General features: G+C 57.4%; 192 protein-coding genes, 3 tRNA genes and 1 other RNA gene (2 of these 196 only partly in view). 75 read left to right on the top strand and 121 right to left on the bottom strand.

Features of this window, described 5'->3' with window-relative positions; all coding sequences use genetic code 11:
* On the bottom strand, positions 1–3651 hold the 5' portion of the coding sequence (gene purL, locus BM155_RS01465; protein WP_074900700.1) for a phosphoribosylformylglycinamidine synthase. The gene continues 216 nt to the left of window position 1, outside the view; the window shows 3651 of its 3867 coding nt (coding positions 1–3651); the start codon lies at positions 3649–3651; its stop codon lies off the left edge, out of view.
* 375 nt (positions 3652–4026) lie between these two features.
* Here purL and mltF point away from each other — a divergent pair, with 375 nt between their 5' ends.
* Complete coding sequence (gene mltF / locus BM155_RS01460) at positions 4027–5508, top strand: membrane-bound lytic murein transglycosylase MltF (protein ID WP_067152346.1); 1482 nt, start codon at positions 4027–4029, stop codon at positions 5506–5508.
* Positions 5509–5644: 136 nt separating this feature from the next.
* On the opposite strand, the gene BM155_RS01455 is transcribed toward mltF, so the two are convergent.
* The 12 genes from BM155_RS01455 to sdhC form a co-directional block, all read right to left on the bottom strand.
* Positions 5645–6319, bottom strand: coding sequence for a TIGR04283 family arsenosugar biosynthesis glycosyltransferase (locus BM155_RS01455; RefSeq protein WP_175487731.1), 675 nt, complete (start codon positions 6317–6319; stop codon positions 5645–5647).
* Positions 6320–6358: 39 nt separating this feature from the next.
* Entirely contained in the window at positions 6359–7306 is a 948-nt protein-coding gene (gene arsS, locus BM155_RS01450; RefSeq protein ID WP_074900694.1) for an arsenosugar biosynthesis radical SAM (seleno)protein ArsS, read from the bottom strand.
* An 86-nt stretch (positions 7307–7392) separates the two neighbouring features.
* Positions 7393–8283, bottom strand: a complete 891-nt coding sequence (mtnP, locus tag BM155_RS01445; protein ID WP_074900691.1) for an S-methyl-5'-thioadenosine phosphorylase — start codon at positions 8281–8283, stop codon at positions 7393–7395.
* A gap of 126 nt (positions 8284–8409) precedes the next feature.
* Positions 8410–9282 carry a succinate--CoA ligase subunit alpha gene (sucD, locus tag BM155_RS01440; RefSeq protein ID WP_067152338.1) on the bottom strand — a complete coding sequence of 291 codons (873 nt, stop codon included), beginning with the start codon at positions 9280–9282 and terminating at the stop codon, positions 8410–8412.
* A gap of 110 nt (positions 9283–9392) precedes the next feature.
* On the bottom strand, positions 9393–10556 hold the full coding sequence (sucC, locus tag BM155_RS01435) for an ADP-forming succinate--CoA ligase subunit beta (protein ID WP_067152336.1): 1164 nt from the start codon (positions 10554–10556) through the stop codon (positions 9393–9395).
* A gap of 110 nt (positions 10557–10666) precedes the next feature.
* Positions 10667–12109: a dihydrolipoyl dehydrogenase gene (gene lpdA, locus BM155_RS01430; RefSeq protein ID WP_067152334.1), complete on the bottom strand. Its 1443-nt coding sequence runs from the start codon at positions 12107–12109 to the stop codon at positions 10667–10669.
* A gap of 106 nt (positions 12110–12215) precedes the next feature.
* Positions 12216–13418: a 2-oxoglutarate dehydrogenase complex dihydrolipoyllysine-residue succinyltransferase gene (odhB, locus tag BM155_RS01425; protein WP_074900689.1), complete on the bottom strand. Its 1203-nt coding sequence runs from the start codon at positions 13416–13418 to the stop codon at positions 12216–12218.
* Positions 13419–13545: 127 nt separating this feature from the next.
* Positions 13546–16374, bottom strand: a complete 2829-nt coding sequence (locus BM155_RS01420; protein ID WP_074900686.1) for a 2-oxoglutarate dehydrogenase E1 component — start codon at positions 16372–16374, stop codon at positions 13546–13548.
* A gap of 309 nt (positions 16375–16683) precedes the next feature.
* Positions 16684–17388: a succinate dehydrogenase iron-sulfur subunit gene (locus BM155_RS01410; RefSeq protein ID WP_074900680.1), complete on the bottom strand. Its 705-nt coding sequence runs from the start codon at positions 17386–17388 to the stop codon at positions 16684–16686.
* 90 nt (positions 17389–17478) lie between these two features.
* Positions 17479–19251 (bottom strand): succinate dehydrogenase flavoprotein subunit, encoded by a 1773-nt coding sequence (gene sdhA, locus BM155_RS01405; RefSeq protein WP_074900678.1) that lies wholly within the window; start codon positions 19249–19251, stop codon positions 17479–17481.
* Positions 19252–19254: 3 nt separating this feature from the next.
* Positions 19255–19623, bottom strand: coding sequence for a succinate dehydrogenase, hydrophobic membrane anchor protein (sdhD, locus tag BM155_RS01400; protein WP_067152321.1), 369 nt, complete (start codon positions 19621–19623; stop codon positions 19255–19257).
* The gene (sdhC, locus tag BM155_RS01395; protein WP_067152319.1) at positions 19617–19991 is read right to left on the bottom strand and encodes a succinate dehydrogenase, cytochrome b556 subunit; all 375 of its coding nucleotides are present in this window, start codon (positions 19989–19991) and stop codon (positions 19617–19619) included. Before sdhC ends, sdhD begins: the two co-directional genes overlap by 7 nt.
* A 460-nt stretch (positions 19992–20451) precedes the next feature.
* On the opposite strand from sdhC, the gene gltA reads away from it, so the two are divergent.
* Positions 20452–21741 carry a citrate synthase gene (gltA, locus tag BM155_RS01390; RefSeq protein WP_074900675.1) on the top strand — a complete coding sequence of 430 codons (1290 nt, stop codon included), beginning with the start codon at positions 20452–20454 and terminating at the stop codon, positions 21739–21741.
* A 463-nt stretch (positions 21742–22204) separates the two neighbouring features.
* On the top strand, positions 22205–22477 hold the full coding sequence (locus tag BM155_RS01385; protein ID WP_074900672.1) for a YMGG-like glycine zipper-containing protein: 273 nt from the start codon (positions 22205–22207) through the stop codon (positions 22475–22477).
* 45 nt (positions 22478–22522) lie between these two features.
* On the opposite strand, the gene BM155_RS01380 is transcribed toward BM155_RS01385, so the two are convergent.
* From BM155_RS01380 to dcd, 9 genes are all read right to left on the bottom strand, one after another.
* Positions 22523–22708, bottom strand: coding sequence for a hypothetical protein (locus BM155_RS01380; protein ID WP_074900668.1), 186 nt, complete (start codon positions 22706–22708; stop codon positions 22523–22525).
* 123 nt (positions 22709–22831) lie between these two features.
* Entirely contained in the window at positions 22832–23548 is a 717-nt protein-coding gene (locus BM155_RS01375) for a M48 family metallopeptidase (protein ID WP_217641400.1), read from the bottom strand.
* 29 nt (positions 23549–23577) lie between these two features.
* The gene (locus tag BM155_RS01370; RefSeq protein WP_074900662.1) at positions 23578–26868 is read right to left on the bottom strand and encodes a type I restriction endonuclease subunit R; all 3291 of its coding nucleotides are present in this window, start codon (positions 26866–26868) and stop codon (positions 23578–23580) included.
* A gap of 43 nt (positions 26869–26911) precedes the next feature.
* Positions 26912–28825, bottom strand: coding sequence for an ATP-dependent nuclease (locus BM155_RS01365; protein ID WP_074900659.1), 1914 nt, complete (start codon positions 28823–28825; stop codon positions 26912–26914).
* A 10-nt stretch (positions 28826–28835) separates the two neighbouring features.
* Positions 28836–30029, bottom strand: a complete 1194-nt coding sequence (locus BM155_RS01360) for a restriction endonuclease subunit S (protein ID WP_074900655.1) — start codon at positions 30027–30029, stop codon at positions 28836–28838.
* The gene (locus BM155_RS01355) at positions 30019–31659 is read right to left on the bottom strand and encodes a type I restriction-modification system subunit M (RefSeq protein ID WP_074900651.1); all 1641 of its coding nucleotides are present in this window, start codon (positions 31657–31659) and stop codon (positions 30019–30021) included. The genes BM155_RS01360 and BM155_RS01355 overlap by 11 nt, the downstream gene beginning before the upstream one ends.
* 32 nt (positions 31660–31691) lie before the next feature.
* On the bottom strand, positions 31692–32189 hold the full coding sequence (locus BM155_RS01350; RefSeq protein ID WP_175487730.1) for a restriction endonuclease subunit S: 498 nt from the start codon (positions 32187–32189) through the stop codon (positions 31692–31694).
* A 403-nt stretch (positions 32190–32592) separates the two neighbouring features.
* Positions 32593–33801, bottom strand: coding sequence for a BaiN/RdsA family NAD(P)/FAD-dependent oxidoreductase (locus BM155_RS01345; protein ID WP_074900647.1), 1209 nt, complete (start codon positions 33799–33801; stop codon positions 32593–32595).
* Between the two features lie 38 nt (positions 33802–33839).
* Positions 33840–34409 carry a dCTP deaminase gene (dcd, locus tag BM155_RS01340; protein WP_067152309.1) on the bottom strand — a complete coding sequence of 190 codons (570 nt, stop codon included), beginning with the start codon at positions 34407–34409 and terminating at the stop codon, positions 33840–33842.
* 193 nt (positions 34410–34602) lie between these two features.
* Here dcd and imuA point away from each other — a divergent pair, with 193 nt between their 5' ends.
* The 3 genes from imuA to BM155_RS01325 all read left to right on the top strand — a co-directional run bounded on the left by imuA (position 34603) and on the right by BM155_RS01325 (position 39993).
* Entirely contained in the window at positions 34603–35310 is a 708-nt protein-coding gene (gene imuA / locus BM155_RS01335) for a translesion DNA synthesis-associated protein ImuA (RefSeq protein ID WP_067152307.1), read from the top strand.
* A 22-nt stretch (positions 35311–35332) separates the two neighbouring features.
* A complete protein-coding gene (locus BM155_RS01330) occupies positions 35333–36838 on the top strand; it encodes a Y-family DNA polymerase (protein WP_074900644.1) in 1506 nt (501 codons plus the stop codon).
* Between the two features lie 62 nt (positions 36839–36900).
* Positions 36901–39993, top strand: coding sequence for an error-prone DNA polymerase (locus BM155_RS01325; RefSeq protein WP_074900641.1), 3093 nt, complete (start codon positions 36901–36903; stop codon positions 39991–39993).
* Between the two features lie 351 nt (positions 39994–40344).
* On the opposite strand, the gene BM155_RS16925 is transcribed toward BM155_RS01325, so the two are convergent.
* The 8 genes from BM155_RS16925 to BM155_RS01285 all read right to left on the bottom strand — a co-directional run bounded on the left by BM155_RS16925 (position 40345) and on the right by BM155_RS01285 (position 49253).
* A complete protein-coding gene (locus BM155_RS16925) occupies positions 40345–41955 on the bottom strand; it encodes a DUF8728 domain-containing protein (RefSeq protein ID WP_139223110.1) in 1611 nt (536 codons plus the stop codon).
* A gap of 188 nt (positions 41956–42143) precedes the next feature.
* Positions 42144–42764, bottom strand: a complete 621-nt coding sequence (locus tag BM155_RS01315) for an HAD-IB family hydrolase (protein ID WP_074900636.1) — start codon at positions 42762–42764, stop codon at positions 42144–42146.
* Positions 42761–43516, bottom strand: a complete 756-nt coding sequence (locus BM155_RS01310) for an SDR family oxidoreductase (RefSeq protein WP_067152301.1) — start codon at positions 43514–43516, stop codon at positions 42761–42763. Before BM155_RS01310 ends, BM155_RS01315 begins: the two co-directional genes overlap by 4 nt.
* Positions 43513–44814, bottom strand: coding sequence for an FAD-binding oxidoreductase (locus tag BM155_RS01305; RefSeq protein ID WP_074900635.1), 1302 nt, complete (start codon positions 44812–44814; stop codon positions 43513–43515). Before BM155_RS01305 ends, BM155_RS01310 begins: the two co-directional genes overlap by 4 nt.
* Positions 44811–45770, bottom strand: a complete 960-nt coding sequence (locus BM155_RS01300; protein ID WP_217641398.1) for a lysylphosphatidylglycerol synthase transmembrane domain-containing protein — start codon at positions 45768–45770, stop codon at positions 44811–44813. The genes BM155_RS01305 and BM155_RS01300 overlap by 4 nt, the downstream gene beginning before the upstream one ends.
* Positions 45767–46708 carry a decaprenyl-phosphate phosphoribosyltransferase gene (locus tag BM155_RS01295; protein WP_217641396.1) on the bottom strand — a complete coding sequence of 314 codons (942 nt, stop codon included), beginning with the start codon at positions 46706–46708 and terminating at the stop codon, positions 45767–45769. The genes BM155_RS01300 and BM155_RS01295 overlap by 4 nt, the downstream gene beginning before the upstream one ends.
* A 128-nt stretch (positions 46709–46836) precedes the next feature.
* On the bottom strand, positions 46837–48714 hold the full coding sequence (locus BM155_RS01290; protein ID WP_074900632.1) for a tetratricopeptide repeat protein: 1878 nt from the start codon (positions 48712–48714) through the stop codon (positions 46837–46839).
* Positions 48715–48824: 110 nt separating this feature from the next.
* Entirely contained in the window at positions 48825–49253 is a 429-nt protein-coding gene (locus tag BM155_RS01285; RefSeq protein ID WP_074900922.1) for a pilin, read from the bottom strand.
* A 457-nt stretch (positions 49254–49710) separates the two neighbouring features.
* Between BM155_RS01285 and pilB the strand changes: the two genes are divergently transcribed.
* The 5 genes from pilB (at position 49711) to yacG (ending at position 54553) form a co-directional block, all read left to right on the top strand.
* Positions 49711–51423, top strand: a complete 1713-nt coding sequence (gene pilB / locus BM155_RS01280; RefSeq protein WP_067152294.1) for a type IV-A pilus assembly ATPase PilB — start codon at positions 49711–49713, stop codon at positions 51421–51423.
* A gap of 69 nt (positions 51424–51492) precedes the next feature.
* Entirely contained in the window at positions 51493–52704 is a 1212-nt protein-coding gene (locus BM155_RS01275; protein WP_067152291.1) for a type II secretion system F family protein, read from the top strand.
* 5 nt (positions 52705–52709) lie between these two features.
* Positions 52710–53594: a prepilin peptidase gene (locus BM155_RS01270; protein ID WP_074900630.1), complete on the top strand. Its 885-nt coding sequence runs from the start codon at positions 52710–52712 to the stop codon at positions 53592–53594.
* A 129-nt stretch (positions 53595–53723) separates the two neighbouring features.
* Entirely contained in the window at positions 53724–54335 is a 612-nt protein-coding gene (gene coaE, locus BM155_RS01265; RefSeq protein WP_067152287.1) for a dephospho-CoA kinase, read from the top strand.
* A gap of 8 nt (positions 54336–54343) precedes the next feature.
* Entirely contained in the window at positions 54344–54553 is a 210-nt protein-coding gene (gene yacG, locus BM155_RS01260) for a DNA gyrase inhibitor YacG (protein ID WP_067157507.1), read from the top strand.
* Positions 54554–54645: 92 nt separating this feature from the next.
* Here yacG and mutT read toward each other — a convergent pair whose 3' ends face one another.
* The 21 genes from mutT to rsmI form a co-directional block, all read right to left on the bottom strand.
* Positions 54646–55050 (bottom strand): 8-oxo-dGTP diphosphatase MutT, encoded by a 405-nt coding sequence (mutT, locus tag BM155_RS01255; RefSeq protein ID WP_074900627.1) that lies wholly within the window; start codon positions 55048–55050, stop codon positions 54646–54648.
* Positions 55050–56252 (bottom strand): bifunctional glutamate N-acetyltransferase/amino-acid acetyltransferase ArgJ, encoded by a 1203-nt coding sequence (gene argJ / locus BM155_RS01250; RefSeq protein ID WP_074900624.1) that lies wholly within the window; start codon positions 56250–56252, stop codon positions 55050–55052. Before argJ ends, mutT begins: the two co-directional genes overlap by 1 nt.
* 109 nt (positions 56253–56361) lie before the next feature.
* Positions 56362–59106 carry a preprotein translocase subunit SecA gene (gene secA / locus BM155_RS01245; protein ID WP_074900918.1) on the bottom strand — a complete coding sequence of 915 codons (2745 nt, stop codon included), beginning with the start codon at positions 59104–59106 and terminating at the stop codon, positions 56362–56364.
* Between the two features lie 177 nt (positions 59107–59283).
* Complete coding sequence (locus BM155_RS01240) at positions 59284–60219, bottom strand: M23 family metallopeptidase (protein WP_067152281.1); 936 nt, start codon at positions 60217–60219, stop codon at positions 59284–59286.
* A 319-nt stretch (positions 60220–60538) separates the two neighbouring features.
* Complete coding sequence (gene lpxC, locus BM155_RS01235; protein WP_067152279.1) at positions 60539–61450, bottom strand: UDP-3-O-acyl-N-acetylglucosamine deacetylase; 912 nt, start codon at positions 61448–61450, stop codon at positions 60539–60541.
* Between the two features lie 521 nt (positions 61451–61971).
* Positions 61972–63183, bottom strand: a complete 1212-nt coding sequence (gene ftsZ, locus BM155_RS01230) for a cell division protein FtsZ (RefSeq protein ID WP_067152277.1) — start codon at positions 63181–63183, stop codon at positions 61972–61974.
* A 166-nt stretch (positions 63184–63349) separates the two neighbouring features.
* Complete coding sequence (ftsA, locus tag BM155_RS01225; protein WP_067152275.1) at positions 63350–64585, bottom strand: cell division protein FtsA; 1236 nt, start codon at positions 64583–64585, stop codon at positions 63350–63352.
* A gap of 118 nt (positions 64586–64703) precedes the next feature.
* Complete coding sequence (locus tag BM155_RS01220) at positions 64704–65501, bottom strand: cell division protein FtsQ/DivIB (RefSeq protein WP_231902472.1); 798 nt, start codon at positions 65499–65501, stop codon at positions 64704–64706.
* A 54-nt stretch (positions 65502–65555) separates the two neighbouring features.
* Positions 65556–67016, bottom strand: coding sequence for a UDP-N-acetylmuramate--L-alanine ligase (murC, locus tag BM155_RS01215; protein ID WP_067152273.1), 1461 nt, complete (start codon positions 67014–67016; stop codon positions 65556–65558).
* Between the two features lie 18 nt (positions 67017–67034).
* Positions 67035–68132, bottom strand: a complete 1098-nt coding sequence (gene murG / locus BM155_RS01210; protein ID WP_067152271.1) for an undecaprenyldiphospho-muramoylpentapeptide beta-N-acetylglucosaminyltransferase — start codon at positions 68130–68132, stop codon at positions 67035–67037.
* On the bottom strand, positions 68132–69349 hold the full coding sequence (ftsW, locus tag BM155_RS01205; protein ID WP_074900622.1) for a putative lipid II flippase FtsW: 1218 nt from the start codon (positions 69347–69349) through the stop codon (positions 68132–68134). The genes murG and ftsW overlap by 1 nt, the downstream gene beginning before the upstream one ends.
* Positions 69346–70728, bottom strand: a complete 1383-nt coding sequence (gene murD / locus BM155_RS01200) for a UDP-N-acetylmuramoyl-L-alanine--D-glutamate ligase (RefSeq protein ID WP_067152267.1) — start codon at positions 70726–70728, stop codon at positions 69346–69348. Before murD ends, ftsW begins: the two co-directional genes overlap by 4 nt.
* 6 nt (positions 70729–70734) lie before the next feature.
* A complete protein-coding gene (mraY, locus tag BM155_RS01195; RefSeq protein ID WP_067152265.1) occupies positions 70735–71820 on the bottom strand; it encodes a phospho-N-acetylmuramoyl-pentapeptide-transferase in 1086 nt (361 codons plus the stop codon).
* Entirely contained in the window at positions 71820–73199 is a 1380-nt protein-coding gene (locus BM155_RS01190; protein WP_067152263.1) for a UDP-N-acetylmuramoyl-tripeptide--D-alanyl-D-alanine ligase, read from the bottom strand. The genes mraY and BM155_RS01190 overlap by 1 nt, the downstream gene beginning before the upstream one ends.
* Complete coding sequence (locus BM155_RS01185; protein WP_074900617.1) at positions 73196–74710, bottom strand: UDP-N-acetylmuramoyl-L-alanyl-D-glutamate--2,6-diaminopimelate ligase; 1515 nt, start codon at positions 74708–74710, stop codon at positions 73196–73198. Before BM155_RS01185 ends, BM155_RS01190 begins: the two co-directional genes overlap by 4 nt.
* On the bottom strand, positions 74707–76491 hold the full coding sequence (locus tag BM155_RS01180; protein ID WP_074900612.1) for a peptidoglycan D,D-transpeptidase FtsI family protein: 1785 nt from the start codon (positions 76489–76491) through the stop codon (positions 74707–74709). Before BM155_RS01180 ends, BM155_RS01185 begins: the two co-directional genes overlap by 4 nt.
* Before the next feature lie 128 nt (positions 76492–76619).
* Positions 76620–76898, bottom strand: coding sequence for a cell division protein FtsL (gene ftsL / locus BM155_RS01175; protein ID WP_067152257.1), 279 nt, complete (start codon positions 76896–76898; stop codon positions 76620–76622).
* Positions 76895–77821: a 16S rRNA (cytosine(1402)-N(4))-methyltransferase RsmH gene (rsmH, locus tag BM155_RS01170; protein WP_067152255.1), complete on the bottom strand. Its 927-nt coding sequence runs from the start codon at positions 77819–77821 to the stop codon at positions 76895–76897. Before rsmH ends, ftsL begins: the two co-directional genes overlap by 4 nt.
* Before the next feature lie 12 nt (positions 77822–77833).
* Positions 77834–78277: a division/cell wall cluster transcriptional repressor MraZ gene (mraZ, locus tag BM155_RS01165; protein ID WP_067152253.1), complete on the bottom strand. Its 444-nt coding sequence runs from the start codon at positions 78275–78277 to the stop codon at positions 77834–77836.
* A gap of 532 nt (positions 78278–78809) precedes the next feature.
* An RNA gene (gene rnpB, locus BM155_RS01160) (RNase P RNA component class A) lies at positions 78810–79187 on the bottom strand.
* Positions 79188–79254: 67 nt separating this feature from the next.
* Positions 79255–80106 carry a 16S rRNA (cytidine(1402)-2'-O)-methyltransferase gene (rsmI, locus tag BM155_RS01155; protein WP_067152251.1) on the bottom strand — a complete coding sequence of 284 codons (852 nt, stop codon included), beginning with the start codon at positions 80104–80106 and terminating at the stop codon, positions 79255–79257.
* 48 nt (positions 80107–80154) lie between these two features.
* Between rsmI and BM155_RS01150 the strand changes: the two genes are divergently transcribed.
* From BM155_RS01150 to BM155_RS01135, 4 genes are read left to right on the top strand one after another with little or no spacing between them, the layout of a single operon-like run.
* Positions 80155–82077, top strand: coding sequence for a penicillin-binding protein activator (locus tag BM155_RS01150; RefSeq protein WP_067157498.1), 1923 nt, complete (start codon positions 80155–80157; stop codon positions 82075–82077).
* On the top strand, positions 82064–82414 hold the full coding sequence (locus BM155_RS01145) for a YraN family protein (protein ID WP_231902471.1): 351 nt from the start codon (positions 82064–82066) through the stop codon (positions 82412–82414). Before BM155_RS01150 ends, BM155_RS01145 begins: the two co-directional genes overlap by 14 nt.
* 60 nt (positions 82415–82474) lie before the next feature.
* Complete coding sequence (locus tag BM155_RS01140; RefSeq protein ID WP_067152247.1) at positions 82475–83065, top strand: SIS domain-containing protein; 591 nt, start codon at positions 82475–82477, stop codon at positions 83063–83065.
* A 4-nt stretch (positions 83066–83069) separates the two neighbouring features.
* A complete protein-coding gene (locus tag BM155_RS01135; protein ID WP_254773077.1) occupies positions 83070–83663 on the top strand; it encodes a BON domain-containing protein in 594 nt (197 codons plus the stop codon).
* Positions 83664–84135: 472 nt separating this feature from the next.
* On the opposite strand, the gene BM155_RS01130 is transcribed toward BM155_RS01135, so the two are convergent.
* A complete protein-coding gene (locus tag BM155_RS01130) occupies positions 84136–85326 on the bottom strand; it encodes an acetyl-CoA C-acyltransferase (protein WP_074900914.1) in 1191 nt (396 codons plus the stop codon).
* Between the two features lie 210 nt (positions 85327–85536).
* Between BM155_RS01130 and BM155_RS01125 the strand changes: the two genes are divergently transcribed.
* Positions 85537–86133, top strand: coding sequence for a LemA family protein (locus BM155_RS01125; protein ID WP_074900610.1), 597 nt, complete (start codon positions 85537–85539; stop codon positions 86131–86133).
* Positions 86134–86136: 3 nt separating this feature from the next.
* Positions 86137–88095 (top strand): M48 family metallopeptidase, encoded by a 1959-nt coding sequence (locus BM155_RS01120; RefSeq protein WP_074900607.1) that lies wholly within the window; start codon positions 86137–86139, stop codon positions 88093–88095.
* Positions 88096–88490: 395 nt separating this feature from the next.
* Here BM155_RS01120 and BM155_RS01115 read toward each other — a convergent pair whose 3' ends face one another.
* From BM155_RS01115 to zapE, 9 genes are all read right to left on the bottom strand, one after another.
* On the bottom strand, positions 88491–89105 hold the full coding sequence (locus BM155_RS01115) for a Yip1 family protein (RefSeq protein WP_067152242.1): 615 nt from the start codon (positions 89103–89105) through the stop codon (positions 88491–88493).
* A gap of 113 nt (positions 89106–89218) precedes the next feature.
* A complete protein-coding gene (locus tag BM155_RS01110) occupies positions 89219–90412 on the bottom strand; it encodes a GGDEF domain-containing protein (protein ID WP_083421041.1) in 1194 nt (397 codons plus the stop codon).
* Positions 90413–90719: 307 nt separating this feature from the next.
* Positions 90720–91115: a ClpXP protease specificity-enhancing factor gene (locus BM155_RS01105; protein WP_067152238.1), complete on the bottom strand. Its 396-nt coding sequence runs from the start codon at positions 91113–91115 to the stop codon at positions 90720–90722.
* A gap of 40 nt (positions 91116–91155) precedes the next feature.
* Entirely contained in the window at positions 91156–91782 is a 627-nt protein-coding gene (locus BM155_RS01100; protein WP_067152236.1) for a glutathione S-transferase N-terminal domain-containing protein, read from the bottom strand.
* 112 nt (positions 91783–91894) lie between these two features.
* Positions 91895–94096: a ubiquinol-cytochrome c reductase gene (locus tag BM155_RS01095; RefSeq protein ID WP_074900600.1), complete on the bottom strand. Its 2202-nt coding sequence runs from the start codon at positions 94094–94096 to the stop codon at positions 91895–91897.
* A complete protein-coding gene (gene petA / locus BM155_RS01090; protein WP_067152232.1) occupies positions 94093–94689 on the bottom strand; it encodes a ubiquinol-cytochrome c reductase iron-sulfur subunit in 597 nt (198 codons plus the stop codon). The genes BM155_RS01095 and petA overlap by 4 nt, the downstream gene beginning before the upstream one ends.
* Before the next feature lie 296 nt (positions 94690–94985).
* Positions 94986–95378: a 30S ribosomal protein S9 gene (gene rpsI / locus BM155_RS01085; RefSeq protein ID WP_067152230.1), complete on the bottom strand. Its 393-nt coding sequence runs from the start codon at positions 95376–95378 to the stop codon at positions 94986–94988.
* A 14-nt stretch (positions 95379–95392) separates the two neighbouring features.
* Positions 95393–95821: a 50S ribosomal protein L13 gene (rplM, locus tag BM155_RS01080; RefSeq protein ID WP_067152228.1), complete on the bottom strand. Its 429-nt coding sequence runs from the start codon at positions 95819–95821 to the stop codon at positions 95393–95395.
* Positions 95822–95990: 169 nt separating this feature from the next.
* Positions 95991–97121: a cell division protein ZapE gene (gene zapE, locus BM155_RS01075; protein WP_074900597.1), complete on the bottom strand. Its 1131-nt coding sequence runs from the start codon at positions 97119–97121 to the stop codon at positions 95991–95993.
* Between the two features lie 181 nt (positions 97122–97302).
* Here zapE and BM155_RS01070 point away from each other — a divergent pair, with 181 nt between their 5' ends.
* Positions 97303–97764, top strand: coding sequence for a Z-ring associated ZapG family protein (locus BM155_RS01070; RefSeq protein WP_067152224.1), 462 nt, complete (start codon positions 97303–97305; stop codon positions 97762–97764).
* 111 nt (positions 97765–97875) lie between these two features.
* Here BM155_RS01070 and sat read toward each other — a convergent pair whose 3' ends face one another.
* Positions 97876–99066 carry a sulfate adenylyltransferase gene (gene sat, locus BM155_RS01065; protein WP_197463056.1) on the bottom strand — a complete coding sequence of 397 codons (1191 nt, stop codon included), beginning with the start codon at positions 99064–99066 and terminating at the stop codon, positions 97876–97878.
* A 131-nt stretch (positions 99067–99197) separates the two neighbouring features.
* Between sat and BM155_RS01060 the strand changes: the two genes are divergently transcribed.
* Positions 99198–100346, top strand: coding sequence for a S1C family serine protease (locus tag BM155_RS01060; RefSeq protein WP_067152222.1), 1149 nt, complete (start codon positions 99198–99200; stop codon positions 100344–100346).
* Between the two features lie 124 nt (positions 100347–100470).
* On the opposite strand, the gene BM155_RS01055 is transcribed toward BM155_RS01060, so the two are convergent.
* From BM155_RS01055 to BM155_RS01030, 6 genes are all read right to left on the bottom strand, one after another.
* Positions 100471–101553 carry a hypothetical protein gene (locus tag BM155_RS01055; protein WP_139223109.1) on the bottom strand — a complete coding sequence of 361 codons (1083 nt, stop codon included), beginning with the start codon at positions 101551–101553 and terminating at the stop codon, positions 100471–100473.
* Positions 101554–101739: 186 nt separating this feature from the next.
* Positions 101740–103047: a histidinol dehydrogenase gene (hisD, locus tag BM155_RS01050; protein WP_074900590.1), complete on the bottom strand. Its 1308-nt coding sequence runs from the start codon at positions 103045–103047 to the stop codon at positions 101740–101742.
* A 28-nt stretch (positions 103048–103075) separates the two neighbouring features.
* Positions 103076–103705, bottom strand: a complete 630-nt coding sequence (gene hisG, locus BM155_RS01045) for an ATP phosphoribosyltransferase (protein WP_074900588.1) — start codon at positions 103703–103705, stop codon at positions 103076–103078.
* A gap of 107 nt (positions 103706–103812) precedes the next feature.
* Positions 103813–105075: a UDP-N-acetylglucosamine 1-carboxyvinyltransferase gene (murA, locus tag BM155_RS01040; protein WP_067152214.1), complete on the bottom strand. Its 1263-nt coding sequence runs from the start codon at positions 105073–105075 to the stop codon at positions 103813–103815.
* Between the two features lie 36 nt (positions 105076–105111).
* Complete coding sequence (locus tag BM155_RS01035; protein WP_067152212.1) at positions 105112–105345, bottom strand: BolA family protein; 234 nt, start codon at positions 105343–105345, stop codon at positions 105112–105114.
* 96 nt (positions 105346–105441) lie between these two features.
* Positions 105442–106095 carry an MlaC/ttg2D family ABC transporter substrate-binding protein gene (locus BM155_RS01030; RefSeq protein WP_074900912.1) on the bottom strand — a complete coding sequence of 218 codons (654 nt, stop codon included), beginning with the start codon at positions 106093–106095 and terminating at the stop codon, positions 105442–105444.
* Between the two features lie 344 nt (positions 106096–106439).
* On the opposite strand from BM155_RS01030, the gene BM155_RS01025 reads away from it, so the two are divergent.
* From BM155_RS01025 to yjgA, 12 genes are all read left to right on the top strand, one after another.
* Positions 106440–107411 (top strand): KpsF/GutQ family sugar-phosphate isomerase, encoded by a 972-nt coding sequence (locus BM155_RS01025; RefSeq protein ID WP_067152210.1) that lies wholly within the window; start codon positions 106440–106442, stop codon positions 107409–107411.
* Positions 107412–107575: 164 nt separating this feature from the next.
* On the top strand, positions 107576–108115 hold the full coding sequence (locus tag BM155_RS01020; protein ID WP_067152208.1) for a KdsC family phosphatase: 540 nt from the start codon (positions 107576–107578) through the stop codon (positions 108113–108115).
* Complete coding sequence (lptC, locus tag BM155_RS01015; protein WP_067152206.1) at positions 108115–108681, top strand: LPS export ABC transporter periplasmic protein LptC; 567 nt, start codon at positions 108115–108117, stop codon at positions 108679–108681. Before BM155_RS01020 ends, lptC begins: the two co-directional genes overlap by 1 nt.
* Entirely contained in the window at positions 108668–109216 is a 549-nt protein-coding gene (gene lptA, locus BM155_RS01010) for a lipopolysaccharide transport periplasmic protein LptA (protein WP_074900585.1), read from the top strand. The genes lptC and lptA overlap by 14 nt, the downstream gene beginning before the upstream one ends.
* Before the next feature lie 141 nt (positions 109217–109357).
* Entirely contained in the window at positions 109358–110083 is a 726-nt protein-coding gene (gene lptB, locus BM155_RS01005) for an LPS export ABC transporter ATP-binding protein (RefSeq protein ID WP_067157483.1), read from the top strand.
* A 285-nt stretch (positions 110084–110368) separates the two neighbouring features.
* The gene (locus BM155_RS01000; RefSeq protein ID WP_067152202.1) at positions 110369–111817 is read left to right on the top strand and encodes an RNA polymerase factor sigma-54; all 1449 of its coding nucleotides are present in this window, start codon (positions 110369–110371) and stop codon (positions 111815–111817) included.
* 218 nt (positions 111818–112035) lie between these two features.
* Entirely contained in the window at positions 112036–112326 is a 291-nt protein-coding gene (gene hpf, locus BM155_RS00995; protein ID WP_067152200.1) for a ribosome hibernation-promoting factor, HPF/YfiA family, read from the top strand.
* A 2-nt stretch (positions 112327–112328) separates the two neighbouring features.
* Positions 112329–112790, top strand: a complete 462-nt coding sequence (ptsN, locus tag BM155_RS00990; protein WP_067152199.1) for a PTS IIA-like nitrogen regulatory protein PtsN — start codon at positions 112329–112331, stop codon at positions 112788–112790.
* 101 nt (positions 112791–112891) lie between these two features.
* Positions 112892–113773, top strand: a complete 882-nt coding sequence (gene rapZ, locus BM155_RS00985; RefSeq protein WP_067152197.1) for an RNase adapter RapZ — start codon at positions 112892–112894, stop codon at positions 113771–113773.
* 20 nt (positions 113774–113793) lie between these two features.
* Positions 113794–114063 carry an HPr family phosphocarrier protein gene (locus tag BM155_RS00980; protein ID WP_074900583.1) on the top strand — a complete coding sequence of 90 codons (270 nt, stop codon included), beginning with the start codon at positions 113794–113796 and terminating at the stop codon, positions 114061–114063.
* A 161-nt stretch (positions 114064–114224) separates the two neighbouring features.
* On the top strand, positions 114225–115568 hold the full coding sequence (gene mgtE / locus BM155_RS00975; protein ID WP_407939291.1) for a magnesium transporter: 1344 nt from the start codon (positions 114225–114227) through the stop codon (positions 115566–115568).
* A 20-nt stretch (positions 115569–115588) separates the two neighbouring features.
* Positions 115589–116104, top strand: coding sequence for a ribosome biogenesis factor YjgA (gene yjgA / locus BM155_RS00970; protein WP_074900579.1), 516 nt, complete (start codon positions 115589–115591; stop codon positions 116102–116104).
* Positions 116105–116168: 64 nt separating this feature from the next.
* Here the strand turns inward: yjgA and BM155_RS00965 are convergent, their stop codons facing one another.
* From BM155_RS00965 to BM155_RS00930, 8 genes are all read right to left on the bottom strand, one after another.
* Positions 116169–117026, bottom strand: coding sequence for a hypothetical protein (locus BM155_RS00965; RefSeq protein WP_254773075.1), 858 nt, complete (start codon positions 117024–117026; stop codon positions 116169–116171).
* A gap of 252 nt (positions 117027–117278) precedes the next feature.
* Positions 117279–117812, bottom strand: a complete 534-nt coding sequence (gene msrB, locus BM155_RS00960) for a peptide-methionine (R)-S-oxide reductase MsrB (protein ID WP_083421039.1) — start codon at positions 117810–117812, stop codon at positions 117279–117281.
* A 118-nt stretch (positions 117813–117930) separates the two neighbouring features.
* Positions 117931–122040: a YhdP family protein gene (locus BM155_RS00955; protein ID WP_067152189.1), complete on the bottom strand. Its 4110-nt coding sequence runs from the start codon at positions 122038–122040 to the stop codon at positions 117931–117933.
* A gap of 195 nt (positions 122041–122235) precedes the next feature.
* The gene (gene rng / locus BM155_RS00950; RefSeq protein WP_067152187.1) at positions 122236–123726 is read right to left on the bottom strand and encodes a ribonuclease G; all 1491 of its coding nucleotides are present in this window, start codon (positions 123724–123726) and stop codon (positions 122236–122238) included.
* Positions 123723–124334, bottom strand: coding sequence for a Maf family protein (locus BM155_RS00945; protein WP_074900575.1), 612 nt, complete (start codon positions 124332–124334; stop codon positions 123723–123725). Before BM155_RS00945 ends, rng begins: the two co-directional genes overlap by 4 nt.
* A gap of 106 nt (positions 124335–124440) precedes the next feature.
* Positions 124441–124920, bottom strand: a complete 480-nt coding sequence (gene mreD, locus BM155_RS00940; RefSeq protein ID WP_067152183.1) for a rod shape-determining protein MreD — start codon at positions 124918–124920, stop codon at positions 124441–124443.
* Complete coding sequence (mreC, locus tag BM155_RS00935) at positions 124907–125767, bottom strand: rod shape-determining protein MreC (RefSeq protein WP_074900572.1); 861 nt, start codon at positions 125765–125767, stop codon at positions 124907–124909. The genes mreD and mreC overlap by 14 nt, the downstream gene beginning before the upstream one ends.
* A 116-nt stretch (positions 125768–125883) precedes the next feature.
* On the bottom strand, positions 125884–126918 hold the full coding sequence (locus tag BM155_RS00930; RefSeq protein ID WP_067152178.1) for a rod shape-determining protein: 1035 nt from the start codon (positions 126916–126918) through the stop codon (positions 125884–125886).
* A gap of 356 nt (positions 126919–127274) precedes the next feature.
* Here BM155_RS00930 and gatC point away from each other — a divergent pair, with 356 nt between their 5' ends.
* From gatC to cysZ, 6 genes are all read left to right on the top strand, one after another.
* Entirely contained in the window at positions 127275–127562 is a 288-nt protein-coding gene (gene gatC / locus BM155_RS00925; protein WP_082817388.1) for an Asp-tRNA(Asn)/Glu-tRNA(Gln) amidotransferase subunit GatC, read from the top strand.
* A gap of 34 nt (positions 127563–127596) precedes the next feature.
* Positions 127597–129072 (top strand): Asp-tRNA(Asn)/Glu-tRNA(Gln) amidotransferase subunit GatA, encoded by a 1476-nt coding sequence (gene gatA, locus BM155_RS00920; RefSeq protein WP_074900569.1) that lies wholly within the window; start codon positions 127597–127599, stop codon positions 129070–129072.
* 3 nt (positions 129073–129075) lie between these two features.
* Complete coding sequence (gene gatB / locus BM155_RS00915; protein ID WP_067152175.1) at positions 129076–130527, top strand: Asp-tRNA(Asn)/Glu-tRNA(Gln) amidotransferase subunit GatB; 1452 nt, start codon at positions 129076–129078, stop codon at positions 130525–130527.
* A gap of 407 nt (positions 130528–130934) precedes the next feature.
* Positions 130935–132623, top strand: coding sequence for an AMP-binding protein (locus BM155_RS00910; protein ID WP_074900567.1), 1689 nt, complete (start codon positions 130935–130937; stop codon positions 132621–132623).
* A gap of 98 nt (positions 132624–132721) precedes the next feature.
* The gene (locus BM155_RS00905) at positions 132722–133021 is read left to right on the top strand and encodes a PA4642 family protein (protein WP_074900566.1); all 300 of its coding nucleotides are present in this window, start codon (positions 132722–132724) and stop codon (positions 133019–133021) included.
* Between the two features lie 13 nt (positions 133022–133034).
* Positions 133035–133850 carry a sulfate transporter CysZ gene (gene cysZ / locus BM155_RS00900; RefSeq protein ID WP_067152167.1) on the top strand — a complete coding sequence of 272 codons (816 nt, stop codon included), beginning with the start codon at positions 133035–133037 and terminating at the stop codon, positions 133848–133850.
* 83 nt (positions 133851–133933) lie between these two features.
* Here the strand turns inward: cysZ and rhlB are convergent, their stop codons facing one another.
* Entirely contained in the window at positions 133934–135409 is a 1476-nt protein-coding gene (gene rhlB, locus BM155_RS00895; protein ID WP_074900564.1) for an ATP-dependent RNA helicase RhlB, read from the bottom strand.
* Positions 135410–135496: 87 nt separating this feature from the next.
* On the bottom strand, positions 135497–136132 hold the full coding sequence (locus tag BM155_RS00890; RefSeq protein ID WP_074900563.1) for an HvfX family Cu-binding RiPP maturation protein: 636 nt from the start codon (positions 136130–136132) through the stop codon (positions 135497–135499).
* A 68-nt stretch (positions 136133–136200) separates the two neighbouring features.
* On the opposite strand from BM155_RS00890, the gene BM155_RS00885 reads away from it, so the two are divergent.
* Positions 136201–137595, top strand: coding sequence for an MATE family efflux transporter (locus tag BM155_RS00885; protein ID WP_074900562.1), 1395 nt, complete (start codon positions 136201–136203; stop codon positions 137593–137595).
* 67 nt (positions 137596–137662) lie between these two features.
* The gene (locus tag BM155_RS00880; RefSeq protein ID WP_074900559.1) at positions 137663–139135 is read left to right on the top strand and encodes a M14 family metallopeptidase; all 1473 of its coding nucleotides are present in this window, start codon (positions 137663–137665) and stop codon (positions 139133–139135) included.
* A gap of 34 nt (positions 139136–139169) precedes the next feature.
* Here the strand turns inward: BM155_RS00880 and BM155_RS00875 are convergent, their stop codons facing one another.
* The 4 genes from BM155_RS00875 to hemA form a co-directional block, all read right to left on the bottom strand.
* Positions 139170–140036, bottom strand: a complete 867-nt coding sequence (locus tag BM155_RS00875) for a cation diffusion facilitator family transporter (RefSeq protein ID WP_067152158.1) — start codon at positions 140034–140036, stop codon at positions 139170–139172.
* Between the two features lie 305 nt (positions 140037–140341).
* A complete protein-coding gene (gene prmC, locus BM155_RS00870) occupies positions 140342–141169 on the bottom strand; it encodes a peptide chain release factor N(5)-glutamine methyltransferase (RefSeq protein ID WP_074900556.1) in 828 nt (275 codons plus the stop codon).
* A gap of 21 nt (positions 141170–141190) precedes the next feature.
* Positions 141191–142273: a peptide chain release factor 1 gene (gene prfA / locus BM155_RS00865; RefSeq protein WP_067152154.1), complete on the bottom strand. Its 1083-nt coding sequence runs from the start codon at positions 142271–142273 to the stop codon at positions 141191–141193.
* The gene (gene hemA, locus BM155_RS00860) at positions 142270–143547 is read right to left on the bottom strand and encodes a glutamyl-tRNA reductase (protein ID WP_067152153.1); all 1278 of its coding nucleotides are present in this window, start codon (positions 143545–143547) and stop codon (positions 142270–142272) included. Before hemA ends, prfA begins: the two co-directional genes overlap by 4 nt.
* A 220-nt stretch (positions 143548–143767) precedes the next feature.
* Between hemA and BM155_RS00855 the strand changes: the two genes are divergently transcribed.
* From BM155_RS00855 to BM155_RS00805, 11 genes are all read left to right on the top strand, one after another.
* Positions 143768–145552 (top strand): tetratricopeptide repeat protein, encoded by a 1785-nt coding sequence (locus BM155_RS00855; protein WP_074900553.1) that lies wholly within the window; start codon positions 143768–143770, stop codon positions 145550–145552.
* Positions 145553–145607: 55 nt separating this feature from the next.
* Complete coding sequence (gene lolB, locus BM155_RS00850) at positions 145608–146210, top strand: lipoprotein insertase outer membrane protein LolB (RefSeq protein ID WP_231902465.1); 603 nt, start codon at positions 145608–145610, stop codon at positions 146208–146210.
* A 68-nt stretch (positions 146211–146278) separates the two neighbouring features.
* Positions 146279–147151, top strand: coding sequence for a 4-(cytidine 5'-diphospho)-2-C-methyl-D-erythritol kinase (gene ispE / locus BM155_RS00845; protein WP_067152149.1), 873 nt, complete (start codon positions 146279–146281; stop codon positions 147149–147151).
* Between the two features lie 14 nt (positions 147152–147165).
* Positions 147166–147240 (top strand) — tRNA-Gln (locus tag BM155_RS00840).
* A gap of 295 nt (positions 147241–147535) precedes the next feature.
* Entirely contained in the window at positions 147536–148465 is a 930-nt protein-coding gene (locus tag BM155_RS00835; protein ID WP_067152147.1) for a ribose-phosphate pyrophosphokinase, read from the top strand.
* A gap of 194 nt (positions 148466–148659) precedes the next feature.
* Positions 148660–149286 carry a 50S ribosomal protein L25/general stress protein Ctc gene (locus BM155_RS00830; protein ID WP_067152145.1) on the top strand — a complete coding sequence of 209 codons (627 nt, stop codon included), beginning with the start codon at positions 148660–148662 and terminating at the stop codon, positions 149284–149286.
* 11 nt (positions 149287–149297) lie between these two features.
* Positions 149298–149915, top strand: coding sequence for an aminoacyl-tRNA hydrolase (gene pth, locus BM155_RS00825; RefSeq protein ID WP_074900551.1), 618 nt, complete (start codon positions 149298–149300; stop codon positions 149913–149915).
* An 18-nt stretch (positions 149916–149933) separates the two neighbouring features.
* Positions 149934–151025 carry a redox-regulated ATPase YchF gene (gene ychF, locus BM155_RS00820; RefSeq protein WP_074900548.1) on the top strand — a complete coding sequence of 364 codons (1092 nt, stop codon included), beginning with the start codon at positions 149934–149936 and terminating at the stop codon, positions 151023–151025.
* 113 nt (positions 151026–151138) lie between these two features.
* A complete protein-coding gene (locus tag BM155_RS00815) occupies positions 151139–152083 on the top strand; it encodes a DMT family transporter (RefSeq protein ID WP_074900546.1) in 945 nt (314 codons plus the stop codon).
* A 397-nt stretch (positions 152084–152480) separates the two neighbouring features.
* Positions 152481–152557: transfer RNA gene (locus BM155_RS00810), tRNA-Met, on the top strand.
* A gap of 38 nt (positions 152558–152595) precedes the next feature.
* A tRNA-Gln gene (locus tag BM155_RS00805) sits at positions 152596–152670 on the top strand.
* Positions 152671–153021: 351 nt separating this feature from the next.
* On the opposite strand, the gene BM155_RS00800 is transcribed toward BM155_RS00805, so the two are convergent.
* The 9 genes from BM155_RS00800 to edd all read right to left on the bottom strand — a co-directional run bounded on the left by BM155_RS00800 (position 153022) and on the right by edd (position 165976).
* Positions 153022–154053, bottom strand: a complete 1032-nt coding sequence (locus tag BM155_RS00800) for a sulfite exporter TauE/SafE family protein (protein ID WP_074900544.1) — start codon at positions 154051–154053, stop codon at positions 153022–153024.
* A 123-nt stretch (positions 154054–154176) separates the two neighbouring features.
* Complete coding sequence (locus BM155_RS00795) at positions 154177–154893, bottom strand: SapC family protein (protein WP_067152129.1); 717 nt, start codon at positions 154891–154893, stop codon at positions 154177–154179.
* A gap of 300 nt (positions 154894–155193) precedes the next feature.
* Entirely contained in the window at positions 155194–157818 is a 2625-nt protein-coding gene (locus tag BM155_RS00790) for a TonB-dependent receptor (RefSeq protein WP_074900541.1), read from the bottom strand.
* A 543-nt stretch (positions 157819–158361) separates the two neighbouring features.
* Positions 158362–159798, bottom strand: a complete 1437-nt coding sequence (gene pyk / locus BM155_RS00785) for a pyruvate kinase (RefSeq protein ID WP_067152125.1) — start codon at positions 159796–159798, stop codon at positions 158362–158364.
* Between the two features lie 96 nt (positions 159799–159894).
* A complete protein-coding gene (gene gap / locus BM155_RS00780; protein WP_074900539.1) occupies positions 159895–160929 on the bottom strand; it encodes a type I glyceraldehyde-3-phosphate dehydrogenase in 1035 nt (344 codons plus the stop codon).
* A gap of 299 nt (positions 160930–161228) precedes the next feature.
* The gene (locus BM155_RS00775; RefSeq protein ID WP_067152121.1) at positions 161229–161852 is read right to left on the bottom strand and encodes a bifunctional 4-hydroxy-2-oxoglutarate aldolase/2-dehydro-3-deoxy-phosphogluconate aldolase; all 624 of its coding nucleotides are present in this window, start codon (positions 161850–161852) and stop codon (positions 161229–161231) included.
* A gap of 71 nt (positions 161853–161923) precedes the next feature.
* Positions 161924–162634: a 6-phosphogluconolactonase gene (gene pgl, locus BM155_RS00770; protein WP_074900537.1), complete on the bottom strand. Its 711-nt coding sequence runs from the start codon at positions 162632–162634 to the stop codon at positions 161924–161926.
* A gap of 13 nt (positions 162635–162647) precedes the next feature.
* Positions 162648–164108, bottom strand: coding sequence for a glucose-6-phosphate dehydrogenase (gene zwf, locus BM155_RS00765; RefSeq protein ID WP_067152117.1), 1461 nt, complete (start codon positions 164106–164108; stop codon positions 162648–162650).
* Between the two features lie 50 nt (positions 164109–164158).
* Positions 164159–165976: a phosphogluconate dehydratase gene (gene edd, locus BM155_RS00760; protein WP_067152115.1), complete on the bottom strand. Its 1818-nt coding sequence runs from the start codon at positions 165974–165976 to the stop codon at positions 164159–164161.
* A gap of 1081 nt (positions 165977–167057) precedes the next feature.
* On the opposite strand from edd, the gene BM155_RS00755 reads away from it, so the two are divergent.
* The gene (locus BM155_RS00755) at positions 167058–168101 is read left to right on the top strand and encodes a LacI family DNA-binding transcriptional regulator (RefSeq protein WP_067152113.1); all 1044 of its coding nucleotides are present in this window, start codon (positions 167058–167060) and stop codon (positions 168099–168101) included.
* 171 nt (positions 168102–168272) lie between these two features.
* Here BM155_RS00755 and katG read toward each other — a convergent pair whose 3' ends face one another.
* Both katG and BM155_RS00745 read right to left on the bottom strand, forming a co-directional pair.
* A complete protein-coding gene (gene katG / locus BM155_RS00750; protein ID WP_074900527.1) occupies positions 168273–170444 on the bottom strand; it encodes a catalase/peroxidase HPI in 2172 nt (723 codons plus the stop codon).
* Between the two features lie 329 nt (positions 170445–170773).
* Entirely contained in the window at positions 170774–171661 is an 888-nt protein-coding gene (locus BM155_RS00745) for a LysR family transcriptional regulator (protein ID WP_197463052.1), read from the bottom strand.
* Positions 171662–171770: 109 nt separating this feature from the next.
* On the opposite strand from BM155_RS00745, the gene BM155_RS00740 reads away from it, so the two are divergent.
* Positions 171771–172178 carry a CidA/LrgA family protein gene (locus BM155_RS00740; RefSeq protein ID WP_074900526.1) on the top strand — a complete coding sequence of 136 codons (408 nt, stop codon included), beginning with the start codon at positions 171771–171773 and terminating at the stop codon, positions 172176–172178.
* Positions 172171–172860 carry an LrgB family protein gene (locus BM155_RS00735; protein ID WP_074900523.1) on the top strand — a complete coding sequence of 230 codons (690 nt, stop codon included), beginning with the start codon at positions 172171–172173 and terminating at the stop codon, positions 172858–172860. The genes BM155_RS00740 and BM155_RS00735 overlap by 8 nt, the downstream gene beginning before the upstream one ends.
* 278 nt (positions 172861–173138) lie before the next feature.
* Here BM155_RS00735 and gluP read toward each other — a convergent pair whose 3' ends face one another.
* Genes gluP through nagK form a run of 4 tightly spaced genes read right to left on the bottom strand, consistent with a single transcriptional unit; the run spans position 173139 to position 177649 of the window.
* On the bottom strand, positions 173139–174455 hold the full coding sequence (gluP, locus tag BM155_RS00730) for a glucose/galactose MFS transporter (protein WP_074900520.1): 1317 nt from the start codon (positions 174453–174455) through the stop codon (positions 173139–173141).
* 39 nt (positions 174456–174494) lie between these two features.
* Complete coding sequence (nagA, locus tag BM155_RS00725) at positions 174495–175625, bottom strand: N-acetylglucosamine-6-phosphate deacetylase (RefSeq protein ID WP_074900517.1); 1131 nt, start codon at positions 175623–175625, stop codon at positions 174495–174497.
* 18 nt (positions 175626–175643) lie between these two features.
* Positions 175644–176687, bottom strand: a complete 1044-nt coding sequence (gene nagB-II, locus BM155_RS00720) for a glucosamine-6-phosphate deaminase NagB-II (protein WP_231902463.1) — start codon at positions 176685–176687, stop codon at positions 175644–175646.
* A gap of 17 nt (positions 176688–176704) precedes the next feature.
* A complete protein-coding gene (gene nagK / locus BM155_RS00715) occupies positions 176705–177649 on the bottom strand; it encodes an N-acetylglucosamine kinase (protein WP_067152102.1) in 945 nt (314 codons plus the stop codon).
* Positions 177650–178163: 514 nt separating this feature from the next.
* Here nagK and BM155_RS00710 point away from each other — a divergent pair.
* From BM155_RS00710 to BM155_RS00700, 3 genes are all read left to right on the top strand, one after another.
* A complete protein-coding gene (locus tag BM155_RS00710) occupies positions 178164–179498 on the top strand; it encodes a PstS family phosphate ABC transporter substrate-binding protein (RefSeq protein ID WP_139223108.1) in 1335 nt (444 codons plus the stop codon).
* Positions 179499–179636: 138 nt separating this feature from the next.
* Positions 179637–180503: a DUF6279 family lipoprotein gene (locus BM155_RS00705; protein ID WP_067152098.1), complete on the top strand. Its 867-nt coding sequence runs from the start codon at positions 179637–179639 to the stop codon at positions 180501–180503.
* Positions 180504–180783: 280 nt separating this feature from the next.
* On the top strand, positions 180784–182058 hold the full coding sequence (locus BM155_RS00700) for an aspartate aminotransferase type Ic (protein WP_067152096.1): 1275 nt from the start codon (positions 180784–180786) through the stop codon (positions 182056–182058).
* Positions 182059–182100: 42 nt separating this feature from the next.
* On the opposite strand, the gene olsF is transcribed toward BM155_RS00700, so the two are convergent.
* The 3 genes from olsF to BM155_RS00685 all read right to left on the bottom strand — a co-directional run bounded on the left by olsF (position 182101) and on the right by BM155_RS00685 (position 185081).
* Positions 182101–183774 (bottom strand): bifunctional ornithine lipid synthase OlsF, encoded by a 1674-nt coding sequence (olsF, locus tag BM155_RS00695; protein ID WP_074900511.1) that lies wholly within the window; start codon positions 183772–183774, stop codon positions 182101–182103.
* Entirely contained in the window at positions 183771–184562 is a 792-nt protein-coding gene (locus BM155_RS00690; RefSeq protein ID WP_067152092.1) for a UDP-2,3-diacylglucosamine diphosphatase, read from the bottom strand. Before BM155_RS00690 ends, olsF begins: the two co-directional genes overlap by 4 nt.
* 186 nt (positions 184563–184748) lie before the next feature.
* On the bottom strand, positions 184749–185081 hold the full coding sequence (locus BM155_RS00685; RefSeq protein ID WP_175487728.1) for a DUF1820 family protein: 333 nt from the start codon (positions 185079–185081) through the stop codon (positions 184749–184751).
* A gap of 268 nt (positions 185082–185349) precedes the next feature.
* Between BM155_RS00685 and miaB the strand changes: the two genes are divergently transcribed.
* The 6 genes from miaB to BM155_RS00655 all read left to right on the top strand — a co-directional run bounded on the left by miaB (position 185350) and on the right by BM155_RS00655 (position 192060).
* Complete coding sequence (gene miaB, locus BM155_RS00680) at positions 185350–186729, top strand: tRNA (N6-isopentenyl adenosine(37)-C2)-methylthiotransferase MiaB (RefSeq protein WP_067152090.1); 1380 nt, start codon at positions 185350–185352, stop codon at positions 186727–186729.
* Between the two features lie 161 nt (positions 186730–186890).
* Positions 186891–187943, top strand: coding sequence for a PhoH family protein (locus tag BM155_RS00675; RefSeq protein WP_074900508.1), 1053 nt, complete (start codon positions 186891–186893; stop codon positions 187941–187943).
* Between the two features lie 8 nt (positions 187944–187951).
* Entirely contained in the window at positions 187952–188446 is a 495-nt protein-coding gene (ybeY, locus tag BM155_RS00670; protein ID WP_067152082.1) for an rRNA maturation RNase YbeY, read from the top strand.
* 57 nt (positions 188447–188503) lie between these two features.
* Entirely contained in the window at positions 188504–189388 is an 885-nt protein-coding gene (locus BM155_RS00665; RefSeq protein WP_231902462.1) for a CorC family transporter, read from the top strand.
* A 40-nt stretch (positions 189389–189428) separates the two neighbouring features.
* Positions 189429–191015, top strand: a complete 1587-nt coding sequence (gene lnt, locus BM155_RS00660; protein ID WP_074900505.1) for an apolipoprotein N-acyltransferase — start codon at positions 189429–189431, stop codon at positions 191013–191015.
* A 127-nt stretch (positions 191016–191142) separates the two neighbouring features.
* Positions 191143–192060, top strand: a complete 918-nt coding sequence (locus tag BM155_RS00655; RefSeq protein WP_074900908.1) for a TIGR01777 family oxidoreductase — start codon at positions 191143–191145, stop codon at positions 192058–192060.
* 28 nt (positions 192061–192088) lie between these two features.
* Here BM155_RS00655 and BM155_RS00650 read toward each other — a convergent pair whose 3' ends face one another.
* From BM155_RS00650 to BM155_RS00640, 3 genes are all read right to left on the bottom strand, one after another.
* Entirely contained in the window at positions 192089–192463 is a 375-nt protein-coding gene (locus BM155_RS00650; protein WP_067152078.1) for a hypothetical protein, read from the bottom strand.
* A gap of 165 nt (positions 192464–192628) precedes the next feature.
* Positions 192629–193408, bottom strand: a complete 780-nt coding sequence (locus tag BM155_RS00645) for a YdcF family protein (protein WP_067152076.1) — start codon at positions 193406–193408, stop codon at positions 192629–192631.
* Positions 193408–193857 carry a zinc ribbon-containing protein gene (locus BM155_RS00640; RefSeq protein WP_067152075.1) on the bottom strand — a complete coding sequence of 150 codons (450 nt, stop codon included), beginning with the start codon at positions 193855–193857 and terminating at the stop codon, positions 193408–193410. Before BM155_RS00640 ends, BM155_RS00645 begins: the two co-directional genes overlap by 1 nt.
* 172 nt (positions 193858–194029) lie before the next feature.
* Between BM155_RS00640 and leuS the strand changes: the two genes are divergently transcribed.
* From leuS to BM155_RS00620, 4 genes are all read left to right on the top strand, one after another.
* Entirely contained in the window at positions 194030–196627 is a 2598-nt protein-coding gene (gene leuS / locus BM155_RS00635) for a leucine--tRNA ligase (protein WP_074900502.1), read from the top strand.
* Between the two features lie 167 nt (positions 196628–196794).
* The gene (locus tag BM155_RS00630) at positions 196795–197313 is read left to right on the top strand and encodes an LPS-assembly lipoprotein LptE (protein WP_067152073.1); all 519 of its coding nucleotides are present in this window, start codon (positions 196795–196797) and stop codon (positions 197311–197313) included.
* A 16-nt stretch (positions 197314–197329) separates the two neighbouring features.
* Positions 197330–198331: a DNA polymerase III subunit delta gene (holA, locus tag BM155_RS00625; protein ID WP_067152071.1), complete on the top strand. Its 1002-nt coding sequence runs from the start codon at positions 197330–197332 to the stop codon at positions 198329–198331.
* A 123-nt stretch (positions 198332–198454) separates the two neighbouring features.
* Entirely contained in the window at positions 198455–200128 is a 1674-nt protein-coding gene (locus BM155_RS00620; RefSeq protein WP_254773073.1) for an acyl-CoA dehydrogenase family protein, read from the top strand.
* 29 nt (positions 200129–200157) lie between these two features.
* On the opposite strand, the gene BM155_RS00615 is transcribed toward BM155_RS00620, so the two are convergent.
* The 3 genes from BM155_RS00615 to BM155_RS00605 are packed head-to-tail and all read right to left on the bottom strand — an operon-like array spanning position 200158 to position 202199.
* Positions 200158–200526 (bottom strand): SirB2 family protein, encoded by a 369-nt coding sequence (locus BM155_RS00615; protein ID WP_067152068.1) that lies wholly within the window; start codon positions 200524–200526, stop codon positions 200158–200160.
* Positions 200526–200963: an RrF2 family transcriptional regulator gene (locus tag BM155_RS00610; protein ID WP_067152066.1), complete on the bottom strand. Its 438-nt coding sequence runs from the start codon at positions 200961–200963 to the stop codon at positions 200526–200528. The genes BM155_RS00615 and BM155_RS00610 overlap by 1 nt, the downstream gene beginning before the upstream one ends.
* Positions 200964–200975: 12 nt before the next feature.
* Positions 200976–202199 (bottom strand): NnrS family protein, encoded by a 1224-nt coding sequence (locus BM155_RS00605; RefSeq protein ID WP_254773071.1) that lies wholly within the window; start codon positions 202197–202199, stop codon positions 200976–200978.
* A gap of 311 nt (positions 202200–202510) precedes the next feature.
* Here BM155_RS00605 and ytfE point away from each other — a divergent pair, with 311 nt between their 5' ends.
* Positions 202511–203179 carry an iron-sulfur cluster repair protein YtfE gene (gene ytfE, locus BM155_RS00600; RefSeq protein ID WP_067152064.1) on the top strand — a complete coding sequence of 223 codons (669 nt, stop codon included), beginning with the start codon at positions 202511–202513 and terminating at the stop codon, positions 203177–203179.
* A gap of 2 nt (positions 203180–203181) precedes the next feature.
* Positions 203182–205479 carry a nitric-oxide reductase large subunit gene (locus tag BM155_RS00595; protein WP_083421037.1) on the top strand — a complete coding sequence of 766 codons (2298 nt, stop codon included), beginning with the start codon at positions 203182–203184 and terminating at the stop codon, positions 205477–205479.
* 96 nt (positions 205480–205575) lie between these two features.
* Here the strand turns inward: BM155_RS00595 and BM155_RS00590 are convergent, their stop codons facing one another.
* The 8 genes from BM155_RS00590 to BM155_RS17250 form a co-directional block, all read right to left on the bottom strand.
* Positions 205576–206358: an ATP-binding protein gene (locus tag BM155_RS00590; RefSeq protein ID WP_074900497.1), complete on the bottom strand. Its 783-nt coding sequence runs from the start codon at positions 206356–206358 to the stop codon at positions 205576–205578.
* A 66-nt stretch (positions 206359–206424) separates the two neighbouring features.
* Entirely contained in the window at positions 206425–208440 is a 2016-nt protein-coding gene (locus BM155_RS00585) for an aminotransferase class I/II-fold pyridoxal phosphate-dependent enzyme (protein ID WP_254773070.1), read from the bottom strand.
* Positions 208441–208667: 227 nt separating this feature from the next.
* The gene (locus BM155_RS00580) at positions 208668–209072 is read right to left on the bottom strand and encodes an NUDIX hydrolase (RefSeq protein ID WP_067152062.1); all 405 of its coding nucleotides are present in this window, start codon (positions 209070–209072) and stop codon (positions 208668–208670) included.
* A 4-nt stretch (positions 209073–209076) separates the two neighbouring features.
* Positions 209077–210171, bottom strand: a complete 1095-nt coding sequence (locus tag BM155_RS00575; RefSeq protein WP_231902458.1) for a phospholipase A — start codon at positions 210169–210171, stop codon at positions 209077–209079.
* Positions 210172–210365: 194 nt separating this feature from the next.
* Positions 210366–211292 carry a phospholipase A gene (locus tag BM155_RS00570; RefSeq protein ID WP_083421036.1) on the bottom strand — a complete coding sequence of 309 codons (927 nt, stop codon included), beginning with the start codon at positions 211290–211292 and terminating at the stop codon, positions 210366–210368.
* 323 nt (positions 211293–211615) lie between these two features.
* Positions 211616–212338: a hypothetical protein gene (locus tag BM155_RS00565; protein WP_067152055.1), complete on the bottom strand. Its 723-nt coding sequence runs from the start codon at positions 212336–212338 to the stop codon at positions 211616–211618.
* A gap of 245 nt (positions 212339–212583) precedes the next feature.
* The gene (locus tag BM155_RS00560; protein ID WP_067152053.1) at positions 212584–213093 is read right to left on the bottom strand and encodes a GNAT family N-acetyltransferase; all 510 of its coding nucleotides are present in this window, start codon (positions 213091–213093) and stop codon (positions 212584–212586) included.
* 16 nt (positions 213094–213109) lie between these two features.
* Entirely contained in the window at positions 213110–213268 is a 159-nt protein-coding gene (locus BM155_RS17250) for a hypothetical protein (RefSeq protein WP_156481427.1), read from the bottom strand.
* A 121-nt stretch (positions 213269–213389) separates the two neighbouring features.
* On the opposite strand from BM155_RS17250, the gene can reads away from it, so the two are divergent.
* The 4 genes from can (at position 213390) to BM155_RS00540 (ending at position 217279) form a co-directional block, all read left to right on the top strand.
* Positions 213390–214046: a carbonate dehydratase gene (gene can, locus BM155_RS00555; RefSeq protein WP_139223107.1), complete on the top strand. Its 657-nt coding sequence runs from the start codon at positions 213390–213392 to the stop codon at positions 214044–214046.
* A 70-nt stretch (positions 214047–214116) separates the two neighbouring features.
* Positions 214117–215775, top strand: coding sequence for an FAD-dependent oxidoreductase (locus BM155_RS00550; protein ID WP_437438170.1), 1659 nt, complete (start codon positions 214117–214119; stop codon positions 215773–215775).
* Between the two features lie 116 nt (positions 215776–215891).
* A complete protein-coding gene (locus tag BM155_RS00545; RefSeq protein ID WP_067157440.1) occupies positions 215892–216404 on the top strand; it encodes a flavin reductase family protein in 513 nt (170 codons plus the stop codon).
* A gap of 98 nt (positions 216405–216502) precedes the next feature.
* Complete coding sequence (locus BM155_RS00540; protein WP_254773069.1) at positions 216503–217279, top strand: glycerophosphodiester phosphodiesterase; 777 nt, start codon at positions 216503–216505, stop codon at positions 217277–217279.
* 83 nt (positions 217280–217362) lie between these two features.
* On the opposite strand, the gene BM155_RS00535 is transcribed toward BM155_RS00540, so the two are convergent.
* From BM155_RS00535 to BM155_RS00510, 5 genes are all read right to left on the bottom strand, one after another.
* Complete coding sequence (locus BM155_RS00535; protein ID WP_074900489.1) at positions 217363–219978, bottom strand: TonB-dependent receptor plug domain-containing protein; 2616 nt, start codon at positions 219976–219978, stop codon at positions 217363–217365.
* 448 nt (positions 219979–220426) lie between these two features.
* Entirely contained in the window at positions 220427–221371 is a 945-nt protein-coding gene (locus BM155_RS00525; protein WP_074900487.1) for a DUF4340 domain-containing protein, read from the bottom strand.
* A gap of 28 nt (positions 221372–221399) precedes the next feature.
* Positions 221400–224324: a Gldg family protein gene (locus BM155_RS00520; protein ID WP_074900484.1), complete on the bottom strand. Its 2925-nt coding sequence runs from the start codon at positions 224322–224324 to the stop codon at positions 221400–221402.
* Positions 224314–225261: an ABC transporter ATP-binding protein gene (locus BM155_RS00515; RefSeq protein ID WP_074900481.1), complete on the bottom strand. Its 948-nt coding sequence runs from the start codon at positions 225259–225261 to the stop codon at positions 224314–224316. The genes BM155_RS00520 and BM155_RS00515 overlap by 11 nt, the downstream gene beginning before the upstream one ends.
* A 1036-nt stretch (positions 225262–226297) precedes the next feature.
* Complete coding sequence (locus BM155_RS00510) at positions 226298–226618, bottom strand: hypothetical protein (protein WP_067152038.1); 321 nt, start codon at positions 226616–226618, stop codon at positions 226298–226300.
* A 197-nt stretch (positions 226619–226815) separates the two neighbouring features.
* Between BM155_RS00510 and BM155_RS00505 the strand changes: the two genes are divergently transcribed.
* Positions 226816–227805 carry a transposase gene (locus BM155_RS00505; RefSeq protein ID WP_074900478.1) on the top strand — a complete coding sequence of 330 codons (990 nt, stop codon included), beginning with the start codon at positions 226816–226818 and terminating at the stop codon, positions 227803–227805.
* A gap of 255 nt (positions 227806–228060) precedes the next feature.
* On the opposite strand, the gene BM155_RS16915 is transcribed toward BM155_RS00505, so the two are convergent.
* Both BM155_RS16915 and BM155_RS00500 read right to left on the bottom strand, forming a co-directional pair.
* Positions 228061–228513 (bottom strand): hypothetical protein, encoded by a 453-nt coding sequence (locus BM155_RS16915; protein ID WP_139223106.1) that lies wholly within the window; start codon positions 228511–228513, stop codon positions 228061–228063.
* A gap of 3 nt (positions 228514–228516) precedes the next feature.
* Positions 228517–229179: a hypothetical protein gene (locus BM155_RS00500; protein ID WP_074900475.1), complete on the bottom strand. Its 663-nt coding sequence runs from the start codon at positions 229177–229179 to the stop codon at positions 228517–228519.
* Positions 229180–229311: 132 nt separating this feature from the next.
* On the opposite strand from BM155_RS00500, the gene BM155_RS00495 reads away from it, so the two are divergent.
* Together BM155_RS00495 and BM155_RS16910 are read left to right on the top strand one after the other, a co-directional pair.
* A complete protein-coding gene (locus BM155_RS00495) occupies positions 229312–230301 on the top strand; it encodes a transposase (RefSeq protein WP_074900472.1) in 990 nt (329 codons plus the stop codon).
* 186 nt (positions 230302–230487) lie between these two features.
* Positions 230488–230686, top strand: partial view of a hypothetical protein gene (locus tag BM155_RS16910; RefSeq protein WP_217641393.1) — the 5' portion only. It continues 122 nt past the right edge of the window; 199 of the gene's 321 nt are visible here — the first part of the coding sequence; it begins with the start codon at positions 230488–230490; the stop codon falls past the right edge of the window.

Raw genomic sequence — 230686 nt, 5'->3', positions numbered from 1 at the left:
GTTTAGATAACGCATGGCGATGGTGCCCGATTTTTCACAGGCTTCCAGCGCCTCGCGGTTCGCAAATTCGACGCGGCCTTCCCCATGGGCCACCGCCACCGGCATCACGGAACCGGCCATGCCCGCAAACAGCACCGACGGCGATTCCTCGATGCCGACCAGCGAGAAGCGCGCCTCGTACTGCTCGGAAAGGTTGCGCACAAAGCGCGGCCAGTGACCGGCGCCCGGGATCAGCTCCTTGATCACCGAGAACATCTGGCAGCCATTGCAAACCCCGAGGCCAAAGGTGTCCTTGCGGTTGAAAAAGCCCTCGAACTGCTCCCGCGCGCGGGGATTGAACAGGATGGTCTTGGCCCAACCCTCTCCGGCGCCGAGCACGTCCCCGTATGAGAAGCCACCACAGCCCACCAGCCCCTTGAAGTCATCCAGGGTTACCCGGCCGGCAAGGATATCGCTCATATGCACATCCACGGCGGTAAAGCCGGCGCGATGGAAGGCGTGCGCCATTTCCACCTGGCTGTTGACGCCCTGCTCGCGCAATATCGCCACCTTCGGCCGCACACCTTTGTTGATATAAGGCGCGCTGATGTCCTCGTTGATATCGAAGGTGAGATGTACCGACAGGCCAGGGTCTTCCTTGGCAATGGCGGCGAACTCCTGTGCAGCGCAATCGGCATTGTCGCGCAACGCCTGGATACGGTAGCTGGTCTCGGACCAGATCTGCTGCAGTTCCGCGCGACTGCGTTTGAAAATCCGTGCCCCTTCGCGGGTGATGCACAGGTGTTCGTTGTTGTTCAATTCGCCGATCTGGTGTGCCGGCACGCCGACAGCGGCAAAGCGCTGTACCAGCATGTCCGCGTCGCAGGCCGGCACCTGCAAAACAGCGCCCAGTTCCTCGTTAAACAAGGCGGCAATGGGGTCTTCGCCCAGCTCGTAGATTTCCACGTCGACACCCACGCGGCCGGCGAAGGTCATCTCTGCCAAAGTGGCGAAGAGCCCTCCGTCGGAGCGGTCGTGGTAAGCGATGATCCGCTCCTCAGCCAGCGCTTCCTGCATCAATTCAAAGAAGCCCTTCAGGCGCTTGGGATCATCCAGATCCGCGGGGGCGCCACCGAGCTGGTTGTATACCTGCGCCAGGCAGGAGCCGCCCAGGCGGTTTTTGCCCGCACCCAGGTCCACCAGCAGCAGTTTTGTCTCACCCTTGTCGGTGCGCAGCTGGGGGGTGACGGTTTTGCGCACGTCGGTAACCGGGCTGAAAGCGGAGATAATCAACGATAAAGGCGCGGTGACCGCCTTGTCCTCGCCGCCGTCATTCCAGGCGGTGCGCATGGACATGGAGTCCTTACCCACCGGAATGGTGATACCGAGCGCCGGACACAATTCCATGCCGATGGCCTCTACGGTGCGGTAGAGCTTTTCCTCCTCGCCCGGGTGGCCGGCGGCACACATCCAGTTGGCGCTCAACTTAATGTCAGACAGCTGCGCAATCGGTGTACAAGCCATATTGGTAATGGCCTCGCCCACCGCCAGGCGGCCCGAGGCCGGGGCATCCAACAGGGCCACCGGAGTGCGCTCACCCATGGCCATGGCCTCACCGGCATAGCTGTCGTAGGAGACAGTAGTCACGGCGCAGTCCGCCACCGGAACCTGCCAGGGGCCGACCATCTGATCCCGGGCCACTTGGCCAGTAACGCTCCTGTCGCCAATGGTAATCAGGAAGTTCTTACTGGCTACCGTAGGCAGACGCAGTACCCGTTCCGCAGCTTCGTTAAGATCTATGCCCGCGGTCTCAAACTCCTTGGTTTCGACAACACGCTTCTCTGCCACCCGGTGCATACGCGGCGGCTTTCCGAAAAGCACAGACATGGGAAGATCCACCGGCTTGGCATCGAACTCCTTGTCATTCAGTAACAGGCGTTTCTCTTCGATGGCCTCGCCCACTACCGCAAAGGGCGCACGCTCGCGCTCACATATCTGCTGAAAACGCGGCAGATCGCCCGGCATCACTGCCAGCACATAGCGTTCCTGAGATTCGTTGCACCAGATCTCCAGCGGGCTCATACCCGGCTCGTCACTGGGTACCTTCCGCAGCTCAAATTTGCCGCCGGTACCGCCGTCTTTGACCAGCTCCGGGAAGGCGTTGGACAAACCTCCCGCGCCCACGTCATGGATGAAAGCGATGGGGTTCTCATCCCCCAGTTGCCAGCACTGGTCGATGACCTCCTGGCAGCGGCGCTCGATCTCCGGGTTCTGGCGCTGCACCGAGGCAAAATCCAAGTCTTCGGAGCTACTGCCACTGGCCATACTGGAAGCGGCGCCACCCCCAAGGCCGATCAGCATTGCCGGGCCGCCGAGCACCACCAACTTGGCACCGGGTTTAAAGGGCTGTTTTTCGATGTGCTCTTCGCGGATATTGCCGTAACCGCCGGCGATCATAATCGGCTTGTGGTAGCCCCGGCGCTCGCCGCCAAATTCTTCTTCGAAGGTACGGAAATAGCCGCAGATATTGGGGCGGCCAAACTCGTTATTGAAGGCGGCACCGCCGATGGGGCCTTCAATCATAATATCCAGCGCGCTGACAATGCGCTCGGGCTTGCCGTAATCCACTTCCCAGGGCTGCAGGTAATCGGGGATTTGCAGGTTGGAAACAGTGAAGCCGGTCAGCCCCACCTTGGGCTTGGAGCCTCGGCCCACGGCACCCTCGTCGCGGATCTCGCCACCGGCGCCGGTACCGGCGCCAGGGAAAGGCGCAATTGCCGTGGGGTGGTTGTGGGTTTCCACCTTCATCAGCATGTGGATGGGTTCGACGCTGAAACCATAGGCTTTGGTTTCCGGGTCCGGATAAAAGCGGCCGGCCTCGTGCCCCACCACAACTGCGGCGTTGTCCGCATAGGCGGACAGGACATTGTCGCCACCCTGTTCGTAGGTGTTCTTGATCATGCCGAACAGCGTATGCGGCATTTCCTCGCCGTCGATGGTCCAGGAGGCATTGAAGATTTTGTGGCGGCAGTGTTCAGAGTTCGCCTGGGCAAACATCATCAACTCCACGTCCGTGGGGTTGCGCTGCAGCTCCTGGAAACTCTTCAGCAGATAGTCGATCTCATCTTCTGCCAGGGCCAGACCCAATGCTGCATTGGCCTCCTCCAGCGCCTGGCGCCCACCGCCGAGCAGATCGACACTGGTGAGCGGCCGCGGCTTCTCCTCGCGAAACAGCTGCTCCGCCTGATCGAAATCGGTGAATACGCTTTCCACCATACGATCGTGCAGTACAGCGGCCAGCGCTTCCCGTTCAGCACCGGTTAATTCGGTTCCGGTTACATAGTAGGCCAGCCCCCGCTCCAAGCGGTGGATCTGGGTGAGACCGGCGTTGTGGGCGATGTCGGTGGCCTTGGAAGACCAGGGGGAAATCGTGCCCGGACGGGGCACCACTAGCAGCAGTTCGCCCTCCGGCTGGTGCATTTCCTCGGTGGGACCGTACTGTAGCAGCCGCTCGAGCAGAGCCAGTTCTTTCTTGTTCAGTGCCGGAGTATCGGCGAAGTGAACATACTCGGCGTAGATATCGTCAATTGCCGGCTGCATCGCGCGCAGTTGATTTAGGAGTTTCTGGTGACGGAATTTCGACAGTGCGGGAGCACCACGCAGAACTAGCATCGCGGGAGTTTGCCTCTTGTCTGAAGTTTAAGCTCCGCGCCGTCAACAATCGCGCAAAGCCCGGGAATTGAAGAGGGCGCAATTGTACCCGAAGCATCGCGCCACAAACACTGCCCCGGAGCTCTGTGTGTACACAATAACGCTGTCGCATTTTCAGAAATGGGCTGTACTCAGGCAAAGAAAATCTTCGCCCTACTAAAATTGATGAACAAATGCAACCCCACAGATCACACAGCTGCCCCTGCTATTTGGGCAACTTGTCACTCATGGGGTAGAATTGGTGAAATTTTGCCGGCCCCGCCGCTCAGGACGAGCCATGCCGGTAACCGCTGAGAGAAAGCGAAAACAAAACTAAAGGACTAGAGGGGACACTTTATGATCATGAAAAGCCGTATTGTGCGCTACTCCCTGCGCCTGGCCAAGGGCCTGGTGCTGGCAGGTTGCGCCTCGCTGATAGTGGCGAGCAAGACTCCAGACACCCTGGAGCAGATCAAAGCTTCCGGCAAACTGATCGTACTGTCCCAAAACGGCCCCACCACCTACTACGAAGACGCCGACGGGCGCCACACAGGCTTTGAGTACGGGATGCTCAGTGCTTTTGCCGAAGAGCTGGGCGTGCAGCTGGAAATCCGCGATGTGCACGACCTAGATGAAATGTTCAAGCGCCTCCGCGAACCCACCGAGGGCGCCCACTTGGCCGCCGCGGGCCTGACCGTGACCCCCGAGCGCCGTGAGCAGGTGCGCTTCACCCCCTCTTACTTCGAGATACGTCAGCAGGTCATCTACAAAATCGGCGAGGATCGGCCGCGCAAGGTCAGCGACCTGGAAGGCAAAAAAGTGGCGGTAATCGCCGGCAGCGCCCACGCCGAGGAGCTGCGCAAACTGGCCCAGCGCCACACCGACCTGGAATGGGAGGAAATTTCCGATGTCGACGCCACGGAGCTGCTGGAAATGGTCAACGACGGCAGCTACCAGTACGCCATCGTGGACTCAAATGCCTACGCAGTTCACCGCGGCCTCTATCCCAACACCGCCATCGCCTTCAACCTGACCCAGTTTCAGCCAGTTGCCTGGGCCTTTCCCCACAGTGACGACGACAGTCTCTACCGCGCCGCGCGCCGCTTTATGCTCCGCGCCAATACCAGCGGCCTAGTGGCACAGCTGCGCGAGGAGTTCTTCGGCCATATCAGTAAATTGAACGCCGGCGGCGCCCAGGCCTTTGCCAAAAGTACCCGCGAGCGCCTGCCCCAGTGGCGCGAGGCAATGCAGAAGGTGGCGGAGAAATACGACCTCGACTGGCATCTGCTGGCAGCGCTCAGTTATCAGGAGTCCCACTGGAACCCCCGCGCCAAATCGCCTACCGGAGTGCGCGGCCTGATGATGCTGACCCTAGACACGGCGCGCGAGCTGGGGGTCAACCGCCTGAACCCGGAGCAAGCCATCGACGGCGGCGCCCGCTACTTTATCAAAGTGCGCGACAAGATCCCCGAACGCATCCGCGAGCCGGACCGCACCTGGATGGCACTGGCCGCCTACAACGTCGGCTACGGCCATCTGGAAGACGCGCGGATATTGACCGAAAAGCTGGGCGGCAACCCGGATCGATGGGCCGATGTCCGCGAGCATCTGCCACTGTTGGCCAAGCGCCAGTACTACAAACACACCAAGCACGGCTACGCGCGCGGTTGGGAACCCGTCACCTATGTGCAGAACATCCGCCACTATCAAGCCCTCCTTACCTGGAGCAGCCGCATTGAGGAGCAGCGTCTGGCCGCAGCGGCAGAAGAAGCCGCAAGGGAATTAGCCGACAACACCGCTGTCGACATGGAAGCCGCGGCTGCAGCCCCCGCCTTTTGAACGCGCTAAATACACCGGTATTTTGGTGCGGAACGCCGAGGAGCTAGTGGGCATCCGAACTGGCAAGTGAAACAGTTTATTGCAGTCGCTACCGTGCACACCAAATCACCAATGGCAAGCACGGCATTTCGAGGAATTAATCGTAACGGCGGGCAAGCTGTTCTGCGGACACGCCGCGCCAGTAATCAAAGCGCAGCCGCCACATCAACAGCACGGTACGCAGTACACCGTATTTTTGCCAACGGCGGCCAGAGGTGGTGACACGGGCGCGGATACAAGCTGGCCTAGCTAGCTCGAGCAACCTCCCGCTCAATGCAATATCTTCCATCAAAGGCTGATCAGCAAAACCACCCAACTCTTCAAAAAGGTCTCGGCGCACAAAAATCCCCTGATCACCAGTAGCTATACCACTGATACGCGAGCGCCAGTTGATCAGAGTCGCGATCAAGGGAAACCAAATACTATTGCCACTGATACGCACATCGAAACGCCCCCAACATTTTCCCCGCAAGAGCGCTCTCTCAATGTTTTCCAACGCGTTCTCAGGCAGGCGGGTATCCGCATGTAAAAACAACAGACAATCGCCACCGGCAGCTGCGGCACCCGCGTTCATCTGTCGCGCCCGGCCTCTTTGTGCCGCAATTACCGTCAAACCGGCGGCGGAGAGAAACTCCACGCTGCCGTCATCACTGCCGCCATCCACAAAAATTACTTCGCAGTTATCACGTGCCTGCAATGCGCGCAAATGTCCGATCAACTGCGGTAACTGCTCCCTCTCGTTCAATAACGGCACCACTATGCTAAACCGCATCAAGCATATCTCCATTGCTGGCAAAGTTTACCGAACAAGTTACAGGGCACCGCCGCAGCTACTGCCCTGCCCCGCAGTGCAGCCGTAACAGTGATCGGCGACGCGAATCGGTGTATCGCGCATATCCCGCTCCAACAGATCGCGCAAATGCATGGGGCCAGGCAGCGCCAGCTCCAGCTGCTGGTTGAAATCACAGTCGTAAAGATTGCCTCGCCAGTCCACACTGACAAGACTGCGGCACATAACGCTTTTCAGATTATCTGCGCTGTAGCTGTCTTTGAGCAGCTGCATATAGTCGGCAAACCGCCCCTTGGAAATCAGAGTGGAGCCAAAGCGCTTAATCGGCATATTCGCCAGCGCAAATAAATTGTTGAAGACGATACCGAAATGGGCGAATAACTCACGTTTATAGTCCGCCTCCAGTTGCTGTTGGTTTGGCGGCAAAACGGGGCCCTGAGGGTTGTACACCAAATTGAGCAGCAGGCCGCTGTCCGGCTTACCGTAACCCAGTGCATTCAGTTTCTGCAGTGCGGCGATACTCTTTTCAAAAACCCCTTTGCCCCGCTGGCTGTCCACATTGTCCAGCGAGTAACAGGGCAGCGAGGCCACCACCTCGACTTTATTTCCAGCGAGAAATTCCGCCAACTCTTCCTGGCCTGGTTCGAAGAGTATGGTCAAATTGCAGCGATCTATAACATGTACACCGAGGTTCCGTGCTGCAATCACCAGCGATCGGAAACCCTCGTGCATTTCAGGTGCGCCGCCAGTGATATCCAAAGTGGAAATTTTGCGCACGCGCAACACATCGGGAATCAGCGCCAAATTCTCTGCATTCATCATTTCAGTGCGATTCGGCCCCGCGTTGACATGACAGTGCACGCAGGTCTGATTGCACTTGTAGCCAATATTGACTTGCAGAGTGTCGATTTTCTCGCGTCGGATCGCTGGAAAATCCGATATCTCCAGCAGTGGTATCGTATCGTGCATATGGCTTTAAGCTTCCTGGTTTACTGCATAGGGTGGAAGCGCAATGTATCCACCTGCACACACCCGCTTCCATCACCTGGAGAAAGTCAGGCTTCTTCCGCGATACCTGTCGTTGCCAACAGCGGTTTTATTACAGCCGCCGCCTCTGCCGACAGGGCCTCCACCGGCGTAACCAGGCCACTTGCCAGCGCGCTGTGAGCGGCAGATTCCGGCAAATCTTCGCCCAGCAGGCGAATGGCCTCAGCCGCTATCCGCTGGGCGCGGGCGGCGTTCTGCTGCAGGTTGGCGATGGCCACCTCCGCCGTAACCGCAGCCTCTCGCTCGTGCCAGCAGTCGTAGTCCGTGGCCATAGCCAGGGTCGCATAGGCAATCTGCGCTTCCCGCGCCAGCTTGGCCTCGGGCATGTTGGTCATGCCGATAACAGATGCTCCCATGGCGCGGTACCAGTGGGACTCTGCGCGGGTGGAGAATTGCGGACCTTCAATACACACATAAGTGCCGCCGCGATGCAGTCTGATCGGCTGATCACTCTGGGTCGCATGAAATGCCCGCGCCAGACAATCGGCCACCTGAGGGCACACGGGATCAGCCATGGAAACATGGGCCACGGCGCCCTGACCGAAAAAGGTACTCTCGCGCCTGCGGGTCAAATCAATAAACTGATCTGGGATCAGCATGTCCAGGGGCCGCACCTCTTCGCGCAGGGAGCCAACCGCGGACAGAGACAAAATATAGCGGACCCCGAGCTGGCGCAGTGCATGGATATTGGCCCTGTAGGGCACTTCAGAGGGAATCAGGCGGTGTCCGCGGCCGTGGCGGGCCAGAAAGGCAACGGGTATCCCGTGCAACCTGCCAGCGACAATAGCGTCGGAGGTTGGGCCAAAGGGCGTCTCTATCTGCAGTTCCCGTGCACCGGTCAGACCCTGCATATCATAGAGGCCGCTGCCGCCGATTACGCCGATCAATGCTTTTGCCATGTCCTCGCCTCATTAGTAATTTCAGCGGAGTATAGGAATGGCGATCGGGAAAGTAAAAAAGCCGTCTCTTTCGAGACGGCTTTTTTACAGGAGTCTGCGGCCGGTTTGCCCGGCCGTAAACCCGGCTTACCAGCCAGTGACTTCCTTCAGTGCATTGCCGATCTCGGCCAGAGAGCGCACGGTTTTAACACCGGCGTCTTCCAGTGCGGCAAACTTCTCGTCCGCAGTGCCCTTGCCGCCGGAGATAATCGCACCGGCGTGGCCCATGCGTTTTCCGGGAGGTGCGGTAACACCAGCGATATAGGAAACCACCGGCTTGGTGACATTTTCCTTGATGTAGGCCGCAGCCTCTTCTTCCGCAGTACCACCGATCTCACCGATCATAACAATGGCTTCAGTCTGCGGGTCATTCTGGAACATTTCCAGAATGTCGATAAAGTTGGAGCCCGGAATCGGGTCGCCGCCGATGCCGACGCAAGTGGACTGGCCGAAACCGTAGTCAGTAGTCTGCTTAACCGCTTCGTAAGTCAGGGTACCGGAACGGGAAACGATGCCCACTTTGCCCGGCTTGTGGATGTGGCCCGGCATAATACCGATTTTGCACTCGCCGGGGGTAATCACGCCCGGGCAGTTGGGGCCGATCAGGCGCACGCCCAGCTCATCGCATTTCACTTTCACGTCCAGCATGTCCAGCGTCGGAATGCCTTCAGTGATGCAGACAATCAGTTTAATACCGGCATTGGCCGCTTCCAGGATGGAGTCTTTGCAGAAAGGCGCCGGAACATAGATTACGGACGCGTCCGCACCGGTCGCTTCCACCGCTTCTTTAACGGTATTGAACACCGGCAGGCCCAGGTGGGTTTGACCACCCTTGCCCGGAGTCACGCCGCCGACCATCTGAGTGCCGTAGGCGATCGCCTGCTCGGAGTGGAAAGTGCCCTGAGAGCCGGTGAAGCCCTGGCAGATGACTTTGGTGTCTTTGTTGATCAAAACGCTCATTTCGAGTCCTCAAATTCTGTCTGGCCGGGAGGAGATGTCTCTCCCTGGAGCCCTATCGCGGCCCGCCCCTATTTGGGCGGGCATTCGGCTGCGCGAAGCAGTGCCTCGCCTCAGCCCTCCGCAGCTTTAACCACTTGCTGAGCCGCATCGGTCAGGCTGGTGGCGGCGATAATATTCAGTCCGCTCTCGCTGAGTACCTTGGCACCCAGATCGGCGTTGTTACCTTCCAGACGCACTACGACCGGAACTTTCACACCCACTTCTTTAACCGCGCCGATCACGCCTTCGGCGATCATGTCGCAGCGTACGATGCCGCCGAAGATATTGATCAGAACCGCCTTTACGTTATCGTCAGACAGGATGATTTTGAAAGCTTCAACCACGCGCTCTTTAGTAGCACCACCACCAACGTCGAGGAAGTTGGCCGGCTTGCCGCCGTGCAGGTTAACAATATCCATGGTTCCCATGGCCAGGCCGGCGCCGTTCACCATGCAACCGATGTTGCCATCCAGGGCCACGTAGTTCAGATCCCACTTGGCGGCGTGCGCTTCGCGGGGGTCTTCCTGGGACGGATCGTGCATTTCGCGCAGATCCGGGTGGCGGTAGAGGGCGTTACCGTCGATTACTACCTTGGCGTCCAGGCAGTGCAGATTACCTTCGGTAGTAATTACCAGCGGGTTAATTTCCAGCAGTGCCAAGTCTTTTTCCTGGAACATCTTTGCAAGGCCGAGGAAGATCTTGGTGAACTGCTTGATCTGGTCGCCTTCCAGACCCAGTTTGAAAGCCAGCTCACGCGCCTGATAGGGCTGAGCGCCCACCAGCGGGTCAACAGTAGCTTTGAGGATTTTTTCCGGAGTCTCTTCCGCTACCTTCTCAATTTCAACGCCGCCCTCAGTGGACGCCATGAAAACGATGCGGCGGCTGGAGCGGTCCACAACCGCACCCAGATACAGTTCTTTGTCGATATCAGTGCAGCTTTCGACCAGGATGCGGGAAACCGGCTGACCGTTCTCGTCTGTCTGATAGGTAACCAGGCGCTCACCCAGCCACTTTTTGGCAAATTCTTCAATTTCAGCCTTGGAATCCACCAGCTTGACGCCGCCAGCCTTACCGCGACCGCCGGCGTGCACTTGGGCTTTTACCACCCACTTGTCGCCGCCGATCTGATCCGCCGCCGCTGCCGCCTCTGCCGGGGTTTCCGCTGCAATGCCTTTGGAAACCGGCAATCCGTATGCTGCAAACAGTTGTTTGCCCTGATACTCATGCAAGTTCATAGTCAATACCAATTCGTCTGTGAAAATTTAGAGGCAGGGGATTTCCCCGTCCTCCCAACCCCTCTCCCCGAGTAGAGAGGGGGGAAGATTAGTGCCGAATCCCCGCGGAGTTATTTCCGCTTCTTGCGATTGGCAATGTGAATCGCGTGACCATTTGCAGCCAGAGCTGCTTCCTTCACCGATTCAGAGAGAGTCGGGTGGCCAAACACGGTCATGCCGATATCCTCGGCGCTGGAGCCAAATTCCATGGCAATGGCAACCTGCTGCACCAGGTCTGCCGCAGACGGACCCACGATGTGCGCACCCAGCACGCGGTCGGTTTCCGCATGAGCGATGATTTTCACCATACCGGCAGTATCGTTCGCAGCCACGGCGCGACCGGATGCAACAAAGGGGAATACGCCCACATTGTAGGGCTCGCCATCGGCCTTAACCTGCTCTTCCGTGCGGCCGACCGCGGCAATTTCCGGGTGGGTGTAGATGACGTTTGGAATCACGTCGTAGTTCATCATTGGCTTCTGGCCGGCGATGCGCTCGGCAACTACCACGCCTTCTTCAGAAGCTTTGTGGGCCAGCATAGGGCCGCGCACCACATCGCCGACGGCCCAGACACCCGGAGCGGACGTCATGCACAGATCGTTGACGTAGATAAAGCCGCGCTCGTCCAGCTTGACACCGGCGTCTTCCGACAGCAGTCCTTCGGTGTAAGGGCGGCGGCCCACACACACGATCAGCTTATCGAAGGTCTCCTGGTGCTCTTTGCCGTCCTTGTCCTCGTAGGTAACGATCACTTCGTCACCCTTGACCTCGGTGCCGGTAACGCGGCAGGACAGACGGATATCCAGGCCCTGCTTCTTCAGGATCTTGTGCGCCTCTTTGGCGATCTGTTGATCCATGATGGCCAGGAAATTGTCCAGCGCCTCCAGTACTACAACTTCGGAGCCCAGACGATTCCAAACGGAGCCCAACTCCAGGCCGATAACACCGGCACCGATCACGCCCAGGCGTTTCGGTACTTCGGTGAATTCCAGGGCGCCAGTGGAATCGACGATGATTTTATTGTCCACCGGAGCCGGCGGAATGTTGACCGGCACGGAGCCGGAAGCCAGGATGACATTGTCGGCTTCATAAACAGTCACCTTGCCTTCGCGGTCAGTCACTTCCACTTTTTTGCCCGCCAGCAGCTTGCCGGTTCCCTCGATGGAGGTGACCTTGTTAGCCATAAACAGGCTGCTGATGCCGCCGGACATCTGTTTCACGACCGCATTTTTGCGCTCGACCATTTTTTTAACATCGATCTTCACCTTACCGGTTTCGATGCCGTGTACGTCGAGAGCATCCTTGGCTTCGTGGTATTTCCAGGAGCTGTCCAACAGCGCCTTGGACGGAATACAACCCACGTTCAGGCAAGTACCACCGTTGACAACCTTGCCGTCTTTATTCGTCCACTTTTCAACACAGGCGGTTTTCAGGCCCAGTTGCGCGGCGCGAATGGCAGCGACATAACCTCCGGGACCGGAGCCGATTACGATTACGTCAAATTTTTCCGACATGGTGTGTTCCAGATAGTCTGTGAATTCAATTTGCAGTTGCGCGGCCTTTCAGCCGCATCGCCGGGCTGGGCCCGGCGTTCCCGGGGCAGGGCCGGAAAAGGCCCCGTTAAACTTCGAGCAGGATACGGGCCGGATCCTCGATCATTTCCTTGATCGCCACCAGGAAGCCAACTGCTTCCTTGCCGTCGATCAGGCGGTGGTCGTAGGACAGCGCCAGGTACATCATCGGCAGGATTTCCACCTTGCCGTTTACCGCCATCGGGCGTTCCTGGATTTTGTGCATCCCCAGGATCGCAGTCTGCGGCGGGTTCAGGATGGGTGTGGACAGCAGAGAGCCGAAGACACCGCCATTAGTGATGGTGAAGGTGCCGCCGGTCATTTCTTCAATGGAGAGCTTGCCTTCGCGGGCGCGCACGCCCATATCGCGGATGGCATTTTCCATATCGGCCAGACCCATATTTTCCGCATTGCGCAAGATCGGTACCACCAGCCCTTTGGGTGAGGAAACCGCCACACCGATATCCTGGTAGCCGTGGTAGACGATATCGTCGCCGTCGATCGAGGCGTTCACCGCCGGATAGCGTTTCAGCGCTTCTACCGCCGCCTTGACAAAGAAGCCCATAAAGCCGAGACGGGTGCCGTTGTGCACCTTCTCAAAGAGCTCTTTATAGTTTTTACGCAGATCCATAACCGGCTTCATGTTCACCTCGTTGAAGGTGGTGAGCATGGCGGTAGTCTGAGTGGCATCCAGCAAACGCTCGGCAATGCGCTTGCGCATACGGGTCATGGGCACCCGCTTCTCGACGCGCTCGCCCGGCGCCACAGATACCTCTGCGGCAGCAGCAGGCGCGGCTGCGGCGGCGGGAGCCGCCCCCGCCTTCATCACATCTTCCTTCAATACGCGTCCGCCCTTACCGGAACCTTCTACACCGGCCAGGTCCACGCCTTTTTCCGCCGCCATCTTTTTGGCAGAGGGCATGGCGATCTTCTCACCAGCTTCTTTGCCTGCAGGCTTTTCTTCCGCCTTCACTTCTTCAGCTTTGCCTTCCGCCGGAGCGGGGGCCTCACCAGCGCCCTCTTCAAATTTGGCGATGACTTCGTTGGACAGGACAGTTTCACCCTCGCCCTTAATGATCTCGCTAATGGCGCCGTCAGCCGGAGCGACAACTTCCAGCACGACTTTGTCGGTTTCAATATCCACGATCAGCTCATCGCGGGCTACGGCTTCGCCGGGCTGCTTGTGCCAGGTGGCAACAGTGCCGTCCTGAACGGATTCCGGGAAAGTTGGCGCTTTAATCTCGATCGTCATTTTCCTGTTTCCTGAGATTGTTCTCTGCGTAAATTGTTGACCTGCCCTGCAGGTGACTTGAGGCTATCGTTCCGGATTTGGACCCGGGACCCGCTTGCATAGCCGGAGCACAGGCTCCGGCTGCGCTTTATTTAACGGTCAGCGCCTCGTTAATAAATTTGTTCTGCTCTTCCAGGTGCGTGGACATATAACCGGCCGCCGGTGCGGCGGAGGGTTCGCGGCCCACATACTGCAATTCCAGTCCGGGATGCGTTTCCGCCAGCAGACGGCGCAGATGGTGCTGACTGTGATACCAGGCTCCCTGGTTCATCGGCTCTTCCTGACACCAGGCCACGCTTTCGATGTTCTTGAACGCGGACACCGCTGCAACAAACTCTTCATCGGGGAAGGGATACAGCTGTTCGAGACGCACAAAAGCCACATCGTCCTGTTCGCGCTCCATGCGGGCTTCCAGCAGGTGGTAGTAAACCTTGCCGGAGCACAAGATCAGACGCTTGACCTTGGCCGGATCCACGCCCTCGTCCTGGATGACATTTTGGAACCTGCCTTCGGCGAGCTCGTCCAGGCTCGAAGTGGCCAGCTTGTGACGCAGAATCCACTTGGGACTCATGATTACCAACGGGCGGCGCATCGGGCGTATCGCCTGGCGGCGCAACAAGTGGAAAATCTGTGCCGGCGTGGTGGGGTTGCACACTTGGATATTGTGCTCGGCGCACAGTTGCATATACCGCTCCAGGCGCGCGGAGGAGTGCTCCGGCCCCTGTCCTTCGTAACCGTGCGGCAGCATCATTACCAGCCCACACATACGGCCCCACTTGTGTTCACCGGAAGTGATGAACTGGTCAATCACCACCTGGGCACCGTTGGCAAAGTCGCCGAACTGGGCCTCCCAGATAACCAGAGACTTGGGTGTAGTGGTTGCGTAGCCGTACTCAAATGCCAGCACAGCCTCTTCCGACAACAGGGAGTCGTATATATAGAAAGGCGGCTGGCCATCGTACATGTGCTGCAGCGGAACGTAAGACTGGCCGTCTTTCTGGCTGTGTATCACCGCGTGACGGTGCGAGAAGGTACCGCGGCCCACGTCCTCACCGGTCAGGCGCACCATATAGCCCTGTTCCAGCAGCGTGCCGTAAGCCAGGGTTTCGGCCATACCCCAGTTCAGCGGCATGGCGCCGGCAGCCATCTTGCGGCGGTCCTCATAAATTTTGGACACTTGCCGCTGCAATACTATGCCGTCCGGAATCGTGGTCATGCGGCTGGCCACGTCCTTAAGTTTCGGCAGTGCAAAGCTGGTATCAGCCGGGGTCAGCCAGTCGTGGTTGAGGTAGGGCGTCCAGTCCACAAACATGGAGCTGTCGGGCTGTTTCACCAGTCCTGTGGCCACATCCTCACCGCGATCCAGTTTGTCGCGGTAGTCGCTGGCCAGCTTATCCGCGGCGGCTTTATCCAGCACACCTTCGTTGACCAGTTTCTCCGCGTACAGGGTACGGGTGGTCTTGTGCTTGCGGATCGCCTGGTACATCAGCGGCTGAGTGCCTGACGGATCATCGGTCTCGTTGTGACCGCGGCGGCGGTAACACACCAGGTCGATGACAATGTCTTTCTTGAATTCATAGCGGTAGTCCACCGCCAGCAGAGCGGCAAGCACGACCATTTCCGGATCGTCGCCATTCACGTGCAGCACCGGGGCGTCGATCATCTTGGCCACATCGGTGCAGTATTCGGTGGAGCGGGCGTCTTCGCGCTTGCTGGTGGTGAAGCCCACCTGGTTGTTGAGCACGATGTGCACGGTACCGCCGGTGTAGAAGCCACGGGTCTGGGACATCTGCAGAGTTTCCTGCACCACACCCTGGCCAGCGAAGGCGGCATCGCCGTGGATGTTGATCGGCAGTACTTTCTCGCCGGTCTGGTCGCCGCGTCGGTCTTGTCGGGCGCGTACCGAACCCTCTACCACCGGCGCACAGATTTCCAGATGCGAGGGGTTGAAAGCCAGAGCCAGGTGTACCTCGCCGCCCGGAGTCATGACATTGGAAGAAAAGCCCTGGTGGTACTTAACATCACCGGAAGTGTCCAGGGTCTTCTTGCCCTCGAACTCCTCGAACAGATCCGCGGGGTTCTTACCCAGAATATTGACCAGGGTATTCAAGCGGCCGCGGTGGGCCATACCGATCACAATTTCCTTAACACCGTAGGTGCCCGAACGGCGGATCAGTGCGTCCATCATCGGGATCAGGCTTTCACCACCTTCGACACCAAAGCGCTTGGTACCCGGGTACTTGGAATCCAGGTGGCGTTCCAGGCCCTCGGCCGCGGACAGGCGCTGCAGTATCTCAACCCGGATATCGGCGCCAAAGTTGGGTGTGGACTGACTGCGCTCAAGGCGCTGCTGGAACCACTGCTGCTCTTCCAGATTGGACAGGTGCATAATTTCCGCACCCAGATTGCCGCAGTAGGTGCGTTCCAGGCCTTCAACAATCTCCCGCAGCGTGGCCTCTCCCTTGCCGAAAAAGAGATCCCCGGTCTGGAAGGTGGTGTCGTAATCCCCTTCAGTGAGGCCGTGATAATTAAGCTGCAGATCCGGTACCTGCTCGCGCGCCATCAGCCCCAGGGGGTCCAGGGTAGCTTTTTTATGACCGCGGTGACGGTAAGAGCTGATCAACTGCAGGACCTTGACCTGCTTGCGTTCGTGTTCGATGTTGATGGCGCCGGCACCGGGAGCGGCCAGCGGGCGGGTGCGGTGTTTGGCGAGCAGTTCAAAATGGCGGCGCACCGCAGCGTGAGAGACGTCGCCGACACCGTTTACCCGGGGGAGGCTGTCGAAGTAACTGCGCCATTCCTCCGGCACGCCGTTGGGGTCGTGCAGATAGGTCTCGTACAGTTCCTCCACATAGGCGGCATTGCCTCCGGAGATATGGGAGCTACGCCACAGCTGCTCCATGGTACTTTCGTGCATGTTGATGCCTACCTCGATTGCAGTGAGCCCTGCCGGGCTTTACCACTGCGCTTTCCTTTCACTCACTAAACAGGGCCAAAACACGCGTATCACCAATACCGCTGTACGCACGATTTGGCACCCCGCCATGGACCACGGGGGCGGGGCCAGAAGGCTTCTCCAGGCAGCACCGCGGACGGTAACTGCGGAGATTCCCTCTGACACCAGCCCCCTTTTCGACTGGCTCGTTGGCCAGTTTTCTAATTGAAAAGGCGCTCCATTAGCGCCGAACCCGGCTGTTGTGGGCAACCAGGCGTGAACCCTTAACGTCTATACCGCGCGGGTCAGCAACATATTGCGGATATGACCTATAGCGCGGGTAGGGTTCAGCCCCTTGGGACACACATTCACACAATTCTGAATACCGTGACAGCGGAATACGCTGAAGGGATCATCCAGCTTGGACAGGCGCTCGTCAGTAGCAGTATCACGACTGTCCGCCAGGAAACGGTAAGCCTGCAGCAAACCGGCCGGCCCGATGAATTTGTCCGGATTCCACCAGAAAGACGGACAGGCGGTGGAACAGCAGGCGCACAGAATACACTCGTAGAGACCGTCGAGTTTCTCGCGCTCTTCCGGGCTCTGCAGGCGCTCAATCGCCGGTGCCGGAGTATCGTTCTGGAGGTAGGGTTCGATCTTTCTGTACTGCTCGTAGAACTGCTCCATATCCACAACCAGATCGCGGATCACCGGCAGTCCAGGCAGAGGACGCAAAACCAGTTTACCTTTGGGCGCCGCCACCGAGAGGGGGGTAGTGCAGGCCAGGCCGTTTCGACCGGAGATATTCATACCGTCGGAACCACATACCCCTTCGCGGCAGGAGCGGCGGAAAGACAGGGTCGGGTCCCCGGCTTTCAGCAGTTCCAGCACGTCCAGCACCATCAGGTCTTTGCCCTGGGTATCCAGCTCGTAGTCCTGCATGTAAGGAGCTTTGTCAGTCTCCGGGTTGTAACGGTAAATGCTTACTTTCAACATATTCCGTATCCAGTATCTCTATAAGGGTGACCGCCGGCCGCAATCAATCCGGGCTTCTTCAGCCCCGTTAGCCGCCGGCCACCTGCAGGGTTAGTAGGTCCGAGCCTTGGGCTCGAAGGCTTCCACGGTGCTGGGCGCGAAGTTGACCGCGCGCTTGCCGACACGTTTTTCCGCCGGGAAGAACATGGAGTGGCACAGCCAGTTTTCGTCGTCGCGCTCCTGGAAGTCTTCGCGGGCATGGGCGCCGCGGCTCTCGGTACGGGCCTCTGCGGCGATCGCGGTGGCCTCGGCCACTTCCAGCAGGTTCTGCAGTTCCAGTGCCTCGACACGGGCGGTATTGAAGGCGCGACTTTTGTCGTCCAGGCGCACATTGGCAATACGCTCGCGCAGCGCTTCCAGCTTCTTCACCCCTTCGGCCATATAATCGCCGCGACGGAATACACCGAAGTGGTTCTGCATCACATTCTGCAGCTCTCCGCGCAGCACCGATGCTTTCTCGCCATCATTGCTGTTTTCCAGGCGATTCAGGCGCGCCATGGCCGCTTCGATGTCGGATTCGCTGGCCTCGCGGTGCTCGACACCTTCGCGGAGCGCTTTTTCAATAAAGAGGCCGGAAGCGCGGCCAAATACCACCAAGTCCAGCAGCGAGTTGCCGCCCAAGCGGTTGGCACCGTGCACGGATACACAGGCCACTTCGCCGCAGGCGTAGAAGCCGTCTACCACTTGGTCGTTGCCGGCGGCATCCTGGGTCAGGGCCTGGCCGTGAATATTGGTGGGGATACCGCCCATCATATAGTGACAGGTGGGCACTACCGGGATCGGATCTTTTACCGGGTCCACATGAGCAAAGGTCTTGGCCAGCTCACAGATACCCGGCAGGCGGCTGTGCAGTACCTCTTCACCGAGGTGATCCAGCTTCAGGAATACGTGATCGCCATTGGGGCCGGCACCGCGACCATCCAGAATTTCCAGAATCATGGAGCGAGCCACCACATCGCGGGAGGCCAAGTCCTTCGCGTTGGGGGCATAGCGCTCCATAAAGCGCTCGCCGTCCTTATTGATCAGATAGCCGCCCTCACCCCGGCAACCCTCGGTCACCAGCACGCCAGCACCGTAGATGCCGGTCGGGTGGAATTGCCACATCTCGATATCCTGCACCGGCAAACCGGCGCGCAGCGCCATTCCCACACCGTCACCGGTATTGATATGGGCATTGGTGGTGGAAGCGTAAATACGGCCGGCGCCGCCAGTGGCAAATACAGTGGCCTTCGATTTGATGAAAACGACTTCACCGTCTTCGATACGCATGGCGATCACGCCCACCACGGCGCCGTCCTGGTTTTTCACCAGATCGATGGCAAACCATTCGTTCAAAAAGACAGTGCTGTGCTTGACGTTGTTCTGATACAGCGTGTGCAGCAGGGCATGGCCTGTGCGGTCAGCGGCAGCACAGGTACGCGCAGCCTGACCGCCGCGGCCGAAATCCTTGGACTGGCCACCGAAGGGGCGCTGATAGATGCGGCCTTCCTCGGTACGGGAGAAAGGCAGCCCCATGTGCTCCAGCTCGAACACCGCCTCGGGCCCCACGGAGCACATATACTCAATGGCATCCTGGTCACCGATATAATCGGAGCCTTTTACTGTGTCGTACATATGCCAGCGCCAGTCATCCTGCGGATCCGCGCTGGCGATAGCACAGGTGATCCCCCCCTGGGCGGACACAGTGTGCGAGCGGGTCGGGAACACTTTAGTGATCACCGCAGTCTTGAAGCCGGACTGTGCCATTTGCAGCGCAGCGCGCATGCCGGCGCCACCGCCACCAATCACAATCCCATCAAAAGAAATAGTTCGCATGTTCGCCATCAGTTACACACCCCACAGAATTTCAATGCCCCAAACCGTGTAAAACACGGCAACCGCAGCCAGCAGCACCTCTACCACAACTCGGATTGCCGTGGCCTTGGGACCCATCATGCGGTTGGTGATGTAGTCGGTCACCACCGACCAGAGGCCAATCCAGGCGTGAACCACTGTGGCGAGCAAGGCCACCAGAGTAAACACGCGCATCCAACGCTGCTCAAACAGGGCAGACCAGGTCTGGTAACTGAAGTCATCACTCAGAAAAATGAATCCGACTATAAAGAGCGTGTATGTCGCAAGCACAACCGCGCTAACACGCTGATACAACCAATCAAAAGTGCCGCTGCGGCCAAAACTGGTGATTGTGGTTACCATATCCATACCCCCGCCAGCAAAATCAGAACTACAGCGACGACCAGCACCATCACAGCGCCGCGCCGCCCACCTTCCAGGGTCTCACCGATCCCCAGATCCATCAGCAGGTGGCGAACACCGGCCACCAAGTGGTAGATAAGTGCCGCCAGTGCCGCCCACAAAATGAGCTTGGCGGGAATACTGTCGAAGGCCGCCGCCACATCGGCAAAGCCCTGTTCGGATTCCAGACTGGCATCGAGCATGCACAATAACAGTGCAACCACGGCGAAGAGGACCACGCCGGAGATACGATGCAGAATGGAAACCAGAGCGGCAGCGGGAAGCTTGATAGTGGAAATGTCTAGATTGACAGGTCTGTTTTTGTTCACAGGAAAAACACCTTGTTGCCCTGAACGACCGGGCGCCCGTTAGCATTTCAAATATGGAGGGGCGAGTGCTTGCCGATCACTTTGCGCACGACCTGCTGAAGCCTTACACAAAGTGGCCTTACCAAGGCGCAAGCCGCGCGGATTATAGGGCATTCAGTCCTCAAAACACAACGAACGCCTCGGTAACGCCACAGACCGAATTCCTCCGCGGTGCAAGCGGACATGCAAAGGGGACAAAGCTTCCTGCGAATAACCCGCATAAATAACAGGGAAAAGCTCTGAGACCGAGCCAATAAACCACATTTCCTGCCGCCAACCGACCGACCGTCCACCCCGTTTGGTTTGACAATTCCCGGCGCGCAACTTAAGTTTGGCCCCGCTCATAAGCCCGCTGCCGCCCTCTGCCCAGGCAAAAGAGGGCGGAAAAATGGCGGCGCAACATAAGTTTTAGGAGTCCGCAATGTCCGATAAGAAAGCGCAACTCACGGTCGACGGAATCGACGGCGTCATTGAAATGCCGGTCCTCTCGGGCACCCTCGGCCCCGATGTTGTCGATGTCAGCAGCCTCACCGGCAAGGGCTTGTTTACCTACGACCCGGGCTTTGTATCCACCGCCGCCTGTGAATCCAAGATCACTTATATTGACGGCGCCAAGGGCGTGCTGCTGCACCGCGGCTATCCCATCGAACAGCTGGCGGAGAAGTCCGACTACCTCGAGACCTGCTACCTGTTGATGAACGGTGAGCTGCCCAACGCGGAGCAGAAAAAGCAGTATGTCGACAGCATCATGAACCACACCATGGTGCACGAGTCACTGGTGAACTTCTTCAAGGGCTTCCGCTACGACGCCCACCCCATGGCCATGATGTGCGGCGTCGTCGGCGCCCTGGCTTCCTTCTACCACGACTCTCTCGACATCACCGACCCCGAACACCGCAAAGTCTCCGCAGACCGCCTGATCGCAAAAATGCCGACCCTGGCCGCCATGTGCTACAAGCACTCAAAAGGCCAGCCCTTCATGTATCCGGACAACAGCCTCAGCTACGCTGAAAACTTCCTGCACATGATGTTCGGCACCCCCTGCGAACCGAGCAAGATCGATCCGGTGGTCGCCAAGGCGATGGATGTCATCTTCCTGCTGCACGCTGATCACGAGCAGAACGCATCTACCTCCACTGTGCGCCTGGCCGGTTCCTCCGGGGCCAACCCCTTCGCCTGCATATCCTCCGGTATCGCCGCACTCTGGGGACCTGCGCACGGTGGCGCCAACGAAGCAGTGCTGAATATGCTGCAGGAGATCGGCGACGAAAGCCGTATTGGTGAATTCGTCAAACGCGCCAAAGACAAGAATGACCCGTTCCGCCTGATGGGCTTCGGTCACCGCGTCTACAAAAACTTCGATCCGCGCTCTCGCGTTATGCAGGGCATTGCCGATGAAGTGCTGAGCGCGATGGGTGCGGAGAATGACCCGCTGCTGAAAATCGCCAAGAAGCTGGAAAAGATCGCACTGGAAGACGAGTACTTCGTGGAGAAGAAACTCTACCCCAACGTGGACTTCTACTCCGGCATCATCATGAAGGCTATCGGTATTCCCACCGATATGTTCACAGTGATTTTCGCTACTGGCCGCACCGCCGGATGGATAGCGCACTGGAACGAGATGATCTCCAACCCCTACAAAATCGGCCGCCCGCGCCAGCTGTACACCGGTTACACCGCGCGCGACTATGTGCCGTTGGAAGAGCGTTAATCGCTCTACCGCAAAAACCCGGCGCAAGCCGGGTTTTTTCTATGTGTGGTACGTACATCGACTCCGAACAAACCACCGGGGGCTCTGGCCACCAATAAAAAGCGGCCGAATTCATTTCGACCGCTCCCTCTCTTTAAGCTGACTGGCTCAACACCCGCTGTTCACCTCGCTGAAGTCATTCAAACCAGTGGTTACCCGCTGTGGGCCGATTTACGGGTTAGTCCAGTCTCTATTACGGACCGCTTATCATTGCCATCCCTTGTTGCGGGGACTTCCCCTACCCAGGTATTTAAAGTTTAGTGTCGCGGATGAAGCCGCCACAAGTGTGGAGCATTTCCACCAAAACCGGTCAGCGCCAGGAGCAAGCAGCATTCCGCGTTCCAGGCACTCTTGACTTTCTATTGGTCACTCTCTTTTCGCCACAATACACTGAGCCCTGTCTGGCAGTAGGCAAGAGGTTCTTATGGCTACGCAAGCAATTAAACACCTGGGGCTGGCAGCCCTGCTCGTCACCGCACTCGGCAGCCAGGGCTGCGCCAACATGAGCGACTCAGACCGCCGCATCGGTACCGGTATCGGCGTGGGTGCTGTGACTGGCGCCCTTATTTCAGGCGGACGCCCCGGAGGCACGGCGGCAGGCGCCGTACTCGGCGGTGTTGGAGGCTGGCTCTACGACCGCGAGAAGAAAAAACGCTATTACTACGACCGCCACGGCCGCCGTGTGTACGAACGCTAAAAAACAGGGGGAATCCCCGTGGATTCCCCCTCTTCCTGCCGGCACCTACAACAATTTGGTTTTGCTCTTGCCGCAGCGCTGGCAACGGTATTCAGTAACCAGCTTGCCCTGCTTCACATCAAATTTTCTTTCCGTAACCACCACCCATTTGTGGAAACCCTCGCGGCACAGACTGCTTCCCTTGTGCTTTTGCCAGGCCGTCTTCTTTTTGAACGGAATCACATTGCTCATAGGCTGCCTACCCTGCTTATGTACAAGGACATAAAATTCGTATATTAACTGGGACCGGAGGAGCGGCTATCGGCTCACCCCTCTCCTGCGGCAGTAATTGTAGTGGTCAAACTCAGTAAGCCACTACTGGACCAGAACCATTGCCATCCCATCCAACCGCGCCTTAATCTTTTCCCACTTCGGCATGACCTGATTCATCAGCCGGTAGAACCGCTCGCTGTGATTATGTTCGGCAATATGGCAAAGCTCGTGCAGAATCACATAGTCAATGCACTCGCGGGGCGCTTTCACCAGATGCGGGTTCAGGGTAATTCTGCCCTTCGGTGAACAGCTGCCCCACTGGGTTTTCATGGTCAGGATGCGCAAAGGCGGCCGCCCGGTAACCCACAGCGCCTGCTCTAACATGGCATCAAGACGCTTGCTGAAAATTTCTTTAGCGCGGAGTTTGTACCACTCTGTCAGCAGGGCTTTAACCTTTTCGGGGGTTTTGCTCCGTACCGACACTTCGAGTTTTCCGCGCAAAAGTTTTACGCCCTGAACCTGTTCAGGGGCTTCAATGACTTTCAGCAGGTACTGTTTTCCCAGGTAGTAATGGCTCTCGCCACTGATATACTGGCGCGGTCTGGTGTGCTCAAGCTGTTTACGAAATTCGCGCAACTGCTGGTAAATCCAGCGGCGGCGTTTTTTTACCGCAGCAAGAACGGCCTCGCTGTCGGCCTCTTCAGGCGCGGATACCACCACACGGCAATCCGGATGGACCTTAATCAATACCTTGCCCTTCGCCAGCGGGCGCTTTACCCGCTCAAAAGCAATCCGCTCGTCGCCATAGAAAAAGCTCATGGTTTGGCTATCAGGTTTGATGGGGACGCTCATCCGCTTTGTAGTCCGCTCAGACCCACACGGGTGATCTGCACAATCATCTCAACCATTTTTTTGGCCTGATCCATACCGCCGCCCACGGCTTTACACTCCCGAAACATCTGCGGCAGCAGTTTTTTGCGGATATCGGCTTCGATATTCTGCGGGTTGATGGAGTGTTCCGCCACCGAGGTTTCTACCGCCTCGTCAATCTCAAAGGCGAGCCTGGCCCATTTGTCTTGCACTTGCTGATCCTGCACTGCCAGTGCCTCGGGCAACACTTTTTTGAACACACCAAAGTAAGCCTGGGCATGGCGGTTGCCGGCAAAGACATCGGGGATATCATCTAAACGCCTTTCCTGTACCTGCTCTTCAAACTCACGGAATAACATGTACTGTTTCAGCGGGTGGTCGAAGAGTTTTTCCGCCTCCTCAATAGCCTGTCGCAGCAACCTGGAGAAGGCTTCCTGCGCGTAAGGATCGTCCCGCAGTTCCTGTTCAATCATGCGGGTAACACGGGTTTTGATAATGTCGGTTTCGTTGCGGGTTTTATCCTTGCTCCAGTCTTCCGGTTTCTGTTGCTGACCCATTTTGCCGACTTCATACACGCCGCTGGGCTCTTTGACCTCAACGCCCACCACATGCTTATCCAGCAGTTTTTTCACCTGCTCGGCGTATGCGTCGTAGTCGATTTTTTCACCGGCATCCTGCTGCACCAGCTGGCGCAGACTGGAGAACTGTTTCACCGTTTCCTTGTAGTGGCGGCGATCCTGCTCGCTGAAACTCTTATCCTCAAAGAAAGTGGCCGACTGCAGCGCCACTTTCAGGCAGCTGGCAAAGGCCGTTAAAGCTTCGTAGAAGTCTTCACGCACTTTCAGGTGCACATCCACCAATTCTCCATCCCGCTCCTCAATTTTCGGCACCAGCACCTGACGCAACTGCTCGATATCGTTTTTGTTCTTTACGCCATCGAATATAGCCCACAACTGTTTATAGAGCTGTGGCAGCCGCTTGTACTCGGTGCACATCTGACGGTAGAGGCCGGCAATATCATTGATGTCATAACCGCCCTGGGTGCGGGAGGCCAGATCCTGATATTTGGCAATAGTCGTATCCAGCTCGGCCAGAATGCCGCGATAGTCGATCAGCAGGCCAAATTGCTTCTTGGGATGCAGACGGTTTACCCGGGCAATGGCCTGAATCAGGTTGTGCTCTTTTAAGGGTTTGTCGATATACAGCACCGCATTTTTCGGCTCGTCAAAACCGGTGAGCAGCTTATCCACCACAATCAGCAGCTTCAGGTTATCGTCCTTGTCGAAACGTTCAATCATCTGTTTGGTGTAAGTCTGCTCATCCTGACTGCCGATATTATCTTTCCACCACTGAGTGACTTCCGGTGCAGTAGATTCATCCACCGCCGTATTGCCTTCCCGGCTGTCCGGCGGGCTCATTACCACGGCCGATTCAAACAGGCCGGCTTCATCCAGATACTTTTTGTACTTGATGGCCGACAGCTTGCTGTCACAGGCCAGTTGACCTTTTAAGCCTTCGTCGATGTTTTTAACAAAATGGTTGGCAATATCCAGCGCAATCAAACGAATGCGGTCGTCTACGCTATACACCTGGCCTTTTTTGGCAAACTTGCGTTTCAGGTCGGCTTTCTGCTCCTCTGAAAGCCCTTCGGTAATACGTTCAAACCAGCTGTCGATGGCGCGTTCATTGACGTCCAGATCCGGAATACGCTCCTCGTACAACAGTGGTGTGACCGTTTTATCCTCAACCGCGCGCTGCATGGTATAAGCGTGCACTATGGGGCCAAACTTATTGGTAGTTTTATCGTCTTTTAACAGTGGAGTGCCGGTGAAAGCGACAAAAGCCGCATTGGGCAGTGCCTGCTTCATGCGGATATGGTTTTCCCCCCCCTGACTGCGGTGGCCTTCGTCAATCAACACGATCATATCGGCGCTGGTATTCACACACTCCGGCAGTTTGGTGGCGGTATTAAATTTCTGGATCAGTGAGAAAATAATCCGCTCAGTGCCCTTGCCAATCTGCTCGGCCAGACGTTTACCGGACGTGGCCATGGCCGCCTGTTTATCCTTTTTACCCGCCAGTTCACCGGCCGAGGCAAAGGTTTTACTGAGCTGGTTTTCCAGATCGACGCGATCCGTCACCACCACAATGCGGCACTGCTTAAGGCTGTCGTGCAGAATCAGCGCCTTACTTAAAAACACCATGGTAAAAGACTTGCCCGAGCCCGTGGTATGCCAGATAACACCGCCCTCTCGCCCGCCGGCAGGATTGCGGCTATTAATGCGCTCAATCACCCGTTTAATGCCAAACACCTGCTGATAACGGGCCACGATCTTGCCGGCCTTTTTATCGAACAGGGTAAAGTAGCGGGTCATTTCCAGTAGCCGCGCCGGGGACAGCAGGCTGATCAGCAGCTGGTCCTGCCCGGTAACCGCCAACGCGCCCGCCGTGATGAGTTTTTGATACCAATCCAGGTCTTTTGCAGGGCGATGGCCAAACAAGCCCGCAAGCTGTTGATCGGTGAGTTTTTTGTTTTTGATGGCGTACATCTCGGCGTCCGGGATATCCTCTTCCCGCCAAGCGGCCCAAAACTTAGCCGGGGTACCACAGGTGCCATAGCGACCTTCGTTGCCATTAACAGACAACAGCAACTGGCTGTAAGCAAACAGCATCGGAATTTCATCATGACGCTGGTTACGCAGACTTTGGGAAATGCCTTCGTCAATGGTGGGCCCCTTTTTCGCATTGCCATCCGGGCGCTTGGCCTCAATCACCACCAGTGGAATACCGTTAACAAAACACACAATGTCGGGCCTGCGGCTTTCTATACCGTCTGTGCGGGTAACGGTAAACTCTTCGGTAAACACAAAGCTGTTATTGGCCGGGTTCTGCCAGTCAATCAGAGCGATTGTGGCATTCACTTTTTTACCATCCACAAACTCCGCGACCGAGATGCCGTACAGAAGATGGTTGTAAATCTTCTCGTTCGCCGTCAGCAATCCCTCATTCAGCGGTGGACTGCACACTTCAGCAATCAGCTTATCGATGGACTTTTCAGACAGCGGGTAGCTTTTGCCGGCATAGGTAAAGGTGCGTTTGGAAAGCTCCCTGTGCAGCACCTGGCGTAAAACCACCTCATTGGTTTTACCGCCGCGCTCAGCCAAAGCCTGGCCCGGTGAGAGGAATGACCACCCTAAATTGGTTAATAACGCCAGCGCCGGCAGCTTGGCGCTGTATTCTTCCTGGAATTTGGGTGTGTATTGTGTCATTCGTTATCTCTCTTCAATCTATGGTGCCCGAGGTGCGTTATTATTATCTCACCTGATTCGATGGCAATACTTCCAGCTGTTCCATCAAACGATGAAACGAAGGGTACAAGTCATTAAGATCCTGTATAAAGTCAAAGTATTTATTTAATAACTTTGCTGATATTTCATCTGGAGCATTTGAACTTCGTAACATTAGAGAAATACCGATTCGTCCCTCCAAGTCTGTGACGAACTTTTGAATTAAGGGTTTTGACATAACTCTCTCGGGTTTGAAATCACCCATCTCTCGCCACGATCTAACAACGTCCGTGAACTGAAGATCTTGGAACTCCGGTCGATTGTTTTTCTGTCCGTTGAATCTAACTTCGATATCACGAATAAGAGGAGATTCAATACTTTGAGTATCAGCATCCAATTCTTCTATTAAAGCATCTACGTGTTCTGAAAGATCATTCACGTCAGTGTCTGGTACAAGAGAATGCAAATATCGTTTAAGGATTCTAAGGTCTGAAAATAACACCGACTCTATGCAGTAACCAGCATGGCTATAAGGTGTGCAACCTTTTCTTCTTATCTTATCTTTTAGATCATTATCAATAGCAACTGTTGAAAAGTCTCGATCAAAAACAATATGCCATGATTTGCCATTCAGAATAGAGCTTAGTGTTCTTTTATTGTATTCAACCTTTTGTAAAATATTGTCTTTTCCTCTCAGAGGAAAGAAAACTACTTTAGTTAAACAACCAATTGGGTTGGTAATTTGCTTGATCTTTGTATTAAGTTTTTTTAAATATTCCTCGTCATCTTCACCTTCAACAAACACTATCAGGCTTGCATTGTTTAATCGCTCAAGGGATATGATTACCCCACCCAAGGAGTTCTTTATGATATCGAAGCTATCTGGATTGATTGCCTCTAACCGGCCGCTCGATTTTGCATCATCATTTAAGAAGAATACTTCTCCATCACCAGCACTGGTCACAAATTGATCGTTGTGGCTTATAATAAAAAATTGATTGTGATCAATTTTTTTTAAATGGCTTAGAAGATTTTTTTGTAGCTTTGTATGGATATGCGAATCCGGCTCATCTACAAGTAGCAACTTTAGAGGGGCTTCAATAAACTCAACAGTAGATAGAATTTCTACAATTTGCAGAAATCCACTCCCTTGAAGATGAAGATCGTAAGGTTTTGACTCATCGATAGACACCCTCAAATTAATAAACTCATCTTTATTTTTTCTAGTCTCAGCCGGTAGAGTAAACTTGACATTTTTTTCAAGTATCTCAGAGATGCTCTCTTCTAACTCTGAGATTGACTTTCTTTTGGAAATTATTTTATTCCTGAGTACTTCGTGTGATGACCCTTTTTGAATTTTTCTCTTAATCTGAGCCTCATTGTAGTAAGGCTCATATTGATGGACGCCCGCGACAGGTCTCGTTTGGTAAATAAAAACAGCTTCATCCAAAAACTTCCCATCCTCACAAAATGCTTCGGCAAATGCCGTGAATTGTCCCTCATCTATGGGCTGAACACGAAAAAAGGCATTTTCAATTGAGGTAGGACACGTTATTTTAAAGCCAAGGCTCCAGCAACTTTCAACCTCAACGTTATTACCCTCGATATTTTTTAGCGTAAGAGTAACTTCCGAGCACTTTGCAAGTCCTGGATCTTTTGGATCGTGGAACAGATCTTCGTCACTTGTAATTCGCAAGAAATCAAGATCTTGATAGTTAACATATCTATTGGTTGTTTTTTTAACCTTATAGAACCCTTTTCTTGAGGAGAGAATATAAGTTTTATAGCATTTCTCCCATAAATGGATTGCCTCAAAAATTGAAGATTTTCCAGCGCTATTTTCTCCAATAATAATATTAAAATCAGCATTTGTATTGATTGTAATATCTTTAAAAGACTTGAAATTCTTTAAAGATATTTGGCTAACTCTTAGCTTCATTTATATTTCCTTATACCAAAACCCGTCGCTTACCCGTTAACAACTGCTGCATCAGGGCTTTTTTCTCCTGCTTTAGCTGATCGAGTTGTTTTTGAATTATTTCGATTTCTTTATCGGCCGCAGAAAGTACGGCGGCTATTTTTTGTTGTTCTTCCAACGCTGGACAAACGATCTTCACCTTAAAGAACGCTTTTGGATTAAGACGCTTAGAGCCAGTACCAGACATTTTGTTTTCGAGTGAAGTAAAAAAGTGCTCTTGAGTCATGAAGTGGAAGAACCACGAAGAATCACATTTTCCGGTGAAGTCAAAAGCAGGTAAATCCTGAGATGTCTCAAAACCATCCAATGACTCAGGTATGATTCCAAACGCACCTTTATGAATATTCTGCTTTCCATATATAAATTGACCAGAACGTCGAACAAAGTGCGCTGTTGAATCGACAGCCTCAGTTCCTCTAACCGCCCTAGCTTCAACCCCCCTTAGATTCAGCTTTACTGTCAACCGTCTGGAGGGGTTATTACTGGTTGAAGGAATTCGACTTTCGCATAAAAATTCTCCAATTTCTAAGTAAAGCCACTCCCCACTAAACCGAACCCCATTTTTATCCCGCAGGCGTTTTTTGCCGGTCAGCAGTTGCTGCATCAGGGCTTTTTTCTGCTGCAGGCTGTTGGCAAGCAGTTGTTCGGTAGTGGTGATCGCCTTATCCCAGGTGGATAGGATTTGGGCGATTTTCTTTTGTTCGGGGAGTGGGGGGAGATTAATTGGGTAGTCTCGGATTGAATGGGTATCCAGACGCCCAGTCCCGTGGCCTGCGGTACTCACAAGCCGGAGAATTTTTGGCTTTTCCGCTACCAACAAAAAAGATAAAAATAATCCATCTACATTTTTGTAAGGAACTAAAGCCTTCAAATCCTGATTAAAAGCTACTTCTCTTGTTGCGTAGCCAACAGGAAAATCTTTTAGAAGAGTCATTCCTCTTACTAGTATTAATGTTGATCCCTTTGGTGCTTTTTTGGCTGTTTGAAAGCCAGCCTCGGTTAAGGTGTCGATGCTTGATTCTAAGTAATGTGTCTTGAGATCTTTCCCTGAAATCCACGGTTCGGTCCCCCCCCAATATTCTGGACATTTTTTACTAGGTGTTCCGCCAGAAAAAAATTTCGCGATATCGCCAACTTGTGATGGAGTCCACCCTTCAGGCACCATAACCCAACTCCTCCAGATACTTAGCCATCTCGGTTTCCAGCTCAGCCAATTGCGCTTTGAGTTTTTCCCGCTCGGCGCGCACCGCTACCAGGTCGATTTCTTCCTCTTCCTCGAAGGTATCCACATAGCGGGGGATATTCAGGTTGTAGTCGTTTTCCCTGATCTCATCGAGGCTGGCAAGGTAGGCGTATTTGTCCACCACAACGCCCTGCTGTTGCTGTTCGAATTGCTCGGCAAAGCAGACCGGCGAGCTTAATTCAACGGCCGGGGCTTTGGGGGCGCGCACGCGCCGGTAGGTGGCGACCATTTTGCCGATATTGTCGCGGCTTAGCAGGTTCTGGTTTTTGCCGGCTTTAAATTCGCGGGAGGCGTCAATAAAGAGTACGTCCTGCGTGGTTTTTTCCTTTTTAAAGATCAGAATGGCGGCAGGAATGCCGGTGCCGTAGAAAAGTTTTTCCGGCAGACCAATGACGGCATCGAGCAGGTTTTCTTCAATCAGCTGTTTGCGGATTTTGCCCTCGGAAGAGCCCCGGAACAGCACGCCGTGGGGTACGACGACGCCCATGCGGCCGGTTTTGGGTTTGAGGGTTTCAATCATATGCAGAATAAAGGCGTAGTCGCCTTTGGTTTTGGGGGGTATGCCGCGGCGGAAGCGGCCGAAGGGGTCGTTTTCGGCTTCGTCATGCCCCCATTTGTCCAATGAGAATGGAGGGTTGGCGGTGACGATATCGAACAGCATCAGGTTGCCGTTTTTATCCAGCAGCTTGGGGTTGCGGATGGTATCGCCCCATTCGATTTTGTGGTTGTCCTCGCCGTGCAGGAACATGTTCATTTTGGCCAGTGACCAGGTGGAACCGATGGCTTCCTGCCCGTAGAGGGCGTATTGCTTGCTGCCGTGGTTGGCCACCACTTTGCGGCCACATTTCATCAGCAGGGAGCCGGAGCCACAGGCGGGGTCGCAGATGCTGTCGCCCGGTTGCGGGTCGAGCAGTTCGGCCATCAGGTCGGACACTTCCGGCGGCGTGTAATACTCACCGGCTTTCTGGCCGCTGTTGGCGGCAAACTTGCCGATCAGGTATTCGTAGGCGTTGCCGATCACATCCAGGGTGCCGACACGGCTGGGTTTGAGGTTCAGTTCCGGCTTGGCGAAATCCTCCAGCAGGTGGCGCAGGATGGTGTTCTTTTGTTTTTCTTCCCCCAGTTTGTCGGTGTTAAAACTGATGTCCTGGAACACGCTTTTGCCGGCGTCTTTCAGCTTGGTACCGTTGGCTTCCTCAATGGCGTGCAGCGCCTGGTCGATGCGCTCGCCGTTGCCGGGTTCATGGCGGCGCTCATACAGAGCGTAAAAGTTGGCCTTGAAGCTGTCGGTGATCTTCCCGCTGTCGTCTTTGATTTCCACCAAAGGGACGACAAAGCGCTCGTTTTTCATCATCTCTTCGATCAGCTCCGGCTCATCGCCGTATTCTTTTTGGTAGGCGTCGTAATGGTCCTGCCATACGTCTGAGATGTATTTCAGAAACAGCATGGTAAGGATAAAGTCTTTGTAGGTGTCGGCGCTGATGGTGCCGCGGAAGGTGTCGCAGGCGGACCACAGAGCCTTGTTGATGCTGTCTTGGCTGATCTTTGACATGTATTGATATTCCTTGGGGAAATGCATTGATGTTACTTCAAAATATTCTTGGCTATGGCGTCTACCTCTAGACGGCGCAGCTCAATCAGCTTCTCCAGAGCTTTCTTTTCCTTAAGCACTCTGTCCGCGAGCTCCACAATTATCTTTTGCTTATCTATCGGCGGAATAGCGATCGGTGCCTGTCCTAGAACAGCCTTGCGAATGCTGACATGCACCGACCCTTCCGCGGCCTGCTGAAAGTACTTTTGCAATGGAGCTTGATTGAGTTGCCATGCGAGGAATTCGGGCAGCACATCTTCCCGGCCTTTGAGGTCGATGATGAAAAAATGCGGAGAACAAACAACAGGAAGGTCAGTGTCAGGCACTAAGGAAGCGAAGTTTCGCGATCCTCTCGCCGAGAAAATGATATTTCCCTTTTTTAGCCAGTCAGGCTGTTTTCGGCCAGATACATCGGCGCAGACCAAGGTCTGCCAGTTGATCTGCGCATCCCCATCTACGTCGCGAAGCTGGATCACATAGCCATTCCCCACACTCGACTCCGCTATTGCGCCCCGGAAAGGGTGCCCGGCCTTAATCTCGGCAATTTGCTGTAACGCCACTCTCACATTTTTTGCACCATTCTTATGATGCAAAAATGGTGCTTAACAGCCTGTGCGAAGTCAACAGTTTTTTCGAAAATCAGTGCGATATCAGAATGATGCAATTAGGAGTGAGGCAGAGGTTCTCATAGGAGGGACGCCATACGCTGCGGAAACCTGCATGACTCAGGTGAACGTTTCATTGATGCCGACGATAAAGGGGATGGGTCAAGCTAGTTGAGCGCATCAAGACTCATTGCGGGGCCAGCAAGGGTAACCTGGTCATATTGCAGGGACTAACTCTTTTGGCCACCTGCCTTTGGGTAATATGCAAAATCTATTGGCAGTGGACAGCCTATACAGCCTCTCCCGCAGCATGCCCCGAAGCCCAGGCCCACTGGAAATTGTATCCCCCCAGCCAGCCGGTCACATCCAGTACCTCGCCGATAAAATAAAGCCCCGACTGCGTCTTGCACTCCATGGTGCGCGAAGAGATTCCATCAGTATCCACACCACCCAGAGTCACCTCGGCGGTGCGGTAGCCTTCGGTACCGGCGGGCACTAATTTCCAATATTGCAGCTTGAGGGCAATTTCGGCCAGCGCCTTCTCCCCATACTGTTTTAACGGTCGGCTATCGATCCCTTGGCGCTGTAAAAAGTGCTGCACCAGTTTTTTGCTCCAGAGCTCCGCCAGTACGCGGTGCAGGTAACTGTCCGGATTTTGTCTGCGCTTTTCGCTAATCCACTCTCCCAGATTCCGCCCCGGCACCAGGTCGAACTCCACGCTCATCCCCTCACGCCAGTAACTGGAAATCTGCAGTACTGCTGGACCACTCAGGCCGCGGTGTGTAAACAGCATTTGCTCCGGGAAGCTGCCCTCACCGCAGCTGGCAATTACCGGCAGAGCGCTACCGGGCAGTGCTTGCTGCTGCTCCAACTGATGCCGGTGCAGGGTAAAGGGCACCAGAGCCGGTCTGGTGGGAACGATCTTCAAACCAAACTGGCGCGCCACGTCGTAACCGAATCCAGTGGCGCCCATGGTCGGAATCGACAGGCCGCCGGTGGCGATTACCAGGGATTCACAGGCCACTTTCCCTAAGCCGGTATTGACGAGAAACCCAGTCCCCAGCGGTTCTATGGATTGAATACCGCAGCGAGTGCGAATCTGCGCTTTCGCCGCGCGGCACTCCGCCAACAGCATATCGACAATATCCTTGGATTTGTTGTCGCAGAACAGCTGGCCGAGCGTCTTTTCGTGGTACGGAATAGAATGTTTTTCTACCAGCGCAATAAAATCCCACTGGGTGTAGCGGGCCAGGGCCGATTTGCAGAAGTGCGGATTCTGGCTGTAGTAGTTTTCCGGCGAGGTATAAAGGTTGGTGAAATTGCAGCGGCCGCCGCCGGACATGAGAATTTTCTTGCCGACCCTGTTCGCATGATCCAGCACCAGCACACGCCGACCGCGCTTGCCCGCAGTCGCCGCGCACATCAGCCCCGCCGCGCCGGCGCCGACAATCAAAACGTCGACACTCTCGGGCAGCTGGCGCAAAGCGCTTTTACTCATAAGGAAAGTGATCTGCAGCCGCGGCTGCGGCCACAGAATCAGGCCCGCGGCAGAGTGACGCCGCGCTGGCCCTGATATTTGCCACCGCGATCCGCGTAGGACACATCGCAGACTTCGTCGGACTCGAAGAACAGCATCTGCGCCACACCCTCATTGGCATAGATTTTTGCCGGCAGATTTGTGGTATTGGAGAACTCCAAGGTCACATGCCCCTCCCACTCCGGCTCCAGCGGTGTCACATTGACGATAATGCCACAGCGAGCGTAGGTGGATTTACCCAGGCAGATAGTCAGCACCGAGCGCGGAATACGGAAATACTCAACAGTGCGCGCCAAGGCGAAGGAATTGGGTGGAATAATGCAGTAATCTCCCTCGACATCGACAAAACTGTTCTCGTCAAAAGTCTTGGGGTCCACAGTGGCGGAGTGCACATTGGTGAAGATTTTAAACTCACCGGCACAGCGCACATCGTAGCCGTAACTGGAGGTACCGTAAGAGATCAGCCGCTCGCCACTGGCGCTTTGGCGCACCTGCCCCGGCTCAAACGGCTCGATCATACCGTGCTGCTCGGCCATGCGGCGAATCCACTTGTCGGACTTGATACTCACTTCCCCCCCCATTCATCTTGTTTGCCGGTCGATAAGGAGGCCGAATCATAGCCCTTTTACGCTGTACAAAAAAGTGCCACTCAGGCCTTAACCCTCTTGTTGCCCTGGATAAACTACTGTATAAAAAAACAGTTAACACTGTACACATATACAGATCCCGCTCCCGAGGGGCATCCAGCGAGGGCCGCAGACAGTGAGCAACGCCGAAAACCTTTTGCAAAACAAACAGTTAGCAAATCACACCAAACAGCAGCGGCTGCGCCAGCTGCTCGCGAGACCGGATATCTGGCGGGCCGCCAATGAACGCGGACACCGGCGCAACGGCATTGACAGTGGTTACGCCAGCCTGAACGCCCTGCTCTCCGGCCACGGCTGGCCCCGCGGCGCCACCACCGAGCTACTGATAGACCGGTCCGGCATCGGCGAGATTTCCCTGCTACTACCAGCAGTGGCGGAAATAACCCGGCAGGGGCAAATCGCAATACTGGTCAACCCACCCTTTATTCCCTACGCCCCCGCTCTGGCCAACGCCGGTATACAACTGGAAAAACTGCTGTTACTGCACCCCCGGGGGTGGAAAGAAGCGCTCTGGGCGATGGAGCAGGCCCTGCAATCGGGCTGTTGCGGCGCCCTGGTCAGCTGGCAGGGACACAGACCAACATCAGACAAAGACCTCCGCCGGCTGCAAGTCGCCGCCCGTGAAGGCGACTGTCTGCACTTCCACTTCCGTCCCCTATCCGCGGCAGCCAGCCCCTCCCCTGCCGGCCTGCGCCTGCAGCTGGGCGGCGACGGTGAGCAATTGACCGTACAGCTACGAAAACAGCTGGGCGGCCAAGCTGGCCAAAAACTACACCTGGCCCGCAGCGCCGATCTAATCCGTCGCGACCGTCCATTGCACTAAAGCCCAAACAACGGAAACAACCATGCTCTGGCTCTGTATCCAATTCCCCAAGCTTTCCCTAGAAGTGCTCACCCGCGCCCAGCACGACAGCGCCCAACCCCAGGCTGTGGTGGAACAACAGTTGATCGTGGAAGCCAACCGCCCCGCCACCGAACGGGGTGTGGAAACCGGCCTCAGCCTGGCCACTGCCTGCGCTCTCTGCGCAGACCTGCAACTACTGCAACGGGATATGCAGCGTGAGGAACGGCAACTTCGACAACTGGCCCAGTGGGGCTACAGCTTCACCCCCATCGTTTCCACCCAGCCCGCCGGCACCGTGAGCGCCGAAGGCGACCGCTTCGCCTGCCTCTACCTGGAAATCTCCGGCTGTCTCAAAGCCAACGGGGGCCTAAGGCCCCTGCTACAGCAGCTCAGGCGGGAGCTTCGCCAAATGCGCATCAGCCCCCTGATGGGATTGGGACACAGCCCCAGTGCCGCGCGCATGCTCAGCCAGTTGCCGGAGCACCGCCACTGGCTGCAGCAAACCCAAACGCCGCCCAGTCCCCAGCAATGGCGCCAGTGGATCAGTTTTTCCCCCAGCAAACTGCTCGACTGCGACAACAAAACCATTGCCAAACTCTACGCCTGCGGCATCAAGCGCATCAGCCAGCTCCTGGCTATCCCCCTGTCGGAAGTGGGCAACCGCTTCGGGCGCGGCTTCGTTGATTATCTGGCGCGCCTTAACGGAAGCCGCCACGACCCTATGCCCTGCTATCAGCCACCAGCGGAATTTCACGGCGAACTCTTTTTCCCCAGCCCACTGGATAACAGCGAACAACTGTTGTTTCCCGCCGGGCGGCTGGTGCGCGAACTCTGCCAGCAGCTGCAGCGGCGCCAGCTCTACAGCCACCAACTGCGCTGGAAACTGGATTTCGGCCGACAAGGCTGTAAAGTTTTCAGTGTCGCAGTTTCCCGCCCCATGCTGGACCCACAACGTCTGATTGCACTGACCAAGCTGCAACTGGAGCGAATCCGGCTGGAGCAACCCACCCAGGCCCTGAGTCTCACCTGTGACCGGCTGCTGCCCCTGGAAGAAAACACACTCGACAGCGACCTCTTCGACGGGGAAAACCAGACACAGCGCAGCCACCAGCTACTGGACAAGCTGGTGGCCCGCCTCGGTCATGAAGCCCTGTCCGGGATCACACTTAAGGAAAGCTATCTACCGGAACAGGCCTGGGCCAGCGCCGACACCCTGGTGCTGCAAAGCCACCACAGTAGCAAGGGACACCGCCTGCAGCCCATTCAGGCCCCCCGTCCTGTCTGGCTGCTTCCCAGGCCCGACAAACTGCAAATGCGCGGACACAAACTTTTCTATCGCGGCGAAATCAAGCTGCTGCAAGGCCCGGAGCGCATTGATGGCTACTGGTGGCAACACAATCGCCACAGCCGCGATTACTACATAGCCCAAGGTGAGGATGGAGGGCTCTACTGGGTGTATCAGGATTTGGGCTCGGAGGATTGGTATCTGCACGGGATCTATTCCTGATCCCGTATCGGGAGGGGAGTGCGCCCCCGCGAGGTAACCTGACAATACACGAGTGACGCCCCATGCAGTACGCCGAGCTCTTTTGCCAAAGTAATTTCTCCTTCCTGCAGGGTGCCTCCCACCCACAGGAATTGATCCAAACCGCACATCAACTGGGCTACAAGGCCCTGGCCATCACCGACGAGTGCTCCCTGTCCGGAATCGTCCGCGCTTATAAAGCACTGGAAAAACTGAAAGCGGAGGGAGGCGATCTCAAACTGATCTGTGGCAGCTTCTTCCGCCTGCAGGAAGGCGGGCAGCTGACTCTCCTGGCCCCCGACAAAACCGCCTACAGTGAACTCTGCCAGTTGATATCCACTTCTCGCCTGCGCGCAGAAAAAGGCCGCTATCAAACCCACCTCAAAGACCTTCTGGCAATATGCAAAAACACCATCGCCATCTGGCTGCCACAGAGATCGACACAGGAAATTCCCCCAGCACTGAAACAACACTTCGGCAAACGCCTCTACATCGCCATCAGCAACCACCTGCTGCCGCAACAAAACCAGCGTTGCACGGAATTAGTTGCCTTCGCCAAACGGGAAGACCTGCCCCTGGTCGCCACCAATGCCGTACTGATGCATTGCCGCAGCCGCAAGCCCCTGCAGGACGTGCTCAATGCCAACTACCATAACTGCACCCTGGAGCAACTGGGCTACCGCATTGAGCAAAACGCCGAGCGCTATCTGCGCAGCCTGGAAGAAATTAAAGCGCTCTATCCCGCCCAGGCCATAAAAAATACCCTGGCCATTGCTGAGTGCTGCCATTTCAGCCTCGACGAACTGCGCTACCAATACCCCTCCGAAGTGCTGCCCACCGGCAAACAGGCCGGCACCTACCTGCGTGAACTGGTAGAAACCGGCAGAAAAGCGCGCTGGCCCCAGGGCCCCGAACCACATATCGATGCACAGATCGAAAAAGAACTGGCCCTGATCGCCGAGCTGCAATACGAACACTACTTCCTGACCATCCACGACATCGTCCGGTACGCCCGCAGCCAACACATCCTCTACCAGGGGCGCGGCTCCGCCGCCAACTCAGTAGTCTGCTATTGCCTGTTTATCACTGAAATAGACCCGCACAAAATATCCCTGCTCTTCGAGCGCTTTATTTCCCGCGAGCGCAACGAACCGCCGGATATCGATGTGGACTTCGAGCACGAAAGGCGCGAAGAGATCATCCAATACATCTACCGCAAATACGGCCGCCACCGCGCCGGTCTGGCCGCGACAAAAATCACCTATCGCTTTAAAAGCGCCCTGCGCGATATCGGCAAAGCCCTGGGGCTCAGCGCCGCCACCATTGAACAGCTGATCGCAGAGCGCGCCTGGTGGGACAAGCTCGAAGACTTTCCCCAACAAATGCAGAAAGCCGGCATAGATCCCCATAGCACCGCGGGCAGAACCCTGCCCCCGCTACTGCAACAACTTCTCGGCTTCCCCCGCCACCTGTCCCAGCATGTGGGCGGATTCGTCATTACCGAGCAACCCCTGCACACCCTGGTGCCCGTGGAAAATGCAGCCATGGAAGACCGCACCATCGTGCAATGGGACAAGGAAGATATAGAAGACTTAAAACTGATGAAGGTGGACATTCTCGCCCTGGGCATGCTCACCGCTCTGCGCAAATCCCTGGACTACATCGCCCTCTACGGCCCCCGCCTGCGCCTGCAGGACATTCCGCCCAAAGACAAAGCCACTTACGATATGATCTGCCGTGCCGATACCGTCGGCGTATTCCAGATAGAATCCCGCGCGCAAATGAGTATGCTGCCCAGACTGCGGCCAAGCAATTTTTACGAGCTCACAATAGAGGTCGCCATAGTCCGGCCCGGTCCTATCCAGGGCGGCATGGTGCACCCCTACCTAAAGCGCAAACAGGGGCTGGAGCCCGTCACCTACCCTCACGAAAAACTGCGCCCGGTTCTCGAACGCACCCTCGGTGTTCCTATTTTCCAGGAACAAGTGATCCAGCTATCCATGATTGCCGCCGGCTTCAGCGGTGGCGAAGCGGATGAACTTCGCCGCGCTATGGCCAGCTGGAGCAGGAATGGCAATCTGAACAAATTCAAAGGTCGTTTGATCCGCGGAATGCTCGCCAACGGCTACAAAGCAACTTTTGCCGAGCAGCTCTTCAATCAGATGAAAGGCTTCGGCGCCTACGGATTTCCCGAATCTCACTCCGCCAGCTTTGCTCTGCTGGCCTACTTCTCCGCCTGGATAAAACGCCATCATCCCGCCGCCTTCTACTGCGGTCTGCTCAACAGCCAGCCTATGGGCTTCTACGCCCCCGCTCAACTGATCTACGACGCCCAGCGCCACAACGTAAAAATTCTGCCCATAGACGTACTCTACAGCCACTGGCACCACAAACTGGAACTCGCCACACCACTGCCGCCCCGACACAAGCGCCAACTCGAACCCCCAAAGCTCCGCCTGGGCATGCGCCTGATCAAAGGGGTCAATGAACAAAGCGCGACAACCATCATTACCGAACGCGCAAAGCGGGCCTTCACCTCCTTGAATGAATTCCGCACACGAACCCAACTGCCCCGGGAACAAGCCGCCGCCCTAGCAAGTGCCAACGTCTTCAACAGCCTGACAGAAAATCGCTACCTGGATACCTGGCAATCACTGCACCTGGAAATAGAAAATACCGATACCACAACACACAACCCCGCCCACTCCGTGGAAGACAACACCTACAGCGACTACGCCAGCACAGGCCTCACCCTGCGCGAACACCCCATCGCCCTGCTCCGCCGCCGGAACCGCTTCCCCCAACACTGCAAAGCACAAGACCTAATCCACCACCGCAACGGCCAACACACCACCGTCATCGGCCTTGTCACCTGCCGCCAGAGACCTGGCAGCGCCTCGGGCGTGATATTCCTGACCCTGGAAGATGAGACCGGCGTGATCAATGTCGTACTTTGGGAGCAAGTACAACAGCGCTACCGGGCGGAAATAAAGCGGGGAAGTATTCTGGAGATCACTGGCAGGCTACAAATCGACAGCAGTCGCTGTACAGACGACAGTCCGGTGATTCACTTGGTTGGGCGGGAAGTTCGGTGTTTGGAGTGGGGGGAGGTTCAGGGGGTGAGGAGTTTTCAGTGATCTAAATACCCTCCCCCAGAAGATCGTCAAGATGACAGGGCTAAGGGCGGCTCCGCCAAAGAATGCAGCTTACTCAAGTTGCTACCGAAGCCTCCGAACACAGGATACATCCAATCCACAATTGGAACCTGACGCTATCATAGCGGGCGCCCCGTTTTTCGGCTTGCTCGGAGGGCTTGCTCGGAGGAATACATCAGTCTGTGAAGCTATTTGGCTGACACAGAATTTTGAACACCCTCTGAGGCTATTTGTCTACCACTGAATTTTGAATAGCCTCTAGCCTTTCCCCCATATTTCACCATGCCATGACAGGCTTAACCCAGAAAGCATGCAAATGAGTTACTCTCTTTTTCACAATGATTCGTTAATCCGATAAATAGTAAAACGATCCTGCCCTTGCGGCTTCATATTTCTCACAGGGGAAAGGAGCCTTTCATAATTTTCAACTCCGGAGTAACGCAGCAACATTAATACATTCAATCCCCAATCGGAAAAATACTCTACGGATTCTACTCTTAAGTACTCTGCAAGTTGACTATCCTTGATAGCCAAATATGCATTCCTATTTACAACGCCATCCAAATTAATCACTCTAATATTACGATTCGCATAATATCCTAGAGCGCCACTCTGCATTGCAGCTATCGTAGAACCATCAGGCAATTCGTTTATTATTTCTTGAGCCACTTCACCATAGCCACGAGCCCCCTCATCTCCAGCATATAAACTGGAATCAGGAGAAGATCTTAACGGCTTCAATAAAGTCAGATTAATCACTATAGCACATAACATCAAAAACAGAGATGCGTATCTAAACCAAGACACATTTTCTTTTCTTGAAAGCCATAAAAAAACAGCATTCCAGCTATAAGCCACACAAACGATCAAACACAAAAACAAAAAATGATAATACCGATCAAAAAACCAAAATGCAGATAAATAGAACGTATAAAACAGAAATAACAAAACACTTACGATAGCTGACATAGAAACTTCATCCAAACGTCGAAATTTAACAATCCTATAGGCAGAAACAGCTATCGCAAACAAAAAAAGCACAACATAGATTCGAACTGGAACGTCTAAAATCATGCTCACTGGTCGATTTAAAGCTAATAAACTTTTATCGACAGAAGAAGATAAAGTAAGGTGTAATTCTTGATGAAACCCAACAATCTGTTTAACAGCCATACCACTTTCAGGAATCACCGACCCAAAAGAAAAAAAGCAGTACAGCCACCATGGAGCAACCACACCCAATGCTGCCAACACTATAAAAACTGTCTTCTTAAAACCAAGAGTAAAAATACTCCAAACCCCAACTAAAAAAACAATAAAACAATTATCTATACGAGACAATAAAGCAAGCCCAGAACAAATTCCCATAATGACCATATGCCACCATGGACTATCCTTGCGGACAACACCAACCAACAACAACAAGCTCAATGCAAAAAAAGAAGATAAAGATGTTTCGAGCCCATTGAAATTATTCTTCAACAAAACTGGCGATGACGTTACAAAAAGCATTGCTAAAGTGGCAACGATATAAGATTGCGTTATTCTCTTTATAAGAAAACCAATCAAACAGGTATTCACAACCCCAAATAAAGCACTTAATGCAATAGCAGCATAAACTGGTCCTGCCCCCTCCTCCAAAATCCAAAAAACGGGGACAAGCATAAAGGCAAATAATGGCTGAAAACCGGAGGTTAGAATTACTCCATCTGTTGAAGGTCCGCGTCCAAGTGCTAAATTCTTGGCAATCGAGAGTGTATAATAAGTATCATCTGGCAAAAAGGTTCTATCCAGATAAACCAAGTCCTGATATCCAATCGCAACATGCACAAGTACTGAAACAAAAAATGCCAGCAGCATCCATACTAAATGGGACTCTTGCACATTTAACGACCATCTTTTTTCAAAAACCAAGCCAGTAAACATTTGTTCTTTATCCGTCACCTAAAAGATTTACACTACATAAGCACACTGGAGCAAACATACCACCCAACAAATTTATTGGACCTTCCTAATGAGTAAAATGCTATAAACTGTATAATTCAGATTGAAAATTACAAACAGTAGCTTATCTCAAATAATAAACAAACATAACCTAATAAGCTCGAAAATTAGTAATTCTTACAGTTTACTCAAACAATACGAACAAACCTCCCCTTCTTCCATATCCATCCATTATTAGAAAACTTAATTAAAGGCATATCACCTTTTGTATCTCCATATGCGTATATCAAGGATGGACAGCGATCACTTAACCACTCCTTTACTCTCCTTAATTTTTCATCACCATAGCAATTTTTTCCTTTCAAATTTCCGCAAGTAACACCATCACTGGAAAAAACGAGGCTCGTACTTAATAAACCTGAAAAACCAAATGATCTAGCCCAGTACCTTAGATAAACATCGAGAGAGGCACTAACTAACACACAATCATGCCCTTGAGACTTATGCCACAAAAGGCGATCAATTCCCTCAGCACGAAGCATTTTCGGAATAACTTCAGAAGAAAATCTTTTTCCAAATTCATTTAACTCTTGCAAAGAATATCCAGAAAGAAAACTTTGCAACACAATCTCTTTAGCTACATCATTGCGTAAAACTCCAGCTATATAAGCAATAAGTACAGGCGACACCTTTGTTAACTTAATATAGAAAGAGGGTCTTCCAATAACAAACTTAAGAAAAGGTAACAATGTGTCACTTTTAGTTAAAGTTCCATCGAAGTCAAAAAATGCGACAGGGGTAGTATTCACAGAGACAACCGCTTAAATAAACCTTCAGGAATACATCGTATTAAAAGCATTATCCAACGCCAAAATCCTGGCAAATAAACACAGCTCTTTCCAGACTCCATAGCATTTACCAGCCCTTTAGAGATTTTCTCTGGTTTTGTCCAGAGAATACTGGATTTATCAAAACCTTCAGTCATAGGAGTATCCACGAATCCAGGCTTTATAGTTACGACGGATACACCATGTTTAGCAAGACGGTTTCGCAGCCCCTGCATGAAAATTGATACCATACCTTTTGCCGCACCATAGACATAATTGCTCTGTCGCCCTCGGTCTCCTGCAACTGAGCTAACTACAGCAATAACGCCTCTTTTTTGACTCTCAAATTTATTGGCTAATTCAGTAAGTAAACTAATCACACTGATGGCATTTACGTCTATTGCGTCGCGAGCCATAGAAAAAGAAGATTCACATCTTTTTTGGTCCGGTAATGTGCCATAACAAACAAGGGCTGCATCGATGCCCCCTAGAGTCTCCTCCGCTACTTTCAGTATCTGAGAGTGGCCTTCTGTATCCATCAAATCGGCCACATACCCTTCAATCCTCTGACTAGTTGAATTACGAATCTTAAGATCAGTTACAATTACTTCAAGCTTACCTTGGTCACGGCCAACACAAAACAAGGATGCTCCTCGGTCAATCAAATCTCTTGCAGCATGTTCTGCAATGGCCGAGGTCGCCCCAAAGATGACAACTTTTTTTAACTCATTCATTGAGTCACCCTACGCCAAAAACTCGACGAAAACTTCGGATCTATAAATTTCATAAAGCTCTCCCACTCGGGAAATCCGCATTGAAACATTTCTCCAGACATTCTTGAATCCTTAGCAGGATATAAGGCCCCGCCCGCCTCCTTTACAACAAAATCAAGTGAATCCAAAAGACGAAGGGTTCTTTCTCCGTGATTAGGAAAATCTAGCGCCAACGTTACTCCAGGTCTGGCAAATGAGAGCATCCCCAGAGAGGCTCTATTACCAAATGTTTTGAGCACCGCCAGAAAAGAACCCTGGCCATTTTTTGAAATAATTTCTAGAAGACTATCTATAGCCGCTTCAGCGCTTTCATGAGGCAAAACACATTGATACTGAAGAAACCCTTTACGACCATATATACGATTCCAATTTTTAATTTTATCTAATGGATAAAAATAAGGTATATAATGAGTCAATTTAGAGTTCGGCCTGTTTGGATTCCGGTAGTAAATTTCATTGAAAACGCGAACACTTAAATTATTGACAAGACTAATAGGGGGCGTGACAGGAATCCGCCATGAATTTTCCTTAAAACAAGGAAAAGCATCTTCCATTGAGGCATGACGAGCAGAAAAAAATATACCACGCCCTCTTTGTTTATTTTGAGCTAAACAGTCAACCCATGCTACAGTATAAGGCCACTCTGCCTCATACTGCTGATTTATTGACCAAAATTCTTTCAAGTTAGGAAAACTCTTCGATTCAACATGCATCCATGGGCTACGAATAGGCGCCAATTGAATTTCAACCCAGGTTACAAGACCCGTAAGCCCTAACCCACCAATAGTTGCGTGAAAATATTCTGAATTTTTACTTGGCGTACATTCTAATCTCTGGCCATCTGATCTCAATAATTCAAAACTTCGAATATGATGACCAAAAGTGCCTACAGAGTGATGATTTTTCCCGTGAACATCATTTGCCAGAGCTCCGCCGATAGTAACATATCGAGTTCCCGGAGTACTTGGCAAAAACCACCCTTTCGGCACTATTATTGAAAGTATTTTTTCTAACGTTACCCCCGATTCACAGCGCAAAATACCAGAATCAGAATCAAAATTGATAAAGCGATCTAAATAACGCGTCATCAATAAACAGCCATCTTGGTTTAAACATACATCTCCATAGCTGCGCCCATTTCCGTAAGCCAGCATAGAGCTTTCAGCGTTAGGTAAGTGAGCAAGTCTATTTGAGATGGCGTGTATTTGAGCCGCACAAAGACGGGGATAACGGTTCCAAGATAATAGTTGCTTGCTCATATCGTGGCTACCTGCTCATTTCTGCTACTATACAATGCAAACAAACCAATAAAAACGGCAAACCACAATGTTGCTAAACGAATAACGATAGTAGCTGCAACAGCATCATGCATGGGCATTCCCTTAAAAACCAACAGAGAAATCATCACGCCTTCAGCGCTCCCCAATCCTCCCGGCAAAAAACTAAAGGCGCCAACTAGCATTGAAATAGAATACACAAAAAATGAAAAATATAAGGGGACATCCACTCCCAACCACGTTAAAATCCAGTGAAACGCTAATGCTTCCGCGCCCCATGCAATAACACTAAGAAAAGTGGCGAAAAGTAGGACTTTAGGGCGATGGCACTCCCGCATGCTTAATAGCATATTTGCCGTGCTTCTCATCACTCTTGCCAACTTGCTTTTCCTACTTTCAGTCCAGCTTTTAATCCCCTGCAATACTTCGCGATTTGCTAAGCAAATTAATATAAAAACACATAAACCCACTCCAACATATACTAGATTTTGAAATTGCGGGTAATATGACAAACCAAGAAATGCAAGAAATATTATTGCAGTAAGGTCCGACACACGCTCACTTATAAAAGCAGCAAAAGTTTTAGAAAATTGAATACCATACCGACTCAACAAAAAACCACGAAATATTTCGCCAGCCTTGCCTGGGGTGGTTGTTAAAGCAAAGCCACTTAGATAGATTCTAAGACTTGCTTTCCAAGGCACTATACACTGCATATTGAGCAAATATTTCTGCCAGCGAACGAATCTAAGACTATAATTCACCAAGGAAAGACATAGAGCAACAAAGACACCCCACAGGCCTATAGAAACGAAGCCCTTCACTACATCTTGCCATCCGCTCCAGAGTGCAAAAAGCAAGTATCCAACAACCGCAATCAAAATTGATAAAATCAAAAAGTGCAGCTGCCTCTCATTAACTTTTTGCCCACCGATCACGCCAAAATCCCAAAGGTAACTCCAGCCCAAGCAAATACGGTTACAAGCATGTGCTTATCCGTTAGTAGGTCTTTAGCTGTATCCTGACCCTTTTTCCTAAAATGGAGTAAAAACAAATAGCGCAATATTCCATAAACAACGAAAGGCAATGTATACACTAAATTTTTAGTGTCATGTAACTCAATAGTTGAAGGAGCAACAGTATAGAGCCCATAACTCAGTATCGTGCAGGCTGCAGTGACCGCAATAAATTGATCCAACATTGCTGGATTATAATCATCCAATACTCGCCGCGTAAGAATACCATTGGTCCCAGCACCCTCCAAAACCAGTAGCTCAGCACGACGTTTAGAGAATCCAAGCAATAATGTCACCATTAACCCACAAAGCAACAACCACTGAGACGGCTCTATATAAAGACCAATAGTTCCGGACAAAATACGCAACATAAATCCAGATGAAATAATAAATACATCAAGAATGACTATATGTTTTAGCCTCCACGAATACAAAATATTAAGAAACAAGTACATTAAAACAAAGATCACAACCCAAAAACTAACAAGGGAAGAAAGAATAAGAGATAGTATAGTTAGCTCTATAAAAAGCCTTTTGGCCTGCGTCAGAGACACCGCACCACTTACGATTGGACGATTTCTTTTAACGGGGTGTTCACGGTCTGCTTCAATATCCACAATATCATTGAGAATATATACCGCACTAGCCATACAGCAAAAAGCAAAAAAAGCCCAAAATGCATGAAGCATGGTAACCAAAGACCACTGATGCGCAAAAAGCGGGCCGATAAAAACAAAGCTATTTTTTATATATTGATGCGGTCTAAGCAGCTTCCATACAGGAAGCATCCCCTTAAAAAAGAGAGGAATGCTTCGGCTCATTCGACTTTGGGCCCCGCCCGATACACTCAACTCTCTCATTTTAAGGAACTCCAGCCAACCTCATAAAATCTTTGACCTTTAGAAACAAGTATAAATGTATTCTCCACCATCCATAGTGATCTACAAAGTAGATCAATTCTGAAAAACAAGAAATTTATTAAATAACGTTAACCCTCCTTCTTCATTGAAGCATCAACAATTTCAGAAGAACATGAAGGATTTTCACTATCTGGCTCACACAATTGTGAAAAAAACTGTCTTCGAATTTCATACAGTTCAGCAACAGAGTCATCTATTATCAACTCTTCCGCTCTACGAAAAGCATTATCTGCTTCCTCCACCAACCCCAATCCATACAGTGATAATGCATGTAACAGATGCGCTGGAGGATAAGAAGGCTGATAAAAAAGCATTACTTCTGCGTCTTTCTTGGCTTGGGCAAATTGCTTCAAGCCAATACGTGACTCAGCTAAAACTCCATACGCAGATCTCACACTCCACATAGATAAGTACCGAGAATCAACCCCAAGGCTGTAATCCCCGGAAGCCAACTCCTCATCAGATAAAACTTCATGAGGCAAAAGCATTCTTGATTCGGATAGATAATTCTCTATAAGATTGATCGCCTCGTTAAAATTGTGCTTGCGAACTTCCAAGTAGCTAACTGCAACTTTTACGTTATTTGGAATTGATCCCATATCAACAATACTATTAACAGTTTCCTGTGCCAAATCAAGCTGCCCTTTACGTACAGCAGCAGAAATCAAACTAAACTGCACATACGGATCGCTTGGATTTTTATCAAATGCCCACTTCCATAAAATTATATTGTTTGACCATAGAGGCACTGTTACTTTTACATTAATCACACACAAACAGAGCAACGAACCAGCGAATAGGATGACAACATTTTTTTTGTCAGCATATTTGGTAATCAAATCACTCAAAATACGGGATATAAGTAACGCATAAAGCAAGAGTGGAACAGCCAGAAAGCGCTCATGACCTATATTCTCACCAATGGTTAGTGGGATAATATTCAGCACCGGCAATAGAGAAATTAGGTATGCCAACACGTAGGCCTTATATCTTTTGTACAATTGGCCTTTAAAAAAAATAAGAATTCCAGCAATAACCCAACCAACAGCCCCTCCCACATATTCAGCAGCTGAAAAAACAACTGGAAATCTGTGCATAGGGTTAATATCACTGAAAGGCCATACGGTCATTTTCAGATAGAAAAGAATTGTATTTCCAATATATGTGAGTTGATCGATAAAACTGTACGCGCTCCGAACATCATCCGTATGGTAAATGGAGCCATTGATGCCAGCACCTCTAACTATCAAATAAACGACTCCGGTAGCAACTAAAGCCGCACATAAGTTTTTATAGCTGTATGCAAACTTGCCCAGCTGCATATAAGAAAATCCATTTGGATTATTTGCTATCCAAAGAGCTAAAATAATGATAGCAGGCAGAGTTGCTACCATTTCCTTCGACAAGGCACCAAGAAAAAAAGCTGCACAGACCACGACCATTCGCCATATTCCACTTAGGGATATCGCCGCATATAGTGCAATCGATGAAAAGAATGCAGCCATTAGATCGAAACGGCCAGCAACCCAAGAGACTGGCTCTACCATCGCGGGGTGCAATCCGTAAAATGCACCACCTAATAGGCTGACAACAACACGGGAACGTTGAGGCAAATTCCTCATCAATGTCCATACACATAAGGCGATAATCAAAGTAGTCGCCAAGTGAAATATCAAATTAATCGTATGTGACAAAGTAGCATCGACATCTACCAAGAGAAACTCAGCCATAAAAGTAAGCAGAGGGAGCGGCCGGAAGTAACTGGTTCCCGGTAAAATAGGCTGACTAATACTATCAATAATATTTTCGGGTGCCCGAAGTGCCGGCGAATCCACAAATAAAGAGATATCATCCCAAACGTATTGCAGCCCAAAAACTGCTGCGAACGAATACAATACGAGAAGCAGCAAAAGAGTATAGGGGATAAATATCTTTACACTTTTCATTTTAGATAATTGCCTGCACAAACTAAAAAGGGCCCAATATAGGGCCCTTTATAACACTATATAAAACTGTCACCGCATACTGGCAGCAATGACTCGGATGAAACTTGTCATCAGCGGCAGTTGCTCGGGCGAAATTTGTCATCCAGGGAGCCGCCTTTGCAGTCCCAAACAAGACTGGTAGTCGGGACTGTACCAGCACTCAGTGCAGTACCACCAGCAGCCGGACTCAACGTAATAGTGCCATTACCTGCACTATTGCTGTAGGTAATAGTAATCACGCCGGTAGAGCCGTCAACAGCAACTGCATTAACAGCATCAGTAGAACCCGGTGGAGTCCAGCCCAAGTTCAGCGGGGAAGTACCGCTGACCGCGTTCTCAGCCACTGTGGCTTTAGCTGCAGAAGCCAGCGCTAAACCTTCTGTTACTTTCGCGCGAACCGTGTAATCCTGATAAGCCGGCAGCGCCACCGCAGCCAGAATGCCGATAATCGCAACCACGATCATCAATTCAATAAGAGTAAAACCCTGTTGCTTTTTCATTGTAACCGTCTCCATACAGACTTTTGGTTTGGTGAATCCCAATTGGGAGAGCATCCCGTGAGGAAGTCCCTGAACAAGATACAAGCTTTGTGCCAATTGTGGCAAGCGAGAAAATGGCCGGTGACGACATGAATGAGAGGTAAGTCACATCAATTTTATCGATTTGTCGAGCAACCTGAACAGGTGCTAACACACAAAACCCATTGCTGACAAAAAGTGTCAACTTGTGCCGAGCACGGCACCATAAGAAACCACCTCTAAAGCCAATGTCAGCAACCGCTTATTCCAAATGAAATCCATATGTCACTGGTGTTTGGCGCCAGCGGGTGATTTCGCTATATTGGCGAAACTGCGCAGCTTGCCCTTTGCTCGCCTTTCCCTAAAGTGCAAAGGTAAGACCACGCGCAAAGTGGATTAAAAAACAAACAAACATAACCCTGTTGGGGTAGCGTCCTCTATGAGTGTTAGCCAACTCTCGGGCCTGGCCAAGCGTTTGGTAGCCGACCAGGTTCTCGATGAAGCCACCGCGGTTTCCGCCACCAAGGCGGCCAAGCGGGAAAATCAGACCTTTGCCCAGCACGCGGTGGAGGCCAAACTGGTTAAGAGCCGGGATCTTGCCGGTATCGCCTCGCAGGCTTTTGGCTCACCGCTGTTCGATCTCTCAAGCTATAACTTTGATCTGATCCCCAGGGATATTGTTGACGAAAAACTGATCAGCAAACACTTTGCCCTACCCCTTTACAAGCGCGGAAACCGCTTGTTTGTAGCCGTCGCCGATCCCACCAATCTCGCCGGGCTGGACGAGATCAATTTCAATACAGGCCTCAATACTGAAGCGGTACTGGTCGAAGCGGACAAACTGGCCAAGGCCATCGACAGCTACCTGTCCGATGGCGGCGATATGGGGGCCGGCCTCGACGGTATGGATGACGAGGATCTGGATTCCCTCGATGTCGATGGTGCTGACGACGAGCGCAATGATGACGACAGCCTGGGAGGCGACGAAGCACCGGTTGTGCGCTTTGTTAACAAGGTGCTGCTAGACGCAATCCGCACTGGTGCCTCGGATATCCACTTCGAACCCTACGAAAAAAGCTACCGGGTGCGCTTCCGTACCGACGGGGTGCTGCACGAGGTGGCCAAACCGCCGATCCAGCTGGCAACTCGCCTGGCCGCGCGCCTAAAGGTGATGTCCAAGATGGATATCTCCGAACGGCGGGTGCCCCAAGACGGCCGTATTAAGATGAAGCTGTCCAAAACCAAAGCTATTGACTTCCGGGTTAACAGCCTGCCGACGCTTTGGGGAGAAAAAATCGTTCTGCGGATTCTCGATCCCTCCTCCGCAAAACTCGGTATCGACGCCCTCGGTTACGAGGACGACCAGAAAAAGCTCTATCTGGACGCGCTGGCCCAGCCCCAGGGCATGATTCTGGTGACCGGTCCCACCGGCTCCGGCAAAACTGTATCCCTGTATACGGGTCTCAATATCCTCAATACACCCGAGCGGAATATCTCCACGGCGGAAGACCCGGTGGAAATCAATCTGGAGGGCATCAACCAGGTCAACGTCTCTGCCAAGGTGGGATTGAACTTTGCCGAGGCGCTGCGCTCCTTCCTCCGCCAGGACCCGGATATCGTTATGGTGGGGGAGATCCGTGACCTGGAAACCGCGGAAATCGCAATCAAGGCCGCGCAGACGGGCCACTTGGTGCTCTCCACCCTGCACACCAATTCGGCACCGGAAACCCTGACGCGCTTGATGAATATGGGGGTTCCCTCATTCAATATCGCCACCTCCGTCAGCCTGATCATCGCCCAGCGCTTGGCGCGACGGCTGTGCAGCGAGTGCAAGAAGCCTATCGACCTCCCGCAAGAAGTCCTGAAGCAAGAGGGGTTCGACGCGGTCACCATCGACCGCAAGGAGTGGACCATCTACCAGCCCGTGGGCTGCGAGCACTGCAGCAAGGGCTATAAGGGGCGCGTGGGGGTCTATGAAGTGGTTCGCATCACCGAGGGGATCTCCAGAATTATAATGGAGGGCGGCAACTCTATTCAGATTGCCGACCAGGCGCGCAAGGAAGGCTTTAACAACCTGCGCACCTCCGCATTGCGCAAGGTGGTAATGGGAATTACCAGTCTGGAGGAGGCAAACCGGGTAACCAAAGATTAAAAAACCATTGATCACTGGTCTCCGGTAAAAAACCAATTTATAGCGAAACAATAAAAGACAGGATAAACCATGGCCAACGCCGCAGCGGTCACCTACGTCTACAAGGGTGTGGACAGTAAAGGCAACAAGGTCGAGGGAGAGATCAACGGCACCAGCCCTGCGCTGATCAAGGCGCAGCTGCGCAAACAGGGCATTATAGCCAACCGGGTGCAGAAAAAGCCCAAGCCCTTATTTGGCGGCAAGAAAAAAGTCAAACCTGAAGATATCGCGCTGTTCACACGGCAGATGGCCACCATGATGAAGGCCGGGGTGCCACTGGTACAGAGCTTCGAAATCGTCGCCGACGGCCTGGACAATCAGGGCGTTAAGGAACTGATTTTTAAAATCCGCGACGACGTGGCCTCCGGTACCGCCTTTGCCGATGCCCTGCGCAAGCACCCGCTCTATTTCGACGATCTCTTCTGCAACCTGGTGGCCTCCGGTGAGCAGTCCGGCGCCCTGGAAACCATGCTGGACCGCATCGCCACCTATAAAGAAAAAACCGAATCCCTGAAGAAAAAAATCAAAAAGGCGATGACCTACCCGATTGCGGTAATCGTTGTCGCCATTGTGGTTACCTCTATTCTGCTGATCAAGGTAGTACCCCAGTTCGCCGAAACCTTCTCCAGCTTTGGCGCCGACCTGCCGGCATTTACCCAAATGGTAGTGGGTATGTCTGAGTGGATGCAGGCCAACTGGTTTATTGCCCTGATTTGTGCAGTAATCGGGATCGGGGGTACCCTTGAAGCCAAAAAGCGCAACAAAAAAGTGGCCGATTTCTTTGACCGGTTAATCCTCAAAATGCCAATTCTCGGCCAGATTACCTATAACTCCATCGCCGCCCGTTTCGCCCGTACGCTGTCCACCACTTTCGCCGCGGGTGTTCCCTTGATCGATGCCCTAAAGTCCGTTGCCGGCGCCACCGGCAATGTGATTTATGAGGACGCCACCCTTAAAATCCGCGATTCTGTGGCCACCGGTATTCCGCTCAACGGCGCCATGCGCGCTTCCAACCTCTACCCCACCATGCTGGTACAGATGGCCGCGATTGGTGAAGAGTCCGGCGCCCTGGACGAAATGCTGGGCAAGGCCGCGGACTTTTACGAGGAGGCCGTGGACAATATGGTGGATAATCTGACAACCCTGCTGGAACCGATGATTATGGCGGTGCTGGGTATTCTGGTCGGCGGTCTGATGGTGGCTATGTATCTGCCGATCTTCCAACTGGGTCAGGTTGTATAAAAGCAATGCTAGAAACACTGGTTTCTCACCAAGCGCTGCTCCTCGGCAGCGCTTTTGTTTTGGGCCTATTAGTGGGCAGCTTTCTAAACGTGGTTATTTACCGCCTGCCCATCATGATGGAGCGGGAATACAAGCGGGATTTCCACAGCTATTTCGGCACCAATCCCGATCCGGCAGAGCAAAAAATACTGGACGAACCCTTTAACCTTATACTGCCCTACTCCCACTGCCCCAGTTGCGGCGCCGAGGTCAAACCTTGGCACAATGTACCGCTGCTTAGCTTTCTACTCCTGAAAGGCAGGTGCAGCCATTGCGGTACCCCCATCTCCAAGCGCTATCCGCTGGTGGAGCTGGTTACAGGGCTGTTGACCGCGCTGGTCGTGTGGCAATTGGGCTTTACCTGGCAGGCGCTGGCGGGCTGTGGTTTTACCTGGGCACTGGTGGCTCTAACGGGAATAGACTTCGACAAGCAACTGCTGCCGGACAGTATCACCCTGCCGCTGCTGTGGACGGGATTACTGGTTAATCTCTGGGGACTGTTCACTCCCCTTAGTGATGCGGTGATAGGGGCCATGGCTGGCTATCTCTCTCTTTGGGCTGTGTTCCACCTGTTTAAGCTGGTAACCGGCAAGGAGGGAATGGGGGCCGGGGATTTCAAAATCCTGGCAGCCATCGGCGCCTGGTTCGGGTGGCAGATGTTGCCGATGGTCATCCTGCTGTCCGCCGGTGTTGGCGCCCTGGCCGGATTGAGCTGGAGTCTGATCGCGGGGCGGGACAAAAACCTGCCCATCGCCTTTGGCCCCTATCTGGCCGGTGCCGGCTGGATAGCGATGCTGTGGGGGGAGCGGATTGTAAACTGGTATCTGAATTTCTCAGGACTCGGGTCATAGCCGCGGATAGGACTCCCGCAAAAAGGGCGAACCAGTGGTTCGCCCTTTTTACTTGTGGTCTGCGGATGAAAGCGAACAAAATGCAGATACTAATACTTGGCTTGGGGCACAAACCATCAGCAAGAGGGAATGGAAGCAGTGTTCACTGTGGGATTGACGGGCGGCATCGGCAGCGGAAAGTCAGCAGCGGCGGGCTGTTTTCGAGCGCTGGGCGTCAACGTAGTCGACGCGGATTGGGCGGCGCGGGTAGTGGTACAACCTGGTCAGCCAGCACTGGAAAAAATCGCCGGGCACTTTGGCGCCGGTATCTTGCTGGACAGTGGTGAACTTGACAGAGCCAAGCTTCGCCAGCGGATTTTTGAAGACAGCGACGAACGGCGGTGGCTGGAGAATTTATTGCATCCCCTGATCCGCGAGGAAATATTGCGGGCGCTGCAAAACGGCACTGGCCCCTATGGGATTCTGGAATCCCCGCTATTGATCGAGTCCGGGCAATATAAACTGGTGAACAGAATCTGTGTAGTCGACCTACCCGAAGAATTGCAGGTCCAACGGGCCAGTGAACGCGACCGCAATGACCCGGCGCAAATCCGCAAGATTATGGCGGCCCAGCTGTCCCGCAACGAGCGGCTGGCGAAAGCGGACGATGTACTGGACAATAGCGGCCCTCCGGAGAAGCTGAAGACACAGGTTGAATCACTGCACCGGAAGTATCTACAAATGGCCCAAGCACAGCGTTGAAGCAAATTATGACAAAAGAGACCACCAGCCTCAGCTGCCCCACCTGCAAGAAACCAATTGAGTGGAGCGACCGATTTCCATTCCGCCCTTTCTGCTGCGAACGCTGCAAACTGATCGATCTTGGAGAGTGGGCCTCGGAGGGGCATCGGATTCCGGGGGAACCGGCCTTTGACGATGTATTGAGCGGAGAGCTGGAACAACCAGGCACCCGCCATTAAGGAATCTGTACGGGGCGCTTATCCGGCCTCAAAGTGTCTCTTCCCCCAAGGAGTGCATTTCCTTGGCACTGCGGCACAATCGCAGGAGGCGCTCAGCAGCAGTTTTCGGCCTCCCGGATGGCTTGAATAATCTCCTGGTTCGCGTCGGGAAACTGATAACTATTGAGGTCCACCACTTCGACCCAAGTGGTCTGCTGGCCCTCCAGACCTTTTGCCTCGCCTTCGAATTCCGTCACCCACCAGGTATCCAGCAATACGGTTTTTTCCGCATAAGTGTGGCGGATTTTCGTCAGCGGCCTTAACCCTGTCACTTCAATCGCCACTTCTTCCCGCAGCTCCCGGGTCAGAGCTTGCTGGACTGTCTCCCCCGCTTCCACTTTACCTCCGGGGAACTCCCAGCGCCCCCCCATATGCAAGTGTTCCGGGCGGCGAGCGATCAGGATTTTGCCGTCCTTCCGCCGCACCACTCCCACTGCGACATGTACCACCTTACCCATCAAGTACGGTACTCCGCATTGATGGTGACATACTCGTGGGAAAAGTCGCAGGTCCAGATATGCTCGCTGAAATCCCCACGCCCCAAATCAACAGTAATGGTGAACTCCGGTTTCGAGAAAACCTGCTGACCGTCTTCTTCCCTGTAGCCAGCGGCAAGGCCGCCGGACGCCACCACCTGAATCTGATCCAGGTAAATATTGACCCTGGAAGTATCCAAGCCCTCAACGTCGGCCTTGCCGACCGCCATAACCAGCCGGCCCCAATTGGGGTCCGAAGCGTATAGTGCAGTTTTGACCAGTGGCGATTCACCAATAGCAAAGGCGACTTTCAGTGCTTCCTCACTGCTATTCGCCCCGCGTACCTGCACTGTGACAAATTTACTCGCGCCTTCTCCATCGCGGACGATGGCCTGGGCCAGTTCAATATGCACTTCCACGACTGCCGCCTTCAGACGCTGGTAATCCGCACTGTTGGCATCGCTCAACAGAGGTCCCGTGGTACCACTGGCAATCAGTACACAAGCGTCGTTGGTGGAAGTGTCACCGTCGATGCTAATGCGGTTGAAGGATTCGCCCACCGCTTCACCGATCAGCTGGTCCAGCAGGGGCTGTGGGATACGCGCGTCCGTTGCCACATAGGCGAGCATGGTGGCCATATTGGGCTTGATCATGCCTGCACCCTTGGCGATGCCCTGAATCCGGATCTGTTCACCGGCAATATCGACAGTGCGGAAGGCGATTTTGGGCCGGGTATCCGTGGTCATAATGGCGCGCGCGGCTTTGTCCCAGCCCGCACCCTCAAGTTGATCTGCCGCAACGGGAACCGCCTCCAAAATTTTCTGCAAAGGCAGATGCTCGCCAATGACACCAGTACTAAATGGCAACACCTGCTCCGCTCTGATGTTGAGCGCTGTGGCCACCGCCGCGCAACAGGCGCGGGCGTCACTGATGCCGCGCGCACCTGTTGCGGCATTGGCATTGCCAGCGTTGACCAACAGCGCCCTGATATCGCCGCTGCCAATATGTTCCTTGGCCACAACGACCGGAGCCGCGCAAAAGGCGTTTTGGGTAAAAGTGGCGGAGACGGAAGCACCTTCATTGATCTCAATCAGCAACAGGTCATCCCGCTGCCAATTTTTTATACCGGCAGCCACACTGGCCAGGCGAATGCCGGGAACTTGAGGCAAATGGTCTTGGAGCATTGATGCGATTCACGAAATGGGCAAACGCAGCGCGCCCATCAGTATCTTTCAACGGGCATGCTGCGCTCTGCCCATACCATGAAAGCGGCGCCGAGGCGCCGCTTGGCGATCAATTTGAAGTCGAGGTAGAGGAAGCCAGCTTGCCGTGACACTGCTTATATTTCTTGCCAGAACCGCAGGGACAGGGGTCGTTGCGACCAACTTTGGGACCGCGCCGCTCCGGCATTTGCGCCTGAGGCTCTTTCGCCTGTGGAATCGCAGAAGCCTGGGCGTGTTGCAGTTCTAACTGCTGCTTGCGTTGCTGCTCGAGACGGCGGCGCTCCATTTCTTCCATCTGCTCGCGGGTCATCGGCTCCACATGGGCGAGGATACGCACCACCTCATGCTTGAGGTTATCCAGCATGCTTTGGAACAAGTGGAAAGACTCGCGCTTGAACTCCTGTTTGGGGTTCTTGTTGGCGTAGGCGCGCAAACCGATTCCGGCGCGCAGGTGGTCCATGCTGGCAAGGTGCTCCTTCCACAGCTGGTCCAGTACCTGCAGCATGATTTGGCGCTCCACGGTCGGCATCAGATTGGGCTCGCCCGAAGACTCACTAATACGCGTCACCTTGGCCTGATAGGCCTCCTGAGCCGCGGCGACTATTTTCTCCCGCAAGCTTTCTTCATGCAGAGTGCGATCCTCGTCCAGCCACTGCTGAATCGGCAACTGTAAGCCCAGCTCGCCGGCCAGCTGTTTCTCCAGGCCAGGGATGTCCCACTGCTCCTCCACGCTCTGCGGCGGCACAAAACCGGAGATGATATCGTTGACCACATCTTCGCGAATGGCGGTAATGGTGTCACTGATCGTCTCCGCCTCCAGCAGCTCGTTGCGCTGACTGTAGATCACCTGGCGCTGATCGTTGGCGACATCATCGTATTCCAGCAATTGCTTGCGAATATCGAAGTTGCGTCCCTCCACACGGCGCTGGGCTTTTTCAATCGCATTGGACACCATGCGGTGCTCAATAGCCTCTCCGCGCTCCATCCCCAGCATTTGCATGAAATTCTTCACGCGGTCCGAGGCGAAGATACGCATCAGATTATCTTCCAGGGACAAGTAGAAGCGGGTTACGCCGGGGTCACCCTGGCGGCCGGCGCGGCCGCGCAGCTGGTTGTCGATGCGTCGGGATTCGTGACGCTCGGTGCCGATAATGTGCAGACCGCCCGCCTCTATGACCGTGTCGTGCCGCTTCTGCCACTCGGATTTGATCGCGGTGATTTCCTCTTCGGTGGGCTCGCGGCCTTCCTTCTGGCGCAGTTCCTCCACCTCCGCTTCCCAGTTACCGCCGAGCACAATATCAGTGCCGCGACCGGCCATATTAGTCGCAATGGTGACGGTACCGGGGCGGCCAGCCTGAGCGATGATCTGCGCCTCCCGCTCGTGGTACTTGGCGTTCAGTACCTGGTGAGCAATTCCGGCCTTCTTAAGCATGCGGGACATCTCTTCCGATGTCTCGATGGAAGCGGTACCTACCAGGACCGGTGCCTGCTTTTCTCGGCAGTACTTGATGTCCTCGATAATGGCTTCCATCTTTTCTTCTTTGGTCAGATAGACCAAGTCGTTCAAATCCTCCCGCTGTACCGGCTTGTTGGTGGGGATCACCACCACGTCCAGACCGTAGATCTGGCGGAACTCGAAGGCCTCGGTATCCGCAGTGCCCGTCATACCGGCAAGCTTGGGATAGAAGCGGAACAAGTTCTGGAAGGTTGTGGAGGCCAGGGTTTGACTCTCGCTCTGAATCTGCACTTTCTCTTTCGCTTCCAGTGCTTGGTGCAGTCCCTCTGAAAGACGGCGACCGGGCATGGTGCGACCGGTATGCTCGTCGATCAGGACCACTTGGCCATTCTGCACTATGTAATCCACATCCCGGTGGAAAAGCACATGGGCGCGCAAAGCGGCGTGTACATGATGCAGCAGCCCCAGGTTACCGGGGGCGTAGAGGGATTCATCTTCCTTCATCAAGCCACTGCGCGCGAGCAGCTCTTCGATCAGCTGGTGCCCCTCCTCGGTCAACTCCACCTGCCGGGTCTTCTCATCGACCGTATAGTGTCCCGCCCCCCCTTCTTCTGCCCGTTGCAATTTGGGAACCAATTGGTTAATGGCTAGGTAGAGGTGCGAAGAATCCTCCGCGGCGCCGGAGATAATCAATGGGGTCCGGGCTTCATCGATCAGGATGGAATCCACTTCGTCGACAATTGCGAAGTTCTGCGGGCGCTGTACCCGGTCTTCCTTGCGCAGCACCATGTTGTCGCGCAGATAATCGAAACCGAATTCGTTGTTGGTACCGTAAGTAATGTCCGCGCCGTAGGCGGCCTTTTTTTCCTCCGGGTGCTGCTGGGACACGATAATGCCCACGCTTAGACCGAGGAATTCATACACCGGACGCATCCAATTGGCGTCCCGTGCGGCCAGATAGTCATTCACCGTAACGATATGTACCCCTTTGCCTTCCAGCGCGTTCAGATACGCGGGCAGGGTCGCCACCAGGGTCTTACCTTCACCGGTACGCATCTCGGCGATCCTGCCTTCGTGCAGGGTCATACCGCCGATCAGCTGGACATCAAAATGGCGCAGGCCCAGGGTACGGCGGCTGGCCTCGCGCACGGCGGCGAATGCCTCCGGCAACAGCTGGTCGAGACTCTCACCATCGGCGAGACGCTTCTTAAACTCATCGGTTTTAGCCCTGAGCCCGGCGTCATCAAGCTTGCGGTATTCATCCTCCCGCTCATTGATCTGCGCCACCACACGGCGCATACGCTTCAGCTCGCGGTCATTTTTCGAACCGAAGATCGATGTAATCAGTTTGCCAATCATTATCAAGAAACCACTTTTCTTTTTTCGCTCTGCCGGCCGGAGCGCCGGGAAACCATCAGCACCCAATCCTGGCGCGCTGCGCTGGTGAGGGATGCAAGTAAACAGGAAGGCGCCACGACTAGCAACTGTCTCCTCAGACAACTGCCGGTGGTGGCGCGATACAGGAAAGGATAGATGTTATCTGCCAGTGCGGCGGATGTAGGTGGCGGGGTCCACAGGGCGATTGTTTTTGTACACTTCAAAATGCACATGGGGGCCGGTGGAGCGACCGCTGGACCCCATCAAGGCAATCACCTGGCCCTTCTTGACCACATCGCCCAACTTTACCTTGATTTCACTATTGTGGCCGTAGCGGGTTTTATAGCCATTGCCGTGGTTGATCTCCACTAACTGGCCATAGCCGTAGCGTTCCTCGGCCCAGGTCACAACACCGGCGGCGACGGAAACCACTTCTGAGCCCATCTTGCCGGCGAAATCCACTCCTTTATGCCAAGCGCGCCGCCCAGTGAAGGGGTCAGTGCGGTATCCGTATCGAGAAGACATCCAGCCGCGACTGATGGGGCGGCCAGCAATAAACTGCTCGTCCTGCAACTGGCGTCTGGCGAGTAGGGTTTCGAGGGTGTTGAGCTGCATCTGGCGGTCTTCGATTTGGTCCGCCAACTCATCAATCACCTCGAGAAACTCCGGTGGCTGATAAGGCAGCTCAGCGGCACCGGCGATACCCGGATCCTCGGGCCCGCCAACAGCCGGAGCGGTACCAAACTGGAATTCGCCCTCATCCAATTTAGCAGCGACGGTAAGGCGCTCGCCAAGAGCGTCTAGGCGTGTCAGACGTGCCTGCATCTCCGCCAACTTGACGGTCAGTGCCGTCAACTGCTCGCGCGCCTCGCGGTCCGCCGCCTCTATCTGTTGCTGCTGCTTGCGCAGCGCCTTGCTCCAGGCCTTGGCGGTACGGGAATCGAAAACATCCGTTTCCGCTACAGGCAGGTTGGCGCCGATCAAAAAAGCGCCCACAGGCAAGCCCAACAGGCACAGCCCCAGCAGCGCCTTACTCAGGCCGCCAAAGCTAAAGCTGCGCGTGGCACCGCGCTCATTGACCAGAATTACTTTCATAACAGGCGTGAGACTATCGACAATTTTGGTTATTTCGCAATCCGCTGCGAAGCCAGGGGCTCTCTCCTGGCCTCGCTCGCACGCCCATCCAATGGCTACTAGGCCGGAGGCCCCATCCTATACACAACATCGGCCAAACAACAAAAATCTTGTGAGATAACAGCTCCCCACGCATTTTTATTTGTGAACGCACTGAATCAGCGCCACTACAGGCCGCTATGCGCGCCAGGAGAACGCACAACACGGTAAATTCATCCGCAGAGCGGTCTCCCGCGCAAGAAAAAGCCGGCAATTTTTATGCCGGCTCCACTGTTCTTGATCAAACCGCCAGTATTGGCTTCACATAGGAAATCGGCGCTTCCTTCTCATCCTCGAAGGTCACCATCTCCCAAGCGTCCTCCTGGGCCATCAGGGTGCGCAGGGATTTATTATTCAGTGCGTGACCGGATTTGTGCGCCTTGAATTCGCCGATCAGACTGGTGCCCAGCAGATAGAGATCGCCAATGGCGTCCAGAATCTTATGCTTAACAAATTCGTCTTCGTAGCGTAATCCGCCTTCGTTCAAAATACGGTACTGGTCGATCACAATGGCGTTATCGACACTGCCTCCCTGAACCAGCCCTTTAGAGCGGAGGTACTCTATTTCGTGCATAAAGCCGAAGGTGCGCGCCCGGCTCACCTCTTTGACAAAAGAAGTGCTGGAGAAGTCCACCGAGGATGTCAAATTGCGCCCCTGGAACACTGGGTGATCAAAATCGATGGTGAAGGTCACCTTAAAACCGTCGAACGGCAGGAAGCTGGCCACCTTATCACCCTCTTCCACGGTCACCGGTTTCTTGATGCGCAGGAATTTCTTCGGCGCAGACTGCTCTTGGATGCCGGCGGACTGTATCAGGAACACAAAGGGACCCGCGCTGCCGTCCATGATCGGCACTTCCTGGGCGGAGAGTTCCACAATGGCATTGTCGATGCCCAGGCCCGCCATGGCGGACAGCAAATGCTCGACCGTGGCGATGCGCACATCGTCTTTTACCAGGGTCGTGGACAAAAGCGTATCGCCAACGTTTTCTGCCCGGGCTTCAATCTCAACCATCGGGTCCAGATCTGTACGGCGGAATACGATGCCGGTATTCACGGGCGCCGGTTTCAGGGTCAGAACGACCTTCTTGCCCGTGTGCAGACCTACGCCGGTGGCGCGGATAGCATTCTTGAGAGTGCGCTGTTTGATCATGAATGTGTCGTTTCCAAGTCGGTGGACGGCAACAGAAGCCGCGGCGAGCCGGCGATAATAGCAGAAATATTACGCCAAAACCACATACTGCCTGACGGTCATTTCTGTCTATCGCCTCGTTCTTTCAGAATAGCGCAGCGGTGACGATTGCAGCGCCATACCGAAGACTTTGACCCCATTTTAGGGCGGTGTTCGGCAATGCCGCTGTTAAATATTGTTAACCGGCGGTGACTCACTGGTCACGGAATAGCGCGAACACAAATGCTGGCGCGGCGAAAAGGCCCCTGTTGCACGGCAGAAAAAGCATCAGGAGAAGCGTCGGAATCTTCCGGCGGTCAACATGCCGGCAAATCCGCGCCGCCGAGGCAGGCCCGGACTCTCCATAGAGAGACCGGGCGTGACATGAGCGGGGTTTTGCCTCGGAGCGACGGCTGCGACATATCGCCGGAGAGCGCCCGGAAAGACTTCATATACGGCCGCCGAAGCCTTTGCGGCCCTTCGGTGTTGTACTGATTCCCGCGCTAATCCGCTTGGCGGCGCAAAAACGCGGGGATGTCCAGGTATTCCATATCGGCGTCGGCCGGGTTCAGTGTCGGAGCCGGGCGCTTGGGTCGCTCGCTTTCAACGCGCACCCGGTTGTCGGCGGCGTCCCGGCCGGCCAGGCCACCCTGTCCGCCTTCGCGCGCTTCACGCCCCTCGTGCAGCTGCGCGCGACGGGTATTGTCCACAACCTTAGTGGGACGCGCGGCTTGCTGGACACCCTCACCCAGGCCCGCGGCAACCACGGTGACCCGCATCTCGTCGCCCAGCTTGTCATCCACTGCGGTACCGATCACCACGGTGGCGTCGTCGGAGGCGATCTCCTGCACGATTTCACCCACTTCCGAGTACTCGCCCAGCGTCAGCTCCTGACAGCCGCCCTCTTCGCTGCCGGTGATGATGTTCACCAGTATGCCGCGAGCTCCCTGCAAATTGACATTGTCCAGCAGCGGGCTGCGCACCGCCTTTTCAGCCGCCTCGCGCGCGCGGTTTTCACCCACAGCAGAGCCGGAGCCCATCATGGCCATTCCCATTTCCGACATCACCGTGCGCACATCGGCAAAGTCCACGTTCATAATTCCCGGACGGATCATCAGGTCGGCGATACCCTGCACCGCCCCCAGCAGCACATTGTCCGCCTCTTTATAAGCAGCTTTCATAGTGATCTTGTTTCCCAGCACCTCGAGGAGGCGGTCATTGGGAATAGTGATCAGGGAATCCACTTTGTCGCGCAACTCACGGATACCCTCTTCGGCCACCAGAGAGCGCTTTTTACCCTCGATGGTGAACGGGCGAGTGACCACTGCAACGGTCAGAATACCGAGATCCTTGGCAATTTCAGCCACGATTGGCGCACCACCGGTACCTGTACCACCACCCATGCCGGCAGTGATAAATACCATGTCTGCACCGGTGAGAACCTCGGCGATACGATCGCGATCCTCCAGTGCGGACTGACGGCCCACATCTGGATTGGCTCCAGCGCCGAGGCCGCGCGTAATGTTGTTGCCTAGCTGCAAAATAGTACGCGCTTGGATGTCTTTCAGTGCCTGGGCATCCGTGTTGGCGCAGATGAAATCCACACCTTCTACTTCGCTGGCGATCATATGCTTAACCGCGTTGCCGCCGCCGCCGCCGACACCAATCACTTTGATGACAGGCTTATCCTGTACGCTATCAACTAATTCGAACATTGCTGTTCCCCTTCTCTGCTCATGTCAAATCTGTTTCTGTGCCCGGGATCATGGGCGCCCGGACTCCACGGCGTTATGCCGCCAAATCTGTATTTGCCAGCCCGCCCCAAACCGAGAGGCGATTTCTCCAGGGCGCATTGTTACCGCCCCTTCCCAGCCCCTTTCACTACAAGTTTCCTCTAAACCAATGCTTTACTTTGTCCCACCACTGATTCTCCTCCCTCACTGGGCGCTGCCGCCCCTCACTGTTTTCCTCTCCCTGCATGGCATACATCAAAAGTCCCACGCCAGTGGAATAAATTGGGTTGCTGACGATATCTGTCAGCCCAGATACACCTTGGGGTACGGCCAGGCGCACCGGCATATGGAAAATCTCCTCGGCCAGTTCCACGGCACCCTCCATCTTCGAGGAGCCGCCGGTCAATACCACACCCGCCGCGCACAGATCTTCGAAGCCGCTGCGGCGCAATTCCGCCTGCACCAAGGTAAACAGTTCGTCGTACCGCGGTTCCACTACTTCGGCCAGCGCCTGCCGGGACAGATCCCGCGGCGCGCGGTCGCCAACACTGGGCACCTTGATGGTCTCCCCCTCGCGCGCCAGCTTGGCCAGCGCACAGGCGTATTTAATTTTCAGATCCTCCGCGTGTGGCGTCGGTGTGCGCAGGGCCATGGCGATGTCATTGGTCACCTGATCGCCGGCGATGGGAATAACCCCGGTGTGGCGGATGGCACCGCCGGTGAACACCGCGATATCGGTGGTGCCGCCACCAATGTCGACCATACAGACACCGAGTTCCTTCTCATCTTCGGTAAGCACCGCGTAGCTGGATGCCAGCTGCTCGAGGATGATGTCTTCCACTTCCAGACCGCAGCGCCGGATGCACTTCTCAATATTCTGCGCCGCATTGACCGCCCCACTGACCAAATGCACCTTGGCTTCCAGACGCACGCCGGACATACCCAACGGTTCTTTGACACCCTCCTGGTTGTCGATCAGATATTCCTGCGGCAGGGTGTGCAAAATCTTCTGATCCGCGGGAATTGCCACTGCGCGCGCGGCGTCTATCACCCGATCCAAATCCTGCTGGGTCACCTCGCGATCCTTAATAGCGACAATGCCGTGGGAATTCAGGCTGCGGATATGGCTGCCGGCTATGCCGGCGTAAACCGAGTGAATTTCGCACCCGGCCATTAGCTCCGCCTCTTCCACCGCGCGCTGTATGGACTGCACGGTGGACTCGATATTCACCACCACACCTTTTTTCATACCAGTGGATTTGTGAGAACCGATACCGACGATATTCAGCTCACCATCACCGGAAACTTCGCCGACGATAGCGACCACTTTACTTGTGCCGATATCCAGTCCCACAATCATGCGGTGATCGGATGCATGTGTCATTTTTGTACCAACCTCGCTGAGCCGCGCTCCGATTCCTATTTCCAATAAGGTTTCAGGGCACAGCGTTCGCTTTTAAATTTCGTTTTTTCCGCAGCTTGAACACTGCAGGTTTTCTCTCTCAATTTTGTTTCCACTGCACTGCCACCGCATTGCTGTAGCGGGTATCCACCCTTCTAACCTTGGCCAAGTGCGGTGCCAACAGGCCCCTGCTCAATTGCAAGAAGCGATCAACCCGCTCCAGCAGTTCCTCGTGCCCCAGATGTAACTCCACTCCGGAGACCAACTCCAGCTGCCAACCGGACAGCTCATCGAAAGTGAGTCGCTTCACTTCCATATCCCGCGTGGTCAATAACCTGGCCAACGCTTGGTATTGGGTCACTATGCGCTCCACCAGCTCTTCGTCACCCGCCAGTTCCGGCAGGTGGCCAGTACGCATCTGTGCTGGTCTCGGCAGCAACTCTCCGCTCGCCACCAGCAGTTTATCCTCTCCCCAAACCGCCAGCGGCTGCGCCTCTCGCACTTCCACTTCCACACCGTGGGGCCAGCGCCGACTCACCGAAGCGCTGGTAATCCAAGGGTTCCGCAACAGCGCTTCGCGCATGCCGCGAATATCCGCGGAAAAAAAACCTTTCTGCAAAAAAGGCAGCAATGTTTCCTCTATCTGCCGTTGGGTCACCGCATTGAAGGGGCCCTTGACCCGCACCTGTTCCAGACTGTCAATTCGGCTCAGCTCCCCTAACGGGGACCGCCAAAGCCAGAGGCCGCCGTAGCTGATGCCGGCCAGAGTGACAATTGCCAAAACAGCCACCAACAGCGGACGCCAGTTGCGGCTCGTGCCGTCAACACGGTTCGCAATACGGCGCGCACCGCGCAATTTCGTTTTGCGTCCGCGATAGGCGCGCTCCGGTTTTCTCACCCTAATCGACCTCCAATTTGAGGCCCGGCCAAATCAACCCCTGCGGTACAGCCATCACTCCGTATTTCCTTCACCCAAGCGCCAACTGGCCAGCTGCTGAGCCAGGGCGCCGACATTCCCCGCTCCCTGGGTCAGCACAATGTCACCGGGCTCCAGCAGGTCCGCGAGTAACGGCGGCACCTGCTCAACAGTCTCGACAAAAATCGGATCCACTTGGCCACGGTTGCGCAGACTGCGCGCCAGGGTCCGACCGTCGGCGCCGGGAATAGGTTGCTCTCCCGCGCTGTACACATCCAGCAAAATCAGCTTGTCGACGCGCGACAAAACATCCACAAAGTCCTCGAACAGGTCGCGGGTACGGGTGTAGCGGTGCGGTTGGTAGATCATCACCAAACGCCGCTCCGGCCAGCCATCGCGCACCGTTTTTATGGTCGCGGCCACCTCCCGAGGATGGTGGCCGTAGTCGTCCACCAGCATGACTTTTTCCGCACTCCGATCTGCACTGACGGCGTATTGACCGTAGATTTGGAAGCGGCGGCCAACCCCTTGGAAACCTTTCAAGCCGGCGAGAATGGCTTCATCGCCTATACCTTCGTCCGTCGCCACCGCGATCGCCGCGGTCGCATTTAATACGTTGTGAATACCTGGGGTATTCACACATACATCCAGGGTATCGCCATCTGGGCGCAGCACAGTGAAATGACTGCGCAGGGGTTCCTGTTTCACATCGACGATGCGAAAGTCGTTCCCTTCGTTGAAACCGTAGGTGAGTACTGGGCGCGAGAACTTCGGAATCACCTCTCGGATATGCTCGTCGTCCCCGCAGACCACTGCTAGCCCATAAAAGGGCAGGTTGTGCACGAAATCGATAAAGATCTGCTTGACCTTTTCAAAGTCGCCGCCATAGGTTTCCATGTGATCCGCGTCGATATTGGTGATCACCGTCACCATAGGCTGCAGATGAATAAATGACGCATCGCTTTCATCCGCCTCTGCGATCAGGTAACGGCTCTCCCCCAACGCGGCGTTGGTACCGGCGGCGTTCACCAAACCACCGATAACGAAGGTCGGGTCCTTTTTATCCGCTGCAAAAATCGAAGCGATCAGACTTGTCGTGGTTGTCTTGCCGTGGGTACCCGCCACAGCGATGCCATAGCGGTACCGCATCAGCTCGCCGAGCATTTCCGCGCGGCGCACAACCGGGATACGGTTTTCTCTGGCCGACAGCAGTTCCGGGTTATCGCCTTTGACGGCGGACGAATTCACTACCACGTCGACACCGCGAACATTGTCGGCGCTGTGCCCTATTTGCACCCGGATACCGAGATTGCGCAGCCGCTCGGTGACCGATGACTCGCGCAGATCGGAACCGGAAACCTCGTAACCCTGATTCTGCAGTACTTCGGCAATACCGCTCATACCGGCTCCGCCAATGCCGATAAAATGAATGCGGCGGATGCGGCGCATTGCCGGTACGCTAAATCTGTTCTGTGCCGCGGTCAGTTCTGATGGCATCTTCTCAATCCTCACCCGCTACCCGGCCAGTGCCAATTCTTCGGCACAGGCATCCAGTACCCGCGCGGTAGCATCGGTTTTTGCTACCCGGCGCGCGGCCTCGGCCATCGCCAACAATTTTTCCGGCTCGGCAAACAAAGTCTTCAGCAGCATTGCCAGCTTTTCCGCGTCCAGATCTTCCTGCTGAATCACTATGGCTGCGCCAGCCTGCGCCAACCACTCGCCGTTTTTTGTCTGGTGGTCGTCGATAGCAAACGGGAAAGGCACCATGATGGCGCCCACCCCCGCCGCGGCAATTTCTGATACGGTCAATGCGCCGGCGCGGCAAATAATCAGATCCGCCGCGCCGTAGGCGGCAGCCATATCGGCAATAAACGGTGTCACTTCCGCCTCTACACCCGCCTGCCGGTAGGCTTCCCTGGCAATATCCAGGTGACGCTTGCCCGCTTGGTGCACGACGCGCGGGCGCAAATCCTCTCCGAGCAGAGCAATCGCCTGAGGCACCAGCTCATTGATTGCCACTGCTCCGAGACTGCCGCCAAGGACCAGCAGACGCAGCGGACTTTCTTTTCCGATACGCACCTGCGGCTCCGGCAGCTGCGCGATCTCACTGCGAACCGGGTTACCCACCTGCCGCGCACCCGGCAGTCCGCTGGGAAAAGCTTCCAGCACGCGATTGGCGATGCGCGCCAACAAGCGGTTGGTAGTGCCTGCCACGGCATTCTGTTCGTGAATGATTAAAGGAATGCCGGCAAGACGCGCAGCTACCCCACCGGGGCCAGTAGCAAAACCGCCAAAGCCAAGCACCGCATCCGGCTGCACTTTCTTCACCACTGCGCGCGCCTGCAAAATCGCCCGCAGTATTTGCAGCGGCGCCTTCAGCAGCGCCAGTTTGCCCTTACCGCGCACGCCCTCGACGGAAATACAGTGCAGCGGGATATCCACATCCGGAATCAACTGTGCTTCTATCCCCCGCGCCGTACCCAGCCATTCAATGGCCGCGCCTTGCTCCCGTAAAGCATTCGCCACAGCCAGGGCCGGAAACACATGTCCACCAGTACCCCCGGCCATTAGCAAAAACTTTTTACCGGAAAAGGGAGCTGAATGTTCTACCATCACGCGGCCTCCCCTTTCACTGTCCTGTCCCCCATCTGCAGCGGGTTGAATATCGGCAACTGACTGATCGGTGCCACTCCAGTCTCTTTGCTGCCGTTCTCCGACCGAAGCTCCACTTGCAGGCGCAGCGCCAGCGCAAACAACACGCAGCAAATCACCAAACTACTTCCCCCCGAGCTGACAAATGGCAAAGTCAGCCCCTTCGTCGGCAACAGTCCGGAGGCCACGCCCATATTGACAAAGGCCTGCCCGGCCATCAGCACTGCAATACCAAAAGCAAGCAGTGCGGCAAAAAAATTCTGTTGCGCTAGTGCACCGCGCACCAGGCGCAGTAGCGACACCGTGAGTCCGGCGAAGAGCGCTATGACTGCCAGCCCTCCGACCATGCCCCACTCCTCGGAGAGAATCGCGAAAATAAAATCCGTATGTGCCTCCGGCAGATAAAATAACTTCTGCACGCTATTTCCCAGCCCCACGCCGAACCACTCCCCGCGGCCAAATGCAATCAGCGATTGCGTCAGCTGATAACCGCCGGCGAACTGATCTCTCCAGGGGTCCAGGAACGTCATCAACCGCTGCAACCGATAGGGACTCACCAGCGCCATCAGCACCAGGCCGCAAGCTGCGGCAGCCACCAGCACAAATGTGTGTGGCAGGCGCGCCCCGGCGAGGAAAACCATGGCCAAAACGGTGCCGGAAATCACCACCACAGAGCCGAAATCCGGTTGCAGCAACAACAACAGCGCGACAATGCCCAAAATCACTACCGGCACCATAAAGCTGCTCCAGTGGCGCAACTGCCGGTTGCGGCGGGTCAAAAAGCTGGCGAAAAACACCAGCAGGCAAAACTTGGCGATTTCCGCCGGCTGCACGGTAATGGACCCCAGCGCCAACCACCTCCGGCTACCATTCACCTCACGGCCGATACCCGGGACCAACACCGCCATCAGCAGCAAACAGGAAAACAGCAACAGTGGCCACGACAGGCGCGACCAGACATAAAGTGGCACTTGACTCACTACCAGCGCGACGCAGGCACCCACCCCCAGATAAATCAGGTGGCGCTTGAGAAAAAACCAGGGGTCGCCGTGGATATCCGCCGCATAGGCAATAGAGGCCGAGGCGACCATCACCACGCCGATACTGGCCAGCGAGAGCACGCAAAACGGCAGTAGCCAGTCGAAGTTTTTTGCGCTCATTGTCTGCGCCTGACTCATTTGGCACCTCCTGCCGATGCACAGCCGAGTGACGCCACTGCGCGGCGGAAATCCTCTCCGCGCGCTTCGAAATTGCGGTACATATCGAAACTGGCGCAGGCCGGTGAAAGCACGACATAGTCACCGCGCTCCGCCAGCGCCCGCGCCTGTATCACCGCGTCATCCATGGATGCAGCGCGGTGAATCTCTGTTTTATGGGCAAAAACCTGCGCGATTTTCTCGCCGTCTACACCGATCGTGACCAGCGCGCGCAATGCACTGGCAGCTTCCGCCAGCGGGGAAAAGTCCGCACCTTTACCATCTCCGCCCGCAATCAGCACAACTTTGTTTTTCTCTGTTGCCAGGCCATCCAGCGCTGCGCGCGTGGCGCCGACGTTGGTGCCTTTGGAGTCGTTCACAAAGGTGACACCGTCCAGATCCGCCACACGCTCGCAGCGATGCGGCAGCCCCTTGAAATTCCGCAGCACAGTCAGCATCGCTTCCAGTGGCAGTTCCACCGCACTGCCGAGCGCCATCGCTGCCAGCGCATTGGCGATATTGTGTCTTCCGACCATGGCCAGCTGGCTGACAGGCATGAGTTTTTCCGCTCCCCGCGCCAACCACTCTTCACCGGAAAACTCTATGACTCCGAACTGGCGCAAATCCGGCCGATCGAGGCCGAAAGTCCACTCGAGGCTGTTGCGCGCCAGCGGGCCGCGGGTTAGGGGATCCGCGCGATTAACCACTAGCTGCTGTGCATTGCGATAAATACGCTGCTTGGCCCTGTGGTAATCCGCCAGGGTGGCATAGCGATCCATATGATCCGCGCTCAGGTTCAAAATGGTCGCCGCAGACGGCCTCAACGAAAAGGTGGTCTCCAGTTGGAAACTGGAAAGTTCCAGTACAAACAGTTCCGGCATGGGCTGATCCAGTAGATCCAACACTGGCACACCGATGTTGCCACCCACCCGGACATCCACCCCGGCCTCTTCCGCCATCTGGCCCACAAGGGTAGTAACGGTACTCTTGCCATTGGAACCGGTAATGGCCACCAACTTCGGCGCCCGCGGGAGCTCGGCCAGCTGGCGGGCGAAAAGTTCGATATCGCCGATCAACGGGATGCCCGCCTCGGCAGCCCGCCGCAAAGCCGGTTCCGCCAAGGCAACACCAGGGCTGACAATAATCTCGCTGGCGGCAAGCAGAGTCTCCGGATTGAGCACCCCCGTCTCCACCGGCACCTGGGGAAATTCAGCGCGGAAGGCATCCAGTCCGGACGGCTGTTCACGGCTGTCTACAACCACGGGAGTGATTCCGGCACGCAGCAAAAAGCGCACTACCGAAATACCGGTAGCGCCCATGCCGATAACCACTTTTTGCTCCGAAGTCGCAATCAATGCCATGTTTATTTATCGCAGTTTAAGCGTTGCCAAACCCGCCAAAACCAATACGACGGTAATAATCCAAAAACGCACTATCACACGCGGCTCCGGCCACCCCTTCAGTTCGAAGTGATGGTGCAACGGCGCCATGCGGAATATGCGCTTTCCGGTGAGTTTGAACGAAGCCACTTGCAGGATGACCGATACAGTCTCCATGACAAAGACACCGCCCATAATGAACAGCACGATTTCGTGACGGGTAATCACCGCGATAATGCCAAGAGCCGCTCCCAGAGCCAGAGCCCCTACGTCCCCCATAAAAACTTGCGCGGGATAAGTGTTAAACCACAAAAAGCCGAGTCCGGCTCCGCCCAGAGCCGCGCAAAAAACTGCGAGCTCACCGGCACCGGGAACCGATGGAATATGCAGATAGTTGGCAAACTCCAAATGGCCAGCCAAATAAGCAATCAGCCCCAAGGCACCGCCGACCATAACTGTTGGCATAATTGCCAATCCGTCCAGACCATCGGTCAGGTTTACCGCGTTGCTTGATCCCACCACAACGAAATAAGTCAGCAAAATAAAAAACACCGGGCCCAGATCTATCGCCACATCCTTGAAGAAAGGCACGAAGAACTGTGTCTCCACCGGACTGGTGGCGCTCATGTATAGATAAATAGCTGCTCCCAGGCCGGCGACCGACTGCCAGAAGTATTTCCAGCGCGCGATCAGGCCGCGGGGATTCTTGTTCACGACTTTTTTGTAGTCATCGACAAAACCCACAGCGCCGAAGACGAAGGTCACCAACAGCGTCACCCACACATATCGGTTACTGAGGTCCGACCACAGCAGTGCCGAAGAAAAAATAGAGGCAAGTATCAGAGTGCCCCCCATGGTGGGCGTGCCGGATTTGCTCAAATGCGTTTGCGGGCCGTCATCCCGTACCGCTTGTCCCACTTGCAACTGGTTCAGCCAGGTGATCATGCGCGGACCGACAATCAGTGAAATCCCCAAAGCCGTGAGGGCCCCGAGGATGGCGCGCACCGTGAGATAATTGAACACCGCAAAGGTGCTTACATATTGTTGCAGTATTTCTGCCAGCCAGAGCAGCATTATTTATCCTCTTTGGCGTTCCCACAGAGTGCCTGCACCACCAGTTCCATACGGGCACTGCGGGAACCTTTCACCAGCACTGTGGTGTTTTTATTCAATTCATGGGTCAACGCCGCGATAAGCGGCTGCCTGTCCCTATAACTGTGCAGGGGCAAGTGACGCCCGGCACTGAAGGCAACACTGGCGGCGGCACCCAGCGGCCCAAGGGTAAACAGAGCATCCAGGCCGCGTTCCCGCGCCAGCTCGCCCATTTGACGGTGCATTTCCTCTGCATCCGCTCCCAGTTCGGCCATGTCGCCGAGCACTAGAACGCGCTTGCCGCGGCGCTGTGCCAACAACTCAATCGCTGCCGCCACCGAGCCGGGGTTGGCGTTGTATGTGTCGTCAATAATCGCCGCGCCCTTGATGCCGCAGAGCTCCTGCATACGACCGGCGACGCCACCCAGGCTTTGCAGGCCACTGGCGATTTCCGCCGCAGGGACACCGGCGGCAAAGGCGCAGCCGGCGGCCACCAGCGCATTGTGCACATTGTGTTCGCCAAGCAATTGCAACCGCACGCGGTACGCCAAGCCTTCGATGCACAAATCGAAGGTGGGGCACCCATTATCATCAAGTGCAATATTGTCCGCGTGGATGGGCCACTGATGCCCCAATCCCACTTCCAGCGTGTGCACCCCCTCCGGCATCCGCTCCAGCCAATAGTTCGCGTAGTCGTCATCGGCATTGACCACAGCTGTGCCGCCGGTTTCGAGACCGGTGTAGATCTTCCCCTTGGCCCTAGCTATGGCGTCCACAGAACCGAAGCCTTCCACATGGGCCGGCATGACGTTGTTGACCGCACTCACCTGGGGTTTCGCAATGCCGCACAGATAAGCGATCTCATCCGGACCACTGGCGCCCATCTCCAGAATCAAAACATCATGATCTGAAGTCAGCTCGAACAGGGTCATGGGCAGGCCGAACTGATTGTTCAAATTGCCACGGGTCACACAGGGGTTATGCCGCTGGGAAAATATCGCCGCGAGCATTTCCTTGACCGTAGTTTTCCCGCAGGAGCCAGTCACCGCGATCACCCGGCCTTTAAACTGTTCCCGGCACATGCGGCCTATCTGCCCGAGGGCCTCAGTGGTATCGGCCACCCGCCACTGTGGCAGCTTGCTGCCGGGAATTTCCCGATCCACTACCAGCCCCAATACCTGCCCTTCGAGTTCGCCGACAAAGTCGTGCGCATCGAAACGCTCCCCCTTCAAGGCGACAAAGAGGGCGTTGGAATCCAGCTGGCGCGTGTCGGTGCACACCTGTTCAAACTGCACCGAACCATTGATGAGCTCACCGCCGAAACGCGTTTGAAGTTGCTGCAGGGAGATGGCGCTGATCATAAGCCTGCTCCCCGCACTGTTTCCGCGAGGCGTTGCTGCAATGCCGCCGCGGCCTGCTCGCGATCGCAGAAATGAATTTTTTCACTGCCGATAATCTGGTAATCCTCGTGGCCCTTACCGGCAATGAGAATAATGTCTCCCGGCTGAGCACAAGTTACCGCGCGCTGGATTGCCCGGGCGCGATCGGCTTCCACTTCAACATTACTGGCTGCACCTTCGAGAATATCGTCGATAATTTTTTGCGGTTCCTCGCCACGCGGATTGTCGCTGGTCACAATGGTGCGGTCCGCCATCTCAGAAGCGATACGCCCCATGGGTGCGCGCTTGCCAGAATCGCGGTCGCCCCCGCAACCGAATACGCACCAGAGGTTACCGCGGCAATATGGCCGCGCCGCTGCCAGGGCCGCGCGCAGTGCGTCCGGCGTATGGGCGTAATCCACCAGCACACTGATATCCTCAGTCCCGTCCACCTTCACGCGCTCCATGCGACCGGGCACCGGCTGTATCTCAGGGAACGCGGCGAGAATGGCTTCAAAAGGCATCCCCGCGGATGCCGCCGCGGCAACCACTGCCAATGCGTTGTGGATGTTGAAGTCACCGATTAGCGGCGCTTTCAATTCGCCACTACCCCAAGGCGTAGCCAGTTGTACGGAAAAGCCGCCTTCGTGCCGACACAAGTCGGTCACATGCAGATCACCGGCCTGCAGCCCATAGGTAATGACATTCAAATTGCGCAGCTTGCAACGCTCTGCCAGTTGTGCACCAAAAGGATCATCCAAATTAATGATGCCGCGCTTGAGTTTGGGCAGCCCGAACAATTTTTCCTTGGCCGCTCCGTAGTCAGCCATATTGCCGTGGTAGTCCAAGTGGTCCCGCGACAAGTTGGTGAAAATCGCGGTATCGAAAATCAAGCCGTGCACCCGGCCCTGGGACAGAGCGTGAGAAGACACCTCCATTGCCGCTGCGCGCACGCCGTAGTCGCGGAATCGCGCGTAATCCGCCTGCAGGCGCACGGGATCCGGTGTTGTCAGCCCCGTTTCCTGTAACTCGATATCACCGTCAGTCCAGATGCCGTTGCCGATAGTGCCCATCAGCGCGGCACTACCGAAATGACGCGCCAACAGCTGGGAAGTCAGGTACGCACAGGTGGTTTTGCCATTTGTGCCCGTCACTCCCACCAAGTGCATTTGCCCAGTTGGATTGCCGTGGAAGCGTGCGGCGATTTCACCCACCCGCTTGGCCAGCCCCGGAACACTGACGATCTGAATGCCATCGCACACCTTTGTCTCCAGGGTGTCGCCGTCTGCCAGCACCGCTGCGGCTCCAGCAGCGATAGCCTCAGCGATATACTCGCGCCCGTCCACGACTGTGCCGCGCAGGGCCATGAAAACATCACCCGGCTGCACCAAACGGCTGTCCAGTGCCACGCCACTTACGGGGACTTCTGGAATGCCGGCGTAACCCGGCACCAGCACTTTTAGCGACACGGCTCTTTTTTCGCGCTGACTCACGATTTGCTACCTCTCTCGTTTGCCACAGGCGCCTGCCCGGCGGGCAGGCTCCTGGCCAGCTGCTGTGCCGCCGGGGCCAGCTCCGCGGGCGGCACCCTGAGCAGGCGCATGGCGCCGGCCATCACTGAACCAAACACCGGAGCGGCCACTTCACCACCGTAATATTTGGCGTGGCGCGGGTCGTCGATCACCACCACCGCAGCCAGGCGCGGATTGTCCGCGGGAATAAAACCCGCGAACACCGATCGGTAGCGGTTGTCCGCATAGCCGTCAGTGCCCACTTTGTGCACCGTGCCGGTTTTGCCCGCCACCCGGTACCCCTCGACCGCGGCGCGTTTGCCGGTACCGTGAGCGCCGATTACGGTTTCCAGCATTGCTGTCACCTGCTTGGCCAATTCCCCGTCGACCACACGTTCCGGCTCCACCGCCAATTTTTCACCGCTTAAAACCAAAGAAACCGGGCGCTTTAGCCCGGCGTTGGCAAGCACACTGTAGGCCTGTGCCAATTGCAATCCGTTTACCGTTAATCCGTAGCCAAAGGCAAAATTCGCCCGCTCTATCGGGTGCCAGCGACTGCGGCTGGGCAGTATTCCAGCCGCTTCACCCGGAAAGCCGGTGCCGACCGCCTCTCCCAGACCCAATCGGTAAAAGAGCTCTCGCAGTGCGTTTGGTTCCAAATCCAACGCGATTTTGGTGATACCCACCTGACTCGATTTTGTAATCACACCGGTCAGATCCAGGCGGCCGTAGTTCACCGGGTCCACCAGGGTCTTGCCGGGAACACGGATATAACCGGGACTGGTGTCCACCGGCGTGTGCGGCTGATAACGGCCGGTTTCCAGCGCCGCCAACGCGGTTAACGGCTTGACCGTAGAGCCGGGTTCAAACTGGTCAATCAAGGCGCGGTTGCGTGTCGCCGCGGCTTTCACCCCGCTGCGATTGTTGGGGTTGAAGGAAGGCTGGTTGGCCATCGCCAACACATCGCCGCTGCGGGTATCCAGGATGACCATAAAACCGGAAGCGGCGTCATTTTCCGCTACGGCTTTCTTCAGTTCACGATAGGCAAGATACTGCAGCCGCATATCGATGGACAGGCGCAAGTCGCGGCCCGGGCGCGCTTCGCGCTTGGTCGCCAAATCCTGCACCGTGCGCCCCTTAAGATCCTTGACCACCTGCTGGGCACCGGGCTGACCGGACAGCCAGTCCTCGTAGGCCAGCTCCAACCCTTCCTGACCACGGTCATCAATATCAGTAAAGCCCACCAACTGCGCCACTACCTCACCGGCGGGGTAAAAGCGGCGGTATTCCTTCCTGCTATACACGCCTGTCAGTTGCAGATCCAGCACCCGCCCGGCCTGTTCCGGCGACAGGTGGCGGCGCAGGTACATAAACTCCTTATTGCGGTATTTTTCCAGCCGTTTGGCCAAGTTCGCGGGATTCATATCCAGGGCCGCGGCCAGCTTGCGCAGCTGCTTGGCACTGGCCTCCCGCAACAACTGTGGATTGGCCCACAGGCTGTGTACTGGCGTGCTGACTGCCAACAGTTCGCCGTTGCGGTCGAGAATGGCACCGCGGTAGGCGGGAATTTCTTCGGTACGTATTGTGCGTGCCCGGCCTTGATCTTGCAGAAAGCGGTAGCCGCGCTCCGCCTCCGGCAGCACCTGCAGGCGCGCGAGATGGAAAATCAATGCCAGGGCGAGCAGGCACAGCAAAGCCGCCACCAGCGCAAAGCGCCAGCGGGCAATACCCGGCTGATTTTGCTGTTTCTTGACTGCGCCCATTGAAGTCCCTGTTCGCTTTATCTGTTGTATCAATTATGTAGTGAGCCACTTGCTCACCTGTTCGGCATCGAATGGGGCAACTCGCTGACTCCGTATGCCCGCCCAAACGCCTGTTCCACCCTGCTTCTCTAATTGTGCTCCGCCGGCACCAACACCCGCTCGGCCGGCGACGGCACACGCATTTTCAACTCTTCCCGCGCGACCCTCTCAATACGGCTGTATGCAGACCAGGCACTCTTCTCCAAAAGTAACCGCTCCTGCTCATAACGCAGTTCGTCGCGGGCTTTTTGCGCCTGCATCAACTGAGCGGTCAACTCCCGGCTGCGCTGGGTGCTATACACCACCGCCAAAGCCGATACGATGGTCGCCAGCCACAACACCACCACCAGGTGCTTTCCACCTTTCACCCCAGCTTCTCCGCGACCCGCATCACCGCGCTGCGGGAGCGGATGTTCTCGCTCACCTCTCCGGTATCAGCCTTGACTGCCTTGCCGACCGACTTCAGCGTCTTGCTGATCTGACTCTCCCTCACCGGCAGCCCCCGCGGTAACTGCGGACCGCGTTCCTTTTCGCGGATAAAACGTTTCACCATGCGGTCTTCCAATGAGTGAAAGCTGATCACCACCAGACGTCCACCGGGTGCAAGCAGCTGCAGGGACTGATCCAGGGCCCGCTGCAGGTCATCCAGCTCGCCGTTGATCCGAATACGTATTGCCTGAAACACGCGCGTAGCCGGGTGTTTTCCCTTTTCCCAGGCGGGGTTGGCCGCCTTGACGACCTCCGCCAGATCTAAGGTGCGCGAAAACGGCCTTTCCGCCCTGCGCCGGACGATAGCCGCCGCTATGCGGCGGGCGAAGCGCTCCTCTCCATACTCCTTAAATACGTGGGCCAGCTCCGCCTCCGATTCGCTGTTGATCCAGTCTGCCGCGCTGTCACCCCTGCTGGTGTCCATACGCATATCCAGCGGGCCATCCTGCATAAAGCTGAAACCGCGCTCTGGCTGATCCAGCTGAGGAGAGGACACTCCTAGATCCAGCAGTATTCCGTTCACCCGGCCTGCCCAGTCCCCGGCCGCAGTGTCCATATCAGCGAAGGAACCGTGCCAAATCGCAAACCGCGCATCATCGGAAAAGCGCTGTTGTGCGTACTCGACCGCCTGCGGGTCTTTGTCGACACCCAGGAGGCGCCCCGCATCATTCAGCTTTTGCAATATCGCCGCACTGTGGCCTCCGCGACCAAAAGTGCCGTCTATATAGAAGCCGCCTGGATCGGTAACCAGGGCATCCACGGCCTCGCGCAGTAACACACTGCGATGCAGTTCTTGAGACACCCTGTGTTCTCCTTATAAAGAGAGGGACGCCATCTCCTCCGGCATCTCCCCCTCACCCTCACTGTCGTCGAGCCAGGCCATCCAGCGGTCCTCGCTCCACAATTCCAATTTCTTGCCTTGCCCCACCAGCATCAGCTTCTTTTCCAACCCCGCGTATTCCCGCAGTGTCGGCGGAATCAATACGCGGCCATTGCCATCCACTTGCAGCTCGCAGGCATAGCCAATCAACAGCCGCTGGGCACGCCGTGCCACCTTGTTAAAACTGGACAAGGCTTCAATTTTCGGAAGAATTTCCCGCCATTGAGGCTCCGGGTAAACCAGCAGACAGCGCTCCTCGGTATGAGCTGTCACCACGAGCCGCCCGCCACACTCTTCCAGCAGCGTGTCGCGAACGCGCGCCGGAATGGCCAGACGCCCCTTGGCGTCCATATTGATTGCGTGGCTGCCTAAATACACTTTTTATCGGTGTGCGTTTTTTCTCGTGTGCGCTATCCGCCCCGGACGCGACCTAGTTGCCGGGAATGCTAGCGGAGAAAATTTGAGCAATTCTCATTCGAGCAGTGTAAATACCCACTCACAGCCACGAATAAACCACTTAATTCCACAAATTTCCACTTTTCTCCACCACCGACACTATAAATCTGGTCGGGTTAAAGTCAAGGAAATCGGCGGCAAAGTGCCGCGAAAACCCAGCAATCTCGGGGGCTGCAGAGAAAAAAGGGGAGAAAATGGGCTTCAGGCGACACTGCAATTGCAAAATGGAGCAAGCACTTACTTTTTTAAGTTAAGGAAACACTTTAACTTGCACACAACCCCGGCAATAAACACACCCGCTGCACTAGCCGCACTCGCGGCCGGCAATCGCAATGGACACAAATCAGGGAGAGGAAACGAGCGCCACCGGGCCCCAAGTGCGCACTCAGGCGCGGATACGCCATTAGATCTTCAATCAACAGGAAAAACCCGGCTGGGCGCCGGGTTCTAAAAGCGGATGAGCTGGCCTGTAAGCCGGGTTCTGTCGAGCGGATCACCGCTCGCGACAATCATTCATCTGGGATGCCTGTCACCAGACACCTCAAGCGACCTACCCGCCCTCAGTGCGGGTCACACCTATAGAGGGCCTATTTGGTCTTGCTCCGGACGGGGTTTACCATCGCCGCAGACTGTTACCAGCTGCGCGGTGCGCTCTTACCGCACCGTTTCACCCTTACCTGTGCCCGCGAACCGGGGTCCGGGGCCATCGGCGGTCTACTCTCTGCTGCACTTTCCGTAGGCTCGCGCCCCCCAGGCGTTACCTGGCGTCCCACCCTGTGGAGCCCGGACTTTCCTCCACCGTCGAAACGGCAGCGATTGCCCGGCCAGCTCACGGCGAAGGTTAGTGGTGGAAGACGGGAAATGCAAGGCACAAACACAGGGCAACCGACGGCACGCAGTCACTCGCCCTTGCTCGCCAGACTCCATTTATATAACACCTTCTTATTTATTCCGGTGATCTCAGCGGCCAGCGCTGCAGCCTTCTTGGGAGGTAGCTCCCCCAACAATAGCTTCATTACCCGCTCAGCCTCTGCATCCACCTCTTCGTCACCTCGACGGCGCTCGGCACCACGCACCAACAATACGATTTCACCACGCTGTTGATTGCTGTCGTCCCCCACCCAGGCCGCCAGCTCGCTCAGGGGGGCGGAATGGAAGGTCTCGAACGCTTTGGTCAACTCACGGGCGATCACCGCTTCCCGATCGCCCCCAAACACCGCCACCATCGTTTCCAGCGTCTCCACCACCCGGTGCGGAGCCTCGTAAAAGACCATTGTGCGGCTCTCCGACGCCAGAGTATGTAAAGCTTTTTGGCGCGCCACCGGTTTGGCGGGGAGGAACCCTTCGAAGCTGAAACGGTCGCTGGGCAAGCCCGCGGCGCTGAGCGCGGCGATCAGCGCACAGGGTCCGGGAATAGGCACCACGCGAATGCCCCGGCGGCGAGCTTCGCGCACCAGCCTGTATCCGGGATCCGAAATCAGAGGCGTACCCGCATCTGAGATTAGCGCAACCGTCTGACCGCTCTCCAGCCGCTGCAGTATCTGCTCCGTCCGCTTTTCATCCGAGTGGTCGTGATACGCTATCAGCGGAGTATCGATAGCGAAGTGAGAAAAAAGCCTCTGACTGTGACGTGTGTCCTCCGCCGCTACTAGGTCGGCGCATTGTAGAACTTCAACAGCTCGCGGTACCATATCGGACAAATTACCAATAGGCGTAGCGACGATATAAAGCAGCGCCTGATCCGGCCCCATAGACAATCCCATTGTTTGAGTAAAAGTTACATTTTGCTGGAGAAGAATATGTCCGCGCCCGGCGCATCCTCCCTTGTCAGCAGGTTAGCCGCCCGATTTGCCGCTGGTGCTCTAACCGTGGCCTTGGCCGCTTGTCAAACGCCGGCTACCAGACCCGACGCGCAGCTGCCGGTGGATAACACGAGTGCCGCGAGCCGCAGTGCCGCGATACAGTTGCTGCACAGCGCCGAATCACTACCCGCACCAGAGCGGGACAAACAGCGCCTGCAGGCGGCGGCCATTCTATACGAACTGGGAGATAAGGCGTCCGCAAAGCAGGCGGTTGCGAAAGTAGCCCCGGAACAGCTGGACGACCTGAGTTACGCCCGCTATGCCCGGGTGTACGGTGGCCTGCTCTCCGAGGAAGACGAATTTTTTCGCGCCCTCGACCTGACCACCGCCCCGCGCCTCGATGCCATATTGTCGCAGTTACCCGCGGACACCGCACTGCCGCTGCGCGACCTGCGCGCTGATCTCTGGGGATTGCTGGGCGACCTAGACAGCGCCATCGCCGAGCGCCGTCAAATCGCGGAACTGGCGCGCACCGACGACGCCATCGCGGACAATAACAACGGCTTCTGGCAGCTTCTCACCCAACTCCCATCCCGTGAGCTGCAACTGCGCGCCGACGAAAGCAGCGACCCGCAGATGCGCGGATGGTATCAACTCGCCCTGCTGGGACGCGACACCCAGACCGATATCAGCTCACAATTGTCCGCCCTGACACGCTGGCGCCAGCAGTGGCCGCACCATAGCGCCAACACCCATCCGCCCCAGGCGCTGCAGCTTCTGGAGCAGCTGGCGACTCAGCGCGCCGACCACATAGCCCTGCTGCTACCTCTGTCCGGCCCACTGGGCGGCGCAGGCCGGGCCATTCGCGACGGTTTTATGGCCGCCTACTACACGGCCCTGAACGCAGGTGCCCCGACGCCAGCGGTGCAAGTGTACGACACCGGCGGTGACCGGCCGTTTGAAGAGATCTACCAGTCCGCCGTCGACGCTGGCGCCCAGGCCATCGTGGGTCCACTGGACAAGCGCAGAGTATCCAACTTGCTCGCCACCGAAAAACTGCCGGTGCCCACCCTGGCATTGAACTACGGTGACGAAGGCCGCCTGACCGGCGACCTGGTGCAGTTCGGACTGGCCATCGAGGACGAAGCGCGCCAAGTGGCCCGGCACGCCTATCTGCAGGGACACCGCCAGGCGATGATCCTCGCCACCGACTCCGGCTGGGGCCAGCGCGGAACCAAGGCCTTCCAAGAGGAGTGGCAGCGGCTGGGCGGCACAGTAACTGTCAGCCGCAGCTTCAATGACAACAGCAACTTTTCCCGCTTGGTGAGCGATGCCCTGCTGATCTCAGACAGTAAGGCCCGCGAGGCAAGCCTGCGGCGGAAACTGGCCGCCCCCTTGGCATTTACACCGCGACGCCGCGGCGATGTGGATATGATCTTCCTGCTGGCGCAGCCCCAGCAGGCGCGCCAGATTAACCCGATGCTGGCCTTTTTCTATGCCGGCGACCTGCCTGTCTACGCCACATCACAGGTATTTGGGGGACGTGTTGACCCACAGCGCGACAGAGACATCAACGGCATCCGCTTCACCGCACTGCCCTGGCTGTTCGAGGATGACAATCTCACCAAACGCAATATCGAAGCACAGGCAGCCCCGGCCCCGGCTTTCGCGCGACTGTATGCCCTGGGGGCGGACGCTTTCCGCCTTTTCCCACGCATTCCCATGCTGCGCCGCTTCCCGGAACAGCGGGTACACGGTCTGACCGGAGCGCTCAGCCTCACTGCCGACGGACGCATCGTGCGCGAACAAATATGGGCGCGTATCAAGAAAGGGGCGCCAGTGCCAATCACCACAACGGAGGAGGTAGCCCCACAGCCAGTGGAAAACATGGAGCTTACGGGAAACAGTGAAGCCTTCTGAAGGCATTGGCCCCCGAATGGAAACGGTGGCGGCGCGCTACCTGCAAGCCGCCGGCCTGAGGCTCGTGACTCGCAACTACCACGGCCGCTACGGTGAAATCGACCTGATCGCAAAGGACGGCAACACACTGGTATTTGTTGAGGTGCGCTACCGTCGCAGTAGCCGATTCGGCTCGGCGGGCGCCAGTGTCGATCTGCGCAAGCAGAAGAAGCTCGTAGCCACCGCACAAACCTATTTACAGCAAAACAAACTGGACTGCCCCTGCCGCTTCGATGTCATTGCGATTGAAGGCGATACCCAGGATATTCACTGGATAAAAGGCGCCTTCGGGGCATAACCCATATCTGAATTATGGAATCAATAGGGTGAACCACGCGTTCTCCCGTCAAAGGTAATTATGGAACAGCGAGTTGTAACCCTATTCCACCGCAGTCTGGAAGCCACAATGAACGCGGGCGAGGTGCTGGCGCCACTGGTGGCCGAAGCGAGCGAAATGGTGGTGCACACCCTGCTGGCGGAAAACAAGCTTCTCCTGTGCGGCAACGGTGTCAGCGGCGCACTGGCGCAAAGCTTTTGCGCCCAATTATTGGGAGGCTTCCAGCGCGAGCGCCCCGGCCTGCCGGCAATCGCCTTAAATGGCGACGCCGTGTCCATGGGCACTGTCTCGCGCAATCACGGCCGCGCGGAAATCTTCGCCCGGCCGGTGCGCGCCCTGGGCCAGCCGGGTGACCTGCTGGTAATCCTGAGTAGCGACGGCCGCGACTCCAACCTAATTCAGGCCATGCGCGCGGCGCGCGACCGGGATATGGGTATACTGGCGCTGACCGGTGGTGACGGCGGCGACTGCGCTGCACTGCTGGACACACACGATATTGAACTGCGCGTACCTTCAGAGGTCGCAGCAGAGGTACACCAAGTACACCTGCTTACGATTTTCTGTCTGTGCGACCTGATCGACAGCAGTCTTTTCGGTGGTTACGAGGACTGAAACCGTGAAAAAAAAATTAAAGTTTCAAAAGAAACGCTTTTTTATCGCCCTGATCGCGAGTGCCATTTTGAGTGCCGGCTGCAGTACTGTGCTGGAAGCCACGCACGACGGTCCTATCCAGCAGGACCCAGGCAAACGCTCACTGGGCACCTTTATCGATGACCAAAAAATCGAAACCATAACCACTGTCAATATCAACAAGGCGCACCCGGATCTCAAGGCAGCCAATATCAATGTCAACGCCTTCAACGGCGTAGTGCTGCTCACAGGCCAGGTTCCAAACAACGAACTGCGCCTGCTGGCCGGCCGCACCGCCCAACAGGTGCAGAATGTCCGCCAGGTGTATAACGAAATCCAAGTGCGTGGCAATGCTTCCCTCCTGGCGGCCTCCAGCGACACCTGGCTGACCACCAAGGTGAAAAGTAATCTCCTTGCCAACAAGGAAATCGACAGCGGCCGTATTAAAGTGGTAACGGAAAATGGCGTCGTCTATCTGATGGGGCTGCTGACCCGCGCCGAGGCGGAAAAAGCGGCGGATGTGACCCGCAGTATCGGAGGTGTGCAAAAGGTGGTTAAGGCGGTGGAATATATCGACTAAGGAACTTTGCCCCTATTCTCCTGAGCGCCCTGGATTCTCCAGGGCGCTTGAAGCATAAAAGAGCACAGGAGAAAGTCCCTGCGTCCCTGCTGACAGCACTTTGAAAATTGATAGGGAACCTCTGATTAATTCGCGTGAACGCTTTGGTTAGTTCCGTGGCGCTCAGGCAATAGGATGGCCATTTCGAAAACGCACGAGTACTTCCCTGTAGCTCCGACGGATACATCCCTGTATCCGACGGTTTCGAAATGGCCATCCTATCACCTGAGCTTCTCATCTAGCTCCAAAGAATTCTTACCGTCAGGAAGCGAATTAATCAGAGGTTCCATAGTTTCGAAGCCGCTAGCCAGTCGATAATCCGCTGAGCTTATTGCCCCGCTGCGATATCTGTTTAACGTCAGGGAGCGAAAAAATTCAGGGGTTCTGAGCGGGCTGCTGCAACGCTTTCCCAGCAGCCCGCCCCTCGGTCACGTCAGGCCCGCTCAATCGCGACCGCAGTCGCCTCACCGCCACCGATGCACAGGCTGGCAACTCCTCGCCTCACATCGCGCTTTTCCATCGCCGCCAAAAGAGTGACCAGTATACGAGCACCACTGGCGCCCAGCGGGTGGCCCAGTGCGCAGGCACCACCGTTGACGTTGACTTTGTCGTGCGGCAGGTTCAACTCACGCATCGCTGCCATGGCCACCACAGCGAAGGCCTCGTTGATCTCGAACAAGTCCACTTCATCCACACTCCAGCCCGTGCGCTCCAACAGCTTCTGCATGGCCCCCACAGGGGCAGTGGTAAACCACTCCGGCTGGTGCGCGAACTGGGCCTGGCCGCGCAATACTGCCAGCACCTTCAGGCCGCGCCGCTCGGCCTCGCTCCGGCGCATCAGCACCAGGGCCGCGGCGCCATCGGAGATAGAGCTGGCATTGGCGGCGGTGATAGTGCCGTCCTTGCGGAATGCGGGTTTCAGCTGAGGGATTTTGTCCGGACGCGCATTGCCCGGCCCTTCGTCCACGCGAACCTGTACATCACCGCGGCGAGTGGAAATAGTCACCGGCGCTATTTCGCGTTCAAAGGCACCGCTCTCTATGGCCTTTTGCGCCCGGGCCAGGGATTCCAGCGCAAAGGCATCCTGCTCCTCGCGGGTGAACCCATACTTGTCCGCGGTATTCTCGGCGAAGTTACCCATCAACTTGCCATCGTAGGCATTCTCCAGACCATCCAGGAACATATGGTCTTTTACCTCACCGTGGCCCAGTCGCATGCCACCACGGGCCTTTGGCAAAAGGTAGGGAGCGTTGGTCATGCTCTCCATGCCGCCAGCGACAATCACCCTACCCTCGCCCAGCAACAAGGCATCCCGGGCCATCATCACGGTTTTCATGCCCGAACCGCACACCTTGTTGACAGTAGTACAGGGGGTGCCTTCGGGAACTCCCGCACGGATAGATGCCTGACGCGCGGGAGCCTGCCCCACACCGGCGGGCAAAACGCAACCCATCAGCACTTCATCGACGTCCGCCGGCGCCACACCCGCATCCTCGAGCGCCGCGCGGATGGCCACAGAGCCCAACTCCGGCGCGCTGACCTCTGACAGTCCTCCCTGCATGGCGCCCATCGGCGTCCGCGCCATTCCGACTATGACTACCGGATCTGAAGTTACATCGCTCATACTGGCTGCTCCCAAATCTGTGCCGCCGCCGCTCTTATCGGACACCGGCGATTGTTATATTGCGGCGGCATTATAACCGATGCGCCCGCATCCGACGCCATCCACCCTTGGCATGAGACAGCGCGCAAGAACCCGCCGCACGACGCATTTACTCCACGTCCGCCGTGTTACTATCGACGCCAACAACTTACAACAACAGTGAGAAGTCATATGGAAATCTCAACTATCGTCTGGCTGGTGATCATCGCCGCACTTTTGTTCTACGTTATCGGTATCTACAACAAGTTGGTATCACTAAAAAACCGTTACGAAAACGCTTTTGCGCAGATCGAGGTACAGCTAAAACGCCGTTACGACCTTATCCCCAACCTGGTGGAAACCGCCAAAGGCTATTTGAAACACGAGCGGGAGACACTGCAGGCAGTGATCGAAGCCCGCAATACTGCCCTGGCAGGCCTCAAGGCAGCCGCCGCCAACCCCGGCAGCGCCAATGTTATCGCCGATCTGGGACAAGCCGAGGGCGCACTGGCCAATGCGCTGGGACGCCTGAATGTAGTGATGGAGGCCTACCCAGAACTCAAGGCCAACCAAAATATGATGCAGCTCACCGAAGAGCTCACCAGTACTGAAAACAAAGTCTCCTTCGCCCGCCAGGCCTTCAATGACGCGGTAACCGCTTACAACATCTACAAACAGAGCTTCCCGCCGGTCTTCTTCGCCGGTTTCTTTGGTCACCGGGAAGACGGCAAGCTGCTGGAGTTCGCTGATTCAGACACCATACAAGCGGCACCGCGGATCGAGTTCTAACCCATGAATTTCTTCGAGTACCAGGACAGGGCCAAACGCAACACCGGTCTGCTGGTGGGGCTCTTCACTCTGGCCGTACTGCTTTTGATCGGGATCACCACTCTACTCGCCGCCGCGCTGGTAGCCTACTCGCAGGGCCTAGACTTCTCCCCGGCGCAAATCGGTCAGCTGCTGGGCTGGGACACTGTCGTCACCATCGCGCTTTCCATCGCCGCGGTGATCGGCCTGGGCAGCCTTTACAAATTGCGTCAGTTAGCGGCGGGCGGTCGCGCGGTGGCGGAGTCTTTGGGTGGACGCAAGATCAACATCGCCCCCCATGGCGACGCGGAAAAGCGCGCGCTCAACGTCGTCGAGGAGATGGCTATCGCCTCCGGTACACCTGTCCCCGACGTGTATCTGATCGAAGACGATGCCATCAACGCCTTTGCCGCCGGCTACAAACCCAGCGATGCGGTGATTGGCCTGACCCGCGGCTGCATCGAAAAGCTCAACCGCGACGAGCTCGCGGGCGTGGTGGCACATGAGTTCAGCCATATTTTCAACGGCGACATGCGTCTCAATATTCGCATTGTCGGTCTTCTGCACGGCATACTGATTATCGGGATGCTCGGCTACTGGCTGCTGCGCGGTTCGCACTTCAGCTCCAGCCGGGATAATCGCGGCCGCACAGCGCTGTTCGGCATCGGCGCCGGACTGATGGTGATCGGCTACACCGGTACCTTCTTCGGCAACCTAATCAAGTCCGCCGTCAGCCGCCAACGGGAATTCCTCGCCGACGCTTCGGCAGTGCAATACACGCGCAACAACCGGGGTATCGCCGGTGCGCTAAAGAAAATCGGCGGCTACAGCGCCGGTTCGGAACTGGCATCGAGCAATGCGGCGGAATTCAGCCACATGTACTTCGCCAGCGGCCTGAAAAAATCCTTCGCCAATCTCTTTGCAACCCATCCGCCGCTGGCGGAACGCATCGCGAGGCTGGACCCGCAATGGAACGGGCACTTTCCGAATGTGGACAAAGAGTCCCTGGGATTTTCCGTGACAGAGCAGCAAAATGCCCAGGTTATGGGTATTGCCCCGGTGGCATCCGCGAGCAGCAGTGCATCCCTCCAGCAGGTGATCGACGCGGTCGACAACAGCATTTGCAGCCCTAGCGATCAACAGGTGGCGTACGGCAGACAGCTTCTGCAGGCGGTGCCGGAGGCCGTCAAGCAGGCCGCTCACGACCCTTTCGCCGCGCGCGCGCTGGTCTATCACCTGATGATGCACGGCGATCAGCAGCACAGAAAGCAACAACACCAGCTGCTGCAAAAGATTGCCCATCCGGCGGTGATGCGGGAGCTGCAAAGATTGGGGCCGCAGCTGCGGGACTTGGCCGCTGGCACGCGTTTGGTGCTGCTAGATCTGTGTGTACCTGCGCTGAAGGCGCTGGCTCCCCAGCAATACCAAGTTTTCAAGCGCAATCTGATCAAGCTATTGCGCAGTGACGGGGTGGTGGAGCTCTGGGAGTGGGCCCTGTACCGGGTGCTGATGCACGCACTGGAAGGCAGCCCGGATCGCCAGCGCTTATCGCCAAAAGGTGGGGCTGAAAAGGACGCTGCGCGCTTTATACTGGCCGCAGTGGCCCATGCCGGTAACCCGGATTATCTCTCCGCCAAGCGAGCCTACGAGACAGGCCTCAACGCCATGCAATTGAATATCACACCGCTGCCCACCTCGGCGGACATCACTCTGCCGCGCCTGGATAAAGCTGTCGCCATCGCCGCCCTTATGCCTCCGCTCAAGAAGCCGGTACTGCTCAAAGCAATCGCGACCACTATGGTTCACGATGGAATAGTGGCGGCCGAGGAAATCGAACTGCTGCGTGCCGTGGCCGACAGCCTGGATTGTCCCATGCCCCCCATTGCACCGACAACTGCAACTACCGCTGCAGCCGGGACCACAGCCGTTACAGAGCGCACTTAACCCCCCAAGCACGGCCTTTGCGGACTGTGTTGCTACAACTAAGGAACCTCTGATTAATTCATTTCCTGGTGGCAGAGGTTCTTCGGGGGCGGATGTGAAGCTCAGGTAATAGGACGGCTATTTCGAAACCGTCGGATACAAGGCGGTATCCGGCGGAGCTACAGGGAAGTACTCGTGCGTTTTCGAAATATCTGCGCTATTGCCTGAGCGCCCCGAAACCTACCATTGTGTTCACGCGAATTAGAGGTTTCCTAACCCAGTCCGTTTCCGCAGGAAGAACCCAGGGAACCTCTGATTAAGTTGCGTACTGACGGTCAAGCTACTTTGAGACCAGATGAAAAGCGCAGGTGATGGGGCGACACCCAGAAACCCAGCTTGATCGCATCGGAGGTGCCCTAATGCTGATATACGGGTCCGATCCCAATACTCCAGAGAATCACCGAGCCGATCATCACCGTCACCATCATGACGAGCGCCACTGTCACCACAGCACACGCATAAAGAAAGGCACGCTCCTTGTTCATATTCATCAGGATCGGGATACCTTCAAACAGCAGATAGATGGAATAGGTTCCAGCTAACCCAAAAACAATCACCGTCAGCCACAAGTGCGGGTAAATCAGCACAAAGCTGGCTAGGAATATAGGCGTGGTCACGAAGACCGCCAGAGCCGTGCCTTCGTAGTGGCGCCGGGGTTCATCACCCTCTACACCGTAGGACTTGGCCATCCAGTTAATGAACTCTCCCAACAGGTAAACGCCGAGCACAATGGCGAAATAGGTCACCACTGCCAATAAAGCAGCGCTTTGCGATGTCAGCTTCGTGAGATGGCCACCCAGCTCAAAGCCGACATAGGTCACACCGATATATCCGGCGATGGTCGGTATCAGTGCCAAAATGGGCACATGACTGAAAAACACCTGCGCAAAGGAAAGGTGGTCGGCGCGAATGGCTTTCCACTCTTTGTCGGGATGGGTGAATATTCCAATGGTATGGCTGAGTAATCGCACGCGCTTTCTCCCTCTCATCTTTCACTGCCTGTTTAGCAGTATCGGGAGCCGGCGTGGAATTAACCAATCCAAACCAGGAATGAAGCGCCATTTTTATAGGAGGATGATTTATATCAGGCCTGCGTGCAGACTCTGTTGCGCCCACCGCGCTTCGCTCTGTAGAGGGCCCGATCCGCGGCCTCCAACACTGCTTCCGGCGACCGGTGATTACCGCCACTGCCAGCTAGGCCGACACTGACAGTTGTCTTGATCGCCCGACCACCGCCCTGCCCCCGCCGGCGGCGAGCCTTGGCGTTGTCGGTGGGATCGCGCATGGCCGAACGCAGCTTCAAGGGATAACCGGCGATTTTCTCACGCATACGCTCAAGTGCATTCAGCGCTTTTTCTCTATCGCGCCCACGAAAAACCACCACAAATTCCTCACCCCCGTAACGAAATGCACGCCCACCGCCATAACGAGCAATTTTGCCCGCCACCATGCGCAGTACCTGATCGCCGACGCGGTGGCCGTGCCGATCGTTGAGCTTCTTGAAATGGTCGATATCAATCACCGCGATCATGTAATGGCGCCCCAGTGTCAGCAGATACCGGTTGTATGCGCGCCGCGACGGAATACCCGTCAACTCATCGCGAAATGCCAGTTCGTAGGCACTGTGCAAAACAAGGAAGGTCAGCAGCAAACTACTAATGGACGCAGCTAGGTGAAACTGTCCCGGCGGCAAAGCCGGGTCCCGAACCAAATACAACAGCAAAGTACAAGCGAGCAATCCGAAGCCGGTAGCTTCAGGCCTCACACTGACCTTCACGAGTAAAAGCAGAATCGCACAGACAAACACCTGTGCCGCCAGGTCAAACTGGATTCCACCGCCATAAGGCAGCGTCAGGGGCATGAGCCAACTAAAGGAGTTCGGCCAACTCTGTAGCAAGTAGAGTCCCACCCCCTGCCCGAGGGCCGCGAACAGTAGCAACAGGCCAAATCCGCTGAGTGGATTCCTGTCACTGGTATAGGCAACTAAAGCTATATTCAGCGACACCAATGCCAGGCTCAGGGAAAATAGGCTTTCCTGCCGCAACCAGGGCACAGCATCCAAGGCCAAATAGAAGGCGAGAATCAGTGTGGCGGCATACGCCAGTCGACTGGACTTGAAAAAAACCGCCAGTGCCAGCGCGACGCCAAGGAGTACCGGTGAAAGCTTCACAGGTGCTGGGAACGGGAAGTCCAACCACGCATAACGCTGTAGCACAAAAGCAGTCAACAAGAGAAGCGGCAGCCAGCCGTGGCGCAACCACTGCATGAATAGAGACATAGGCGGCAAAACGTGACGTTTGCCCCGGATTATATCGCTCAGTAAAGCGCGCCGGAGGGCGTGGATCTCAGTTAGGGAAACTCACCTGAATTCGCTCGCCCCGGGGAGATACGATGCCCCGCACACAACACTCAACCCATAGCGTGGATAGCTTGAAACCGTCGAATGCCAAGCCGGAGATTTCAGGAGCCCATTCGAGTCTCTTCCACATGCCCACATCCTTTACCCCTACACACAGGTGTCAGGGGCCAGCACAGGCACGCCAATCAGCCACCTACGCGCCGACGATGGCAATTGCCACCGCCGACTACTTGACCACTCGCAGGGCGGGTTTGCGCGCGGACTTGCGCCCCAGACTGGTGGGCGGCGTGGGCTCCGGCGGTTCCGGCGTCTCCTCAGCCTCGAATACCATTCCCTGGCCGTTTTCACGCGCGTAGATACCCACCACCGCACCCACCGGTACCTGGATATCGGTGGGCACGCCGCCGAAGCGGGCGTTGAAGCGGATAGCGTAATTATCCATCGTGAGGCCGACCACCGCGGACTCGGAGATATTCAACACGATTTGCCCGTCCTCGTTGACATGCTGCTGAGGAACCAGCACTCCGGGCAGATGAGTGTCGACGAGAATATAGGGAGTGCACCGGTTATCGGTTATCCACTCGTAGAAAGCCCGCAGAATATACGGGCGGTTGGATGTCATCGCCGGCTTGCTCAAAACACTCTCCCTTTATACCGTCCTCTCAACGCATTTCCCGCTCATACTCGGTCAGACTCTGTTGGAAAGACTCGCGGGTAAAGAGCCGATCCATATATTCCAACAAAGGCTTGGCCTGTTTTGTCTTCGGCAGGCTGATTTCAAATTGCTCCAAGCGCCAAAGCAGAGGAGCCATGCAACAGTCCACCAGAGAAAACTCTTCATTGAAGAAGTACGGCAAATCCGTAAACAGGGGCGCGATACCCACCAAACTGTCACGCAAATCCTTGCGCGCGGCGGCTGCTTCTTTACCACCAGCAAGAATTTTGTCGACCAGAGGGCACCAGTCGCGCTCGATGCGGTACATGATCTGACGACTCTGGGCCCGTGCCACTGGGTAAACCGGCAATAGTGGCGGATGCGGGAAACGCTCATCCAGGTATTCCATCATCACCTTGGTTTCGAACAGAACCAAGTCGCGGTCCACCAGAGTGGGCAGGGAGTTATACGGATTGAGATCAGCCAGTTCCGCCGGCTTATCATCCGGGTCTACATCAATGATATCGACGGAAACCCCTTTCTCAGCGAGCACGATACGCACGCGGTGACTGAAATGACTGCGACCATCGGAAAAGAAGGTCATTGAGGAGCGCTTGTTGGTCGGCACACCCATCTTCTAACTACCTCGAACTATTCAGCCGGCTGCGGCGCCGGCCCTCTGTCAATAAACGCAAAAGGGTGGCAGAGCAGCTCTACCACCCAGAGATTCAGAAAAGGCGCGCAGCTTAGTGGTGCACGTCTTTCCAGTATTCGCGGTTCAACAGCCAGGCGAAAATGAAGAACACGAGGATAAACGCCAGCACGTAAAAGCCAACGCGTTTGCGTTCTTCCGCCATGGGCTCGGCGATATATTCCAGGAAGTTCACCAAGTCGTACATTGCCTGGTCGAATTCCTCTTCGTTCATCGAGCCCTTGATATTGCCGACTTTCAGGCTGCCGCACTCCGCATCCATAATCGGATTGCCGAGCTCATCCCGCACAACACGGCCGTGTTCGCGCTTCGGACCGGCAGCACACTCGGGCAGGCCCTGCAGTTCCATTAGAACATGGGGCATACCCACGTTCGGGAAAACCTTGTTATTCACACCGGTAGGACGGCTGTCATCCTTGTAGAAACTGCGCAGGTAAGTGTAGAGCCATTCCGGCGAACGAGCGCGGGCCACCAAAGTCAGATCCGGCGGCGTGGCGCCAAACCATACTTTTGAGTCCTCGGGGCGCATGGAAATCTGCATAAGATCACCGATCTTCGCATCTCCCAGCACCAGGTTCTGCATCATCAAGTCATTGGGAATATCCAAATCGTTGGCCACGCGCTCCCAGCGGGAGAAGTTGGCGCTGTGACACCCCATGCAGTAGTTGACGAAATACTTCGCCCCCCGCTGCAGGGACGGCTTGTTAGTCAAGTCAATGTTGATATGGTCGAGCTCAACATCGCTCTCAGCGCCCACTGCCTTGATCGGGATAAAGGCCAGCAGCGCAACCACGATCAGGCCAAAGAAGAGTACGGCAAAGGTCTTCTCGCCGGACGGGCTGGTAACCCGCTCAGGCGTTGGGTACACATCATCGTGGGAGGCCACCCAGGGCAACGCGGCGAAAAAGGCCCCCAACAGCAGGGCGACAACACCGACGAAGACACTGGCAGAGAAGTTGGTGACAGCCATCCACAGGAAGAGCAGGCCGAAAATTCCGCTCACAATCCAGGAGGCAATACCTTTGCGCGCCTTCGGATTACTCCAGATGGGCATGGTCACAAAGAAAGCGAAATAGAACAGGGTTCCCACCTGGGCCAGGAAGTTGCGGCCCGGGGTTGGAGACTGCACGCCCAGGTAACCGAGGATAATGAACACCGCGGCGAAGACCAGCAACAGCGCTTTCGGCAACCAGCCTTTGTAGCGAATGGAGCGTACCGGGCTCTTGTCCAGCCAGGGCAGTACAAAAAGTATCGCGATAGCGGCGCCCATGGCCACCAGGCCGAGGAACTTCGCGGTCAGCGGACCTATGTCGATCGTCACCGCGCGCAGAATCGCGTAGAAGGGCGTAAAGTACCAAACCGGTGCGATATGCGGCGGTGTCTTCAGTGGGTTAGCTTCCTCAAAGTTGGCGTGCTCCAGGAAGAAGCCGCCCATTTCCGGGAAGAAAAACACCACAGTGCAGAAAATAAACAGGAATACCGCTATCCCCACCAGATCGTGCACAGTGTAGTACGGGTGGAAGGGCACGCCATCCTTGGGGATGCCGTTTTCGTCTTTGTTCTTCTTGATTTCGATACCGTCAGGGTTGTTGGAGCCCACTTCGTGCAACGCCAGGATGTGCAGCACCACCAGCAGCACCAGCACCAGCGGCAGTGCAATTACGTGCAGGGAGAAGAAGCGCGTGAGAGTGATACCGGAAATCAGGTAGTCACCGCGAATCCACTGCACAAGATCCTCACCGATAACCGGTATTGCACCGAACAGGGATACGATTACCTGAGCCCCCCAATAGGACATCTGCCCCCAGGGCAGTACATAACCCATAAAGGCTTCGGCCATCAGCACCAGATAGATGCACATGCCGAAAATCCATACCAGTTCCCGCGGCGGCTTATAAGAACCGTACATGAGACCGCGGAACATGTGCAGGTAGACAACAACGAAGAAAGCCGATGCGCCGGTGGAGTGCATATAGCGGATCAACCAGCCCCATTCGACGTCGCGCATAATGTACTCGACTGAGGCGAAGGCGCCCTCAGCCGAAGGAGTGAAACTCATTACCAGCCAAATACCAGTCAACAGCTGATTGACCAGCACCAGCAGTGAAAATACACCGAAGAAATACCAGACATTGAAGTTCTTGGGCGCGTAGTACTTGCCCATATGCCGATCCCAGGCATCGTAGATCGGCAGGCGTTGATCGATCCAATCGCCCAGAGCGGTTAGCCAGTTCATGCAGTGCCCTCCTGATCCACGCCGATTACGATGATGTCGTCACCCTCATAGGAATAAGGCGGCACATCCAGATTGGTGGGTGCGGGCACCCCCTTGTAAACACGGCCGGCCATATCGTACTTGGAACCGTGACAGGGGCAGAAGAAGCCGCCCATCCACTCGGCACCACCGAGATCGGTGGCACCTACTTCAGGGCGGTACATGGGCGCGCATCCCAGGTGGGTACAAAGCCCGACCAACACCAACAGCTGCGGTTTGATCGCGCGATTTTCCGGATTGACATAGGCGGGCTGGACGGACTCTTCGGAGTTGGGGTCGCGCAACAGGGGCTCGACTTTCTCCAGGTTCTGCAGAGCCTCTTCGGTACGGCGCACCACATAGACCGGCTTGCCGCGCCACTCCACCGTAACCATCTGGCCCGGCTCAAGCTTGCTGATATTGTATTTGACCGGCGCACCTGCGGCCTTGGCCTTGGCGCTCGGATTCCAGGATTTCACGAACGGAACGGCTATACCGACCGCTCCGGCCGCGCCAACTGCCGAGGTCATCCCGGTCAGAAAACGCCGCCGCCCTACGTTTACACCGTCAGTCATGACGTATTTCTCCCATCTCAGCCCGATACACTGGGCTGACCCAACCCAAAAAAATCCTGCATACGGTTATGCCCCGGCCTCGCCGGTGCAAAATTAACCCTATAAATCAAGCGGATACAAATTTGCGCAATGTTAAAGAAAATGCCAATTTGATACAAGGCAAAGACAAAGGGGGAACATCTTTAATCCCGCAGCGAACTGGCGAGAAAACAAGCAGAAATAACAAGAAATCCCCACCCGGAAGGGGGACCCGAAGACACAAAAAAGCCCGGCGTTCGCCGGGCCTGAAAGAAAGCTTAACGCTTGGAGTATTGCGGTCTCTTGCGCGCCTTGCGCAGACCCACTTTCTTGCGCTCCACAGCGCGGGCATCGCGGGTGACATAGCCCGCTGAGCGCAGCGGCTGGCGCAGCCCTTCATCATACTGGATCAGGGCTCGGGTCAGGCCGTGGCGGATAGCACCCGCCTGACCGAAAGATCCACCACCCTTCACGGTGACATTGATATCAAATTTGTCAGTCATTTCGACCACTTCGAGCGGCTGACGCACGATCATGCGCGCCACCTCACGGCCAAAATATTCATCCAGGGAGCGGCCGTTGATGGTGATCTTGCCTTCACCCTGCGCAATAAAGACGCGGGCAGTGGAGGTCTTGCGGCGGCCGGTACCGTAGTATTGAGTAGTTGCCATAAGAGTATTCCCGTTTAGATCGCCAGTTCAATCGGCTGCTGCGCCGCGTGAGGATGTTCGCTACCGCTGTACACCTTCAGCTTCTTGAACATGGCGCGACCCAACGGACCCTTCGGCAGCATGCCTTTGACGGCATTCTGGATGGTGCGCTCGGGCGCCTTCTCGATCAGCTTCTCGAAGCTGATGGATTTGAGACCACCGGGATAGCCGGAATGGCTGTGGTAGATCTTGTCTTTGGCCTTGTTGCCGGTCACGCGGACCTTCTCGGCATTGATCACGATAATGTAATCACCGGTGTCCACGTGGGGCGTGTATTCAGGCTTGTGCTTGCCGCGCAGACGGTGAGCGATCTCGGCAGAAATACGGCCGAGCGTCTTACCCGCAGCGTCGACAATGTACCAGTCGCGTTTTACCGCTTCCGGTTTGGCACTGTAAGTCTTCATGTTATAAACACCTGTAATATGACCCCGGAATGGGGCCGTCCCACGAAAGAGCGCGGATAGTACATAAGGAGTGTTCGCTTTTCAAGCGAATTTGAACGCTTTCCTCCCCGCCTCCACACCCCGCCCCCAGAAGCCACCGAGGCCTGTCCGGTCAGGCGCAATCCCCCCTTCAGCCGGGGCGGTGCGGCCGGGCCAGATACTCATGGGACTGCATTTCGAGCAACCGGCTGACTGTGCGCTCGAACTCAAATCGCAAGTGTTTGCCACCGTACAGCTGCTCGGCCGGCACTTCGGCGGAAATCACCAGCTTGACGCTGCGATCGTAGAACTCGTCCACCATATTAATAAACCGCCGCGCCTGCGCTTCCATACGCTCGTCAAAGCGCGGTACCCCAGCCAGCAGCACGGTATGGAATTCCCGCGCCAGCTCTATGTAGTCATTCTGTGAGCGCGGGCCGTCACAGAGCGCAGCAAAATCGAACCAGGCCACATCGTCGGCCACTTTCAACGCGCGGATGGGGCGCCCCTCAATACTCAGATCCACCCTTTCCCGCACTTCACAACCCTCCACGCTTAAGCGCGCAAAGCTGCGGGCCAGACTGGCATCCGCCACTGCCCCCAGGGGTGAGTGATAGAGCTCCGCCATTTCCAGCGCGCGCAACCGGTAATCGACACCGCTGTCCACATTGACCACTTTGGTGTGCCGCTTCAGCAGAGCGATGGCGGGCAGGAAACGCGCTCGCTGCAGACCATCCTTATAGAGCCCCTCCGGCTCAATATTGGAGGTGGCCACCAAAGTCACTCCTCGCTGAAAGAGAGCGCCGAGAAGGTTGGCGAGTATCATCGCATCGGTAATATCGGAAACGAAAAACTCATCGAAGCACAAGACCTTTGCCCTGGCGGCGATGCGGTCCGCCACCCGCTCCAGTGGGTTCTTCGCCCCCGCTAGCGCCTTCAGCTCCCGGTGCACCTCACGCATAAAGCGGTGAAAATGAGTGCGCTGCTTGCGCTCGAAAGGCAACGACTCGAAAAATGCATCCATCAGGTAGGTTTTACCCCGCCCTACCCCGCCCCAGAAATAGAGGCCGCGCTCGGGCTCGGTTGCGCCTTGCCACAAACGCCGGACACGCCCGAACAGCCCGCCTCCGTTCCCCCTCTCCCGTTGCAACAGGCGCGTGTACAGATCTTGCAGCTCGCGTACCGCGCTTTCCTGCGCCGGATCGGCAATAAAATCCGGACGCTGCAGATCGCGCCGATAACGCTCAAGCGGTGAGAGTTGGGAACTGCTGACTAGGGACATAACTGGCGAGAAAATCAACTACCTTCTTACGAGGGGCGCACTCTATCAAATTCAACGACTGACCGACTAGCCGACGGCGCGGCACTATTCGCGTATACTCATAGCCCAGCGCCGGCCATCACCGCCGGCCACTCCGTCACGGACGACCGCTGCTGTCATTTATCTAGAGGAGGAAGCATTAGTGCACTCTACTTCGCTATTGATTCTGGTGGGTATCCTAGGCTTGGCACTGGGCGCCCTGCTCGCTTTCCTGGCTGTACGCAGCCGCGGCAACAGTACAGCCCGCACCCAGGAGCTGGAACTGCGCCTGCGGGAGGCCAACCAGAAGCTGGAGGATTTTCAGCTGCAGGTTAACGAGCACTTTGACCAAACTGCCCAGCTGGTCCACAACCTCACCGAAAGTTACCGGGAAGTGCACGAATATCTGGCCAACAGCGCCCTGCGCCTTTCCAGCCAGGACATCGGGCGCCAAATGCTGGAAGCGGGCAGCGGGAAACTGAGCGACAACGATGAGCACCTACAGGAAGTCGTCGCCCCGCCGCGGGACTGGGCACCGAAAGAACCCGGGGCCAAGGGCACCCTGGCAGAAGACTTCGGCCTGGAAAAAGAGCCCTTGAGCGGAGAAGGCACCGCGACACGCTAACCCCCCAATCCAGCCCAGGTGTCGCAGCACTTGGGCAACCATATCAGGGGCACCCCAAGCGATTGCAAACAAAAAAGGGCGGATAACACTCCGCCCTTTTTTGTTTATTACTTACAGGCTCTGATAGTAATCCATCAGAATCTGAGCCACTTCAGGGCGGGAGAATTCTGGCGGCGGAGCTATGCCATCTCCCAGCATCTCGCGCACCTTGGTTCCAGACAACAGAATAAAATCTTCCTTTGTGTGATCCGGGACATCGCGCATCATCACCACTTTATTCAGCTTTTTTGAGTAGGCCGTGTGGTCGGCGCGGAAAATCTCAATCTCCAGCGCGCCCTCCGGTACTTTCTCATCAAAAATGGTCTGCGCATCAAAAGCACCGTAGTAGTCGCCTACCCCGGCGTGGTCGCGACCGACGATCAAGTGGCTGCAACCACAGTTTTGGCGGAAGACTGCATGCAACACAGCCTCCCGCGGGCCGGCATAGAGCATATCGAAACCGTAGCCGGTCACCATCACGGTATTACTGGGAAAATAGAGCTCCACCATCTTCCGTATCGCGGCGTCGCGCACGGTTGCGGGAATGTCGCCCGGCTTCAGCTTGCCCAGCAACATATGAATGAGTACACCGTCGGCATCCACCGCTTCAAGAGCCATTTTGCACAGCTCCTCGTGGGCGCGGTGCATCGGATTGCGGGTCTGGAAGGCCACCACCTTGCTCCAGCCGCGCTCAGCAAATTCGTTGCGGATCTCCACCGCGGTGCGGAAGGTATCCGGGAAGTCACTTTGGAAGTAACTGAAGTTCAGCACCTCGATGGGACCGGAAATTAACTGGCGGCCGGCGGAGCGGAAAGTGGCCACACCCGGATGTTTTTCATCTAAGGTGCCAAACACCTGTTGCACCATGGTATCCATCTGCTCCTCGGACACCGTTTCTATTGCCTGGACGTCCATGATCGCCAAAACCGGATTGCCCTCGACATTGGGGTCGCGCAGCGCGATACGGGATGCCCCTTCGATGGCACTGGTGTCCTCAACCATATTGACGATCGGCACCGGCCAGAAAAGGCCGTCCACGGTACGCAGCGATTCGGCAACGCTCAGGGCGTCGGCCAGATTCATATAACCGTGCAGCGGATTGAAATAGCCGGCACCCAGCATTACCGCATTGGCCGCGGCAGCGGAGCTGACCACGATGGACGGAAGCGACTCCGCCTCATGGATCAGCTGGTGATGCCTTTCAGCGTCATACACAAACCGGGGCTGCAGCTCCATACTGCCGTGGGGTCGAACCAGGGACATAGCGATCTCCAAAAACTTGAAAAGCAGGCGGGTCACAAAATTTGGACCCGCCATTATACGGATCTGCGGGCGATGACCAACGGCTTCACCGCTGCACCCATGTATAATGGCCGCAAATCGAGGAGTCGAGAGTGTCCCTACAACGTTTTATTCAAGACTGGGCCGCGCCCACCGGCATTGGACTGGCAGTGGCGGCACTGCTGTTGTTCGTGTTCCCACAGCTGCGCAACGGGGCACCGTCTCCGCAAGCGGGAGAATGGCAGGGGCCGGTTTCCTACGCCAGCGCGGTGAGCCTCGCGGGACCGGCGGTGGTCAATATCTACACGCGCAAGGCCGTGCCCCAGCGACAGCATCCGCTTTTCAACGATCCCCTGTTTCAGCGCCTGTTCAACAGCATGAACCTCCCCCAGCGGGAGCGCATGCAGTCCAATCTGGGCTCCGGCGTCATTGTTAGCGATGACGGCTACATTCTCACCAATCACCATGTAGTGGATGAGGCGGATGCCATAGTGGTGTTACTGGCGGATGGCCGGGAAGCACAGGCCCAGCTGGTGGGTTCAGATGCGGATTTCGACCTGGCAGTACTAAAAATCGAGCTGCCCAGTCTCACGTCTATCGAAGTTGGAGAACCGGAAAAAGCCCAGGTGGGAGATGTGGTACTCGCCATCGGCAACCCGTTCGGTGTGGGACAGACCGTCACTCAAGGCATTATCAGCGCCACCGGCGAGCGCAACCTGAACCTGGCCGCCACCGGTGCCGGCGGCTACTTGCAGAATTTCCTGCAGACAGATGCAGCGGTAAACCCGGGCAATTCCGGCGGCGCCTTGGTGGACGCTCACGGCCGCCTATTGGGAATCAATACATCCATTCTCAATCAGTCCGGCTACTCCGGCGGCATCAGCTTTGCAATACCGGCCAATATCGCTTTCAAAGTGATGCAAGACATCATTGAGTACGGCCGGGTAGTGCCAGGCTGGCTGGGCATCGAGGCCCAGGCGGTGACTCCGCAACTGGCGCGCAATTACAATCTGGCTTCCACCAACGGCGTGCTGATCACGGCCATTTACAATCAGGGGCCCGCGCACCATGCGGGGCTTAAGCCCGGCGACGTAATCACCCATATCGACGGCCTCCCGATCAATGACGGCCGGCGCGGTGTTGCCACCATGGCCACTCTGCGCCCCGGCGATACCATATCTATCACCTTCATACGCGATGGCGTGGTCGATACTGTCGAAGCTACTGTCTCGGAAAGACCGAACACACAACGCCGCAGCTGAGCTCTGATGAATAGTGGCGTCGCCCCCAGAGGCTCGGGAAGCAGCTCGTTTCCCAGGGCGCTAGAAATAGCCGGGGGAGCGCCCAGGGGCAAAAACGGCGCACACGTGATGCACAGGCAACTCTTTAGAGCTGTGAAGGCTGGCCATCCCTCCACACCTTCCGCACACGCGCCATAAAGTGCGATTCATCGGGGACTTCGACGGACGCCAACAGTTCCCGCGCAAACAACTCAACATCCTTCTTATCACGCCCTTCCCCGCTAAAGGAGGCCGCCACCTTGACAAATTTGTCTTTTAACAAAAAGAGGTATGCATAGGTGTGATAGCGGGCCTCGTCCGCTACTACCGAGAAGCCACCGGACAATTCCAGCACGAGCACCTGCTGATCAGCACGGTGCCAATAGTTCCATACATCATCACCAAGGCTTAAATCCCTCCACTGCCCCTTTTTCTCCATGTATTCCATTTCCTTGCGCACGCGCAGCGATTCCCGCGCGAGCACGCTCTTCTCATCCACCCACTCCCAGCTGGGAACCGGATAGACGGAAACATCGACGAAATCAAACTGAAATTGCTTGTGCTCATAGCGAGCCTGGGCGCCGTATAAAGGGTGCCGAAACATTACTAAGGGGTTGGCGAGGTATTCCCCCACAGCCTCTGGCAGGTGCAATTCAGTTTCATAATTGCTTGCCTCCAGAGAGCGATACAGCACTCCCGGTGAGAGCGCCTCGTCTTTTTGAAAATCGGCAATCAACCGGGAAACCACTGCCCTGGCCTGATCCCTGTCCATGCTGCCGTGCTCGCTGAACAGATTGACGCTGGAGGTAAACGGAATTTCATATTGGTAGCGCCGGATCAAATGCCCGTGCCAAGTGAGCGCCGCGTCTATGTGAATTTCCCACGAAGTGTTTACCGGCGCCAGCATCAGCGTTGCGCCAGCCACTGCCGCCTGCCCCAATTCCACTGCGCTGGTCTTGTCATACATCGCTGACGATATCAACAATTGATAGGGCACCGCATCGTTGGCTAGGTGCACGGACTTAAACAGCCCGGATTGGCTCAGCTCTTGGTAGATTTGCGAGTAATCAATGGTATTGAAGCTGCATTGCTTCAACAGAGACTCTTTATTGACTGCTTCGCAACGCTGCCTGAAGTCACCATCGGGCACTTTTGAGAAAACGGCCAGGGGCGGAAACTTTGCATCCATTGTCTGCTGGTATTCCACCACGCTGAATTTATTGGTGGCTGCGCAGCCTCCCAAAAGAAAAAAGATGGCAGCCCAAATAGAAAGAACAACTATTTTTTTCATTTTTAAAGACCCAAAATACTCTGCATCACAGGCATCTTGGGGGATTGTACTCGCACTGCGGGCGGTTGCCACGCACTCGGGGTATCAATCCTTTACCCGATATTCCGCCGAACGCGCGTGCGCCTCCAGACCCTCGCCCCGCGCCAGCGTGCCGGCCACCCGGCCCAGGGTATCGGCGCCCTGCGGCGAACAAAAAATAACGGAGCTGCGCTTTTGGAAATCGTAAACACCCAGCGGAGAAGAAAAGCGCGCGGTGCCGCTGGTGGGCAACACGTGGTTGGGACCGGCGCAGTAGTCCCCCAGTGCCTCGGCAGTGTGGCGACCGAGAAAAATAGCGCCGGCATGACGGATTTGCGGCAGGTATTTTTCCGGGTCTTCCACGGATACCTCCAAGTGTTCCGGCGCTATGCGATTGGATACCGCAATAGCTTCCTCAACGGACGCCACTTGAATCAGCGCACCGCGATCCGCTAACGAGCGGGCGGCGATTTCCCGCCGAGGCAATTCCGCCAACTGCCTTTGCAGCGACACTTCCACCTTATCCAAAAAAGCCGCGTCCGGGCTCAGCAGTATCGACTGTGCCTGCTGATCGTGCTCCGCCTGGGACAACAAATCCATAGCAATCCAATCGGGATCTGTCTTGCCGTCACAGATAACCAGAATTTCCGAGGGGCCGGCGATCATATCGATAGCGACACGCCCAAACACGGCGCGCTTGGCAGCGGCAACGAAAATATTGCCGGGACCGACAATCTTATCCACCTTCTCTACGGTCTCTGTACCATAGGCCAGCGCTGCTACCGCCTGGGCACCGCCAATGGTGTAGAGGCGGTCCACCCCGGCGATGGCCGCAGCCGCCAGCACCAAGTCGTTCAACTGGTTATCCGGGGCAGGCACCACCATTGTCACGCAGTCGACACCAGCGACCTTGGCGGGAATGGCATTCATCAGTACCGAGGACGGGTAGCTGGCCTTGCCACCGGGCACATAGACACCGACCCGCTCCATGGGCGTTATCTGCTGACCCAGCACTGAGCCATCGGCCTCGGTATAACGCCAGGACACCTGCAATTGGCGCTGGTGGTAATCCCGTACCCGCTCGGCGGCTTGTTCCAGCGCCGCCCGCTCCGCGTGGGGGGTGCGCTCGAGGGCGGCGGCCATTGCCGACGCAGAGAGCTGAAACTCACCGGCACTAGTGAGCTGGCGGCGGTCAAAGCGATTGGTGTATTCAATCACCGCTGCGTCGCCACGGCTTCGCACCTGCTGCAGAATTTCCGCAACACTGCTCTCCACACTCTTATCGGCGACAGATTCCCACGCCAGCAGCTGGTCCAGCTGCGCATTAAAATCCGAGTCTGCGGCATTGAGACGGCGGATGCTGTCGATCGTCATGGCTGTATCTACGGGGTTGTTTGCAAGGTTAATTTTTCTTTGCGGCGGCGGCGAGCTTTTCAATCAGGGCATTGATGGGCTGGTACTTCATCTTCATCGACGCCTTGTTGACGATCAGGCGACTGCTGATATGAGCAATGGTGTCCCGGGGTTCCAGGCCGTTGGCTTTCAGCGTATTGCCGGTGTCGACGATATCGACTATCTCATCCGCCAAATCCATCAGCGGCGCGAGTTCCATGGCGCCGTACAGTTTGATGATATCCGCCTGGCGCCCCTGGGCCGCGTAGTAACGCTTGGCACTGCGCACAAACTTCGTGGCCACTTTGATACGTCCCTGCGGCAGCTCCACCCCCTTGACACCGGCGGTCATCAGTCGGCAGCGGGCGATACCCAAATCGAGCGGTTCGTAGATACCGTCGGCGCCGTGCTCAAGCAGCGTATCCTTGCCGGCAACCCCCATATCCGCGGCGCCGTGCTGCACATAGGTGGGCACATCCACGCCACGCAAAATCAGCAGGCGCACGCCCTGCTGATTGGTGGGAAAAATCAGCTTGCGGCTGCGCGAAATATCCTCCAGCGGCTCGAGCCCCGCGGCTGCGAGCAATGGCAGGGTCTCCTTGAGGATTCGCCCCTTGGTCAGCGCAATGGTGATCTGCATAGCTGTTATCGCTTATAAGTCATTTCGATTTATTCAGTGGCGGCGGATAGAAACGCAAAAGCCAGATGCCGGTAGCGGAACCTCGCGACAACCGGCTCCCGTCTAGGTCAACCAGGCACTCGGCGAATATTCGCTCCCAGTTGCCGCAACTTTTCCTCAATGCACTCGTAACCGCGGTCAATGTGGTAGATGCGATCCACGACAGTGGTACCTTCGGCCACAATGCCGGCAATCACCAGGCTGGCGGAAGCGCGCAGATCGGAAGCCATCACTGGTGCCCCCTTGAGTTTCTCCACCCCAGTGACAATGGCGGTATTGCCCTCCAGAAGGATATTGGCCCCCATCCGATTGAGCTCGTGCACCTGGATCAAACGGTTCTCGAAAATGGTTTCCACCACTGCACCCTTGCCCTCGGCCACAGCATTCATCGCAGTAAACTGGGACTGCATATCGGTGGGAAACGCGGGATAGGGCGCCGTGCGGAAACTGACCGCCTTTGGCCGGTTGCCCTTCATATCCAGCTCAATCCAATCATCTCCGCAAGAGATATGCGCACCGGCCTCCTCGAACTTAACCAATACGGCATCGAGAATATCCGCACGAGTGTGCGTCAAACGCACTCTGCCGCGCGCCGCTGCAGCGGCAGCGAGGAAGGTCCCCGTTTCTATGCGGTCTGGCATCACAGTAAAGGAGCAGGGACTGAGGCGCGGTACGCCGTGCACCCGCAGGGTATCTGTACCCACACCTTCAATCTGCGCCCCCATGGCGATCAAGAACTCCGCCAGGTCGACGATTTCCGGCTCCCGCGCGGCGTTGTGCAGCACCGTGGTACCCTCCGCCAGCACCGCCGCCATTAAGAGATTTTCCGTGCCCCCAACGGTAACCTTTTCCATCACGATATTGGCGCCTTTGAGACGACCGTTGGAGCGGGCGCGGATAAAACCGCCGTCAATCGTGATCTCCGCCCCCATGGCCTCCAGTCCCTTTAGGTGGATATCCACCGGGCGGCTACCGATGGCACAACCGCCGGGAAAGGAGACGTTGGCCACCCCGTGGCGGGCCAACAGAGGCCCCAGCACCAAGATGGAGGCGCGCATTGTCTTCACCAGCTCATAAGGTGCCGTGAGATCGTTGACTGGACGAGGATCAATCTCCACCCCCAGTTTTTCGTCGACGGTAACCTCGCAACCCATGCACCGCAGCAGGGTGATCATAGTGGTGATATCGTTCAGGTGCGGCAAATTGTGGATCTGTACTGGCCCGTCCGCCAGCAATGCCGCGGCGAGGATCGGCAGCGCGGCGTTCTTGGCCCCTGAAATTTTCAGGGTGCCGGCAATAGGGCTGCCGCCCTCGATAATTAATTTGTCCATTCGGCTTAGCGTCTGTTTGTCCGATTGAGCGGCGACCTAACGGCCAGCCTCTTCAGGGGTGAGCGTCTGCATCTGAACCGCATGCAGGGTGCCGTCGGCGATCTTGTCGCTGAGCGCCGCATAGACCAGTTGCTGTTTCTTCAGCCGGCTCAAACCTTCAAAAGCGGGACTCACTACGGTCACCATCAGGTGGCTGCCTTCGAAAGCGACCTCGGCGCGGCTGTCGGGGATCTGCCCCTCGATCAGGGCTTTGATATCATCGGCTTGCATAGGTGGGAAAAACGTTGCGTTGAAACCAGCGCGCAAGTGTACTGGAAACCAGCGGGCCGCGCAGCAGCCGCCGCGCGCATCCCGCAGATGGGCAGATTACCCGACCTGGTCAGCGACCTCCTCAGCTGCGGACCAGTTGCTGATCACCTTGTCTATATCGCCGTAAGTTTGCATGGATTGGGCGAACTGACTGCGGAAAGTTTTGCCAAGGTTAACGCCGTTCAAAATCACGTTGATCAATTTCCACTGACCGGCGCGGTTGCGCACCAGCGTGTAAGAAACCTTGGTCACCCCTTCCTTACTGCGCACTTCCTGCAACACATTGACACGATTGCCGTTGGGAGTGGAGCCAGGATTGACCACCTTCACATCCATACTTCCAAAACCGGCCACACCGCGGGCAAAAGTCGCTACCAGATCGCGCCGGAAAGTACTAGCGAAGCGCGCGCGCTGGTCTGCAGTCGCCTGTTTCGCATAACGCCCCATCACTCCGCGGGCGATAAAATTAAAATCCACGACGGGGTTCAGAACGCTGTCCACCGCGCTGTAATAGCGCTGCGGGTCTGACTCCAGATACTGAGCATTGGCGCGGATCACCCCCAGCAAATTCTCGGAAACCCCTTCGATCATGGCGTAGGGGTTCTGGGCGGCGCTTGCGGCGGAGGCCCAGGCGGATACGAATAGAGTGCACAAAGCGGCCCTCAGCCAAGCTGCAAATCCCACTCGACCATTCAATGACAATACGTTCACACAAATTCTCCCGTTGGCAAATCGATCCTTGGACGCAAAAAGGGCATCAAAGTGCCCCGCGTCGCCGCTATTACAGATAACCGCCATTCTTCCGCAGCCCTCCGGATCATCCATTGACCGGCGGAGCTGACAGCGGCGGCGGCAAACTATACCATGGCCGCGCCCTGCGTTGTGGCGGCACGTCGTAGCTATGCTCCGCTCCGCCTCGCCGAGCGTCGTACAAATCATCCTATAGATGAGGTTAGCACGCCGGAGAGACACCGGGGCCAAACCCGGCACCAGCTGCCACAAGACGGCAGCTCTGCACAGATTTTCACATTAAAGACTGAAATCAGAGACAACCGATGACCCAGGACCTGATCTTACAAGCGGGACGCCGCACCGTGCTGATGGAAACGGAAGCCGTCACCAAGCTGGAAGAACGTATCAATGGAGACTTCAAGCGCGCCTGCGAGCTCATCCTACAGTGCGGCGGCCGCACTATCGTCACTGGCATGGGCAAATCCGGACACATCGGCCGCAAGATCGCCGCCACTCTGGCCAGCACCGGCACCCCGAGCTTTTTCGTGCACCCGGGCGAGGCCAGCCACGGCGACCTGGGCATGATCACCCGCGATGACTTGGTCATCGCCATTTCCAACTCTGGTACCTCCGCCGAAGTACTGACCCTGCTGCCACTGCTGAAGCGGCTGGGTATCCCCATGATCAGTATGACCGGCAAGGCTGACTCTCCCTTGGCACAAGCGGCGGATGTCAATTTGGATATCGCCGTGGAAACTGAGGCCTGCCCCCTTGGACTGGCTCCCACCTCATCTACCACCGTAACCCTGGTGATGGGCGACGCCCTGGCGGTTGCGCTGCTGGAAGCACGGGGTTTCTCTGCCGAAGACTTCGCCTTCTCCCACCCCGGCGGCGCCCTGGGCAGGCGCTTGCTACTAAAAGTAGAGGACGTCATGCATTCCGGCGATGAACTGCCACAAGTCTCCCCCGAGACACTGCTGCCAAAAGCCCTGCTGGAGATGACTAGCAAGGGATTCGGCATGACCACAGTGGTCGATCATAAAGGTTCTCTACTCGGTGTCTTCACCGACGGTGACCTGCGCCGGGTTATCGACCACAAAGTGGAACTGGATAAGGCGACCATGGACCAAGTCATGAGCCGCCGCCCTAAAACTGTCTCTGCAGAAACTCTGGCGGCAGAGGCCCTACGCATCATGGAAGACCACAAAATTACCGCTCTGGTGGTAGAAGGCGAGGAACACCAACCAGTGGGCGTGGTGCATATGCACGATATACTGCGCGCCGGGGTGATTTGATCCACCGCCGCACAAACACCGATACTCTATACACAAGCACCGCCCCCGGAACATTTTGCAAAACTCGGTACGACACCGGGCAACGACAGCAAGCACAGGGTTTACTCACCCACGGCAAAAAACCGGCGGCGAGGCCCCACAAATACATTAAGGACAAGTCACCTGTGACCTCAGAAAAAAAACTCACTCAAGCCCTGAAAAAAGTCCGCTGGCTGGTACTGGATGTGGATGGTGTGCTGACCGATGGCAAGTTGAGTTTCGACAGCAGTGGCAACGAACTCAAAAGCTTTAACACCCTGGACGGCCACGGCATCAAAATGCTGCAGAAGTCCGGTGTACGCGTTGCCATTATCACGGGCCGGCGCAGCACCGTGGTGGAGCGGCGCGCGCACGAACTGGGGATCGAAAAACTAATCCAGGGGCGCGAGGACAAATTCTCCGCATTGCAAGAGCTATTTACCGACGAGCCCTGCTGCCTGGAAAATATCGCCTACATGGGCGACGACTACCCGGACCTACTGGTAATGACCCGTATCGGCTGCCCCATCTCCGTTCCCAACGCCGCACCGCCAGTGCGCGAGCGGGCTCTGTGGATCACCCAGGCCCGCGGCGGCGAGGGCGCAGTACGCGAAGTCTGCGACCGCATAATGCAGGCCCAGGGTACCTTTGACGCCGCCCTGGCGCCCTACCTCGGAGAAGAGTAATGCGCAGTTGGCTGCCCCTGGTCGCCGTGGTACTGCTGATCAGTGCCGGACTCTGGTTTGCAGAGAGCCCGCCGCAACAGCTGCTCGGCAAGCGCCCCACTCCCCAGCAACAGAAAAAGGCTGCGGATCTGATTATCCGCGACGCCCGCACGCGCCACTTCAACGAAGAGGGCACCCTCGCCTATCGCGTAGACGCGGATCAGATCACCTATTTCCAGTTCGAGCGCCGGGACCGCGCCGATCTGACCGAGCCGCGCTTTCTCTTCTACCAGGCGCACCAACCCAAGTGGCGCACCGAGTCCAGAAGCGGTGTCGCCCACAATAATGGCGAGCGGGTGGTATTGCGCGGCGATGTCAAAATCAACGAACTGCCGGAAGCGGGAGGCATCCGCCTGGATACCCAGGCCATCACTATCAAACCGCGCCAGGAATACGCTGAGACAGACAAAGTTGTTACCATTACCGCCGGCCCCAATATCACCTCCGGCAAGGGCCTGCGCGCCTTCCTCAAGGAGGACCGGGTGGAAATCCTCTCCGATGTTAAGAGCAGCTATGAAAGCAAATAAACTCCGTCATCTGTGGCTCATCGCCGCCATTGCCCTGCTGCTTCCGGGCACCCGGGGCCTGGCTCTGCCACAGGATCGCGAGCAACCGATCAAAGTGCAGGCCAAGAAGCTGGAAGCCAACCGCGGCAAAAATCTTTCCGTCTACAGCGGCGACGTGGTCATCACCCAGGGTTCACTGCAGATCCGCGCCGACCGCGTGGAAGTGCACGGCAACGCCACTGGCGAGATCAGCCGCGTGATCGCCACCGGTCGGCCGGCGCACTTTCAACAGCAGATGGTACAGAGCCAGAACCCAGTGAAGGCGCGGGCGCGACGTATCGAATTCACTGTCAGCACCGACGAGCTGCACCTGATCGGCGATGCCCACGTAAACCGGGACGGCAATACCCTGACTGCGGAAAAAATCGACTACGACCTGAAAAGCGAAGAGATGCAGGCCCAGGGACAGTCCGGCGACGGGCGCGTGGAAATGATCTGGAAGCCGGAAAAAAAGAATAGCGACCAACAAACCGACGAGGGCCAACAGCAGCAATAACCCGCTCCCTTTATCTTGGCGCGGAAACCCGATCCCCGCGGCGCCTCGCCGCCGGGAGCACTCCCGCGAAGGGTTATAAGCGGCGGAACCTCCATGAAACGGGCCAAAGAGCCGGTCCTAAAATCAAACTCGGAATACACTATGCCAACGCTGAAAGCGTTACACCTCGCCAAACAATACAAAAAAAGAAAAGTCGTCCAGGACGTCTCCATCAACGTAACCAGCGGCCAGGTGGTCGGTCTGCTCGGTCCCAACGGCGCCGGCAAAACCACCTGCTTTTACATGATCGCCGGATTGGTGCAGGCCGACGCAGGCCAGGTCCTGATCGACGACGAGGATATTACCCGTCTTTCCATGCACGGGCGTGCGCACAAAGGCCTTGGCTACCTGCCCCAGGAAGCCTCGGTGTTCCGCCGTCTCTCCGTGCGCGACAACATCCTCGCCATCCTGGAAACCCGCAAGGACCTGAGCCGGACCGAACGGCAGCAACGCGTGCGGGAACTGCTGCAAGAGTTCAACATCACCCACATTGAGAACAGCCTCGGCATGGCTCTATCCGGCGGTGAACGCCGCCGTGTTGAGATCGCCCGGGCCCTGGCCACGGACCCCGATTTCGTACTGCTTGACGAACCTTTCGCCGGTGTAGACCCCATTTCAGTCAATGATATCAAGCAGATTATCCGTCACTTGCGCGAACGCGGTATCGGCGTACTGATCACCGACCACAACGTGCGCGAGACCCTGGATATCTGCGAAACCGCCTACATAGTGAGCGAAGGACACATTATCGCCGCCGGCACCCCCGAAGAGGTGCTCGCCAACCAGCAGGTGCGAGAGGTCTATCTGGGTCACGAATTCACGATCTAGGGCCCCAGATCATTCACACGGGAGCTGCGGTGGGCTTCGGGGCGCTCAGGCCCCGAATTCACTCACTCCCGAATGAACGCCGCACGCGATTGACAACCCAACGCGGTAGCTGCCCCCAAGTCGGTGGATACGCGGAAAACAGCTTGCCGTAACACTCCCCAACCCCCACCAGCGACTAAAAAGTCGGCACAGTTATTGCTTGTAATCCGCTTTGTAGAGGGTTAGTCTGCGACATCTTGGATTTTTAGCAAATTCATCCGCCACAAGATTTCGCAGTCCCTCACTATGAAGCAGTCTCTCCAGCTAAAGCTTGGCACTCAGCTGACCATGACACCCCAGTTGCAGCAGGCTATCCGGCTGCTGCAACTGTCGACTCTGGATCTTCAGCAAGAGGTGCAATCGGCGCTGGACAGCAACCCCCTGCTGGAAGTCGACGGAGAGGAACCTGCCCAGGCGGAAAATACCGGCGAGCAGTCGACGGATCCGACGGGGACCGAACAAGGGAATGTGGAGGCCGGAGAAGCGGATAGCGGCGACTGGAGCCAGAATATTCCCGATGAGCTGCCCGTGGATACCCGCTGGGAAGATATCTACAGCAGTGGCAGCTACAGCGGCGGCGACGGTGAGGAAGTGGCTCTGGAACAGCGCAACGCCGCCTCCGACAGTCTGCACGATCACCTGCTCTGGCAACTCAACCTCACCTCCCTGTCCGTTCAGGACAAGCTGATCGGCGAGAACCTGATCGACGGCATAGCGCCGAACGGCTTCCTGGAAACGCCACCGGCCGATATCGCCGCGGCCCTTGAGGTGGAGGAAGACGAAGTCCTGGCGGTGCTCAAGACCATTCAGCAATTCGACCCCACAGGCTGCGGAGCCCGCGACCTGCGCGAATGCATGCTGCTGCAACTGCGCCAGTTACCGCCCGACACTCCCTGGCTGGAGCAAGCGCTGACAGTGGTCGAACAGCACCTGGACCTGCTCGGCAAGCGCGACTTCCGCACCCTCAGCCGCCGCACCCGCCTCAACGAGCAACAGCTCGGAGAGGTGATGCGCCTGATCCAGACATTGACCCCCAATCCCGGGGAAGCCTTCGGTGGCGAAGATCCTCAGTACGTGATTCCGGATATCATCGTCCGCCGCAAGGAGCAGCGCTGGCTGGTGGAGCTAAACCCCGAGACCACGCCCCGCCTGCGCATCAACAGCAATTACGCGTCACTGATCAGGCGCGCCGACAACTCCAGTGACAACAATTTCCTGCGCGATCACCTGCAGGAAGCGCGGTGGTTTCTCAAGAGTCTGCAGAGCCGCAATGAAACTCTGCTGAAAGTGGCCACCAGCATCGTCGAAAAGCAACAGGGCTTTTTCGAACATGGCCCCGAGGCGATGAAACCCATGGTGCTGGCGGATATCGCCGAGACTATCGGCATGCACGAATCCACTATCTCCCGCGTCACCACCCAGAAGTATATGCTCACCCCCCGCGGCGTCTTCGAGCTCAAATATTTCTTCTCCAGCCATGTGAGCACTGACTCCGGCGAGGAAGCCTCCTCCACCGCGATCCGAGCCCTGATCCGCAAACTGATCGATGCGGAACAACCGCGCAAACCCCTGTCAGACAACAAAATCAGCCAGGAACTCGGCAAACAGGGTATCAAGGTGGCGCGCCGCACTGTGGCCAAATACCGCGAGGCGATGGGCATCCCGTCTTCCAGTGAGCGCAAGCGGTTGGTATAAAGCGCAGCACCTTCAATACCGCCGCGACACCCAACACAACGCGGCAATACTGACCATTGACCTTTAGGTGGTCACATTACCGGGGCGTTCCGCTCCACCCCATGCGCGACCGACGTCCAAACTTTGAGTGTATGCTTCCATTCTGGCGCACTTCCTTGTAGGGTTGCGGCCCAAACGGGAGGGCGCCGCCTAGCGATGCGCTCAAAAAGGAGATATCCATGCAGATCAACATTAGTGGCCACCACCTGGATCTCACTCCTCCCATTCGCGACTACTGCGAAAGCAAGCTGGAAAAGCTCTCCCGACACTACGACAACATCACCACCGCGCAGGTAATCCTGTCCGTGGACAAACTGATCCAGAAAGCCGAGGCCAGAGTACACGTCAACGGGCATGACCTTTGCGCGGGATCTGAAGACAAAGATATCTACGCGGCCATAGACGCCCTCGCCGACAAGCTGGATCGCCAACTGAAAAAATACAAAGAGAAGTTGCAGAGCCACCGCTGACTATGACACTGGACGCACTACTTTCTCCCCGCCTGACCCTCTGTCACTTGGCGGGGAGCAGCAAAAAGAAGTTGCTGCTCGACATCGCCCAGGCCATCGCCGAGCAGTATCCACAACACGATGCCGATACCATTTTTAACCAGCTGATCGCCCGCGAGCGCCTCGGCTCTACCGGGATTGGTGACGGTGTGGCTATTCCCCACTGTCGCCTGCCCGGCTGCGAGCGCCCCATCGGCGTACTCTGTACCACTGAACCGGCGATAGACTTCGATGCCGCCGACCGCCAACCGGTGGATCTGCTATTTGCCCTTTTGGTCCCGGAAAACTCTGAGCAGGAACACCTGGACACCCTGGCGGAAATTGCCGCCCTGTTCAGCGACAGCCGGATCAGGGAAAAACTCCGCCAAGCCCGGACCAATGACGAACTCTACGCACTGGCAATCAACAGCACTGCCGCTGCATAATCTGTACCGGAGCGGGGACCGCCGTAAAACCCTCGCCCAGGTCATCCTACACAGATAAGCTATCGTTGCCTGACCACAAAGCGCTGAAAAAGGACCGCCCAATGCGCCTGGTAATTATCAGCGGCCGCTCCGGCTCCGGAAAAAGCTCCGCCCTGCAATTGCTGGAAGATGTCGGCTTCAACTGTATCGACAACCTGCCCGCCAGCCTGCTGCCCGAACTGGTGCGGCGGGTGCGCGAGCACCCCCCAGCGGACGAGACCCGCGAGGCCCCCGACGGCCCCCGCCTGGCGCTCGGCATAGACGCGCGCAACCTGTGGCAGGACGTGCAACAGGCACCGCGGGTCATCGGCCAGCTGCGCGAAAGCGGCCTGCAGTGCGATGTCATATACCTGGACGCCCGCTCCCCGGTACTGGTGCAGCGTTTTAGTGAAACCCGGCGCAAGCACCCGCTCTCCGACAACCGGACCCACCTGCTCGAAGCCCTGAATCGGGAGAAGGAGCTGCTCGCCCCGCTGGCGGCCATGGCCGATCTAGTCATCGACACCAGTAGTCTCAGCCTTCACCAACTGCGCGATCTGGTGAAGAACCGGGTGGTTGGGAAAAAATCACCGGGCATGGCGATCCTCTTCCAGTCCTTCGGCTTTAAACACGGCGTGCCCGTGGACGCAGACCTGGTATTCGACCTGCGCTGCCTGCCCAACCCCTACTGGGTGGCTGAGCTGCGCCAAAAGACCGGCCAGGACCCAGAAGTCGTAGAATTTCTGCGCGCCCAGCCGGAAACAGATGCAATGGAGCGGGACATTACAAACTTCCTGCAGCACTGGCTGCCCTCCTATCAGCAGAGCAACCGCAGCTATACTTGCGTCGCCGTCGGCTGCACCGGAGGCCGACACCGCTCCGTGTACATGGTCGAGCAACTGGCGAAAACCTTTGCCGTCCAATTCGATAATGTGCAAATTCGCCATCGCGAACAACAGAGGTAACCTCGGAAAACAGATCCCCCATGCAAAAAAGCCGCCTCCAGTTAGTCAACAAACTCGGGCTGCACGCCCGAGCCGCCAGCAAGTTTGCACAGACTTGCGCGCGATTCTCCGCCGACGTGAAGGTGCAATGCAACGGCAAGTGCGTGGACGGGAAGAGTGTCATGGCGCTGATGCTGCTAGCCGCGGGGAAGGGTACAGAATTGGAGCTGGAAGTTACCGGCCGCGACGAGGAAGACGCACTGAACGCGATTACCAAACTGGTGGCGGACCGTTTCGGCGAGGCGGAATAAAGCAGTTCCACGCAGAAGCAGCCTCCCCTCTCCACAATCGATTTCCACACGCACTGATAGTATGATCGCGGTCACCGGCCAAGCCCCATTAGAGGGTTGAGCCGCGCATTTAGTGTCCTGTTTCAAGAGGTTCCTCCGTGCCCAACCAACCCCCGGCTGATATCAAGTTCCGCGCGCAAAACCAGCTGGGTGAGTTGTTCGCCGCGCTCGACAGCGGCACCGGGCGTGAAGTGCGGCGCATGCTCAGCACCCTGACACCGCAGAGCGTTGCGCAACTGCTGGAGAGCTCACCGCCACGTATCCGCCAAGTACTGTGGAAACTGATCGACCACGAAGTCGAAGGCGAGGTATTGCAGGAACTAAGCGACGACGTGCGCAGCCAGATACTCGCCACCATGGACACAGAGGAAATGGTGGCGGTGATGGAAGGGCTCGATGCCGACGACGTCGCCGATATACTCCAGGACCTGCCCGAGCGGGTAATGGCCGAAGTCCTCTCCGCCATGAGCGAGACGGACCGAGCGCGCGTGGAGGACGTTCTCGCCTATGATGAGGAAACCGCCGGCGGCCTGATGGACACGGATACCATCTCCGTGCGCCCCAATCTGAGCCTGGATGTGGTATTGCGCTATCTGCGCCGCCACGAGCAGCTGCCCGAGTCCACCGACAGCCTCTTTGTAGTCAACCGCAAAGGTCAGTACATCGGCCTACTGCCCCTATCCAAACTGCTGACCACGGACCCCTCGGTGACAGTACGCGAGGTGGTGAACACCGATGTGGACCCCATTCCCGCGGATATGCCCGACACAGAAGTCGCGCGGCTGTTCGAGAAATACGACTGGATCACCGCACCGGTGGTGGACGAGGACAACCGCCTGGTCGGCCGTATTACCATCGACGACGTGGTGGACGTGATCCGCGAAGATGCCGATCACTCACTGATGAGTCTCGCCGGCCTGGACGAAGAAGAGGACACCTTCGCCCCTGTGCGGCGCACCGCCCGCCGGCGCGCTGTCTGGCTGGGCATCAACCTGCTCACCGCGCTGCTGGCATCCTGGGTAATCAGCCTCTTCCAGGGCACTCTGGATAAAGTGGTGGCACTGGCGGTGCTGATGCCAATCGTCGCCAGCATGGGGGGTGTCGCCGGTAGCCAGACACTCACAGTAGTCATCCGCGGCATGGCCCTGGGGCAGATCGGCCGCAGTAACTTAAACTGGCTGCTGTCCAGAGAGCTGGGAGCCGCGGCCCTGAATGCATTGCTCTGGTCACTGGTGATGGGGGCGATCACCGCGCTGTGGTTCAATGACAGCCGCATAGCACTGGTGATCGTCGCCGCCATGGTGATCAATCTGCTCACCGCCGCCCTCGCCGGCGCCATACTGCCAGTGGCCCTGCGCGCCATGCGCATAGATCCGGCGCTGGCCGGTGGTGTGGCCCTGACCACAGTTACCGACGTTGTAGGCTTTTTGTCCTTCCTCGGTCTGGCCACCTGGTATTTCGCTTAACGCATTACGCGGAAGAATCAATGGAAGAATTTGACGATTACGAAGAAGAACTGCCGAAAAGCAAAACCCAGTTGAAAAAAGAAATGCACCAGCTGCAGGAACTGGGCAAGCGGCTGACCGAACTGTCCGCCGCGCAGCTGGCGGAGGTGCCACTAGACGGAGATCTGCGAGAGGCGGTAGAGACACTGCACAGGATCAAATCCAATGAAGCGCGCCGGCGCCAACTGCAGTATATCGGACGCCTGATGCGCAGTGCCGACGTCGACGCCATAGAGAAAGTACTGGAGCGGTTTAAGGAACGGGACCAGCAGCACCTGCGCTTCGACAAGATGGCCGGGGACTGGCGCGAGCGGCTGCTACAGGAGGGCAACGCCGCGCAGAGCGACTTTTTCTATCGCTACCCCCATGCGGATCACCAACAGCTGCGCCAGCTGATACGGGACTCGCAAAGGGAAATCAAAAACAACAAACCGCCCACCAACCAGCGTAAACTGTTCCGCTATCTGCGCGATTTCTTTATCCAGGCATCTCAATAGCGGGGTAACCAAATCTCTGACGTGCTCGCGCTGGCGCGGGCCAGTCAGAGATTCCTCCACTTTTTTACTCGCCACGGGTCTCCGCCTGCCACTGAAACAGATTCATCTCAATAAAGAAAAAGGCCACCAGCCACAGGAAGGCATCCCAAAAATCCAGAAAACTGCCGCTGACGCCCCAATAAATTGCACACAGGAACAGGGTGAAATACAAGCTCCCTTTTACTATCTGCGACCAGCGCATAACGCGCTCGGAGAGCTTCTGCCGCAGCTGCAGCCACACTTCAAAAGCCAGAATAACGACCACCAACAACCACGCACTGGCGTTGATCACATCGGTCCAGGCCAGCCACTTGATAGCACTCCAGGTAGCGGCCGAGCCGAGAACCGCCGCATCAGCAAGGCGCAGTAGCGGTGTTCCGCCAAGCGACGCACAGTTTCCTGCAGCCAGAGGTACATAGTCATCCTGCCCTACCACCAGCTGCCAGCCGCCCTGTGCGGCCAGTTCACAAGCCGTCTCCACCACTGGCGACAAGTCGGTCAGATGAACCATCTCCGCGATATAGCCGTAGCAGGAATAGGTAATAAACAGGTAGCAGACAGTGGAAACCGCGTTTAACGACCACTTGACCCAGCCGCGGATCAGGCGGTCGTCCAACACAAATGTCTCCAATTCGAACACCAATAACAACAACACCCAGGCCAGGGTGTCGATGGAATCGTTGTAAGCCTCGATCACCCGTCCCCACTGCAGCCCATCGGAGAAGACAGCACCGGCAGCTGCGTGGTTCTCCACGAAGAAGGCGTAAACGTTGTAGGTGAGCAGGAGATAGACGGTGTACTTGAACACCCGGAAAAGCAAGTAACGGTTATCGGGCAGACGTCCCGCGGCCAATTCGGACATGGGCATGGATCTCTGTTTCATTATTGTTCTAGGGAACCTCTGATTAATTCACTTCCTGACGTAAAAACGCTTTGGAGCCAGATGAGAAGCTCAGGTGATAGGCTGGCCATTTCGAAACCGTCGGATACAGGGATGTATCCATAGGAGCTACAGGGAAGTACTCGTGCGTTTTCGAAATGGCCAGCCTATTGCCTGAGCGCCCCGGAACCTACCACAGTGTGCACGCGAATTAATCAGAGGTTCCCTAGGCTTGCGGAAAACAATATTGAACTATCATTCGGCTTTTTCAACCGCAGGGACAAAATCCAGGGCCAGGGAATTGATGCAGTAACGCAGCCCGGTTGGCGCGGGACCATCCTTGAACAGGTGACCAAGATGCTCTCCGCAGGCGGACTGCACTTCTATACGCTTCATTCCCCAGCTGTAATCTTCCTTGAGGACAACATTCTCCGGGTAGGCGATATCCCAAAAACTCGGCCAGCCGGTCCCGGAATCATACTTGTGCTCGGAGCTGAATACCGGCAGGCGACAGCCGGCAGTTACATAGACCCCGGGATCTCCGTGGCGCAGCCACTTGCCGGTAAATGCGCGCTCCGTGTCTTTCTCCCACAGAACTTCATATTGCGCCTCCGGCAACAGCTGCCGCCATACCGCTTGCGGAATCGCGGACAAGTTGGTTCCAGCGGCGATGTTCGCCCTGGCCTCCGCCACTGTCATCGTCTGATCCCGGTCCTCGTCTTCCTGAGTACACGCGGGCAGGATATGCAGCGCCAGCAGCAAAGACATGAAATAAGGCCATCGATGCATGGTGACATTCCCCCTAAGCCATGGAGAACCACTGATAGATTCGCCTACAAGCGCCAAAATACGCCACTTTGGACAAAAAGCCCATAAGCAAGACCTCGCGCCCACCGCAGCGGGGAATTCAAATTGATGGCGCGAATGACGAGTGCATGCTCTCAACTTCGACCGGTTCCCGCTGCCGCTCTGCGGCCGCCCCCTCGCGCTGGGCGCCGTCGCCGTCGAACAGCTTGTCGAAGCGCACTTCAGGCTCATCCCAGGCGCCACTGATGCGATAACTGACACTGGCTACCTTGTCCACCTGTTTTTTGAACGCTTTACTGATCAGGTAAACGCCCGCCGCCGCCGGCAAGCCTCCGGCCAGTGCCGCCACCAAGGCGAGATTGTTGCCCACCGGCAGGGTCGCCACCAGGGTCAGGTTCAAATCCTCCCGTTCCAGATTCACCCGACCGGCCATCTGCAGCTCACTGGTGGGGCCTTCCACCTGGATCGGCACCGCGATCAGCAGCTGGCCGTCTCCCTCGAACACTACCTCTCCGCGCACACTGTCGAAAGCGAGACCGCTCTGGTAGAGATCGGAAAAATCGAGGCGCAGACGCCGCGCCCAGGTATCAAAATTAAACAGGGATAACAGGCGCAACAGGGCCGGGCCGGCACTGTCGGTCGCTCGCAGGAAGCGGCCTTTGCGGATATCGATTTTTAACTCCCCGGACAGCAGGTTACCGGCTGCGCGCAACGGCGAACCGTCCCAGCGCAACGATGTGTCGAAGCTGGCGGATTTGCTCTCGATCAGCGGATCCTGCCCCCAGGCCCGCTGCACATCCGCCAGGTTGTCCGCCACCAGGCGACCGGTGAACCGCGATGACTCGCGCCCCTCGCCATCCCGCAGCCAAGTCAGCTGGGCGCCCTGCTCGTCCTCTCCATTGCCTTCGACCCGCACACCGCGCATGGCACCGCGGATATCACTCAACACCAGCCGTTCGGAGGACGGACGCACACGGAAGGACCAGCGGCCCAGTACCTCGTCACCGATAGCGAGATTCTCGGTACTGAAATCCATTTGCGGCAAGGAAGTGAAGTCAAACCCGGCCCAGGGGTCCGCCGGTTGCACCGCTTCTGCGGTCGATTCCTGTCCCGGCAAGCGGAGGTGACTGAGTGCCAACCGCAGCGGTGCAGATCCGTCGAGCGGGCCATTTAAATCCCCAGCGGCCATCTCACTGTCGAAGGTCAACTGCCAGCGCGCCCCCTGGCCGCTGCCCCGTACATGGATATCCGGCACCTCGACAGTTCCGAGAATCAGGCGGTCAGTACTGAGATCCAGAGAGATCGGCAAGGGGTCGCCAGCGGTGCCACCCTCCCCACTCTTATCGACATCGTACACCTGCAGCAACTGGTGCAAACGCGGCAGGTCGACCTGCGACAGGTGGCCACCGATCGACAGCCCCGGTGCCTCAGGTAGCTTTGCTTCCGCATTGAGAGCAATGGCGGCGCGCTCCAGCTCACCCTTCACCTGCCAGAAAAGCCCCTGCAGATGCTCACCGTATTTCATATGAAACAGGCTGCCCTGCTCGCCGATGGGCACCCGCAGCACATAGTCGGTCTTATCCTCAGCCAGCTTGCCCAGGGGCGCGGGCAGCTGCACTGCAACACCCGCCAGGTCGGAATTCAGCTCAAAAACGGCCGAATAAGGCATTTGCCGCGATTTGGCGGGAATTGTCAGCAGTGCCCGATAGTCGAACGCCCCCTCCAGCCATTGCAATTCCGGGCGTTGGCTCCAGGCGTGCACCGACTCAATAGCAGCACTGCCTTCCAGCACCACTTGGGTGTCGCGGGTATCGCCCTCTTGCGGATGGTGAATTCGCGCTCTCAACGGCCGCCCCCACAGTTTGCCTTCCAGGCTGGTGCCGGCGAGCCCCCGTTCGCTGTCGTAATCCACACGACCGTGCAGACCGTCGATCTGCAGGCGCAGATCGCGCAGCTCCAGTTCCCCGCCGTCAAGGGACAGGGTCACTGTCTGACGGGCCGGCAGCCCGGCGCCGCCCAGGGGCTGCGACAAGGTCAAACTGCCATCGATACGCCCCTCAAGCCGCCAGTCGTCAAAAGCACTGCCGAGCTGCTTGCGCAGAGGCGACTGCCGCAGCAGCCGGAGACCGTCCGCCGCCGGGCCGGACAGCTTTGCGTGCACACCCAACAGCGAGCCCTTGCCCGACGGATTCGGGGTCACCCCCACCTCGATATCCCGCGCATCGATATTCCACAACTTGGCAGCACGGGCATTGACCTGCACATTGCGGTCGCTGAGCAAGAGTCGGGCATCCACATCCCTCGCTGCCGGCCAGCCCGGGGCATAGTCCAGATCGGCGGCGGTGACATCCACTGCCAGCTGCACAGTCTGCCGTTCCGGGTGCCGCCCCAGGGCCAGTAACTCGCCGTCCTCGCCATCGCGGTAACTGGTACCGCGATAGACAAAGGCCGCACTGGCAACCCGCCCGGGATTATCCTTACCCAGCCCCTTGTCGAGCCACTGGCGCAGATCGTCCCCGACAGATAAGGGGACCAATAGGCGCTGCGCGGATACTGGCGCATCCCTCAGCCCCAGCGCCAGGGTGAAGTCCGATGCGCGTGTGCGGGCAAAGTACGGCAACTGCAGCAAGAACTGGCCGTCGACCTCGCCGAGCTGTCCGTCAAGCTGCAGGGGGCCCGAAAAGACCTGCACAGAATTGCCATCCCGATCCACACGCCAAGCGACGGTGCCACTGGCCCGCTCAAAATGGAACGCCTCCCGATAAAGCTGAGGGAAATGCATACTCAACGGACCGCCGCCCAGCTCCACGTGACCATCCGCGCCCTCGAGATACAGATAACCATTCAGTCCCTTCACCGCCGGTGCCCCGCGGTGGGCACTGGCGCTGAAATCGATCAGATTGGCACCCAGTTTTACCCGACCATCACTGCCGCGGGACAGCTGGATATTGCGCAATTGACCACTGGGCTCAAGGGCGCGCAACCACTCATCCGCCGGACCCTTGAGCACTTGCAGACGCTTGAGGATACGGCTCCATCCCCCCAGGTCGATCACATCCGCGGCCAACTGCAGACCGGCGTCGGCGCCGGAACTCGCCTGCAGATTCAGCGGCGGCATCTGCAGACCGCGCCAGTCCAGCTGGATGTCCTGCAATGCCAACTGCCACTGCGCTCCCGGCTGCCAGCGCCCCGACAAATTGCCAGCCACTGCCCCCAAAGGTGCCAGAGCTGCCGCTGTCTCGCCCTGCTGCTCCCCTGCATCATCGCTGGCTTCCAGTGGCGCCATTTGTTCCAGACTGAGTTGACCAAGCAGCCGATAACCTTGCTCGGTGTCACGGGCGAGCCACAGCTTGCCGCGTGCCAGCTTGCGACCGTGCCAGTGATACGCTTCCGGCAAGGGCGTCAGCTGGTGTAACAGGGTGACAATGTCGTCATCCAGCACTAGATCATTTAGCTGCAGATAGCCGTTGAGAGAAAAGTTTGCCTCGTCCCGCGGGTTGCCGCGGCCCTCCAGCACCAGGCGCAGTGTCTCTGTATCGGCCGCCGGCACCGGGCGTACCTGCGCTATCCCGTCGGAAACATCCGCGGCGCCATCCCGGGAGACTTGGGCGCGGGCGATAAGGCGGTGGAAGCCGCCACCGTTTTCCAGTTGAATCTGCGGCAGGTCCAGTTGCGCCAGCTGGCCGTCGGCCAGGCGCACGGTAATGCGGGCATTGCGCACCTGTACCTTGGGGCTCAGTTGGAAAAGGCGCGCAGGGTCGGCGAGGCGGGTGCCGCCGTCCCCGCTGTGTTCATCCGCCTCCGCCGCGACAGGAAAACCATCGAGATACCAGTGGCCGTCGTCGCCACGGGTGATTCCGGTGGAGAAATCGTGCACCTCCAGGTTTTTCCACACCAGCTCGCGGTTCCACAAGCTGGCCAGAAGATCCAGCTGGAAAAGGCCGTAGCCCATGCGCATTTCGCTGTTTTCACCGAGCTGCAGTCCGTCCAGCTGCAACGCCACTTCCAGCGCCTGCCAGCGCAGGGAGAGGCGCTCCATCCGCACCGGAACGCCGAGGCTATCGGACAGCCAGGCGCTGATCTGCGGCCGATACTGCTCCACCTGGGGCGACAGCAGGCGGCCCGCCTGCACCAGCAACGCCAGTGCGATAACCAGGGTGACACTCAGGAGCCAGAATTTGCGCGCAAACCAGCGGAGAAATGGGATCATCGCACGCCTCCGCCGCAATTCCTGTGCGGCAACAATGATCCGGCGCTCCGGTTGTACGATGCGGGAAAACAGAAGACAGGGGTAAGCGCTGGCCGCGCACCACCGCACGCACCCGGGCGCCAATGCCATTTGCACTGCCGACACCCGGAAACCGGGCGCCGGGTTCGGGCACATCGCAATTTTCGATTCCCGCCGTTACACAAGAACAATGTCGTACTGCTCCTGGTTATAAATGGGCTCCACCTGGAACTGTATCGGCCGGCCGATAAATTCCTCAAGATCGGCAACGTTGGCGGATTCCTCATCCAACAGCAGGTCGATCACCACCTGACTGGCCAGCACCATGATCTTGTCGCTGTCGTAGGCGCGCGCCTCGCGGATAATTTCGCGAAATATTTCGTAGCAGACAGTCTCCGCGCTTTTCAGTGTGCCGCGCCCCTGGCACACGGGGCACGGCTCACAGAGAATCTGGCCGAGCGATTCGCGGGTGCGCTTGCGGGTCATTTCCACCAGCCCCAACTCGGACACTCCGGTGATGCTGGTCTTGGCATGGTCCCGCTCCAGGGTCTTTTCCAGTGTGCGCAACACCTGCCGCTGATGCTCCGGGTCCTTCATATCGATGAAGTCAATAATGATGATGCCACCCAGATTGCGCAGGCGCAGTTGCCGGGCGATCGCCGTGGCGGCCTCCAGGTTGGTCTTAAAGATGGTCTCTTCCAGGTTGCGATGACCGACAAAGGCGCCGGTATTGACGTCGATGGTGCTCATGGCCTCGGTCTGCTCGATAATCAGGTAACCGCCGGATTTGAGCGTCACCTTGTTCTGCAGGGCCTTGCGGATTTCCTCCTCCACACCGTAGAGATCAAACAGCGGCCGTTCGCCGGGGTAGTGTTCCAGACGCCCGGCGATTTCCGGCGCATACTTGCCGGCGAATTCGGCCGCGCGACCGTGGGCCTCGCGGGAGTCGATGCGAATTTTTTCTGTATGGGGACGGGCCAGATCGCGCAGGGCGCGCATAAACAGCGGCAGGTCCTCGTAGATCACCGCCGGTACCGGGAGCTCCTTGATACGGGTCTCCAGCTCGCGCCACAGGCGGTACAGAAAGGGAATGTCCCGCAACAAATCCTCCTCGCTGACCCCTTCCGCTACGGTACGCAGAATAAAACCGCCGTCGCCGGACAACCCCTCTTCCGCCAGTTTGGTCGAGGCCAGTTCCACCAGCTGGCGCAGTCGCTCCCGCTCGCCTTCGTCCTCTATGCGGTTGGAGATGCCAATATGGCGGGTCTGGGGCATGTACACCAGGTAACGGGCGGATACCGACAGGTGCGTGGTCAGGCGCGCCCCCTTGCTGCTGATCGGATCTTTCACCACCTGCACCACCAGGGACTGCCCCTCGCGCACCAGCGCCCGGATATCCGCCACTTCCGCCGGTTCGCGGGATTCCATGCCCTCCTCGTCCAGAGGGGCGATATCGGAGGCGTGAATAAAGCCCGCGCGCTCCAGGCCGATATCCACGAAGGCCGCCTGCATGCCCGGCAGCACGCGGATCACCTTGCCTTTATAGATATTGCCGACGATGCCGCGGCGCGCGCTCCTCTCCAGGTAGACCTCCTGCAGCACACCGTTTTCAACCAGCGCAACCCGGGTCTCCGTGGGCGCGACATTGATCAATAGCTCCTCGCTCACGCGCTCGCCTCCCGCTCCTGCCAGTAGGGAATCCCGGCTTTCTCCAGCATGGGCACCAGCGCTTCCAGAGGCAGCCCCACCACATTGCTATAACTGCCGCTGATGGACGCCACCAGTGCGGCGCCCAACCCCTGAATCCCGTAGCCCCCGGCCTTGTCAACCGGTTCCCCGGTGTGCCAGTAAGCTTCGATCTGCCCACGGTTCAAGTGGCGGAAACGCACCCGGGTCTCCACCAGGCGGTTGAACTGACGTGTCTGCGAACGCAGGCAGACGGCGGTCAGCACCGAGTGCTCGGCGCCGGAAAGACACTGCATCATGGCTTCAAAGTCGGCGAAGTCCCGCGGCTTTTCCAGCACCTGATCGCCAGCCAGTACCACGGTATCGGCGCCCAGGGCCCAGACCGCCGGGTCCAGCCCGCCAGCAATTGCAAGTCCGGCTGCGGCCTTGTCGTGAGCCAGGCGCTGGATATAGTCCTGAGGTGACTCATCCGGCCGCTGCTGTTCGGGGACTGAGGGTGTAACGGCGGTAAAAGGCACCGCGATCTGCGCCAGCAACGCGGCGCGGCGCGGGGAAGCGGAAGCGAGGACAAGTCGGCTATCGGCGGGCATGTTTAGCACAGTACTACTTATTCTCGGTGGATTAGCGGCTGATTATAGCGATATCGGTCGAAAAATAATCGATCTTTACCCGGCTTTACGCTGTCTTCATATGACCCTATTTCACATGCAGCCGCCCCGCCACCCCACTCATCCAGGGGGCGATCCAAGGCCACAGGAGTGCACTGGTGACGGCGGGCCACAGGAAGGTCAAACCCGATACCGGTTTGCCGGCCAGGCTGTGCACCCAGTTGCCCAGCACCTGATTGATACCGACCAGAATAAACACCCACATCAGCTGCTGCCCCATGTTGAAAGCGCGGGTGCGCTGGTAGGTGAGCAGACTAAAATAGGCCACAACCGCCAGTGCCAGCGCCTGGCTGCCGACCGCGGCCCCCGTCACCAAATCCTCCAGCAGCCCCACGGCCCAGGCAAAACCCACCCCCAGGCTCTGGGGCATGTAGTTGACCCAGAAAATCACCAGTAAAGCGGTAAACGCGGGGCGAAACCAGAGCCACTGATACGGCAACGGCATTACCGCCAATAACAGCGCCACAACCACGGTGACGGCGATAAACCAGCGGTTATTCGCTTCCAAGGTCTTTGTCCCCACTGCCGGAAGCGTTACTTTCGCCGACCACCGCCAGCACAAAACGGCTGCGGTTCATGCGCCCGCGAGGCACAACCTCCGCCTCGGCAAAGGGACGGCCCGGATCGCGATCTATGGCGATGACTTCCCCCACTGGGTAACCGGCGGGAAAACGGCCACCAAGACCGGAACTGAGCAGTAGGTCGCCCTCGCGGATATCGCTGGTATTGGCCAGATGGCGAAGCTTGAGGCGGTATAGATCACCGGTACCCTCGGCCACCGCACGGATATTGTTACGCAGCACCTGCACCGGGATCGCGTGACTGGAGTCTGTGATCAGCAAAACGCGGCTGGCAGAGCCTCCCGCCTCTATCACCTGTCCCAGCAGGCCACTGGCATCCATGATCGGTGTGCCCAGAGTCAAGCCGTCGTCGCGTCCCTTGTCGATCAGCAGCACATGCTCGAGCGGATCGGGCGATACCCCGATTACCTGCGCCACCAGCACCCGCTCATCGACCATTCCGGCGGAATTCATCAGCTCCTTGAGCTGTGTATTTTCCGCCTTAACCGCCGCCAACTGCTGACTGCGCTGTTCCAGCAGCAGCACCTGGCGCCGGAGACGGCTGTTCTCCTCCAGCAATTCCTCACGCGTGCGCAATTGCTCCCCGGCCCAAGTACCAACACGCTCAGGAGCGCCGGTCAGCCAGTAAAGGGGGGCCGCCAACCCGGCAGCGCGCTCGCGCAGAGGCTGCAGCCAGTCGGTGTAGTGGTTGATTGCGATCAGCACCACCGCCGCCAAGCCCAGCACAAGGATGCGGGACTCAGGCGAGGGGCCGCGGGTAAAAAGCGGTTTGATAGGCGGACACCCCTCTACAGATCAGTTGGTGTATGGTTTCAGAGCTCGATTAAATTCCGGGCCAAAGCCGACAGTCATCCGGGCTGCGACGCAGCCCGGGAATCAGCTGACAGCGATCAGTTGGACACGAGATACAGGCGGCTCTTGTCCATCATATCCAGAGCCTTTCCACCACCGCGGGCCACGCAGGTCAGAGGATCATCGGCGACGATGACCGGCAGGCCGGATTCCTCCATCAGCAACCGGTCGAGATCGCGCAGCAGCGCGCCGCCGCCAGTCAGCACCATGCCGCGCTCGGCGATATCCGAAGCCAGTTCCGGCGGAGACTGCTCCAGCGCACTCTTGACCGCCTGCACGATACCCGTCAATGGCTCCTGCAGCGCTTCCAGAATTTCATCGGAATTCAATGTGAAACTGCGCGGTACGCCTTCCGCCAGATTGCGACCGCGCACGTCAATTTCGCGCACTTCACTGCCGGCGTAGGCGCAACCGATTTCCTCTTTGATTCTCTCAGCGGTCGCATCACCGATTACACTGCCGTAATTGCGGCGCACATAGTTGACGATGGCTTCATCGAAGCGGTCGCCGCCGATACGCACGGAATCGGAATAGACAACGCCGTTCAGGGAGATAATAGCGATCTCGGTAGTGCCGCCACCGATGTCCACCACCATGGATCCACTTGCTTCTTCAACTTTCAGCCCGGCGCCGATGGCGGCCGCCATCGGCTCTTCGATCAGCCAGACCTCGCGGGCACCGGCCCCGATCGCGGACTCGCGAATCGCGCGGCGCTCCACTTCAGTGGACTGACATGGCACACACACCAGTACTCTGGGGCTGGGGCGCATCCAGCTGTTCTCGTGCACTTTCTTAATGAAGTGCTGCAGCATCTTTTCAGTTACCTGAAAATCGGCAATAACGCCGTCCTTCAGCGGGCGGATAGCGGTGATATTGCCGGGAGTGCGCCCGAGCATTCGCTTGGCTTCAACACCGACGGCCTCGACAATTTTCTGGCCGTTGTAGTGGCGGATGGCGACGACGGAGGGTTCATCCAGGACTATGCCGCGATCGCGCACATAGATGAGCGTGTTGGCTGTTCCCAGGTCGATGGAGAGATCACTGGAAAACATGCCCCGCAAACGTTTAAACATGGAAGTCGGTTACCTTGTACTAATTTTCGGCGCCACGGACAGACGCCCTTTGGGCAGACTTGAGCATCGTTAAAGCCTAATTAGTCCGCGCAGAAAAATCTGAGTTCCGGGCCGCATTTCCGCTCCCGTTAATCTGCCACACAGCCACAGCGGCGGACTCCGGCCAGAATCGGCAAACTCTAACAACGGCAGGGGGGCAGGGCAAGGCTGAAAAACCGCCCCTTTCCGGCGACCGACCGGCCGCACCCCACAGCGCCCGATGAGATGCAGAGTCTTCTGTGCTAAATTTGCGTCCCCCTGTCTCCCGCGGGAGGCAGTTCCCATTCGCCACTCAAGCTGGAGCCCCGATAATCGCCATGGCCGTGGATACGCAAACCGTAGAAAAACTGGCGGAGCTGGCCCGCATCGCTATCTCCGCAGAAACCATTGATGAAGTCAGCAATCGCCTGGGCGATGTACTGCAACTGGTAGATCAGTTGCAGGCAGTGCACACCGAGGGTGTGGCACCCATGGCCCACCCACTGGACGAAGTACAGGTACTGCGCGCGGACGAAGTCACCGAACCCAACCGCCGCGAGGAATTCCTCGCCCTGGCGCCACAGTCGGAAGCGGGCCTCTATCTGGTCCCCAAAGTCATCGACTGACTCTGCCGCACGGAATACACCAAAAGGGAAGGCTATGCACCAATTAACCATCGCCGAGATTATTCGCGGGCTGCGCGACAAACAGTTCTCCAGCGCCGAGATCACCCGCCATTTACTCGATCGCATCCAGCAACTGGATGGCCACTACAACAGTTTTATCACCGTCACCGAAGAGCAGGCGCTGGAACAGGCCGCGGCGGCGGACCGGCGCCTGGCCGCCGGCGAGGCGCCGGCGCTCTGCGGCGTACCCATCGCCCATAAAGATCTCTTCTGCACCCGGGGCGTGCGCACCAGCTGCGGTTCGAAGATGCTCGATAATTTCGCGCCGCCCTATGACGCCACTGTGGTGGAAAAACTCAACGCCGCCGGCAGCGTGACCCTGGGTAAAACCAATATGGACGAGTTCGCCATGGGCTCCTCCAACGAAACCAGTTACTACGGCCCGGTAAAAAACCCCTGGAATGTCGACTGTGTTCCCGGGGGCTCTTCCGGCGGTTCCGCCGCCGCGGTGGCTGCGCAGCTGGTCCCCGGTGCCACCGCAACCGACACCGGCGGCTCCATCCGCCAGCCTGCGGCCCTGACCAACACCACCGGCCTCAAACCCACTTACGGGCGCGTGTCCCGCTGGGGCATGATCGCCTTTGCTTCCAGCCTCGACCAGGGCGGCCCCATCGCCCGCAACGCCGAGGATTGTGCCTATCTTCTGTCGGCCATGGCCGGCCACGACGGCAAGGACTCCACCAGCCTGAACCGACCGGCAGAGGACTATACGCGGAGCCTGAATGACTCCATCGCGGACTTAAAAATCGGTGTGCCGAAAGAGTATTTCGGGGAAGGACTGAATGCGGATGTGGCCGCACGGGTGGAAACCGCACTGAAGGCGTTCGAAGCGCTGGGTGCCAAACTGGTTGAGATCAGCCTGCCGCACACCGACCTGGCAGTCCCAGCCTATTACGTAATCGCACCGGCAGAGGCATCCGCCAACTTATCCCGCTTCGACGGCGTGCGCTACGGCTACCGCTGCGCGGACCCGAAAGATCTGCGCGATCTCTATATGCGCTCCCGCGGCGAGGGCTTCGGCGAGGAGGTGCAGCGCCGCATTCTGGTCGGCACCTACGCACTGTCCGCCGGCTATTACGATGCCTATTACAACAAGGCGCAACAGGTGCGCCGCCTGATCAAGCAGGATTTTGTACAGGCTTTCGAAAAAGTGGATGTCATCATGGGGCCGACATCGCCCAACCCAGCGTTCGCGATCGGCGCCAAAAAAGCAGACCCGGTAGCCATGTATTTGGAGGACATTTACACCATCGCCGCGAACCTGGCGGGACTGCCTGCCATGTCCCTGCCCTGCGGACTGGTGAACAATCTGCCGGTGGGCCTGCAGATCATCGGCAACTACCTCTGTGAGGCGCGCATGCTCAACATCGCGCATCAGTATCAACAGGTCACCGATTGGCACACAGCGAGCGCATTCTCAATAGAAACAGCTGGCGGCGCAGGAGAATAAACCGTGGAATGGGAAATCGTGATCGGGCTGGAGGTACACGTCCAGCTGTCCACCAAATCGAAACTTTTCTCCGGTGCCAGCACCCGCTTCGGCGCCGAACCCAATACTCAGGCTTGCGCCATCGATCTGGCAATGCCGGGCACCTTGCCGGTTCCCAACGAGGAAGCCTTCCGCTACGCGGTAATGTTTGGCCTGGCAATGAACGCCGAAATCGGCAAACGCTCAGTGTTTGAGCGCAAAAATTATTTTTACCCGGACTTGCCCAAAGGCTATCAGACTACGCAGCTGGCCGAGCCGATCGTGGGCGCCGGAGAAATAGAGATCCATCTCGATGACGGCACCAGCAAAAAGGTGCGCCTGCACCACGCCCACCTGGAGGAAGATGCGGGCAAATCCCTGCACGAAGACTTCCAGGGCATGAGTGGCATCGACCTGAACCGGGCCGGCACACCGCTGATTGAAATTGTCTCCGAACCGGATATGCGCAGCCCCGCCGAGGCGGTCGCCTACCTGAAGAAAATCCACAGCATTGTCACCTACCTGGGGATCTCCGACGGAGACATGTCCCAGGGCTCCATGCGCTGTGACGCCAACGTATCAGTGCGCCTGAAAGGCGAGGAAAAACTCGGCACCCGCACAGAGCTGAAAAATATCAACTCTTTCCGTTTCGTCGAGCGCGCCATCAAGGTGGAAGCCGAACGTCAGATCGACATTCTCGAGGACGGCGGCACGGTAATTCAGGAGACACGCCTCTACGACTCGGACAAAAACGAAACCCGCTCCATGCGCAGCAAAGAAGTGGCCAACGACTACCGCTACTTTCCCTGCCCCGATCTGCTGCCGGTCATACTGACCGACGATTATGTGGAAAAGATACGCAGCGAACTGCCGGAACTGCCGGACGCAAAACTGGCCCGCTTCCAGAGCGAGTATCAACTGTCCGCCTATGACGCCAGCCTGCTGACTCAGGAGCGGGCCCTGGCCGATTATTTCGAAGCTGCGGCAAAGGAATCCGGCGAGCCCAAACTGGCCGCCAACTGGATCACGGGTGAACTGGCGGCACTGCTGAACCGCGAGGAGCTTTCCATCGAGCAGTCCCCGGTCTCCGCCCTGCAGTTGGCCGGCCTGATCAAGCGCGTCACCGACAACACCATTTCCAGCAAGATTGCCAAGCAGGTGTTCGAAGCCATGGCCAAGGGTGAGGGCAGCGCGGACCAGGTCATCGAAAAACGCGGGCTGAAACAGGTATCCGATAGCGGCGCCATTGAACAAATGGTGGACCAGGTTCTCGCCGCAAGCGGCACCCAGGTGGAAAATTACCGCAACGCCGACGAATCCAAGCGGCCAAAAATGATGGGCTACTTCGTCGGCCAGGTGATGAAAGCCTCCAAGGGGCAAGCCAACCCGCAGATGATCAACAAGATCCTCAAAGAAAAGCTCGACGCTCTACTCTGACCTCATCCCAGGGGAGCGCCGGAAGTCGCTCCCCTGCCCCCCGCCCCTCCACAATAGCGCACCGCTAGATACTCGTAACAGCCGCACTTAGGAACCTCTGATTAAGTTACTTTCTGGCGGCAGAGGCGCTTCGGGGGCGGATGTGAAGCTCAGGTGATAGGACGGGCATTTCGAAACCGTCGGATACAGGGATGTATCCGTCGGAGCTACAGGGAAGTACTCGTGCGTTTTTGAAATGCCCGTCCTATTGCCTGAGCGCCCCGGGAGCTACCATAGTGTTCACGCGAATTAATCAGAGGCTCCCTTATTCGACCAATGGCTAGTAGACATACGTCGAAAGACTCATAAATTGAGGAGCAGTATCCGATAACGACAACACAGTGCAAAACAACAACGAGAGACCGGCGATGACAGATACGCTCCTCAGCTATACCCGCGGCAACAGCGACCTGCCGTTGATCAATATGACCATTGGCGACAAGTTCGACCAGATCGCCGGGGACTTCCCCGACAACGAAGCTCTGGTAGTGCGCCACCAAGGCATTCGCTGGACTTACCGGGAATTCCGGCAGCAGGTGGACATCTGTGCCCGGGCGCTGTTGGCCGTCGGCATCAACAAAGGGGACCGAGTGGGCATCTGGTCTCCAAACTGCGCCGAGTGGGTCACGCTGCAGCTCGCCACCGCCAAGATTGGCGCCATCCTGGTCAATATCAACCCATCCTACCGTCTGCACGAACTCGAATACGCCCTCAACCACTCCCAGACCCGCATGCTAGTGCTTGCCGAGCGCTTCAAAAGCTCCAGCTACACTGAAATGCTCTACGAACTGGCACCAGAACTGCGGGCATCTCCCCGCGGAAAACTTTCCGCCGCAAAGCTGCCGCACCTGCAAATCGTCGCCAACCTCTCGGAAGGGAAACACGATGGCATGTGGCGCTGGAACGACTTGCTCGAAGAAGCGGAAAAAGTCGGCGCCAAGCACCTGCAAGCGGTGCAGCAATCACTGCACTTTCGCGACCCGATCAATATTCAGTACACCTCCGGCACCACCGGTTTCCCCAAGGGAGCCACCCTGTCCCATCACAACATTCTCAACAACGGCTACTTTGTTGCCGAGAGTATCAAACTGACGGAGCGGGATCGCCTGGTGATTCCGGTACCGCTGTATCACTGCTTCGGCATGGTGATGGGCAACCTCGGATGCTTGACCCACGGCGCCACCATAATTTACCCGGGAGAAGGGTTTGATCCGGGCGCGGTCCTAGAAACAGTGGCGGAGGAGCGTGCCACCGCACTGTACGGGGTACCGACCATGTTTATCGCGGAGCTGGAACACCCGAATTTCGCCAGCTACGACCTCAGCTCCCTGCGCACAGGCATTATGGCCGGCTCCATCTGTCCCGCAGAAGTGATGAAGGCTGTCAACCACAAAATGCATATGCGGGAAGTGCAGATTGCCTACGGAATGACTGAGACCAGCCCGGTTTCAACCCAGACTGCTGCCGACGATCCCTTCGATAAACGCGTAACCACTGTCGGTCGCACCCAGCCGCATCTGGAATCGAAAATCATCGATCCCGCCAGCGGCGAGACACTGCCGCGCGGCGCCATCGGCGAACTCTGCACCCGCGGCTACAGCGTTATGCTCGGGTACTGGAACAACGACGAAGCCACCCGCGCCGCCATCGACGACGATGGCTGGATGCACACTGGCGACCTGGCCACCATGGATGAAGACGGCTACATCCAGATCGCCGGCCGCATCAAAGACATGGTGATCCGCGGTGGTGAGAACATCTACCCGAAGGAGGTGGAGGAATTCCTCTTCACGCACCCGGCGATCGCCGATGTACAAGTGACCGGCGTGCCGGACAAGAAATACGGTGAGGAACTGGTGGCCTGGGTACAGCTGCGCACCGATGCCGACGCGGTATCCGCAGAGGAGTTGCGGGAATTCTGCAAGGGGAAGATTACCCACTTTAAAATACCGCGTTACTTTAAATTCACGGACAGCTTCCCCATGACCGTGACTGGCAAGATCCAAAAATTCAAAATGCGCGAAATATCCATCGCCGAACTCGGCCTCGCGGAGTGACGCTGCGCTGGTAGGAGGACAGGCCGGGCCGCGGCGCGTACAATTGCCTGCGAGCCGGCCCTTGGCCCCTACTTAGCAATTACCTTAAGGAAGCGTCTGTGAGCCTGAGAAAAGACAAGCAAAAAGTCATCGGCGAAGTGTTTGACGATGAGCGCATCGCCGGATTTCTGGTTGGTGAAGCGCCGGAAGGCATCAATCGCGACTACTACCTACTCGACCGCGCCTACCGGGGCATGAAGGCGGAAAATTTCGCAACCTTCGTGCGTATGTTCCAGGAACGGGACCTGGACCTGAACTGCCCCGGACCGGATGGCAGATCTCTGCTGGCCCGCATTGAAGAACACCGCCAGAGCGCCGAGTACGCGGCCATTCTGAAAGCCGCCGGCGCAAAAAGCTGACCGGGCACAAGACATGACATCCAACCCGGTACACGGCGTCGACGCCCTGATGCGCGGCGCCCGCCTGCTGACCCGGCGCGAACTGCGCCCCTTCGTTATCGTCCCGCTGGCCATCAACCTGGTGCTGTTTGTCATCATCAGTGCAGTGATGCTCTCCCAGCTGAGCGGTCTCACGGATTACCTCACCAGCCTGCTTTCCCACACTCCAGTGAACACTGAAAACATGTCTTGGTGGGAATCGATTATGGCGAAGGGCGCCGCCTGGGCTGCCAATGTGTTCGAATGGCTGGCCTGGATTATCGCGCTGGCGGTATTGCTGCTCTTCCTTTTCGTCTACGGCTACCTGTTCGGCATTATCACCAACATCATCGCAGCGCCTTTCAACGGCTTTCTGGCGGAAAAAGTTGAGGAAATACTCACCGGCAAAGGACCGCCACCAGAGCCTCTAGGCAGGATGATATTGCGAACCCTGGGGCGCGAACTGCGCAAGCTGCGCTACTTTATCGGCTGGGGCCTGGTGATCATGCTAATCGCGCTTTTCACCAGTTGGACTGTCTTCGTGCCGGCGGTGCTGGGCGCACTCTGGGGCGCCTGGTGCATGGCGATTCAATACGTGGACTACCCCCTCGACAACCACCAGCGCCCCTTCGACGAACTGAAGCGCGTGTTGATGCGGCGCAAGCTCACCACCCTGAGTTTCGGCGGCGCAGTGATGCTGGCAAAGATGGTACCCGTACTAAATATTTTTGTGATGCCGGCGGCTGTGGCCGGCGGCACGGCGCTGTGGATAGAGCGCCTGCGGCAGGAAGGGGATCCCGGCGCGAACTAATCACCGGGGGAGACAGCGGGCTTTCCCGGCAGCCTCCAAAAGCGGCATTATTCCCAGCCGCCAACCGACACAGCGGTAACGGATCAGCGCCGCGGGCGGCTCCGCCCGGCGCGGCGCCCGCCGCGGCCGTCCCGATCACCACTTCTGCGCTGCACCTCAACCTCCGGCGGCGCGGCGAGCAGCGCTTCCGGTGGCACCTCACATTTAAGCTTCTGGCCCAGCAACTGCTCGATCGGCTCCAGGCGCATGGCGTCGTCTTCACAGGCAAAGCTGATGGATGTACCGGTTTTTCCGGCGCGGCCGGTGCGGCCGATGCGGTGGACATAATCCTCCGGTTCTTCCGGCAGGGTGAAATTGACCACGTGGCTGATACCGTCGATATGAATTCCGCGCCCGGCCACGTCTGTGGCCACCAGCACTTTGGTCTTGCCGGACTTGAAGTCCTCCAGAGTACGCACCCGCTTGTTCTGTGCGATCTCGCCGGACAAGAGTCCCGCGGAAATACCGTGGGCAATCAAGTGTTCGTGCAGACGGCGGCACTGATCGCGGCGGTTGGCGAAGACAATCAGGCTGTCCACTTCGTCGCTCTGCAGAATGTTGTAAAGGAGGGGATATTTTTCCTCGCTGGCGACCAGGTAGACGCGCTGCTCCACTGTGTCCGTGGCCACCCGCTCCGGCTGGATCTCCACCACTACCGGATCTTCCGTCCACTGATCCACCAGGGCGTCCACTTCCGGCGTGAAAGTGGCAGAAAAGAACATAGTCTGGCGGTGGGTCTTGCGCGGCGTCTGGCGCACTATGCGGCGCACCTGGGGGATAAACCCCATATCCAGCATGCGGTCCGCCTCATCGATTACCAGTATTTCCACCTGATCCAGGTAACAGTCGCGGTTGCCCGCAAAATCCAGCAAGCGCCCCGGTGTTGCGACGAGAATATCCACAAAACGCTCGTGCAGCCGGCGCTGCTGCTTCTGATAATCCATGCCGCCGACCAGGGTGTGGATCTCCAAGTCGGTGTACTTGCACAGCGCTTTGGCGTCATCGGCAATCTGCATCACCAGCTCGCGGGTCGGCGCAATAATCAATGCCCGCGCCTCGCCGGCATAGCGCTCACCCTCGAAGGGATTTTTGAGCAGATCGTCGATAATGGTGATCAGAAAGGCCGCCGTCTTGCCGGTACCGGTCTGCGCCTTGCCCACAAGATCGTGACCATTGAGAGTGTGCGGCAGGGAGCGCCCCTGGATCGGCGAACAATATTGAAAACCCAGGTCGTGAATCGCATGCATCAAGGGCAACGGCAGGTCCAGGTCGTGGAAGCGCACCTTGCCTTTCTGCTGCGGCACTTTGAAATCGTCCAGCGACCAGGACTGCCCCTGCCCGGCGCCGCTCTTGGCGCGCTTGCCGCCACGGCGGCGGGGCCTGCTCTTGTCCGTGCTGGCGGACTTGTCCATAGCGCTCGCAGCCCCTTTGGCGGACATGTCGCGCTTGGCTCGGGGGGCTTTTTGCGGTTTTTGAGCCTCGTCTTGTGACGCGGATCGGCGAAACAGCTTTCCTATCAAGTGAAATACTCGCTCAGATGGTGACAAATCCACGGGATGCGAATTTGAACGCCGCGAAGGGCGTACGTTGATCGGCGAGTATACCACTTATGGATCCCGGCTTTCTCTACCGCCGCTGCGGCGGCTGACCCAGTAGTCCAGGCTGGCGTAGCGACCCGCGCCAGTAAACAGCAGCGATAGCAGCATGATGAAATAGGTGGCGGCAAATTCAATGCCGTTTTTCAATACAGTGAAGTTGCCCGCCGCCGTTAACCACTCATAGTCGCCATAGGCCTTCAACAGTGCCACCGCCTTCTCCTTGCGCACCGCCGCCGCTTCGATCAGATCCCGTCGCCACTCCCACGGCATCACCAGTGTCTTATCCGGCAGCGCGGACCAACCGTACTGCCAGTGGGCGGTGACGGCGGCCACCGCCATCACGATCAACAGGGGCAGCGCCACCAGGCGTACCCCCAACCCAGCGAGCAACGCGATACCGCCAATGAGTTCCGTCAATGCCGCCACCCACGCCATCAGCACTGGTGCCGGCAACCCCAACCCCCAGTCGGGGTTGCCAAACCAGGCAGCCACATCACCGATGTGGCTGACTTTATTCATGCCGGACAGGATAAAGATCGGCGCCAGGTAGATGCGCAAAACAAGGGGGCCCAGCCAGTCAAATCGCTGCAGACAGCGCAAAAAAATTCCGTATAGCCAATTGAACACGCCCGGTACGCCCGCCATAATTCCGCCTCTTTGTTTGCGTTGATCCCCGTCGCTCGGCGCGCTTCCCCAGCTGTTACACATCCCCTATGCCCAGATTCTACCGGCGCGCCGCCGCCACTGAACTCCAACACCTGACCACCCTCGGCGGCCCTCTGGTAGTGAGCAACCTGGCCGTGGTGAGTATGGGTGTAACAGACACCATAGTCGCTGGTCGCGCCGGCGAGGTGGATCTGGCCGGACTGGCCCTGGGATCGAGCATCTGGGCAGTGTGCGCTGTGACATTACTGGGCCTTCTGGCAGCGGTATCGCCAATCGTGGCACACCTGCGCGGCAGCCGGGATGAAGCGGGCTGCGCGCGGCAATTCCAGCAAGCGCTGTGGATCGCCATGATCGGCGGCCTCATCATCGTGGGCGCACTGCTGGCAGTGCCAGTGTGGAGCCAGTGGATAGACACGGAAGAACCCGTGCGACACGTCATGCAGCAATATCTGCTGGCACTCGCCACCGGCACTCTGCCTTTTGCATTGGGCACGGCCGCCCGCGGCTACTGCGAGGGCATGGGCCAGGTACGCCCGGTTATGCGCATCTACCTGGCCGCCGCACTGCTGAATATTCCGCTGGACATGCTCTTCGTCTTCGGCGCTGGCCCCATTCCCGCCATGGGCGGTGCCGGCTGCGGATGGGCGACGGCTCTGGTGAGCTGGGCCATTGCCGGCGCTCTCTTCTGGCACGCGGGCAGCGATCCGGTATACCGGGGGCTCAAGCTCAGCACTTTGCCAGCCCGCCCCCACTGGCCGACTCAGCGCCACCTGCTGGCGGTGGGGCTGCCTATCTGTATCGGCGCCGCCAGCGAAGTAACCTTCTTCGCCAGTCTGACCGTTCTTCTGGCCTCCTACGGCGCCACCATCGTTGCCGCGCACCAAATAAGCCTGAATATTGGCTCCATCTTCTACCTGGTGGCGCTGGCTCTGGCCCAAGCACTGTCCATCCGCGTCGCCCAGCTCTTGGGCCAGGGGCGCCCGCGACGGGCCCGTTTCGCCAGTGTCGTGGGGGTAGGTTGCGGCTTGGTGTACGCCCTGGCCACCGGTGCACTGCTGATTTCCCTGCGCTATCTGTTTGTGCTCGCCTATACGAGCAATGAGGACATCATTGCCGTGGCCGCCAATCTGCTGCTGCTGTGCGCGGCCTTCCAACTGGTGGACGTAGCCCAGGCCATGGCCTGGGGCGCGCTGCGCGGCTACCGCGATACCCGTGTCCCCATGTATGTGCAACTCTTTTCCTATTGGCTGGTGGGCCTCACTGCCGCCTACTGGCTGGGAGAGAATCTCTGGGGGGTTTACGGCTACTGGACGGGCATCTGCGTGGGCCTGGGCACGGCTTCGATTCTGCTCGGGCTCCGCCTGTGGCACAGTAGCGGCAAGCTGATACGACAAAACCGAGCGCGAGTAGATCACTCTTCGGCGGGAACACATTCGCTATAATCGCGCTCCAAGTCGGGCATCGGGTGGCACCCTGCCATTACCGACCAGGTTTTATCGGAGTTATTACATGTCATTGCGCCCGCCGTTGCGCTCAGCGTATCGCGCCCTTTCCCTGACCCTGATGCTCGTATCCGCGCAGGGCTACAGCTTCACCGAGACAGAGGAAAACCAGACCACCGCGCCATCCCAAGCGGAGGAGTTGCAGGCAGACCAGCCGCGCGCGGAGGGACAGGGGGAGGAAGCCGAGCCCCTGGCGCAACAGCCCGACGAAGCCCCGCTACCCCAGGCGGAGAACCTGCAACTGGATCAGCCCATCGAAGAGCTGGAAGTGCCAACAGCGGCTGAGGAAACACCCCAACCGCCGGAGAGCAGCACCGCGAGCGGAGAAAAGCGCGCGGCACCGCAACCGGATTCAACCCCCGCCCCAGAGGAGCAGAACCGGCCACTGCGCCTGCTTGGCGCCGAGGTGCCGCCGGCTACCGCCACCCGCCTCGCCTGGTCCCCCTCGCAGCATTTTGAAGGCGTCTACAGCCCGACACCGGTACTGGTAGTCAAAGGCGCCAAGCCGGGCCCCACTCTGTGCCTGACCGCAGCCGTGCACGGTGACGAGCTGAACGGCATAGAGACGGTGCGACGGGTGATGTACAACCTGGACGCGAATACAATGAGCGGCGCGGTGATCGGTGTGCCCATCGTCAATTTGCAGGGCTTCCACCGCGGTTCCCGCTATCTGACCGACCGCCGCGACCTGAACCGGCATTTCCCCGGCGACCCCAACGGCTCTTCGGCCTCGCGCATCGCCTACTCGTTTTTTCACGAGGTTATCAGCCACTGCAACGCCGTGGTCGATTTGCACACCGGCTCCTTTTACCGCACCAACCTGCCACAGCTGCGCGGCGACTTACAAAACCCCAAGGTGGTCAAGCTGACCAAGGGCTTTGGCTCCACAGTGGTATTGCACAGCACCGGCGCCAAGGGCACATTGCGCCGCGCCGCCGTGGAGGCGGGTATCCCCGCGGTAACCCTGGAAGCGGGCGCGCCCATGGTGCTGGACGAGCGCTCGGTCAGTCACAGCGTCAAGGGCATCCGCACCCTGCTGAACCAGCTGGGCATGGTGGCCAAGTTCCGCCTCTGGGGCGATCCGGAGCCGGTCTACTACAACTCCACATGGCAGCGGGCCACCACTGGGGGGATTATCTTTAGCGAAGTGCAACTGGGGCAGTTCGTGCGCAAAGGCGACCTGCTCGGCACCGTCACCAACCCGATCACCAATGTGCGCACGGAAATCCGCTCCGAGTACAACGGCCGCATTCTCGGCATGGCCATGAACCAAGTGGTGCAGCCGGGCTTTGCCGCCTACCACATCGGGATACAGGCGCCGGAGGAGCAGATCAGTCCACCGGAAGAAGTCACCGCAGACAGCGAGCAGGCTGTGGAGGAGTCGGCAGGCTCTGGGGAAGTCGGAGCGCCGCACGAGGCAGCGACACCGGCTACAGACACAGAGAGTCAGCCTCCCGCAGAAGAAAGCGACGATGATTAGGGGCCGCCGCATAGGGGCCCCGCGTGAAGTCAGGTCAAGGGTGGATCGGCTCCGGTTGCAGCGTGATGTGCTCTATGTCAAAACGCACAATCAGCGTCTCCCGCAACCGCTCCAACACCGCCGGCCAAGCCCGCAGATCATCGACAACGATATGTGCAGACAGTGAGATGGTGCTGGAATCCAGACGCCAGATATGCAGATCGTGCACCGAGCGCACCCCGTCCACATCCACCATGGTGTCGCTTACCACCGGCAGGCTCAGCTCGCGCGGTACCCGCTCCATCAGCACATCCACCGCATCGCGCAGCAGACGCAGGCTCGAGAAGAGAATCAACAGGCAAATCAGCAGCGACAGCAACGGATCGACTGGTGTCCAGCCGGTGAAATAGATCACCGCACCGGAAATCAGTGCCGCCACTGAACCGAGCAGATCCCCCATCACATGCAGCAGGGCGCCGCGGATATTCAGCGTCTGTTCCCCGCGGTGCAAAGTCCAGGCAACCAGCAGGTTGACCGCCAGACCGATTAGGGCGATCAGCATTACCGTACCGCCCGCCACCGGCTGCGGATTGCGCAGTCGGCCGACAGCCGCAACGCAGATGCCGATCACGATCAGAATCATAAATACCGCGTTGACGATGGCCGCCAGCACCTCCGCCCGGCCCCAGCCAAAAGACATAGCGCGATCCGCCGGCCGCTGTGCCAGCAGCGCCGCCACCGCACCCAGGCCCAGCGACAGCGAGTCCGTGGCCATATGCCCGGCATCGCCGAGCAGGGCCAGGGAGCCGGACAGCCAGCCACCAACGGCTTCGACCAGCGCAAAAACAAAGGTAATCACCAAGCCCCACACCAGCGGGCGCAAATGGCCACTGCCGCGGCGATGATGGACATGGTCGTGCACGGGTGCTCCCCTCCAGTTTTTTTAGGGAACCTCTGATTAAATCACTTTCTGGTGGCAGAAGTTCTCAGGGGCGGATATGAAGCTCAGGCGATAGGACGGACATTTCGAAACCGTCGGATACAGGGATGTAACCGACGGAGCTACAGGGAAATACTCGTGCGTTTTCGAAATATCCGTCCTATTGCCTGCCCCCCGGAAGCTACCATAGTGTTCACGCGAATTAATCAGAGGTTCCTTTGCGATAAAAAGTCCCAGCCACGGCAACCGGTGAAGCGGCGCCCAATGGCAGGGAGCAGCTTCGGATATTACTTCCGCCCCAGCGTCACGCGCTCCCAACCGGAATAATCTTTGCGACTCTCTACCCCGTGCAAGCCCGCATCGGCAAACAGTTCGCGCACCGCCGCCGCCTGCTGCCAGCCGTGCTCCACCATCAGCCAGCCTCCGGGCTTGAGGTATTCGCCACTGTGCCGCGCTATCGCCGCGATATCCGCCAGTCCTTCGCCCTCCGCCACCAGAGCGGAGCGCGGCTCAAAACGGACGTCGCCTTCCGACAAGTGCGGGTCGGCGGCATCGATATAGGGCGGGTTGCTGACAATCAGGTCAAATTCCCGCTGCGGAATCTCGGCAAACCAATCGCTCTGCACCAGCTCCACATTGCCAAAACCAAGTGCCTTGCGATTTTCTTGCGCGAGCGCCAGCGCATCGGCGGATTTCTCCGCGGCAACAATCGCCCATCCCGGTTTTTCCGCGGCCAGCGCCAGGGCGATGGCGCCGCTGCCGGTGCCCAAATCCAGAGCCCGCAATTGCGTTTGCGGACACAGCTGCAGAGCGATTTCCACCAGCAGCTCGGTTTCCGGGCGCGGGATTAAAGTGGAAGCGTTGACTTTCAGCGACAGCGACCAAAACTCCCGCTCTCCCGTCAGGTATGCGACCGGTTCGCCTTTTTTACGCCGCTCGAACAGGCGCTCAAACTGTCTCTGCTCGCTCGGCGTGAGCTGATATTCCGGCCAGGTGTAAAGCCAGGTACGCGGGCGGCCGAGCACATAGCCGAGGAGCACCTCTGTATCCAGGCGGGCGCTGTCGCTGTCCGCCAATTCTCTACAGCGGGACAGCGTTTCTTTCACCGTACTCATTGCAAATCTGCACCCGGCCCGTCACTGGCCGAGCGCAGCCAATTGATCCGCCTGGTACTCGGTGCGCAACGGCTCGATGACCTCTTCGAGTGCCCCCTGCATGATCTCGTCGAGCTTGTACAGTGTCAGACCGATGCGGTGATCGGTGACGCGCCCCTGGGGAAAGTTGTAGGTGCGAATACGCTCGGACCGGTCGCCACTGCCCACCAGATCCCGGCGCGCATCGGAGATTTCCTTGGCCGCCGCGGCCTCCTGCTCGCTGGAAAGCTTGGCCTGCAGCAGCGCCATGGCCTTGGCGCGATTCTTGTGCTGGGAGCGCTCGTCCTGACACTCCACCACAATACCAGTGGGGATGTGGGTGAGACGCACGGCCGAATCAGTCTTGTTCACATGCTGGCCGCCAGCGCCGGAAGCGCGGAAGGTATCCACGCGCAAATCCGCCTTGTTGATCTCGATCACATCCCGCTCATCCGGCTCCGGCATCACCGCCACGGTACAGGCGGAGGTGTGAATGCGGCCCTGGGATTCCGTCTCCGGCACCCGCTGCACCCGGTGCGCCCCGGACTCAAATTTCAGTTTGCCGTAGACGCCCTCGCCGATCACGCGGGTAATAATCTCCTTGTAACCACCGTGTTCGCCGGGATTTTCACTGATTATTTCGATTCTCCACCCCTGGCGCTCGGCATAGCGGGAATACATGCGGAACAGATCGCCAGAGAAAATGGCGGCCTCATCGCCGCCTGTACCGGCGCGGATCTCCAGGAAGACATTCTTGCGGTCATTGGGGTCTTTGGGCAGTAACAGCGTCTGCAACTCCCTCTCCAGCGGCTCCAGCTGCACCTCGGCGTCCCGCAACTCCTCCTCGGCCATCGCCCGCATCTCTGGATCATTTTCCTGCAGCATTTCCCGCGCCGCTGCCATATCCTCCTGCAGTTGCTTGTAGCGGCGGTAGCACTTGACCACATCTTCCAGTTCGGCGTATTCCCGGGACAGGTCGCGAAACTGCTCCTGGTCGGAAATTACACCGGCGTCACCAAGCAGCGCGGAGACCTCCTCGTGGCGTTCCACCAGATGATCGAGTTTGGTTAACAGCGAGTCTTTCATCCGTCTTTCTTCTCTAATTCGGCATTGGGCGAGGGGTCCAGGCCGATTACCTCCCGCACGACACGCAGCCGCTCCAGATCGCCCTCGGCAGTGGCGCGTTTGAGGCTGACTGTGGGAGCGTGAATCAGTTTGTTGGTCAGGGAACGGGTCAGTTGCTCCAGAAGCCGCCGCGGGTCTCCGCCCTTTTCCAGCTGTGCCAGCGCCCGCTCCAGCTCCGCACTGCCAATCTCCTGGGCGCGGCGGCGATAACTGCGGATGCTGTCCACCGCGCCCAGGGCGCGGTACTGGCGCATAAATTCGGCCGCGGCCGAGTCAACAATAGTGTGCGCAGCCTCTGCAGCCTTTTCCCGCGAGCGTTTACCTTCATCGATTACACCGCGCAGATCATCCACTGTGTAGAGGTAAACATCATCCAGCTGACCCACCTGGGGTTCGATGTCCCGCGGCACGGCGATATCCACCATAAATACCGGCCGATGGCGGCGCTTCTTCAGGGCCGTTTCCACCGCGCCCTTGCCGAGAATTGGCAACTGGCTGGCGGTGGAGCTGATCACAATATCCGCCCGCGGCAGGTGCTGCGGAATATCCGCCAGCAATATCGCCTCGGCATCGAGATTATCCGCCAACTGTTGCGCCCGGCTCAGGGTGCGGTTGGCGACGATCAGTTGATTGACGCCCTGCTCCAAGAGGTGGCGCGCCACCAGCTCAATAGTCTCACCAGCACCGATCAACAGCGCTTTCTGCTGGCTCAAATCCGTAAAGATACGCGAGGCCAAAGAAACAGCGGCATAGGCCACGGACACCGGGTTTTCGCCGATGGCGGTCTCGGTCCGCACTTTTTTCGCCACCGCAAACACTTGCTGGAAAGTGCTGTGGAGCAGGCTGCCCACACTGCCGCTATCGCGCGCCACTGCGTAGGCGGACTTGATTTGGCCGAGAATCTGCGGCTCCCCGAGCACCAGTGAGTCCAAACCGCAGGCCACCCGCATCATATGCCGCACAGCGGATTCGCCCGTGTAGCAGTAGCAGGATTTCTCCAGCTGCTGTAGGTCAACCTGGTGGTAATCGGCCAGCCACTCCAGCAACCGACCGGGCTCGAGCTGGCCGTATATCTCTGTCCGGTTACAGGTGGAAAGTATCGCCAGCTCCTTGCAATCCAGCGCCTTGCGCGCAGCCGCCAGCGCTCCGGGGACCAGCTCGGGGGCGAAGGCCACCCGCTCGCGCACCTCGATTGGCGCGCTGTCGTGATTGATTCCCAGAACGAGGATTGGCATAGATATCTGTCGGTGTTAAATCTGGAGGTACGGCGTCGGGAGCGCATTTTCCCGGGGGACAGGGCCACTTGCAAGCGATGGGCGGTCGCCGGGCAGTAAGATACTCGAAGAAAGGCGGGCCCCGAACGCCCCAATACGCGAATCGCGGCTAGAATTATACGGCGGTCAACGCATAAACCACGCCGGCTGCCACGCGGCGCCAACGCACGGATTCGCCCCTATGCTTCCAGCAGCTCACCCGATTCCCCTCATGCAGTTTTTCCGTCTGCCGGCTTCATTGCTTGCGGTGATCCTGTACCTGCTCCCTGCCTGTACCCAGCAGGGAGCGGCCCCCGACCCCAAAGAGACGCCACAATCCCGAATGGCGGTCTCCGGCGGAGGGGAAATCGCCGCGCGCCCCTTCCCTATTGATACGTTCTATACCCTGCTCGTAGCCGAAGTGGCCGGCAATCGCGAACACTACGACGTCGCATTGCTGAACTACTACCGGCAGGCGGCACAGACACGGGACCCCGGAGTGGCCGCCCGCGCAACCCGCATAGCGCGGTTTCTGAACGCGCGCCGCATGGCGCTGCGGTCGGCGCAGTTGTGGGCGGAACTGGAGCCGGAAAACGCCGAGGCCCAGCTGGCCGCCACCGCGGAACTGACCCTGGCGGGAGAACTGGACACCGCCCTGACACACGCGGAAAAGGCGCTGGCTCTGGGCGGCGACGCACCACTGCAATCCCTGGCTGCCACCGCCGTCAACAATCGCACCATTGCAGAAAAGTTACTGCCGGAATTTCGGCGCATGGCGCAGCAATACCCCGACAACAACGAGGCCGCCCTGGCCCATGCAATGATGCTGCGGGCCACAGAGCAATACCCGCAGGCGCTGGCGATCGTTCGACAAGTTCAGGAACAGGACCCTGATTTGCTGGACGCCCTGCTGTTGGAGACACATCTGCTTGTCGACCAAGGCGAACGCACAGAGGCCGTCCAGCTGCTGGAAAAACTGGTGAGCATCTATCCGCGGGAGAGCCGCCTGCGTCTGCAGTACGCGCGATTACTGATCCGCGAAGACTTATCCCTGGCTCAAGAGCAGTTTGCGGAGCTGGTCAAGCTGCACCCGAATGACGGCAATATGATCCTATCCCTGGCGCTGATTCGCTACGAGACCGGCGACCTGGACGCGGCCAAACCGCTGTTTGAACGCCTGCTGGTGTTGAGACAGCATGAATCCGCCGCGCACTTCTATCTCGGCAGTATTGCCGAAGATAAAAACGACGCCTCCACAGCCATCACTCACTACCGCCAAGTACAGCCCGGCAACGACTATGTCGAAGCCATCTCCCGAGGCACTCGCCTGCTCGCCAGTGCGGGCGAGCTACAACACAACCGCGACTGGTTCACGGAATTACGCCGGCGCCACCCGGATCAGTCGGAACACTTTTACCTGATGGAAGTCCAGCTGCTCAGCAAACACGAGGAGTACCAGCAAGCACTGAAACTCGCCGACCGCGCACTGGAAAAACACAGCGACAGCGGCCGACTGCTCTATGTCCAGGCACTACTCAACGAACAACTGGGCAATGTCACTGCCTTTGAGCGGGGCATGCGGCAGCTACTGGAGCGCGACCCAGACAACGCCACTGTGCTCAATGCACTTGGATACAAGCTGTCTGAAGACGAAGACCGCCTGGATGAAGCGCTCGCCCTGATCAGCAAGGCGCTAGAGCTGCGCCCGGACGATGCATCCATCATCGACAGCATGGGCTGGATACAGTACCGTCTCGGCAACCACAGCGAAGCAGTGAAATACTTACAAGACGCTATGGAGAAAATGCCCAATCACGAAATTGCCGCCCACCTCGGCGAAGTACTCTGGGTGCAAGGCAACCGCGAACGGGCCATGGAAATCTGGCAACAGGGACTGCAAATCAACCCGCAGAGCAAGATCATCCCGGCGGCAATGAAACGCCTGCAAATCAACGAGTCTTTGGAACAACATGCATCGGAATCCTGAACAGACGAACCCGGAACGCCGGAGTTCGAAACACGGAAAGTGCGTTGCGCGCGCGGTGAGCGGAGCCTCCGCACAACTGGTCCTGATCCTGACCGCACTACTGCTCGGCGCCTGCGCCGGCCAGCGCCCGCAACCGCCGCAAATACCCGCCCCGGCCGCTTCCCCGGCGGCGCAACTGCAGCACTGGACCATCAAAGGCAAGCTGGGTGTGCGCTCCCCCAATGAAAACGGCAGCGCCAACCTGACCTGGCAACAACAGGCCGCGAGCGATTACCGCATTCACCTCAGCGGACCGCTGGGCGCCGGCAGTACCGTGATTACCGGCTCCCCCGCCGGTATCCGTTTACAGCGCGGCGGAGATCCCCCAATGGAAGCGCGCAACGCGGAAGAGCTCACAACGCAAACTCTGGGCTGGCCACTGCCGGTCAACGAAATGTTTTACTGGGTTCGCGGCCTCGCCGCACCCGGCCCTGCCAGTCAGCAGCAGCGCAATGCCCAGGGACAACTGCAAAGTTTGCAACAAGCCGGCTGGCAACTGATCTTCAGTGACTACCAGAACCGCGGGGCCTATGTACTACCGACGCGCATCAATGCGTCCACACAAGGCGCCGCCGGACCGGTGACAGTCAAGCTGATTATCAAGGAGTGGCTGTTCTGATACGAAATGATGAAAGCCGGTCATAGCGTTATGATTCGGCTTTCATCATTCATCGTTTATCAGAAATTATGCAGCTTCCCGCTCCCGCCAAACTCAACCTGTTCCTGCGCATTCTCGGCCGCCGCGCGGACGGCTACCACCAGCTACAGACACTCTTTCAGCTCCTTGACTTCGGCGACGTACTCGAGTTCGAACGCCGCAATCACAAAGCGGTCAGTGTCGAATGCGACGGCCTGGATATTCCCCTACAGGACAATTTAATTTTCCGTGCCGCGCAGCTGTTGCAGCAGGCAACTGGTTGCGACAAAGGCGCACATATCCGCCTGCAGAAAAATTTGCCCCAGGGCGGCGGTATCGGCGGCGGCAGCTCCGACGCGGCCACAGCGCTACTGGGTCTCAATCATCTGTGGGACTGCGGGCTGACGCTCGAGCAACTGGCGACGCTGGGCCGGCAACTGGGTGCTGACGTGCCCGTGTTCGTGCGAGGGCGTACCGCCTGGGCGGAAGGCATAGGTGAAATACTGACCCCGGCGACCACCGAAACCCGCCACTATCTGGTATTGATGCCGGACTGTCAGGTGAGCACCGCCGCGATTTTCAGTGACCCGCGTTTGACAAGAGATTCGCCCGCCATTAAATTAGCGCACCTTCGTGAGGGGGACCTGAACAGCCAGTGGCTGGAGCGGCACTCCGGCAACGACTGCCAGGCACTGGTCGAAACACTCTACCCGCAAGTGCGGGAGGCCAGAGAATGGTTGCAGCAGTTCGCCAAAGTGCAACTGACCGGCACCGGCGCCTGCGTATTCGGGGTGTTTGAGTCCAAACAGTCGGCGACAGAAGTGTTCGCCGAGCTACCGGGAAAATGGAGCGGCTTTGTCGCCAGCGGCGTACAGGTGTCTCCCACCCACCGGCAACTCGCGAAGATAGCGTCCACCACTTGAGACGCAAAATACACTGGGGCGTAGCCAAGCGGTAAGGCAGCGGGTTTTGATCCCGTCATGCGTAGGTTCGAATCCTACCGCCCCAGCCATTTTTTTTTCGGGCGGAGCGATGCCCGAATGAAGCCGCCGGGCGCAACCGGTTCGAGCCGCAAGCCACTGAGGCTGCGAGTCCAAAAGACTGAGCTCCCTCCGAGTCCCGGCCATTCCCCAACTGACGAATTCCCTGTGGGAGCGACCCGCGATCGCGATGAACGCTGAACCCTATTCCGATTCCGCTCGCACTTGTGGATCACTCCTGCACAGCACAGATACCCACCCCTTACAGGTATCCGCACCGCATTTCACTTCCAGACAAAACCAAAGGAACTCTCAGTGGCTGACTTAATGGTCTTTACCGGCAATGCGAACCCGGAACTGGCACAGAAAATTGTCGACCATATGGCAATTCCCATGGGAGAAGCGACCGTCAAGCGCTTCTCCGACGGCGAGATCGCCGTGGAGATCACCGATAACGTGCGCGGCCGCGACGTCTTTGTAGTGCAGTCCACCTGTCAGCCCACCAACCGCAACCTGATGGAGCTGATACTGCTGGTGGACGCCCTGCGCCGCGCATCCGCGGGCCGCATCACTGCGGTGGTACCCTATTTCGGCTATGCGCGCCAGGACCGCCGCGTGCGCTCCCAGCGGGTGCCCATTTCCGCCAAAGTCGTCGCCGACATGATGGTCAGCGTAGGCATTGACCGGGTACTGACCGTCGACCTGCACGCGGAACAGATTCAGGGCTTCTTTGATGTCCCGGTGGACAACGTCTACGGCTCATCCGTACTGCTGGACGACATCGAGCGCCAGAACCACGAGAATCTGACCGTGGTTTCTCCGGATATCGGCGGCGTGGTCCGCGCCCGCGCAGTGGCCAAGAGCCTGGAATGCGACCTGGCGATTATCGATAAACGCCGCCCCACCGCCAACGTGGCCGAGGTAATGAACATTATCGGAGAAATCAAAGACCGCACCTGTCTGCTGGTGGACGATATGGTCGACACCGCCGGAACCCTGTGCAACGCAGCCAAGGCCTTGAAGGACCACGGCGCCAAGAAGGTTATCGCCTACTGCACCCACCCGGTCCTGTCCGGCGCAGCCATCGACAACCTAAACAACTCGGTCCTGGATGAGCTGGTCGTCACCGACTCCATTCCGCTTGGCGACAAGCAGGAGCGCTGCCCTCGCATCCGCCAGCTGACCCTGTCCGCAATGCTGGCGGAGGCAGTGCGCCGCATCAGCAACGAGGAATCCCTGTCGGCAATGTTCCGCTGACGCCCCCGGGGCGAACCCTCGCCCCAAATTTCCCCCGCGCCCCACTGGCGCGGAATCAGCACATCCCGTAGAATACGCGCCCGCCCGGCAGCACTGCCGGGCGTTTACTATTGGATTGACACAATCCGATCTACAGCAACGTCAGGACAGCCCGGTCGCAGGTTGTCCTGAACAGACAACCCGAGGTTTATCCCATGTCTGATATCAAACTGAACGCCAGCGTCCGCAGCGACGAAGGGAAAGGTGCGAGCCGCCGCCTGCGTCGCCTGGAAGGCCGTGTACCCGGCATCGTCTACGGCGGCGAGGCCGAGCCGCAATCCATCTCCGTACTGCAAAAAGACCTGCTCAAAGCCCAGGAAAACGAAGCCTTCTTCTCCTCAGTCCTGTCCCTGGACATCGACGGAAAAGAGGAAAAAGTCATCCTGCGCGACCTGCAGCGCCACCCGGCCAAGCCGATACTGCTGCACGTGGATTTCCAGCGCGTATCCGCCAACACCAAGGTACACCTTAAGGTGCCACTGCACTTCCTGAACGAAGATACCTGCAAGGGCGTCAAGGCTGGCGGAATCGTCTCCCACACCCTGACCGAACTGGATATCAGCGCCCCCGCTTCCAAACTGCCGGAATTTATCGAAGTTGATCTGGCCGATCTGGATATCGACGGCGTATTGCACATCTCCGACATCAAACTGCCGGAAGGTACCGAGTCCGTAGACCTGAGCCACGGCCCGGACCACGATCTGGTTGTCGCTTCCGTGCACAAGCCGCGCGGCGCTGTCGAAGCTGAAGCAGAAGCTGCCGAAGGCGAAGGCGAAGAGTAAGGGTCAGTACCTTGGCCAAGGCACCGGAGACGCCAATCCAACTGATCGTCGGGCTGGGCAACCCCGGCCCGGAATATGACCGGACGCGGCACAACGCCGGTGCCGACTTTGTCGCCGAGCTGGCGCGCCACTGCGGCGGCCAGCTCTCCCCAGACAGTAAATACCACGGCCTCACCGGCCGGGTGCGGATTGGCGGTGAAGATGTACGCCTGTTGATTCCCACCACCTATATGAATCGCAGCGGCCAGTCCGTCGGCCCGCTGGCAAATTTCTTTAAGATTCCCGCCCAGGCTATCCTCGTGGCCCACGACGAACTGGATCTGCCCCCGGGCACCGCGCGGCTGAAAGCCGGCGGCGGACACGGCGGCCACAACGGTCTGCGGGACATCATCGCCGCCCTGGGCAACAACCGCGACTTCAAGCGCCTGCGTCTCGGTATTGGTCACCCGGGCAGCGCCCGCGAAGTGGTCAACTATGTGCTCGCGCGCGCCCCCAGGGTGGAACAGGAACAACTGGCCACAGCCATCGAGCGCGCTATGGAAATAATCCCAGCCGCCGTCGCCGGCGACTGGGAAGCGGCCATGAAAACACTGCACACACAAAAACCGGGCCCCGGCAAACGCCCGTAAACCACTGGAATATCGACCATGGGATTCACTTGCGGAATCGTCGGACTGCCCAACGTGGGCAAGTCCACCTTGTTTAATGCCCTGACCAAAGCGGGCATCGACGCCGAAAACTTCCCCTTCTGCACCATTGAGCCCAACGCCGGAGTAGTACCAGTACCCGACGCCCGGCTCGACAAACTGGCGGAAATCGTGAAACCGCAAAAGGTGCTTCCAACCACGATGGAATTCACCGATATCGCCGGCCTTGTGGCCGGAGCCTCCAAAGGGGAAGGACTCGGCAACAAATTTCTGGCCAATATCCGCGAAACGGATGCCATCGCCCACGTGGTGCGCTGCTTCGAGGACGACAATGTGATCCACGTGGCCAACCAGGTGCACCCCGCTGCGGATATTGAAGTCATCAACACGGAGCTGGCACTGGCAGACCTGGAAACTGTAGAAAAAGCCCTGCAGCGCTACACTCGCGCGGCGAAAGGACAGGACAAGCATGCCATTGTGATGAAGGGGCTGCTGGAAAAAATCCAGCCTCACCTGAATGAAGCCAAACCACTGCGCTCCTTCGGCCTTTCCGATGAAGAACTGGCAAATCTGCGCGAGCTGAACCTGCTCACCGTCAAGCCCACCATGTACATCGCCAACGTGGACGAAGACGGCTTCGAAAACAACCCGCACCTGGATGCGGTAGCCGCCATTGCGGCGGAAGAAAATGCGGTACTGGTACCCATTTGCAACAAGCTGGAAGCGGAAATTGCCGAGCTGGACGACGAAGAAAAACAGGAGTTCCTCGAAGAATTGGGCATGGAGGAGCCGGGCCTAAACCGTGTTATCCGCGCCGGCTACCAACTCCTGGGCCTACACACTTACTTTACCGCCGGCGTCAAGGAAGTCCGCGCCTGGACCATTCCCGTCGGTGCTACCGCGCCCCAGGCTGCAGGTAAAATCCATACGGACTTCGAAAAAGGCTTTATCCGCGCCGAGGTCATCAGCTACGCCGACTTCGTGGCCCACAACGGCGAAGCCGGTGCCAAAGAGGCCGGAAAGTGGCGCCTGGAAGGCAAGGAATACGTAGTTCAGGATGGAGACGTTATCCACTTCCGCTTTAACGTCTGACCCCCGTCCGCCGCGAGCGCCGTTCCTGCACCGACTACAATCCCTGCAGGGGCGGCGCAGGCCAGCAACCAGCCGCCCCGCCTGTCCGCCCCACAAGCTTTCGCGGAATTACAATGCATCAATCCAACTGGAAAATCGGCCTACCACTGGCCCTGATCACCGCTTTCATGTGGGGACTGCTGCCCATTGCCCTCAAAGGCCTGCTAGACACCATCTCCGCCACCACCGCCACCTGGTACCGTTTCGTGGGCGCCGCCTTACTGGCGGGTGGTTACTACGGCTGGTCGCGCAGACTGAACCTGCGCCAGCTGTTCGGACGCACCCTGCTGCCTTTTACACTCCTGGCCGTCGGCGGCCTGCTCACCAACTACCTGACCTACGCCACCGGGCTCAACTACATCACCGCCGGAGCATCGCAGATAGTGATCCAGCTGGCGCCGCTGATGCTGTTGGTTTCCAGCGTGCTGTGGCTCGGCGAAGATTTTTCCCCACGCCAGTGGCTGGGCGTCATCATGGTGGCCTCCGGTCTGCCGCTTTTCTTTAATCAGCGGCTGCCGCAGCTGCTCAGCGGTGCCGGTGGAGACTATCTGCTGGGGCTCGGTTTTGTCCTTGTCGCAGCCATTGGCTGGGCTGTGTATGGGTACAACCAAAAGAAAATATTGCGTCACGCCGCCTCGCAGCACCTGCTGGTGCTGATTTACATTACCGGCACACTTTGCTTTCTACCGATGGCCGACCCTCTCAGTGTCACCCGTCTGAACGGGCTCGGATGGACACTGCTGGTTTTTCTCACCGCCAATACCCTGATCGCTTACGGCGCCTTCAGCAAGGCACTGGCCAACTGGGAAGCATCCCGCGTGAGCGCAACACTGGCTCTGGTCCCGCTGATCACTCTGGCGCTGGGAGCACTGATAGGCACCCTCTGGCCGGGCTATATCGAAGTGGAGCCGCTAAACTGGATCAGCTGGCTGGGCGCGGCTGCGGTAGCCTGTGGCTCCCTGCTAGCCGCTGTGGGCAAAGGCCAGCGCAGACACTCGGATCAAGGAACCTCTGATTAATTCACCTCCTGGCGGGAAAGTGGCTTAAAGACCAGAGCCGACTGCAGCGCGCACGCGAATTTATCAGAGTTTCTCTAAGTAACCTCTGATTAATTCGCTTCCTGACGGTAAAAATTCTTTGGAGCTAGATGAGAAGCCCAGGTGATAGGATGGCCATTTCGAAACCGTCGGATACAGGGATGTATCCGTCGGAGCTACAGGGAAGTACTCGTGCGTTTTCGAAATGGCCATCCTATTGCCTGAGCGCCACGGAACTAGCCAAAGCGTTCACGCGAATTAATCAGAGGTTCCCTAACTTACTGAAAAGACAGCGAAAACAGGGGTTGACAGCCCCGCCCCGGCGCCCGATAATGCGCGCCCTCGGTAAGGCCCACGGGCAAAATTATCGAGCAACAGTGGCAAGGTAGCTCAGCTGGTTAGAGCGCAGCACTCATAATGCTGAGGTCGGGAGTTCAAGTCTCCCCCTTGCTACCATTTTCAAACCGTGAATCCATGATTCACAGTCCTGTAACTGGGGCGTAGCCAAGCGGTAAGGCAGCGGGTTTTGATCCCGTCATGCGTAGGTTCGAATCCTACCGCCCCAGCCATTTTCCCTTACTCTTCCATCCCCGCGCCTCGCATTTGCGAATTCCTGAACTCACGACAGTCTCGTGTGCGCTAAGTTGGCGGGCTACGAAGTGCCAAGAAACCTCTGATTAATCCGCTTCCTGACGGCAGTAGTTCTTCGGGGAGAGGATGAGAAGCTCAGGTGATAGGATGGAGCCACAGGGAAGTACTCGTGCGTTTTTGAAATGTCCATCCCGTTGCCTGAGCGCCCCGGAACCTACCATAGTGTTCTCGCGAATTAATCAGAGGTTCCCTAGAGTAGTGCCACCCTCGGAATGCGAACAAATCAGGAGCATCTTAGTACACGCAGACGAGCGCCAAGGGCGCGCCAATTAGGCCGCCCCGGACAACTCCTCGCGCATACTGGAAGCCTTCCTCACCGCCGCACCGGAAGTGGCCAGTTGCAGCCCCAAGCGGCGCAACCACTCCAAACCAAGCAGGCCGACACCGGCAGCAACCAAGGTTCCCAGCAGCCCAATAGGGCCCAGCGCATCCCACTCCGCGATACAAGTCCAAACAAACTGCACCACACAGAGCACAGCCACCACCAGCAACGTCGGCCGCCGACCAATCAGGCCGACGATATATACGCCCAGTGGCGCCCCCAAAGCCACCACTGGTGCCGCCGCCAACCAGTTGCCAAAAACCTGCGCCTGCCAGTCTCCCACCAACGTCTTTACCGCCACTCCGATAAGAGAGGTAAACGCCATAATCACCACCGAGGTGGGAATCGCAACTTTCAAATCCACACGACACAGCAGCACCAAGGCTGCGTAGACCACCATATCAATACCGACACCAGTGACTGCCGCGGCAAAAGCCCCCGCCAGCACACCCAACGCCAAGCCCACACGGAAATCCCGTCGCGGACACAGACCGGCGCTCTCGCTGTGCGCGGTAATCTCACCGAGTCGGTAGAGGTGAAGTATGCCGAAACTGCCCCAGATCACGGCAAACACCAGTTTAATCCACAGCTCGGGAATCAACGGGGCGACCAGTAATATGCCGAGGGGGGTGCCGATCAGTGCGCCCAGCATACTGCCGCGCAACATTGACCAGGCCAGGGGCTGCCGGCGACAAAGAATAAAAATACTGGCACTGACCATACCTATGGATTGCACTGCAAAACTGAAGTCGCGCCCCAAGCTCGCCGGGGTATCAAACAGGAGAACGAGAACCGGAAAGCCCACTGTTCCCCCACCCATCGGCGTGGAACCGGCTGCATAACTGCCGAGAGCCATGGCCAACGCCATTGGCCAGTTTTCACGAGCTTCGGGCCAATAGCCATAGCTCGCAACCAGAAGCAGCCAGACGCCATAGAAAGCAAGCAGGAATATCAGCCACACCCAAAGATATGTACGCATAACGGTGTCCAGAGAAAAGGAGAACTGGCGGCTGGGTGAAAGAGAAGGCAGGTGCTGTTTCGGGACAGTTGCGCTTCGGTTGGCGGTCTGAGGCCCGGTGGGCCTCAGACCGCCCCAATCGCATCAGGCGCCGGCCTGCATCTTCGCGAGTTTAGAGAACTGGTGCAGCGAACCCAGTTGTGCGTACAGCGGGGGCAGGAAGCCGCGCTTGCGGAAATCAGCAAAATCTTCGTCGCTCAATTCGCCCAGTTTTTTCTCGTCAACAATGTAGATACCGTTGAGATTGATCTTCTCCTTGCCGGCGTTGACGGTTACCGTCTGCGAAGTCAGCAACTCCTTTTCTGCCAGAATATTGACGAAGGCCTTGGTCATCTTGTCGCTCTCGAGGAAGCTCACCAGGGTTTCCTTCTTGGCCTTGAGGTAGTCAGTCTCTTCACCCTCTTCACTAAACAGCGCATTGCCCTCTTCTTCACTGACGAGGGGGCTGTTTTCAATTAGGCCCACCACCAATTGGTCACTGTTCTGACCGGCGGGTGCCAGTACAAACGGATGATTGCGGATACTGCCGGGGACGAACACGCCTTTCCAGCTGTCCCCATCGACAAAGAGGTTCTCTCCGACTTTCAGCCCCAGCAGGGCCACGGACTGGAACTCGCCGGTGTCGGAGTTCTTGACGAAGACAATTGGGTACTCCGCGCCCAGTCTGGCGAATTCATGAGCAGTCACCGGCACCATATGAGCATTCTTAACGTGCTCAAATGAAGCGAGCTCGCGAATCTTCAGTTTACCGTGCACATCGCGGCGCAAGGGAACGATTTTGGGGGGCTGCTTATCAGACATATAACGCTACCTGTAACCTTATTGGTTTGCTTATTGTGTAAATAGCGCAACAGTATATTTTCCTTAGCAGAAAAAGAAAGCCTTTACGCCCCTATCATTTTTTCGCGCGGATTTTGTAGCAATTTGGCAATCTTCGTTCGCTCTTGGGCCCTCCCCATGTAAAGCCCAGAAAAAGGGGGAGAGGCTCCCCCCAAGGATATTTGGGCCTGCCCACACACACGCAACGCCATTGTCGTGGCGGAGAGTTAACTGCGCGATTCAACCCCTGTGCAGGCCCGGCAAGACCGCTAGCCACCTTTGCTAGAAGGTGTAGCGGGCACCGATGGCAAAGCGGCGGCCATTTTCATACAGCGACATCAGGCGATCCTCATCCTCACTGTATTCGATGATCTGCTCATCGGTCAGATTGACCGCCTCGAAGGTCAGCTGGGCATTATCGGTGATATTGTATGAAAAGCTGGCATCCCATTGCCCGTAGGCATCATTCGAGAGCGGATTGCCATTCCAGTGGAAGCCCTTACTCCATTCTGAACGGTAGTTGTACATCAAGCGGGCGCCAAAGGTGTCGTTCTCAAAGTAGCCCATTAAGTTGGCCATATTCTCGGAAATACCGACCACCACATCGTCATTGGTATCCGTGTAGGTATAGTTCGCCTGAAAGCCGAATCCATTGTCAAAATCATGGAGAATGGCGAGTTCCAGACCACTGACAGCGCCCCCTATTCCGTTGGCAGGACGCGAGAAATCCACGTCCACCCACACATCATCCGCCTCGTAGTAACGGGCATCGGTATAGGTTTCCTGGACCAGGTAACTCTGATTATCTTTAAAGAATAAGGTGGCGGAAAAAGCCGAGACGTCGCCGTAGTACCACTCGTAGCCAAAATCCAGCTGATTGGCAATAAAGGGCTTCAACTCCGGGTTGCCCGCCTGACCTTTGGGATCGGGAGCATTCAATGCTCCGTATGTCTCAAAGGGAGAAATCTGATTCCAGTTCTGCCGGGCCATGACCCGCGCCGCGGATGCCCGCAGCACCATATCCTCATTCAAGTCATACGCTAAATTAACACTCGGCAGAAATTCACTGTATTTATTGTCGACCGTTACCCACTCCAACTCTGAGGGTGCGAGCCATTCGCGGTCCAGAGTATCAAAGCCCCAGGAGTCATCGCTGAAGCGCCAGCCGGAAGAGGCCTGATCGGTTGTCACATAGCGCACTCCGAAGTTGCCCCGAAAACTCTCGCTTTCAAAATCCGCTTGTAGATATACCGCGAAAATATCTTCTTCGACCTCCCAGTTATTCGCCAATTCACGGGATATCGCATAGTCAGCGGAAACACCGTTGAGCCCGCCAAAAGCGATCTCTTCCATCACTTCCCGCATTTGCTCGATGACTTCTGTCGCGTTGCCACCCACCGGGGAGTCAATATTTATGGTACCGCCAGAATTCAGCCCACAACTGGCGAGCGTCGGACATGAGGCAAGGATATAGTCGAGGTAGGTGTCCGCGAGATCTTCGTTGCCGGCCATGGTGTCTGCACCGTGCCAGCTGTAGACAATGCGATCCTGCGTGCGTTCTGCATTGCGCACCTTGATGCCCGTTTTGATGGCGGTAAACGCACCGGCATCAACGGGAAGCTCCAAATCCACCTGAAAATAGTTTTCTTCATCGGTAGTCGGCTTCTCGCCACCCCAGATCCAGCCGGCGGTAGAGGTATAGGCTTCGGCATCGCTGGGCGCCGGATTCGTACTTAGGGAGGGGGCATTCAAATCAAAAGCATAATCCCCACCATCCCATCCGTACTCCCACGAAGTTTCACGGTAGGTTCCCCCTTCCGCCGAAGTGCTTCCCAGCACCACATCCAAAGCGAAAACATCGGATTCATATTCGGCAGTCAAGGTGAACGACTGCGTTTCAGAGGAGGATACACGGTTGATCCAGTTCACCACGCCCCGGCCAGCACCAGTGATTTCCGAGGCCACAACACTGGATCCGCTGATCTCACCGTTGGCGGCATGCTCAGCCGCGTTGTCACCGGAAAACACCAGCCAATTGCCATTCATGTTGTCGGCACTCATTGTGGAGTCCAGTGCGTCCAGAGTGAAAAGCAGTTGGTCTGTCGCTCGGAACTGTGCGGATAGGAAGTAAGTTTCCCGTTCACGCTCTTGATAAAAAGTTGGTGCCCCCATAGTGCCGGGCACCATAATTCCCGGAGTAGCCTCATCGGTCCAGGAGAGAACTTCAAAACCGGATCTTTGTACCGTGCGGTCCTGCCTGGTCGCAGACAGCAGAACCCCAAAAGTTTCACTATCGTTTTTCCAGGAATACTGGCCGGAGATACTCGGATCCATTTCCTCGGAAGTCTCGGAATAAATACTCTCCACTGCAATAGCGCCCTCACCTGCCGCCAGATCCAGTGGGCGGTGTGTGCGCACATTCACTGTGCCGCCCAGGGATCCCTCATCCTGAGAGGCCGTCGGGCTCTTGGAAACTTCCAGCGAGGAAATCAATGTGGAAGGCAAAAGCGTAAAATTAAAACTGCGGGCGGGATTATCCAGAATAAACCAGTCAGCGGTCGCAACAGACTGGCCGTTGAGAGTTGTGCGGTTGTAATCCGGACCCGCGCCGCGAATAGATACTTTTTCGCCCTCGCCAAATTCTCGGCTGACCGCTACGCCGGTCATGCGGGAGAGAGACTCTGCGATATTTTTATCGGGAAACTTGCCCACATCCTCGGAGGAAATCGCATCCACAATATTATCGGCATTGCGTTTGGTACTCATCGCGTCCTGCAGGGAAGTACGAATACCAGTGACAGTAATTTCTTCGAATAGAGCTTCTTGCGCCACCACTAGTGGCGAGAACAGACCGCCGCTGAGCACGGCCACCCCAATGGAAAGTGAAAGCTTGTTGCGCTGTAGCATCGGTTTCCCCTTTTTTTATTGATATTCCCAAGTCGTAAGCGTTTTGGTCTTGGTTTAAGTGCAGATGATAGCGTTGTCATATTTGGTTATGATAACGCTGTCATCTGCGACAGACCGAAGCTACACAGAAAAAAAACAAAAAGCTAGCGGCCAGGCGTTTATTCACGTTTTACAGGTTTTATTTCGCGCCATCGTGTTGAATAAGACGACAGACGCATTTCCGAGCTGATCACACGCCCCCCCCTGCCACCGCACCAGAAATACCCCGCCTGAAGGGACGTACATTTCGCAAGCGAACACTACCTTCCCCGCCGCTTTCACGATGTGTCTCCCGTCTTGCATTCGCCATCCAATTGTTCGGGGGCAGAATCTAATTTATTGAGTGAATGAATCAGGGCTTTCCGGTATACAATCCACAGCGAACCGTCAGCCCCTCTTGGAAAACTGACCGCGTGATAAAAAGAGAGAATAGGCGGGGAAACCGGCGCACCGGCTGCCTCCCGCCCTGCCTGGCGGCGGGACGGGAAGTGGGAGAAGAAAAGGCTACTCGATTTCTTTAATCCGCATCGAGTTGGTATGCCCTCCCATATTCAGTCGCTCGCCCTGAGTGATCAAAATGCGCTGGCCTTTTTGCAAATCCAGACGAGAGCTCAACACTTCAATAATGGCTTCCGTCAAATGGCCGAGCGGGACGGACGCGGGGTCGAACTCCACGGGCTCCACACCGCGCAACAAGACCAGTTGGCGGGCAACCGACGGGTGGCGGGTCAAGGCGTAAATTGGCAGGCGCGTAGTGGCCCTGGACATAATGCGCGGGGTGCGGCCGGATTCACTCAGCGCCGCGATAGCACAGAGATTTTCCACCCGCGCGGCCACATCAATAGCCGCCTGAGCAATCACCGTGTCGATGCGTTCGGAAGCGCTCTGGCTTGCGGCTGATTGCGGCACGCTGCCGAGATACTGTTCCGCACCGACGATAATTTCACTCATGGATTCCACCGCCGCAACCGGGTATTCGCCAGCTGCTGTCTCCGCCGATAACATGACAGCATCTGTACCGTCGAGCACGGCGTTGGCCACATCCATTACTTCGGCACGTGTCGGAGTGGGGCTGGTGATCATTGACTCCATCATCTGGGTAGCGGTAATCACTCCCCGGTTCAGAGCATTCGCGCGATTGATCAGTTTTTTCTGCACCCCGATCAAAGCGGCATCCCCGATTTCCACGCCCAGGTCGCCACGGGCAACCATGATTGCATCGGCAGCCAAAATCAGGCTATCCATCTGTTCGTCGCTGGCGACCGCTTCGGCGCGCTCCACTTTGGCGACGATGGCAGCGCGGCTGCCGGCTTCCTGCATGGCGCTGCGAGCGGTTTCCAGGTCCTCCGCACAGCGCGGAAAACTGACCGCGAGAAAGTCCACTTCAAGTTCCGCTGCCAGCTTGATATCGCGGTAGTCTTTTTCCGTCAGCGCCGGAGCAGACAGGCCGCCGCCGAGCAGGTTAATACCTTTGTTGTTCGACAGTTTTCCGCCCTGCAGTACACGGCAATAAAGTTTCGTCGAAGTAGTACCAGTGACCTCGAGGCGGATCTTGCCGTCATCGAGCAACAGTATATCGCCCGCCTTGCAATCGCTGATCAGACTGGGATAGTCCACATTGACCCGATGTTGGTCACCGCCGTCCGCGGGACAGTCCAGATCCAAGGTGAACTCGCTGTTGTTCTCCAGCCAGATACTGCCTTCGGCAAAGCGGGCAATGCGGATTTTTGGTCCCTGCAGATCTCCGAGCACAGCGACCATCTTGTTCTGTGCCGCAGCGGCGCGGCGCACTTCCTCCACCCTGCGGCGGTGGTCGTCGGCGGAGCCGTGGGAAAAGTTCAAACGCACAATATTGACACCGGCGCGAATCATTTCTTCGATGACACGGGGTTTGTCTGTGCCGGGGCCGAGGGTGGCGACAATTTTGGTGTGGCGAATCATGGGATCCTGTTGGGAGTTATTATGAAAAATGAGGTTCGGAAAGGCTGCACGCCCCCGCCCCACTCAAGTCAACCGTGAGAGAGGCGGGAGGAAAACTCAGGCAGTTTCAGCCGCAACCTGATTCAGTTGCAGTGACTCCGCCATGGCCAGGCTGGTGTCGAGCATGCGGTGGGAGAAGCCCCACTCGTTGTCATACCAGGCCATTACCTTGACCAGATTGCCGTTGACGCGGGTATGATTGGCGTCGAAGTGGCTGGAGGCATTGGTGTGATTGAAGTCCACGGATACCAGCGGCTGATCGCAGTAAGTCAGTACACCACCACTGGCCTCTGCGGCAGCTTTCATGATGCGATTGACCTCTTCCACGCTGGTTTCACGACCGGCGATAAACTGGCAGTCCACCAGGGAGACGTTGTTGACCGGTACGCGCACGGCCATTCCATCCAGGCGGCCTTTCAGCTCCGGCAATACCAGGCCAACAGCTGCGGCTGCACCGGTTTTGGTGGGAATCATATTGTCGGCGGCGGCGCGGGCTCGGTAGATATCCTTGTGCACCGCATCCTGGGTATTCTGGTCGTTGGTATAAGCGTGTACCGTGGTCATAAATCCGCGCTCTATTCCCAACTCGCGGTGCAGGGCCTTAGCCACCGGCGCCAGACAGTTGGTAGTGCAGGAAGCGTTGGAAACCACTTTGTGATCGGGGGTCAGCTTGTCGTGGTTAACGCCATAGACGACGGTCAGATCCGCGTCCTTGGACGGCGCAGAAATCAGTACCGCCTTGGCGCCAGCGGCAATATGCTCAGAGGCGGAGGCCTTGTCGGTAAAGCGGCCGGTGCACTCAAGCACTAGGTCGACACCCAGTTCCGCCCAGGGCAACTTGGCCGGTTCCCGCTCCTGGCAGACGCGGATGCGGTCGCCACCGATCAGCAGGTCCTCGCCTTCCACGGCCACTTCGGTATTAAAGCGACCGTGAATAGTATCAAAGCGGGTCAGGTGGGCATTGGACTCCACCGGAGCCAAGTCGTTGATCGCCACCAGCTGCACACGGTCGTTATATCCGGATTCGTAGATGGCACGGGTGACGTTGCGGCCGATGCGGCCGTAGCCGTTAATGGCAATTTTAATTTTCATCTCGCTATAGCCTCATTATTGCAAATCGCTTTTACCCTCTCCCCTCATTCCCCTATCTCCCTCCAGCTGGAGAGGAGAACGAGAATTAACGCGTAGGCCCCTGATAAATTCGCCCCAGGCATTCGAGACCGCTCCGCGCCCGGATAAGAAGTACAAGTTGCGGGCTAGATATTTCGACACTACCGGTTACCGGAAACGGTATAACCGGGGACTGTACGTGCACTTTCGAAGTATCCACCCAAAAATTCGAGCGCCCCTGGGTCAACTTCAGCGCTCATGGAAATTCATCAGGGATTCCCTTACAGGGTGGCGGCCTCTTTCGCCAGACGGGTGATTTCGGCCCATCTTTTTTCCCGAACCAGGTTGACTGCCGCCATCCAGGAGCCGCCCACGCAGATGACGTTGGGCAACGCCAGATAATCCCTGGCATTGTTCGGACTCACACCACCGGTGGGACAGAAACGCACCTGTGCCAGGGGCCCACCGATGGACTTGAGCATGGGTACGCCGCCAGCGGCCTGGGCGGGGAAGAATTTCTGGTAGCGGTAACCACGCTCCAACAAGCGCATCACTTCAGAGGGGTTGGCGACCCCCGGAAGCAGTGGCACATCGCTGCTCTCCGCCGCGTCCAGAAGTTGCTCAGTGGTTCCCGGACTGACCATAAAAGACGCGCCGGCATCCTCAGAGCGGCGCACATCTTCGCCACTCAGTACCGTACCAGTGCCGATATGGGCGTCCGGAAGCTGTTTGGCGATGCGTTCCACCGCGGCCAACGCCGCCTCGGTACGCAGTGTGATTTCCAGTACGTTCAAACCACCTTCCACCAAGGCTTCCGCCAGCGGCAGGGCATCTTCGACATCGTCGATTACCAGCACCGGGATTACTTTGGCCTGTTCCAGTACTTCGGCGAGTTTTTCTTGCATCTTTGAATTCCAAACCTTTTGTTACAAAAGTCTCCGATTACACGATCGGGACAAAAGCGGGGCCGTTGAATTTAAGGCGCCCAATAAACGGTGACCGGTTTTAAGCCCTGCTTGAGAATACTGCGCACCGGCATTTCCAACTCGTCACTGCCGAGCAATGCCTCGCGATAAACTTTCAGTTTTTCGTTGCCGGTAATCAGCAGCTTAATATCCCGGGCCTGTAATATCGCCGCCAGAGTCAGAGTCATACGCTCCGTGTGAACGCCGGTAACTTCGCTTTGTCTGGCGGTAATGGCACTGCACAATTTTTGCGAGTCCGGATTCAACGCTGCGGCCAGCCCATCGGCGTGCGGAAAAAGTGAAGCTGTGTGTCCGTCGCTCCCCATACCCAATATGCAAACGTCAAAAGGCTTCGGAAGTTCTGCGTAGGCGCGCTCACAATCTTCCTCGCCTTCAGCGGCGGTGGCGTGCGGAGTTTTCATGGCGAGCAGGGGCGCCTCAGCGGCGCAGTTTTGCAACAGTGTTTTCTCGATAAACGCCTGATTGCTGCCGCTCTCGTTTCTGTCCACCCAGCGCTCGTCCACCAGGGCGACGGTAATCTGCGGCCAGGGCAGGGGCCGCTTCGACAGTTCGCGATACACCGGCTCAGGCGTACTGCCACCGGAAACCAGGAAGCTCGCCTGACCGCGCTCCTTAATACCTTTTTGCAGTTCACTGGCACAGTCGTGCACCAGTGCCTGAACCAACCGCTCGCGGTCTGAATAGAATTTTTCTTCTACCATTGCGCCCACCTGCCTATTGCGCGTTGAACCAGTGGCGACCGTCGCGGGCCAGCAGTTCACTGGCGGCCTGGGGACCCCAGCTTCCAGCGCGGTAAAGATGCGGCTGGTTGCCGGTATCCCGCCAGTGGTTGATGATTGGATCTACCCAGGCCCAGGCGGCGGCGACTTCGTCGCGGTGGATAAACAGCGCCGGGTTGTTCTCCGCCACGTCGAGCATCAAGCGCTTGTAGGCATCGCTGCGGAAGCTGTCGTAGGTATCTGACAGGGTGAGGTTCAACTCCGCCGGCTGCAGCTCCATGGTCAGGCTGTCCATTTTTTTTGCCATCAGCACCAGTTTGATGCTTTCCTCCGGCTGCAGGCGGATCACCAGGCGGTTGGGTATCACCTCGCCGGCGGATTCGTCGTATACCCGGTGAGATACGCACTTGTACTGGATCACAATTTCCGCACAGCGCTTCTCCATACGTTTGCCGGTGCGCAGATAAAAAGGCACGCCGGCCCAACGCCAGTTATCAATGTGTGCGCGTATGGCAACAAAAGTCTCCGTACTGCTCCTGGCCGCCTCCAGTTCCTCGAGATAGCCAGGCACCAGTTGGGTTCCCAGACCACCCGCCACATACTGGCCGCGCACAATATTCTGATCGACCGCCTCTCCCACCAATGGACGCAGCGCTTCCAGCACCTTGATCTTCTCGGCGCGAATATTTTTCGCCGACATGCTGTTGGGGGACTCCATGGCAATCAGGCACAGCAGCTGTAGCAGGTGGTTCTGTACCATATCGCGCAAAGCACCTGTTTCATCGTAGAAACCCGCTCTGCCCTCGAGGCCGACAGTTTCGGAAATACTGATCTGAATATGGTCGATGGTCTTCGCATCCCACAGATGCTCGAAAAGCACGTTACTGAAACGCAGCGCGAGCAGATTCTGAACGGTTTCCTTACCCAGGTAGTGGTCGATGCGAAATATGTTCTGTTCCGGAAAATAGGTGGCAATCTTGCCGTTGATCTCGTCTGAAGTGCGGGCGTTGTAACCCAAGGGCTTCTCTACCACCACGCGGGAGTTTTCGTGAATCAATCCCTTCAGCGACAGATTCTCGCAACAGGGACCAAACACCGCCGGTGGAATCGCCAGGTAAAAAATCCGCACCCGCTCCGAGTCACTGCCGAGAACATCAGTGAGAGAGTCCCACTGTTCATCCGGCACAGAAATATCCAGGGCCACGGCGCGCAGCAACTCACTGAACTCCCGCCAGCAGTTGTCGTTGTACTCGCCATCGCGCAAGTGGGTTTTCAGTGCCTGCTGGGCCGTTTCCAGATAATTGTCCGCATCCTCCTGGCGCCGGCAGACCGGCAATATGCGGCAGCCCTCAGCCAGGCTGCCCTCCCTGTGTGCGCGGTACAAGGCGGGAATCAGCTTGCGCAACGCCAGGTCGCCTCCACCGCCAAACAACACCATGTCAAATGGGTTAGCCATATATTCGCTCTGATTTCCTGTCTTTCGGCGCCTGTTTTGCGCGCCGTAATTTAATAAAGAATGCTGGCGCCACTTTCTGCGCCGCTAGCCAGTGAACGCATATTCGCAAACAATTCCCGGCCAGTGCCGCGGGCACTGCTGGAGAGATCTCCAGAGGCAGGCTCGCGCGCGGCCAGTTCGGCATCGTCCACAAGAACGCGCAGAATTCCGGCATCGGCATCCAATTCGATCAGGTCTCCGTCGCGGACTTTGGCGATGGGACCGCCTTCCACCGCCTCCGGCGACATATGGATAGCCGCCGGAACCTTACCGGAAGCGCCGGACATACGGCCGTCGGTGATTAGCGCTACTTTGAAACCGCGGTCCTGCAACACGCCCAGGGTCGGCGTCAGCTTGTGTAGTTCGGGCATACCGTTGGCCTGTGGCCCCTGGAAACGCACGACAGCAACAAAGTCTTTTTCCAGTTCGCCGGCCTTGAAACGCTCCAGCAACTGGTCCTGACTGTGGAAGACCACCGCAGGCGCCTTCACCTGCAGATTTTCCGGCTTCAGCGCGGACACCTTGATCACGCTGCGACCCAGGTTGCCCTCCAACAGCTGCAGGCCACCGTGATGGGAGAAGGGCTCATTCACCGGACGGATCACATCCGGGTCGCCACTGGTTTCCGGCGCCGGCCGCCAGACCACACCGCTTTTGTCTTCATTGAGGAAGGGGTCGCGGCAGTAGGGTTCCAGGCCCGAGTCGCCGAGTACCGTGTGCACATCCGCGTGCAACAATCCTGCGCCCAGCAACTCGCGAATCAAAAACTGCATGCCGCCGGCGGCGGCGAAGTGGTTAATGTCAGCGGTGCCGTTTGGATAAACACGGCAAAGCAAGGGCACCACTTCGGAGAGTTCCGCCATATCCTGCCAGGTCAACTGAATGCCTGCGGCACGGGCCATGGCCACCAGGTGCAGGGTGTGATTGGTAGAGCCGCCGGTCGCCAGCAGGCCGACAATGCCGTTGACGAAGGCTTTTTCAGTGAGAATCTTGGCGATAGGGGTGTGCTGACTGGGCTCGGTAATCCGGACCAGCTGCTCAACCGCCGCCCCGTTCAGCGCTTGGCGCAGCTCGGTGCCGGGGTTCACAAAGGAACTGCCCGGCAACTGCAAGCCCATGATCTCCACCAACATCTGGTTGGAATTCGCCGTACCGTAAAAAGTGCAGGTCCCGGGACTGTGGTAAGACGCGCTCTCCGCCTCCAGCAGCTCTTTGCGCCCCACCTTGCCTTCGGCGAACAGCTGGCGCACGCGCACTTTCTCCGCGTTGGCCAGCCCGGTGGGCATGGGGCCCGCAGGCACAAACATCGCCGGCAAATGGCCGAAGGCCAGAGCGCCGATCACCAGGCCGGGCACGATCTTGTCGCAGATACCGAGATACATGGCCCCTTCGAACACATCGTGGGAAAGGGCAATGGCCGTGGACATGGCAATAACATCGCGGGAAAACAGGGAGAGCTCCATACCTGCGCGCCCCTGGGTGACGCCGTCGCACATGGCGGGCACACCACCGGCCACCTGGGCTGTGGCACCACAGCGGGCGGCGGCCTCTTTCAATTGCGACGGGTAGGCGCCATAGGGCTGGTGCGCGGAAAGCATATCGTTGTAGGCGGTGACTATCGCCAAGTTGGGACCGCGCCCAGAGGCAATCAGATTCTTGTCTTTTTCATCGGAGGCGGCGATGGCGTGGGCCAGGTTGCCGCAGGAGAGACGACTGCTGGCACGCCCCTCGATATGCGCTTTATCGACTTGTGCGAGGTATTGGGCGCGGGTTTCCTCACTGCGTTCAATAATTCGCTCGGTAACTGCTTGAACCTTGCTGTGTAGCATAACTCTTCCGTTTTACTCAGCCGGCAGACTTCAGCGCGGCGACGCAGGTCTCTACCCGCTGGCAGAAAATATCAGGGCCAGGTGGGGCGCTTTGCCCTCCGGATTCACCGTTATCCACCTGTGGTTTTAGCGCCGCGGCCGGTCCTTTGCCCAACGCCACTGTTCGGGCATGGAAAACGACTTTGCGTTCATGCTTCCCAACCGCGAAATTTGATCCTGACCAATGGCGACCGGCGCCCCCGCGTGAGCGGGAACTCAGCTGAGGCAGCAAAGTGTGCTGCCTCAGGTTTGAACAGATTCCCGCAGATCCGGCACTAAACCGGCGGAGCTGCTGGCCGGTGCGCTATTATGTAGTAAATTTACAAACTCTTTCAAGCACCCCACCCCGCAACAATTGCGGGGCGGCCACACACAAGCCCCACCCCGAGAGCCCTCGGAAAACCCTCACTGAAGCTAAGGAACCTCTGATTAATTCGCGTGAACACAACGCTAGATTCCGGGACGCTCAGGCAATAGGACGGATATTTCAAAAAGGCACGAGCACTTCCCTGCAGATCCGCCGGATACCCCCTTGTATCCGGCGATTTCGAAATACGCCTCCTATCACCTGAGCTTCACATACGCCCCCGAAGAAACTCCGCCCCCAGGAAATGAATTAATCAGAGACCCCCTAACGACTGACTACAATAATGAACACCCTCAATTTTTGATCGCGCCACCCTATAAAGCCCCACCCCAAACACCCCCACCCCTAAGCAGGCGCACCGATGGAAAACCCGCACCACCAAGCTCAACACGACCACATACGCCATATGTAATAAATTTACAAAAGAGGCATGGCCTGCCATCCTGTGCAAAAGCGACTGGAAACAGGGTCAGCCGCCCTCCCCGATTTCCAAGCAAAAAGCAGCCATTTGCTGATAAAATCGTTTATTTTGCCGAAACAGGGTCTGACAGCGCTGGCGGAGTCGAAGAGGACAGAACTCCACTCCGTGGGGGCTTGGCGCGGGCGAGCCGCTCATATCACACCGCGCCCAGCTTCCAATCGGCAGCGGTCTCCACTACAAGGACAAGCGCCCAGATGAAAGTCACCATCAACGATGTTGCCGCACAGGCCGGCGTTTCCATCAAGACAGTTTCCCGCGTTATCAACAATGAGCCCTCGGTGCGCCCCGCTACCCGGAAAAAGGTGATCGACGCCGTAGAGGCACTCAATTACCAACCCAACCTCGCCGCGCGCAATCTTGCCGGCACCCGCTCCTACACTATTGCCTTTATCTATGACAATCCGAATGCCTACTATGTGATTGACATGCAGAACGGCATACTCGAAGCCTGCCGGGCACGCGGTTACGAGCTGCTGATTCACCCGAGCAATGCCAAATCGGACGCAGTGCACGATGAACTGAAAAACCTGGTGAGGCATTCCAGGATTGCGGGGCTGGTCCTGACACCCCCATTCTCGGAAGACCAGGCAATCATTGATACCGTCCGCTCTCTGGACCTGCACTATGTACGCATCCTTTCCGCCGCGGCCGCTGAGGACGATGAGGAAAATTGCATACAAGTGGACGACAATGGAGCGGCCTATGCGCTGACAAAGCACCTATTAGAGCTCAACCACAGACGCATCGGCTTTCTCTGCGGTAGCGAGGGTCACATCTCTACCCGCGCCCGCCTGGACGGCTACCGCCGGGCGCTGCGGGAAGCCGGCCTGCCAATCGAGAAGGAGCTGATACTGAAAGGCGAATACGCCTTTGATTCCGGTGTCGAGGGCGCCAAGAAGCTCCTACAGTCAGCCAACCCGCCCACGGCAATCTTTGCCAGTAACGATGAAATAGCTGCCGGCGCCCTCTTCGCCGCGCGACTGATGGATATCAAAATCCCCGAGCAGCTTTCCATCGTCGGCTTCGAGGATAGCCCCTTTTCGCGCCAAACCTGGCCCAAACTCACCACTGCTCACCAACCCAACAACGAAATCGCCAAGTGCGCCGCCGCACTGGTTCTGAACAAAGCCCGCAGCAAAGGCACAGAGAACGGAAAAGCACACAAAGAGGCAGGCATTCAAAAAGAGTTCACACCGGAGCTGGTGATACGGGATTCCAGCGGGCCAGCACCGGGCTAAACGCCCAGCCTGCACTGACGGCGAGCTGTCGGGACCTGTTCCCGGTGGGAAATGCGATACCGCCAACCGAAAAAATGCAACGGCCCCTGGATTCTGCAGGCCGTCACGCGTGAATAAACGCACAGGAAAGAGGCGCGCAAGCCCGCGCCTCCCTCCTGTATCCGGGTGTGATTACTTCAGGTCAAAACGATCCGCATTCATCACCTTGACCCAGGCCTTGACGAAATCCTTGACGAATTTCTCCTGGTTGTCATCCTGGGCGTACACCTCGGAGTAAGCGCGCAGGATGGAGTTGGAACCGAACACCAAGTCGACCCGGGTGGCGGTCCAGCGGGTTTCGCCGCTGCGGCGGTCAACGATGTTATACAGGTTGTCCCCCGCCGGTTTCCAGCTGTAGGCCATGTCGGTCAGGTTGACGAAGAAGTCGTTGCTCAGCACGCCCTCCCGGTCGGTGAAGACCCCCTCCTTGCGGCCGCCGTAGTTGGTGCCCAGCACCCGCATGCCGCCGATCAGCACGGTCATCTCCGGTGCGGTCAGTCCCATCAGCTGGGCCCGGTCGAGCAGCATCTCTTCAGGGGTGACCACAAACTTCTGCTTGAGCCAGTTGCGGAAGCCATCGGCCAGGGGTTCCAGCACAGAGAAGGAGTCGGCATCGGTCATCGCGTCGGTGGCATCACCGCGCCCCGGCGCGAAGGGTACATCGATGTTGACCCCCGCGGCCTTGGCGGCCATCTCCACACCCAGGGAGCCGGCCAGCACGATGGTGTCGGCGATGGATGCCCCCACTTTGGCGGCCAGGGGTTCCAGCACCGAGAGCACCCGCTGCAGCCGCTCCGGCTCATTGCCGGCCCAGTCCTTCTGCGGCGTCAGGCGGATGCGGGCACCGTTGGCCCCGCCGCGGTAGTCGGAGCCGCGGAAGGTGCGGGCGCTATCCCAGGCAGTACTGACCATGTCTGAGATGGAGAGACCACTGGCGGCAATTAGACTTTTCAGGTGGCCGATATCGTACTGGGTCGGGCCTTCGGGCACCGGATCCTGCCAGATCAGGTCCTCTTTGGGCACGTCCGGACCAAAGTAACGGCTTTTCGGTCCCATGTCGCGGTGGGTCAGTTTGAACCAGGCGCGGGCAAAGCAGTCATCGAAGTAGGCCGGGTCCGCCATGAATTTCTGGCAGATCTGGTTGTAGATCGGGTCCACCTTCATCGCCATGTCCGCATCGGTCATGATCGGCTTGCGACGGATGGAGGGGTCCTCCACATCCACCGGCATATCCTCCTCCTTGATGCTCACCGGCTCCCACTGCCAGGCACCGGCCGGGCTCTTCTTCAGCTCCCACTCGTGGCCAAACAGCATCTCAAAGTAGCCCATGTCCCACTGGGTGGGGTTGGTGGTCCAGGCGCCTTCGATGCCGCTGACCACGGTGTCGCGGCCGATGCCGCGCCCCTTGGTATTAATCCAGCCGATGCCCTGGTATTCCACATCGGCGGCCTCCGGATCCGGACTCAGATCTTCGGCGCGGCCGTTGCCGTGGCACTTGCCGATGGTGTGGCCGCCGGCGGTGAGGGCCACGGTCTCCTCATCGTTCATTGCCATGCGGGCGAAGGTCTCACGGATCTGCTCGGCGGTTTTCTGCGGGTCCGGCTGGCCGTTCACCCCTTCCGGGTTCACGTAGATCAGCCCCATTTGTACCGCCGCCAGGGGATTCTCCATGGTTTCCGGTTTGCCCACATCCTCATAGCGGCCATCGCTGGGCGCCAGCCATTCCTTCTCGGCCCCCCAGTAGGTGTCCTTCTCCGGGTGCCAGATATCCTTGCGGCCAAAAGCAAAGCCGTAGGTCTTGAGCCCGGCCACCTCATAGGCGATGGTGCCAGCCAGGATGATCAGATCCGCCCAGGAGATCTTGTTGCCGTATTTTTTCTTGATCGGCCACAACAGACGGCGGCCCTTGTCGGTGTTGACGTTGTCCGGCCAGGAATTGAGCGGTGCAAAACGCTGGTTGCCTGTGCCGCCACCGCCACGGCCATCCGCCAGACGGTAGGAACCGGCGGCGTGCCAAGCCACACGGGCGAACATGCCCACATAGCTGCCCCAGTCGGAGGGCCACCACTCCTGGCTGCTGGTGATCAGCTCACGCAGATCCTGCTTGAGCGCTGCCACATCCAGCTTTTTCAGCGCTTTGTGGTAGTCAAAGTCTCCCCCCATGGGATCGGTCTTGCGGTCGTGCTGGTGGAGAATGTCGAGGTTGAGGGCGTTGGGCCACCAGTCGGTGACGGATTTGCCCACTTCCGTATTGCTGCCGTGCATAAAGGGGCATTTGCCTGCGGAAGAGGTATTGTTTTCCATGGTGAGACTCCTTTGCTTTCACTCCGCAGTCAGGAGATAACTACGAAATTGGGTCATATCGATGAAAGGAACCGCCTGCCTCACCTCCATGTTCGCGTAAAAGAATCAGGGGCTCCTTAGCTATGACTTCCAGTATCACCGGCACGGGGAGGGAAAGATATTTAGATATCACCATGGTCCTAATAGGAAATTTATATCAGCAAAAGAAACTCAATAGGATTAAAAGATTATCAAAAGTGTGCAGCGTTTTTTTCTAGAGATATGCACATGCGCGCTTTCACCGCTGCCGAAGGGAGAAATGGGATAAACCGGCGTCAGTCGACCGCTTGTCAGAGCATTTCCCTTATCATTTCCCGCATTTTTCTTGCAGCAAAAGAGAGGCTCGCATTCCGACGCCAAATCAAAGAAAGAGTCCAACGCAAGAGCGTACTATCGAGAGGAACGACAACGACTCCGTCTGTTTTGTGACGTTCCGCGATCAATCGGGGTAACAACATAACTCCAGTACCAGCGGCCACCAGCGCGAGACCGAAGTCTGGATGGGAAACCTCTGCGACGACTCTCGGATCAAATCCCACAGCACGACAGTTATCCCTAATCAGCTTGCTCAACATAAAACCAGGTTCAAACCCGACAATTGGCACCTCAGCCAGTGCCTCCAGACGGATGGCTCCGGTCTCCGACATCGGGTGGGCGTGCGGCAATGCCACCATCATCGGATCGTCGCAAATCTGCATCCAGGCGATATCCTCATCCGTCGGTTTTAAACTGGTTGCCAGTTCAATTTCCCCGTTGCGCAAAGCGTCCTCCTGCTCTACCCCGCCCCGCTCCCGCAAGTGAATTTCAACGCCCGGGTAGAGTTCACGAAAACGGGCGATCACTGGCGCAAAGATTTCGCCACTTCCCAGCGGAGAAAGACCAATGCGCAGCTCCCCGCACTCGAGCCCTCGCAGCATACGGAGTTCATTGAGCATCTGCTCCCGGCCTTCCAACAGTGCATTTGCGTGGCGATATACCACTTTTCCTGCGGGCGTGAGCCGAACGCGGCTACCGCGACCTCCCCGCTCCAGCAGGGTCTCGCCCAGTGCCTCCTCCAAGCCACGTATCGCTTTACTGAGCGCTGGCTGTGAAAGATGCACCTGTTCCGCCGCCTTGCCAAAACCACCGTGGCGGACGATTTCAACTAAATAGCGCAATACCTTCAGGTCTATTTGCATAACTTAATTTCATACATTTCATATTTAACATTCATTATATATATCTCAAGCTCAACGCTAAACTAACGCTCATTCCCATTTCTTAACCCCCAGAGAAACGATCCGCTTTATGGCACGCACAGGTTCTGCACTTTTTCTACTGTTTCAGATTGCGGCCCTCTGTGGACTCTTCTGGCTCTGTAATCAGATAGTCGCACTGACACATTTGCCGATCCCCGCCAGTGTCATCGGCTTGGCGATCCTCGCTTTGTTGCTTCTCTTGCGTATCGTTCCGGAAAAAGCGGTCGTTGCAGCTTCCAGCTGGCTGCTCGGCGATCTTTTGTTGTTTTTCATCCCCCCAGTTGTGTCGGTAATCAAGAACTGGGTGATGCTCCGCGAGGACGGCGGGGTGCTCGTTACCACACTGATTGTCGGCACAGCACTCGTCTTGACCGGAACAGCCTGGGTGGTCGATCGCGTTTTCACCCTGGAAAAACACCTGCATAAACGTCACTTGCGAGGCCAAGCCGATGTCTGACACGCTGCTTGCGGCCCTGAGCCTGGCCGCCACTCTAGGCTTTTACTATCTGACTAAAACAGCCTATAAGCACCGAAAAAATATTTTGCTGGCTCCCTTACTGGCAGCTCCTCTGGGTATCATCGCTCTAATCCTCGTATTGCATATCCCCTTGGAAGACTACTATCTCTATACCCATTTTCTGGTGATGATGCTGGGTCCAGCGACAATTGCTTTTGCCGTGCCAATCTATCAGGAACGCAGGGTAATTCTGCGGTACCCCCTAACACTGACGATCGGTGTTGGTACCGGACTAATACTGGGCCTGTTTTCATCCTGGCTTCTGGTGCGAATTTTTCCCATGCCTGAGGCGCTGGCGAGCGGAATGTTGGTTCGTTCCGTTTCTATGCCTTTTGCAATGGAAGCAGTCACTGCTTTTGGCGGAGTGCCCGATATTACGGCGATGCTGGTGATTATGACTGGTATTACGGGAATGGCATTATCCGAACCGATCTTTAAATTCGCTGGGATCCGCACCTCTCTGGCCAAGGGTATCGCTCTGGGTGCAGCCTCCCACGGTGCCGGCACAGCAAAGGCCCGTGAGCTTGGTCGTGAGGAAGGCGTCATCGCCAGTTTAACGATGATTTTTACCGGCGTGGCCATGGTGCTCTGCGCACCTCTATTTTCCCAGCTGCTGAATTGAGGGACCTCTGATGCACTCACATGCGCGCTGCAGCTGGTTCCCGAGCGCTCAGACACACCGGTAAAACGCACGCGTGCGGCCTTAGAACGCCACCGGACACCTTTTGCCAGGCGGTTTGCAGCCTCCCCTTTTTTGACCGCCCCACCCACTGTCAAAATAGTTTTTACGGCTGCGCGAACCAACCTGGGTCCACGTTAAATAAAATACAAAAAAGCCCTCGCGAAGAGGGCAAAGATGACGAGAACCAAAAATAACGGATAGATATCCAACCGAGTTCACTATTTCCAGCTGCGCAGTTTGTGGCCCTTGATTGCATAAAAAAGAATAAACAGATAACAAGGCAGCGCAACGCTGTAGCCAGCCCCCGTGGTACCGGCAAGTTCAGCCACCTTGCCAAACAACAGTGGAATAATCGCGCCACCGGCGATCCCCATAATCAACAGCGCCGAACCCTGCGCGGTGAATTTTCCCAAGCCATCCAGCGCCAGAGGCCAGACTGAGGGCCAAACGAGAGCGTGGGCCAGCCCCATCAGAGCGACGAAAGCCACTGTATCCGGTATGACAGGGATTCCGGACCAGCCCCAGAGCAGACTCGCAATTACAGTGCTCTCTTTGGAGGCCAACAGAACGCCAAGCACACACAGAAAACCAGCGACAGCGGAGCCGAGCAGCGCCTGTTGCTGAGAAATAAAGCGCGGAATGCAAGTCACACCCACCAGATAGCCGATCACCATAAATACCATGGTGTAGGAGGTGAGTGACGCAAAGTTGGCAACACCGAGTCGCTCTCCATAGAGACCTATGGTATCGCCCGCGATGACCTCCACACCCACATAGGCGAAGAGAGCAAAAGCCCCCAATACCACTTGTGGGAATTGCCATATGCCGGACCTGCTTTCGCTATCAGAGGCATGTTCCTCTTCAATATCCGGCAGACCGGAAAGCTTCACCAGCCCCACCAGTAAGAACAACAGCACCGCCATACAGATGTACGGCATTACCAGGCGGTTGGCCACCTCGCTCAGTTTCGCTTCGCGCTCGGCCTCGCCCAGCCTGGCGATGGCCTCGGTATTGAAATCCGCAAGGCCGGAAAGAACTAGCGCGGTAAATACGATTGGCGCCAACACACCGGCACTTTTGTTGATAATGCCCATCACTGCAATGCGCGTGGCGGCACTTTCGGCTGGTCCCAATTGCACCACATAGGGATTGGACGCGGTCTGCAATATCGTCAGACCACCACCGAGGCCAAACAGAGCCAGCAGGAAGACCGGGTAACTGCCCATCTGCGCGGCGGGGATAAATACCAGCGCCGCCACGCCCATAATACCCAGCCCTATGGCCATGCCGTCGCGATAGCCGGCGCGGCGCAGGATAAAGGACATCGGCAGCGCCATCACCGTGTAGGCAATATAAAAGGCGAAAGTAACAAACAGCGCCTGAAAATCACTCAAATCGCAGAGTATTTTTAAAAACGGGATCAGGGAGCCGTTCAACCAAGTCACAAAGCCGAAAATAAAAAACAGGGTGCCGATAATCGCCATCGGCAGCAGGCTGCTTTTTGAGGCTCGCTGAGTTGCAATTGCGGTTTCCATTAGAGCACCTTTTTATCGTTATGATTCGTTCTATCGTTTTTACGCAAGCTGAGAAAAAACTTCCCTGCCACCGATCCAGGTTTTTTGCACCCGCAAGTTATCATCCAACAAAATCAGGTCGGCAGCCCCGCCCACCGCGATACGGCCGGCACTAGATCCCAAAAACTGTGCCGGATAGAGACTGCCCATACGCAAAGCTTCTTCAAGCTCAAGACCACACCAATCGCGGATATTGCGCACGGCGCTGATCATATCCAAGTGGGAACCGGCCAACTCGCCGGTAGTGGAGGTCAACTTGTCCCCCCGCTTAGTGACGATTCGCTCAAACAGAGGAAAGCTGGTTTCATCACTGCCCACCAGGGACATGGCATCGGTCACCAGCATCAATTTTCCGCGCGGCTTGGCTTTCAATGCCAAAGTCATGGCCTCGACACACAAGTGGTGTCCATCGGCAATCATTCCGCACCAGGCGCCGTCACTGATCAGCGCCGTGCCCACCATACCCGCTTCGCGGGACTGCAGTGGCGACATTGCGTTGTACAGGTGGGTAAAGCCGGTCGCGCCGGCCCGCAGCGCTGCCGCAGCGGTAGCGCCATCGGCATTGGAGTGCCCCAGACACACCCTGACACCCAGGGCAACCAGCCTGCGGATATCCTCTTGCGACACATTTTCCGGTGCCAGGGTAACCACCTTGATACCGAGATCGTCGCGGGCATAAATGGCCAGCTCCGCGTCACTAAGCGGACGAATAAAGCGCTCCTCGTGAGTGCCCTTCTTGGGCACACTGAGATGAGGCCCTTCAAAATGCACGCCAATAACCCCGGGTATCCCTTCGCGCAGCGCGGCGCTGACCGCATCCGCGGCCCGCTGCATCACTTCTACTTTGTCGGTGATCAGGGTCGGCAGGAAAGCCGTGGTGCCGAAACGCGCATGGGCCTGACTCATTTTCCACAGCGCCTCGACACTGGGGTCATTGTTAAAGAGCGCGCCGCCGCCGCCGTTGACCTGTACATCCACCAAACCCGGAGCCAGCAGTCCGGAAAGCCGTTCAGCACCCTCGGTTACCGCACCGCCTATCGCGCAAATATGGCCGTCGTCGCCGATAACCACTGGAATATCACTGCGGATCTGTTCGCCATCGAATAGCCGCTCCGCTACCAAAGTGCGCATCGCTGTGGGCTCCCAAATTTACAGAGTCTGAGTCACTTTCTTCAGGCCCGCCGGCGCATCCGGATTGATACCCCGACTGACCGCCACATGGGCGACATCGATATAGAAACGCTGCAGCAACGCAAGCGGTGCCACCCGCGGGTGCACCCCTTTGCTGGGCACGTGCAGGTTTATCATGGTGCCGCCGCGGCGAACGATATCGGCGATTTGCGCACTGTGTGTTTCGAAGGATTCGTCCTCAATGGGTACATTGACCACCGTGAGTTCTTGCTCCACCAGAGTCACCGGTCCGTGCAGGAATTCCGCACTGGAAAAGGACTCCGCGTGAATATTGCAAACCTCTTTTAATTTCAACGCCAGCTCCCGGGTGATGCCGTAGCCAGGACCGCGGCCGAGCACCACCAGATTCTTCACTCCGGCCAGGTCTTCAGGCCGCAGCTGGGTCTCTGAGGCAACCGCATCTGAGAGCGCCTGGGGCAACGCCTCGACCGCATTCAACAGCTCGCGGTTTTCGCTCCAGTAGGCAACCAGCTGCAGCACTGCCGCAAGCGTTGCCAGATAACTCTTAGTGGCGGCAACAGCTTTTTCCGGCCCCGCCTTCAAGGGCAACGTCAGATCAACGATGTCTTTAATCGGCGCTGTTTCGTCATTGACCAGCGCAACGGTATAAGCGCCCGCTGCCTTCGCCATCCGCGCCTGGGCGAGAATGTCCGGGCTGCGGCCGGACTGGGAAATCACCAGCACCAGCGCCCCTTCGAGTTTCAACTTGCGACCGTAGACACTGGAAACCGACGGCGCCGCGGCAAAAGTGGGTGTGCCCGTCTCAATCTCGATCAGATACTTGGCGAAGACACCCGCGTGGTCGGACGAGCCGCGCCCGACGATCATCACAAACCGCGGCGGTTCCCGGCGCAAGCGCTCACCCAGTCGGGCCATGATTGCCGCATTGCTTTGCAACTGCTCCGCGACGCGCATAGGCGCCTCGCGGGCCTCGGATTCCATCACCGTGGTAGCCATACTGCTGTCTGCCTGTGTTGCCTCGGCGTGCGTAGCTTTGCTCATAAAAAAATCTACTTCCGTTAACTGTAAAAAGCCTTTGAATCGGTTCCGGGGTGATCGACTCCGCCACCTGCCTCCTTCGCCAGAGACTGCCGGGCGAAATAAACACATCCCATTTCTGGCGCTTCCAGGGGGGTGGCCAGGCGCTCCACGACATGCGGAGCCAACCAGGGGCGCAAGCGCTGCGCCAAACCACCGATCATCGACAATCTGGGCGGTTTCAGCTCCAGCAACTTATCCGCCAGATCGCTGATATAAGAGGCGCCATCGCGCACTATGGCCTCCGCCACCGGGTCGCCGGCCTCGGCACACTCGATTACCGGCACCGCCAGGCGCGCATAGTGGCTGGATGACTTGCCGCCAATTTTCTCGAATACCTCATTGGCGTCCTCGGCACCCAGCATCTGCAACAGTTCATTTTTCAGTCTGGAGTCCTCGGCGAGACCATCCAAAGCCATCAGCAAGTATTTCACCGCCTCCATACCCATCCAGGCGCCGCTGCCCTTATCGCCATGGGGAAAGCCGTGGCCGCCAATCAGTTTGCTCTGACCGTTAGCCCAAACGTAACCACATGAGCCTGTGCCGACGATAATCACCGCACCGTCACCGCCGCGGTGAGCGCCCAGACAGGCCGTGTGTTGATCGGTAGTGAGGTACAGTTTGGAGAAAGGATGGGCCCAGGCGGCCATTTCACTGTACAGGCGCGGCATATTTACACCGGCAAGGCCGGCTCCGGCCACAAGCTCCCCCAGCATTTGGGCAGGCAAATCGGCGTCCGCCAGCGCCAGGGCGGCCGAGCGCACTATGGAGTCAATCGTCTGCGCATATCCGTGCAGAGGATTAGCTGGACCGGCGACACCGGTACCGAGCACCTGGTTATTGGCATCCACAATAGAGGCCCGACACTTGCTGCCACCGCCATCTATACCAATAAAAAAAATGTCTCTGTCTCTTATAGCAACCACCTGTACCGGCCTCTAAGACTTTGTATTGTTGTGTGCCTTTGTCGGGCTTCCCAGTGCCTCCGAGGCTGACGCAAACGCCAGCATCACGGGAGCGATATTACACAAATTATGACAGCGTTGTCACATCATTTTTAAAAAAATTTGCACAAGCGTACCTGAGCCTCCCTTCCATGCATGAAACAAGCTCTTCACCGACGCCCGGACCGCCGCATGCCGCCCAGCCTGGTGAAATAAACAAAATCCGCCCCCTCGCAACTGGGGTGGCGCAGAGAGTGCGGCCACTAGCCCAAACCCGCCGCATTCAGAGCCTGATCACAAAAAATTGTGAATAAACCCAGGAACAGTTGCAATAATCACGTCACACATTTCTGCGATAAAGCGCACCCCGGCGGCACCGACCGCCCATGCAATTACGCCTGTGTCGAGCTCCAGCCAGTCCAGGCATCCCGATAACAATAACGGCAATATTCGTGCCGGAAAGTCCCTCACAAAATGCAGACGAGAGGATAATTTGATGGCGGGGTTACCCACGCGCGTTTTGGCGATCGCCCTTTTGTACTGTCAACTGCTTTCCTCACACACCTGGGCGGAAACCCAAACACTCTTCCGTATGACCGGTTCCAATACTGTCGGCGCCGAATTAGCGCCGCTTTTGGTCAAAGGCTATCTGCGCAGCCTGAATGCCAGCAATATCGAGCAACGCAGTGCCGGCGAGCGACACTGGATTAAAGCAACCATGGAAGGTCGCACAGTGGAAATACCCATCGTCGCCCTCGGTTCCAGCACCGGCTTCAAGGCGCTAAATAGCGACACCGCCGATATCGGCATGTCCTCCCGCAAAATCAAGCGACAGGAAATCCGTATGCTCTCGCGCTTTGGCAATCTCGCTGGCGCGGAAGCGGAGCATGTAATCGGCCTGGATGCGCTGGCAATCGCCGTACATCCAAGCAACCCTGTCAGCCAATTGACCCTGGCTCAGGTGGCGCAGATCTACAGCGGAAAAATCAAGAACTGGGCCGAGCTGGGCGGTGCCGACCTTCCGATCCACCCCCTGCACCGGGATATCGAGTCCGGTACCCGCGCCACTTTTGACGAAGAAATTTTTGGCCACAGCCGCCCGGCGGCCCCCGGCATTTATGAAGTCTCTGGCAACGCCGAGACCCAGCGCATTGTCCTGCGTGAAGCTGGCGCCATTGGCTACCTGCCCTTCGCCGACGCCGAAGGGGTAAAGAAAGTGGCCATCAAGGCAGGCGATCTAGCCGCCACAGTGCCAGACCGCGGCATTATCGCCACCGAAGACTTCCCCCTCACCCGGCGCCTTTACCTCTATAAAAACCCCAGCCAGTTCAAGCCCCATGTGGACAATTTTCTGCACTTTGTCGAATCCGCGGAGGGGCAGAAGCTGGTGGCTGAATCCGGCTACATCAACCTGACACCGGTGCGCCTTAAGATCCCCGCCTATCCCAATGCACCACAGGCATACCGGGAGCTGATGGAACGCGCCGAACGCCTGAGCATCTCCTTCCGCTTCGCCGATGGCAGCGCCGACCTGGACAGCCGTGCACTCGTGGATCTGCATCGGCTGGAGGAGTACATCGACCAAAACGGTAATGCGCTGGATCTAACTCTGGTGGGCTTTTCGGATCAGAAATCCAACGACAAGATCACCGATATTATTTCGCGCTTCCGCGCCCTCAAAGTCCAAGGGGCACTGTTGCGCGACCATCAACTTAAGGGCGTAAAAATTCTGGCTCTGGGAGCCTTCGCCCCCCTCACCGCCGACCGGGAACAGGCGCCGATTAAGAACAGCCGTGTCGAGGTGTGGATAAACACGGAAACGGCCGATTGATATCGGCGCAAAACGCGACCCGGTCGCGCACCACGGCCCAAGCCGGAAACGTCGCGCAATGAACGGGGGGCTCCCCATTCATCTATAGTGAAGATTGGCCCCTTAAGACGATGGGCCGATATTTACAGGGAATAACAGATGGCGCGCCCGGCTGCAGCAATTCTGAAGCGTACACGCAACTTCGCGACACTGATTTCCACACTGCTGCTTCTCGCCAGCTGCTCCAGCGTCCAATTTGCGTACAACCACCTGGACCTGTGGATGCGCTGGCAACTGGACGACTATGTCGACTTTAACGCCGAGCAGAAAGCCGCGCTGCACGCCGCACTCGACAGCTTTCACACCTGGCACCGCCAAACCCAACTACCCCGCTACGCGGACTATCTCGAGCTGCTCGCCGAGAGGGTCGAAAAAAACCAACTGCGAAAGCCACATTTGGAATCGACGGAAATACAGATCCAAAAATTCCTGCACACCGCCAGCGCGCAGCTCTGCGACCTGCTACTGCCCCTGGCCGAAACATTGACTCCGGCACAAATAGACACTCTGGAAAAAACGCTGCGAAAAAAGCGCGAAGAATCTTTGGAGAAATGGCAAAAAACACCGGATAAAATCCAGCGCCGACGCAACAAGCATATACGCAAGCAGAGCAAGCGCTGGCTCGGGTCCCTGAGCCTTGAACAGGAACAAATGATTGCCGCCTGGGTCACACAAGTGGAATACAACCCACTGGAACGCAACCATCAAAGGGAAATCTGGCAGGCGCGCTTTGTGGAACTTCTGCGCAACAAACCCGAAGGCTACCAGGCCCAGTTGCGCAATCTGGTGCTCTATCCGGAACAACTTTGGTCGAAGGACTACCGCCGGATACAGGAAGAACGCCAGCGCCAAGCCCGCCGGCTGGGCGAGCGTATACTCGCCAGCACCACCGAAGCCCAACGCGCCCACCTGATCCGCACCCTGCGCAAATACGCACAAGACTTCCGCACACTCTCCGCAAACTAAGGAACCTCTGATTAAATCACTTTCTGGTGGCAGAAGCTCTTCGCGGGCGGATGTGAGGCTCAGGTGATAGGGCGGACATTTCGAAACCGTCGGATACAGGGATGTATCCGTCGGAGCTACAGGGAAGTACTCGTGCGCTTTCGAAATGTCCGTCCTATTGCCCGAGCGACCCGAAACCAATGACAGCGCTCGTGTGAATTAATCTGAGGTGCCCCTAGTGCAATTAGCGCCCGCTTACTGCTAAGCTCGCCGCTCTCACTCACCAGATGGAGAACAACCCGTGGATATCGACGCCGCCACGCGCGAACAGCTGCAAAACTGGGAAAAAGAACTGAACGCGCAGTATCAGCGCATCTGCGAGCACGAATTGAGCCTCGACATCACCCGGGGCAAGCCTTCCGCGGACCAGCTGCACCTGTCCGACGGACTGGACGGTATTCTAAATGGCGAATACCGCGCGGCAGACGGCACCGATACCCGCAACTACGGCGGCCTCGAGGGGCTGATGTGCGCCCGCGAACTGGGCGCGGATATCCTGCAGGTACCCGTTGAGGAAGTGATTGCCGGCGGCAACAGCTCCCTGACCCTGATGTATTGCGCCGTGCTCACCGGCTACCTGTTCGGTTATGCCGGCAACAAACCCTGGAAGGAGCTGGAAGCGCCCAAATTCCTCTGTCCGGTACCGGGCTACGACCGCCACTTCGCCATCTGTGAACAACTTGGGATTGGCATGGTGAACGTGCCAATGACCGACAGCGGCCCCGATATGGACGCCGTGGAGGCACTGATCGAAAAAGACCGGGACATCATCGGCATCTGGTGCGTCCCCAAATTCTCCAATCCCACCGGTGTCACCTACAGCGCGGAGACCGTGGAGCGGCTGGCACAACTGGGCCGCATCGCCAATCCCGGCTTCCGCATATTCTGGGACAACGCCTACGCGATTCACGACCTGGACAACCAGGTAAACCTGGCCAATATCCGCACCGCTACCGTGGAAAACGACACCGCCGATTCGGTGATTCAGTTCGCCTCCACTTCCAAGGTGACCCACGCCGGTGCCGGCCTCGCCTTTGTCAGCGCCAGCAGCGACAACCTGGCCTCTTTGAAAAAACAAATGCAGGCCATGACTATCGGTCCAGACAAGATTAACCAGCTGCGCCACGCGCGCTTCTTTGCCGAATTCACCCTGCTCAAAGAGCATATGCACAAGCACGCACAGATCCTGAAACCGAAGTTCCAGTGCGTGCTGAGCCATCTGGAAAAAGCGTTCAAAGATTCGGATCTCGGTGAGTGGGAAAATCCCCTGGGGGGCTATTTTGTCTCCTTCAACACCCGCCCCGGATGCGCCGCCGCGGTAGTAGAACTGGCCGCACAAGCGGGCGTGAAGCTAACGCCGGCGGGCGCCACTTTTCCCTACGGAGTGGACCCGGAAGACCGCAATATCCGCATAGCGCCCAGCTTCCCGCCGCTGGACGAGCTGGACACCGCCATGTCGGTGTTTGTGTTGTGCGTGAAGCTGGCGAGTGTACGCAAACAGCTGGAAATGCTGTAGGAAATTCCCTCAATGCCGGGGAGCGGTGCGACCGCTCCCGCGTCAACCACCGAGGTAGCGTTTGGCAAATTTCGGGTCCGCCCGCTCCAGATCGACAACCACCAACCCGTCCACCGAATCGCAAAAATCCGGGTCCACGTTGAAAGCGTGAAAGCTGGTACCGCCGGGCCTGGTCACCGCGGTGTACTTCTTGAACAAAGGCGGCAACACAACGCCCTCTTCCTTCAAAATCTGTTTCAGCTGCACCATGTCCGCTCCCGCATCGCCGGAAAGTTCCGGCAGATCCTCGCGCGCTTCCACGAAAGGTAAGCGGGCGTCGCCCAAGGGGTTGTCGGTAGCAAAATGGTGCAGGAAGTAGCGCACAATGGCCGATTTGGCGCGCGCGGAGAAGGTGCCGGGCATGGATACCGGCCCGAACAGATAACGCACCTGATTGCGTGCAATCCACTGGCCGATACCGCACCAGAGCAAGTCAAGTCCGCGGCTGCGCCAATACTCGGGCAGAAGAAAGCTGCGCCCCAGTTCCGCAGAGCCCGGCAGGCACTGCCGCGGCGGCCGCGGGTAATTAAACAGCGTCGAACTGTATATCTGCTCCGGTTCCAGATCATCGGTCTTCGCCAAGCGATAGGCTCCGGCAATCTGCTGCCGCTCGCCATCCCAGAGCAGCAGGTGATCGTAATGCGCGTCAAAGGCATCCCAATCCCGGCTTTGGCCTGTGCCCTCCCCCACAGCGCGGAAGGCGATCTCGCGAATGCGCGACAACTCGCGCATCACCGGGCAGTCGACCTGCTGGCGGTAGAGTTTCACGGAAAACGCCCCCTGTTCGACCAAGGTGTCGCAGTTTTCCATCACCCGCATCACTTCTTCCACCGGCTCGGCGGCGGCGATAGGCTCAGGCCCCAACGGGCGGGGCGATTTGTGCAGTTTATACACATGCTTGCGCCACAGTGCCGCCTGAGCCCGCGGCGCCATGGGCCATTCGCTGAAATGCGCGGTCTCCACTGGCGTGCCGATACGGATATCGATGCTGCGCCTGGACTGCTTAAACATTTCCCGTACCAGCCACAGGGTCGACAACGGCTTGTTCACCATCGACAGGCCGTAGAACCACCAGGAATTGCGCCCTCGAACCTGCACCGGCAGGATGGGGGCGCCGGTCTTTTCCGCGAAGCGGACAAACCCCGGATTCCAGCGACCATCGCGCACACCCTGGGGAGTGAGGCGCGAAACCTCACCGGACGGAAACACAATGATTACCCCGCCGTTATGCAGGTGGCGGTAGATGGCTTCCACATCCCCCCGACGGGTGCGGCCGTTGAAATTATCCACCGGCAGCAGATAGGGCCGCAGCGGCTCGATATTCCACAACAGTTGGCTGGCGATAGCGCGCACATCCTTGCGCACCCGCGCCACCATATCGATCAGCGCCAGGCCGTCGAGACTGCCCAGCGGGTGATTGGACACAATCACCAGCGGCCCGTTGCGGGGCACCCGCTCCAGTTCCAGTGGGTTGAGGTCGTAGCGAAAATCGAAGTCGGCGAATACCTGGCGAATAAAATCCAAGCCACCCAAATGCGGATAGCGGCGGCCAAACGCCTGAATCCGCTCTTCACAGCAAATTTTCTTTAAAGTCGCAGACACCAGCCGGCGCGTCGGGCGGGAAGGGGCCGCACTGTACCACGGGTTTTGCTGTAGCAAGTTTTCCAACTGGATCATGCCGCCACCACCTCCGTCATAATGCTGGCCAGCTTGGGCGCGCGATGCCAGTGCAACAGATCCAGACTGCCGTCGTGCTTCTCCACTACCGCGCTCATGGAATCCACCCAATCGCCGCAGTTGGCATAAGTCACACTGCGCGCCCCGCCTCCCCCCTCGCGGATGGCGGCGCGGTGAATATGACCGCATATCACACCGTCAAAGCCACGCGCGCCCGTCTCCCGTATCGCGACCTCCTCAAAACTGTTCATTAAGCGCCTGGCCGCGTGCACGCGGTTTTTCACGTGATTGGCAAGCGACCACCAGGGCAGATCAAAACGACCGCGCCAGTAATTAATCCAGCGGTTCATGCGCAGCATGAAGTAGTAACTTTGATCGCCGATGTGATAACTGATGGGATTGACCTTGATTTGGTGCTCAAACTGATCGCCATGAGTTACCCAGTAGCGCTTGCCGTCTTCCGCAGTGTGAACCCACTCGCGTTCCACACGGATATTGCCCAGGCGCTTGCCGGCCCAACTGCGCATCGGCGCGTCGTGATTTCCGGGGACATAGATAATTTCGGGGGTCTTACTGGAGAGCTCCGACAGCATGCCCAGCAAGAGAGACGAGGATTGGCACCAGCTGCCCTTGCCCTGGGCCAGAGCCTTCATATCGAAAATATCGCCGACCAAATAGACGGTGTCGGCGCGATTCTGCGCCAGGAAGTCCGCCAGTCGTTGTGGCTCGCTGTCCCTGCTGCCCAGGTGAACATCAGAAATCCACAGTGCGCGGTAGCGGTTACTCATAGCAAGTTCCCAGTTTTTAACCCTGCGGTATTGGGAAACTTTGCATCAGTTTTTTTACAATTAAGCGGCTGTTTATTGAAGCTTATATTGCAAGCAGGAGCCTCTGTTTCTGATTGAATTGCTCCCTGGCGATAAAGAGACTTTGTGGCCGGGCGGAACGCCCGGCGCGGCGTGGAGATGTAAAAGCTATTCCGTATCCTGCGGCTGACGCATCGGCGGTGCGAAGGGGAACTGCGCCACCTTCTCCCCTTTGACCGGAACAATCTTTCCAGTCCCCTCTTTTTCCACCTCATCGATGCGCACAATGCTGTGCATCGGTATATAGGAACGGGTCACCGAGGCGAACTCCGCCTTCAGTTTCTCCTCGCTGGGGTCGACCACCAGCTGGGCCTTCTCGCCAAAAACAAACTCCTCCACCTCGATAAAGCCATACATATCGCTCTGGTAGATGGCCCGGGCGTAGAGTTCGTACACCTGGTTCTGGTTGTGGAAGATGACTTTGTAAATCGGATTGGCCATAAAACTCTCTAAATGGGGACTGTCCCTGGATTCTAACGTGCGGGAATACCTCGCGGTTCAATACCGCCCTCCCTGGCGCTATCTCCGGGCATTGCGGCAAACCCGGGCACAGCCGTCCACGCTGCTCGCCGACCCGCATTGCGCAAGCGGGACAGCCTGAAAAAGCGCGGAAGAGTAGCACTCTAATGCCCCTCCGTCTATGCAGTCCCGAAACGTATCGCTATAATGCCCCACCATTTTCATTGAGCAGTTTTTAACCAGGCAGGATATGTCCGAAACCAGAGCTAAAACCGGGGTGAAGAAACTCTATATCAAGACCCACGGCTGCCAGATGAACGAGTACGACTCGGCACGCATGCGCGATCTGCTCGGCGAATCCCACGCCATGGTTCCCACCGACGATCCGGAAGACGCGGACGTGCTGCTGGTCAACACCTGTTCCATCCGCGAGAAAGCACAGGAAAAACTGTTTCACCAACTCGGGCGCTGGAAGCACCTGAAAGAAAAGAAACCCGACCTGATTATCGGCGTCGGCGGTTGCGTGGCCAGCCAGGAAGGTGAAGCCATCGCCAAGCGCGCACCCTATGTCGACTTGATCTTCGGCCCGCAGACACTGCACCGACTGCCGGAGATGATGGAAACCAAGCGCCAGAAAAACGGGGCCGTGGTGGTGGATGTCACTTTCCCGGAAATCGAGAAATTCGACCGCCTGCCGCAACCCGAGGCGGATGGCGCCACCGCCTTCGTCTCCATTATGGAAGGCTGCTCCAAATACTGTACCTTCTGCGTAGTGCCCTACACCCGCGGGGAGGAAGTCAGCCGCCCGGTGGCGGATGTGCTCGAAGAGGTGGCCCACCTGGCCGAACAAGGTGTGCGCGAGGTGAACCTGCTGGGCCAGAACGTCAACGCCTACCGCGCACCTGGCGAAGACGGCCAGATAGTCGATTTCGCCGAGTTAATCACCTACGTGGCGGCTATCGAAGGCATCGACCGCATCCGCTATACCACCTCCCACCCGGTGGAGTTCTCCGATGCCTTGATCGACGTCTACGCCGAGGTGCCGGAGCTGGTGAACCACCTGCACCTGCCCGTGCAGAGCGGCTCGGACCGCATACTGATGGCGATGAAGCGCGGCCACACGGCATTGGAATACAAATCCAAGATCCGCCGACTGCGCAAAATACGTCCGGATATCTGTCTGTCCTCGGACTTTATCGTCGGCTTCCCAGGCGAGACGGAAAAAGACTTCGAGGCGACGATGAATCTGATTCAGGAGGTGGGCTTCGACATCTCCTTCAGTTTCATCTACTCCCCGCGCCCCGGCACACCGGCGGCGGACCTGCCGGATGACACGCCGGAAGAAGTGAAGAAGCAGCGCCTGCAACTGCTGCAAAACCGCATCAACCAACAGGCGGCAGCCATCGCCCGACGTATGGTGGGCAACACCGAGCGGGTGCTGGTTACCGGCGTATCGAAGAAGGATCCTGGCCAACTGCAGGGCCGGACCGAAAACAACCGCGTGGTCAACTTCCGCGCCGACGACCCGGCTCTGATCGGCAAATTTGCCGACATTCTGATCGAGGAGGCACTGCCCAATTCACTGCGCGGAACTCTGGTGGCTTCGGAGCTGGACGGTCCCTTATCCTAAATAAAGTGCAGGATCACAAGCGGTCGAAGGCTCAGAGATTCCTTAACTGTAATGCCGGTATGTTATAAGCTTGACGACCGGCTAGAACCCATTCGTCACACTCAATGCTTTCCCCTAGCGGGAAAATGGGTATAACCTAGCAGTGAATTCCCCAGATAAAGGTGTCTGAAACCAATTTGGAAACGCTCACCCTCGCTCACAGTATTACTCTGGAGCCCAACGACGCCCGCCGCTTGGCCAATCTCTGCGGCCAATTTGACCAACACCTGCGCCAGATTGAAGAGCGCCTGGATATCGAAATCCGCAATCGCGGCAATCAGTTCGCTTTCTACGGAGAGCCCGAGTCCGCCCGCGCCGCTGGCGAAGTGCTGAGTTTCCTGTACCGGGAAACCGGCAGCCGCGACCACCTGACGCCGGAAGAGATCCACCTGGCCCTGCAGCAGTCGGGGGTAGAGGAGCTACAAAAGCGCCGCGACGACGAGGGCGCTGAGGCAGAGCAGGTGGTGCTGATCCGCACCAAGAAGTGCACAGTGCGGCCCCGCGGCCTGAACCAGCGCAAGTACGTGCGCGCGGTACAGACCAACGATATCAACTTCGGCATTGGCCCGGCGGGCACCGGCAAGACCTATCTGGCGGTGGCCTGCGCCGTGGAGGCACTGCTGAAGGACCGGGTGGAGCGCATACTGCTGGTGCGCCCGGCAGTGGAAGCCGGCGAAAAACTCGGTTTCCTGCCCGGCGATCTAAGCCAGAAGGTGGACCCCTACCTGCGCCCCCTCTACGATGCACTGTATGAGATGCTCGGCTTCGAAACGGTGGGCAAGCTGATCGAGCGGAACGTGATTGAAGTGGCTCCCCTCGCCTATATGCGCGGCCGCACACTGAATAACGCCTTCGTGATTCTCGATGAGAGCCAGAACACCACCCGCGAGCAAATGAAGATGTTTCTGACCCGCATCGGCTTCGGCTCCACCGCGGTGATCACCGGCGACCCCAGCCAGATCGACCTGCCCCGAGGCCAGGCCTCCGGCCTGCGCCACGCGACCGAAGTGCTGAGCAAGGTAAACGGCATCAGCTTCACACACTTTGGCGCCAAGGATGTAGTCCGCCACCCGCTGGTACAGCGCATTGTCGAGGCATACGACGCCCACGAAGCGGAGGGCGAAGCTGCCACCGCAGAGACAGCAACCGGCAACCGGGATGAAAACGCGGCCTGAATCCAGCCATGATCGATCTGCAACTCGAAGTGCAGCGGGCCAGCTGCTGCGTCAATTTACCTTCCGATGAGAAGATCCGCACCTGGGTCACCGCCGCCCTGGCGGGCCGACGGGATGAAGCGGAGCTGACGGTGCGCATTGTCGACGCCGATGAGAGCCGACAGCTCAACGGTCAGTACCGCGGCAAGGACAGACCCACCAATGTACTGTCTTTTCCCGCAGATCTTCCCAGTGACATTAATCTCCCGCTTCTGGGTGATCTTGTCATCTGCGCACCGGTTGTTGCGCAGGAAGCGGATGAACAGCACAAAGCACTCTCCGCACACTGGGCACATATGGTGGTCCATGGCACACTGCACCTTTTGGGCTACGACCACGTCGAAGACGCGGACGCCGAGGTGATGGAAAAGCTGGAAACCGGCCTGCTCGCCGGGCTCGGCTACCCAGACCCCTACGCCCCCATGGAGGAAAGCGCGGCGCAGCCGCGCGCCGCGACAGACTGACGCGACCTACTACCGACTAACGTAAATACGAGAGAAATCCGGAGCATGGCCACTCCCATGACCACAGACGAACCCCCAAGTAGTCAGTCAGCTGGCAAATCCCGATCGGGAGAAAAGAACTGGCTGGAAAAGCTCTTCGGCGCCTTTTCCACCGAACCCAAATCCCGTGACGAACTGCTGGAGATCATCAAGGACGCCGCTGAAAACCAGCTGCTGGATGCCGAGGCGCTATCCATCATTGAGGGCGCTCTGGACGTCTCCAACCAGCAGGTGCGCGAGATCATGATCCCCCGCTCGCAGATGGTGGTGGTCAGTCTGGGGGAAAAGCCGGAAGAGTTCCTCAAGAAAATTATCGAGTCTGGCCATTCCCGTTTCCCAGTGATTGGCGACAGCATCGACGATATCCGCGGTATTCTGCTGGCCAAGGATCTACTGCCACTCATCCTCAAGGGCACCGACAACTTCCAGCTGGAAGACATCATTCGCCCGGCCAATATCATTCCCGAGAGCAAACGCCTGAACATTCTTCTGCGGGAATTCCGTGAAAACCGCTACCACATGGCGGTAGTCATCGATGAGTACGGCGGTGTATCCGGTGTGGTCACCATTGAGGATATCCTCGAAGAAATCGTCGGCGAGATCGAAGACGAAACGGACGAGGAAGAGGAAGACAGCTTTATCCGCAAGGTGGGCGAAAACGACTTTATCGTTAAGGCACTCACCCCCATTGAAGACTTCAACGAATACTTCAACAGCGAACTCAGCGACGAGGAATTCGATACCATCGGCGGTCTGATTATGCAGTCCTTTGGGCACCTGCCCGGCCGCGACGAGGTCACCCGCCTGGGAGACTTTATGTTCCGGGTCCTCTACGCCGACAGCCGACAAATCCACCTGCTGCGGGTGAGTCGCATGGAGCCGCAGGCACCGACATCTGGTTAAACCGCGGATAGCGCAGACTTATCGGGCGTAAAAGACAGTCATGAGAAAAGCCTTCGCATTCCGCATTCCCAATTTCGTGCTATCGGCTATCGCTGGCGGATTGCTGACCCTCTCTTTCGCGCCCTACGGCTACTGGCCCTGTGGTCTGGGATCCCTGTCCCTGCTCGCCTGGCTGTACCTGCGCGCGTCCGGGGGCAGGCAACTATCCGGGCGCAGAAGTCTGTGGCTGGCGTTTTGTTTCGGCCTGGGCCTTTTCGGCAGCGGAGGCTCCTGGGTCTATGTATCTATCACCGAGTTCGGCAACTCTTCGGTATTGTTGGGCACCGCACTAACCGGTGCCTTTGTTTCTATCATGGCGCTTTTGCTGGCCCTGCCCTTTTATTTCCTCGGGCACTTCACCGGTCGCGGGCTCAGCTTCGCACTCGCCTTTCCCGCACTGTGGTTTGTCAGCGAGTGGCTGCGCAGCTGGATATTTACCGGCTTCCCCTGGCTCTATGCCGGCTACGGACAGATTGAAACCTGGTTGTCCGGCTGGGCGCCGGTGCTCAGCGTCTACGGCATGGGGCTACTGCTGGCCTTAAGCGCGGCAGTTATCGCCCTGGCCGCGGCGGGGCGCTTGGCACTGAGGGCCAATCCCGCTGGGCAGGGCGCATCCGTACTTCTGGTAGTGGCGGCGCTCCTGCCCTGGCCGATCGGCGCTCTCCTGGCACAGGTAGAGTGGACCCAGCCGGAAGGCGACGCCATCACTGTCGGCCTGGTACAAGCCAACATTCCCCAGGAAAAAAAGTGGCTACCGGAATTTCGCGGCGAAACCATCCGGCGTTACCAGGACGGCAGCCGCGCGCTTAGTGAACAAGGTGTCGACGTCATTGTCTGGCCCGAAGCCGCTCTGCCCGTGCTCTACAGCCACGCTCCGAATCTGATGCAGGCCCTACAACGCAATGCGGAGCAGACCCGGACTGATCTGATCGCCGGTATACTCTACGACCGCCGGGAGCCCGGACGCCGGGTAGTGCACAATTCCGCCACCGTTTTCGGCCGCAATCCCGGCATCTACCACAAACGCCACCTGGTCCCCTTTGGCGAATATGTGCCGCTGGAAGACTGGCTGCGCGGCACCATCGAATTTTTTAATCTGCCCACATCCTTCATCCAGCCGGGGCCGGAGGAACAGCAGCCGCTGAACGCCGGCGGCACCAGCTGGGCCCCGCTGATCTGCTACGAAATCGTCTATCCGCGTATGGTTGCCGACAGTGCGCTATCGGCACAAGTTCTGCTGACCATTAGTAACGATGCCTGGTTCGGCGACTCCATAGGCCCGCTGCAACATATGCAGATCGCCCAGATGCGCGCCCTGGAAACAGGCCGCTACCTGGTGCGCAGCACTAACACCGGCGTTACCGCTATTGTCGACCCGCGCGGCCGCATAGTGCACAGGCTCCCCCAGTTCGAACGCGCCAATTTAACTGGGGAGGTCCGCGCGATGCGCGGTGCCACCCCCTTTATGCTCACCGGCATTACCCCGGTATTCGCATTGGCCCTGCCAATGCTGGTTGCCGCCTCTCTGTTCCGGCGCCGCCGGCCCGCCGCGGCGAAGGCCCCGCTGGCAGGAGAGATTTCAGACTGACCGCGAAAATGACCTCGCACGCCAAAATTTTTGCCTAAATCGCAGCAAAGCCCACTACCCTCCGCCGCTGCCGGTCACCGCTGCTATGCTGCAAAAACAAGCAAACGGCGGCAAGGAAGCCTACCTTATGCACTGTCTTATCAGCGGCGGCACCGGTCTGATCGGCCGGCTGTTTTGTAAGCACTGGCTGGCGCGCGGCGGAAAATTGACCGTGTTGAGCCGACGGCCAGAAAAAGTGCACCTTCTCTGCGGTGAGGCCACCCAGAGCTGCCGCGAACTGCGGGACGTGGAAGGGCCGGTGGATGTGGTGGTCAACCTGGCTGGAGAGACAATCACCCGGCGCTGGACGGAAACACACCGCACAGAAATCCGCAATTCGCGCCTGCGCACCACGGAAAAGCTGGTGCGGTGGTCCCTGTCCCAGGCCCCGCGTCCCAGGTACTTTCTATCCGGCTCCGCAGTCGGCTACTACGGTGACCGCGGCGGAGACTTGTTGCGAGAAAACAGCCCTCCCGGCGGCGGCTTCGCCGCACAGCTTTGTCGCGACTGGGAGGCGGCTACCCTGCCTCTGCAACAGGCTGGAATCTGTGTCGGCACTATGCGCACCGCCATCGTACTCTCCACACGCGGTGGCGCCCTCGCCAAAATGTTGCCCGCTTTCCGCCTCGGGGTCGGCGGCCCCATGGGGTCCGGCGAACAGTGGATGAGCTGGATTCACGAGGAAGACATTGTCGGCCTGATGCTGCACGCAATCGACAAGCACCTCTGCCACCCCTTCAACGCTTGTGCTCCGGAGGCGGTGACCAACAACAGTTTTTCCCGCCTCCTGGCCAGGCAGCTGCACCGGCCCTGCCTGATGCGCACACCAGCCTGGATGCTGAAATTGATGTTCGGGGAAATGGCGGAAGAACTGCTGCTAGCCAGCCAGAAGATGGAACCGCGCGCCGCGCTGGACAGCGGTTACACCTTTCGATTCCCGACTCTGGAACAGGCCCTTGCGGACCTGATGCCGAACAAGCGCAGGGCGGCAGAGGGAAACAGGTAAATGGGCTCGTCTGCCGCGGCCGCGGCTTCTATGCGGCCTCTATACTTCGGTTGAGCGCCTGGTCCAGATAACGGCGGCCGGACTCACCGGCCACCAGCTCCGCCCGGCATTCCATGGGGGCGGAGCCCACCCACTGGGCGTGCCACCGGTACCACTGCTGCTCTTCGCCATTACAGCGCAGTTCGACAAAGTCCACCTGCTCGGGATCCAGGCGAAACTCCCGCACTATTTGACCGGCAAATGTCTCGAAATTCTTGCTCACCTGTGCATCCCCTTCACCGCCGGCGCAGAGGAATACCAGCTCCCGCTTATCCCGGTGCGCGCGCTTGAAACCAATCCAGACGGGACGATTGAGGCGATTGTGTAATTGAATCGGGGAAAAGGAAGCAGGAATGCCCTTCATCTCAGCGTTACCTCTTTTATTGTTATGGTTGTATTCACAGCCGCCACTCCGTAGTGATAAACATCCACTGGCGTCTGCTGCGAGGCCAACCATCTTAGTGGCCCTTGCGGGTCGCGGACAAGGCCGCATCTGCAGTTTAAGAGTCCCCACATGGACATGAGTTCCTCAGCAGCTTCGAACCGGCGGCAGAGGCCGCCACTGATACCATTTGCGCGCCAGTATCTCCCGCCAGTACACCTGGGTGCGCAACAGCGCCGAGGCACTCGGCAGCCAGCGCAGCAGACCGCTTTGCGCCCTCGGCAACAGTTCCGACGGGCTGCCCACCGACAGCGTTTGCACCTGCAGGCCTGCGCGTGCGAACAACTCGGCAGCCCGGGGCATATGCCACCAGTGGGTGACCAGCAGTACGCTTTCAACACCGGAGTCGTGCAGGAGCGCGGCACTGTTGACCGCATTCTCGGCAGTCGTACGACTGCAAATCTCGCGCCAAGTTACCGGACGGTGGAAAGTTTCCTGCAATAACTCCGCCATCAACCCGGCCTCCGGCGCCCGCTCCAGCTCGAAAACCCGCCCCCCGGAAACCAGTATGGGCAATCGCTCCGGCGCCATCCGGGCGGCGCCGGCCACCCGCTCAAGGCTGGTCGCAGACAGGCGTTCGTTACCGGAATTCTCATCCCGGTAACGGCCACCCCCCAGCACAACCACCGCCCGCGGCACCGCCTGTGGCGCCTCGGGCGGTGCGCCGAGGCGCGCGCCCAGCCAAGAGGAAAAAGCGGGAGTCGCAGAGACCCACAAAACAGCGACGGAGAGAATAGTCAGAGGCAATGACAATTTTGCGAAAAAAGAACCGGCCGGAAAAAACCGCAACACCAATGCCAACACCAGGCCCAGCAGTGGTGCCAGCGGGGGCATTACCAACGCCGCGAGGATGGCGTGCGTCTCCATCAGTCTTCCAGGCCACCCTCTATTTGTAGAAAGCAGCCATAGCCACAGCGGTGGCAGGGAGTGATTTGGGTTCCCGCCTCAGGCAAGGCGCGGTAGCCGCACCCCAGGCACTGCAACTCTTCTCCGCCCACCGTGCGCTCTCCCGCCAGTGCCCAGGGTTTACCCTCCTTGATACAGCGCATCAGGTTGGGCCAGGCAGTTTCCGTGGGATCGGCGGCGTCCAGCAACCAACTGCCGCCACGCTCCTCCAGGGTTTGCAGCTCACCGCCAAGACCGCGCAAATAGTCTGCAGCCCGGTGAAGATCATCTTTTAGCCAGGCGCGGAGAAAAGCGGCCTTGTTGGCCGTCAGCGCCTCCACCGCCAGTTCATCCTCTACGAGTTCTTCCAAATCCCGGCGCAACGTCTCCGCCAGGTTCTCCTCCTGCGGCAACTTCGGTTCCTTCGTCATGACAACCCTCATATAATTCCGCGCTTGTGCATCCTAACCGGTGCTATCAGAACTATCCCTGATCGAGATCAAATGCGCCTAACGCGCGAACGATCGCGGCCTCGGGCCGTCCTTCAGGGCGACAAAATTCTTTTCCCGAAAATTTAGATCACAGAGTATAGGTCCCCAATCGATGGAAGAGCAGTACACCCCCTCCGCAGTCGAAGCCGCCGCCCAGCAGTTCTGGGAGGAGCACAAAAGCTTTGAGGTGACAGAGGACGCCGGCAAAGAAAAATTCTACTGCCTGTCCATGTTCCCCTACCCCAGCGGCAAACTGCATATGGGGCATGTACGCAACTACACGATTACCGATGTGATATCCCGCTACCAGCGCATGCAGGGCAAGAATGTACTGCACCCTATGGGCTGGGACGCTTTCGGCCTTCCGGCGGAAAACGCCGCCATCCAGAATAAAACAGCACCCGCCAAGTGGACCTACGCCAACATCGATTACATGAAAGGGCAATTGAAAGCTTTGGGGTTCGGCTTCGATTGGTCCCGCGAACTGGCCACCTGCCAGCCCTCCTACTACCGCTGGGAACAGTGGTTCTTCACCCGCCTGTACGAAAAAGGGCTGGTCTACAAAAAGAACTCCGCGGTGAACTGGTGCCCACACGATCAGACGGTGCTGGCCAACGAGCAGGTAGAAGACGGCTGTTGCTGGCGCTGCGGCACTACGGTGGAACGCCGCGAACTGGCGCAGTGGTTTATCAAGATTACCGACTACGCAGAAGAGCTGCTCAACGATCTGGACAAACTGCCCCACTGGCCCGAACAGGTCCGCACAATGCAGCGCAACTGGATCGGCAAGAGCAAGGGTGTGGAACTGTCCTTTGCCCTGCCGCAGCCTATCGCCGGCCTCGATCACTTCGATGTTTACACCACACGCCCGGATACCCTGATGGGCGTCACCTACGTCTCCCTTGCCGCCGAACACCCGATAGCGCTGGCCCTGGCGGAAGACAACCCGGAACTGAAAGCCTTTATCGCCGAGTGCAAGAAACAGTCCCTGTCCGAGGCCGACATGGCCACCATGGAGAAAAAAGGGATGGACACCGGCATCAAGGCGATTCACCCGCTCACGGGCAAAGAAGTGCCGGTGTGGATCGCCAACTATGTACTGATGGACTACGGTTCCGGCGCGGTAATGGCGGTACCGGCCCACGACCAGAGGGACTGGGAGTTCGCACGCAAATACAAACTGCCCATCGAACAGGTTATTAAGCCCGCCAGCGGTGAATCCATTGACCTCTCCGAAGCCGCTTTCACGGATAAGGGGGTACTGACCAACTCCGGTGACTTCGACGGTCTCGATTTTGATGCCGCTTTCAGCGCCATTGCCAGCGCACTGGAAACCGCCGGCAAAGGCAGAGTGACCACCAACTACCGCCTGCGCGACTGGGGGGTCTCCCGCCAGCGCTACTGGGGCGCGCCGATTCCCATGTTCAATCTGCCCGACGGCGGCGAAATCCCGGTACCCGCGGAAAAATTGCCCATCCTGCTGCCGGAAGACGTGGAACTGGACGGTGTTCAATCGCCGATCAAGGCAGACCCACAGTGGCGCAAAGACGAGCTGAACGGCGAGCCCGTCGAACGCGAGACGGATACCTTCGACACTTTTATGGAATCCAGCTGGTACTACGCCCGCTACACCTGCCCGGATTTCGAAGAGGGCATGCTGGACACCGAGCGCGCCAACTACTGGCTGCCGGTGGATCAATATGTCGGCGGAATTGAGCACGCGATACTGCACCTGCTCTACGCGCGCTTCTTCCACAAACTGATGCGCGACGAGGGGCTGGTAAACAGCGACGAACCCTTCGAGCGGCTGCTGTGCCAGGGCATGGTACTGGCGGAATCCTTCTACAAACTGGTGGATGGCCACAAGGTGTGGATCAATCCCTCCGAGGTGGAAGTGGAACGGGACGAGAAAGGCAAGCCCATCCGCGCGGTAGAGCGCGCCACTGGCGACGAAGTAATTCCCGGCGGTGTGGTGAAAATGTCCAAGTCCAAAAACAACGGCATAGACCCCCACGCCGCAGTGGAACAGTACGGCGCGGACACAGTGCGTCTTTTCACCATGTTCGCCGCCCCGCCGGAGCAGACTCTCGAGTGGCACGAAGCCGGCGTCGAGGGCGCCAGCCGCTTCCTGCGTAAATTGTGGAAGACGGTACACAGCCACCTGCTGGCTGGTGACGGCAGCGAAGGCTTCACTTCCGATGCGCTGACCGATAAACAGCGACAACTGCGCCGCAAGACCCACGAGACCATCCAGAAAGTGGGCGACGACTACGGCCGCCGCCAGACGTTCAATACCGCCATCGCCGCGGTGATGGAGCTTCTGAATGAAGTAAACCGGCTCGCCGATCGCGACAGCGCCCAGGGCCTGGCCGTGGAGCGCGAGGCACTGCAGGCCGCCGTACTACTGCTGGCCCCGGTCACCCCGCACATCTGCCACGAGCTGTGGATGGCCCTGGGCAATGACACCCCGCTGGTGGACGCCCCCTGGCCCCAAGTGGACGAAAATGCCCTGGTCCGCTCTAGCATCACCCTGGTGGTGCAAGTCAACGGCAAGGTGCGCGCGAAACTGGAGGCACCGGCGGATGCCGACAACGACACCCTGGAACAGCTGGCCCTGGCCAACGACAATGTGCAGAAATTTATCGGCGATGCCACTGTGCGCAAAGTCATCGTGGTGCCGGGCAAATTGGTGAATATCGTCGCCAAATAATCCGGGGCTCAAACCCGTCACAAGCAGGCTTGCGGGCGGCACTGCCGCCCCTGCCTGACGCAGCCCGCCACCCAGGGAACCACAGGCGAACGCAGTCGGGGCTGTCCCGACACATCGCAACCTGCGCCCGGAAAACTGCTAGAGTGCGCTCAGAACAGAAGCAAACAATGATGAAAATCCTCCCCCCACTACTGCTGCTTACCCTGCTCGCCACCGCCGGTTGTGGATGGCACCTGCGCGGCGCGCCGCAAAACTTTCCCCCGGGCAGCCTGCTATACATTTCCAGCGAAGACTCGCGCAGTGATATCGCCAACGAGCTGACCCGCCTGCTGCAAAATACCGGGGTACCTATGGCGTCCTCCCCACTGGAGGCAGACTATACGCTGCTTATCCACAAAGAGACCGAGCGCAAGCGCACCGTCTCCGTGGACGCGCGGGGCCGCGCCTCCGAGTACGAGCTGATCACTAGTGCGCTCTACAGCGTGCGCGACAGCGGCGGCAACTGGCTGTTGAACAACGCCCAGGCAGACGTCTACCGCACCCTGGAATGGGACGATAACGAAATCGTCAGTAAGGGGGAGGAAGAACGGTTGCTGCGCGAGGAGATGCGCCGCGAGCTGATCAGCCGCATCATTGACCGCCTGCGCCGCATCGACGTCGAGGCGAGCGCAGAAGAAAGAAACTAATATTTCCGGGCCATTTATGCGCATCAACCCCCGGCAACTGCAACAGAGTCTCAGCAAGGGCCTGATGCCCATCTATGTCGTCACTGGCGACGAACCCCTGATAGTGCAGGAGTGTTGCGACAGTATCCGCGCCGCTGCCCGGAACGGCGGCTTCTCGGAGCGGGAGTTGCTGCACGCGGAACACAGCTTCGATTGGGGGCAACTGCTCTCCTCTGCCGGGAGTATGTCCCTGTTCGCGGAAAAGAAAATCATCGAACTGCGCCTGCCCGGTGGCAAGCCCGGCGACAAAGGCAGCAAGGCGCTGCAGGAGTTCGCCGCGCTCGCCGGCAATGACCTGCTGCTATTGCTGGTTCTGCCTCGGCTGGACAGATCCCAGCTCAACAGCAAATGGATCAAGGCCCTGGAACAAAACGGCGTGCTGATCCAGGTGTGGCCGGTGGAGGCCGCGGAAATGCCCCGCTGGATTCACCAGCGGCTGCGCGCCGCCGGTCTGGACGCCGAGCCAGAGGCGATCCAGATACTGGCGGACCGAGTCGAGGGCAACCTGCTCGCCGCCAGCCAGGAAATCGAGAAACTCAAACTGCTCGGTTCAGACAAGCTGATCACCGCCGACCTGATGCGCGACGCCGTGGCCAGCTCCGCCCGCTACGATGTCTTCAACCTGATCGACCGCGCCCTGGCTGGCGATGCCGAGGGGGCGGTCAAAACACTACAGGGCCTGCGCGCGGAAGGCGTCGAAGCGCCAGTGGTGCTCTGGGCCCTGGCGCGGGAAATCCGCAGCCTGCTGGAAATCGGCGAAAAACTGGACCGGGGACAGCCGATCGCACGCCTGGTCCGCATCCCCAAACGCCAACCGCTAGTGCAGTCCGCCCTCGCCCGCCTCACTCCCGCCCGGCTGGAAAGCCTGCTGCTGCGCGCACGTGCGGTGGACACAGCCATCAAGGGCGGCAGAGATCAGGACCCCTGGATCGGGCTGCTGGAACTCGCCTTGAATCTGTCCGGCAAACGCAGCATTTGAAGCGAACACCGCCTTCGAACCGCGCGTCTTGAACACAAAGATGCAAACGGGCTGGCCGGCAAAAGCGCAGTTGCACTAACCTAGGCAACACGGAAACCGCCAATGCTGCCAGGGATACGACCAGTGCCAAAACCAACCACTCCGTCCGTCAAAGCCACAAATTGGGCCGACACCCACGAAGTTTTCAATCAGGTAGCGCCGCTCGCCGGCCACAATCTCTACGCCGCCGATACCGCCCTGCGTCAGGCCGTTCAGTACAACGGCGGCCACTGGGCGGAGGACGACCTGCAGCGCTACGGTGAAGTCTGCGGCCGCCCGGAGATGATTCAGCGCGGCTTCGACGCCAACGAATTCCCCCCGATCTTCGAACCCCACGACCGCGTGGGCAACCGTGTCGATCTGGTGCGCTACCACCCGGCCTACCACCAGCTGATGCAGCTGGCTCTGAGCGAAGGTCTTCACAGCAGCCCCTGGACAGATCCCAAACCCGGCGCCCATGTGGCGCGGGCGGCCAAGTACTATCTGCACTGCCAGCTGGAAGCGGGCCACGGTTGCCCGGTAACCATGACCTTCGCCGCTGTGCCTTCCATTCGCCTGGCGCCGGCACTGGCCGAAGAGTGGCTGCCCAAGATTACCAATCGCGGCTACGACCCGAGCAACCGCCCCCATACAGAGAAAACCGCCGTCACCATCGGCATGGGTATGACAGAGAAACAGGGCGGCTCCGACGTGCGCGCCAACACCACTACCGCTACGCCGCTCGGCGACGGCTGCTACGAGCTGGTGGGGCACAAGTGGTTCACCTCGGCCCCTATGTGCGACGCCTTCCTGATGCTGGCCCGCACCGATGCCGGCCTCAGCTGTTTTCTGGTACCCCGCTGGCGGCCGGACGGCAGCAAAAACCCCGTCCAGATCCAGCGCTTGAAAAACAAGGCCGGCAACGTCTCCAACGCTTCTTCCGAAATCGAGTTGCGCGGCGCCCTGGGCTGGCTGGTAGGAGAAGAAGGCCGAGGAATCAACGCCATTATCGAAATGGTGGCCGTAACCCGCTTCGACTGCATGATCGGCTCCGCGGGCGGCCAGCGCCAGGCTGTCGCACAGGCCATCCACCACGCTTCACAGCGCAGCGCCTTCGGCAAGCGCCTGATCGACCAACCGCTGATGCAGAATGTGTTGGCCGATCTGCAACTGGAGGTGGAGGGCTCCGTCGCATTGACCATGCGCATGGCCCGCGCTTTCGATCACCCGGAGAAAGAGCACGAAAGAATGCTGATGCGCCTGGGCGCCGCCGTGGGCAAATACTGGATTTGCAAGCGCACACCGCACCACGCCTACGAAGCCATGGAGTGCCTGGGCGGCAACGGAGTGATCGAGGATTTCATTACCGCCAGGCTCTACCGGGACGCCCCCATCAACGCCATCTGGGAGGGGTCCGGCAATATTCAGGCACTGGATGTACTGCGCGCCGCCGCCAAAATGCCCGCGGCCATCGACCACTGGTTCGACGAGCTGGCGGACAGCACTGGCGCCGATCCTCTACTGGACAGATGGATTCTCAGTTTGAAAAACCAACTGGCGGACAGCGACCAGATCGAATTCCGCGCCCGCCAACTGGCAGACCAACTGGCACTGGCGATGCAAGCGCACCTGCTGATACAGGGCAGCAGCAGTGCCGTGGCCGAGGCCTTTATCGCCTCGCGCCTGAGCGCGCGGGGCGCGCACAGCACCGGCACTCTGCCGAAAGGACTGGATGTAGCCACCCTGATCGAGCGCGGTAACCCGCAGGGGAACCTCTGATCTCCGCGCGGACTTTACAGGCTGTCGAATCAGAACGGCTTCAAGACGGCCATCATCACCGCACCGCCCACCAGGCAGAGCGCCAAGAGCCCGAACAACATCCGGCGGCCGGCATCGGCCGCCCGCATGGCGCCGATACCGGCCCAGATATAACCCGCAATCAACAACAACTTGACCAACAGCCAGGGCGCCTGCAGTGGCGACAGCCGGTAGAGCGTGGCGATGGCAATACCCGATAGCAGCAGCAGCGTGTCAATCAAATGAGGCGCGGGCTTAATCCACCTGGCCTCGACAAAGCCCGCCCCCATCTGACGCCCGAGAAAGCGCAGCACAAAAAAACTGACGGAAACCGCCACCAAAGTAACGTGCAAGTGCTTCAGAAGCAGTACATTGACCATCAGCCGATCCTCAATAAACGCACCATGTGCTGCGCCTTTCCCTTTGGCAACAAATCCGCCAGGGTGTATTGGTCCAGCACCTGGAAAAAAGCTTCCAACGCCTCGGCAAATATCCGCTTGAGTTCACAGGCCGGAGTGATCACACAGCCCTTGCCATTATTGAAACACTCCACCAACGCCAGATCCTGCTCCGTATCCCGGACCAGGTGACCGACATTGATGTCCTCCGGTCTGCCCGCCAGGCGCACACCGCCGTTTTTGCCGCGAATGGCAATCAGATAGCCTTTGCTGTTAAGAGACTGCACCACTTTCATCAGGTGGTTTTTGGAAATTTCGTAACTCTCGGCGATTTCGCGGATTGTGGCGAGTTCTTCACCCTTGAGGGCCACGTACATCAACACGCGCAGGGAGTAATCGGTATAGCGGGTAATATGCATACTTCAATCTCGTTATCCCGGGCGGCCATCCGCCCGCGGACGGCTCAGTATCGGCCAGTAGAGCACCGTAAATAGCCCAAAGGCCAGGGTCCAGGCCAGCCCCGCCAGGGACAGCCCCAGACGAAAATCCAGAACTTGCAAGGCAACCAGCAGGCGCAGTACGGCAGCGGCGGTAATCGCCAGGTAAATACCCAAACCAAATGGAGCCAGCTTTAACGGGCGCCCCGTATGCCCCACTGCTACACGGGTCATAACACCCAGCAACAGCGTGCCGATCGCTCCCGCACCGAGGGCGTGCTGCCAGGCGCTATCGGGTACCGCACCAATCAGGGCCGCCAGCGCCCGCAACGACAGACTCAACACAACCCAGGCATAGCCGAGGTGCAAAATCCACAGCATGGGCTCTTTACACACGCGCCAACCGGCCCACTGCCACAGGCGCAGACCGTTGCTCAACGCCGCAACCAAGGCTATCAGACCGAGCGACGTCTCCGATACACCCAGCCCATCCAGTGCAATCAACAAAGCAACGGACATCAGTGCCACGCGATCGGTCCAAACTGAGCGCGTCACCCAGTTGGCGTCCCCTCCGTGCATGCGCAGCCAGTTGGCGGAAAACGCCGGAATAATGCGCCCGCCGATAACCGCCATCAGCAGCAGAATCAAATCCAGGCCCAAGCGTTCGCCAGCAGCAAGCAGGTCCGTGCGCCCACTGACAAACCCCAAATGCATCAGCAAATTGCCGCCGAACAGCAGCGACAGCACCACCACCAGGAGCAAATTGCGACGGTTCTTATACGCAACCAGCACCCGCAGCAGGTAAAGTGCCAGCACCGGCAGAAATGCCAGATCCACCAGTGCCACCAGCCAGGTGGGTATCCAGGACGCCAGCCACATGGAGATTCGCCCGCCCATCCACAAAAGCACCAATGCCAACAGGCGCCCCCCTTTGAGAGGCGGCGCTCCCGTCCAATTGGTGACGGCAGTCAGCAAAAAACCGGCGATGGCGGCAGACACCAGGCCGTACAACATCTCGTGGCTATGCCATTGAAAAGGCGACCACCCCAGAGGCAGCGACCAGCCGGCAAAGAGAAACCCCAGCCACCCCAGAATCAGTACAAGTGCGTAAGCCCCGGTCAACAGGAAAAAAGGCCGGAAACCATAGGCGAGCAAAACCGGAGCCTGCCCCTTCTGCATCAGCGGTACCTCCCGCGGCTGCATCGGATGAATGTTCATGCCGAACCCCTCACAAATGATGCATTTAATTTACAACTTTTACTTAAGCACATCAACGATCAACACCCAAAGGGCCTCTGATGAATTCGCTGCCTGGCGGTAAAGAAACCTCAAGACCCACATACTGAGCGCCCCATAACCCATACAGACATAGCACCTATGCAAATTGCTCAAAGACTCCCCATGGTTGATCGAGATCAATTCGATCCCGAATTAAGATGCAAATATTTTACATCTTTAAAAGATGCAAACATAATGAATCTTAAGTGGCACCCCACCAATCTGACAAACCGACAGCGAGGAGGAGTTTTGTGAATACCCTGGATCAACGCCTGGACCGACTGGCGCACCGGATCCCAGGCGCAACTGAGGTGTTTTTTGATCACCGCCTGGATTTCTGTAACAGCGGCGAGCAGACCCTGCGGGAAGCCGCTGCCCGCAAAGCGCTGGACCCCGCAGCCATCGCCGCGGAGCTAGAAGCGCTCGCAAGGGAAACGGAAACGGAAAGCTGGGATCAGGCGCCAGACAGCGCACTGGTCGAGCACATTCTCACCCGCTATCACCAGCGCCATCGCAAACAGCTACCGGCGCTGATTAACCTGGCCGCTCAGGTCGAATCCACACACCGGGATCACCCGGATTGTCCCGCCGGCCTGGCGGAACACCTAAGGCAGATGCTCGCCGAGCTGGAGAGCCACATGCAAAAGGAGGAGCGGATTCTCTTTCCCATGATTCTGCGCGGCATGACCGAAATGGCACGGGCGCCGGCGAGTGTAATGCGCCACGAGCATCTCGACCACGGCCGGGCCCTCGAGCGCCTGGATCGCTTGACCCACTATTTCAGCCCGCCCGCAGAGGCCTGTGAGCACTGGCGCGCGCTGTACCGAGAGGCGGCCACCCTGGCGCGGGATCTGGCGGAACACATCCACTTGGAAAACAACCTGCTGTTTAAACGCATCGAAGAACGAGGGGGGCTCTGAACATGGGGCAATATCGCAAATTGTGGTGGACACTAATCGGCATTCTCGCCGTTACATTTTCGCTGTTGGGATACGTGGGCGTGGAGGTCTATCGCAAGGCACCACCCGTGCCGGCCCGCGTGGTCACGGAAAACCAACAACTAATGATGACCCGCGACAGCATTCTCGACGGCCAGACCGCCTGGCAGTCGGTCGGCGGTATGCAGCTAGGCTCCATCTGGGGGCACGGCGCCTACCAGGCACCGGACTGGACCGCCGACTGGCTGCACCGGGAAATCACCACCTGGCTCCAGCTGGCGGCCCGGGATGAATATGGCAAAGCGTATGCGGAGCTTAACGGCGAACAACAAAATGCGCTCCGCTATGCTCTGAAAACCGCCTACCGCACCAACACTTATGACCCGGAAACCGGCACCCTGGTTGTGTCCGCGCGGCGCGCGCAGGCGATCGCGCAGACGGCGGATTATTACCGCCGCCTGTTCAGCGATGCGCCCGAACTGCGGAGCACACGGCAGAGTTACGCCATGAAGGAAAACACCCTGCCCGATCCCGAGCGGCGCGAAAAGATGACCCAGTTCTTCTTCTGGACCGCCTGGGCCGCGGCCACGGAGCGCTCACCCGGCGGCGCCACCTATACCAACAACTGGCCCCACGAGCCACTGATCGACAACAAGCCCACGGCGGAAAATATCATCTGGTCCATTACCAGTGTGGTGCTGCTGATTGCCGGTGTGGGATTCCTGGTGTGGGGCTGGGCCTTTTTGCGCGCCGAAGATGAAGAGAAAATCACCGCGCCCGCACAGGATCCCATTACGACTTTCGCCCTCACACCATCGCAACAAGCGCTGGGCAAATATCTATTTGTAGTGGTGGCACTGTTTACCTTGCAGGTCTTCCTCGGCGGCTTTACCGCGCACTATACGGTGGAGGGGCAGAGCTTTTACGGTATCGATGTCTCGCAATGGTTCCCTTACAGTCTGGTGCGCACCTGGCATATTCAGGCGGCACTCTTCTGGATCGCCACCGGCTTTCTCGCCGCGGGCCTCTTCCTCGTCCCCATTATCAACGGCGGCAGGGACCCCAGGTTTCAGAAACTGGGTGTGGATATTCTTTTCTGGGCGCTGGTTCTCGTGGTGGTGGGCTCCTTTGCCGGCAACTTTCTCGCCATCGCTCAGCTGCTCCCCCCCGAGTGGAGCTTTTGGCTGGGCCACCAGGGCTACGAATACGTGGATCTCGGCCGCCTCTGGCAAATCGGCAAGTTCCTCGGCGTGGTCTTCTGGCTGGTGTTAATGCTGCGCGGCATTGTTCCGGCCCTGCGGCAACCGGGGGATAAAAACCTGCTGGCACTGCTGACCGCTTCTGTGATGGCGATCGGTCTCTTTTACGGTGCAGGTCTCGCTTATGGCGAACGCACGCATATCTCGGTAATGGAGTACTGGCGCTGGTGGGTGGTACATCTGTGGGTGGAAGGTTTCTTCGAAGTCTTCGCCACCGCGGCCCTGTCTTTTATCTTCTGCAGCATGGGGCTGGTTTCCCGCACCATGGCCACCACAGCCTCTCTGGCATCGGCATCCCTCTTCCTGCTCGGGGGCGTGCCCGGCACCTTCCACCATTTGTATTTTTCCGGCACCACCACGCCAGTAATGGCCGTCGGCGCCACCTTCAGCGCCCTGGAAGTGGTACCTCTGGTAGTGCTCGGTTACGAGGCCTGGGAAAACTGGCGCCTGAAACAGCGCGCACCCTGGATGCAAAACGTCAAGTGGCCCCTGCTTTTCTTTGTCGGCGTTGCTTTCTGGAACATGCTGGGAGCCGGGGTCTTCGGCTTTATGATCAACCCGCCGATTTCCCTCTATTATGTGCAGGGCCTGAACACTTCCGCGACCCACGCGCACGGTGCCCTCTTCGGAGTCTACGGCCTGCTGGCGCTGGGCTTTACTCTGCTGGTTTTACGCTATATTCGCCCGCACATGCAGTTTAATGACAAACTGATGAGCACCGGTTTCTGGTGGCTGAATATCGGTCTGGCGATGATGCTGTTTACCAGTCTCTTGCCGATCGGCATCATTCAGTTCGCCGCCAGCGCCTCGAAAGGCATGTGGTATGCGCGCAGTGAAGCGCTTCTGCAGAGCGACTTGCTGCACACCCTGCGCTGGGTGCGCACCATCGGCGATGTGGTGTTTATCGTCGGCGCCCTGGCGGTAAGCCTGCAAGTGGTCAAGGGACTCTTTCTCCCCACGGCTGCGCGACAGGGCGAGGCGGCACCCACCCGTGTAAACAGCTCGCGCGCCGCGGCCGAATAACCGGCAACAGGACTCGGCAGGCCCAGAGCTTTATGGAACTCGAGGCAGGTGCCCCAGGGCAACTGCCTTGACGCGCACGCCCAACGGCCCCCCGGATTACTCTCCGGGGGCGCCGTCGAAACTGAGCCGGAACTGCAGTGCGGTGCGGCCGCTGTGATTGGCCCGCAGCATGGCGAATTGTTTCGCCGCCCGGTGCAAGGCTTCGCGGTCGCCCGGGTAGTCGGGAAAGTAGCTATCGACAATTTGCAGATAAGTGCTCCAATCCGCGGGATAAAAACTCAGCCACAGACCGAAACGGTCGGCGAGGGACAGAGTCTCCTCGACACTGTCACCGTAGTGCAACTCAGTGCCGACCACACGGGTCTGTTCGTTGTCCCGCGCATCCTCCGGCAACAGGTGGCGGCGGTTGGAGGTGGCATAGAGGAGAATGTTTTCCGGCGGCAGCTCCAGGGAGCCGGCAAGTATCGTCTTCAAACCCTTATAACTGGTATCGCCCGTCTCGAAGGAGAGATCGTCACAGTAGAGAATAAATTTGTACTGGCGGGCCTCGGCGGCATCCAGCAGGTCGACAATTTCCGGCAGATCATCCAGATCCGCCAGATTCACTTCCACACAGCGCAGCCCCTCGTCGCCGAACTCGTTCAACAACGCCCGAATCAGACTGGACTTTCCAGTGCCGCGCGCTCCCCACAAAAGGGCGTGGTTGGCAGGCTCGCCACGCAGAAATTGCCGCGTATTTTCCAGCAGTGCCTGTTTCTGCTGCTCAATCCCGAGTAAATCGTCCAGGCGGATCGGGTCCAGGCGGACAACGGGTTTCAGACGGGCGTGTTTGGCCCGCCAAATAGCGGCTCGATTTTTTTTCCAGTCAACAGATTGCATAGTGTGTGCAGATCGTTCTTCCATTGCTGTGTCGGGGCGGCTGTGGGCCTTTTTTCGGCGGGGCAATTACTCTTCCCGCTTTTTCTCTCTCGTTTCCCTGACCACCCGCAGCAGCGGCTCGTCCGAGCGAAAAATCAGTCCGTGAATTTCGGTGGCCGTCTGGCCCTGCAGCAATTGCTGCAGATATTGCACAATCTGCGCGGAGATTTCCTGCCCCGGAACCAGCACCGGAATGCCCGGTGGGTAGGGCACGATTTCATCCGCGCTGGTGCGGCCAATCAAGTCTTGCGCCGCCACGGCGCCATTGTCCATCAGCGGCAACTCCTCCGTCTCGGCGAAATAGGCATCCGCCGGCAGACAGTTGAAGTGGGTGAACTCCGGCAACCGCCTGGGGGAACCCACGTGGGCGCGCTTGCGGGGATTGCGGGCCAACTGCTTGAAGGCATGGATCAGGCGCAGCAGTTTGCTCTCGGTACTGCCGAGTGTCACCAATACCGTAATGGTGTTGTAGGTGGTCTTTTCCACCTGGATGCCGTACTGGTCGAACAGCTTGATCTGCATCTCCTTGCCGGAGTAGCCGCTCGCGGAAATATCGATGGTCACCTTGGTGGGGTCCAGACGGATATTGTCGCCACCGAGCGGCTCCGCGATCAGGTCTTCGCGGGTCAGGGCGCGGAAAACGCCTGTCTCATCCACCGCGCGGCGCAGAGTCTCCACCATTTGCAGACACTGTTTCAGGCGGCCATAGCCCTCCATCGCCATCTGCTTGCGCGCCACATCGAGGCTGGCAATCATCGCGTATTGCGGGCTGGTGGAGGCGTGCATGTTCAGGTTTTCACGGAAGCGGTGGTCGTCGAAATCCGGGTCTTGCACGTGGATCATGCTGGCCTGAGAGAAGGCGGACAGCATCTTGTGGGTGCTCTGGGTCACATAGTCGGCGCCGCATTCCAGGGCTGTCGGACGCAGCTCCGGGTGGAAGTAGCCGTGGGCGTACCAGGCTTCATCCACCAGCACCTTGACGCCGCGCTCGTGGGCGTAATCGATAATCGGCCGCAAATCGTAGCGCAGACCGTCGTAGGTGCAGGAAGTAATCACCAGCAGGCGCGCATCACTGTGTTCATCCAGCGCGGCTTCGATATCGCTGCGCCTGACCGGGCCGTAGATGCCGAATTCCGGATGAAGAACCGATTTCAAATACACCGGTTCACAGCGATTCATCACTATCGCATGGTGAACCGATTTATGGCAGGCCTGGTCAACGATAATCTTGCCGCCGCCGCCGAGTATCTGCTGTATCACTACCTTGTTGGCGGTGGAGGTGCCATTGGTCAGGAAAAAGGTATGCTGGGCACCGAAAGCCTGGGCCGCCAGATCCTGAGCCTCCTGAATCACCGAGTGGGGCTCCAGCAGGCTGTCCAGCACCTGCACCGATACGGAGAGATCGGTGTTGAACACATGCTCGCCCATAAAACGGTAGAAATCGCCGACCCAGGGACTGTTGCGCAGGCTGTCGCCGCCAGAGTGGCCGGGAGTGTGCCAGGCGTCCCGGGCACTGAAAACATACTCCTTCAGGGTGTCGGCAAAAGGGGTGGAGGCGCGGCGAGCGATAAACGCCTGCACCAAGCGGAACATATGGTTGAAGTTGCCCTCACGGCGGTCGAACAGCTCGTCGAAGCGCTGGCGCAATGTCGCGATGGAACCCGTCGACTGCGGCGCGGCACCGGCAAAAGCCCCGTGGGTGATGAGAAAAATGTTGAGTTCTGAGCGCAGACCGTGGATCAAGTCCGCCAGCGCCTCCGCCGCGGCGAGACCCTGAGCGTCGCTGCCGCCGTCGACGATTAGCGCCTGTAATCGGTCTTCCTCCCGCAGCAAGTGCTCAACACCGGCGGGAGTAACCGCCTCAAAGCGCACACCGTAAGGGTTCTCGTGCTGCGCGGCAGTGGTATTCAGCGCATTGACCCAATCGCCCGCAAGTGTGCGATCGGCACTGACCAGGGCGACCCGGCACTCCAGCGGCTGCACACTCTCACTCAGGTTGCCCAGATCAGGCATCTTCAGTTCCAAACCCATAGTCTTATCCATCAGCATAGCCCGACACTTTCCACAGGCCGCTGCATGCTTCTATTAACCTATTGATATTATTTGATTTTTTGCCCGCTGCGGCATCGGAACCGGAGGGAAATGCCCCGCGGGACAGGAGGCAGAGTCTAAAGGAGGCAACGTGGAAATTCCGCGAGTCGGCAAGATTTCAGCACCATCCACCAAAAGCAAAACCAAAACCCACACAAGATATCACATAGCGAAAATTTTTAGAATTTTGCACTATGCACCCACCCGTTGAATTCCAGGCAGTCCCGCACCCGCTGACGCTGCACCGGAGACAGCGCTTCGAGCGGAAAATAGGCCGCGTCCGAGTGCTCGTCGGACAGAGTGATCTCACCGGTGTCGGAGAAATGGGCACGAAAAATAAATACATGGGAGCGGTAGACACTGTGGTAGTAAACACCGCTCAGATACTCGATGCGCACCGCCCGCCCCAGCTCCTCGCGGCACTCCCGTAGCAGCGCTTCGTGAATGGTTTCGCCCGGGTCCAGCGCGCCTCCGGGCAGACCCCAGTTTTTATCTCCATAGGTGGCCCGCAACTGCAACACCTCTCCCTGCCCGTTGGTAATAACGGCGTGCGCGCTGAGACGATAGGTGTCTTCAAATCCCATTGCACTAGAACCCTTGCGCCAGCTCGAAACCAAATCCGAGCGTCTGCACCGACTCATCGTAATCGATCAGGCTCTCTCCATAACCATTGAAATACTTCATGTAACCGCGCACCCGGTTACCAATGGGAAAGCCCCAAGACAGCTCGACAGCACCGTGGTTGTCGGAGCGCAGGTTGTTGCGCAGCATCAAAGAGATGGAGTGCTCGCCCCGCTGGTAGCGGCCGCTCAACTCGAAATGTCCGAGGTAGTGTTCTATATCCGGGTTGTCATCATCTTCGCGCTTCTCGGGAATCCGATACCAGGGCTTGAAACTGATAAGGTAGCAGTCCCGTGCAAAAACAAAATTCGCATAGATTCTATTCCAGCTGCGCGACAGGGGTTCACTGCGACCATTGGACTGGTGGTTGATCGCCAGCTGGTTGGCCACATTCTGCCAACCGAACAGACTCCGATCATTCAGCCACGTCATGATCAGTTCCGGTTCGTGATTGGTCTCGCGAAAAGGCGAAGAATTATCGGAATTGTACGCCTGCCAAAAACTGCGATTGGTGTAAGCGACGCTCATAAAAGAGGCCTGGCCGAGAAAGCCGCGCCACACGGGCACTTGCACTGACAACTGAAACTGCACTTCCAGGGAATCCAGTTCTTCTGTGTCGCCGATAAGTGGCTCGATATCTTCCAGACCCGCTTCATCCGGTGACGGATTGTAGACCAGCGGCAGCAAATAGTTGGTCTTGTGAGAAGCCAGGGTAAAGGGGTTGCTGGCGGCATCACGTATGGCCATGGCGGCATCACTGGTAATGACCTCATCGCCGGATACCGGCTCAGGTGCGGACTCAGTGGCAAAGTGCGAGCGCTCCTCCCGCAACACCGGATCACCGTGCACCTGCTCAGTACAGAAACGGCGCATTTCCGCCACGGTGACATCGGACTGGGCCATCAGTAACTGCTCGCGCAGACAGGTCAACTCCCGCTGCTCCATGGTCAACTGGGCGTCCACCGTCTTCGGGGTTAAATCCGCCTCCTGCACGTCCGCTACTGCGGGCAGGTTACAAAATAGAGACAGAAAGAAGCCGTGAACAAGCTTGCGGCACAACAAAGCGCCCTCCCCCCTTTAGAATTGAGTCCGGCGGCAAGCTTACACTGCTTGAATGAATATTACCCGAACAACCCGACAACTTTGCCCAAACCCGTTGGGGGAGGCTTCGATGAGTCCGCGTAAATGCCGCATATCGTGGCCGGCGTGTGGATTTTTGCAACGACAGCCCCCATACGAATAGGTCAGGGATACCCCTAAAACCCCTGCGCCAACTCAAACCCCACACCAAGTGACTGCTGACGGCGATCGTAATTGATCAGATTCTCACCGTAGCCGTTGAAATATTTAACGTAGCCGCTCAGCCTCTGCCCGAGGGGAAAACGCCAGCGCACCTCAAAAGCACCGCGGTTTTCCGCCCGCAAATTATTGCGCACCAGCACAGACACCCCATAGCCCGACGTGCGGTACCCCCCCTCCAGCTCAAAGTTGCCCAGGTAAAACGCAAGATCGGGGTTGTCATCGCCCGCCCCCTCTTCCGGAATACGGTACCAAGGCTTAACTGATAGAAAAAAATCTTCCCGTTCAAATACAAAATTGGCGTATACGCGGTTCCAACCGCGGGACATCTCGCCCCCTCGGCCGTTGGACTGATGGCTGATCGCAAGCTGGCTGACAACGCACCGCAAACCCAACAGTGTCCAGTCACTCAGCCATGTCATCATCAGTTCCGGTTCGTGAGTGCTTTCGCGAAAGGGCGCAGAGCTGGTATAAGCCTGCCAGAAGCTGTGATTGGTGTAGGCGAAGCTGATGTAAGAGCCCTCGCCCAGAATTCCGGCCCAGACAGGCACCTGCACTGAAAACTGAAACTCCATTTCGAACGCATTCCAATCGGCCGTTTCAGGGCTGTCAGTGTTTTCCGCATCGCGGGTGTCGCCGTAGGAAAGGGGCAAGACATAATTGGACTTGTGAGAAACGAGCGAGAAACGATTCATCGACGCCTCGCGCACCGCCTGAACCCGGTCGCTGCTATGTACCTCGGTAGCCGAATGCGAAGAGACGGGACCTCCTCCGCCGGGCGCCACCGCCGCTTCCTGCGATAACTCCTGGCCGAGCAGCGGACTCTGAGGGAAAAACAAAACGCACAGACAAACCCAGCATCCCTGGCAAAAAGCGGAAGGCATGGCTTTTACTCCCTGTTAAAGCCAACTACCTAAAAAGCGTAGGTAACCTCTGATTAATTCGCTTCCTGACGGTAAAAATTCTTAGGAGCTAGATGAGAAGCTCAGGTGATAGGATGGCCATTTCGAAACCGACGGATACAGGGAGGTATCCGTCGGAGCTACAGGGAAGTACTCGTGCGTTTTCGAAATAGCCATCCTATTGCCTGAGCGCCACGGAACTAACCAAAGCGTTCACGCGAATTAATCAGAGGTTCCTTAGACTCGCCGGGCTGGTTTAGCGTGATAAGGCGTACAGGCAGGCGCTGCAGAGTCAGCACTCACTATCACACGAGGCGCAGCAACTTCGGCGACCATTCGAGGTCCCGCAACCGTACCTGCCACAGCCGACCGGTACTTGAAGGCCAGTCATAACCGACCAACAGGCCGCGCTCATCCACGTAGCAATGGGCGTCGCGCTCGGCCTCCTCTCCCTGATAGATATAACCGCAGACATTGTCCCCCAGCTCCTGCGCGCCCTGGGTAGCGGCATCGCCGGCTAGCGGCCGTGCGCTTCGGTGGCTGACCCGCGGTGCCAGCAACTTGCCACGCTGGGACGGGTCGACGATATCGGGACTGACGACTTCCAGCCCCTCGCGAAAGGTTTCCAGCTTGAGCAATAAAGGCCCCATAAAAATGCGCATGAGCGGAAACAACAGACGCCCCGCGCCCTCGACACTCGCACTCTGCGGACCGTTGGGTCCCGTCCAGTCCACCGCTATCGGGTCTCCCAGTCGCGGCTTTTGGCCGGCGTCATGGCACAGGCGGTAGCGGGCATTCTCCTCACCCACCTGGTCCCGCCAGCGTATGCGGAAGTCGCTCACCAGGCCCTCGCAGAAGCGGGCGCAAACTTCCATGCCGAAGCCCTCTTCACCCACCAGGCGTCGACTGATCACGATACGGTGGCCCTCGGTGTCCTCACCCAGTTGCCAGCTGTCCTGAACTGGCATGGCCCGGCCGTCACAACTGTAGTGATAACGGCCCTGTGCCAAAGTTGTACTCAGTCGCATTGCAAACTCCCTCCCTGTTCCGCGCGCACCAAACTGAGGCGTTGATTCGCCACACACCCGGAACACACTACTTTCAAAAGTATTGCACAGGGCGGCGCGCGGCGCCGTGGCAAGCCGCCGCCGAAAAGTAGAAAGCCGCGCTGCAAAGAGCGCTCGGAATATCAAAAGGGCTTGGATTTTTTCGCCCCTCTAGAGGAAAGACACGGAGCTCCGGAAAAGAGAGCGGCGCCGGGAGTCTCAGCCCCCTACAAATACCGCTGCCAAAATGCCGCCTGCCCCATTGCTTCATCCAGGGCATAGGGCCTAAAGCCTGACTTTCGGTATGCAGCCTGCGCCGGCAGGTTTTTCTCCAGCACTTCCAGGGTCAACTTGCAGCAACCGCGTTTTTTCGCTTCCTTCGCCACCAGCTCCAGCATCTGCGTACAAACACCGGCACCGCGGGCATTCTTGCTGACGATCACATCGTGGATATTCACCAGTGGTTTGCACAGGAAAGTGGAGAATCCGGTAAAGCAATTGACCAGCCCCACCGCGCGGTTTTCACGGTAGGCCAGCACGCTGAAAGCGCCGGGGAATTCCGCCAGCCTCTGCACCAGGTGTGCCCGGCAAAAGTCGGATAGAGGCTCCCCCCCGCCGAAAGGATCGCGGGCGTATTCCTCCATCAGCGCCAATATGTCCCGCGCGTGTGTTTCGTCGCGATAGTCGGCGATCGAAGTGGTTATAGCTGTTTCAGCATCCCGTATCGGTATTCCCATTGAGTGCATCCTTCTGCTACCCGCCCTCAAATCCGGCAAAACGGCGCAGATAATTGCGCAACCGGGTACGTTGCGCCAGCAACCAGCGCACCCGATTGCGATGCCGACACAGGGCACTGGCGCGATAGGAGCGCCAGCGCCGCCAGCGGGATACCCCCACTCTCTTTCTGCCCACAGACTACCCTCCCTTGATGTCGAAACCGGCATTTCCCAGCGGGGACTTTGCGCTTGGCCACTACCGACAAAGCCGCTATGCTGCGCATCACATGGACAATCGGCCAGATCAGGAATCCCCTTTGCCCCCGCTCAAGCACCTACTAAAGAACAACAGACAGTGGTCCCTCGCAACCCGCGAGCAGGCCCCAGACTTTTTCCTCAAGCTCTCCGAACAGCAATCCCCGGAGTATCTGTGGATCGGCTGCGCCGACAGCCGGGTGCCCGCCAACGAAATTGTCGGGCTGCTGCCGGGTGAACTGTTCGTGCACCGCAACGTGGCCAACGTGGTAGTCCACACAGACCTCAACTGCCTGTCGGTACTGCAGTATGCGGTGGAAATTCTCAAGATCAAACACATTATTGTCTGCGGCCACTACGGCTGTGGCGGCGTGCAAGCGGCGCTGGATAATCAGCAGCTGGGCCTGATCGACAACTGGCTGCGCCATATTCAGGATGTCCGCGACAAACACCACACGCTGATCGATCTTTTCCAACAAAAGGAGCGCACCGATCTGCTGTGTGAACTGAATGTTCTGGAGCAGGTGATCCACGTGTGTCAAACCACCATTGTGCGGGACGCTTGGCGCGCCGGCCAACCGCTGTCGGTCAACGGCTGGGTCTACGGTCTCAAGGACGGTCTGGTGCACGATCTGGGCATCTCCATCACCCATCCGGGCGAGATCGCCGAGATCTACCACAATGCCCTGACCAATATCGCCCAGCGCGACCGTGAATAGCGACTTTCGCGAATATTTTTCTTAATATTTTCATTCCAAACCAACCCGGCAGAAGCCGGGTTTTCTATAGATGACCGAGGGAGCAATGGCCGAGTACCGCGTGTGGGAGTGTCAGATCTGTGGCTGGATCTACGATGAAGCCGAAGGCTGGCCCGAGGATGGCATAGCGCCGGGCACCCGCTGGGAAGATATCCCCGATGACTGGTGTTGCCCCCAGTGCGGCGCCGCCAAAGAAGATTTTGAGATGGTGGAGGTGCGCCGCAAGCAACAGCCGGAGGCGCTGAACGCCGCCACCTCTAAAGAAGCGCCTTCAAGCGAAAAAACAAACGCCGCACCGGCACAGGCCACCTACCGCATCTGGGAATGCATGGTGTGCGGCTGGGTCTACGATGAATCCAAGGGCTGGCCCGAAGACGGCATAGCGCCGGGCACCCGCTGGGAAGATATCCCCGACGACTGGTGCTGCCCTCAGTGCGGCGTGGGCAAAGACGAATTCGATATGGTACTGGTGGCCGAGGTTGAACCCCCGGCCCCGCCCCAATCGCCCACTTCCGGTGTCGATAGTGGTGAGGAACCGCTGGTGATCGTCGGCACCGGTCTCGCCGGCTACAATCTGGCTCGCGAATTTCGCAAACTGGACCAAAGCACCCCGCTGCTGTTGATCACCGGCGACGACGGCACTTTCTATTCCAAGCCGCTGCTCTCCGCCTCCCTGGCCCACGGCAAGACGCCGCAACAACTGGCCGGCACCTCCGCCGAGGAGATGGCGCGGGAGCTCAACGCAGAGATACTGATATTCACCCAGGTAACCGCGATCCACACCGGGTCCAGGACTTTGACCCTGACGTCGGATAATGGCAGTGCGGAAGTTCGCTACGGCAGGCTGGTACTCGCAACCGGTGCCAGCTGCCGTCCCCTGCCGCCGATCGGCGGCGATGGCCACGCCCGCCTCTTCCGCATCAACAACCTCGCCGACTATCACCGCTTCCGCACCGCACTGGTGGGCCGCAAACGCGTACTGCTGCTGGGCGCCGGCCTGATCGGCTGCGAGTTTGCCAACGATCTGACTCAAAGCGGCTATCAAGTGGAAATGGTGGATACTCTGGGCTGGCCCCTGGCCACACTGCTGCCGGAAGCCGCGGGGCGAGACCTGCAGCGCGCACTCGAATCCGAAGGCGTACGCTTCCATGGCAACACCAGGGTACTGCGCCTGGACCGCAACGGTAACGGCATCCGCGCCTACCTCGATAATGGCGAGCAGCTGGAAGCGCACCTGGCACTGGCCGCCCTGGGCCTGAGCGCCAACACCAGCCTGGCCGCCGCAGCCGGATTGCAAGTCGCGCGCGGTATTGCCGTGGACCGTCATCTGCGCACCAGTGACGCCAATATCTTCGCCCTGGGCGACTGTGCCGAGGTGGAGGGCAATCTGCTCTACTTTGTTGCCCCGCTGATGGCCTGCGCCCGCGCCCTGGCCAAGACGCTGGCTGGAACACCCACGCCGGTGCGCTACGGCGTCATGCCCCTCGCCGTCAAAACCACCCTGCGCCCCGTCACCATCTGCCCGCCACCCGCCGAAGCGGAGGGCAAATGGCACATCGACAGTAATGAGCGTGGAGTGCGGGCAGAATATCGCACCGGAGACGGTCAATTACTCGGCTTTGCCCTGACCGGCGCCGCCATCGCCGCAAGGGATGACCTCGCCGCTGAATGCGTGCCAGTAATGGGATAATGATTACGCGGTGCCTGCTTGAAAGGCCGCCTCCGGGGAAGCAAAGCGCGCAACGGGACAGCTTTTGACGTAGAATGGCGTCCAAACCCAATGCTGTACAAAATTCAAACAACCCTATGACCACAAACAGCCCCAAAGCCCTGTCCCCAACAGACCAACAAAGCCGCGCGCTGCGCGACACCCTGGGCCAATTTGCCACTGGCGTGACTGTGGTCACCACCCGCGACGCGGCGGGCCAACCCGTCGGCATGACGGTCAACAGCTTCAATTCCGTATCGCTGGAGCCGCCGCTGATCTTGTGGAGCATCGACAAACAGTCCCTCAGCTACGACGCCTTCACCACCCAACCGCACTTTGCCGTACACATACTGAAGGCCGACCAGCAGCATGTATCCAACCTCTTTGCCGGCCGTGGCGCCGATAAGTTCGGCCAGGTGCACTGGCATACGGGAGCCGACGGGGTGCCCCGCCTGGACGACTGCGCCGCCCTTTTCCACTGTCGGCTGGCCCAGTGCGTCGACGGCGGCGACCACACGATACTGCTGGGCGAGGTACTGGAATTTTCCGCCTCAGGCGGAGAGCCGCTGATCTTCCACCGCGGCCGCTACCGCACTCTGGCCGGAGACTGAATTACAACGAAAGGCCCCCGCCCAATGGCAATCCAGTAACCGGAACGTCATAATTTCCTGGCATGCTGGCGCCCAGCCAGCCGATAGGCCGACACAAAATGCAGACACCTACCCCTCTCTTCTGCTTTGCCCACCGCGGCTACCGCCAGCGCGCCACAGAAAACACCCTGCAGGCCATCGCGCACGCGCTGGAATTCGACGTGGACGGTATAGAGGTGGATATCTGGAATATCCGCGGACAACTGCTGGTCAAGCACGACCGCCGGCTCGGACGCCTGATCGCCGGCAGCGAACTGCTCACCGATCTTTGCCCCGAGGCGCTGCGCCAGAGACTCCTCCCCTGCGGCCAGCAGGTACCAACCCTGCGTGAGGTACTGGAACTGGTTGGCAACAACGCGCAGCTGAATATCGAAATGAAGGGGCCCGGCTGCGCCGCCCTGGTGGCGACGGAACTGGAATCCTACGTGCGCGACAGCGGCGCCAGCTTCGAGCAATACTTGATCTCATCCTTTGATCACCGCCAGCTCTACGAGAGCCTGCAGCTGCTGCCCGAGGTGCGCCGCGGCGTATTGATCGATGGCGTTCCCCTGAACCTAGCCGCGTGTGCGGAACCGCTCAAAGCCTATTCGGTACACCTGAACCTGGATTTCGCCGATACGGAGATGATCGCCGACGGCAAACGGCGCGGCCTGAAAAATTACATCTTCACCGTTAACCACCCCGACGACCTGCCCCTGATCGCCGCCATGGGCGCGGACGGCGTCTTCACCGACGAGCCTCGGATAGTGATGGACTACAACGCCCGCTTAACCGCGGAGATGCTGTTAAATCAGCAGATGCAGGTAGACGGAGGGGATATACCGCAGGTCCCCTAGGGAACCTGCGATTCAATCACCCGAGCTTCTTCTCTCGCCTCGAAGTCTCTTTCCTTCCAGGAAGCGAATTTATCAGGGGTTTCCTAAAAGTTCGCACTGACACGCAGATACCAGAAGCCGCCATTAAATCCGAAGGGGGAAGTGAGAGACTGGCGTACCCCCAGGTATTGCAGAACGGGATCTGCCTCCTGGTCCGCCTCGACATCGAAAATATTCTCTCCACCCACGGACACCCGATAGTTTTCAGCCAGGTCAAAGGTGGCTTCCAGATCCACCAGCACCTCGCCACTGTAGGTCGCGGCTTCGGAGCCAAACAGACCGCCTGTGGACTCCCAATCACTGTAGCGGTTAAAGCGGAGGTAACCGCTAAACAGCTCGCCGGTATCGTAATTGAACGTCAGTGTGGTCCGGTCACTCGGCACCTGATTTTCCAGGTCGTACACGCGCAGGGCATTGATGGTATTTTCCTCGACACGGGTCACCTCCTGCTCGTTGTGATTGTGGCGCAAATCCACCGTCAACAAACTGCCCCCCAGCTCGAAGTCGCTGGTGATTGCCAGGTCTATCCCTCTCACCTCCGAGTCGTAGGCGTTGACAAAGTAGTTGACGTTACCTTCGAGGAACTGATCGGCGTTGGCAACACCGGCAGCAGTCAACAGTGCCAATTCATTAACACCATCGGTATCGTCCCCCTCACCGTTGCCAATGGTGATATTGCGCAGGGCGAGCCGGTTCTCGATATCGATGTTGTAGTAGTCGATGGTAATACTGGTGTTATCAAACGGTGTAATCACCGCCCCCAGGGTAAAACTGGTGGATTCCTCCGGCACCAGCGGCACAGAGCCGAAGGCCTGTGCAACCGGATGGTTAACGGGGTAGGTGCCGTTTGGAATCAGCTTGCCCTCAGAGTTCGCCGTTGTGGTCACATTCAGTGTGTTGACCTGGCCCGGCGTCGGTGCGCGGAAGCCGGTATTGGCGGTTGCGCGCAGTGCGAAACGCTCGTTGAAGTTGTAGCGGGCGGACAACTTCCAGTCGGAAGTGGAGCCAAACTGATCGTAGTCCTCGTAGCGCAGCGCCGCACCGGCAGTGAATTGATCGGTGATATCGGCCTCGAGATCCACATAGACGGCCACGCTGTCACTGTCGTAGCTGCCGGCGGCCTCCAGGGGAAAGCCCTGGAAGCCGTCGGAACCTTCACCGAAGTAATTTGCCGTGGGAGAGCTGGCCCGCGAGGCTTCATCGCCAGCGCCAATTTTGTAGGTTTCCCGTCGCCACTCCGCACCGAAGGCCACGTTTAAAGGCGATGCCAAAGCGGATATATCGATGGGTTGGACGAAATCGGCATTTACGCTGGTTTCCTCCTGGGTCAGTGTGCCCGGGTTGAAACTGGTGGGCGTCAACAATCCCAGACTTGGGTTGATGGACCCCTCCAACACGTACTCCAGCTCGTTCTCCGCAGTGCGCGCGCGCAGATCCCAGGTCATACCACTGGCGAATTCGCCACGGGCACCAAACACAGCGGAAATGTCAGTAATATTTGCTCCGAACTTCGGATTGTAGCCGCCCGGAAACAGGGTATAGATGGGATTGCGCAGCACGTATCCGCTGGGACTGGAAGCATCCGCCACCAGCAGATCGGACGGATTCATTCCCGCAGCGACAATATCATCAATCAGTGATTGCGGTGCCGGATCGGGCAGGAAATCGCCATCCGCGTCCTTCTGCAATGTAGCTTGGGCGGCAATTCCGTATTGCGGATCCAGCACCGGGGTGCGGTAGAAGAAATCCGATATGGTTTCGTTCTCGGAATAGCCGAAGTTGCCGTATAGCTCGATGCTGTCGCTGATATCGTAACCGGTATTTACAAACAGCTTGGAAATTTCCACCTCCGGATCGCCCCAGCGTTGCCCGAGACCATCCAGTGGCACCTGGTCCACACCGACCACTTCACCCACCTGCGCCGCATCGGCGTGGGTTCCGCCCCGGGAGGTTGTATCCGCGCTGGAATACTCGAAAGTCGTATTGACAAAGCCCTGCTCACCCAGAGCGAAACCGGCATTGGCGGACACACTGTAACGCGTTCCGTCGCCCTCAAAATATTCACCGGTCTGCGCCGACACACTGAAGCCCTCGGCGTCGTCTTTCAGAATAACGTTGACCACCCCCGCGATCGCATCGGAACCATACTGGGCCGAAGCGCCATCGCGCAGCACTTCCACGCGCTCAATGGCGGCCGATGGCAGCGCGGAGAAATCCACCGCCTGCGCACCCTGATTGATCGTACCCAAAGGCGCCACCTGCAGGTTGACCAGTGCAGAGCGGTGGCGGCGGGTGCCATTGACCAAAACCAGTGTCTGGTCCGGAGACAAATTGCGCAGAGTCACCGGGCGGATAAACGCCGTACCATCGGCAATCGGAAAGCGCTGGGTATTAAACGATGGTGCTATCTTGCTCAGGGATTCGGTGAGGTCAAAGCTCGCCTGATCCGTCAGATTGGCCCCGCCGACCAGATCCACCGGCGACAGGGTTTCAGTGGGAGAAACGCCTTCTTTCCGCGTACCAGTGATAACAACTTCCTCAATCGCACCGGCCCCGGTAGAAGGAGATTGCTCGTTCTGCGCAAAAACAGGGGATATTGGTAATGTCAGTGCGGTGGCAATGGCAAGAGACAAGGGGGTGAAGGAGTATGGATTATGCATGAGCGCCCGTCCTCTCTGTTTATTATTATCCGGATAAATATTCCGGTTTTGGGAAATTTATTGTTATGTGTTTCCTACTTCAGCGACAACACCAAAGTGTTGAGCCAGAATATGGGATTCGACCGCAATCTTCAATCAAATATTGACCAGTTGAATCAAGTGTCAGTATTACTGAAAAAAACTGTAACAAAAAGTCATTTAAGTATTAAATGAATAAAAAAGGCGACTCAAAAGCCGCCTTTATTCTCAATGACAAAACACCGATGTAAGCACGATTTTTTTGCCGTGGTGGAATCAGAGGTGCCGGAGTACTCGGGCAGCGGTGCGGGGGTCTTCGGAAACACAGGAGAGCATCAAACCCCTGTGCCCCCGATCGCGCCACTGTCCGATCTTTCCGACCGGCGCGGATTGCCCTTAGGCACCACAGGCAAAAAAATTCACCAACCCCTTAGCTCTTCGCCGCGTTTTTCTCCTCCTCGGGTTTCTCTTCAGCCGTTTGTTCCGGCTCTTCCTTTTCCTCTAATACCAGGGCCTCATTACGCAAATCCGCAATGCGTTCATAATCATAGCGGGAGAGTTCGAACAGCTGTTCGCGGTCGCCGCGACGGACGAAGAAGCGATCGTCCGCCTGCATAAACTCGTATTCGAGTTCGCCCTCGCTGCCAGCCACCTGGAGACGGACCGGATCCGCCTCTGGCACCTCGTCCGCGGGTTTGGTTATGCGCAAACTTCTCAAGGCCACAGCCAGTTGGCGGGCCTTGTCTGCATCCAGTTTTTTCTCGCCCTCGGCGAATTGCCACTTGCCCTCGCGCTTTTCCAGCCGGTAATCGGGACCGGTGATACGCTCCACATCACCGGCGGCAAGGAGCTGTTTATCCAGCCAGTTATTCGCCTGTGCGGGCATTTCATAGCTGTTTAATGTCACCGCGTAGATGGCATCGTCACCGGCGGCCCGCACATGGACCTTGCGGAAGCCTGGAGAAGTACCGACATAGAGTTCCGCCACCGGTTTCTCGCCGCCGCTGTAGAAACGCAATCGCTTCTGGAATTTGTCTTCGGCCACTTCGAAACGCTCGTGGCTGGCGGCACTGGTGGCCACCGGCCAGCCGGTTTTCAAATCTGCGATTTTATCCAGTAGAGATTGCAATTTCTCACTGTCTACCGGCAGGTTATGCAATTCGGGCAACAGCCAGTGATCGCCCTCTTTTTTCAAGCTGACAGTGTCATCGCCCGCACTGATTTCCAATCGTTGCAATTGGCCGGGCGTCACCGCCAGCAGCGCTTCGCGCTGCTGTTGCAGACTCTGTTGATGCTGTTCGCGCCAAAAGAGACCCGCGGCCAATATCAGCTGCAAGGCGAGAAAACCGCTCAAATAAAACTGCAGTTTTTTCATTGTTCCATTCCTCGTTTCGCTACGGGAACTACTCTGCCCCGAGCAGTTCGCGGTATTTGTTTTGCCGCGCGCGCTTACGCAGCTGCTGAATCAGTGCCACCAGCCCCAAAGCCAACAGGGCACAGATATAGTTCAGATATTCCCAAAACATTTGCGTGCCATGTTCCATTGGCGGCAATGTGCGGTTGAAGTGACCGCGCGAGCGAATCGACAACAGCCCCGCATCTTCGAGCGCCCAGTCGACGCTGTTGGCGATCATTTGTAGTGAATTCAAATATTCACTGCCCACGGCGGAACTGGTCATACGCACCACTTGGTCGCGCAGGAAGTCGTTGGAGGAAAAGAGAATAATGCGCGCGGACTCAGGCGAGCGGTTGATCTGAGTCGGCAGTGACTCCAGTTCCGCAACACTTTCTCCCTCGCTGTCGCCTTCCTGCGCCTCTTCTTTTTCCGCCAGTTTCTCCGCCAACATAGGCGGCTGCTTGCCTGCGAAATAGGAATCAAATCGACCGGCACTAATCACGCCGAGCAGCTGAGTGCCGGTTTCACCTTCGGGGGTAAAGGGACTGACGGCGCCATTCACCAGCCGTGGCATGACATTGGTGGAAGTGGAAAGCCAAGCGCCATCGGAGCTTTTCAGCAACTCGGTGATTTTCCGACCCGCGGATTTCTCCCCGTCGACGCGGATCGGCGAAGCCCAACTCATAGTCACCTGTGGCAGATTGGCGGTGATGGGGTTGTCGCTGTTCAGGCCGTCGCCACGCGCGTCGATAAAATATGGGTAGTCGAGCATGCGCAGCTCCTGCAACTGGAAGCCGCCGATATTGCGCGTCACCGGCACCGGGAAGGCGCTGTTTTGCGGGTCCAATACCAGCTTGTGCTCGACCTCGAGACCCATGTGCTTCAGCCAGTCTTCGAGACCGCTGTTCACTGTCGCCAGTGTCAGGTTGCGGTTGCTGAGTTCTGCACTGTAGGGCGAAGTGGCTGCGATCACCGTGCCGCCCTGCATCAGGAACTGATCCACCGCGTAGAGTTGTTTCTGATCCAGGTTGCGCGGCGACAACAGCAACAGAATATCCGCTTCACCGGACACCCGGCCGTCACTCAGGTCCTCACGCTCGATATTCAGTTCAGCACCGAGCAGCGTTTCCAACTGGCTGAAACGCTGGCCGCCGCTGAATCCGTGACTGAAGTCCGGCTCCGGGGCCACCAGCGCCACCGTTTTGGTGAAACCGCTGGCAAAACGTTTGATACCGGCCTCCAGGTTGCGTTCCAGGCTGTCTTTTTTCAGGTCATCCAGGGGAATCTGCACCACCTGGTCGCCCTTGGCCAGGGTCAAATAGAAGTAAAAAGGTTCACCGAATAGACCTGCGGCCATGGGCTGAAAACCGTAGTCGGCGGCAATGCGCTGTGCCACCTCCCCGCCGTTTTCCTCAGGTTCTATGAACGCCACCGACAGGCGCCCGCCTGCCTGCTGTTGCAGATCACCAACCACCTCATTCACTGCCTGCTTGAAGTCCTGCAGCTGCTGCGGGAGCCGTTCATCCGCCGAGACATAAGCGGTGAACTGCAACTCGCCTTTGACGGTGTCGAATAGATTGCCGCCAGCCTGATAACTCTGCAGCACTTTCTTGATGGCCCGGGTCAGGTCGTGCTCCGGATTGCGCAGCCGGACATCCACGTCGGTCTCGCTGCCGGCTTTGATTTCGATTAAATCGCGGAAGCCGAGCACTTCGTGTTCATCGCCGTACTGAACCAGTACGTCGAAATAGGAGCTGACAATGGATGCCTGGTAGCGGTCTGCCACCTGAAAAGGCACAGGTTCAATGCCGTACTTCTGATTGGCTTCCTGTTCCAGCTCGGGCTCTTTGACCGGGTCCACAAACTCAACCCGCACCCGGCCGTCACCGGCCACCTGATACTCCCGCAACAGATCGCGCAACTGCGGTACCAGCGGTGCGAGCAGCGGGTGCGTCTTGGCACTGAAATAGCCGCGGATTAAGAGCGGTTCTTCCAGCTGCGCCAAGTAACTGCGGGTGGCGGGGGAAATGGAATAGAGGCGGCCTTCGGTCACATCCAGACGCAGGCCATGAATCTGCCCAAGCCACAAATTCGCCCCCAGGGCATTGGCCACCAGCAGTGCGGTGATTGCACGCCAGCGGTTGCGGTTGGCGGCATCGCCGCCGGCAGCCCAGCGCTCCCGTTCCAGTACCAGCGTATTCAGAGCCAGGAAAACCGCCACCAGGCTGAGATAGTAATAAAGGTCACGCAGATCGATAACACCTCGGGTGATCGCGTCGAAGCGCGAGCCAGTGCCCAGTGCCCGCAGCCAGTCGGCAGCGCCACTGCCGAACAGATCCGTGAGCACGGGCGCGCCCAGCAGATAAAAGACACCACAGAGGGCACAGGCGACGATCAGGCTCACTATCTGATTGCTGGCCTGAGCCGATACGAACAGCCCGATACTGAGGTAAGCGGCACCGAGGAGGAAGGTGGCCAGATAACCGGCCACCACCGGCCCCCAATCCAAGTCGCCGATAATCGCCACCGTCACCGGCAGCGGGAGCGTAATCGCCAGAGCGATGCCCAGCAGCGCCAGGCAGGCGAGAAACTTGCCGGCGACAAAGTGCCACAGGGGAACCGGCATGGTCAGCACATGCTCCAAGGTGCCGCTGCGGCGCTCCTCGCTCCACAGGCGCATGGTCAAAGTGCTGCACAGGAAAATCAGCAACAGCGGCATCCACTCAAACAGAGGCCGCACATCAGAGATATTGCGAGCGAAAAAAGACTCGCCCCAGAAGAACACAAACAGGCTCACCGCCGCAAAGCAGGCGAGGAATAAATAGGCTACCGGAGAGGCGAAAAACAGGGTGATTTCCTTCCCTGCAACGCGCCGAATCAGAGCGCCGCCGGACTTGCGGTTGCCGGATTGCACAGTTGCCTCAGGCTGCATCTTTCAATTCCTCCTTTGCCATAGCACCAGTTTCGCTCACTTGGCGGAACAGGCTTTCCAGATCCCGCTGCTCTGGCTGTAACCGGTACAGTTGTTCCCCCGCCTCGACAACAACCTTGGCCAGCGCTGCACTGACCGCGCGCGGATCCGCGCCCTCCGCCAACGCCAGGCGGTAGCCGCCCTCCTCCTGCAGTTGCTCCACGGAAGCCACTCCGTCGACAGAGCGCAATTTGTCGCCGCTGGCTGAGGATGAGGTCTCGAGCCACAGGGCGTTGCCGGCGCGCAGCTGGCTCAGCTTCTCGTCCACCGCGAGGCGTCCGCCGTGGATAATCAGCACCCGGTCACACAGTGCGTCCACCTCCTGCAGGATATGGGTGGAGAGGATCACCGTGGCCTCCCGGGCAATCTCCCGGATCAGGGCGCGCATCTGCTGGGTCTGGGTCGGGTCCAGGCCGTTGGTGGGCTCGTCCAGAATCAGCAGCTTGGGGCGGCCGAGAATCGCCTGTGCCACGCCCACCCGCTGTTTGAAACCGCGCGAGAGCGTATTAATGGGTGCAGTCAGTTTCACGCCGAGATCCGTGGCGCGCACCGCGCGGCGTATCTCCTCGCGCTTCTGCGGACCGGACAAGCCCTTGAGTTCAGCGGCGTAGTCCAGGTAATCCGCCACCGTCATCTCGCCGTATACCGGCAGGTTTTCCGGCAGATAGCCCAGGCTGCGTTGAATTTGTTTCGCGTGCTGCGCCAGGTCCAGACCGTCGATGCACACTTTTCCGGCATCCGGCTCCAGGTAACCCGACAGCATTTTCATAATGGTGGTCTTGCCGGCGCCGTTATGTCCCAGCAGGCCCACGATCTCGCCTTTGTCGATGGCGAAGCTGACGTTGTCTACGGCCTTGAAGGCGCCATAGCAACGGCTCAGATGGCTGACTTCCAGCACCTTTTCCTCCTTATTTTTTGCGTTTCTTCTGAGGTAATTTGTGAATGGCAACAACGAACTCAGGGCGGCGGGCGCGCTGCCAAAGCGTGGCGACGCCGGTGGGAGCAGCGTTGAGAAAGGGAGACGGCACCCGCCCCAGGGGTGCGCGGAAAACCGGGCCGGCGGGCCCGGGACAGGGGATTGTAGCCAGCGCCGGTCAAGCAACGCCCATCAGTCGCAAAAATCATTGTTCGCAGCAAACAGACAAGGGGACGCCCGTTTAAACAAGCTTCATACGATTGATGGCGGTTAGATAGTGGCGCCCGGTGAAAGTTCAAGGCTCGCAAGGGGGAAGGACCGCAATAGCGAGAGGTGGGTCACAAGCCGGCAGCCTGGGGCAGTTTTACCGGTATCGTACCCTAGGACTAGCATAGCCCTTGCCGACACCGAACCGGGCACTGCCCGGTTACTGCGTATCCAAACCTCCGCGCTTCACCGGTAACTAGACTCTGGTCTGAATAGCGGGCGCAGGCACAATCGACGAACAACTGCCGCCGATTCTCGAACGTTTACAGATCGACCCACAGCACTGGCTCTACCTGAGCCGCAATTTCGAAAGCCGCTTCAAGTCTCTAGTTGGTGCCGCGCAATCGGTGCGCCCTGCCTGCGAACAGCTCGGAAAACGTTGGGCCCACGGAATCCGCGACTGCGAGCGCTATCTCTCCCCCCGATCACTTCCTAAAGTTTTGCCTTTGCCTGAAAAGCACCACTGCGGGCTTCTGCGAAGGGCTGCTGCACCCCAATAAAACTGTTTGGCGCAATTCCACGCAGGACGTCGGATCTACTTGTCCGTATAGCAAGCTCTGGCAATAGTGGACTGAATATGCAGCAGATTTCCCACCAACTTTTCAATTAGTGGGCAACTTTTCAATTAGTGGGTGTCCAGTTTCAGTTTTTGGTTGTTTAGATTTCGTGGGTCCAATTTTTGCACGCCCGAGCCAATAGCCCCAGCAGAGTGATCTGCCGGGACTCTGTCGTTGCTTGAGCACAGGAACTGTCACTCAAACATGCTTTGATCTAAACCTTCAGCTCCCGAGACAATAATTCCAGAAAGAATTCCTATAAGAACAACCACAATCAGCAATATTCGGAAGAAGCGCCTTCTTATTAATTGGCCCTTTTCTGTCAAGCAAGAAGGGTAAAACAGATAGACTGGAAACAGCTTAGCGCCAATCCCTCCCTTAGTTCGATCAATCTGGTTAAACATGCCTAACCAGAGAACAAACAAATAAATCATCAATCCGACAATGGCCAGCCAAAGAAATCCAGATGCGACTTCAACCAATCCACGCATAAAAAGGTCCATATCTTGCTTCATCTCACCAGCTCTCTAACATACAAACCTACTGCAACCGGAGCCGGTATAGCCATTTCGGAGCGTTAAAGTAGAAGATGCGATTCATGTGCGATTCATGGACACCCACAAAATAAAAAGCTTTCAACGCCAGTCATATTGCAACATTCTCTACCTTATAGAAAATACTGTTCATCCATACATATGAATGGATAGCCAAAATGGGACTCCCGCGCAAATCCCTGATCTCTCTTGAAGCTATTCCCTACTATCACTGCGTCTCCCGCTGCGTGCGCCGCACATTCCTATGTGGCCGGGATGAGCGCACCGGGCGCTGCTTCGAACACCGAAGGCAGTGGATAGAAGATCGGCTGTTGGAGTTGGCCGAGATATTTGCGCTGGATATCTGCGCTTATGCAGTTATGAGCAACCACTACCATGTGGTATTGCATATCAATGCAGCACAAGCTAAAGGCTGGATGTTACGTGAGGTGGTGGACCGCTGGCATCAACTCTGTAAAGGTTCTCCCCTATCCCAACGTTTTGCTCGCAACGAAGCCTTGAACGGCGCAGAACTGGCCCGGCTGAGGGATGTGGCCGCAGAATGGAGAGCAAGGCTGATGGATATCATCTGGTTTATGCGGATGCTCAATGAGTCCATTGCCCGGCAAGCCAATCGAGAGGATGGCTGCACTGGTCGATTTTGGGAGGGCCGATTCAAGTCTCAGGCCCTGCTCGACGAGCGAGCTCTGGCAGCCTGTATGGCCTATGTGGATCTGAACCCAATCCGGGCCAAAATGGCTGATACGCCCGAAACCTCAGGCTATACCTCCATACAACGGCGTATTTCAGCAGTTCAGGATGGCAAACAGCCACAGCAGCTCTTTCCCTTCGCTGGTAACCCACGAGAACCTATGCCAATGGGGCTGCCGTTTCACGTTCAGGACTATCTGGAGCTGGTGGACTGGAGCGGTCGCTGCCTTCGTGAAGACAAGCGGGGCGCTATCGACGAACAACTACCACCAATTCTAGAACGATTACAGATCGACCCTCGGCACTGGCTCTACCTGAACCGCAACTTCGAAAGCCGCTTCAAGTCTCTGGTTGGCACCGCGCACTCGATGCGCAATGCCTGCCAGCAGCTCGGCAAACGTTGGGCGCAGGGTATTCACGACTGCGAGCGATATCTATCTCCTCCGATCACCTCCTAAAGTTTTGCCTTTCCTTGAAAAATAACATCGCGGGCTTCTGCGAAGGACTGCTGCGCCACAGCAAAGCTGTTTGTCGAAATTTCACACAGGACGTCGGGGCTACTCGCCCGTATAGCAAGCTCTGGCAATAGTGGACTGAATATGCAGCAACTTTCCCATCAATTTTTCAATTGGTGGGTGTCCAATTTTGTTTGCAATTGGTGGGTGTCCAATTTTGTTACGCCACCCTCAACCCATTAGACACAGAAAACCTATTTATCGGCGCTGACCCAAAAACAGCTTACTCGCTCGCTCAAATGGAACATGCTGAGTTTCTACCAAGGGATTAAAGTAATAAATAATTACCACCCCACTACTAAAATCTAAATTACTACCCTTAAGCGATTCAATTTTTCTCTTGGCATTTAACTCCAGAATTTTTCTTGAACTGCTTATGACTTGATAATCAAATTCACCATTCCTTAGGACAAATTTAATTTTAACGCAGTCAACAACTGGACGAGATGCAGAAGTATCTACTGGCATTCTAGGCCACGCACCAGCATAGCTAAATGACTTAGGCAACGCCTTCCTAGTGGCTTCAATTTCTTCAGCCTCCTTAGAATCAGCCGCCCAACAAGAATTAAAATTTCCTGAATCATTTCCCGTTGCATAAGGGGAAAAGGCTATCACAAAAAATAATGCAGCAAATCGTTTGATTCTCACCATCCTTTAACACCTCTCCTCATACAAACAAACACCACTCGGAGCACTTTTATCATAGCCATCAACTAATGGCATCCCATAGGTCCGTCGATAATCATTTTCAAAAATTGATGTGGCTTGTATTTCTTCCAATGATCCGCCAAATGATGTATGGCCAAATTCATGGCCTAAAAGAGAGCCCAGAGTTGAGCTTTCCAACTGTCTTTGAGGAATGGCGTGTTGTATATTCCCTTCGATCCACTTTTGTACGTCCGTGGTGTAAATAATATCGTTTGCCCCATCCTCATAATCCCAGGTCATGAAGGAATTAAAGCCCTGGTCCATATATCTATATAGGTTTACTGAATTACCACTTTCAATTGCCGTATTAAAGGCGCGATGCCCACTATTTGTCCTTCCTATCCTATACAAAGCTTTTCTTGTTTCTTCTGGGAGCGCGGTTTCCTCGGCATCAGTGTCCATACTGTCGAAATGTTTAACATTGTTCTCGATAAATTTATCAGTGACAGAGTCTCTATAAGCATTAACTCCAGCTTTAATCGCAATCATGAACGCGGCATAAGCCGCCCCATTTGCGAACTTCCCACCAGTAGCCCGAGACACAGTCCCAGCAACCGTAATCCTAATAGCCGCCCTGCCAAAATTCTTCAAACTCTGTCCAGACTGCAACTGGAGCCCCTTAATTGACCCTGCGATTCATGGACACCCACAAAACAAAAAGCTTTCAACGCCAGTCATATTGCAACATTCTCTACCTTATAGAAAATACTGTTCATCCATACATATGAATGGATAACCAAAATGGGACATCCGCGCAAATCCCTGATCTCTCTCGAAGCTACACCCTACTATCATTGCGTCTCCCGCTGCGTGCGCCGTGCATTCCTGTGCGGCCGGGATGAGCGCACCGGGCGCTGCTTCGAACACCGAAGGCAGTGGGTCGAAGATCGGTTATTGGAGCTGGCCGGGGTATTTGCATTGGATATCTGTGCCTTTGCAGTCATGAGCAACCACTACCATGTGGTACTGCATATCAATGCAGCACAAGCTAAAGGCTGGACGCTGCGCGAGGTGGTAGATCGATGGCATCAACTCTGTAAAGGCTCTCCGCTCTCCCAACGTTTTGCTCGCAACGAAACCTTGAACGCTGCGGAACTGGCCCGGCTGGAGGAAGTAGCTGCAGAATGGCGCGAACGGCTGATGGATATCAGTTGGTTTATGCGGATGCTCAATGAATCTATTGCCAAGCAAGCCAATCAGGAGGATGGCTGCACTGGTCGTTTCTGGGAGGGCCGATTCAAGTCTCAGGCCTTGCTCGACGAACGGGCCCTGGCGGCCTGTATGGCCTATGTGGATCTGAACCCGATCCGGGCCAAAATGACTGATAGGCCCGAAACCTCGGACCACACTTCCATACAACGGCGTATATCAGCAGCTCAGGATGGCAAACAGCCACAGCAGCTCTTTCCCTTTGTTGGCAATCCGCGAGAACCCATGCCTGTAGGGCTGCCGTTTCAGTTGCAGGACTATCTGGAGATGGTGGACTGGAGCGGCCGCTGCCTGCGTGAAGACAAGCGAGGCGCTATCAATGAACAACTGCGACCGATTCTCGAGCGGTTGCAGATCGACCCGCGGCACTGGCTCTACTTGAACCGAAACTTCGAAAGCCGCTTCAAATCTCTGGTTGGTACCGCCCACTCAGTGCGCTCTGCCTACGAACAACTCGGAAAACGTTGGGCCCACGGAATCCGCGACTGCGCGCGCTATCTCTCCCCGCCGATCACTTCCTAAAGTTTTCCTTTCCTTGAAAAATAACATCGCGGACTTCTGCGAAGGACTGCTGCACCCCAACAAAATCGTTTGGCGCAATTCCACACGGAGCGTCAACTCTACTTACTCGAATAGCAAGCTCTGGCAATAGTGGACTGAATATGCAGCAGCTTTCCCATCAATTTTTCAATTGGTGGGTGTCCAATTTTGTTTGCACGCTGCGTCTCCCGCTGCGTGCGACGCGCTTTCCTGTGCGGTCGGGATGAGCGCACCGGGCGCTGCTTCGAACACCGAAGGCAGTGGATCGAAGATCGGTTATTGGAGCTGGCCGGAGTATTTGCATTGGATATCTGTGCTTATGCAGTCATGAGCAACCACTACCATGTGGTACTGCATATCAATGCTG

Source organism: Microbulbifer thermotolerans (assembly GCF_900112305.1).
Taxonomy (GTDB): Bacteria; Pseudomonadota; Gammaproteobacteria; order Pseudomonadales; family Cellvibrionaceae; genus Microbulbifer; species Microbulbifer thermotolerans.
The sequence above is the reverse complement of the archived record's forward strand: the minus strand, read 5'-3'. Positions and strand labels throughout refer to the sequence as shown.

Coding starts and splice junctions, on each gene's coding strand:
- mltF (WP_067152346.1), top strand. CDS start 4,027: ATGATCATGAAAAGCCGTATTGTGCGCTACTCCCTGCGCCTGGCCAAG.
- BM155_RS01455 (WP_175487731.1), bottom strand. CDS start 6,319: ATGCGGTTTAGCATAGTGGTGCCGTTATTGAACGAGAGGGAGCAGTTA.
- arsS (WP_074900694.1), bottom strand. CDS start 7,306: ATGCACGATACGATACCACTGCTGGAGATATCGGATTTTCCAGCGATC.
- mtnP (WP_074900691.1), bottom strand. CDS start 8,283: ATGGCAAAAGCATTGATCGGCGTAATCGGCGGCAGCGGCCTCTATGAT.
- sucD (WP_067152338.1), bottom strand. CDS start 9,282: ATGAGCGTTTTGATCAACAAAGACACCAAAGTCATCTGCCAGGGCTTC.
- sucC (WP_067152336.1), bottom strand. CDS start 10,556: ATGAACTTGCATGAGTATCAGGGCAAACAACTGTTTGCAGCATACGGA.
- lpdA (WP_067152334.1), bottom strand. CDS start 12,109: ATGTCGGAAAAATTTGACGTAATCGTAATCGGCTCCGGTCCCGGAGGT.
- odhB (WP_074900689.1), bottom strand. CDS start 13,418: ATGACGATCGAGATTAAAGCGCCAACTTTCCCGGAATCCGTTCAGGAC.
- BM155_RS01420 (WP_074900686.1), bottom strand. CDS start 16,374: ATGCACGAAAGTACCATGGAGCAGCTGTGGCGTAGCTCCCATATCTCC.
- BM155_RS01410 (WP_074900680.1), bottom strand. CDS start 17,388: ATGTTGAAAGTAAGCATTTACCGTTACAACCCGGAGACTGACAAAGCT.
- sdhA (WP_074900678.1), bottom strand. CDS start 19,251: ATGGCGAACATGCGAACTATTTCTTTTGATGGGATTGTGATTGGTGGC.
- sdhD (WP_067152321.1), bottom strand. CDS start 19,623: ATGGTAACCACAATCACCAGTTTTGGCCGCAGCGGCACTTTTGATTGG.
- gltA (WP_074900675.1), top strand. CDS start 20,452: ATGTCCGATAAGAAAGCGCAACTCACGGTCGACGGAATCGACGGCGTC.
- BM155_RS01385 (WP_074900672.1), top strand. CDS start 22,205: ATGGCTACGCAAGCAATTAAACACCTGGGGCTGGCAGCCCTGCTCGTC.
- BM155_RS01380 (WP_074900668.1), bottom strand. CDS start 22,708: ATGAGCAATGTGATTCCGTTCAAAAAGAAGACGGCCTGGCAAAAGCAC.
- BM155_RS01375 (WP_217641400.1), bottom strand. CDS start 23,548: ATGAGCTTTTTCTATGGCGACGAGCGGATTGCTTTTGAGCGGGTAAAG.
- BM155_RS01370 (WP_074900662.1), bottom strand. CDS start 26,868: ATGACACAATACACACCCAAATTCCAGGAAGAATACAGCGCCAAGCTG.
- BM155_RS01365 (WP_074900659.1), bottom strand. CDS start 28,825: ATGAAGCTAAGAGTTAGCCAAATATCTTTAAAGAATTTCAAGTCTTTT.
- BM155_RS01360 (WP_074900655.1), bottom strand. CDS start 30,029: ATGGTGCCTGAAGGGTGGACTCCATCACAAGTTGGCGATATCGCGAAA.
- BM155_RS01355 (WP_074900651.1), bottom strand. CDS start 31,659: ATGTCAAAGATCAGCCAAGACAGCATCAACAAGGCTCTGTGGTCCGCC.
- BM155_RS01345 (WP_074900647.1), bottom strand. CDS start 33,801: ATGAGTAAAAGCGCTTTGCGCCAGCTGCCCGAGAGTGTCGACGTTTTG.
- BM155_RS01330 (WP_074900644.1), top strand. CDS start 35,333: ATGCTCTGGCTCTGTATCCAATTCCCCAAGCTTTCCCTAGAAGTGCTC.
- BM155_RS01325 (WP_074900641.1), top strand. CDS start 36,901: ATGCAGTACGCCGAGCTCTTTTGCCAAAGTAATTTCTCCTTCCTGCAG.
- BM155_RS01310 (WP_067152301.1), bottom strand. CDS start 43,516: ATGAATGAGTTAAAAAAAGTTGTCATCTTTGGGGCGACCTCGGCCATT.
- BM155_RS01305 (WP_074900635.1), bottom strand. CDS start 44,814: ATGAGCAAGCAACTATTATCTTGGAACCGTTATCCCCGTCTTTGTGCG.
- BM155_RS01295 (WP_217641396.1), bottom strand. CDS start 46,708: ATGAGAGAGTTGAGTGTATCGGGCGGGGCCCAAAGTCGAATGAGCCGA.
- BM155_RS01290 (WP_074900632.1), bottom strand. CDS start 48,714: ATGAAAAGTGTAAAGATATTTATCCCCTATACTCTTTTGCTGCTTCTC.
- BM155_RS01285 (WP_074900922.1), bottom strand. CDS start 49,253: ATGAAAAAGCAACAGGGTTTTACTCTTATTGAATTGATGATCGTGGTT.
- pilB (WP_067152294.1), top strand. CDS start 49,711: ATGAGTGTTAGCCAACTCTCGGGCCTGGCCAAGCGTTTGGTAGCCGAC.
- BM155_RS01275 (WP_067152291.1), top strand. CDS start 51,493: ATGGCCAACGCCGCAGCGGTCACCTACGTCTACAAGGGTGTGGACAGT.
- BM155_RS01270 (WP_074900630.1), top strand. CDS start 52,710: ATGCTAGAAACACTGGTTTCTCACCAAGCGCTGCTCCTCGGCAGCGCT.
- coaE (WP_067152287.1), top strand. CDS start 53,724: ATGGAAGCAGTGTTCACTGTGGGATTGACGGGCGGCATCGGCAGCGGA.
- yacG (WP_067157507.1), top strand. CDS start 54,344: ATGACAAAAGAGACCACCAGCCTCAGCTGCCCCACCTGCAAGAAACCA.
- mutT (WP_074900627.1), bottom strand. CDS start 55,050: ATGGGTAAGGTGGTACATGTCGCAGTGGGAGTGGTGCGGCGGAAGGAC.
- argJ (WP_074900624.1), bottom strand. CDS start 56,252: ATGCTCCAAGACCATTTGCCTCAAGTTCCCGGCATTCGCCTGGCCAGT.
- secA (WP_074900918.1), bottom strand. CDS start 59,106: ATGATTGGCAAACTGATTACATCGATCTTCGGTTCGAAAAATGACCGC.
- BM155_RS01240 (WP_067152281.1), bottom strand. CDS start 60,219: ATGAAAGTAATTCTGGTCAATGAGCGCGGTGCCACGCGCAGCTTTAGC.
- lpxC (WP_067152279.1), bottom strand. CDS start 61,450: ATGATCAAACAGCGCACTCTCAAGAATGCTATCCGCGCCACCGGCGTA.
- ftsZ (WP_067152277.1), bottom strand. CDS start 63,183: ATGTTCGAATTAGTTGATAGCGTACAGGATAAGCCTGTCATCAAAGTG.
- ftsA (WP_067152275.1), bottom strand. CDS start 64,585: ATGACACATGCATCCGATCACCGCATGATTGTGGGACTGGATATCGGC.
- murC (WP_067152273.1), bottom strand. CDS start 67,016: ATGCCATCAGAACTGACCGCGGCACAGAACAGATTTAGCGTACCGGCA.
- murG (WP_067152271.1), bottom strand. CDS start 68,132: ATGGTAGAACATTCAGCTCCCTTTTCCGGTAAAAAGTTTTTGCTAATG.
- ftsW (WP_074900622.1), bottom strand. CDS start 69,349: ATGAGTCAGGCGCAGACAATGAGCGCAAAAAACTTCGACTGGCTACTG.
- murD (WP_067152267.1), bottom strand. CDS start 70,728: ATGGCATTGATTGCGACTTCGGAGCAAAAAGTGGTTATCGGCATGGGC.
- mraY (WP_067152265.1), bottom strand. CDS start 71,820: ATGCTGCTCTGGCTGGCAGAAATACTGCAACAATATGTAAGCACCTTT.
- BM155_RS01190 (WP_067152263.1), bottom strand. CDS start 73,199: ATGATCAGCGCCATCTCCCTGCAGCAACTTCAAACGCGTTTCGGCGGT.
- BM155_RS01180 (WP_074900612.1), bottom strand. CDS start 76,491: ATGGGCGCAGTCAAGAAACAGCAAAATCAGCCGGGTATTGCCCGCTGG.
- rsmI (WP_067152251.1), bottom strand. CDS start 80,106: ATGGGGCCGGATCAGGCGCTGCTTTATATCGTCGCTACGCCTATTGGT.
- BM155_RS01150 (WP_067157498.1), top strand. CDS start 80,155: ATGTCCGCGCCCGGCGCATCCTCCCTTGTCAGCAGGTTAGCCGCCCGA.
- BM155_RS01140 (WP_067152247.1), top strand. CDS start 82,475: ATGGAACAGCGAGTTGTAACCCTATTCCACCGCAGTCTGGAAGCCACA.
- BM155_RS01130 (WP_074900914.1), bottom strand. CDS start 85,326: ATGAGCGATGTAACTTCAGATCCGGTAGTCATAGTCGGAATGGCGCGG.
- BM155_RS01125 (WP_074900610.1), top strand. CDS start 85,537: ATGGAAATCTCAACTATCGTCTGGCTGGTGATCATCGCCGCACTTTTG.
- BM155_RS01120 (WP_074900607.1), top strand. CDS start 86,137: ATGAATTTCTTCGAGTACCAGGACAGGGCCAAACGCAACACCGGTCTG.
- BM155_RS01110 (WP_083421041.1), bottom strand. CDS start 90,412: ATGTCTCTATTCATGCAGTGGTTGCGCCACGGCTGGCTGCCGCTTCTC.
- BM155_RS01105 (WP_067152238.1), bottom strand. CDS start 91,115: ATGACATCCAACCGCCCGTATATTCTGCGGGCTTTCTACGAGTGGATA.
- BM155_RS01100 (WP_067152236.1), bottom strand. CDS start 91,782: ATGGGTGTGCCGACCAACAAGCGCTCCTCAATGACCTTCTTTTCCGAT.
- BM155_RS01095 (WP_074900600.1), bottom strand. CDS start 94,096: ATGAACTGGCTAACCGCTCTGGGCGATTGGATCGATCAACGCCTGCCG.
- petA (WP_067152232.1), bottom strand. CDS start 94,689: ATGACTGACGGTGTAAACGTAGGGCGGCGGCGTTTTCTGACCGGGATG.
- rpsI (WP_067152230.1), bottom strand. CDS start 95,378: ATGGCAACTACTCAATACTACGGTACCGGCCGCCGCAAGACCTCCACT.
- rplM (WP_067152228.1), bottom strand. CDS start 95,821: ATGAAGACTTACAGTGCCAAACCGGAAGCGGTAAAACGCGACTGGTAC.
- zapE (WP_074900597.1), bottom strand. CDS start 97,121: ATGTCCCTAGTCAGCAGTTCCCAACTCTCACCGCTTGAGCGTTATCGG.
- sat (WP_197463056.1), bottom strand. CDS start 99,066: ATGTCCCTGGTTCGACCCCACGGCAGTATGGAGCTGCAGCCCCGGTTT.
- BM155_RS01055 (WP_139223109.1), bottom strand. CDS start 101,553: ATGGATGCAAAGTTTCCGCCCCTGGCCGTTTTCTCAAAAGTGCCCGAT.
- hisD (WP_074900590.1), bottom strand. CDS start 103,047: ATGACGATCGACAGCATCCGCCGTCTCAATGCCGCAGACTCGGATTTT.
- hisG (WP_074900588.1), bottom strand. CDS start 103,705: ATGCAGATCACCATTGCGCTGACCAAGGGGCGAATCCTCAAGGAGACC.
- murA (WP_067152214.1), bottom strand. CDS start 105,075: ATGGACAAATTAATTATCGAGGGCGGCAGCCCTATTGCCGGCACCCTG.
- BM155_RS01035 (WP_067152212.1), bottom strand. CDS start 105,345: ATGCAAGCCGATGATATCAAAGCCCTGATCGAGGGGCAGATCCCCGAC.
- BM155_RS01025 (WP_067152210.1), top strand. CDS start 106,440: ATGACCCAGGACCTGATCTTACAAGCGGGACGCCGCACCGTGCTGATG.
- lptC (WP_067152206.1), top strand. CDS start 108,115: ATGCGCAGTTGGCTGCCCCTGGTCGCCGTGGTACTGCTGATCAGTGCC.
- lptA (WP_074900585.1), top strand. CDS start 108,668: ATGAAAGCAAATAAACTCCGTCATCTGTGGCTCATCGCCGCCATTGCC.
- lptB (WP_067157483.1), top strand. CDS start 109,358: ATGCCAACGCTGAAAGCGTTACACCTCGCCAAACAATACAAAAAAAGA.
- BM155_RS01000 (WP_067152202.1), top strand. CDS start 110,369: ATGAAGCAGTCTCTCCAGCTAAAGCTTGGCACTCAGCTGACCATGACA.
- hpf (WP_067152200.1), top strand. CDS start 112,036: ATGCAGATCAACATTAGTGGCCACCACCTGGATCTCACTCCTCCCATT.
- ptsN (WP_067152199.1), top strand. CDS start 112,329: ATGACACTGGACGCACTACTTTCTCCCCGCCTGACCCTCTGTCACTTG.
- rapZ (WP_067152197.1), top strand. CDS start 112,892: ATGCGCCTGGTAATTATCAGCGGCCGCTCCGGCTCCGGAAAAAGCTCC.
- BM155_RS00980 (WP_074900583.1), top strand. CDS start 113,794: ATGCAAAAAAGCCGCCTCCAGTTAGTCAACAAACTCGGGCTGCACGCC.
- yjgA (WP_074900579.1), top strand. CDS start 115,589: ATGGAAGAATTTGACGATTACGAAGAAGAACTGCCGAAAAGCAAAACC.
- BM155_RS00965 (WP_254773075.1), bottom strand. CDS start 117,026: ATGAAACAGAGATCCATGCCCATGTCCGAATTGGCCGCGGGACGTCTG.
- msrB (WP_083421039.1), bottom strand. CDS start 117,812: ATGCATCGATGGCCTTATTTCATGTCTTTGCTGCTGGCGCTGCATATC.
- BM155_RS00955 (WP_067152189.1), bottom strand. CDS start 122,040: ATGATCCCATTTCTCCGCTGGTTTGCGCGCAAATTCTGGCTCCTGAGT.
- BM155_RS00945 (WP_074900575.1), bottom strand. CDS start 124,334: ATGCCCGCCGATAGCCGACTTGTCCTCGCTTCCGCTTCCCCGCGCCGC.
- BM155_RS00930 (WP_067152178.1), bottom strand. CDS start 126,918: ATGTTTAAACGTTTGCGGGGCATGTTTTCCAGTGATCTCTCCATCGAC.
- gatC (WP_082817388.1), top strand. CDS start 127,275: ATGGCCGTGGATACGCAAACCGTAGAAAAACTGGCGGAGCTGGCCCGC.
- gatA (WP_074900569.1), top strand. CDS start 127,597: ATGCACCAATTAACCATCGCCGAGATTATTCGCGGGCTGCGCGACAAA.
- BM155_RS00910 (WP_074900567.1), top strand. CDS start 130,935: ATGACAGATACGCTCCTCAGCTATACCCGCGGCAACAGCGACCTGCCG.
- cysZ (WP_067152167.1), top strand. CDS start 133,035: ATGACATCCAACCCGGTACACGGCGTCGACGCCCTGATGCGCGGCGCC.
- BM155_RS00890 (WP_074900563.1), bottom strand. CDS start 136,132: ATGGCGGGCGTACCGGGCGTGTTCAATTGGCTATACGGAATTTTTTTG.
- BM155_RS00885 (WP_074900562.1), top strand. CDS start 136,201: ATGCCCAGATTCTACCGGCGCGCCGCCGCCACTGAACTCCAACACCTG.
- BM155_RS00880 (WP_074900559.1), top strand. CDS start 137,663: ATGTCATTGCGCCCGCCGTTGCGCTCAGCGTATCGCGCCCTTTCCCTG.
- prmC (WP_074900556.1), bottom strand. CDS start 141,169: ATGAGTACGGTGAAAGAAACGCTGTCCCGCTGTAGAGAATTGGCGGAC.
- prfA (WP_067152154.1), bottom strand. CDS start 142,273: ATGAAAGACTCGCTGTTAACCAAACTCGATCATCTGGTGGAACGCCAC.
- hemA (WP_067152153.1), bottom strand. CDS start 143,547: ATGCCAATCCTCGTTCTGGGAATCAATCACGACAGCGCGCCAATCGAG.
- BM155_RS00855 (WP_074900553.1), top strand. CDS start 143,768: ATGCTTCCAGCAGCTCACCCGATTCCCCTCATGCAGTTTTTCCGTCTG.
- ispE (WP_067152149.1), top strand. CDS start 146,279: ATGCAGCTTCCCGCTCCCGCCAAACTCAACCTGTTCCTGCGCATTCTC.
- BM155_RS00835 (WP_067152147.1), top strand. CDS start 147,536: ATGGTCTTTACCGGCAATGCGAACCCGGAACTGGCACAGAAAATTGTC.
- BM155_RS00830 (WP_067152145.1), top strand. CDS start 148,660: ATGTCTGATATCAAACTGAACGCCAGCGTCCGCAGCGACGAAGGGAAA.
- ychF (WP_074900548.1), top strand. CDS start 149,934: ATGGGATTCACTTGCGGAATCGTCGGACTGCCCAACGTGGGCAAGTCC.
- BM155_RS00815 (WP_074900546.1), top strand. CDS start 151,139: ATGCATCAATCCAACTGGAAAATCGGCCTACCACTGGCCCTGATCACC.
- BM155_RS00800 (WP_074900544.1), bottom strand. CDS start 154,053: ATGCGTACATATCTTTGGGTGTGGCTGATATTCCTGCTTGCTTTCTAT.
- BM155_RS00795 (WP_067152129.1), bottom strand. CDS start 154,893: ATGTCTGATAAGCAGCCCCCCAAAATCGTTCCCTTGCGCCGCGATGTG.
- BM155_RS00790 (WP_074900541.1), bottom strand. CDS start 157,818: ATGCTACAGCGCAACAAGCTTTCACTTTCCATTGGGGTGGCCGTGCTC.
- pyk (WP_067152125.1), bottom strand. CDS start 159,798: ATGATTCGCCACACCAAAATTGTCGCCACCCTCGGCCCCGGCACAGAC.
- gap (WP_074900539.1), bottom strand. CDS start 160,929: ATGAAAATTAAAATTGCCATTAACGGCTACGGCCGCATCGGCCGCAAC.
- BM155_RS00775 (WP_067152121.1), bottom strand. CDS start 161,852: ATGCAAGAAAAACTCGCCGAAGTACTGGAACAGGCCAAAGTAATCCCG.
- pgl (WP_074900537.1), bottom strand. CDS start 162,634: ATGGTAGAAGAAAAATTCTATTCAGACCGCGAGCGGTTGGTTCAGGCA.
- zwf (WP_067152117.1), bottom strand. CDS start 164,108: ATGGCTAACCCATTTGACATGGTGTTGTTTGGCGGTGGAGGCGACCTG.
- edd (WP_067152115.1), bottom strand. CDS start 165,976: ATGCTACACAGCAAGGTTCAAGCAGTTACCGAGCGAATTATTGAACGC.
- BM155_RS00755 (WP_067152113.1), top strand. CDS start 167,058: ATGAAAGTCACCATCAACGATGTTGCCGCACAGGCCGGCGTTTCCATC.
- katG (WP_074900527.1), bottom strand. CDS start 170,444: ATGGAAAACAATACCTCTTCCGCAGGCAAATGCCCCTTTATGCACGGC.
- BM155_RS00745 (WP_197463052.1), bottom strand. CDS start 171,661: ATGCAAATAGACCTGAAGGTATTGCGCTATTTAGTTGAAATCGTCCGC.
- BM155_RS00740 (WP_074900526.1), top strand. CDS start 171,771: ATGGCACGCACAGGTTCTGCACTTTTTCTACTGTTTCAGATTGCGGCC.
- BM155_RS00735 (WP_074900523.1), top strand. CDS start 172,171: ATGTCTGACACGCTGCTTGCGGCCCTGAGCCTGGCCGCCACTCTAGGC.
- gluP (WP_074900520.1), bottom strand. CDS start 174,455: ATGGAAACCGCAATTGCAACTCAGCGAGCCTCAAAAAGCAGCCTGCTG.
- nagA (WP_074900517.1), bottom strand. CDS start 175,625: ATGCGCACTTTGGTAGCGGAGCGGCTATTCGATGGCGAACAGATCCGC.
- nagB-II (WP_231902463.1), bottom strand. CDS start 176,687: ATGAGCAAAGCTACGCACGCCGAGGCAACACAGGCAGACAGCAGTATG.
- BM155_RS00710 (WP_139223108.1), top strand. CDS start 178,164: ATGGCGGGGTTACCCACGCGCGTTTTGGCGATCGCCCTTTTGTACTGT.
- BM155_RS00705 (WP_067152098.1), top strand. CDS start 179,637: ATGGCGCGCCCGGCTGCAGCAATTCTGAAGCGTACACGCAACTTCGCG.
- olsF (WP_074900511.1), bottom strand. CDS start 183,774: ATGATCCAGTTGGAAAACTTGCTACAGCAAAACCCGTGGTACAGTGCG.
- BM155_RS00690 (WP_067152092.1), bottom strand. CDS start 184,562: ATGAGTAACCGCTACCGCGCACTGTGGATTTCTGATGTTCACCTGGGC.
- BM155_RS00685 (WP_175487728.1), bottom strand. CDS start 185,081: ATGGCCAATCCGATTTACAAAGTCATCTTCCACAACCAGAACCAGGTG.
- miaB (WP_067152090.1), top strand. CDS start 185,350: ATGTCCGAAACCAGAGCTAAAACCGGGGTGAAGAAACTCTATATCAAG.
- ybeY (WP_067152082.1), top strand. CDS start 187,952: ATGATCGATCTGCAACTCGAAGTGCAGCGGGCCAGCTGCTGCGTCAAT.
- BM155_RS00665 (WP_231902462.1), top strand. CDS start 188,504: ATGACCACAGACGAACCCCCAAGTAGTCAGTCAGCTGGCAAATCCCGA.
- lnt (WP_074900505.1), top strand. CDS start 189,429: ATGAGAAAAGCCTTCGCATTCCGCATTCCCAATTTCGTGCTATCGGCT.
- BM155_RS00655 (WP_074900908.1), top strand. CDS start 191,143: ATGCACTGTCTTATCAGCGGCGGCACCGGTCTGATCGGCCGGCTGTTT.
- BM155_RS00650 (WP_067152078.1), bottom strand. CDS start 192,463: ATGAAGGGCATTCCTGCTTCCTTTTCCCCGATTCAATTACACAATCGC.
- BM155_RS00645 (WP_067152076.1), bottom strand. CDS start 193,408: ATGGAGACGCACGCCATCCTCGCGGCGTTGGTAATGCCCCCGCTGGCA.
- BM155_RS00640 (WP_067152075.1), bottom strand. CDS start 193,857: ATGACGAAGGAACCGAAGTTGCCGCAGGAGGAGAACCTGGCGGAGACG.
- leuS (WP_074900502.1), top strand. CDS start 194,030: ATGGAAGAGCAGTACACCCCCTCCGCAGTCGAAGCCGCCGCCCAGCAG.
- BM155_RS00630 (WP_067152073.1), top strand. CDS start 196,795: ATGATGAAAATCCTCCCCCCACTACTGCTGCTTACCCTGCTCGCCACC.
- holA (WP_067152071.1), top strand. CDS start 197,330: ATGCGCATCAACCCCCGGCAACTGCAACAGAGTCTCAGCAAGGGCCTG.
- BM155_RS00615 (WP_067152068.1), bottom strand. CDS start 200,526: ATGGTCAATGTACTGCTTCTGAAGCACTTGCACGTTACTTTGGTGGCG.
- BM155_RS00610 (WP_067152066.1), bottom strand. CDS start 200,963: ATGCATATTACCCGCTATACCGATTACTCCCTGCGCGTGTTGATGTAC.
- BM155_RS00605 (WP_254773071.1), bottom strand. CDS start 202,199: ATGAACATTCATCCGATGCAGCCGCGGGAGGTACCGCTGATGCAGAAG.
- BM155_RS00595 (WP_083421037.1), top strand. CDS start 203,182: ATGGGGCAATATCGCAAATTGTGGTGGACACTAATCGGCATTCTCGCC.
- BM155_RS00590 (WP_074900497.1), bottom strand. CDS start 206,358: ATGCAATCTGTTGACTGGAAAAAAAATCGAGCCGCTATTTGGCGGGCC.
- BM155_RS00585 (WP_254773070.1), bottom strand. CDS start 208,440: ATGGATAAGACTATGGGTTTGGAACTGAAGATGCCTGATCTGGGCAAC.
- BM155_RS00580 (WP_067152062.1), bottom strand. CDS start 209,072: ATGGGATTTGAAGACACCTATCGTCTCAGCGCGCACGCCGTTATTACC.
- BM155_RS00570 (WP_083421036.1), bottom strand. CDS start 211,292: ATGCCTTCCGCTTTTTGCCAGGGATGCTGGGTTTGTCTGTGCGTTTTG.
- BM155_RS00565 (WP_067152055.1), bottom strand. CDS start 212,338: ATGCGACTGAGTACAACTTTGGCACAGGGCCGTTATCACTACAGTTGT.
- BM155_RS00560 (WP_067152053.1), bottom strand. CDS start 213,093: ATGGGAATACCGATACGGGATGCTGAAACAGCTATAACCACTTCGATC.
- BM155_RS00550 (WP_437438170.1), top strand. CDS start 214,117: ATGACCGAGGGAGCAATGGCCGAGTACCGCGTGTGGGAGTGTCAGATC.
- BM155_RS00545 (WP_067157440.1), top strand. CDS start 215,892: ATGACCACAAACAGCCCCAAAGCCCTGTCCCCAACAGACCAACAAAGC.
- BM155_RS00540 (WP_254773069.1), top strand. CDS start 216,503: ATGCAGACACCTACCCCTCTCTTCTGCTTTGCCCACCGCGGCTACCGC.
- BM155_RS00535 (WP_074900489.1), bottom strand. CDS start 219,978: ATGCATAATCCATACTCCTTCACCCCCTTGTCTCTTGCCATTGCCACC.
- BM155_RS00525 (WP_074900487.1), bottom strand. CDS start 221,371: ATGAAAAAACTGCAGTTTTATTTGAGCGGTTTTCTCGCCTTGCAGCTG.
- BM155_RS00520 (WP_074900484.1), bottom strand. CDS start 224,324: ATGCAGCCTGAGGCAACTGTGCAATCCGGCAACCGCAAGTCCGGCGGC.
- BM155_RS00510 (WP_067152038.1), bottom strand. CDS start 226,618: ATGAAGCAAGATATGGACCTTTTTATGCGTGGATTGGTTGAAGTCGCA.
- BM155_RS00505 (WP_074900478.1), top strand. CDS start 226,816: ATGGGACTCCCGCGCAAATCCCTGATCTCTCTTGAAGCTATTCCCTAC.
- BM155_RS16915 (WP_139223106.1), bottom strand. CDS start 228,513: ATGGTGAGAATCAAACGATTTGCTGCATTATTTTTTGTGATAGCCTTT.
- BM155_RS00495 (WP_074900472.1), top strand. CDS start 229,312: ATGGGACATCCGCGCAAATCCCTGATCTCTCTCGAAGCTACACCCTAC.